We start from the raw sequence: 230,686 nt of genomic DNA on the forward strand, positions 1-230,686 counted from the left end.
AGGCCGTGCCCGCGGAAAGCGAAGTATTCTGCCGGAGCGAATGACTGCACAAAATAATCATCAGTGTGAGCGAGAACAATACTATTCTGAATTAAAGATGTCAACAGTCTATACAAAATGCGAAACAAACGATTATATTATAGTCTATAGGAAGTTTTTTCGTAATGTTTCTGCCAATAAATCACGGAGAAATTCTGGCAAGATATACTTTTTGCTTTCTGATCTTGCAATTTCCGGCAATAATCTGCCAAACGTAAAAGTGTCTGCAGTTGCTACTTTATATATTTCATTTGCTTCTAACGGCTTTCCATTAGGCAGAGAAACTCTTTTCACAAACTCCTCGCCATTTTTATGATAATCCGTATCTACTTGAATGCCAGAAAAAATCATTCTACCTAATACTTCACCACGGAATCCAAATCCTTTTAATTTTAGTTCCATAAATTCTTTTGTAAAGGATGCACGAATCACTTCCATCAGTTCGCTTCCAGATAAATCCACCGTTACGGGATTGATAGGGTGAGGACATATACGATGGACATCTTGATACGTAATATTACCTGCAGGAAGCTGGTCTAATAGCAATCCTGAATTTAACATTGCTATATCTGTATTCGTAAACCTTCTTAATGTATTCGTTAATTCTTGCATTATTTTTGTATGTTGAAACCATTTTACCTCAATTGGACGATCGGCATGTACAATTGTATAACCCAGACTTCTATCTGCAGCATCTTGCAAGAGTTGTACTGATTGAGCTGTTGCTAAATCTTTCGGGTAATTGGTTATTTCCGTTGCATATGCTTCCTTCTTCACCAATTTTTTTAAAGAATGGTCCCAAGTTAGGATTGCTTCTCCAACGAATGAACAATGTTTTCCAGCTGCTGTAATCAGTGTGTTATTAACTGCTTCACCTGTGCGCAATAAGTGGTGGGTGTGGCCGCCTATAATTAAGTCAATTTCCTTGTACCTTCTTGCAATGGCCTGATCCTCACTAATACCTAAGTGCGATAAAAGGATAATTATGTCCGTTTGCTGTTTTAATATAGAAACATAGTTATCAAGGATTTCAAAAATGGGAGATACGTGCCATTCAAGGAGATGATAGTAATCATTAAATGGTGCAGTCAGTCCAATAAATCCAACTTTCACTCCACTAACAGATGTTGTTTTTACAGATCTTTTCAACCATAAAGGATTCCCATTATCTGTAGTGTCTATATTAGTACATACAACATCAAATTCTGCATCATCATACAAATGGAAAAGATCATCATGAGATAGTGTAATACCTTCATTATTACCAATAGTAGCTATATCATAGTTCAAATCATTCATTAACTGTACATTGGCTTTACCCATAAATGCTTCGGAAATGGGGTGTACACGATCCATATGATCACCAATATCTACTAACCAATACTCCTCTCCACGTGCCTTTCGGGAAGAAATAGAGTCTTTCATAAACCCTGCTACTCTTGGCCATTGGTCAAAGTTACTATGTAAATCATTTGTATAATAAAAGTACAATTTTTCTTGCATTAGTTAGTCATACTCCTTTAAAACTAAGGTTTAAAAACCGTCAGATACATTTGATAGAAAAAAAGCTTTCTTTTTAACCTACTAAGAGATGCCCTGAAATACCATTCGTAAGCCAATAAATATCAGTAATATTCTCAATATCCATTCCACTGATTTACTAGGAAGTAATTGATTTACTTTTGCACCCAATACTCCACCAAGTAAAGCACCAGGAATAAAAAAGAAAACATATTCCCAAGCAATATGCCCTAATATCACATGTGTACCTGCGCCAAATATACTTACAAAGAAAATCATAAACATGGATGTAGCAGTTGCAATGTGAGCGGGAATTCCAAATAATAACATCATGGCAGGAACCATAATCGAACCCCCGCCAATACCAAATAATCCAGACAGAATTCCAACAATAAAGGAAAGAATAAAAGCGGGAACAAATGTTACTCGGTATTGAAATGTCTCACCATATAACGAACCGGTACGGACACCGCTAGAATCAGGATCTATAGTTCTTTTAAATTTATCTTTTTTTATAAAAAATAATAAAGAGATTATAACCATTAAAATACCAAAATATATTAAAAAGGCCTGTGCATTAATATATTCATTTAACCATGATCCGATGATTCCACCAGGTAAACTTCCTGATAGAAAAAGTAAACCTGTCTTGTAATCAACTCGTTTTGCTCTAAGGTAGGACAAAGTCGATGCTAATCCTGTGAAAATCATGGTGATTAATGAAATTCCTACGATGGTTTGTGGATTTGCCCATGCAAAGGATGGAGAAATACTATACATAAAAAATAAACTAGGGACAAGAATGATTCCTCCACCTAATCCAGCTATAGATCCAATAAAGGCCGTCAACATCCCTATTACTAAACATATTATAAAAACCATTGTATTAACCTTCCATCTCTATGAATTCCAAATTTAATTTTAGCATTAATTGGAAAGGATTCCTAATTTATCGGGTTACAAATTAGTTAGGATTTGTAAATGTTAATCCTATTTTATCAGAACACCATCATTCGATTCTAAAAAATCCCAATTCAGCCCTTAAGCCGAATTGGGATTTTATGAATATTATCCAATTGAACCTTCCATTTCAAACTTAATTAGACGGTTCATTTCAACTGCATATTCCATTGGAAGTTCTTTTGTAAATGGTTCTATAAAGCCCATTACAATCATTTCTGTCGCTTCTTCTTCTGTTAAACCTCTACTCATTAGGTAGAATAATTGTTCTTCTGATACTTTGGAAACTTTCGCTTCATGCTCTAATGAAATATTGTCATTGTAAATTTCATTATAAGGAATGGTATCAGATTTTGACTCGTTATCCAGAATTAATGTATCACATTCGATATTTGCACGTGCTCCGTCTGCTTTACGTCCAAAGTGTACTAACCCACGGTAAGTAACGTTACCACCTTGTTTAGAGAATGATTTTGATACGATAGTAGAAGAAGTATTAGGTGCTAAATGATGCATTTTTGCACCAGCGTCTTGTACTTGACCTTTACCAGCAATAGCAATAGAAATAGTATTACCACGTGCACCTTCACCTCTTAGGTGAATAGAAGGATACTTCATTGTCAGCTTAGAACCAATGTTACCATCAATCCATTCCATGGTTGCATTAGCATCACAAGTTGCACGTTTTGTAACTAGGTTATAGACATTATTTGCCCAGTTCTGAATCGTAGTATAACGGCAGTAACCGTCTTTCTTAACAATGATTTCTACAACCGCACTATGCAAGGAATTAGTTGTATAAACTGGTGCTGTACATCCTTCCACATAGTGTACGGAAGCACCCTCATCAACAATAATTAATGTTCGTTCAAACTGTCCCATGTTCTCGGAATTGATACGGAAATACGCTTGCAATGGTGTGGTTGCTTTTACACCTTTAGGAACATAAATGAAAGATCCACCAGACCATACAGCTGAGTTCAATGCTGAGAACTTATTGTCGGAATAAGGAACTACCTTACCAAAATACTCTTTGAAAAGTTCTTCATGTTCTTTTAATGCTGTATCCGTATCTTTGAAAATGATTCCTAGTTCCTCTAAGTCTTCTTTCAGGCTGTGGTAAACTACTTCAGATTCGTATTGAGCGGATACACCAGCTAAATATTTTTGTTCTGCTTCTGGAATTCCTAATTTATCAAATGTTTGTTTGATTTCATCTGGTACTTCATCCCAGGTTCTTCCTTGTTTTTCGGATGGTTTTACATAATAAACAATTTCATCAAAATCCAATCCAGTTAGATCTCCACCCCATTGTGGCATTGGACGCTCATAGAAGTGCTCTAATGCTTTTAGACGATAGTCTAACATCCACTGAGGTTCTTCTTTCATTTTTGAGATTTCTTCCACAACTTTACGAGTCAATCCTCGCTCCGTACGGAAAACAGATACGTCTTTGTCACGGAACCCATATTGATACTCTTCTATTTCAGGTACTTTCTTAGACAATTATAAAACCTCCTTTAGGTACTGACAACAGATCAAGAATACTCTATTCTTTAATCTTCTATCCTAATCTTCCTCTTTTACGCCTTTTTCCATTGCTTTCCAGGCTAGTGTAGCGCACTTTATTCTTGCTGGGAATTTAGAGACACCTTGCAATGCTTCAATATCCCCTAAATCTAAATCGCTATCTAAATCTTTCCCTAACATCATGTCAGAAAATACTTCAGACATTTTTAAGGCATCATTTATATTTTTCCCTTTAACCGCTTGCGTCATCATGGATGCAGAAGACATGCTAATGGAGCATCCTTCTCCTTCAAATTTTGCATCTATTACAGTTCCGTCTTCTACTTTTAACTGTAGTCTAATACGATCCCCACAAGTAGGGTTATTCATATCAACGGAAACGGCATCACCATCCACAATCCCACGATTTCTAGGGTTCTTATAATGATCCATTATCACTTGTCGGTATAGTGTATCAAGATTATTCAAAGACATTCCCGAAATACTCCTTTGTTTTTAAGAGTCCGTCTACCAAGGCGTCAATATCTTCGACTGAATTATACAAATAAAAGCTTGCACGAGCAGTTGCAGCAACATTTAGCCATTTCATTAATGGTTGTGCACAATGATGCCCTGCGCGGACAGCAATTCCTTCTGAGTCAAGAACGGTAGCTGTGTCATGTGGATGCACATCATCTAAATTAAATGTTACAAGAGCACCACGTTCATTTGGACCATAAATGGAAATATTTTCGATTGTATTTAATTTCTCCATTGCATAATTTGCTAAGCGTTTATCGTGTTCATAAATGTTATTCATGCCAATATCACTTAGAAAATCAACCGCAGCTCCCAATCCAATTGCTCCAGCTATAATTGGGGTCCCACCTTCAAACTTCCAAGGTAGTTCTTTCCATGTAGAGTCATACAGGTTAACAAAATCAATCATTTCTCCACCAAATTCAACTGGTTCAGTTTCTTCTAGCAGTTCCTTTTTTCCATATAGTACGCCAATGCCAGTGGGAGCTCCCATTTTGTGACCGGAAAATGCATAAAAGTCACAATCCAATTCAACTACATCTACTTTCATATGTGGTACGCTTTGTGCCCCGTCTACCACAATAATTCCACCATTGTCATGGGTAATGTCTGCAATTTCTTTAATAGGATTAATCGTTCCAAGTACATTGGAAACGTGTGTGATTGCTACAATTTTTGTATTTTCTGTCACTGTATTACGAACATCTTCTAATGTAATCGTTCCATCATCCTGTAAGGGGATGTATTTTAAAGTTGCTCCAGTTGCAGCAGCAGCTTGCTGCCATGGAATAATATTACTATGGTGCTCCATCGGTGTAATCACAATTTCATCACCAGGTTGTAATTTCTGACGTGCATAACCATAAGCTACATAATTTATAGAAGTCGTTGTACCTCTTGTAAAGATAACCTGAGCAGTGCTTTCTGCGTTAATAAAAGCGCGTACTTTCTCACGAGCACCTTCATATTTATCAGTTGCTCTTGTTCCTAGTGTATGAACCCCACGATGCACATTAGAATTATCCATTCGATAATACTCATCCACTGCCTCTATAACGGGCAGTGGTTTTTGTGAAGTTGCTGAGGAGTCAAGGTATACAAGTGGATTTCCATTCACTTCCTGATTAAGAATCGGAAACATTTCACGAATGGCTTTGATATCCATTAGTATACTTTCCTTTCAATTACTTGAGTCAATTGTTTCTTCACTGACTCAATTGGAAGTTCATTAACAACGGGTGCTAAGAAACCATGAATGACTAAGCGTTCTGCATCTTCTTTAGCTAAGCCACGACTCATTAAGTAATACATTTGAATTGGGTCCACTCGGCCAACTGATGCTGCGTGACCTGCAGTAACATCATCTTCTTCAATTAAAAGAATTGGGTTAGCATCTCCACGAGCTTTCGGGCTAAGCATTAACACACGAGACTCCTGTTCAGAATTTGCTTTTGTTCCACCATGTTCAATCTTACCAATAGCATTAAAGATTGTAGTTGCACTATCTTTCATTACACCACGCTGTAAAATAAAGCCATCTGTTGCTTTACCATGCTGAACAATATTTGCTGTGAAGTTTTGAATCTGTTTTCCGCGACCAACCGATACAGCATTAGCCTTAGAAGTAGCGCCGTTCCCTATTAGATGAGTAATATTTTCAGAAACGGTATTTCCATCATTCATTTGACCTAACGCCCAGTCAATAGTTGCGTCATTGTAAGCAACGCCTCTACGGTTTACATAAGAGGTTGTTCCTGCTGCAAGATTGTCTACAGCACCAAAGGAAATTTTTGCCCCATCATGTGCAATTACTTCTTCAACAATGTTAGCAACTGTTTCTTGATCATCATTGTTCGAAATATAGTTTTCTACGAATGTTACTTTACTATTTTCATCAGCAACTACGATAACATGATTAAATAGTGCTGTTTCAGGATTTTCCTGCCAGAATACAACTTGCAGCGGGTCCTCAATTTCTACATTTTTCGGTACGTAGATAAATGCACCACTGTTTAATAAAGCTGCGTGCAATGCTGTTAACTTATTTTGATCAATAGAAACTGCTTCTTTCATAAAGTACTTTTCCACTAAATCACTATGCTCTTTTAATGCTGTAAATATATCAGTAAAAATAACACCTTTATCTTTTAAATCATCACTTAGTGTTGCATAAGCAACAGAATGATTACGTTGAATAAGCAAGTTTTGTGGAACATTTTCTTGATCAAAATAGTCTTGCAAGATTTCAGGCAAGTCTTTAATTGATTCTATCGATTTACCTTCTGTGTATTCATGCTTAAAATTACTAAAATTCCATCTTGTAATTTTCGTTTTATCAGGCTTCGGCATTTCAAGCTCTTCTGCTTGTTCCAATGCCTGTAGTCGTAAAGTCTTCATCCACTCTGGTTCATTTCTGCTGGTTGAAAACTGTTCGATATATTCTTTATTATATGGAAGCTTTGTTTCAACAGTCATATTACTCCTCCTAACCATTACGCGTTTTGTTCTACAGTTTCGTCTTCAATTCCTAGTTCTTCTTTAATCCAGTCATAACCTTCTGCTTCAAGACGTTTTGCAAGTTCTGGTCCACCTGATTTAACAACACGTCCACGCATCATTACATGTACATAGTCAGGTGTAATGTAGTTAAGTAAACGTTGGTAGTGAGTAATAATTAAGCATCCGAAGTTTTCATTACGCATTTTGTTGATTCCTTTTGATACTACTTTTAATGCATCAATGTCAAGACCGGAGTCAATTTCATCCAGGATTGCAATTTCTGGTTTTAATTGCATCAATTGAAGAATTTCATTACGTTTCTTCTCCCCGCCTGAAAATCCTTCGTTTAAGTATCTTGTTGCCATATTTTTATCAATTTCAAGGTAATCTAAGTCTTCGTCCAATCCCTTGATGAATTTCATCAATGAAACTTCATTTCCTTCTCCGCGGCGCGCATTGATTGCTGAACGTAAAAAGTCAGAAGTAGTTACCCCACTGATTTCACTAGGATATTGCATAGCTAAGAAAAGACCTGCACGTGCGCGTTCATCTACTTCCATTTCCAACACATCTTCGCCATCAAGGGTAATTGTTCCATCTGTAATTTCATAACTAGGATGACCCATGATTGCAGAAGCAAGTGTTGATTTACCTGTTCCATTTGGTCCCATGATTGCGTGGAATTCTCCACCTTTTATCGTAAGGTCTACACCTTTTAATATCTCTTTACCCTCAATTTCTACATGAAGATTCTTAATTTCTAACACTGATCCTGCCATAACTATACCTCCAAAGACTGATATTTTTGTTTCTATTATGATGAAATGAATGATACATTCATTCTCAATCTATTCTCATTACAATCTTAAAGCATTTCCAATTAATAATCAACTTATTAACTATCAACCTGAGTAATAGAAAAACAACATTTAGATTCTATTTTAGACTCTTTTTAGTAAATGTTCAAAAAAATGCATTCTTTACTACTTTTTGCACTATCAGTATAGTATCTCCTAACTATAATTGCCAAAACCATATGTATATATAAATAAAAGATTAAAAATCTTTTATTTTGTACTGGCTCCTAAATTTAGGGACCTAATCTTAATTCTTGTTACTTTATAACTGCATACTTGATACAAAGTGCTGATTTATTTAATTAAAGAATAAATGTGAAATAAGGTGCGTTGTTGATTTCCGCTCCGGGCAGTCGCTTTCCGCGGGCGGCTGATGAGACTGCGTAGTGAGGGAACTAATTGAATATTCTTCCTCGTTCCCTTGCGCCGAGAAAGCCCGCTTCGAAGGATTACTGGAAGACGCAGGCGCACACGCTTTTCAGCACGGAGAAGGCTCACCAGCTCCTCGCGGAAAGCGGAGTGTATTTCCGTAGCGGATAATAAGCACCATTCTGAATGAAAGATATCAACAGTCTATACAAATTACGTAAAGATCACATTGGAAAAGCGTTCTTAATTTATATTTGACTTCTTAGCCGTTTACGTGTAAAAAATGCTGGTATTTTGTGAATACCAGCATTTTTTCACCTACTTATTTATGCATTTGAGAGGTTGCCTCAGCTACAACTTTTTTGCTTATCTCATAGTCTCTTTCACGTTTCTGTTCCACTTTCATACGATTGGAAAATTTGCGCTCATATTCCGCAAAATTCATCCCATGTGATTGTTCCATAGCCTTTTCCATTTCAGGAGTATACTTCATGATTTTACCTAATCATCCCTTTCAAAATGTCTAATCCTATATTATCACTTGAAAAAGTATAAGACAAAGCAAAATTCGAATTATCTAACAGGTTAAATGTAGGTATATTCAATTATGAAGCATACAAAAGGGTATATACTTATTTATGTTAAAAAATACTAGCAAATACTGCGGATTACTCTTTATTTAATTACTTCCTCCAACTGGAACTACTGCACCTTCGTAATTTTCAAGGATGAAATTTTGAATTTCTTCAGATTGAAGTACTTCTACAAGTTTAGTGATAGCTTCATTCTCTATGTCTGCGGAACGAACTGCAATAACATTAACATACTCTGAATCTTCATCTTCAATAAATAATGCATCCTCTAACGGGCTTAACCCTGCTTCAATCGCATAATTGGTATTAATGGCAACTAAAGCATCTTCTTCGCTTTGATACATTTCAGGCAATAGTGCCGGATCAACATCTGGTGAAAATGTTAAATCAAGTGGGTTTTCAGCAATATCATCAATAGTTGCAGCTGATTTATCTACTGATTCATCTAATGTAATTAATCCTTGTGTTTCAAATAAAGCCAAGATACGTCCATGGTCAGAAATGGAACGACTAATAATTACTTCCATCCCCTCTTCAATATCATCTACACTTGCTACATTTTGAGAATATACACCCATAGGCTCTACGTGAATCCCGTCAATATAATCTAATTCATAGCCTGTATCAGCAATGGTTTGTTTCAAGTATGGGATATGCTGAAAATAATTTGCATCAAGGGTACCATTTTCTAAATCATCATTCGGCAACACATAGTCTTGATATTCTTCGATGTTAATAGAAATTCCTTCATCTTCTAAAAGAGGCTGCGCTTCCTGTAAGATTTCTGCATGAGGTGTACTGGAAGCACCAATTGTAAGCTCAATGTTTTCCTCTGTAGCTTCTGTTTCATCTGCAGATTCTTCACTTTCTGCTGTTGTGTCGTCAGTAGCATTTTCATTGGATGTATCTTCTTCATTTCCCCCGCCACAAGCTGCCAGAAATGCAGTTAATAATAATACGGTTAATAATGCTAATAATTTTTTCATCATGTCTTCTCCTTTATCTTTTATCTATTTTATTGGAAGTTAAGTCTCCAATGAACTGAATAATAAAAACAATAACTAGAATTAGGATGGTACAAAGTAATACAACATCAAATTGACGACGCTGAAATCCATAGAAATAAGCAAAATCTCCTAAACCACCTGCACCTATTACTCCTGCCATTGCCGTAAAACCTATTAAAGCAATCGCTGTAACTGTTAACCCCGAAATTAATGCTGGCATGGATTCAGGTAATAGTACTTTAAAAATAATCGTTCTTGTTTTTGCTCCCATTGAATGAGCTGCTTCTACCACGCCTTTGTCAACTTCACGAAAAGCTATTTCAGCTAATCTTCCATAAAATGGTGCAGAACCGATAATTAATGCCGGTAATGCTGCTGTAGGTCCTCTAACGGTACCAATAATAAAATCAGTAAATGGGAATAACAACAATATTAATATAATGAAGGGAATTGCACGAAACACATTAACAATACTAGCGACCACAGCATTTGCAGTTTTACTTTCCCAAATTCCATCTTTAGAAGTGAGGTACAGTAGTAATCCTAATAACACTCCTAAAATTGCAGTACCTATCAACGCAATGATGGTCATATATAATGTTTCATACGTAGCTGTCCATATATCATCAAATTTTATATTACTTAGCATCCTTGATAACCTCCACTTCTACCGAGGTTTCTTTTTGGATAAATTGAATAGCCTTCTCTATCTCGCTCGAGTCACCAGAGAACTGAATAACTAATGTTCCATAACCACCTGCTTGTGTTTGTGTTATTTTCCCTTGCAGAATATTAATATCTACAGGAAAGTTTTTTGCTAATTGACTGATTAATGTTTGATTGGTTGTTTCGCCTAAAAAATGCAGTCGAATAAGTTTTCCTTTTTTAAAATTCTCAATCAAGTAATACAATTCTTCTGACTGATCATGTTCATCCGAACCCATTACTTGTGCTACGAATTTTTTCGTAACTTTCTCTTTCGGATGTGTAAAAACCTCCAAAACGTCACCTTGCTCTACAATTTTCCCTTGTTCCATAACGGCAACCCTATGACAGATTTTTCGAATGACGTGCATCTCATGAGTAATAAGAATGATTGTAAGCCCCAAGTTTTGATTTATATCTACTAATAAATCCAATATGGCATTGGTTGTTTCTGGATCTAGTGCGGATGTTGCCTCATCGCAAAGTAAAACTTTCGGGTTATTTGCTAGCGCACGTGCAATACCAACACGTTGCTTTTGACCCCCACTTAATTGGGAGGGATATGCTTTTTCTCTTCCTGATAATCCTACTAACCGGATTAGTTCTTGAACTCGATTCACCCGTTCGGCTTTCGGTACACCAGCTATTTCTAACGGAAATGCAATATTATCCTCAACCGTCCGAGACCATAGCAAGTTAAAGTGCTGAAAAATCATTCCAATATCCTGTCTTGCCGTACGAAGCTCATTTGCTTTTAATGCCGTTATTTCCTGTTTATCGATAACAACATTCCCTGAAGATGGTTCTTCTAGACGATTTAGCAATCGAATAAAGGTACTTTTTCCTGCACCACTATAACCAATCACTCCAAAAATTTCGCCTTCTTTAATATCAAGGGTCAAATCATCAACTGCTGTTAATTCCTTATTTTCTGATGTAAAGACCTTCCGCAAACCCTTAATCGAAATCAAAACGATTCCTCCTTATTTACTACAACAACAAACAGACATTGCTTTTTTAGTATGTAACATATAGCAAAATAAAAACGTCTTTCTGTAAGAGAACAGAAAGACGTAAGATAGCAAAGTCATCCGTTCTCTTATCTTCCAAAGCCAATGCTTTGCAGGAATTAGCACCTTTTTCAAACAAGTATGTTTGAAGGTTGCCGCGGTTTCTCAGGGCCTTGTCCCTCCCCCGCTCTTGATAAGAGAAAAATTATTATTCATAGATTGTATGCTGATAATAATAGCATAATAGATTTCGTATTGTCAACAAAAGCCGAATAATGAAATAATATATTCTTTTGTTAAGAAATTTATACTTCGCTTTCCGCGTGCTGACACACTGCTATAAAAAGAAAGAATCTAATAAAGAGAGTAAAAATAAAAACCGGCTAGATTCGCCGATTTCAGTTTAACTTTTTACAAAAAGTTCAGGTTTATATTCCATCAAATAAGAATAGATATTAGCGATTGATTTAAACGCATAAACCTTTTCCTTTATTTCATTATTCTCTTTAATTAATAAACATGGAACACTCTCAATTTTATTATCCTGCATAAAATCAGGATAGTAGGATGCATTCATTTCATAAAAAACATCCATTTGATGAACAGATTCAATTTTTTCAAGCATGGTTCTTGCCAATCCACAAGTACCACAAAATGGGGTATAAATATATAGTATATATCTTTCTTGATTTAAAATATCTTCTGTAATTTCTTGCAAAAATACCACCCTAAATGTTTAACTTTTTTATGTTGTGGGTAAATGTACTGTACTACAAAACCCACTCTCATTAAACCATTATACATCTTTTAATAGAAAGTTGGGATTTACTGAGAAATGTTTGCCTACTAATGCTGTTGCAAGTATATGCTCAGGAGTTGTTGCAACTTCTCGATATTCACTGCTGACGTAGATGTGATCAGCATGCGGAAGTTCACGAGCTAATTGTTTTCTTAACTTCACTCCTGAATGATCCTCATCAACTAATATAAAAACATCCCTATCATCTAAATGATACATTTCCAACATCTCATCGAAACGCTCCACACCTAGTGTACCGTTCGTGCAGACAATCGTTACATCGTCATTGATAACTTTTTGAACTTGACGTTTATCAGTCAACCCTTCTACTATGATTATTTTCTCTGACTCAGTCGTTATCATCACACAGCACTCCTTATGTAAGCAAACAAGATGCTTAATTTTTGTACTTATTCAGTTTAATTCAGTATATGATAAAGCAATGGCTAACTATACACTTTTTTCGATAAATGTTAGTTAGCCCATGGATGTTTTTATAAATTTTGTCAGATTACGTTTTATTTAATAATTATTCTTCTGTTAAATCCTTGTATTCTTGCGCTTTTAATAGGTTATCCAGTTCTGATTCGTCAGAGATTTCGACTACAACCATCCATGCTTTTTCATATGGTGACTCGTTGACAAATTCTGGACTATCTTCCAATTCTTCATTAATTTCTACAATCGTACCACTAACAGGTGCATATAGTTCAGATACTGTTTTCACAGACTCCACACTTCCAAATGGCTCATCTACAGTAATCTCATCCCCAGCTTCAGGAAGTTCAACAAAAACAATATCTCCAAGTTCATCCTGAGCAAAGTCTGTAATTCCAATTCGAACTTTATTTCCTTCTTTTTTTACCCATTCATGTTCTTTAGAATATAATAAATCTTCTGGTAAACTCACTTTAAATCCCTCCATTATATCATTCACTTTTACTATACCTTGTCATATAGTATTTTTCTAGTTATAAACTTGCTACACCTGAAGTTCCTGTCTAAGTTTCTTTGTTTTAACTCAAAAATAAGTTAGCGCTATTTCTCACACAAGAACGATACATTACAACCAAACTTCTGCAAACGTTTCTTCTTTAAATCCTACTGTAACTTTTTCTCCATCTGTAACAATTGGTCGTTTAATAAGCATACCGTCCGAAGCTAAAATTTCTGCCATCTCTTCTACAGATGCATCTTTTATCTTCTCTTTTATATTTAATTCTCTGTACTTCTTCCCACTTGTGTTGAAAAATTTCTTCGCAGGTAAGCCACTTCTTTCAATGAAATCCAAAAATTCTTCCTTTGATGGAGGTTCCTCCACTATATGTACTGCATTGTAGTCAATCTTATTTTCATCCATCCACTTTTTGGCTTTTTTGCAAGTCCCACAATTAGGATACCAATAAAATGTTAATGACATGATTTACCCCCTCACATTACTTTTCAATCATCTTATCATGTTTTGTTTTGAAGATACACTAAGACATCCGTTTGCATTTAGTTAATTGGAGAAAAAACTTCCAGTTCATATAGATATGCGCCAAAACAATTATAAACGATTCTAATAAAATATACTCTCTATCATCCCTTACACTACTCTGAAATAAATAAATCAACAATCTTACAATCTTTTAGAAAATAGCCTTTAGAAAAGTGTCTTTATCATTGGTTGATTAAAATAATCCACCCTCTTTGAAAACAAAGAGGGTGGATTTGCTTCTATCTTAAGGTGTTTTTTTATAGTACGTATTGTTCTTCTTCAATAATTGCAGCAGCAATCTCACGCTTCTTAGCAATGACATTGATTGGTGTATGACGAGTTAGTTTGCGTAAAGATGATAACATCATACGAAGATTGTCGCCTTCTTCCACTGCAATAAGTGTTTCTTTTGCATCAACTTCCATACGATTAAATGCTTCTTGCACGTAAACTTGGGTATATAGAAGTTTTTGTTTATTTGCTTCTTCACCGGATTTGTTGATCGCTTTTTCCGTACGAAGAATAGCTGATTCCATATTATAAACTTCAGCCACCATGTCTGCTAAATTTACAAGTATTTCTTGTTCCCTTTCAATCTTCTGCATATATTTTTGCGCAGCTATTCCAGCAGCAAATAATACCAGTTTTTTCGCATTTCTAAGCAGATATTTTTCTTGTTCCAACGTACCTGTGCCAACTTCTTCTGGCATCTTCATTACTAGCTCTTCCTGTAAAGCCTGAGCTTGTTGCAATAATGGCAGCTCACCTTTCATTGCTTTTTTCAGAAGAGTACCCGGTACAAGCAGGCGATTAATTTCATTTGTTCCTTCAAAAATACGATTAATCCGTGAATCACGATACATACGCTCTACTTCATATTCCTGAATAAACCCATTTCCACCATGCATTTGAACAGCTTCATCCACGACATAATCCAATACTTCCGTTGCAGTGTATTTGTTCATCGAGCACTCAATTTGATATTCTGCGATTGCCGCAGCAACTTCACGACCATCTTTTAATTGCTCGTCTGTAAGAGAACCCATTCTTTGTTCAAACAAGCCAACTGTACGGTATACTGCACTCTCATTAGCATAAGTTCTCGCAGCCATCGTCGCCAATTTTTCTTGCGTTAATGAAAAACTAGAAATTTTTGTATTAAACTGTTTACGTTCGTTTACATATTCAGCTGCAACTTCTAAAGCAGCTTTAGCACCACCGACTCCGCCAATTGCTAATTTATATCGGCCAACGTTAAGGATATTAAAAGCAATTTTATGTCCCTTTCCTTTTTCACCTAATAAATTCTCAACTGGAACTTCTGCATCATTAAGAATTAAAGTACGTGTAGAGGAACTCTTAATTCCCATTTTCTTTTCCTCTGCCCCAGTAGATACACCAGGAAAATCACTTTCTACTATAAATGTGGAGAAATGCTCACCATCAATTTTCGCATAGACAACAAATACATCTGCAAATGCTGAGTTCGTAATAAATTGTTTTTCACCGTTTAATATATAATGTGTTCCAGCATCATTAAGGACAGCTGTTGTTTTGGCTCCTAAAGCATCAGAACCCGAAGTTGCTTCCGTCAAAGCATATGCTGCAATCAATTCACCTGTTGCAAGCTTTGGAAGGTATTTTGCTTTCTGTTCATCGTTACCAAAAAACACAATTGGAAGGGACCCAATACCTACATGAGCACCATGAGTAATCGAAAATCCGCCAGCGCGAGAAAATTCTTCTGTGATTAAAGCAGAACTTGTTTTGTCTAACCCCAAGCCACCGTACTCTTCTGGAACATCGGCACCTAGAAGACCTAATTCTCCAGCTTTTTTAAGAAGTTCTACTGATATATCAAAATTCTGCTCTTCTAACTCATCTAGGTTTGGTCTTACTTCTTTATCAATAAATTCCTCGGTAGTCTTGGCAATCATTTTTTGCTCATCTGTAAAATCCTCTGGTGTTATGATATCGTCACTCGTTAAATCTTCAGTCAAAAATGCTCCACCTTTAAATAGCTTTTCCTTTGTTTCACTCATCTGTATCATCCTTTCTAGGAATTATAGTTTTATAGATATTAATTATTAGATCTAAATGACAGAAGTATTTATAGCAGTTCGAATACTCCTGCAGCTCCCATTCCTCCGCCAATGCACATCGTAACTACACCAAACTGAACATTCTTTAGTTTCATTTCATGCATAAGGCTTAGTGTTAATTTAGTACCCGTACAGCCGAGTGGGTGACCTAGGGCAATTGCTCCACCATTTACATTCACTTTATCTATGTCTAAATCTAATGCCTGCACAACACGTACTGCTTGAGCAGCAAATGCTTCGTTTAATTCAAACAATCCGATATCAGATAATTCTAATCCAGCAATTTGCAGTGCTTTTGGAATAGCAGCTATTGGACCTACTCCCATTATTTCAGGCTCCACTCCTGCTACAGCAAAAGAACGGAATTTCAGGATTGGTGCCAATCCTTCTGCTTCTGCTTTTTCTCGATCCATCAACAAGACAGATGCAGCCCCATCACTCATTTGTGAAGAGTTTCCTGCGGTTACAGAACCATTCATATTAAATGCTGGTCGTAGCTTAGCTAATACTTCAGTATTTGTGCCGACACGTACTCCCTCATCCATTTCAAAAGTCGAATGTTTCTCTTCCACCTTATTGTTCTTGCCTATAACCCGTTCGGTTACTTCTACAGGTACAATTTCGTCATTAAATTTCCCGTCTTGAATTGCCTTCGCCGCTTTTTCATGACTTCTGGCAGCGAATTCGTCCTGCTCAGTTCGGGATATATTAAAACGACTTGCTACTTCTTCAGCTGTGTGCCCCATACTCATGTAATAGCCTGGAGCATTATGGACAAGCTTAGCATTAGGCTTAATCACATGCCCGCCCATTGGTATTAGACTCATAGATTCTGCTCCACCTGCTATCATTGTGTCACTGGCTCCGACCATAATACGCTCCGCTGCATATGCAATTGATTGTAACCCCGAGGAACAATAACGATTTATCGTTACTCCAGGCACATCATGCTTTAATCCTGCTAACCCTGCAATATTACGTGCCATATTCATACCTTGTTCTGCTTCTGGCATTGCACATCCTATAATCACATCATCAATATTCCCGTCATAATTATCTGCACGTTTCAACGTTTCTTTAATAGTTAGTGCAGCTAAATCATCTGGCCTTGTATTCGCTAAAGAACCTTTAAATGCTCTTCCTACAGGTGTTCTTGCCCCTGAAACAATAACTGCTTCTTTCATAATGCCTCCCCCTTTAATTACGTAATGGCTTGCCTTTTATTAACATGTGTTGCATTCTTGCTTGTGTAAGTGGTTCACCAATTAAACTTAAGAATGCTTCTCTTTCTAAATCCAGCATGACTTGTTCATCTATTAATGAACCTTCTTTAATACGACCTCCACTTAGCACATATGCTAATTTTTCTGCAATTTTCAGATCATGATCTGATGCATATCCCCCATATTGTAGTGATTTTGCACCCATCAGCATAGCAGCATAACCAGCTTCTCCAACCACTGGAATTTTCTCAGGAGTTGGCTTTCGATAACCAGCTTTCGCAAGCGCCAATACCTTTTGTTTTGCATCATATAATAGATGGTCCGGATTGACAGATATACTATCTCCAGCACCTAAAAATCCATTTTCAAACCCTTCTGCAGCCGAAGTGGAAACTTTAGCTGTAGCAACTTTTTCAAAAACATCATTGGCTACTTTCGTTAAATCAAATTTAATTCCTTTAGGCAGATTGCGCAGTTCTTTCAAATAAAGCTCTTTGGTACCACCGCCGCCTGGGATAAGACCAACCCCTACTTCTACTAGTCCAATATAGGTTTCAGTGGATGCCTGAATGGCTGCAGCAGGTAAAGAAACTTCTGCCCCACCACCTAAAGTCATATTAAAAGCTGCAGTAACAACTGGTTTCTCCGAATACTTAATATTCATCGCCATATTTTGGAACTGACGAAAAACTAAGTCCAATTCATCAAAGTTTTCATCCTGTGCTTCCATTAACATTAATCCAACGTTTGCACCTACACAGAAATTTTTCCCTTGATTCCCAATAACAAGTCCTTCATAATTTTGGGCGACTTTATCAATCGCATAGTTAATCATTTGAATGGAATCTAATCCTAATGCGTTACTCTTGGAGTGGAACTCTAGAAGTGCAACGCCATCACCCATATCTATTAAACTAGCACCTGCATTCTTTTTAATAACACCATTTTTCTCTTTCAAACGCTTAATGTTTATTTCTTTTGGGTTAAAAGCTTGCTCCTTGTATTCACCTTGTTCATAGAAAAACACATTTCCGCTTTCTTCTTTATAAAAAGATTCATTACCATCCTCTAATAGATTAATAATCCATTTGGGTACCGTCTCTCCTTCATCCTGCATGCGAGCTACTGATTTTCTTAAACCGATGGCATCCCATGTTTCAAACGGACCAATTTCCCAGCCAAATCCCCATTTCATCGCTTGGTCAATGGCAACAATATCATCGGCAATTTCTCCAACTAACTCTGCGGAGTAAATTAAAGTTGGTTTAAGAACAGACCACACTAAGTCTGCCGCACGATCCCCTTTGGCATTTACAAGCGCTTTCAGTTTTCTGCGTGTGCCTTTTTCCTGTTTAACCATCTCCGTTGCTGCTGTTTTTAACTTCTTCCTTTCTTCATACTCTAGTGTTTCAGGATTTAATTCATAAATTGCTTTACCCTTTTTAACGAAAAAGCCTTGGCCACTCTTGGCACCAATCCAGCCATTCTCATTCATCTTCTTCATAAAGTCAGGTACTTCGAATACTTCTTTTTCTTCTCCGTCCACATTGTCATAAACATTGCCAGCTACATGGATAAATGTATCTAACCCAACAACATCTAATGTTCGGAACGTTGCACTTTTCGGACGGCCAATCATTGGACCAGTAACGGAATCTACTTCTCCGACACTATATCCGCCTTTTAGCATTTCTCTGACTGAAACAAGCAAGCCATAAGTTCCAATTCTATTTGCGATAAAATTCGGTGTATCTTTCGCTTCCACAACACCTTTTCCAAGAACATTCTCCCCAAACATTTTCATAAAGGAAAGAACTTCTGAATCTGTATATTTCGTTGGAATAATTTCTAATAATTTTAAGTATCTTGGTGGATTAAAAAAGTGTGTACCAAGAAAATGCTTTTTCAAATCATCAGAGCAATCTTCAATCATATCGTTAACAGATATACCTGAAGTATTGGAACTAACAATCGTTCCTTGTTTGCGGTGTTTGTCTATATTTGCATACACTTTTTTCTTAATATCTAAATTTTCAACAACGACTTCAATAATCCAGTCAACGTCTGCTAACTTCTCCATATCATCTTCCATGTTACCAACTTCTATTAAGTCAAGGCTTCTCTTTGTTGTAATTGGTGAAGGTTTGTGTTTAAGCAATGCTTTTTTACTTTGTAAAGCAATTCGGTTCCGTACACCAGGATGCTCTAAGGTAAGTCCATTTTTTTCCTCTGCTTTTGTCAATTCGTGTGGCACAATATCCAACATCAATACTGGTATACCTACATTTGCTAAGTGTGCCGCTATACTTGATCCCATAACTCCTGAACCTAAGACTGCAGCTTTTTTCACTTGGTACTTCATATTTCCTCCCCCTAACATTTTGAATGAATACTCATTCATTTTACACCCAAAAAATATAGATAGCTCGCTATCCCTCTATTTATACTATATAGTAATTTCTGACATTTCGCAATAAAAATAATTAATTTTTTTGGTTTTATTCTAGGTCTGCACACGAAAAATATAAAATTACAGCCATTTAAAGAAAATAATGTAAAAGTTTTGATTTTAAATATAAACTTCTGTAAGTTAAACAGTAGAAACATAGTACAGTCAGGAGGAATAACATGAATAAAGTCATAGACACATTACTCTCTCATCGTTCCTATCGATCTTACCAGGATAAACCTGTTAATGACAAGGAGTTAGATAAGATTATAGATGCAGTACAGGCAGCGCCAAATTGGATTAATGGACAACATACTACTATTATCGCCATTAGAGACCCAGAAAGAAAAAAGCGTTTAGCTGAGTTGTGCGGCAATCAAAAACATATTGATGAGGCACCGGTATTTCTTGTATTTTGTGCTGATTTTTATCGAACTTATCTAGCTAGCCAGATAGAAGACACTTCAGTCAAGGCATTGGAAGATATTGATACTCTCATTGTAGGTTCAACAGATGTTGGTATTTCGCTTGGTACAGCAGTCACAGCAGCTGAATCATTTGGCTTAGGAACGGTACCTATAGGTGGTATCCGCAGAAATTCTAAAGAAGTAATTAAAGAATTGAACTTACCATCTTATGTCATACCCATTTCTGGTTTATGTGTTGGATATCCAGAAAAAGACCCTGGTCAAAAACCAAGATTACCAAAAGAAGCCGTTTATCATGAAGAGAGATACAATCATGATTTAGGACCACTACTTGAAAATTATAATCAGACCTATGTAAATTACTTAAAAGAGAGAAGCTCCAACCAAAGACATAGTACGTGGACGAATCGAGTAGCAACCTTTTTCAGTAAAACCTATTATGAAGGCATTCCTGATATGCTAACTCAACAAAAATTTCCTGGAGGAAAAATGAAGTAAGTTTATACAAAGAATAAAAATACGTTTTTCTTGACTCTAGAAGAGGCTGGGATAGAGTCATAAGGATAAATCCGAAAGTGAACTTTGTAGTGAATTTACTCCGAAGTAACTGCACTTCTCATAGTTCTAATCCTTCCGTAAACTACTTTTGCCCCCAGCCTCTTTAGAGTAGTTTTTCATTTATTTTTATATTGATATTATATAAAACCTCTTAACCTAATGCCACATCAAGAATCATCATAACCGTAAAACCGATCATCACACTCATTGATGCTAAGTCCCTATTTCCTTCTTCATGTGAACCTGGGATTACCTCTTCTGCCACGACAAAGATCATCGCTCCAGCTGCAAAACTTAATGCATATGGTAATAATGGCTCCATCAAGGTAACAGCTAACACACCTATAACTGCTGATACGGGCTCCACCATTCCGGAAAATTGACCATAATAAAAACTCTTTCTTCTTGACATCCCAAGTTTTCTAAGCGGCATTGATACCGCAACACCTTCTGGGAAGTTTTGAATACCTATTCCAATGGTTAAGGCAATAGCACCAGCTAAAGACGCTTCGGGGAACCCATTAGCTAATGCACCGAAGGCAACACCTATCGCCAGCCCCTCCGGTATATTATGAAGAGTAATTGCTAGAACCAGCAGTGTACTACGTTTTCTGCGATTTGGCTGTATTCCCTCTGCTTCACTTATCGATGCATTTGGATGAAGATGAGGGAGTATCTTATCGATGCCCCATAAAAAGATACCACCTAACATAAATCCAACTGCTGCAGGTATCCACGCGGGGACACTACCTCCTTTAGCCATCTCTATTGCTGGTGAAAGCAATGACCAAAAACTTGCAGCAATCATTACTCCCCCAGCAAACCCCATCATTCCATCTAACAGCTTAACATTCACAGTTTTTGTCATAAATACTAAAGAAGCACCAAGTGCTGTCATTCCCCATGTAAATAATGTACCTATTAGTGCTTGTAGAAAAGGATCAAGAGATAAAAAATATTCAATCATCATAAGATCTCCTTACAGAAATAAAATTAAATGTTTCCCTAAGTAAACATTTTAAACCTAGGGAATGAATTAATCAATCCATTTCTTTTATTTCCTTATTTTTGTCATAATTTATGACTATTTTGGGAAATATTGTAGGTTATTATTATTATTCTGCCGAAGCGAATGTAAACTCTTAAAACGAGCAAGAGCATTACTAAAAGAATGTTTAATTACGTCGTATTTTCCACCACTCCCGACACAGACACAGTTTAAAAGCAGCTGAATTTACAGAAAGTATCGTATTTAAAAAGCTGATTCCCACTATGCAATGGAAATCAGCTATATTATCTAAGTAAAATTATGCTACTACATCATAGCCTTGATCTTCTACTGCTTCCTGTAACTGTTCTAAAGTAACTTTAGATTCGTCGTAAGAAACTTCTACTTTGCCAGTAGCTAAGTCAACTTCCACACCTGATACCCCAACAAGTTCATTCAGAGCACCTTCGACAGACATTTTGCAGTGACCACAAGTCATACCTTTTACATCCAATGTTGTTTTCATTAATAATTTCACCCCCTTTAAAGTTCCTTCCTGAAAATATATAGAACTGAATTAAGTTTTTATGGAAGTTTATCCCCCATTTCTTGTTGGTTCCCATTTACTCAAAATAAGGGATACGGATAAAAAAACTTATATTTTAACACGCTTCAATCGGAGCGAATTAGTAACAACACTTACGGAACTAAATGCCATTGCTGCACCCGCTATCCAAGGTGCCAATAATCCAAATGCTGCTATAGGAATACCCGCACTATTATAGGCGAAAGCCCAGAATAAGTTTTGGCGGATATTTTTAATTGTTGCCTTACTCATTTTTATTGCTTGTGGAATAAGAAGTAGTTCTCCGCCTAGTATCGTCACATCGGCTGCTTCAATGGCCACTTCTGTACCTGTTCCTATTGCAATACCAATATCTGCAATTGCTAATGCTGGAGCATCGTTTACTCCATCACCAACCATGGCAACTTTCTTTCCTTGCAATTGAATTTCTTTTACTTTTTCTGCTTTTTCTCCAGGAAGCACTTGAGCAATCACTTGATCAATACCAACTTGTTTGGCAATAGAATTTGCAGTACGCTCGTTATCCCCAGTTAACATAATAACTTCCAATCCAAGCTCTTTCAATTCTTTGATAGCATCAATGGCAGTGTCTTTTATCGTATCTGCAACTGCTACTATGCCTCGGTATTCTCCATTAATTGCAATTAACATTGCAGTTTTTCCATCCGTTTCAAAATCAACTAATTGCTGCTCTGCAATTTCAATATCTATTTGATGGTCATGCATTAATTTACGGTTACCAACAAGAATATGACTAGTAGAAATGGTTGCTTCAATACCATGACCCGGTATAGCAGAGAAATCATCCACATCTTTTAGTTCAATGTCCTTCTCCGTGGTATAAGCCACAATCGCTTCAGCTAATGGATGTTCGGATCCTTTTTCCGCACTTGCGAGTAACTGTAATGTTTCCTGATCACCTTCAAATTCGGTAACTTCTGGCTTCCCTTTCGTAATTGTCCCTGTTTTATCAAGAATAATCGCTTCTAATTCATGAGTTCTTTCAAGATGTTCTCCACCTTTAAAAAGAATTCCATTTTCTGCTGCTCGACCCGTCCCTACCATGATGGAAGTTGGAGTAGCTAAACCTAGTGCACAAGGACAAGCAATAACTAGTACGGCTATAGCTGTTACTAATGCCATTTCAAAGTTACCAGGTTGTACGAGTGTAATCCAGATAATAAAAGTTATAATCGCGAAGCCAACAACAATCGGAACGAAATAACCAGAAATCACGTCTGCCAAACGCTGAATTGGCGCCTTAGACCCTTGAGCATCTTCTACAACCTTAATAATAGATGCAAGTGCCGTGTCTTTACCTACCTTGGTTGCTTCCATCTGAATCGAGCCATTTTTGTTTAAAGTTGATCCAATCACCGTTGCGTCAACATTTTTTTCAATAGGTATTGATTCTCCAGTAATCATCGACTCATCAACAGAAGTACGCCCCTTCTTCACAATCCCATCAACAGGGATTTTCTCACCCGGTTTCACTAATAAATAGTCACCTACTGCAACGTCTTCAACTGGAATCATGACCTCTTCTCCATCTCGGAGAACGCGCGCTTCTTTCGCTTGTAAATTTAAAAGCTTTGATATAGCTAATGTAGTCTGTGATTTTGCACTTGTTTCTAAATATTTTCCAAATAATATTAACGTAATCAAAATGGCACTCGTTTCAAAATATAGATGTGGCATATATTCTGGATTGCCGATTGTTTTAAATGCTTCATAAAGACTATAAAAATAGGCAGCGCTAGTACCTAAAGCTACGAGAACATCCATATTTGCTCCGCCAGTGCGCAAGTTTTTATAGGCACCTACATAAAATTGCCATCCAATAATAAATTGTACAGGAGTTGCTAATAGAAATTGAAACCATGGATTCATAAAAATAGCTGGAATTTCCATTCCAAATAAATGAACGAGCATGGTGACTAATAGTGGTGCAGATAGAATAGCAGAGATCACTAGTTTTCTTTTCATTAATTGTACTTGTTTTTCTTTGTGTGACTTGTTCTCTTTACTATCTTCTTTTACCTTTGCATCATATCCAAGTTTTTGGATCTTATCGATGATTGCATCCACATTCATAAGTCCTGGATTATATTCTATGGATGCACTTTCAGTCGCTAAATTAACGTTGGCAACTTTTACGCCATTCTGCTTGTTTAACACCTTTTCTATTCGATTGGAACATGAAGCACAGGTCATTCCCATTACATCGAATTCTGTTTTTTCTGTTTGCACCCCATAACCAAGCTTTTCTATTTTTGCGGTTATATCCTCAAAGGAAGTTTTTTCTGGATCATATTCAACATTAGCTTTTTCCGTTGTTAAGTTTACTTGTGCTTCAACGCCATCCATTTTGTTTAAAACTTTTTCAATTCTGCTAGAGCAAGCAGCACAAGTCATTCCTGTGACACCGAGTGTGGTGTGCTTTTCTTCGCTCATTATAATGTCCCTCCCTTACCTGTTCGTTACTTAGAAAAACGTTTCATAACTTCCATTAATTCTTCGATGGCTTCATTGCCTTGGCCAGATGTTACAGCATCACTAACACAATGCTTCACATGTCGTTCAGCTACTTCAAAGCCTACCTTTTTTAGCGCTGCATTTATTGCGCTAATTTGAACCAATATATCTACACAATAACGATCCTCATCGACCATTTTTTGAATTCCTCTTACTTGACCCTCAATTCGCTTTAACCTATTTACAACTGCTTTCTTCTCCCCTTCTGTTCTAGGGGTAACCGGATGCTCATGTAAAAATTTATCCATTAAATTTCACTTCCTTTTATCTCCTATAACTATACTATACCCCCCTATAGTATAAAGTTCAACATATCTGCTTCCATTAAAGCAAAATTTTTTTCGGTACCCTCTTATGACTTCTATAATCACCATATAATAGAAATAGTTTTCTTTCAGTGATGATACTCACACTATTATTTTTCTAATTTTAAAGTTTTATTTAGTTTGTACTCTAAGGGATATTTTGCAGAAAATTTAGTGTCGTAATTTGTATAGACTTTGAATATCTTTAATTCAGAATAATGCTTAACACCCGCTACGGAAATACACTCCGCTTTCCGCGGGCGCTGCTGAGCCTACTCCGAGCTATCGCTCTCCGTAGTCTCACCTAGGCTTTTCATCCCGCAGGACAAGGAACGCTTCGGCAGGGTTACATCGCACGCAGAAAAAAGTGGTTTTCTTTTTTCAAGGAGTCTCCGTGTATTTCCTTCGCTAGTTTAGTGCTTTTTAACTTCCAATCGTGTTATAAAGGCTCTTAAATATAGCCACTACTATTAAGCAAGTTGATTGGAGCGGAGGGCAGTCGACTCCTGCGGGAAAAGAGGCCTAGATGAGACCCCGGAGTGCGATAGCACGAGGAGGCTCATCAGCCGCCCTAAGGTGCGCGACTGCCCGGAGCGGAAATCAACAATGCACCTTATTTCATATTTATTCTGAATTAAATAAATCAGGATTTTCTATCAACTACGAATCAATTTCATTCATAAGTTACGTACTTTTGTATCAAAAATATAATTTTGTTTAAAACAGCATTTTCAAAATATAATCCTTTTTCTAAATCGGAATCATTCCTATTTACAAATCGGAATCATTACGGTATGATATTACCAGTTTAATAATATAAATGAATATGGAGATGAAACAGTTGAGATTAATAAAATCTATTATTCTATTAGTACTTATTGGTATTATTACCGCCGGATGTACTGACGATACATTGGAACCTACTGAAACTACAGATGATTCTATACTTACCATTTATTCAACGGTGTACCCTATTCAATTTGCCATTGAAAAAATTGGTGGGGACACTGTAAATGCAAAAACTGTATACCCACCAGGAGTAGACGCGCATTCTTATGAACCAACTTCTAAGGAGATGACAACTATTGCTAAGGCAGATGCCTTTATTTATCTTGGAGCAGGCATGGAGGCTTTCGCAGAAACTGCTGCAGATGCTTTGGAAAATCAGGAGTTGGCACTGATTGAAATTGGTGAACACAAAGAACTTTTCCATATGGAAGAAGATGATGAGCACGAAGAAGATCATCACGAACATAATCATGGTGATAACGATCCACATATATGGATTGATCCAGAACGAATGCTTAAAATGTCGGAAATTATAAAAGATGAATTAGTTTCACTAAACCCAGAATCTGAAGCACTATACAATGAAAACTTTACTTCACTAAAAGAAGAATTAATAGCACTAGATAATAAATTTACGGAAATACTAAAAACAAAATCAAAGAAAGAAATTTTAGTAGCCCATGCTGCATATGGGTACTGGGAAGAGCGATACGGCATCCAGCAAATCGCAATAAGTGGACTATCATCAAGTAGTGAACCATCACAAAAGGAATTAACAGAAATTATTGATCAAGCAAAAAATCATAACTTGACGTATATTATTTTTGAACAAAACAGTAGTAATCGGGTCTCAGAGATTATTCAATCAGAGATTGGAGCGGAAGCATTAACCATTCATAACTTAGCTGTTCTTACTGACAAAGATATCAGCAACGATGAAGATTATTTTTCATTGATGGAAGAAAATATGACAGTATTGGATCAAGCAACAGAATAAACTGAAACAATAAAAGTTACCGATGGAGGTGAACGCATGAAAGAGTCTATCGTATCCATGAAAAATATAAGCTATGCTTACGAAAGAAAGGTTGTTTTAGACCATATTAATTTCGAAATCCCTCGTGGCTCATTTATGGGATTGGTAGGTCCAAATGGTGGTGGCAAAACTACTTTAATAAAATTATTACTAGGACTAATAAAACCAGATGGGGGCTCTATTGAAGTTTTCAACAAACCCATCGAGACATTTAAAGAACGTGAAAAGATTGGATTTGTGTCTCAAAAAGCCAATTCCTTTAATCGAGGATTTCCAGCTACTGTTTTTGAAGTTATATCAACAGGCCTTACTGCAAAAATTGGTTACTTTAAATTTTTCAATAAAAAGCATAAAGAAAAAATATTGGAAGCAATTGACCAGGTCGGAATGCTTGATTATGCTTATGAAAATATCGGAAATTTATCTGGCGGACAACAGCAACGTGTATTTATCGCAAGGGCACTTGTAAATGATCCTGAACTTCTCATACTGGACGAGCCAACAGTTGGTGTCGATTATGAAAATGTTAAACGTTTCTATGAGTTGCTTCACCAGCTCCATGATAATCGTGACATAACTCTATTATTAGTAACACATGATACAGGTGCAATAACTGAGCATGCCACCGATATTGTTTGTTTAAATAAAACATTACATTTTCACGGCAAACCGGAAGATTATTCATCATTATCTGAGAAAGATTTATCCCAATTTTATGGACATCCCGTTAACATCGTTACCCACAACCATTAGAGAGGAGGTATTGATATGGTAGCAGACTTTTTTCAATTTGACTTTTTGCGTTACACTTTTCTAACCGGATTACTTATCGGAATTATCGCCCCCCTACTTGGGACATTTATTGTAGTTCGAAGACTATCCTTAATAGCAGATGCTCTCTCTCATGTTACATTGGGCGGTATTGCTTTCGGTTTAATGATAGAGAAACTTTTACTAATTACATTCCCTCCTCTTTACAGTGGAATGATTTTTTCGGTTTTTGGTTCTGTGCTTATTGAAAAACTACGAAGTATATATAAAGCATATCAAGAGATTGCCATACCAATTATTTTATCAGGCGGTGTTGGCTTAAGTGTTATTTTCATTGCAATAGCAGATGGGTTTAATACAGATCTCTTTAATTATTTGTTTGGATCTGTATCTGCAGTAAGCCAAAATGACTTCTTTATGATTCTGTCTATTTCCATCTTCGTCATTCTTGTAGTAGCATTGTTTTATAAAGAATTATTTACATTATCTTTTGATGAAGAACATGCAACCATTTCTGGCATTCATTCCAAACGGATTCATTTATTATTTATCATTCTAACAGCACTTGTTATTGCAGCTTCCATTCGCATTGTTGGTGTATTGCTAGTTTCAGCACTGATGACACTTCCTGTTGCGGCTGCAATGAGACTTGCAAAAGGATTTAAGCAAATGATGGGACTTTCGATTCTCTTTGGGGAAATAGCGGTTATTGCTGGCTTAATTACCGGCTATTACTTGAACATCCCCCCGGGCGGTACTATTGTTATGGTAGCTATTATCATTCTATTAATATCTATAGGGATAAAGCAATTTAATTTTCGTAAAAAAGTGAGGGAAGCTTAAATGAACTTAAAGGAAGCAATGAATCTCTTAAAAGACAAAGGCTATAAAGCTACTGGAAAACGAAAAGATATTTTGGCTTATTTTGCGGACGTAGATGGGTACCGTACGGCAAAAGACCTCATTACTTATCTTGAAGATAATCATGAAGGAATTAGTTTTGATACAATTTATAGGAACCTACATTTATATAATGAAATGGGAATTTTAGAAACAACAGAATTAAATGGAGAAAGACATTTTCGAATGAATTGTACAACACACCACCATCATCATTTTATCTGTAATGAATGTGGCAAAACAAAAGAAATTGATGTCTGCCCAATGGATGAAGTCCAGCAGACTCTCGCAAACTATGCCATTGAAGGTCATAAATTTGAAATTTATGGATTGTGTCCAACATGTCAAAGCGTATAAATAATAAAATCTATATAGCGGTAGGGATTGGTGGAATGATAGGTGCAATCAGTCGTTACGGTGTCTCTACCGTTTTCTCTTCATTTGATTCTTTTCCTTTTGGTACACTTACAGCAAATCTGCTGGGGTGTTTCCTTCTCTCCTATTTATTAAATCAAAAACAACTGAAAAGGCTACTCTCTTTAGAAGTTAATATTGGACTTACAACTGGCATCATAGGTGCATTTACTACCTATTCTACTTTTGCTGTAGAAACACTAGAGCTTATGAAAAGAAGCGTGATCCTTGCTATCCTTTATATTCTTATTAGTATTTTAGGCGGACTGGCATTCTGTTATCTTGGTTTTCATGTAGCTAAAAGAAAGAAGGTTGCATGATGAATCTATTCCTTGTTGCAGTTGGGGGATTCCTTGGGAGTATTTCAAGGTTCTATATTTCCGAAAAAACACAGAAGCGGTTAATCGGAACCTGGCTAGCAAATATTACTGGTTCGGTGATATTAGCATTTGTTTATTATTTACATATAGATGGAAATCTTTCTGAAAAGATCTGGTTTTTCCTGGGAATTGGTTTCTGCGGAGCATTTACAACTTTCTCTACTTTTGGAAACGATACCTTGAGCTTAATCATAGATAACAAGTATAAAGAAGCAATTCAATACATTAGTACTACCCTACTTATTTCTTTAGCACTAGTTTTTCTTGTTTGGGCGAATTTTAATTAATACTTTTTACCCAACACACGTCTATTTTCTTGTATACTGTTTTTATATGATAGTAGAAAGGAGAATAGGGAATGAAAAGAAAAAAAGAATTAATCGTAGGGGCTGTTACTATAGCTGTATTTGCACTATTTATTTTCATCATGCAAAATAACTTCCAGACAAATGAAGACGCTGTTGCTGATGAGGGAAAAGAGAAAGAAACATATGTAGAGGAAGAAAGTGAACAAAAGGAAAAATCCGAGGAAGAGAAACTTTTATCGGAGAAAGAAACAAAGCCTGAAACGGAAAATGTAAAAGAGGACTCTTCCAAACGAGCGAAGGAAGATGAAGTAGAACTAGAACAGAAAGACAAAGACGATACAGATAATAATAATGATGATGATGACAAAACTGTTTCCTTTTCAAAAAAATACGTGAATGTTTCTACATTAAATGTTCGTTCCGGACCTGGAATAGAACATAGTGTCGTTGGTGTTGTTTCCGTGAATGATGAGATAGACGCTGCGGAAGAATCGCATTCCAATGGATGGGTACAGATATCTACTAATAATCTCAAAGGATATGTCAATGCAAAATACTTATCCACTGAAAAGTCAGTAGTAAAAAAACCTGCACCTACCAAAGAGAAAAAAGAAGAAGACTCTGAGAAAAAAGAAATAGTTAGTAAAGAGACAAATAAAGAAAATAAAAAGGAAGAAAAGAAAGATTCAACATCTGAACAAAAAGAAACTCCTCCTAAAAATGATGCAGAAAAATTAACGACAGTAGATGGGAATAATCAGCTTATTTTAGTAACTACAAATGGCTATGGTACTAGTTCTGCAAAAGTACAGACCTTCGAAAGAGATTCGTCTGGTAACTGGACACAAGTCTTAAATGTTAATGGATATATTGGAAAAAATGGTTTTGCAGATAATAAAGTCGAAGGAGATGGAAAAAGTCCAACTGGCAAGTATTCTATCGGTACAGCGTTTGGTCGCTCTGGTAATCCTGGGACCAAATTATCTTACAGAGCAATTTCTGCAGATGATGTTTGGGTGGATGACTCTAACTCTAAACTTTATAATACTTGGCAATCTAAAGAAGAAACCAGCGACCAGTGGGACAGTGCAGAAAATATGGATATTGATCTTTATACATATGGTTTTGTCATTAACTATAATACAGCTCAAACTCCCGGAAAAGGAAGCGCCATTTTCTTTCATATCGCAAACGGACATACACTGGGCTGTACAGGGGTCAGTCAGCAGAATGTCGTTTCTATATTAAAGTGGCTTGATCCAAGCAAAAATCCTGTAATCATTCAAACCCCAGAGAGTGGTCTTTCAAACTATTAATTTCTCAAGAGAGTTGGAGTTCGCTTCAACTCTCCTCGATTTTCATGTATAATATTCCTAGAATTAAAGATTTAGGAGAAGTGACAATGAATAGAAAAAAAGGTTTAATTTCTGTATTACTTATTATATTAGTTATTGCTTTCGTTGCTTTTGTCGCTGTCATGCAGCATAATTTCAAGAATCAGGACTTCGCTTCAGCCGAGACAAGTTCTAATGATGTATCCACAGAAAATACGGATACTGATGGGAAAGATGTCGAATTAGAAAATGAAAAAGAAGAAACTGCTGAAGATGAAGATATTTCAGAGGCTATGGTAACCACTCAATATGTTAGTGCTGACTTATTAAATGTACGAAGTGGACCAAGCACAGAAGACGAATTAGTTGCTACGTTGACATTAAATGATGAAGTAGAAGTGGAATATATCGAGGATGCCGATGACTGGGTTAAAATAACAACAGATGACATTACTGGATATGTTAATAGTGATTACTTATCAGATGAAGAGCAGTAAATATCATGTGAGTCTAAGAGAATACGTCTCTGGACTCACTATTTGATTATATTTTTTTCGGGGTTTATGTTCTGTTATCGGGCTTCCTCGCTTTTATCTCAGCCTTCCCGGTCTTTTATCAGGATTATTCCTCTAACTAATCAATTTCAATCCGACAACAGCAGATATGATAAGCAATATAAAAAATAACCTCTTCCAATCTTTTGACTCTCCAAAAAATAACATCCCAACTAGTACACTTCCAGATGCACCAATTCCTGTCCAAACAGCATAAGCTGTCCCCATAGAAATAGTTTGCATGGATAGAGACAGAAATAGAAAGCTAATGATAAACCCTGCAAACAGTAAAACAAAGGACGCAAAATTTTTCTTCTTATTCACTTGATTTATCCCCATAACACCAGCGACTTCTCCAGCTCCAGCAATGATTAGCATGATCCAATCCATTAAGAACGCTCTCCTTCTGCCTCAGGCGTAATTACTTTTAATCCAATCACTCCGATTAATAGAACAAATATTAATAATAACTTCATCCATTGAAGTGGTTCTCCGAATACTACTATCTCCAGTAGAACCGTTCCAGCAGTACCCATCCCTGTAAAAACTGCGTATGTTGTTCCTACTGGCAACCTCCTTGATCCAATAATTAATAGATGCATACTCACATAAATGGCCAAAAGAGTTAACCCCCATGTCCACCAATTAAATGCATGATTTAATCCAACAACCCAGCCAATTTCAAATAAACCTGCAACAAATATAAGATTCCAATCTTTTTTCATACTTATTCTCCTTTTATTAGAACCTTGCTAAGACTTTTTGTCTCTAAAGCAAAAGTTGTACTAAACTCCATAATTTAGAAAACAGCCTATAGTTTAAAGCGAAATGAAAAAGCCCTGAGAAGATATCATTTTATCCTGATATCCTCCCGGGCTTTTGTCCCTCCGTGTACACGTATAACCGCGCGTTTTCTCTCGGACCTGACCAATTTGTATCAATTGCGGAACCCTAGAAAACATTCATTCAATTATCGATTATTATAAATGGAGAATTAATGATAGTCAAGCAAGAATTCCTTTGAAAACATGTCCTATATTTCACATCCAATCATACTATTTATAGTACGAGACTTGGACAAGGTGGAAACTACAATGTTAAAAAAAGGGGTAGCAATTATAATTGGCAGTACATTGGTGGCATTTGCGATTAACTTTTTTATCATAACAAATCATTTATTAGATGGTGGAATTATCGGGATCGGATTATTAGCTAAATATATTTTTGGTGTAAAACCAGGTTTAACGATTATTATCTTAAGCATACCTTTATATTTTATTGCTTATTTTTATAAACGTATATATTTTTATAACGGTATACATGGACTTCTAATTTCATCTTTTCTCATTGATTTATTTCAGCCTGTATCTCACTGGAATCCAGAAGGTGGTCCAATATTGGTCGGCGCCATAATCGGAGGGATATTAATAGGAACAGGTGTTGGTATTATGCTTTTAAATGACATAAGTACTGGAGGGTCTGAACTATTGGCGTTAATCATATCTAATATAACCTCCATCAATGCAGGACTTCTGATTTTCTTTATTGATTGCCTAGTTTTGCTCATAGGTTTTTTCTATATTCCTCCAGTTACTATTTTCTATTCTGCCTGTATGGTTTTAACCATTGGACTAACCACTTCAACCTTAATCAGAAATTTTCAGATAAAAAAATTGGAATAAGTGGTATGTTCAACAACCGCTTATTCCAGCCATTAATATTATTTTTTTCCTAGATAGATGAAAATGGCATCACGTAGAAATTTTGTTCCACCTTGAACAACCTTATCGTAATAAACTGAAAATCGTTCATCAGCTACATACATATCTGCCAGTCCCGCATGTGCTTCCTTTGAATAACTTGGCCATGAAAACATTAGCCATTCTTTATGCTTCTCAACAAGTTCCTGCGCTTCTTTAGATGAGGGGTCACCTGTTTCATACGCTCTTTTAAGTAAGGAAAATATCTCCTCCCCTACTTTCGTCATTGCCTGATAATCTTCTTCAGACAATCCCATCATCTTTGCATTGCTGGCATCAACTGTTTTATCCCCATATTTTTCTCTAATTTCTTTTCCATACTTTTGCTCATTTTCTTCCACTAGTTTTTGTTTAAAACCTTCAAACTTATCTTTATCTTTCATTGGTATTCCTCCTTCTTTGTTAATAATGGTCTTTTCGACTGTATCAATTATTTTGTCAAGACGGGATCTCTTCTTTTTAAGATTGAAAAAATGTTTCTTTAAAGCTTCTGTTTGCTGAAAATCTGGCTGATTGATTATCTGACTGATATCTTCCAAACTCACTTCCAATTCCCTATAGAATAAAATCTGCTGAAGCAAATCAACCTCTTTTTGTCCGTAAATACGATATCCCGATGAATTAATTCTTGCCGGCTTTAGTAAGCCAATTTGATCATAGTAGCGAAGTGTTCGACCGCTTACTCCTGATATTTTTGCTAATTGATTTACGGTGTATTCCATAGTCACCCTCCTGACAATTACTATCCTAAACCTTTACGCTACGTCAAGGTCAAGAGGAAAAAATAAGCAGCCAAAGGTTTATCCTTTAGCTGCCTCTTCTTCATTTTCCTCTTTCTTGTTATTGGCTTTATATCGTCTATAATCTTTGGTTAATATTCTCCAAATGGATAGGACCATAATTAAAAGTATAACCGTAAATGGTAACGCTGACGTTAAAGATGCCGTCTGCAATGCATTTAAACCACCAGCAATCAACAAGACAACAGCAATAGCTGTAATGAGTGTTCCCCAAATCAATTTCACCATTAAGGTTGGATTTAATGAACCTTTAGAGGTCATACTACCCAAAATGTACGTAGCTGAGTCTGCTGACGTTACTAGGAAGGTAAAAATTAATAATATAGACAGAATGGATAAAATTGTCGTAAGTGGTACCACTTCAAATGTTTCAAACAAGGCTACCGTAACATCATTATTTACTGCATCAGCAATCTGTGTACCATTGAATAAATCACTATATAGAGCGGTTCCACCAAAAGTAGCAATCCATAAACACGCAATAGCCGGTGGAACAACAAGGACGCCGAATACAAATTCACGAATCGTTCTCCCTCTTGAAACTCTAGCAACAAACGCACCTACAAATGGAGACCAAGCAATTCCCCATGCCCAATAAAATATCGTCCAATCCTGAACCCAATTTTCTCCACTATAAGGTGTTAACCGTAAGCTATACTGCAGGAAATTCGTAATGTAGTCCCCTAAGGCCAATACAAAAGTATCTAAAATAAAAACAGTTGGTCCTGCAAAAAACACAAACACCATTAAAACAAGTGCCAGCCCTAGATTTATATTACTTAACCATTTGATTCCCTTATTTAGCCCTGTACTTGATGATGCCATGTACGCCACCAGCATGACAAGGGCAATAGCAATTTGCACCCACATTGAATTTGGTATATTGGCTACGGCATTTAACCCGCCATTCATCTGCATAATTCCCAAACCCAATGTTGTTGCAACACCCATCACGGTTGCAATAACTGCTAAGGAATCAACCGTGTTGCCAGCAATTTTATTTTTTCCTATCACTGGTTCTATTGCAACGGAAATTAGACCTTTTTTATCTTTTTTAAATTGTAAATAAGCAATGACTAAACCTACAATTGCAAAAACAGACCATTGACTAATTCCCCAGTGAAAGAAAGAATAACTCATTGCTTCTCTAGCTGCTTCTGGAGTAAGTGCCTCTAACTCAGGAAAAGGCGTAGAAAAGAAGTGACTCATTGGTTCAGCAACGCCATAGAATACGATGGAAATTCCGAAACCTGCTGAAAACAACATTCCTATCCAAGTAAAAAACGGAAAATCTGGTCTGGATTCCTGAGGACCAAGCCGAATCTTTCCATACTTACTTGCAGACAATATTATCAAAAATAACGTAATAATAAAAACAGCTAATAAGTAAAACCAGCCAAAATTGTTCGTTGTAAAATTAAATAAGGACTCTGCAACAGTTCCAAATCTTTTTGGAAATATTGCTCCAATTATAACTAGTAATCCAACTATAATAGATGATACATAAAAAACTGGATTTTGATATGCACTCTTTTTTTTCATAACAGTTCCTTTCTGTAGATGTATTCTATCTCTGGAGTATGTAATTGTAATCGCTTATTAACAAATGAGTTTCTGCAACAATTATTTTCCCCGTTAACGATTATACTAAACATTTTCTACAGATGAAAATGTTTCAACAGAAATTTTACTTTTCGTATGACTCTTCACAAAGAAATTGACACTGCGGTTACACTACTAATGAATAGATTTTTGCTGTTTATGTGTATTTTTGTATAGACTGTTGATATCTTTAATTCAAAATAGTGTTAGCTCCCGCTCACACTTATGTTTGAGGTGTGCGATTATTCGCTCCGGCATAATACTCGCGGTTCGCGGGCACGGCCTCAGCCTCCTCGCGGAAAGCGGAGTGTATTTCCGTAGCGATGTTAACGAATCGCTCCATTAGTTATTTATTTTTAGTTAAATAGATCAACAATTTCCATCAACATCGACAAAGTTAAAAAGTAACGATATTTACTCACTATAATGACGAACCATTATATGAATGGTAGTTTTGTGTTTTTTAATTTGTTTACTAATTACTTTGCTATGTCCGAAAAAAGATTAATGTACATTTTCTTATGCGAGGCTAAATTGTTACTATGACAAAAGCACAGCACCTAGATTTAGAATCGCAATAAAAATGCAAAAAAATCCGAACGGTACTATTATAGTAAAGTTCGGATTTTACATAACTAAAACATTTGTTTCAGCCTTTATCTATTATTCTATTTATCTTACACGACGTACATGCCCTGCAAAATGATCTTTCCAATAACCGCTTGACATATTAGCAACTGCTAAACCAGTAGAGTTTTGTGCACCAATAAATTTACCTCCACCTAGGTAGATACCAACATGTCCATTTGTTTTATAAGTGTTAAAGAAAACTAAGTCTCCTGGTTGCGCATTACTATATGATACTTTTGTTCCAGTAGATTGTAATCCTGCTGTACTAGATGGAATGGAAATTCCAGCTTGAGAAAAGGCCCATGAAACAAATCCAGAACAGTCAAATCCACTTGGAGATTTACCAGCCCAAACATATGGAGTACCTAAGTGATTAAATCCAGCGTTAACAGCTGTTTGAATATTGCCACTTCCACTAGATTTGCTCAAAGTTGTAAGACTACCACCATCAGAAGATTTTGAAGCAGTATTTGAGCTTGAACTTGCTACTTGCGTCTCATTCGCAGGAACAACGGCTGGAGCCTTTAAGCTTTGTTCTAAAGAAGCAAGTTGACTATCTTCTATTTGTAAGTCTTCTTTCATGGTTACTAATCGTTGTTTTTTATCATCTAACGAACCCATTTTTTCTTCGGTCTGTGCTTTTTGCTCTTTAATTGTTGCTACCATACCTTCAAGTTCAACTTTCATAGCAGTCAGTTCTTCTAGTTCTTCTTCCAAGTTTGCTTGCTTTTCTTCCACTAATTGTTTATCAGCTTCTTGTGATTTAATTAAGTTTTGATCAGATTCTGTTATTTTGCTGACTGCAGTTACTCGACTAATAAAATCGCCAAAACTTTTTGATCCAAAAATAACTTCTAAATAACTCACATTACCGCCATTTTGTTGATACGATTGTACACGTTCTTTTAAGATATCATATCGTTTTTCAATAGCAGCTTCTAATTCTGCAATTTCTGATTCTAACGCGTTTATTTCTTCTTCTGTTGCAGCTATATCAGCTTCTGTTTGATCCATCATTTTCTGGTTTTCTTTCAGAGCATTATTGGTCTTTTCAATTTCTTTTTCTAAATCATTGATTTCGATTAGGACATCTGCAATTTTATTTTCTGCATCTGATAACTTGTCCTTAATTTCTTCACGTTCAGCTTGTACTTCTTCTATCGTTTGTGCATGAATTGAATCTACAAACATCGGCCCTGTAAACCCAATAACTGCAACTGCAGATAAAGCTATTACTGTCTTTTTCATTACCTTATTCCTCGCTTCCCAACTTTGCGGTTTGTATTATGTATTCGCTATCTATTAAACTGTCTTTCCTATATGATATATTCATTTTTACCTAGTCCAAATGTCACTCGACAATTTGTAGTATAACATGTAATAATTTCACACATATTATAGTTATATTACAATTATATTTCAAAACCGACATTTTTCGCCATAAACCAGTAAAAAAAGCGCCATGCTCTCTTTACAAGAACTGGCGCTTTTTTACAAATTTTATCTAATTAACTAGTAAACTGTGCTTCTTCGGTTGAACCCTTCAATGCAGTTGTAGAAGATGTACCGCCGGAAACAACTTGTGCTACTTCATCAAAGTAACCTGTTCCAACTTCTCGTTGGTGACGAGTTGCAGAATAACCATATTTTTCACTTGCAAATTCTGCTTGCTGTAACTCAGAGTATGCAGCCATTCCTTCATCCTTATATTTTCTAGCAAGCTCGAACATACTGTGATTTAGTGCATGGAAACCAGCCAATGTTACAAACTGGAATTTATATCCCATTTCACCTAATTCTTTTTGGAAATTAGCAATTTCCTCTTCAGAAAGCTTCTGTTTCCAGTTAAATGAAGGTGAACAATTATATGCAAGCAATTTGTTTGGATATTTTTCATGAATGGCATCAGCAAACTTTCTTGCTTCATCAATATCTGGTTCTGAAGTTTCACACCAGATTAAGTCAGCATATGGTGCATAAGCAAGTCCTCGAGCTATTGCCTGATCAATTCCAGATTTTGTACGATAGAAACCTTCTGTTGTACGTTCTCCAGTTATAAAATCTGCATCATACGGATCAACATCACTTGTAATTAAGTCTGCAGCATTTGCATCTGTACGAGCTATAATAACAGTTGGCGTTCCCATTACGTCTGCAGCAAACCTTGCTGCAATCAGATTTTTCACTGCTGTTTGTGTTGGTAGCAACACTTTTCCACCTAAATGTCCACATTTTTTCTCAGAAGATAATTGGTCTTCAAAATGCACACCGGAAGCACCTGATTCAATCATAGATTTCATCAATTCAAAAACATTCAACTGACCACCAAATCCAGCCTCTGCATCAGCAACGATTGGCACAAACCAGTCAATTTCTTCATTACCTTCAGAAAAATGAACTTGATCTGCACGTTGTAAAGCTTGATTAATACGTTTTACAACGCTTGGTACACTATTCGCCGGATATAAACTTTGGTCGGGATACATTTGACCTGCCAAGTTAGCATCAGCAGCAACTTGCCACCCACTAAGATAAATAGCCTTTAGGCCCGCTTTAACCTGTTGAACTGCTTGATTACCAGTCAATGCCCCAAGAGCGTTTATATATTCTTCTCCATTAATTGATTCCCATAACTTATTAGCACCTCTTGTAGCAAGCGTATACTCGATATCAATGGAACCTCTTAAACGAATAACATCCTCCGCTGTATATGGACGCTCTACTCCCATCCAGCGCTTATTATTATCCCACTCTTGTTTTAATACTTCCACACGATTAATTCCCATTTTCATGTCCCCCTCTAAATTTTAGTTATTATCCTTTAATAAACTTTCATAAGCTGGTAGTGTTAAAAACTCAGTAAATTGATCCTGACTAATTAAGTCCCTGAAAATCTCTGCTGCCCTCAAATAATTACCATTACTAAACATATCATTTCCAACGTTATCTTTAATTTTGTCTAATTCTTCTTCTATTAAAGTCTCCACTAAACCTAAGTTAATTTCTGTTCTATCATTGATAATTCCCTTCGGATGACGGATCCATTGCCATACCTGTGCTCTTGAAATTTCTGCTGTTGCGGCATCTTCCATTAAATTATTTAATGGAACAGCACCCATTCCACTTAACCAAGCTGCTGTGTACTGTATTCCAACATTTATATTGGTACGTAAACCGATCTCGGTAATATCACCTTTCGGAACTTCTACTAAGTCTTCCGCAGTGACATTTATATCATCACGTTTGTTAAAGATTTGATTTGGAGTTGACATTCCTTTATCAAATACTTCTTTGACAAGCTGCACCATCCCTGGGTGAGCAACCCACGTTCCATCATGACCATCCCTTACTTCTCTTTCTTTATCCGCCTGCACTTTTTTAAATGCAACTTCATTAGCTTTATCATCATTTTTAACAGGGATTTGTGCAGCCATTCCTCCAATTGCCGGTGCATTCCGTTTATGGCATGTTTGAATCGCTAATAAGGAATAAGACCTCATAAAAGGAACTTCCATCGTCACTACCGAGCGATCCGGCAAAATAACATCTGGGTGATTCTGAAACTTTTTAATGTAGCTGAAAATATAATCCCAACGTCCGCAGTTCAAGCCTGCAGAGTGGTCTCGTAATTCGTATAAAATCTCATCCATCTCGAATGCAGCTGTAATTGTTTCTATTAAAACAGTTGCTTTTATTGTTCCCTGAGGAATACCGATTTCGTTTTGTGCAAATATAAAAACATCATTCCACAATCTTGCCTCTAAGTGGTTTTCTAATTTTGGTAAATAGAAATATGGTCCCGTTCCACGACGTATTAATTCCTTTGCATTATGATATAAATAAAGTCCAAAATCTACTAAACTACCAGACATCGGTTTTCCAGCAACCGTAATATTCTTCTCTTCCAGATGCCAGCCTCTTGGACGAACAATTAGTACAGCTGTATCCTCATTTAATTTGTATTCTTTTCCGTTGGGAGCCTGAAAATCAATCTGTCTTCGAATTGCATCTTTTAAATTTATCTGTCCTTGCATCTCATTTTCCCAAGTTGGTGACGTTGCATCCTCGAAATCTGCCATAAATGTTTTTGCACCAGAATTCAATGCATTTATTATCATTTTCCGATCAACCGGTCCTGTAATCTCTACTCGCCGATCCTGTAAATCCTTTGGTATCTGTTCAACCGTCCAATCACTTTCTCGAATCGATTGTGTTTCAGAAAGAAAGTCCAGTTTCTTTCCTTCATTTAATTCTTGCTGTTTTTCTTTCCGTAATTCTAACAAGTTTTTCCTTCTATCGTTAAAATGAAGATGTAATTTTTCTAAAAACTCTAATGCACCAGGTGTTAGTATTTCCTCGAAACGTTGGTTGCCATTTATTTGTATCTCCGAATTTTTCAACATGGTACAGCCCTCCTCTGTTATACTATAGACAGATATTATTACATTTGTTATATAACATGTAGTGCAAAAAAATTAGTCTTCTCTTTTAGAAAGACAATAATCACATTCCATTGTAAAACTTCTAGCATCCACTTCTTTTCCACATTCTGGGCAATTAATTGTTTCCATTCCATACACTCCTTTTAAACTTTTATATAACAGTTATTTGTTATTTGTTATTTGTTATAATACAGAGTTTATTCTATTTATCTGAAAAATGCAACCCTTTTTTTAAAAATATTTGAAAAAAATTTTAGATTGTAAGAGAATAGGGATGGACAAAGTATTCGTAGATGTACTTTATATGGAGTTGACTAAAGTTGAAAAGATTTAGGTTCATTGGAAGCCGTATTGTAAAAACAGGGGTTTCCGTTTTTTTTACAGCATTAATTTGTAATTTAATAGGTTGGCCACCAGTTTTTGCCGTTATTACAGCAATTGTTACTGTGGAGCCTACTGTGTCTGATTCCATCAAAAAGGGGATCATTCGATTTCCAGCATCTGCAATTGGTTCCGCTTATGCTGTCTTATTTATTTCTTTATTCGGAAATTCTGCCATAACCTATACATTAGCTGCAGTGTTGACAATTACAACCTGTTACAAGTTGAACCTGCATGCAGGTTTACTCGTAGCAACTTTAACTGCTGTTGCAATGATAGAGGTTATTCACAGCAATTTTCTCGTTTCTTTTTTCATACGTTTAGGTACCACAACTATTGGCCTCGGTGTTTCAACTATTGTAAATATGTTTATCTTACCACCCGATTACCGAAAAGATATAAGAAAACATGTACAGCATATTGCAAATCAAACAAGTACTGTACTGGAAATACTTTTCCGAAATATACTAGAAAAGCAGGAGTTTGCAGCTGGAGAGAAAGAAATGCTTAGAAATTTGAAGAATGAGATTCTAAAAACGGAGACGCTCAGTAGATTCCAGCGTGATGAGGCAAAATACCACCCGCTAGCCAAAAGCGAAAAGACTAAATTCTTGCATATTCAAGAACAACTAAATTGTTTACGATTAATACATGATCACATCGATAACCTTGTTTATACACCTTTAGAAAAACTAGCGTGGACAAAAGAAGAAAGAAATATTATCATAACTGCAGTTAAAGAACTGGCAATTATACTTCAAAACCCTTTAAGCTATGATGAAGAGAGGCAGCACAAGCAACAACATGAAATTATGGAGATATTCTGGGAAGATAATAAAGAGATAACAAAAAGTACCAAAGCACATCCCACAAAATTCCCGCCCGAATTAATCCTCTTGTATGAACTAATATCTATATATGAGCTTGTTGATCAATATTTTAAAATCCAGGAAATGCAAAAATAGTATAAAATTACAGATAGTGAGTGGTACTCGCTTTTCAAAGTACCCCCCACTATTCTACTAACCCGTGTTTAAATGCATAGATTACAGCTTGCGTTCTATCCTGCACTTCAAGCTTTCCTAATATGTTGCTGACATGAACTTTCACCGTTTTCAGTGCTATAAATAATTCATCGGCAATTTCCTGATTAGATTTCCCCTGTGCAATTTGTAAAAGAATCTCCATTTCTCTTTCTGTTAACTGTTGATATAATTCCACCTCGGGTTTTTTCCTCATTTTTGACATAATTTTCCCGGTAACTTCAGGTTCAAGGACAGGTTGACCGTTAAATGTCGAACGTATTGCCTTAGCAATTTCCTCTGCTTTAGAAGTCTTTAGCATGTAACTAGTTGCACCAGCTTCTAATGCAGGATAAACTTTTTCATCATCTAAGAAGCTTGTTACTATAATAATTTTCGCTTCTGGCCATTGACTTATAATCTGCTTCGTAGCTTCAATACCATCCATTTCTTTCATGACAAGATCCATCAGTATAATATCTGGCTTTAATTCTAAGGCAAACTTAACTGCTGGTGCGCCATCATCGGCTTCTGCTACCACCTCAATATCCGATTGTGCAGAAAGATAAGACGAAACACCGATTCGAACCATTTCATGATCATCCGCAAACAATACTCTAATCATCCCTTTTACCATCCTTTCCTAATACAGGTACTTTAACTTCTAATCTGGTACCCTCTTTAGGTAAACTAATTATTTTAAATGTACCACCAATTTCATACGCTCGCTCGCGCATATTGGAAAGTCCATAGGAACCAGTTTTCACTTTTTTCATATCAAAACCCACACCATTATCGACAACACGTAAAATAATCGTTTCATCCCGTTCGATTAACATCACTTGAAGTGTAGTTGCTTTTGCATGACGTAATGTATTAGACAGAGATTCCTGTAGAATACGAAATAGCTGATCTTCTACACCTTTATCAATCGAGAATTCTTCTACTTTTTGTATAATCTCCATTGGAACTTTCTGTGTAAGTTCATAGAGTAATTCTGCTATTCCTTCCTGCAATGACTTACCCTTTAAAGCAACAGGTCGTAAATGCAAAAGTAATGCACGCATTTCCAATTGGGACTGGTGTATCATTTTTTCAACCATTTTCAGTTGTTTCTGGTTGGGGTTATCTTTGGGTGAATTTGCTTCTGTAATAGCTGACATCATCATGGATGCTGCAAATAATTGCTGACTAACTGAATCGTGCAATTCCCTTGCCAATCGATTTCGTTCCTGCTCAACAATTTCCTGAAGGCTCTTCTCCCTCTCTTCCGCTCGCTCGGTTGCTAAGCGCTGGGATAATTCAGCCTGTTTATTTAATTTATTCTGTAACTCTTGAATTCGCTGGAGAATACCTTCCAATTCTCGATAATTTTCCTCATCAGCAGATAGTTTTTGCCCCTTTACTATCTCCCCTAATTTACGATCAATATGATAAATTCGCTGTTTCCAGTAAATACCGATAGAAAAACCAACTACGATACCGATCGCAATCACTATACCAAGCATCCAAATAAGATAGGAAACATTTCCAAACTCTTGTTTCCAAATCATTGTCCAATCACTAAGTGGAAAAAATAAAAAAGTAATCCCAAGAAGCATCAATGCAAGTATGATAGAAAACATAACGGATGTAAGTACATGCCGAAGTAAGATATTCATATCCGCTTCACCTCAATATCGCCCGAAAATACAGAGGTGATTATCTTCACTCTCGGAAAGGAAGTATCATATTTTTCTGTTTGGTACAACAAGGATTTATTCATCAATTTCCAATGGTGCTTTCCGAAGATGTGGGCTCTTCCAAAAACTGAACTATGATGAATGCTGACCTCCACTTCATAAGGTACATAAACCTCAATTTTCCCCATAAAATGTCGAATCGATATAACTGCAGTATCATTGGGTAATACCGTATTACTTAAATCGATTATTTTATTCCCAAATAAACCATGAATATTAACATCCCGCCAGCCATATGCTGTCTCACCTGTTTGCTGATCTTCAAACCATCGATGATCAAATAATGGTTCCATCTCCATCATTATTTCTTGATTAACCTCTGAACCAGGAAGGGAAGGTGAAAGATATTCTTCTTCCTTTTTCTTTTTTGAGTAATCAATAACAAAGAGGACCAGTGCTGCTACAATGAGGAATCGAACAGCCAAAACATTTAAGACAGAAAAAATAAAACTAATCAGGAAAATCCAAAATAGGATTTTCCCCCATAGTTTTTGAAAATTTTTCCATCCAATATACACAAATACAGACGAAATTAATACTTGAATTAACGAACCACCGTAAAAGAAAATAATTTCAAAGATTAGGAGGATAACGCCAATGATCAATATCCAGTTAAATGTATCTGTCTGAAATCGCTTGAACATAAATTACCCTCCCTTTATCATGTAAGGCTTTTTACTAAAAGATTGTTGCTTTTTAACACATTTTATATAGACTGTTGATAACTTTAATTAAGAATACTGCTATATATCCGCTACGGAAGGCAACTGCCCGGAGCGGAAATCAACAACGCACTTATTGGAGTAAAGTAACAAAAAAATATTGAATCAAGTATTTCTATCAAATGTACAACTTCAAAAAGCAACAAATAATACGAAAAGAGCCTTATGTAAATACAGACGCTAATCACGCCTGTATTATATCATGATTATTTATATTTCTGCACTTGATTATGACTCGATGTTTTCTTTTTCGTTTAGTTGCTTTTCCAATTTCGCAATCTTGCTGTCAAATGTGCTACGGTAGTATGAACTGTTCACTTTATACTCTAAACCTTCAATGTAACGTTCCATCTCAGCAAACTTAGAAAAAGGCTTATCTGCCACTTCATCCATTACACGATTTACCTGATGATTGGCGTGGGCGATATTTTCACGGCCCATTAGTTCCATTCTTCTAAGATGCATGTCCTTTAATCGATGCTTCATTTCTTCATATTTTTGTTCAAGATTCTCAAGCTGTTCCAATGCTTCCTTACGAGATACTTCCATACGATTTGCGCGCCCTTGATATTCTTCATGCTCTTTCATTGCAAACTGATAAAGTTCTTCTTCTCCAGCTTTTTCAGCCACTTTTGCTTGTTTCAACCGTTTGTCAGCAGAATCTTGGGCTTTCAGTTGTTCTTTCGTAAATTCATCCTTTAGCTTATACTGACGTTCAATAAGTCTGCGTACCTTCTCTTTTTCCTGTTCCGCTTGTCTTAAATACTGATTTAATGCTTTGATTGGATTCTTTTGTTCCTTCTTATCTAAAACATCATGTAAATCTGCCTCAATGGAATCTTTCATACGAGTAAAAATATTTGCCATTATAATCCGCTCCTTTAAATTTTATTTGTTAAGTTCTGCCCATTCACGCTCGAAGTTTGTAAATGGATCGTCATCTTCCATTACATGTACCATTGGGTCATCTTCCTTATTCCAGTTCTTGTAAATGAGGTAAAGTGCATATGCTGCAGCTAAACCAATCACGGCATATATATTGGAAAATGCGATACTTGCAATGAATAGGCCAAGAATTATCCAGCCAACTTTTCCAGCTGTCGAATCACTCCTTACAAACTTTTTGAAAATGACATATAGCAACCATAAGCTAAGTCCTAGTAAAACCATTGGACCAAGGTTAGCTAATAAAATAATTAAGGCTACAAGGCCTCCAACAAATAACATAAACTTTTTCATGTTACTCACTCCTTTCTTTATCTTGATTCCATCATACCGAGAATTTTTGATTTTCATAATGAGCCTGAGAAATATTTCACGATAGGTCTTAAGGCTTAATGGAGCTAATCCCTATGTTATGAGTGAAAGTGAGGGTGTTGAACGAACATAAAGAACAAAAAAACGCTTAGATTGAGAACAATCAAAGCGTTTTAAGATGGTCACAAGGTTAAGTGGGCACTTTGGCCATTAATTTATTAAAGTATTAATGTCGGATGTGATACCAGAACCCAAGAGCGGACGAGGAACCGTTAACTTCTACTTTCTCTTTTTCTTTTTCTTTCTAACATACCAAACAATAAATACAACAAATAATATGCCTAATATAACTTCAACAACACTCGAATACACATCCATATATTCTAAAACAGCTTCCCAATTCTCTCCAAGCACTACGCCTATCATTATAAGAACAATATTCCAAATTAATGTACCAATCGTAGTAAATACCAAGAATAGGATAAAATTCATATTTGACATGCCAGCAGGAATGGAAATAAGGCTTCTGACCACAGGAACCATTCTACAGAATAATACTGTCCAATATCCATATTGATCAAACCAAGCATCTGCTCGATGTATATCTTCTTTTTTCACTCTCAAAATATATCCCCATTTATCTACTATTTTCTCCATTTGCTCAACATCAATCATTGTACCAAGTCCGAATAAGATAATGGCTCCAATGATGGAACCTGCTGTTGCCACGATGACGACTCCAATGACATGCAAATCCGAATTAATTGTCAGAAATCCTCCAAATGGAAGGACAATTTCAGACGGAATTGGGGGAAATAAATTTTCTAAAGCCATCATTAAGAAGACACCTATATAGCCAAACTGTTCCATCATTTCTATAATCCATTCCTGCATAGCTTGTCCCTCCTTGTTACAAAGCTCACTGCCGTTACATAATATATTATCAGTTTCCATTTATTATGAACCACAGAAAAAAGAAAGCTGCCTTCTTATCTCAAAGCTGCTTTCCCTCTATTAAGTCACAACAAGCCAAACTCTTGCGCAAGTAATTCATAGGATTTCTTTCTTGCCTCATAACTGTGCGTTATTGTTAATATCATTAACTCATCTACTTGATACGCTTTCCCCAGTTTTTCCAATTGTTTACGAACTTCTCTAGGATCTCCGATAATTTGATGCTGTCTCATTTTTTCGAGCTTCCCTTTTTCTTCCTCAGTATAGGAATAGTTAAGTGCATCTTTCACAGAAGGTACGCCAGTTTTACCTTCCCCTTTATCCTGCAAAATTTTCCAAAACAAATGACTCATCGCTAACTTTTCAGCTTCTTCTTTCGTTTCAGCGCACACAACAGAAACCGTAACAAAAGCTTTTGCTCCTGTTCTACCAGTGTAATTTTCATAATAACTTTTCACGATTTCCGGTCCATTCTGATTACTCATAAAATGACCAAACACATATGGCAAACCTTTTTCGGCTGCCAGAATAGCACTTTTTTCGCTTGTCCCTAACAACCAAGGAACTGGTGCAAAATCAGGAACAGGAGTTGGTGATACCTTCGAGAACATGTGATCTTCTGGAAAATCCTTATGTAAAAAATGCACAAGATCATCGATTAGTTCTGGATAATTTCGTACCTTTTCTAAAAAGTTCCCCGCAAGCGCAATAGATGTTTCTGCTGATCCCCCAGGTGCTCTTCCTATACCTAAGTCTATCCTATCAGGATAGAGAGTTGCCAGCTCATTGTAACGCTCTGCAACGTTATAGGGTTTATAGTTAGGAAGCAGCACTGCTCCTGATCCAATACGAATATTTCTTGTCTGTAAACCGATAATGCCAAGCAATATGTCTGGTGCAGGCGATGCTAAACCATCTAAATCATGATGTTCTGCTACCCAATAACGAGTAAAACTGAGTTTATCAGCAAGTTTTGCAAGTTCTATAGTAGCTTCCAATGCTTCTTTAGGTGTTTTCCCGTTCGATATCGGAGCTTGATCTAAAATACTAAGTTTCACTTCATATCACTTCCTTCTGGTTATATAAAAAGAACCTACCAAAACTGGTAAGTCCATTAACATTAGATAGTAACCATCTTAGATTGAACATAATGATAGAGCAAATTCTCTGTATGTTCCAGAGATTCCTCATGCGTGCGTTCAAATGCATGAGAAGAATCAATTCCTGGGCCGACTAATCCATGAACAATATCATGCCCCGAACGAATGGCAGCAGAAGCATCTGAACCGTAATATGGATAGATATCTAGCTTATAGCCAATACTATTTTTTTCAGCAATTTCAACAAGGTTTTTCCGCAATTCAAAATGATATGGCCCACTAGCATCTTTCACGCAAATAGAAACCGTGTACTCATCGGTGGATTGTCCATCCCCCATTGCGCCCATATCCACTGCTAAATATTCTACCGTTTCCGGGGTTATGTTAGAGTTACCTCCATAGCCAATTTCCTCGTTATTGGAAATGAGAAAATGAGTTGTATATGGTAAGGTCAGATTCTCTTCCTTGATACGTTTAATAAGCTGCAGAAGAATACCAACACTAGCTTTATCATCCAGATGACGAGATTTAATGAAACCATTGTCCGTTAACTCTACACGTGGATCAAAGGAAACAAAATCTCCAACTTCGATTCCTAATTTACGAATGTCATCCGCATTTTTTACTTTTGCATCAATACGAACTTCCATATTTTCTTGGTTTCGTTTCGCATCCCCTGCATCTTTATAAACATGTACGGAAGTTTGACGCATCAAAATCGTTCCAGTAAAGGTTTTTCCGCTTGTTGTATGTATTTCGCAGTACTCTCCTTCAATCGAGTTATACCGGAACCCTCCGATTAAGTCTAGACGAAGGCGCCCATTGCTTTTTACTTCCTTCACCATGGCACCTAATGTATCTACATGCGCTGTCAGCATTCGGTGTTGATCCTTATTTTCGCCTGGTAACGTCGCAATCAAACCACCTTTACGATTGCGTTTTGTTTCCACATTTCGTTCTTGTAAAAAGTCATCTACAAATTGAATTACTTTTCCAGTATTCCCGGATGGGCTTGGAATAGATACTAGTTGTTTAATTAATTCTTTTGTTTCTTTTACATTCGGATAAATACTCAAATTCTTACCCCTCTCTAGTGAATTCTTACTAATTTTATCTCTAATTGTTTACACAAACAACTATACCGCTCTACTTTTCATTTGATGATGGAGGATTATCCGCAATTTCATCCACTATTTTCTCTGCAGCTTTTCGATATAAATTACCCATATGAGTAAAGGAAGCAATTAAAAGTAACTGTTCCATATATTGATTATCTTCATCATCAGGTACCTCTGCAGCTACTTCTTGATTAATTTGTAAGACATTTTCTGCAAAATGTTCCACATTCCTCTTACTTAGGGTTTCATAGCTTTTATATAAATTTTCCAGTTCAAATTCTTCTTCCACAACTTTTGAATTCAGCCTCGTTAGTGACTTCTTAATATCGTTTATCGATAAAGCACTCTTTAATTGATAAATCAAACTAATCAGCATGATATGTTCTTTTGTATATCTCTTGTTCTTTACAGGGAAAAATAACTTCCCTTTTGCATAGTTATTAATCATTGTCTTAGTCAATACTTTGTCATGTTCATTACGCTTGGTTGATTCATATTTACTTTCAAATAGCTGAATTACTTGATCCATATATAAATCAATCTCAGGAATGTCTTCGGTTGTTAAGTTTGTATCTAGATTCAATTCCTTTATTAATTCTCGAATGTTCTCCATTATAAAAACTCCAATTATATTTTTCTCTATTATACGATATAGCGCATCTCAAGTAAATGTTGACTACATATCAACATACATGTATGATTGTTATATAGTTTCTGAAACTACATGACGAAGTAAAGGGTGATTAATTTTGAATACGTACATTCGTGAACCAATAAATGCTTGGACACATTTCATTGGCGCCATTTTAGCACTGATTGGCTTGGTTGCACTAATAGTCAAAGCCGCAGCAACAACAAACTCTATTTTAGTAATATCTGCTGTTATCATTTTCGGAGTGAGCATGATTTTATTGTATTCGGCATCAGCCACATATCATATGGTCATTGCCCGAGACAGGGTTATCGCATTTCTTAGGAAAATTGATCACTCGATGATTTTTGTTCTGATAGCTGGAACTTATACCCCCTTTTGTTTAATTTCACTTCAGGGAACACTTGGATGGGTCTTGTTTTTCGTAGTAAATGGTCTAGCATTGCTTGGGGTAAGCTTCAAGCTAACTTGGTTCCATTCCCCTCGATGGATATCTACTGCCATTTATCTAGGAATGGGCTGGCTTGTCATATTCTTTACCGGTGAATTAGCTCCAGTATTAGGTGCGGGGGGAATGACTTTCTTAATTTTAGGTGGGGCATTTTATACTATCGGTGGAGTCATTTATGGATTTAAACCGAAATTTCTACAATTTCAGAAATGGGGATTTCATGAGATTTTCCATATTTTTATTATGTTTGGAAGCCTCTTCCACTTTATTTGTATCTATGCTTATGTATTATAAAAATGTCGAGGAAACGCTTGGAGATTCAAAGCGTTTCTTTTTTTGTATAAAAATAGGTATCTTCCAAATAATAAGTATGATGTTAAATTTTAGGAGGAGTCCTATGAAGAAGATAATCTTATTATGTCTGCTATTTTTTATGTTAACTGGATTCGAACAAGCAGATCAATTAAAAATTACAAACGTAGAGACAACAATCATTCAAACGAATCAGGAATTACGTTATGACTTTACCATTGAAAATACTGGAGAAAAACCAATAGAAAGCGATTTTGACTACCCGGGATACCATCCTTTTGGCATTGAACTTGCAGTAAAACCAAACGAAAATTTAGCTAATCTGATGAAAATGGTACAAGATACAAAATATAAAAAGATGATACCTTTAGGTAGTGGAAGTTCTGGCTATTTCCCACCTGGCGAAGATGCTAGTTTTCATGTATCGTATCAAATAAAAGATGATGCAGAATTGGAAAAAGTGAAAAAACATGCGCTTGACTCCACTTTGCTTATTTTAGATGGAGTGGACATTTCTGCAGAATTCCTTTTACATAAGGTTCCTTAATGACAATTCGTATTCTTGCTATAGTGTCCACTCCCCACTTTTCCCGCACATCAGTAATTCTCAATTAAATGCTGCTGTGCGTTCTCTATCCGTTCTAATTGCACTTCTTTTTCCTTCATTTCATCTTTTAAGTTTCTGATAATTCTCTCCACCTCTGACTTTTTGCTTTGTACCTGATCTCGAGATTCATTAATTTTGTTCTGTACCATATAATCCACAAAAATACCATCCAAGAAAAAGTCGGCAAATTTTAACATGCCAGTGATATCAATATGGATATCTAGTTCTTCTTGCACATCTAGTAATTCTTTTTGGAAGTAGCGCATACTTGTTTGCGCTCTATGAATAGCTGCAGTTGCTTCATCAATACTGCCATGTTTAGCAAGTCCTGATATCATTCCTCCACCAAACATATCTAATGTTCCCCAATTAGCTGCACTATCTAACGAAGACAATGCACTCTCTAAATCATAAGTGACGCGGTTACCTGCTGTTATTGCTTCCTCCAATTCCAGTAAGTATGCTTTTACATCACCTTCCTCTTCACTTAATTCATATAATTTAGATGCTTGAGAGGAATTACTATGTTTGATCATACGCTCTTTTTCATCAAACAATTGCTGATAGCTTTGTTCGATATTATCTAATTTCTCCAGTTCATATTGTATATCTTTTAAAGACTGTTCTAGCTCCTTTTTTGTTTTCTTCGCTTCCTCCAGTTCCACCTGCACTGCTACTACTTCCTGCTTCTCTTTTTCTATCTTCTCGTCTTTATTTCCGAATAAAGAATGAAATAGTCCAGAAATACTCGTTCCCTCTAATTTTTCTACATCCTTTTTTTCTTCTTTAAGCTGATTGGTTAAATCCGAGATGAATTTTTCTACATCTGCTAGTTCATTTTCATAATCACTCTTTTGCATTTCCCATTTATTCTTTCTTCGTAAGTCAGATTTCACTTGTATAAGTTGTTCTCGTATTCTATTTGCCATCCATTATTCCCCCTATATCTCGTAGTACGAAAATACTCCTAAAAAAGTTTCAATTTATCCTTTACACTACTTAAAAATTTATTATAATAGGGGAGGACTTTCAAGTTACGCACAAACCTGAGATATAGTTAAGTTATAAGTCTAACAAATTAATTAAGGACATCTTTACAAAAGAGCCTAATTCAAAGTAAAATGGTGAAATTAATTAGAATAATAAATAGAAATATATATGGAAAAAATAATATAAAGGAGTGGATTAAATGGTAGGAAAAGCCCCCGTAATCTTCGGAGCAGAAAAATTTAGGATCAAAGGAAATGAGATTGGTATTCTTATATCCCATGGATTCATGGGTACCCCGCAGAGCGTACGATATCTTGGTGAACGACTTGCACAGAACGGCTATTCCATTTCGGCTCCCAGATTACTGGGGCATGGAACACATTATAAAGATTTAGAAAAGTGTACACACCAAGATTGGTTTGAATCACTGGAAGAAAGGTACAAGGAACTAAAGCAACAATGTAGAGAAGTGTTTGTAATCGGACAATCCATGGGTGGCACATTATCGCTCTGGCTTGCAAATAAATATCCAGAAATAAAAGGCGTCATATTAATTAATCCTGCTTTAACACTCCCTGCATTTGAAAAATTAAGAAAGAAAACAAGGCCAAGGTTTATTAATAATGGAAAGCCTGATATTAAAGCAAAAGATACTTATGAGCTCGCTTATAGCAGAGTCCCCATTAAGTCTATTCATGAATTACAAGACTTAATGGATAAAACACCAGCTATATTACCGGAGATATCTAGCCCTATTCTAGCAATGAAGTCTACAGAAGATCATGTCGTACCACCAGAAAATACAGATTATATCCTGGAAAATGTTAACTCTAAAGAAAAACAACTTGTGGTTTTACAGGACTCTTACCATGTTGCAACATTGGATAATGATAAGGATCAGATTGTTGCTGAAAGTCATCAATTTGTACAACAGCTAATAGGAGCTGGCTCCATATCCGTGAAATAGTTATTAAATAGGATGATGAACAGCTATTTTAATCTGTTCTAAAAAGACTGCCCTTCGAGAATAATTCTCGAAGGGCATTTTTTAAAAACCATATTCTGCTTCTTTTTTATCCCGGATTTCTGCAAATGTATCCGCTAATACGATGGTATCTTCCACCAAACGATTGATACGAAATAGCACATCATCATTGGTTATTTCTTTACGGTAGAAATCCTTCTCTTCTATAAAAACATAGGATTGAACGATTTGTGCTTTCATGTAAGCTAAAATCGGCTTTAATTGCTGTTCTGCTATCAAGTAATGTCTGGAAGAGCCGGCAGTTACGATAAGACTTACCACTTTATCAAGAAATGCCTTTTCCGGTAGTAAATCAAAAATATTCTTGAGTGCAGCAGGTATGGAAGCCTGAAAAATCGGTGTCCCAATGATAATAGCATCAGCATCCATCATGGTCTGTGCAACATATTTAGTATCGCCTTCATACTCTAAGTAGTTACGTCCATCACTAAACTGCACATTGTGTTCTGCTAAGTCAATTAATGTTATTTCTGTATCCGGGTAATTTTCGGTAATAGTTTTAATTACGTAGTTCATTGCGGTTCTAGTTTTTGAACCAATATTTGAGCCGGATAATCCAACGATTTTCATTTCTCCACCCCTAATTATTTGCCGTATATTTTCGGATTGCAGGAAGTATTTCTGTTCCGATGATTTCTATATTCTTCTTCAAGTTATCAAAAGTTACCCCACCGAAATCCATCTGAGCGATATAACGTTGATGCCCAAACAACTCATATTGATACAAAATCTTTTCAATAATTTGTTGAGGGCTTCCGATATTCATAATATCACGTTTATCTGCTCCTTGCGCAAAGAATTGCTTAGGAAATCCTCGGCCGTTTGTTAATTTCATTCCTTCATTAATGAATGGATATGTCTCACGTTGTGCCTGTTGCGTTGTCTCCGCTGCATAAAAGAAGCCAGCAGTAGCTACAGGAAGTTCTGTTGGATTAAATCCATTTAATTTAGCTGCTTCACGATAAGCATCTATAGAGCGCTTGAATGTAGTTGCTGGTCCACCTAAATGAGCCAGAAACATTGGAACCCCAGCATATCCTGCTTTAATGGCACTGGTAGGTGTTCCACCGACAGCGCGCCAAATTGGAATGGATCCATTCTTGGGACGTGGTAGTACCCTTGCATCTTTTAATGGAGCTCTAAATTCCCCACTCCAATTCACTACTTCTTCTTCATTTATTTTTCTTAATAGGTTAAATTTTTCTTCAAACAATTCTTCATAGTCATGAACATCATAGCCTAGTAAGTCAAAAAGACCAATTCGAGACGCACGGCCAGCAATAATTTCAGCTCTCCCTCTTGAAATTAAATCAAGTGTTGCAAAATCTTCATATACTCGTACGGGATCTGAAGTACTAATAATTGTTGAGGAACTTGCGATTTTTATATTTTCTGTCGCCTGAGCAATTGCAGAAAGAACAACAGAATGAGCTTGTGTAGCGAAGTATTCCTGATGACTCTCTCCAACACTAAAAAAATCAATACCTGCTTGATCTGCCAGTTTAGCAAATTCAATAATTTCATGAATACGTTGTTCAGCAGAAATTCTTTCACCTGTTAATGGATTTGGTAAATGATCACCTAGTGTGTAAATTCCGAACTCCAGCCCTTTGCTCGGATCAATACGATATTTTTCCATATATTATTCAACCTTTCTATGAACGAAACGATGGATTATATATTATTCTAATTCATTGATTTCAGTAAAAAAGCCTCTTTCAACTTTCCATCTATAATGCTATTATAGAGAATATTAACGTTAATTGGAAGTACGCACTTTTAGGTGCTATAGTATACTAAAAGATACTAATGGAGGAATATCCTATGAATATAGAACCAGAAGCATGTCGTGTTGAAGATGCTTTAGGTATTCTTGTGGGAAAATGGAAACCGATTATTTTACTTCACCTATTAAAAGAGGGAACACAACGGTTTAGTGAACTTAAAAGAAGTTTACCCGGTATTACTCAAAAAATGCTAACCAAGCAATTACGGGAGTTAGAAGAAGAAGATATTATTGAACGTGTTGTTTATCCACAGGTTCCCCCTAAAGTTGAATATTCCATAACAGAATATGGGAGAAGCTTGGAACCTATACTACATGCCATGCATGAATGGGGAACGAAGCACACGTTGCATAAACGGCAAAAACTAAGAAAAGATAGTATGTAATTAAAAGAAGTATGTTAATCACAATCAGGTGAAAAACATACTTCTTTTTTGTAATATACCTGAATTATCGAACAAGTGAAAGAGCTATTAACCGGATTGGAAGTTCTATCAACCGAATTAATCCTTCCATCGACCGAGCGGAGTGTTCTATCAACTGTCTTGAGCCTTCTATCAACCGGGCGGAGGGCACTATCAACCGACTTGAGACTTCTATCGACCGGACAAGAGGTCCTATCAACCGACTCGAGCCTTCTATCGACCGGGCGGGGCGCTCTATCAACCGACTCGAAACCTTCTAGCAACCACTTCACTCCACCTTTGGACCGAACCTACCAGGCAATTTAATATAGCATCTACTGAGATATCGTTATTACTATTAACTTTACTGGAAATACTATTATAAAATCGCTTTACTTCTCTCTAAACTTACTGCGATTTTTTTATATTTTTCTATGTGGAGATGGAGCAATGGATTTACAACTAATAGAAGCATATGTCCCAGATAAATATTTCCAAAAAATTGATGATTCCTTACAAGAACATCCCCATATGTCTTATTGGGTTTCTACAGAATCAAAGGAAAGAATGCTCATCCGTGTTCTAGTAGAGACAAAAAACACAGAAGAAATCTTGAACTATTTAGAGAATGTCTCTAATTTAGTTGAAGGATTTGAAGTAATGCTCTTTCCGGTTCAAACATATATTACACGAGTAACCGATGAAGAAAAAGAACAAAGACGAGAAGAAAAAGAAGAAGAAGCGAATAAACTGCAGCGGGCCAGTCGTCAAGAACTTATTGGCTCCATTCAAAAATCTAGTCATATCACGTTAACCTACACATTACTGGTTATCATATCTGCAGTAGTTGTGACGATTGGGTTTATTCAAAATAGCCAAGCAGTTATTATAGGAGCAATGGTTATTGCGCCAATGCTTGGACCTGTTATTTCAATGGCGTTCTCTTCCATACTAGGAAACTTTCCACTTTTGCGAAGTTCATCACTCACCTTAACTTATGCTGTGGTTATAGTAGTTGGAATATCTATCGTTTTCACTTTCTTTTTCCCAGTTCCTATGGACAGCAGTGAATTTGCTACCAGAACCCATGTAAATATATCAGATATTGTTCTAGCATTAGCCTCTGGAACAGCGGGAGCTTTGTCGATCCTCAACCGTCTCCCTGGCTCTTTAGTGGGGGTAATGGTCGCTGTCGCCCTTTTACCACCAACCGTGGTTTTAGGAATGACTATTGGCTCAGGCATGTGGCAAGAGGCCTTTGGATCATTTTTATTGTTAATGGGAAATATTAATTCTGTCATCTTAGCAGCCATTATTGTCTTTTCCGTAAGTGGTATCCGACCAGTAAAATGGGATGAAGTGGATAAAGCAAGAACTTCTCGAAAATTATCTATTCTATTCGTAAGTCTAGTTATTATCCTCTTAGTTATTATTATTACTTTCAGTAAGAACGTGGATTTAGTTTGAAGTCCAAAACCCTATAGAGTATCAGTCTGGGCGAATTTAATATATAATGTAATCTCATGGGCTATACATTAAAATCCGTACATAAAAAGAACCATAAAGTTTCCAAACGGAAATTTTATGGTTTCTTTTAAAACCTAAAAACACAAAAAAACCACCAACTTATGTATTGGTGGAGACGGTGGGAATCGAACCCACGTCCAGAGATATCGCCACTTAGGCTTCTACACGTGTAGTTGGTATATTATCATTCACTATTTCTTCGGCCTACCAACAGGCTTCCGAATAGCTAGTCTGATTCATTTCAACGACTATCCTCAGACGGTGGATAATCGTATAGCCCGCTACAGTTGAGACCCTTCAATACTACCACACGGGCGATGGTAGGAAGGATCGCTTTAGGCTACTTACGCAGCTGCTAAAGCAGGTTGATTGTTAGTTTTGCCAGTTATATTTAGGCGATAACGTTTTACGAGTCGTAACCTCGACGCGCAACCCAAGCTCAATCTACCCCTGTCGAATCCGTAACGCCCCCATATAAAATGAGAAACGCTCAGGAAGATGAGCATTCATTAATTAACTTGTACTCTTATTATAACAAACCTAAAAAGAAAATCAAGGACTGGCAAAAATTACATACTATCTGTTCATATGATCTTTGATAGCTCTATCAATATCACGTTTTACTTGTTTCCTCTTCAAATCTTCTCGCTTGTCGTATTTTTTCTTCCCTTTACCTAACCCTAGCAATACCTTAGCATAACCATTCTTTATATAAATTCTAAGCGGGATGATTGCATATCCTTGCTGTTGGGTTAATCCAATTAGTTTATCTATCTCTTTACGATGTAATAGTAATTTTCTAGATCGAGTCGGATCGTGGTTAAATCGATTACCCTGTTCATACTCAGGTATGTGCATGTTTACTAACTGAACTTCCCCTTTGCGGTCAATTCTTGCATGCGAATCTTTTAAATTGACGCGGCCATTTCTCAAAGATTTTATTTCCGTACCTTTTAATACAATTCCTGCTTCATAAGTGTCTTCAATTGTATAGTCATGTCTCGCTTTTTTATTTTGTGCAATTACTTTTCCTTGTCCTTTTGGCATAAGGTATTTCCTCCTACTGCTCACGTACCCTTCATTTTATCAAAAGTTGAGCTTTATTCCAATTATTTAGCTAAGCAGTATTAGACTTAATGCCATTATGGCCATTCCAGACATAACCCCATAAATTGATAAATGGGCTTCATCATATTTTTTAGCAGCTGGAAGAAGTTCATCAAGCGAAATAAAAACCATGATTCCAGCAACCATTGCAAAAATGATACCAAACATAACATCTGTTAAAAACGGCATTAATATCAAGAATGCGACTAGTGCTCCAATCGGTTCGGCTAAACCTGATAAGAAGGAATATTTAAATGCTTTTTTCTTATCATTCGTTGCATAATAAATAGGTACAGAAACAGCAATTCCTTCTGGTATATTATGAATCGCTACCGCCACAGCGATGGCAAAACCAATCGATGGATCCTGTAGTGTTGAAATAAATGTTGCTATCCCTTCTGGAAAGTTATGAATGGCAAGCGCAAGCGCTGTAAACAGACCCATCTTCATTAATGCTGGGTCTTTTACCGGCGAATGAGGTTTTTCCATGTCCTCCACTTTCTTTACTTCATGTGGGTTGGAGTACTTTGGAATAAATTTGTCAATTAAACCTATCAGCAACATCCCAGCAAAAAAACCTACAACTGTTATCCAGTACCCTTCTGTCTCCCCAAGTGCTACTGTTAATGAGTCCTTCGCTTTAAAGAAAATTTCTATCATCGAAACATAAATCATAACCCCGGCAGACAGACCGAGAGCAAAAGATAAGAATTTTGTATTGGTTGTTTTTGCAAAGAAAGCAAGTAAGCTTCCAACACCTGTTGCAAGACCAGCGAACAATGTAAATAAAAATGCCAGTAAAACGTCACTCAATTGATGTTACCCCCTCATGTTGGAAATACTTATATCATTTACCTTTTTAAACATATTATTAACAAGTATAGTATATGGGTCACTAATTTAGATGTCAACAATATTTTTTCCCTGATACAAAACTCAACTCTAATTGATAATAAAAGTATATGCTGGGCATTTGTCCAAAGTTATCCGGTAAGTTATTTTACTTTCTATTTATTTTTTGACAAGACACTCTCCTTTAGAACAAAAAGTGAGCCTCCAATAAAACGGAAGGCTCACTTTTTCTTCTTCTTTTTCTTATGCTTTTTTGATTTCTTTTGGTTATTATTCTGTTTGTTCTTTGGTGTCTTATTATTGCTACTACTCGCTTTAATTTTCTTTTTTTCAGGCTTGCGTTTTCTTGGCTCGGCACCTACTAATTCAAAGTCAACTGCATGTTCTTCCATATTGACTTCTGCTACTCTCACTTTCACCTCATCACCAACACGATAAATATTGGCCGTTCTTTCACCTATTAATGCATGACTTCTTTCGTCATAGTGATAGTAGTCATCCGTCAAGAAGCTAATGTGAACTAACCCTTCAACAGTATTTGGTAGCTCAACAAACATTCCAAAATTAGTTACAGAGCTAATCACACCTGTAAACTCTTCGCCAACCTTATCTTGCATATATTCTGCTTTTTTCAAATCATCTGTATCGCGTTCGGCATCCACTGCGCGACGTTCTCGCTCAGATGTATGACGTGCAATTTCCGGCATTTTTTCTTTCCAAGATGTTGTTGTTTTATTATCCAATTTTTTCTCAATTAGATACGTTCTAATTAATCGATGAACGATTAAATCAGGATACCTTCTGATTGGTGAAGTGAAGTGAGTGTAAAACTCCGTTGCTAGTCCAAAGTGACCAATCCCATTAGGATCATACTTTGCCTGTTTCATGGAGCGAAGCATAAGTTTAGAAACAATCATTTCTTCTGGGTCACCTTTAATTTCTTCTAGTACTTTTTGCAATGCTTGTGGATGAATTTCATTTGCCGTACCCTTCACAGAAATACCTAAACCAGCCAAAAATTCAAAAAAGCTTTGCAGTTTACCGTCATCCGGATCTTCGTGTATACGATGGATAAAGGGTACATCCATCCAATGGAAATGCTCTGCTACTGTTTCATTTGCAGCAAGCATAAACTCTTCAATAAGACGCTCTGCTACCGAGCGTTCTCGAAGAACCACATCTACTGCTTTACCTTCATCATCGACCAAGACTTTTGCTTCTTTAAAATCAAAATCAATAGCACCTCTGCCCATTCTTTTCGTTCTAAGGATTTCAGCTAGTTTTTCCATGTCCTTAAACATTGGTACTAGAGGTTCATAGCGATCTTTTAGTACTTCATCGTCATCAACTAGAATTTTATTGACATCCGTATAGGTCATACGTTCATTGGTTTTAATTACACTTTGGAAAATCTCGTGATTCACGACTTCACCTTGCGAAGTGATTTCCATTTCACAGCCTAGAGTTAGCCTATCTACTTGAGGATTCAATGAACAAATTCCATTCGATAAACGGTGTGGTATCATAGGAATTACTCGGTCCACAAGATAAACACTTGTCCCTCGTTCAAATGCTTCAACATCAATCGGCGAACCTTCTTCAACATAATAACTGACGTCAGCAATGTATACACCTAATTTGTAATTCCCATTGTCAAGCTTTTTCACCGTGACAGCATCATCCAAATCCTTTGCATCTGCACCATCAATAGTAACAATCATTTCATCACGTAAATCTCGTCGATTCTCAAGTTCCACTGGTTCTATGGAATCCGGTGTGTTAGCTGCGTGCTCGAGTACTTCATCTGGAAAATCTACGGTTATACCATGTTTATAAATGATGGAGATAATATCAATTCCAGGGTCATTTTTGTGTCCAAGTACTTCTATGATTTCCCCTTCTGCGCTTTTTCTTCCTTCAGGGTATTTGGTAATTCTTGCAACTACTTTATGACCATCTACAGCTCCATTAGTACTTCCCTTTGGAATAAAAATATCATTAGGAATTCGTTTATCATCTGCAATGACAAAACCAAAGGAACGGTTATCTTCAAAAGTTCCAACTACCTGGGTAACTGCTCGCTCCAATATACGAATAACTTGCCCTTCTGGACGATTGCCATCATTTCCATACTTTTCTATCCGGACAAGTACCTTATCATTGTTCATAGCCGATGCTAAGTCAGATGCATGGATGTAGACGTCACTTTGACCTTCTTCATCAGGAATTAAGAATGCAAAACCTTTTTGATGCATTTGAATTTTCCCTCGAATTAAGTTCATTTTCTCGGGTAGACCAAAACGATTTTTTCTTGTTCTAACTAATTGACCAGTTTGCTCTAGTTCATTTAATGCAATCACAAGCTCTTTAAATTCTACAGCTTCCTGTATTTCTAATGCCTGCTCTATTTCGTCTACTGCCAATGGCTTAGTTCCAGATTCATTGAAAAATGTAAGTATTCTATTTCTCATATGATCACCTGCCTTCTCTTTCTTTGTATTGTTTACCTTCTACCTTATTAATAATCATTCTTTCCAATCAAGTTGTTCTAAAAATTGATGGACATCTTCATGGAGCTGATCTTTTTCATCTCCCAATGTAATAACATGACCTGATTCCTCATACCATTTAATATCTTTGACATCTGATTCAACATGATTATAAATATAAGTAGCACTTTCGGTATTAATCATTTCGTCATTTCTTGCTTGTACAACAAATGTTGGGGTATAGATAGTATCCACATTATTTTTAACATCAGTAATCATTTCACCCAGGTCTTCAAATAGAGCTTCTGAATCTTTCATTAGCTGATCCACTTCTTTTTCAATAATGTTTTCTTCCTTCCCCTCCATTTTTTTGTACTCTTTCGAAAAGTACTTAAAACCTTTTGATAATTGGAAATCATTATCAAAATACATCGGAGCACACATGGGAACAACACCTTTAATGTTTGTTGAATAAGCAAGTTTTAAACCGAGAACTCCACCAAGCGATAATCCCGCAACAGCAATTTCATCATACCCCAGATCTTGTAAATGTTGCATGGCAAAGTTCACATCCTCCCACCACTCTTCAGGGTTCGTTTCCAACAATTCTTCTGGTGATACCCCGTGACCACGATAAATTGGCGCATGACTGGTATATCCTTTCTTTTGTAAGTAACGCCCCAACATACGGACATCTGCCGAATGACCAGTAAATCCATGCAACAGCAATACCGCACGCGGCCCTGCTTCAAAAGTAAATGGTTTAGGTTGAGCTATTTTCATTTATACTACATCTCCTTACTTTCTACTATACCCTTATTTTTCCATTAATAAAAACCAAAATTAAACCCTTATCACTTTTCATTGTGATAAGGGTTGATTATAATTATACTAAATATCCACTAATAAATGCTAATACAAAAAACAACACACCGGTAATTACTGTTCCACGATGTAAAACAAGATCCATTCCACGGGCTTTTTGCTTACCGAATAATTGCTCGGCACCACCTGAAATAGCTCCTGAAAGTCCAGCACTTTTCCCGGACTGTAACAGAACAAATGTAATTAAGACAATTGCGTCAATTATTAACAAGGTATTAACCAATCCAGTCATGTTTCCATGACACCTCCTATTACGGACAATAACTATACTTACTTTAGCATAAAAGTGAAAAAAATAGCAAGATATTTCTACATAATATATATAAATTCAAGGCACTTTTCGTATATATTATTGCAATTTAAAAATCGTAGTTGATAGAAACTGTTGATTTATTTAATTAATAATACTACTTAATACCCGCTACGGAAATACACTCCGCTTAGTTCCTGCTCTGCTTGATTTTAACTAGGAAATTTCTCTTTTTACGGGAAAACTCCCCCGAACGTGACATTATGGACTATAGTTTTAAAAATTTTTAGAGCATGTAACATAGCGGAGGCAGAATACGGAGACTCCTCGAAAATAAAAGGCAATTTTCTTCGTGCGATGTAATGCCGGAGCGAATGATCGCACAAATCAATCATAAGTGTAAGCGAGAGCTACACTATTCTGAATTAAAGATATTAACAGTCTATACAAAATATGAATCAAAGTCATGTTTCAAAAAGCAACATTTTTTTAATAGAGACAAATTCAAAAGAGGAAATAAACGTAGTCATAATTACTATTTATTAGGAAAGGATAAGATGATGGAGAACACATTTTGGATGAAAGCTAACGATGATGTACAAATTTATGTAAAAAAATGGTATTCTAGCGTTACTCGGCCAAAAGCAATCATACAGCTTTCTCACGGTATGGCGGAACATATTGGCAGGTACGAAGCATTTGCACATTATTTAGTCTCACAAGGTTTTGTTGTTTACGGAAATGACCATAGAGGACATGGACAAACTGGTCTTAAGCAAGGTTTACTAGGCTATCTATCGGATAGAAATGGTTTTACAAAGACCATGGAAGACCTACATATGATTACATTAAGGATAAGACAAGAATTTCCAAATACACCACTATTTCTATTCGGACATAGTATGGGTTCTTTCCTAAGTAGATTGTACATAGAAAAATATAGTGATTTAATTAAAGGGGTAATCCTTTCCGGTACCGGCTATTTTCCAGCTGCCATTTCGAAGCCTGGAAAAACATTAGCTGCCTTACTTCCACCCAATAAACAATCTAAATTAATGAATCAGTTAGCATTTGGGAACTATAATAGCAAAATCAAAGAAAATAAAACTATTTTTGATTGGTTAACTAGAGATAATCAAGAAGTACAAAAATACTTAAACGATCCATTATCAGGTTTTGTTCCTACAGCTAAATTCTTCGTGGATTTAATGTCTGGAATTGAACAAGTACAATCAAAAAAACATGCTTCTTCCATTCGTAAAGGGCTACCCATGTTATTTATAAGTGGGACTGAAGATCCTGTTGGTAATCATGAAAAAGGAGTGTGGAAATCCGTTCGAATTTATGAAAAATCGGGTATAGAAAATATAACCACACTGCTTTTTGATGGAGCAAGACATGAACTCATAAACGAAATAAATAAAAAGGAAGTCTTTACGGTAATTGAAAATTGGATAAGGGAGAATCTAAAAAGAGAATAAACGGGCTATTTTTGAACAATTATCAACATTAGTTGTAGAAGTTTGCTTCAATGATAAATAAGTGATAGATTTAAATTGTTATATCCTGTATATACAACTTAGTGTAAATACTTTACTTTTATAAAATCTTACTTGGAAGGGTGAAGAATGCGACATGACATCAATACAAGGAATCGCAGCTTCATCAGGTATAGCTATAGCAAAAGCTTATCAGTTAGTTACACCTGATTTATCATTTGAAAAAGCAAAAATCGAAAATCCAGATGAAGAAATTAAAAAGCTAGAACAAGCTTTAGAAATATCTAAATCTGAGTTAGAGAAAATTAAAGCACATACCAAAGATACACTTGGTGATGAACATGCAGAAATTTTCTCGGCACATTTACTTATCCTAAATGACCCAGAACTAATTAATCCAATGAAAGATAAAATATCTTCAGACAATGCCATGGCTGAGACAGCATTAGAAGAAGTTTCTAATATGTTCGTGGAAATGTTCCAAAATATGGATAATGAATATATGCGTGAACGTGCAGCTGATATAAAAGATGTTACCAAACGTGTTATGGCACATCTTTTAGGAGTAACTTTCCCCGACCCCGCTTTAATTAACGAAGAAGTCATTGTAATTGCAAATGATTTAACACCTTCTGATACTGCACAATTAAATAAACAGTATGTGAAAGGCTTTGCAACTGATATTGGTGGAAGAACCTCTCACTCAGCAATTATGGCTAGATCCCTTGAAATTCCTGCAATCGTAGGAACAAAAGAAGTAACTGGTACCATCAAACAAAATGATATGGTTATTGTCGATGGAATGGATGGGGTTGTCATTGTGAATCCTACCGACGATGAGCTTAGGTCTTATCGTGACAAACAAGAATCATTTGCTAAACAAAAGGAACAATGGGCCAAATTAAAAGACGAGCCAACTTTCTCTAAAGATGGTGAACAAGTCGAATTAGTAGCTAACATTGGAACACCAGATGATGTAGAAGGAGTACTTAATAATGGTGGCGAAGGTGTAGGACTTTACCGTACGGAATTCCTTTACATGGGTAAGAGCGAATTGCCTTCTGAAGAGGAACAATTTGAAGCATATAAAACCGTTTTAGAACGTATGGAAGGGAAACCAGTTGTTGTCCGTACACTAGATGTAGGTGGAGACAAGGAATTGAGTTATTTAGATCTACCTAAAGAATTGAACCCATTCCTAGGATTCCGTGCCATTCGTTTCTGCTTAGAAAACGAGCATGTATTCCGTCCACAGTTACGAGCTCTATTACGTGCTAGTGCTTATGGAAACTTAAAAATTATGTTCCCAATGATTGCAACATTAGATGAATACCGTCAGGCTAAAGCCATTCTTCTAGACGAGAAAGAATCCTTGCTTGCAGACGGTGTGAAAGTTTCTGACAATATTGAAGTTGGTATCATGGTTGAAATCCCTTCAACTGCAGTTATAGCTAAACAATTTGCTAAAGAAGTGGACTTCTTCAGTATTGGTACGAATGATTTAATTCAATATACTATGGCTGCAGACCGTATGAATGAGCAAGTTTCATACCTATATCAACCATATCATCCTGCAATTCTGAACTTAGTAAATAATGTCATTGAAGCAGCACACAAAGAAGGTAAATGGGCTGGAATGTGTGGCGAAATGGCTGGAGATTCCATCGCAATTCCAATTCTGCTTGGACTTGGACTTGATGAATTCAGCATGAGTGCAACATCCATCTTGCCAGCACGTACACAAATCCGTGAACTTTCCAAAGAAACGCTAGCATCCTACAAGGACAAACTTTTATCAATGGATACTGCAGAAGAAGTGGAAGAGTTTATTAAAGAAAAAACAAAACAATAAGAACATGGTAAAAACACCCAGTGTATGGGTGTTTTTATTTGGTTTAAGCTTATTGTCTGTTGCTTGTTTTGTTTAGAATTTTTTTAGGTTGATGAACTCATTCTTTTCGTTGATGCCTGCCTATCATTCAATAATCTCAAGCTTGTCCTTAATAGATGTTCTCCCTTTATCTCTGGGTACTTTCTTTGGATAGCCGATTTGCATAACTGCTACAATCTTCACTTTTTCAGAATCGAGTCTAATATCTTTCATAAATGTTGTATCATGCATATATGGAGTAATCGTCCACAACATCCCCACCCCATATTCCCAGGCAGCTAGTTGAGCATTTTGAATAAAAGCACAAACAGAAGAATATTCCTCTTCATTTCGAATAGGGTCTTGTTGTATTTCCAAATAAATGACAGCATGATGTGGAATTGTTAGGAGAAAATCCTTCATCGAACGAATCATTTTTAATGTTTTTGGATTCCTATCATTTGGTATCATTCCAGTACGCTGATAACTTCCTAAAATGGATTCTACCAGCATTTCCTTCCCATATCCTTGAAAAAGTTTAATATTCCAGGGTTCTTTCATATAATGAGTAGGTGCATAGGAAGCATATGTAAAAATTTCTTCTAGAACCTGACTATCAACTGCTTCTTCTTTGAAACTATGAATGGAACGACGTTGTCTGATTGCATCTAAAATATTCATTTTTCCTCCCCCATTAACACATCTATATCTTCAATAAATATAGTACATTGATATTGTCAACTTTTCATCTATATAAAGAGCCATTCTTCCAAGAATAGCCCTTTAAACCTCCATTATTATGCAAACTGCTCCCCTGTCATCACCGTCATGAATCGATTAAAAAAGCTTGGATAGTCTAACTGAAAGGCTATTCGATGCCTCTTTACTTCTGCCTCCGCTTCTTCCTCTAAACTTCCAAATGGCCTCACATCAGCAATACTCTGTCCTCGTTCTGTTCCTTCTGTAGCTTGAACAATATGAACTGGTAAATCTTGATAAGTAAACATTTCATCATGATTTACTGCCATTATTGTCAATACATCATGCAGAGGACTGCCTTTAATATTTGGATTTCTTTCTTTGTAGAAGTCATAATAATAGTCAACCAATGTCTTCACGAGAGGAACCTGCCCCACCTGGTCAATATAATTTATCATCTCTGGAGTAGCTATCGCTTGCTCTGTTACATTCAATGGTATAATCGTTATATTTTTAGCGTAAGTTAACACTATTTGAGCAGCAACTGGATCTCCATGAAAATTAGCCTCTGATACTGCTGTCACATTTCCCGGTGCCCAAAATGCTCCACCCATTAAATAATATTCATTTATTTCACTCATTAAATCCCGATATAGAAGGAACATTGTTGCAAGAGATGTTAGCCTGCCTATATTCACAATAATTAAGTCATCTTTATACTCTTCGATAACATTTACAATGTCAAAGAAGTTTTCAAATGCAATATTCTCTCCAGCTGTAGGTGGAGTAATCGGTCCAAGTCCGTACTCACCATGTATCTCCGGGACAAATTCTGGTACTTCTGCTGTCATGGGAATTTCCGCACCGGAAAAAATTTTAATACCTTCCGCTTCTTCCGTTTCAAATAGACTCCGAACATATTGTATATTATCAAGCGCATTTTCTCTTGGTATATTACCATAATCAGCGACAACGCCTACTATATCAATTTCACTAGTTAAATAAGAATATATAATAGCAATCGTATCATCTATACCAACATCTGCAAAGAGTAATACTTTTTTAGCCAAGTTAACCCTCTCCCTGTTTACTTTCATTCCATTCATTATATTAAACAGGGAAATTGTTTGTGTCTATTTAACCAAAACGCTGTCCAGTCATTATCGTCATAAAATCGACATAAAACTTTTGATAATCTAATTGAAAAGCAATTCGATGCGGGGTAATATTCTTCTCGGTTTCTTCTGCAAGATCGCCAAATGGCCGGATATCTGCGATGCTTTGACCACGTTCTGTTCCCTCTGTTGCCTGCACAATGTGGGTAGGTAGTTTCTTAAAAGTGAACATATCATCATGGAGTGTGGCCATTACCGTTAATACATCATGAAGTGGACTTCCTTGAATATTAGGATTTCTATTTTTATAAAAATCATAATAATAATCTAAGAGGGTTTTTATTAAAGGTATTTGGCCTACCTGATCAATGTAATCAACCATCAATGGTGTGGCAATTGCTTTTTGTGTTACATTCAATGGAATAATGGTAACTTTCTTGGCATAGGTTAAGACAATTTGAGCAGCTACAGGATCTCCATGAAAATTAGCTTCGGATACCGATGTAACATTCCCAGGAACCCAAAAGGCACCTCCCATAATATAATAACTCTTTACCTGCTTCATCAAACCCGGATATAGGACGAACATTGTAGCAAGTGATGTTAATCTCCCAATATTAACAATAACAAGATCTTCAATATTACTTAAAATAATCTCTACTATTTCAAAAAAATTCTCTTCTAAGGCATCTTCATTCCCCACATCAGGTGGGATAATCGGTCCCAGTCCATACTCCCCATGAATAGCGGTAACATAATTCGGCAACTCCCCTGTCATGGGAATCTCTGCTCCAGCGATAACCTTAATATCTTTACTCTCATCTGTATCAAATAAGGCCCTTACATAATTTATGTTCTTCAGTGCATTCTCTCTAGAAATATTTCCATAATCCGCCACAACCCCTATAATATCCACCTCATCATTTAAATAGGAGTAAATAAGAGCAACCGTATCATCAATTCCAGTATCACCAAATAGTAATATCTTTTGAGGCAAACTATCCCCTCCATTCTATGATTAGCTAGTTACTTATTTACCCATATTACATAAATTGGCTGTCTTATGCATGAAAATTTGAAATTTTACACGTTTTCTTATGGGATAGATGACCTTGTGTGATTGATAAAACTCTTTAGGCGGTCGATGGAACATACCAAATGATTGATAAAGCTCTCTTCTCGATTGATAGAATACACCCTGTAACCAATACAGACCTGTTCCACATCATAAAAAAGAGGCAGATATCAAAATCTGCCTCTTTCCTTTATTCCATTATTATTTTTTCAAGTTATAGAATGAGTTTAAGCCACCATAGATGCCCATTCCTGCCAATTCGTCTTCGATACGAAGTAATTGGTTGTATTTCGCAACACGGTCTGTACGAGATGGTGCACCTGTTTTAATTTGTCCTGCATTAGTAGCAACTGCGATATCAGCAATAGTTGAATCTTCTGTTTCACCAGAACGGTGAGAGATTACTGCTGTGTAACCAGCTTGTTTTGCCATTTCAATTGCATCGAATGTTTCAGTAAGTGTACCAATTTGGTTAACTTTAACTAGGATAGAGTTACCTACACCTTGTTCAATACCTTGAGCAAGTTTTTTCGTATTTGTAACAAATAGGTCGTCTCCAACTAATTGAACGCGATCTCCTAAACGATCTGTTAGTAGTTTGTGACCTTCCCAGTCATTTTCATCTAGACCATCTTCAATAGAGATAATTGGATATTTATTAACCATCTCTTCGTACCAATCAACCATTTCTGCAGAAGTACGTACAACGCCTTCTCCTTTAAGGTTGTATTTACCATCTTCGTATATTTCAGAAGAGGCAACGTCCATAGCAAGTTTTACTTCTTCACCAGGTTTGTAACCAGCTGCTTCGATAGCTTCAACGATAGTTTGTAGTGCTTCTTCATTGGAGCCAAGGTTTGGAGCGAATCCCCCTTCATCACCAACTGCCGTATTGTAGCCTTTTGAACCTAATACTTTTTTCAATGCATGGAAAATTTCTGCACCCATACGTAGTGCTTCTTTAAATGATTCCGCACCTACAGGCATTACCATGAATTCTTGGATATCTACGTTGTTATCAGCATGTTCCCCACCGTTAACGATGTTCATCATAGGTGTAGGAAGTGTTTTTGAATTAAATCCACCTAAGTAGTTGTACAATGGTACATCTAATAAGTCAGCAGCAGCACGAGCAACGGCCATGGATACACCAAGGATGGCATTCGCGCCTAATTTTCCTTTGTTTTCTGTTCCATCTAATTCAATCATTAATGCATCAATAATATTTTGACGAGTTACGTCCATTCCAATTAATTCTGGAGCAATTGTTTCATTTACATTTTTAACTGCTTGCAGAACACCTTTACCTAAGTAACGGTCCTTGTCTCCATCACGTAATTCAACTGCTTCATATTCACCAGTTGAAGCACCACTTGGAACTAATGCGCGACCAAAAGCACCTGATTCTGTGTATACTTCTACTTCTACTGTTGGGTTACCACGTGAGTCTAAAACTTCGCGTGCATATACGTCTGTAATGTATGGCATTTTAAAAATCTCTCCTTTTAATTTGTTATTATTTTTTAATTAAGGATGTTCCAGTCATTTCTTCTGGTTTGTCTACATCCAATAAGTCAAGTAAGGTAGGCGCTAAATCAGCTAAGATTCCACCATCACGTATTTCAGCATCTTCTTTCGTTACGATAACCGGAACAGGGTTTGTCGTATGAGCTGTCATTGGATTTCCTTCGACAGTTACTACCTCATCAGAATTCCCATGGTCAGCTGTAATAATAGCATTACCGCCTAAATCTTTAATTTTATCCACAACTTTGCCTAAGCACTCATCCACTGCTTCTATTGCTTTGATTGTAGGTTCTAACATTCCGGAATGTCCAACCATATCAGGGTTAGCAAAGTTTAAGATGATTGCGTTAGGACGATCTTCAGAGTCAAGTTCTTCTAGTAACGCGTCCGTTACTTCATAAGCACTCATTTCTGGTTTTAGATCATACGTTGCAACTTTTGGTGAATCAATTAAAATTCGCTTTTCACCTTCAAATTCCTGTTCACGTCCACCACTCATAAAGAATGTAACATGTGGGTATTTTTCGGTCTCAGCAATGCGTAATTGTTTGAGTTTATTTTGTGAAAGTACTTCACCGATTGTATTATCTAAGTTAACTGGTTTGTATGCAACAAAACCATCTACTGATTCACTGAATTCTGTTAACATAACAAAATCTAGATCTTTTGGTACCCCTTCTCCACGGTCAAAATCGCGGAAGTCTTCATTCGCGAATGTACGTGAAATTTGGATAGCACGGTCAGGTCGGAAGTTATAAAATATAATGGAATCATTATCTTGTATTTTTCCAACCGGTTCCCCATTCTCATCTACCATGACAGATGGAATAACGAATTCGTCATGGATACCATTTGAATAAGAGTCCTCAATTACTTCCATCGGCGTACGATAAGTTGGGCCTTCTCCATAAACCATGGAATCATAAGATTTTTTCACACGGTCCCAGCGTTTGTCACGGTCCATGGAATAATAACGGCCTGAAATCGTAGCAAATTGACCTACACCTAATTCTTTCATTTTTTCTTCTGTTTGTTTAATATATTTCTCTGCTGTAGTTGGCCCAACATCACGACCGTCTAAGAATCCATGAACATAGACTTTTTCCAGTCCTTGGTCACTTGCTAATTTTAATAAAGCAAATAAATGTTCAATGTGACTATGAACACCACCATCAGACAACAGACCAAATAAATGAAGGGCACGGTTATTATCTTTTGCATGTTGAATGGATTTTAGAAATGCGCCTTTTTGGTAAAAGTCGCCTTCTTTAATCGATAAATTAACACGTGTCAAACTTTGATAGACAATACGGCCTGCACCAATATTTAAATGTCCAACTTCAGAATTTCCCATTTGTCCTTCGGGTAAACCAACTGCCTCACCACTTGCAGTTAATTGATTGTGAGCAAATGTATTCCAGTAACGATCAAAGTTTGGTTTTTTCGCTTGGGCTACCGCATTACCAAACTCTTCGTCACGAAAAGCAAAACCATCTAAGATAATTAATGCAGCTAACTTGTTATCACTCATTTTGTACCTGCCTCCACAAGTTGTAGGAAGGAATCAGCTTCAAGGCTTGCGCCACCAACTAAGGCACCATCAATGTCAGACTGAGCTAGTAACTCATCTACATTAGCAGGTTTCACACTACCACCGTACTGAATAACAACTTGTTCTGCAGTTTCTTCAGATGTTACTTCTTTAACAACATTACGAATATGTGTACAAACTTCATTAGCTTGTTCACTTGTTGCAGTTTTACCAGTTCCAATTGCCCAGATTGGTTCATATGCAATAATCGTTTTTGCTACTTGATCAGCAGAAAGACCATTTAGGGCTTTTTTCACTTGGTCTTCAACAAGGCTCATTGTTTCATTCGCTTCACGCTGTTCTAATGTTTCACCAACACAAACGATTGGTGTTAAATCGTGTTGGAATGCAGCGTGTGTCTTTTTATTTACTGTTTCATCTGTTTCAGCAAATAATTCACGACGTTCAGAGTGACCAAGAACAACGTGTGATACACCTAAATCTTTTAACATAACTGGACTTACCTCACCAGTGAATGCTCCACTCTCTTCAAAGTGCATGTTTTGTGCTGCAATCTTCACTTGTGAACCTTGTGATCTTTCAACAAGAGAAGCTAAAAACGGATATGGCGCACAAACAATTGCTTCAACTTTATCACTTTTCGGAGCTTTTTCTTTTACTTCATCTACAAAACTGTTTGCTTCTGATAACACTTTATTCATTTTCCAGTTACCAGCAATTACTTTCTTGCGCATCGTCTCACCTCTATTTAATGATTAATCTTACTTTTCGTTTAATGCTGCTACACCAGGAAGTACTTTTCCTTCCATGAATTCTAAGGATGCACCGCCACCCGTTGAAACATGATCCATTTTTTCAGCTAAACCAAATTTTTCTACAGCAGCAGCGGAATCTCCACCACCAATAATCGTGTATCCTTCTGTAGTTGCTAAAGCTTCAGCCACTGCTTTCGTTCCATTAGCAAATGCGTTTAGTTCGAATACACCCATTGGTCCATTCCAAATAACTAGTTTGGATTCTGACACAATCTTGCTGTATGTTTCACGAGTTTTCGGTCCAATATCTAAAGCTTCCCAGTCAGCAGGAATCTCTTCGATGGATACTTCCTTTTTATTCGCATCTTCAGAGAAGTCATCTGCAACTACCACATCTTCTGGAAGGACGAAGTTTACGCCTTTTTCTTCAGCTTTTTTCATAAATTCTTTTGCTAAATCAATTTTATCTTCTTCTAAAAGTGATTTACCAACTTCATGACCTTGTGCTTTCACAAAGGTGTAAGCAAGTCCACCGCCAACGATAAGGTTGTCTACTTTGTCTAATAGGTTGTCAATTACATTGATTTTATCTTTAACTTTAGCTCCACCAATAATAGCTGTGAATGGACGCTCAGGATTTTCTAATGCTTTTCCTATGACTGCAATTTCTTTCTCCATTAAATATCCAGCAGCTGCAGGTAATTTTTCGGCAACCCCGGTTGTGGAAGCATGGGCACGGTGTGCGGCACCAAATGCATCATTCACATAAAGGTCTGCCATGTCAGCGAACGCTTGAGCAAGTTCAGGGTCATTCTTTTCCTCTCCTGCTTCAAAACGAACATTTTCAATAAGCAATAAATCTCCATCGTTTAAACCATCTATTGCTTCGTTTACTTCTTGTCCGTAAACTGCATCGGTTTTCACTACTTCTTTGCCGCTTAGTTCACTTAAACGTTTAGCAACAGGGTCTAATCGTAGTTCTTCTACCACTTGACCTTTAGGACGACCAAGGTGACTGGATAGAATTACTTTTGCTCCTGCATCAGATAAGTGTTTAATAGTAGGCAATGCTGCTTTAATCCGTGTATCGTCTGTTACCTCTCCGTCTTTCATAGGTACGTTAAAATCAACACGACAAAATACTTTTTTCCCTTTTACTTCAAGGTCTTTAAGTGTTTTTTTATTCAATGTACAGCCTCCTATAATTTTATGTAAATGAATGTATCATTTAGGGTCTGCTATTAATAACATCCTTATCCATTATATACCAAACCCAGGCAAGATTTTGTTTAAAAGTAAAAGGGAGAGGAGCTTGCTCCTCCCCCTTAGGTTTGATGTTTTTTTCTTATAGACCTTTTTCAGCCATGAATACAGCTAAGTCTACACAACGAGTAGAGTAACCCATTTCGTTATCATACCAAGAAACAACTTTAACCATGTTACCTTCCATAACCATTGTGGATAAACCATCAACGATAGAAGAATGAGTGTTTCCAACGATATCTCTAGATACTAATGGAGCTTCACTATATTCTAAAACGCCTTTTAATGGACCTTGAGCAGCTTCTCTGAACGCATTGTTGATATCTTCAACTGTTGCATCTTTATCAAGTTCTGCTACTAAGTCGGTTAATGAACCATCTGGAGTTGGAACACGAACAGCCATACCATTAAGTTTACCCTGTAATTCTGGTAGTACTAGACTTACTGCTTTTGCAGCACCAGTAGTTGTTGGGATAATATTTTCTGCAGCTGCACGCGCACGACGATAATCTTTATGTGGCAAATCAAGAATTTGTTGATCATTTGTATAAGAATGGATAGTTGTCATTAATCCACGTTTAATTCCGAATGTATCGTTAAGTACTTTAGCGAAAGGTGCTAAACAGTTTGTTGTACAAGATGCATTGGATACAATGTTGTGTTGACTAGCGTCATATTCATCATGGTTAACACCCATAACGATTGTTAAATCTTCGTTTTTAGCAGGCGCAGAGATAATTACTTTTTTAGCTCCAGCTTCGATATGTTTTTGTGCATCTTCTCCACTAGTAAAACGACCAGTAGATTCAATAACGATATCTACACCAAGATCTCCCCAACCTAATTGTGCAGGGTCACGTTCTGAAAGTACTTGGAACTCTTTACCGCCAACTGCGATATTTGTACCATTTACAGTTACTTCTTCTTCTAAAACACCATGAACAGAATCATATTTTAAAAGGTGTGCTAACATATTTGCATCAGTTAGGTCATTAACTGCAACGATCTCTACTTGATCATTTTTTAAAGCTTGACGAAATACATTACGTCCAATTCTTCCAAAACCATTAATACCTACTTTTACTGCCATTAAATATTCCTCCTAGAAAGTTTATTTATATATGATGCTCAAAAGGTAAGATACCTTGAACATACATTGTTATTAAAAGAAGATAGATTATCCTCTTAAAATCTGTTTTGCAGCTGCTTCATCTGTAATCAATAAATCACTTTTCCCTTGTTTGAAATAAGATTCAATTGCTTCTGCCTTTGATTTACCTCCTGCAACAGCTATAACATGTTCAATAGATGCTAAATCCTCAAGCTGAAGACCCACGGTTCGAACTTTGTGTACAATATTTCCGTGATCATCAAAGTAATACCCAAATGCTTCACTTGCTGCATGATGCATCTCTAGTTTTTTCATGGTTTCCTCTGATGTTTTCCTTCGTTTTGCCATTGTTTTAGCATCGCCAATTCCATGAATAACAATGTTGGAATTAGTAATTTGTCCGAGTATTTCTTTAATCATTGGTTCATTAATCAGCGTATGGTAAGCAGACTCACTAATAGGATCTGGAACATAAAGCAGTCGGTATTCACCATTTGCTTTTTTGGCCATTTCCGATACAATTCTACTCGCTTGATTTTCTGCTTCTTCACCAACTCCGCCTCTTGCAGGAACAAACAGGCAATCATTATCATTATTCAAAGGAGACATGACTTCTGCAATAGCAGCCATCGTTGTTCCACCAGTTACAGCAATTACTGAATGGTCTTTGACAATTTGTTGAAGGTAAGCCACACAAGCTTTGCCCATTTCCTGTTTTACCCATTCATACTCATCACTATTCCCTGGAACAATAATAACGTTTCTTACTTTTAACTTTTCCCGAATTTGCTTTTCTAAAACAGATAATCCGACAATTTCTCTCATCATGTCAGATAATTGTTCAAGAACTAATGTACCCTCTTTTGAAATATACATACCCTTCGATGTAATATCAATGAGGCCCTGCTTATGTAAAAAGTCTATTTCACTTCGCACATGTCTTTCGGTTAAACTTAACTTCTCAGCTAACCCTCTTCTTCCAATTGGTTCAAAGTTCGCTACACTTTGCAAAATGAAATAACGTTGCTGCATCACTTTCAAAATATCGGGTACTATTTTTTTTTGCAAGTCGGTTAAAGTTCTCATAAAAATCCCTTCCTAACTGGTCACAATATGTCCCGTATGGTTGTATTATGTCCCAGCCATAAATTATTATAACATAACTACTAGAATAAACAAATATAACAAGCGAAATAAATGTGAAATTTTGGTTAAGATGAGAATGAAGATGTGAAAGGAGTAAGTGATTTACTGAGGGATTTTGGACTAGTAGATCTTATTAGGCTTAGAATTGTTGATTTCTGACGGGTGGGTTCATTAATATATGGCGCGCGTTCGATGGTATCCTCTGCATATGCGTCGATACAAATCTCCGCATAAAAAAGAGAAGATTTTAGTCACCAATCTTCTCGGACTGTTCTTTTAAAAATTCTTCTACTGCATCGTAGTTAATTTCCTCGCAGTTTAATTGCTTTCCATTCACTTCGATAACGGGGATTAATAATTGATACTCTACTAGCCAATCTTCATTGGTGTATATATCTCTCATTTCTATTTCATGGGGATAGTCATATTTAAATAATGATAATAATGCTTCAGCATCGTCACATAATGAACAATTTTCTTTTGTATAAAACTTTACTTTCAGCATGATGATTTATTTTCTCCTTCTTTTCATAGATGATGGAATTTGTAATTGTTCACGATATTTCATAACCGTCCTTCGAGCTATCTTAATACCGAATTCTTCTTCCAATATGTTTCTTAAAACTTGATCAGATAATGGTTTGCTTTTTTCTTCCTTATCAATCAATTGAATCAAAAGATGTTTAATAGCAATTGATGCCGTTCCCTTCCCATTACTTTGTCTTGCTCCTGACTGAAGAAAAAACTTAATTGGCAAAACGCCATGTGGTGTTTGAACATATTTTTGATTAATTGCTCGGCTGACTGTTGATATATGTATAGCTAAATCGTTGGCAATTTCCCTCAATGTTAATGGTTGGAGCATTACCACTCCTTCTTCAAAAAAAGCATATTGTTTTTCAACGATTATTTGGATGATGCTTTCCAGGGTATTCGAGCGGAAACCAATCGCTTGCTTTAGTAAATCAACTTGTTTATATTTTTCTTTTAAAAATGCTGTTGCGTCTTTTCCTATCTCTGTTAACTTCTCATACTCCGTATTTAGTCGAATGGTTGGTGATGCCCATTTATAGAATTTTATTTTCCAGGCTCCGTCTTCCTTATAGATAGATGCTTCTGGGATAATATATTCAGGTGGTTCCGTATCTAAAAGTTGACCTGGCTTTGGATGGCAAAGTTTGATATGGTCAATTACTTCTTCAGCAATGGCAGTTGTCGTTTGATAGTGTTCGGCAATAGATACTGCATCTTCTTCAGCAATCCATTCTAAATGGCTTTCAAATAAATCCTCTGCAAATGAATAATGAATCCCCATTTCCTTTAATTGCAGCAAGATACATTCGGTAAGTGTTCTTGCACCAATACCAGTTGGTTCTAAGGCTTGAATCACATGTAAAGCTTCCTCTACTGTTTCTACTGATGTACGACAATCCTCTGCCCAAACATCTCGTTCTACCTCGAGGTAACCGTCTTCATTTAATGAGTCAATTCCATAATCAATCACGTGGCGCAATTTTTTATCAAACTTTATTGATATTAATTGTTTTTTCAATTGCTCATACATCGTTTGTTCTGCTGAGTTGATTTCACCTATAGCAGGTTGTGTAGAATGAGTACGATGATATTTTTCCCAATCATAGTCATAGTTCACCTCTTCTATTAGAGGGTTTTCCTTGGAAATCTGATTAATATATTCTGCCAATTCCAGACTAGAAAATTGAAGAATATTAATGGACTGCATTAGGGATTGGTTCATTTTCCACTGCAACGTTTGCTGTTGTATAAGTTTTGGTTTCATGGTTGCACTACAGGCCCCCCCTTAGTTACAACTTCGGAACAGGAATATTTATTTCAATCTACCTTTATTCATATTTTGCCACTAATTCCTTATAAAGTCACTTAGTTATGATAAAATTTAGAAAGAAAACTCAAGAAATATCTTGAATGACAAAGAAAGGGCTAGGTGTTTTTCCTAATCCTTTTTCCACTTTCACATAAACTATTTGGTTCTCTTTCACTTTAAGCTCTTTTCATATAGTTTGTTGCTTTTTATAGTTTTATAGTTGATAGAATCCTCGGATATATTTAATCAAAAATAGTGTAGCTCTCGCTTACACTCATTAATGTTCTGTTCTACCATTCGCTACGACAGAATACTTCACTTTCCGCGGGTACGGCCTCAGCCCCCTCGGAAGAAAGCCTTACTTTTTAACCACTTTATTTTCCATTCTACCAACACCATCAATCTCTACTGTTACGACATCCCCATCTTTCAAGAATTGCGGTGGATTCATTGCTACTCCAACTCCATTTGGTGTCCCTGTTAAGATGATATCTCCAGGTTTAAGAGTAATCGTTTTTGAAATATATTCGATTAGAAAAGGAATATCAAAAATTAATAAGCTAGTATTGGAAGACTGACGCTCTTCTCCATTTACAAAAGAACGAACGGAAAGGTTAGCAGGATTTTCCACTTCATCCTTTGTTACTACATAAGGTCCTATCGGGGTGCTCTTGTCTAATGTCTTCCCTTGCAACCACTGCTGGGTTCTCCTTTGCAAGTCTCTTGCAGATATATCATTACCAATCGTATATCCTGCAATATAATCATAGGCATTCTCCCGACTCACTTTAGAAGTTTCTTTTCCAATCACAATACCAAGTTCCACTTCATAATCCAGCTTACTAGTTGAACCTGATTTCACTATATTGTCTTCCGGCCCAATGATTGCATTATCAAACTTTGCGAATAAAACCGGAAAATCAGGAATATCACTTTCCATCTCCGCAGCGTGATCGGCATAGTTCTTTCCTACGCATATTATTTTACCTGGATTGGATATAGGTGTCCCTATAAGAACCTCATTTCTTTGGTAACCAGCTAGTTCGCTATCCAATGCATAACCATATGCACTGCTAGCTTTTTCAAAAAGCAAGGACCCTAAAGAAAAATACGTGTTAGGATTAGAAGGAAGCAGTCTCTCCACATCATTTGCTAGGTCTCGTTTTCCATTAGCAAACAAATACCGTTGATAAGCATGTTGCACATCTACAATCTTATCGTTATGTAAAAAACCAATTCGATAGGAACCCAAATTTCCTTTTAATCGATAACTTACTAATTTCATTTCTCTCACCTTCCCATTAATTATTCAGCAAGCTAAGCACTATGCCTAGCTTGCGGATTCTGTAGACATTTTTTTATTATCTTTTTTGTTTTTTAAATAGTTCATGGCAAAAATCACAAGAACAACCAATAATCCTATAATATCGGTGGTTGTTTCTGGTATTATCAACAGTAACGATCCAGCCCCAAGTATTAAGCGCATGAACACCTTTACTTCAGCTTTAAAGAACCCTTCCAGAGATGCTGCTAGACCGATGACACCTATTATGGATGTGAGGACAATTAATACGATTTCCATCACATCAGGCATTGGAAACTCAGTAGCATTTACTGGTAGCCCATTCGGGTCGATTAACAACATTGCTGGATTATAAACAAACAAGTATGGAATGATGAATCCAGCTAATGCAAGTCTTAACGCGATAAAACCTGTTTTCATAGGATTTCCACCTGAAATACCAGCTCCTGCAAAGGCAGCGAGAGCAACTGGTGGCGTAATATTTGCGAAAATACCAAAATAGAAAACAAATAAATGTGCTACCAGTACTGGTACACCAAACTCCGCTAAAGCAGGTGCAGTCATTGTTGCAGTAATAATATAAGCCGGAATTGATGGTAGCCCCATTCCTAAAATAATAGATGCTATCATCGTTAAGAATAACGTAAAGAATAGTGATCCAGATCCAAGGCTTGTAATAGCAGAAGTCATGACTGTACCAAAGCTTGTTAAACTTACGACACCAATAATAATGCCTACAACTGCACAGGCAATCATTACAGACAGTGACTGTCTTGCACCATTTTCCATCGCTTCCAAAATATCCTTTATAGACATTCTCGTTGTTTTTCTAAAGGAGGCAACAATCACCGTAAGGATAATCGTATAAAAGGCGGCAAAACCGATTGGAATATTCATAAATAACATTATCACTAGACCAAAGATTGGCAGTAATAAATGCCCTCTTTCTTTTATCACTTCTTTAACACGAGGTAAATCGGCTTTTGGTATTCCTTTGAGATTCCTTCTTCCCGCACGAAAATGAACTTGCATAATAACCGCCAGAAAATACAGTACAGCTGGTAATAGGGCAGCTAAAGCAATCGTTCCATAAGCAATTCCTGTTGTCTCAGCCATAATAAATGCACTAGCCCCCATTATCGGTGGTAAAATCTGTCCACCAATAGAAGCACTTGCTTCAACAGCTCCAGCGAAATTCTTTTGATAGCCAATTTTCTTCATTAACGGGATTGTAAAAGCGCCCGTACCAACAACATTTGCCACTGCCGCACCATTAATACTCCCCATAAATCCACTAGAAATTACGGCTACTTTAGCTGGTCCACCTTGCTTGCTTCCTGCTAACGCCATTGCTAAATCATTGAATAATTGTCCCATACCAGATTTTGAAAGAAATGCACCAAATAAAATAAATAGGAAGATAAATTGTACCGAGGCACCTATAGCAGTAGAGAATAACCCTTCTGTCTTTAGATAAAGCTGCCCAAAAATATCTCCTAGATCAAATGGTCTGGTCATTAGCATATTAGGCAACCATGTCATATGACTAAAAAATGGGTAAGATAAGAAAATTAATGCTAGGATTGGTAAGATAATCCCAGTTACTCGACGAGCTGCTTCTAAAACAAGTATTACGGTTACAATCGCTGCAATGATGTCCATAGTATTCGGGATTCCGCCACGGGTCGTAACGATTGCGCTATACTCCATAAAAAGATAAGCACTTGTTAATATACTTAATAGAAACAATATCCAATCATAGAAAGGAATCTTTGATTTATCTTGCTTTTTAACTACTGGATAAAGAAGAAATATTAGCGCCATACCAAAAGACATGTGAATAGACCTTTGCAATAATGCAGGTATTGGGTTATACGTTACATACAAATGGTATGCAGAATATGCTATTGCTAAGACTGAAATGATGATAGCAATTTTACGGTTCTTTAATTTTCGAACATTCGACTCCGTATCGAATTTTTCTAATACCTTCTTTGATACATCTTCTGTTACAGTAAGGTTCGTATCTTGTTTATCTTCTCTCATAAAGACTCCCCTCCCATGTACTCCCAAAAGTGCAGATATTGTACGGATATCAAGACACTTTCATAGTCTTCTGTAAACTCATATAACAGAAGATTTTTTCCCCCGGATTCAATAGTCGTATGCGCATTTTCAGAAACTGTTAAATTCATTTCAGGGAAAGATTTATCTACTCTCATCGTTACATAACCATCCTCTGTTCTTACTTCGTCTGCACTAGATGGGACTCCAGCTCCAAAAGTCTTAAAAGAGGTCTTTGTTAGTAGAAGTTCTTGCCCTTGTCGTTCATACCATTCAATCCATTCTTCTTTTTCAACTGAATGGATCCACTTCAGGCGAAAATTATCTTTTTTTAAATAATAGATACTTTCACCGAAGTCTAATTGAATAACAGGTATTTTATAAAAAAGGAAAAAAAGGAGCACGATTAAACCTGCGCTCCATTTCCATCCCTTACTCACCATTTTGTTCATTGTAGTAACGTTCTGCCCCTGGATGTAAAGGTGCTACTAGACCTTCTTGCGCTGCTTCTAGTGAGATATCCGTTGCAGCTTGATGAGAATTGCCTAATGCATCAAGATTTTCAAAGAATGTCTTCGTTAATTTATAGACATCATCTTCAGTCATATCTGCATGAACAATAAGAGCGTTCATAATCGCAGCTGTAGGAACTGGTTCTGCATTCCCATACGTATCAGCAGGAATTTCTAAAGCTACAAAATAAGATTCATCTTGTGCAATTTCTTCTACATTTTCTGGGTCAATAGATACCATACGAATATCCAATGTTTCGGATAGTTCTAATAGAGATGCATTTGGCAAGCCACTTGTTAAGAATGCGGCATCTAACTGTCCTGCACGCAGGCCATCAGCTGCTTCTGCATATCCTAGGTAATCTACATCAATATCATCATATGTGATTCCATGTCCTTCCAGTAATGTACGTGCATTAACTTCTACCCCAGAGTTTTGGTCCCCTACCGCAACTCGCTTACCTACTAAATCTTCTATGGTTTCAATCTCTGTTTCCTCAGTGGTAACTATTTGCACGTAGTTTGGATATAGTGCTGCTATTTGATTCACTTTCTCAATAGGAGCATCAAAACTAATAGAGCCTTCAACTGCTTGACTAACAACATCACTCATTGTAAAAGCCATTTCTACTTTATCCTGGTCAATTAAGTTTACATTTTCAACAGAAGCTCCAGTTGTTTGTGTTCTAGAGTTCACACCAAATTCTGAACTGTATGTTTCTGCCAACGTTGTTGCGATGATATTGTATGGACCTGAAGATCCACCAGTGGCAATTGTAACGATATTGGTGTCTAAGCCTTCTCCGTTATTGGCTTCCCCTTCAACTTCTCCCCCATCAGAAGAACTTTCACTTCCACATGCTACCAGTATAAAACCCAAAAACAACACCATAAGAACCATACTTAATTTCTTCATCTAAATCCCCCCTATTTTATTTAAAGAAAAAAGTAGAAAAACTAACGTTAAATATTTAAACGCTTTCATGATAATATTATTAATTATTAGTACAATTGTCAATAATTTAATTTTGTTTAGAATTTAACAAGTGTCTGTTTTTTCTATAAGTTTTGTTTTTGTACTGAAATTGTTACTATTTACCGTTTATATCGCAGCTTGTATAGATTGTTGATTTCTTTAATTCAGCGTAGTTTCGACATACTTAAAATAAGCATAATTTACGAAAAAAGCCCGTTAGTAACACTGCCTTTCTTCCAATTGTTCAAGAAACTTTCATTTATTCCTGAATAATTAGTGCTATACTTTGGATAGATTATTTAAATACAAAGAACTTGGGGGTGAAGGAAAACATGAAAAAAAATAAATTCTTACTAGTATCTCTTGTAAGTATAATGGTAGTAACATTAATTGCATGTAATGGTGATACAAATAATGAAACGGAAGAATTGAAGGAGCTTATCGTTGACTTTCAATTACCAGAATCAGTATCGGCTGGTGAGACTATCGAATTAAAAGCCGTTGTAACATATGGGGATGAAATAGTTGAAGATGCTGATGAGGTCACATTCGAAATTTGGGAGCAAGATGATGAAGAGAATAGTATAAAAATAGAAGCAAATAATAACGGAGATGGCAGTTACACTGCAGAAACGACTTTTGATACGGAAGGTACATACGAGATGTACGCACACACAACAGCACGTGATTTGCATACCATGCCATTAGAATCTATTGAAGTGACAGAGTAATAATATAGAAGTTAGAAAATAGCCCTTTCCAATATAAAGGCAAACCAAAATCCGAACTTTTCATTAAATGATGAAGTTCGGATTTCACTTTGATTAAAACACTTATGTCTTCTCATTACCTTTTATTTTTGGCTATTTCTAAGAAACTGTTTCGATTGTACAAAAAGAGCCTTATTTTTACAAACTCAGAAAGATAGATTATACTAACACGTAAATAATAATTTACAGAGAGGCTTGTTTTGGATGGTGAAAAAAAGTATTGTGCTCATTGGTTTTATGGGAGTTGGGAAAACTACTGTCGGCAAAGAGATTGCTAGAAAGCTAAACCGCAATTTTGTAGATATTGATCATGTTATCGAACGAGAATTTAACATGCCCACAACGGAAATCTTTAAGGAATACGGGGAAGAAACCTTTCGCAAAAAAGAAAAGGAGTTAATCAAGCGTTACACACAGCATAGAAAACTAGTAATTTCTGTTGGTGGCGGAGCATTCTTACAAGAGGAAGTAAAATATCTTTGTTTATCCTCTGCAGTTGTTGTCTTCCTTAATATATCTTGGGACACATGGAAAGACCGTATTTATTTCCTAACACGCACAAGACCAAATTTACAAGGTAAATCAATAGAAGAAATCAAACAATTATTTATTGAAAGACAGCCTATATATAAAGACCATCATATTAAAATTGATACAGATAATCTTAACATTGGTGAAGCAGCATATAAAGTTATTAATGCATTGGGGACTATATAATAAAAGGCATTATTAAAAAATAAAAAAAGCCTACTAAAAAGACAAGGAAAACCTTTCTGAAAAGGAGTCCTTGTCTTTGCTTTATGATTATAATGACGCGCCCAGAGGGATTCGAACCCCCGGCAAACCTGGTACCGGAAACCAGTGCTCTATCCAGCTGAGCTATGGGCGCAAAATTAATTTATAAAATTGACACATAGATTATTATAACGAAATCCCTCATAAAATACAAGTACTTTCGTTATCTACTTATTTATTTTGCACATCACGGAAAAATACTTAAACGCACTTCTCCCCCACATCATCCAACAAATTCTAAGGTTTATTCTAAAAGATATTGGGTATGATGGAATATGTATCCATTTGACGAATGTTTTTGTTTGACCTTCATTGACCTTTAAGCTATCATAGAATTAGAATCAATATATGGATAATATTTGATTGATAAAAGGGAGGATTTACTATGAATTTAGTGCCAACAGTCATTGAACAAACCAATCGTGGTGAGCGTGCATATGATATTTATTCACGCCTTCTAAAAGACCGTATTATTTTGCTAGGAAGTGCAATCGATGATAATGTTGCAAACTCAATCGTTGCTCAATTACTTTTCTTAGAAGCAGAAGATCCTGAAAAAGATATTTCACTATACATTAACTCACCTGGTGGATCCATAACAGCTGGTATGGCTATTTATGACACCATGAACTTTATTAAATCTGATGTTTCTACCATCTGTATTGGTATGGCAGCATCTATGGGATCATTTTTACTAGCTGCAGGTGAAAAAGGAAAACGGTTTGCATTACCTAATAGTGAAATTATGATTCACCAACCACTAGGTGGAGCACAAGGTCAAGCAACTGATATTGAAATTCATGCAAAACGTATTATTGAGATTAAAAAACGTATGAATGAAATTCTAGCTGAAAAAACTGGTCAACCACTAGAAGTGATTGAACGTGATACGGAGCGAGACAACTTTATGACTGCTCAACAGTCAGCTGAATATGGTCTAATTGACAAAATTTTAGAACGTAAAGATGTTTAAAGAGGAACGATAACTATAGAAATCCCATTCATAAATAATATGAATGGGATTTTTATTTCTATATTTGAAAAAGTTCTTCCGTACCTTTGCACTAATATAACTACCGCAGAAGTTAAATGCTTGTTTTCACTTAAAAAAAATCATATTTTAAATGGGAAAATTAACAGAACCTTACCTCAGTCCTACCCCTTTTTAACGAAAGAAGTTAAATAGCTTATTGCTTCTTCTTCGTCAGGACCATCTGCAACTAACATGACCTCTTCACCACTAGCAATTGCTAAGCTCATTAATCCCATAATACTTTTTGCATTCACTTTCTTTCCATCTTTTTCAAGAAATAAATGTGATGAATAGCGGTTTGCCTCCTGAACAAATTGAGCTGCCGGCCTTGCTTGCAGACCTGTTTCTAACTCAACTTTCACTAATCTTTCTATCAATCTCCTCATCCTCCCGTTTAAGAAAACGCTATCAAATTTATAATTGTCGACCCCCATTACTCTATTATATAGAGACTGGGGGACTTTTTCCATTTTATTGAAGAACTTTTTGTTTCATTGCAAAAAATAGGGATTTCCTATTAAACAGTAAATCTTTTAAATTATCTGTATTATATCACGAAATATTTTAAAAGGGAATTATTGTATAACTTCCCCATGTTTAATTTTTTCTGCAAACTCGTCTATTTTTTTCAAACGATGATTCACACCTGATTTTGAAATTTTTCCACCTGATACCAATTCTCCTAATTCTTTCAAAGAGATTTCTTGATGTTGTATTCGCAATTGAGCAATTTCCTGCAGTTTTTCCGGGAGCTTATCCAAACCAACTGTACTTTCTATTAGTTTAATATTCTCTATTTGTCGGAAAGCAGCTCCAATTGTCTTATTCAAGTTAGCTGTCTCACAGTTAACCAAGCGGTTGACAGAATTTCTCATATCTCGAACAATCCGTACATCTTCAAATTTAAATAATGCATTGTGAGCACCTATTATGTTTAAAAACTTTGTAATCATCTCTGCTTCTTTAATGTACACAATATATCCCTTTTTCCTTTCATGTGTACGGGCATGAAGACCAAAAGAATTGATTAAATCGCATAGTGCTTCATTATGTTCCTCATAAGCGTTAAATATTTCTAAATGATAGGAAGACGTTTCTGGATTATTAATAGACCCTCCTGCTAAAAAAGCACCACGTAAATATGCTCTATTACAGCAAGACTTAGATAGGAATTTTTCTGATATCGTCCGTACCACGGTATAAGCGTCTTTAATAATACCTAGTTCCGTTAAAAGTTCTCGAACATTTTTCTTTAATCGCACAATATAAACATTGTTTTTCTTCAATTTCATTTTTTTCCGTACTAACAATTCAACCGGATGATCATAATTAAGTTTAATTAACGTATAAATTCGTCTGGCAATAGCTGCGTTTTCGGTTTGTACATCAAGATTGTACTGCAGTCTGTTAATAGATATAACACCATTCATCCTAATTAAAGCAGCAAGTTCAGCAAATTTACAGCATTCATCAACTTCCAAAGAAGTTAATTCTTTTTTTATTTCTGAAGCAAAAGACATTCTCACACTCCCCCTTCCTCTAATTATTAAGCGATAATCGGCTTTTTTATGTTATCTTTCTATAATTGAATATAATAATTTGGCAACTTTATCCTGGTCATGCCTTACTGTGGCATTGGAATGATTGATAATATCCCCTTCAATAATTTCAAGTCCCATGTCCACCAGCTTCTCAATATCATATTTAACAGGAACCGCATTTTCCTCTGCATAAACTGCTCTTATCGTTTTATCTATTGGTTCATTATGAACAACTACTGCATCCACACATCCTGTTCCAATGTGATTCTGAATTGCTTGGACGTGATCAGATGCTGTAAATCCAGTTGTCTCACCAGCCTGTGTCATAACATTACAAATATAGACAACTTTTCCTTGTGTTTCTCTTAAAGCAGTATCAATCTGGGGAATAATCAGATTCGGCATTATACTGGTAAATAAGCTGCCTGGAGAAATAATAACTAAATCTGCCTTTTCAATGGCACGTACTGCATTGGGTAGTGGTTTAATTGGCTGTGGTTGTAGAAATACACGCTCTATTTTTTTATTTACACGAGGAATATTAGATTCGCCTGAAATATACGTTCCATCCTCAAATTTAGCATGAAGGGACATATTTTGATTTGATATCGGATAAATCTTCCCTTTTACATTTAATACACGTGAGATCTCTTTAATTCCATCATAAAAATCTCCAGTAATCGATGTCATTGCAGCTAGTAAAAGATTACCTAACGAATGTCCAGAGAGACCATTACCAACCGAGAAACGATGCTGGAAGAGTTCTAATAACATTGGTTCTGCATCAGATAAAGCAGCAATTACATTACGAATATCTCCTGGTGCTGGTATCGCCATTTCACTACGAATTCTTCCAGTACTTCCACCATCATCAGCCACCGTAACCAGTGCCGTTAAATGTATGGGTAGATCTTTTAAGCCTCTTAGAAGTACCGGCATGCCTGTTCCCCCACCAATTACTACTACTCGTGGCTGTGTGTCATTCCTCATGGTTACTTACCCTTTCTCTTATCAATGTCTCGATGGCTAACGTGTGTAATGTAGTTGGAAGAAAGTTCTTTGGCGAAGTATTCAGCTAATGCTACAGAACGGTGTTGTCCACCTGTACACCCAATTCCAATAACTAATTGGGATTTCCCTTCTTTCTTATACTGCGGAAGCATAAACCGCAATAAATCCAGCACTTTGTCAATAAACATCTGTGTCTCAGACCATTTGAACACATACGAAGATACTTCCTGGTTTAACCCAGTCAAAGGCTGTAACTGGCCAACATAATGTGGATTAGGTAAAAATCTTACATCAAATACTGTATCTGCATCAATTGGTATTCCATGTTTAAAACCAAACGACACCATATGTACAGAGAAGATTTCCTGTTCATCTTCTGAATATAGTTTCACTATTTTTTCTCGTAACTCTCTTGGCTTTAAGTTGGTTGTATCAATAATCCGCTGTGCTCTTCCACGTAATAAGTCAAGTATCTCACGCTCTTGTCGAATACCATTTAATGGTAATCCGCCAGGGTCTAATGGATGGGAACGTCTAGTTTCTTTGTATCGACTAACTAACTTTTCATCCTTTGCATCTAGGAAAAGAATATGTTCATCTAACCAATCTTCTTTCCCCAATATATCAAGTGCATCAAATAAGGAGTCAAAAAATTCACGACCTCTTAAGTCCATAACTAATGCGACTTTTTGTATTGTATTCGTGGAATCCTTCATTAATTCTAGGAATTTTGGCAATAATGTAGGGGGTAAATTATCAACACAATAATAACCAAGATCTTCAAAGCTCTGAACTGCAACTGTTTTACCAGCTCCAGACATGCCTGTTATAATTACTAATTTTGTACCACTATTATTATTACTCACTAGTTCTCTCCCCTTTAATAAACCTCTAAAAACGGAAGGATTTATTTTAAATATGTTCACTTTATAATATGCTTTCTAAAAAATTACCTACGTATTTTATTATACTATTAATAAAAGAAAAGTTCCATCTAAGCCAATGCTTTTATTCCTTCCTTGTTTTGACATTTGTCAACATTATTTGTAATAAAAACAAAAAAAGACACAGATGCTAACACCTGTGCCAAGTAACTAATCTATCTATTAAAAGGGGGTCAATTAGTTATTTATAGTGTACCCCATAATTATTGCGCACATATTACAACAGAGTTAAGACTGCGTTAAGAATTAGTTGCTTTTACTTTTTCCGCTAATTCTTCGACGTATTTAATAGCAGCTTCAGCAGCAATACTTCCATCTCCAGTCGCTGTCACAATTTGTCGAAGCTGTTTCTCACGAATATCTCCTGCAGCAAAAACCCCTGGAATACTTGTTTCCATGTGCTCATTTGTTGGAATATATCCTTCGTCATTGGTGATTCCTAGTGAGTTAAATGGAGAACTTAATGGAACCATTCCAATATAGATAAATACACCATCTGCTACAAAATCGGATATTTCTCCTGTTTTCGTATTTTCTAGAGTCACACTGTTTACTTTTCCTTCTGGTCCATTTATTTTCTTAACAACGGTATCCCAGATAAAGTCGATTTTCTCATTATCAAAGGCACGTTGCTGAAGAATCTTTTGTGCTCGCAGTTCATCACGACGGTGAATAATGGTTACCTTTTTGGCAAAACGTGTCAAATAAACGCCTTCTTCAACAGCTGAGTCACCGCCACCTACAACAACTAAGTTCTTCTCTTTGAAAAATGCACCATCACAAACAGCACAGTAGGAAACGCCTCGGCCTCCTAATTCTTCTTCCCCTTCAACACCAAGTTTTTTATACTCAGCACCAGTTGCTACAATCAGTGCTCTTGTGTTGAATTCTTTATTTCCTGCCTTTACGGTTTTATAATCTCCATGATCTACAATTTCCTGAATATCTCCATAAGCATATTCTGCGCCAAACTTCTTAGAATGGTCGAACATCTTATTTGATAAATCAGGTCCTAAAATGTGATCAAAACCAGGATAATTCTCTACATCTTCTGTATTAGCCATTTGCCCACCAGGTATACCACGTTCAAGCATTAGAGTATCTAAGTTTGCTCGTGAAGTATAAACAGCAGCAGTCATACCTGCAGGACCTGCTCCAGCAATTATAACATCATACATACGTTCTTCGGACATCTTATTCGCCCCTTTAGGTTACTATTTAGTTAAGAGATGGTTCACTTTTTGAACACACTACTTTTAAGTCACCTCTAGCTTATAAAATTAAACGCTGTACGTCTATTATTCTGCTCAAGCAACAGCTAAATAATACTGCGACTCAGAATTCGCTTTTTGTCAAATGATTCGACAGAGTTGGAAATTGTATAGAGTCCTAATATCTTTAATTCAGAATACTGTTCTGTCTCCGCTACGGAAATACACTACGCTTTCCGCGGGGAGCGAAGTATTCTGCCGGAGCGAATCCTAGCACAAAACTTTCATCAGTGTAAGCGAGAGCTAACTATTCTTAATTAAATAAATCAAGAGTTTTTATCAACTGTAAAGCTTTAAAAAGCAACAAAATATACGGAAAGAGCCAAAGTTTATGTTTATTAGTTCCAAGGACCTGATTCATTAGCTAAATGAGGATGTAAATTACAACCTTCTTTCCAGTATTGCAGTGCTTTTGCTGGCTCACCTATGTGAAAAGCAGTAATGCTATACCAGCGATAGTATGAAGCGTGGTTTTTTACTTTTCCCTTAGCAATAGAACGGAATCGATTATAGGCCTCATTATAGTTAGCTGTTCGTGCTAATGTAACAGCTACTCTCAACTTTTGCTGTTCATGAATAGGGTATACATTCAGTAATGACTGAATATATTTATTACATTTTTCGATATCATTTAATTCATAATAAAATACAGCCAAATTTGTTAGGCTATATAATGAACGAGGGTCCTCTTCTATAAATTCGTGTTCCAATTCAATTGCTTTTTCGGTCTGACCTGAGAAGAATAATGCCTGTGCATAATCATGTTTTGGAAGTTGATGCTCTGGAAATAGTGTGATCATCTCCTCAATAATTGGCAATGCCTTCTCCCACTCCATCTTTTCCATATGGAAAAATGCAGTTTCTTGATAGATAAGTAATTCATCCTCATCCTCAAGGTCAAAATCTTCCACTTCATCATCGTCTATCTCAATTAATTCGAGAAGTTGTTTCGCGTCTTCACTAAAATCACCTTCTGGCTCTTTATCAAGATATGTGTTTGCATATTTTTTCGCATCTGTAAGAAGCCCTAAGTGTGCATAATTATTTGCTATTAAATAATAACAGTCAATGTAATCACTCGACTGAAGGACATTTGTTAATAGTTGATTTGCAGCATGATAAGCACCAATTTCTGTATATATAACGGACATTTGACATTGAAATAAAGGCTCATTTGGCTTTTGTTCAATGGCTTTTTTCATCCATTTTAATGCAATATCAAATTTTCTATTTTGAAAAGCTTCCACACCTTTTGTGAAATAAAAATCACCATCAGGAATGTAAGGAATAATATTGTTCCCTCTATTTTTTATTTGTCCAGTTACCTGTGGCATACGTATCCCCCTATTTTTCGTACATACGAAGAAAGTATACCATATTTTATTTCGTAATAATATATTAGATATTTTCCAGTAGATAGTATCCATCAATTAATGAGGTATTTCAGCTTCTTGTAACATGTGATTTATATCAGCTGTGTATCTTTCTTTCTCTTCTTCACTCCAGGATAGACACTTCGCCATATACTGGATTACCGCTTTCTTTTCACGTTTTACCATCGAGATATCAAAAAATAAAGCTCCTGTTCGTCTTACAAAAAAATCAGAAGGGTGATAGGCAAGTTCATTTTCTAGTGCATAGATGAGCTGGATAAAGACAATAGGATCAATCTTCTCTGCTACTGCATCTTGTTGATATTTTTGATATAAACCATATAGCATATTAACATTCTTCCCGTATCTTTCTACAAGTAATTCTGCTTGAGTTTTTTCTATGCCCATTTCTATTCCTTCCGAAAGCTTCCTTTTCTTGAAGCTTTCAAAACCTGACGAACCACCGACTTCTCCTCCAGAGATAGGCAAGGTTTTTGTCTCTGATGAAGAGTACAATATACCTTCTTCTGCTTTTAGTTGGTTAACCATAATATCTACTGCCTGCTCTGCCATTTTCCTATATCCGGTAAGTTTTCCTCCAGCCATAGAAATTAAACCTGTATCTGAAACAAATATTTCGTCTTTTCTTGAAATCTCACTTGGATGGTTTATTTCATCTTCAGCAATTAACGGTCTTAACCCAGCCCAACTTGATTCAACATGCTCTAGCTTTAGATTTAAAGATGGGAACATAAAGTTGATAGCATCTAATAAATAAACAGCCTCTTCTTTTTCCATGACTGGATGTTTCTTATCTCCCTCATAGTCAGTATCAGTAGTTCCAACATATGTTTTGCCATCACGAGGGATTGCAAAAATCATTCGTCCATCCGGGGAATCGAAGTAAATGGCTTGTTTTAATGGAAAGATTGATTTCGGAAAGACTACATGGACTCCCTTTGTTAAATGAAGTGCTTTTTCCTTTTTGGAATGATCTAATTCCCTCAATGTATCAACCCATGGACCGGTTGCATTGATGATCTTTTTAGCCTTCACTGCATGTTTTGTTCCTTTGATAACATCTTTGGCTAATACACCAGTAATTCTTCCTGTTTCATCATAGATGAAATCCACTGCTTTCATATAATTGATAGCGTGTGCACCATATTCTGCCGCTTTTTTTAATACTTCAATTGTCAAACGTGCGTCATCTGTTTTATATTCTACATAGACCCCAGCTCCTAATAACCCGTCTTGTTTGATCAGTGGTTCCTTGTTAATAGCTTGTTGTGCAGATAACATTTTTCTGCGTTCCTCTTTTTTTACATCTGCAAGCCAATCGTATAGCATTAACCCAATGTTAGTAGTAAATGATCCCAGCGTGCTTCCTTTATAAAACGGGAGCATCATCCATTCCGGTCTCGTTACGTGAGGCCCATTTTCATAGACAATCGCTCGTTCCTTTCCTACTTCTCCAACCATTTTCAATTCAAATTGCTTCAAGTATCGCAATCCTCCATGTACTAGCTTTGTCGAACGGCTTGATGTTCCCGCAGCAAAGTCCTGCATCTCAATTACACCCGTCTTCAGACCACGGGTGATTGCATCCAAAGCTATTCCAGCCCCCGTTATTCCACCACCTATTACTAAAACATCAAACGCTTCCATTTCTAACGTATTTATTATTTGGTCCCTTTGAAAACTTGAAAACATATTCATGCCCCCTATCTATGTATGTGTAACCTCATGTTAGCTTTTCCCAAAAAGAAAAGACTACAAACGAACCAATGATTTTACATTCGTTGCTTGCAGTCAGTTTCGTCATAGTTACTGTCTATATCAGTTTGAAGGAGATTTTTTATTCCTTTGCTCCATTTCCTCTTTAGTATAAATAATCTGCATTGGATTCCCACCTACTAATGCCCCTGCTGGAACATCTTTATGCACGAGTGTACCAGCCGACACAATAGCACGATTCCCAATTGAAACACCTGGAAGAATGGTGGAATTTGCACCAATCATTACCTCATCGCCTATTTTAACATCTCCAAGTCGGTATTCTTCTATAAGATATTCATGTGCTAATATCGTGGTATTGTAGCCAATAATACTATTTTTCCCCACAGTAATTTTCTCCGGATACATAATATCGGGTACAACCATGAAGGCAAAAGCGGTTTGTTCTCCAATTTCCATCTTTAAAAAAGTTCGATATAGCCAATTTTTGACACTCATAAACGGGGTAAATCTGGCAATTAAAATAATAATGGTATTTTTAAATACTTTCCAAAAGGATACCGTTCTATATACTTGCCATAAGGAATTACCATTCTTCACCGGATACCGCTTGGTTCTCCTCATAATCTACACCCCAACAATCTTCAATAAATCACGCATATCCTCCAGCATATAAGTAGGCTCAAATTTTAACAACCGTTCTTTTCCTTTAAAAGACCAGGAAACACCTGCTGTTTTCACTCCAGCATTTTTCCCTGATTCAATATCATGGGAATTATCACCAACCATTAGAGTAGAGGAAGCATCCGTATTTAGCTCCTTCATCGCTTTCATTACAGGTTCTGGATGTGGCTTAGGATGGGTAACGTCATCTAGCGTTACAATGGTATCAAAGTAATTCTCTAATCCAGTAATCTTTAAGCCTCTATTCACACTTTCAGTCATTTTTGTTGTTACAACACCTAGTCGATAGTTTTTTTCTTTCAGTATATCAAGTGTCTCCATAACATTGGGAAATGCTTTGACATAATTATCATGCTCTTCTAAGTTATGCTCTCTGTAAACACGAACCATTTCATCTACTCGATTTGGATCAATACTTTTAAATGTTTCTACTAATGGCGGTCCATTAAATTCAATAATTTCTTCTCTTGTATAAGGTAAGTTATAGTGATTAAACGTGTGTGTAAAAGATGCAATAATTAGTTCATTGGTATCTATTAGTGTACCATCCAAATCAAATAGTATTGTATGAACGCTCATTTGCTTTGTCCTTTCTGTTAATAGTAACTTTATTCATGATGATTGCTATAGTCATTGTTAACAGGATTGCCGTCGTTAACCGAATGATTAATAATGGCCATACAGGAATGCCTAACGGGATAAAAATCAGCGTATCTTCTACCACCGCATGACATGAGACAAGAAAAATTAATGCTAAATACATATCCTTCTTGGAAACACCATCTTCTTTTACCGCTTGTATCATGAGCCCCGCCCCATAAGCAAGCCCTATAGTTAACCCTGCCACCATCGTCATCGAGGTGTTTTTATCCATTCCTAATACTTTCATAAATGGTGCAAGCATATCCGATAATTTTTCTAACCAGCCATATTCTCGAAGGACTTGCATAATAACCATTAAAGGAATTACGATGAGCGCTAGCTGACCAATAGCAATAGCTGCTGTCTCGATTCCATGCAATCCAATTTCTCCCCAGCCAACAGGTTCTGCTTTTTCCGTAGAGATAAAGCCGTACTGGGCAGCTTCTCCTCCCCCACTCCATAAAAGATTTATTAATATCGCTGAAAAGAATGCCAACCCAACACGAACACCAACAATTACATACCATTTCACTCCTACTTTTGTTGCAACAGCGGATTCTACAAAGAGATTATGGCTAAATGAAAGCATCACAGCCATAATAAATACTTCTTTCACAGTAAAATCAAAAGAAATAATAGCAGCAATACCGGCATATAGATTTAAGGCATTCCCTAAAACTAATGGTACTGCTGCTTCTCCAGAAAGCCCTAGCAATCCCATAATAGGTTCAAGGATATGTATGATCCAAGGTAATACTGGGGTGAATTGTAAAATCGTAACTATTAACGTGATAGGAAAGATAACTTTCCCTAATGTCCAAGTAGTTGAAAAACCTTGTAAAAGACCACGGGATAATATTCCTGACATTCGCATTCTCCTCTATGGCATTTATATATATTGAAGTCTTTCCTGCTGCTTATGAGTACAGAAAAGACATCATGTTACTTTTTCTTTTTGTTTGTCTTCTTTTTATTAGCTGATTTTTTCTTTTGCTTTGGTTTAGGTGGTACATAATCATACTTCACGTTTGTTGTTTTTCGACGATAAATAATGAGTATGATTGCAGCAACGATAGCAAGTATCGATATCAGCTGTGCAGTACGGAGTTCACCGACCACATACAAGCTATCTGTTCGCAAGCCCTCGATGAAAAATCTTCCAATCGAATAACCTATCAAGTATGTTAAGAAAACTTCACCACGCAACGGATTATATCTTCGTAATAGAAGCAGCAATACAAAGATTAAAATATTCCATAAGGACTCATATAAAAAGGTTGGATGATAAGTAGTCCCATCAATAGTCATTTGATTAATGATAAACTCAGGCACAACATCGTAAATGACTGAACCATCTGGTAACGGGCCGCCATGCGCTTCTTGATTCATAAAATTTCCCCAGCGCCCAATTGCCTGCCCTAATATTAAACTAGGTGCAATTATATCTGCTAGTTGCCAAAACGGTATTTTTCTTACTCGTGAAAAGACAATAGCTGTTAGTACTCCCCCAATAATTGCTCCATGAATGGCAATGCCGCCTTCCCAAATGGCAAACACACGCCAGAATGGACCTTCTGCATACCTTTCCCACTCAAAAATTACATAGTATATTCTTGCAAAAAGAATCGCAATAGGTACAGCAAAAACAATAAAATCAATGAGCAAATCCTTATTTAAACCTAATCGATTTGCTTCCTTCATTGCTAGCCATAAACCTAGAGCCGCACCTGTTGCTATAATGACACCATACCAATATACGGTTAGAGGACCAAGTTCCAAAAAGACTCGATCTATTGGTGCAGTTAGAATCATATTTTAACCTCTCTTATTCTGTAATATCATTTTCTTGTTCAATCATATTTGTCAGTCTGTCGGAAAATTCCTCAGCTGCATTGACACCCATACGCTTTAGACGGAAATTCATCGCTGCAACTTCTATAATAACAGCAAGGTTTCGACCAGGACGGACAGGAATAGTTGCTTTTGGCAGAGAGACGTCCATAATTTTCATCTGATCTTCATCCAAGCCCAATCGATCATACTGTTTCTTTTCATCCCAATTTTCTAAATTAACGACCATTGCTATTTTTTTAAAGCTCCGCACAGCACCTGCACCGAACAGGGTCATAACATTGATAATACCCAGTCCACGAATTTCAAGCATATGCTCTATTAATGGAGGAGAGTTCCCAATTAAGGTATCGTAATCTTCTTGTCTAATTTCTACACTATCGTCAGCTACAAGTCTATGCCCACGTTTAACTAATTCTAATGCTGTCTCACTTTTACCAACTCCACTTTGTCCAGTAATAAGGACACCTACCCCATAAATATCAACTAATACACCATGGATAGCTGTAAAAGGAGCAAATTTTGCTTCCAGGTAATTCGTCAATCGACTAGTAACACGGGTGGTTTTACGTGGAGAAAGTAGTATCGGTACACCTGCTTTATCAGCTGCAGCAATTAGTTCCCTTGGTACTTCCATTCCTCTTGAAATAACAATACCTGGTGTGACATCCGTACATAATTTCTCTGCACGATCAATCTTTTCCTCTTCTGTTAAATCTAAAAAATAAGTCATTTCTGTTTTACCAATCAGCTGTAAGCGTTCTTTCGGATAATATTTAAAATATCCAGTCATCTCAATACCTGGTCGTGAAATATCACTGGTAATGATTTCTCTATGTATACCATCTGCCCCTGCTACCAAAGTCAGATTAAAATTATCCAATAAATCTTTTGTGCGAACCATTGCACCCATTTATGTGCCTCCTTCTTGATTGCCTTCTGCGAATTCAATAACTGCTATTTATTTTAGCACAAAAAACGTAGGCATTACACCTACGAGATTACAATTTGTATATTATCGGCGTTTTCTAATTATCATTAATAGATACTATCATCATTAGGAATGATGAAAATTGCCAAAAGATAAGCAAAACCAAAGGTAAAGAAACTAGCAAACAATAGAACCAAGAAGATTAAACGTAACAAAGTCGCATCAATATTGAAATACTCTCCTAATCCACCCAATACTCCTGCCACCATACGATTGGATGTAGATCTATACAAACGTTTCATGTAAAATTCCTCCTTTTAATGTCATACGAAATATATCATAGAAAAGTTTCAGTTTTTACTTCCTGTTTGGGCGTAGGTAAATTACATTAAAATAAAATACCATTCAGAACTTACTTTCTACTATATATAACCAATAGTCGCTTTTCCTATTTTAAGCATATTTAGGGCATCAACCCTTGCTAATTAGCACAAATACCATATAGTAACAGTAAATAAGTGAGGGGGTGACATGTTGTCACGTTACCGCAGTAATAAACGACACCGTAACCACCAGAATGATTCAAATGAAAATACGAACCGGTTAGAGGCTAAGTTTGAACGATTTATCACAGAATTACAAGAAAGAATGACAGACTCAAACAGGATTAATCCTGTTTCTGAAAATACCACCGTGTCCAATGATGATAACACGCAATCTTCAAATGAGAACGATTCTAATTTCTTCCTAGTTATCATCCTTTTAATCTTACTTTTGGGAGATTCTATGAATAAAGATAAGGATTGCTCAGAACATCGTTATTGTACATGTGAAAAAGATTGTAAATGCAAGAAGTTTTCTCAGGGGCCCCCTGGTGATGCTGCATCTCAGGAAGATACTGCATTACTTAGTGAATCCAAAACCCCAGATGAGTCTGAACTTCCTGTAACTTTAGGTGAGACTGAACCCACTGGCGAAACTGGGCCTCCAGGACCTCAGGAACCTCCGGGTGAGACTGGACCTGCTGGCGAAACCGGACCTCCAGGACCTCAGGGACCTCCGGGTGAGACTGGACCCGCTGGCGAAACTGGGCCTCCAGGACCTCAGGGACCTTCGGGTGAGACTGGACCTGCTGGCGAAACCGGACCTCCAGGACCTCAGGGACCTCCGGGTGAGACTGGTCCTGCTGGCGAAACCGGACCTCCAGGACCTCAGGGACCTCCAGGTGAGACTGGACCCGCTGGCGAAACCGGACCTCCAGGACCTCAGGGACCTCCAGGTGAGACTGGACCCGCTGGCGAAACTGGGCCTCAAGGACCTCAGGGACCTCCGGGTGAGACTGGACCCGCTGGCGAAACTGGGCCTCAAGGACCTCAGGGACCTCCGGGTGAGACTGGACCTGCTGGCGAAACCGGACCTCCAGGACCTCAGGGACCTCCAGGTGAGACTGGACCCGCTGGCGAAACTGGACCTCCAGGACCTCAGGGTGAACCAGGAGCCTTCCGTCAATTCGTTTGTGAAAATTTAGAAAGTACCACATTAACAGCAGATAATGAAACAGCTACAATTGGTGCAATAGATGTAAATGTAACAGAGCCAAACAGTACAGTATGGCTAACAACATTTATAAATTGGTATGCATCATTCGGTAATATGCCAGCAAACTTTACCATTTATAGAGAAGACACACCGATTTGCTCAACTTCTGATATTACAGTTCCAGTTAGTATGGGGGTACAAAACTCAGGAATTACTACGTCATTTAGCTGTTGTGATACTTCTCCACCTGAAGGCGTCGTCACGTATACTTTAGAAGTTAGTGCTGATATTCCTGGCATGGGGCCACAGCAAAATGTTACTTTTGCGCAAGGTAATATTACCGCTACAGTGGTAAACCCAAATTAAAATCAAAACAACGCTCCACACCAATCAATAGATTAATGGTAATTTGTTCGATAAAAAAATAGAAGTCTAAGAAATTATAGCAGTCCAGTTATCAAATAAATTGGGCTGTTTCTTTCATAGATTGGTTCTTTTCTAACCGATCGGAACTGCGGTTACTCGCCCTACCGAAAAGAACTGTTGCTTTATACCATTCATGTTTCATCGTCTTTTTATTCTAGTATACCAACCATTTCTATAATCCGAATTGCTATAAGCTTACAGGAAATAGAAAAATCGATTATTAATATTAGGTTCTTTGTTTCCAATCACAAGTGTATTGAGTGAACATAAAAGTATTAAACAACAATTAGTGAAACACTAAAGAGGTACGAAACCTTCTGGGATTCGTACCTTAAAATTAGAGGTTATTTAGTTAAGCGATCCTTCTTTCTCCGAATAGGTTTTTGTACTCAAACCAAGTTATTTACTTATGGTAAAGCTACTTTTATTTACTCTTCATATCTCCATATATAAAATCTTTCCATACCTAAGTTTAGCTTTGCTGCTTCCTTGATACTATCTATTTCAGGATTTCTCTTTCTTTGCTGTCCGAGAACCCCCATCGCTTGAGATTCATGAGCAAGGATGGCTTCAAATTTTTTATCGAAATTAGCTGTAATATCATTAACGATATCTGGCTCTCCCAAAACTTCTGGAAAATCTTTAGAAATAGCTTGGGCCCAAACCGTTGGGCGATTTTCCGAATCCATAAGTCGCACAGCTTCAATTGCCGCAGCACCTAAAGCATTATGGTCTGGATGTACTGCATAGTCAGGATAATGCGTAATAACCAAACTAGGTTTAATTTGTTCTAAATAATCTTTAATATGCTTGGCGATTTGCATGCGATTCTCAAATTCTATGGTTTTATCACGATAACCAAGCATTTCTAATTTAATATCAAGCACTTCACAAGCCTTGATTAATTCTCTTTTTCTAATTTCAGGTAATGTTTCACGATTGGCAAAGGTCGGGGAACCCATATTTCTTCCCATTTCTCCTAATGTACCACATAAATAAGTAACAGGAACTCCCTCTTCTCGGAATTTTGCTATAGTTCCTGCTGCACCAAACGATTCATCATCCGGATGAGGATAAATTACAACAACATGTTTTTCCATATGATATCAGCCTTCTTTCTTTTAATAACTAAAAGGTGTGTCGCTTATTTCTAAAGATACCATTAGCCGTCCTTCGCGGTCATGACCAGCCATTAATAACTTCGTTTCCTCATGGATTGTCCAATCAGTTAATCCCTCTGCATAAATCCAACCAATTTCCATCTTTAAACCAACACGATAAGACTTCCCATCACCTATAATTTTTGCTTGATTAAATCGTACTTTTGCATTTCGTATGTATGCTCCAACATTGTATGCTTTATCATTAAAGTGGCTTGCATAAGCACCATTTGTCGTTTCAAGATGCACGTATACTTCTTTGTCTTTATATTTGTTTAGCGTATTTTGTACTTTCTTAATTTCAATTGGTTTCATAATCGCTTCCTCCAATTCGGTCTCTATATAACTGTACCCAATATGGTAAAATCCGTCAAAAATTTGAGTCGGTTATTTTTCTAGATTAAATTTAGGCTTGCTTTCAAATAAGCTAGTTGATTGAAGTGGAAAATAGAAAACGCAGCATATGGAAAAACAATGCTGCGTTTAATTTCACCTTATTTTGTACTGATTTTCTCTTTTTCCGATACTAAATCCTTCATACGTTGACGATCTCTTTCTAAAACATTTTTCAAGTATTCACCTGTATAAGAGATGTCTGAAGCTTTGGCAACTTGTTCTGGTGTTCCAGTCACAACAATTTGACCACCACGGTCTCCGCCTTCTGGACCAAGGTCAATAATATAATCTGCGCATTTTATGACATCTAAATTGTGTTCGATAATTAATACAGAATCACCGTTATCTACTATACGCTGTAATACAGCTAAAAGTCTTTTAATGTCATCTGCATGTAATCCAGTTGTCGGTTCATCCAAAATATAGAATGTTTTTCCAGTTGAACGTTTGTGAAGTTCACTGGCTAACTTCACTCTTTGGGCTTCTCCACCAGATAATGTCGTAGCCGGCTGGCCTAAACGCACATAACCAAGCCCTACATCAGCTAATGTTTGGATTTTTCGGTTGATTTTTGGAATTGGAGCGAAAAATTCCAACGCCTCTTCAATTCTCATATCCAGAACATCGGCAATGCTTTTACCTTTATATTTCACTTCTAGTGTTTCTCGATTGTATCGCTTACCATGACAAACTTCACAGGGTACGTAAACATCTGGTAAAAAGTGCATTTCAATTTTAAGGATACCATCTCCTTTGCACGCTTCACAGCGACCACCCTTCACATTAAAGCTAAATCGCCCTTTTTTATAGCCACGAATTTTTGCTTCATTCGTCTGTGCAAATACATCTCGGATATCATCAAACACACTCGTATAGGTTGCCGGGTTAGATCTTGGTGTCCTTCCAATTGGGGATTGATCAATATCAATAACTTTATCCAGATATTCTATCCCCTTCATTTTTTTATGTTTTCCAGGTTTACGATTAGCTCTATTCAATTCCTTCGACAAATTCTTAAAAATGATTTCATTAACCAGTGTACTTTTTCCAGAACCTGATACACCAGTTACCACAGTCATTAATCCAATTGGTATTTTCACGGAAACATTTTTCAAATTATTTTCAGCAGCACCAATAACTTCTAATTTACGTTTATCCGGTTTACGGCGCTTTGCTGGTAAAGGAATAAATTTGTCACCAGATAAGTATTTACCTGTAAGCGAGTGTTTATTTTTCATGACATTTTCTGGTGTATCACTCGCAACGACTTTCCCACCATGGTCACCAGCACCTGGACCAATATCAATAAGCCAATCAGCCGCAAGCATTGTATCTTCATCATGTTCCACCACGATTAATGTATTATCCAAATCACGCATCCGCTTTAAGGTGTCAATTAAACGATCATTATCCCGTTGATGCAGTCCAATGGATGGCTCATCCAAGACGTACAATACCCCTGTCAGTGCGGAGCCAATTTGCGTAGCTAAACGAATCCGTTGGGCTTCTCCACCGGATAAGGTACCTGCAGTACGTGATAGCGTTAAATACTCTAAACCAACGTTATTTAGAAATTCTAATCGGTTATTAATTTCTTTCAATATCATTTTACCTATTTGTCTTTCTTTTTCTGATAAATCAACGGTCTCGAAAAACGCCATTGCTTCTACAACTGAAAAATCGGTCACTTTACTTATATGTAATCCGTTTATCAAGACAGCTAATGCCTCTTTTTTCAAACGATTACCTTTACATGTTGGACAATGCTTTTGAGACATAAATTTCTCCAATGATTCTCTTATAAAATCAGAGCTTGTCTCTTTATAGCGTCGAGCTATATTATTTATAACTCCTTCAAAATAGATATCTGTGTCCTTCACACCGCCAAATTCACTCTCAAAATAAAAATGTATTTTTTCTTTCCCGCTCCCAAACAATATTATTTCCATTTTCTCTTTTGCAAGCTCTTTTACAGGAATATCCATATCAATGTCATAATGTTTGCATACACTCTTTAATAGTTGCGGATAATATTGAGAACTTATTGGTTTCCAGGCTAATATCGCATGTTCATTTAGTGATTTGCTCCAATCTGGAATGACTAAATCTAGATCTACTTCCAATTTAGTTCCTAATCCATCACAGGAAGGGCATGCCCCATATGGAGTATTAAATGAAAATAAACGCGGTTCGAGTTCACCGATAGAAAAACCACAAATCGGACAGGCATGATTTTCACTGAATGTTAATTCCTCTTCTCCAATGACATCTACAATAATGTTTCCTTCACCTAGACCTAATGCTGTTTCAATCGAATCACTTAATCGTCCTTCGATTCCTGGTTTAACAACCACACGGTCAACCACCACTTCAATGGAGTGCTTCTTATTTTTTTCCAATTTAATCTCTTCGGTTACCTCACGCATCTCCTTATCCACCCGAATACGTACGTACCCTTCTTTTTTAAGTTTTTCAAGGACCTTGACATGTTCCCCTTTACGTCCAGATATAACCGGAGCAAGAATCTGCATTTTCGTTCTCTCTGGGTATTCCATAACTCGATCAACCATTTGCTGAATTGTTTGCGAAGAAATTTCGATTCCATGCTTTGGACAAGTTGGATGACCAATTCTAGCAAACAATAATCGCAAGTAATCATAAATCTCCGTTACCGTTCCGACAGTCGATCTCGGATTATTACTTGTTGTCTTTTGGTCAATGGAAATTGCTGGCGATAACCCTTCAATCACATCCACATCCGGTTTATCCATTTGACCTAGAAACTGTCTTGCATAGGCTGAAAGAGATTCTACATAGCGTCGCTGCCCTTCTGCATATATCGTATCGAAAGCGAGCGAAGACTTTCCTGAACCAGATAGACCGGTTAACACCACTAGATTGTTTTTAGGAATCTTTAAATCAACATCTTTTAAATTATTTGCTCTTGCTCCTTGTATTTGAATAAACTTTTTGGACATAAATTGAATCACGCTCCTGCTTTCAATTCGAGAATAATATCACGAAGTTCGGCAGCCTTTTCAAAATCAAGGGCTTTGGCTGCTTCCTTCATCTCTTTCTCCATTTGTTCAATAACTTTTTCTTTTTCCTTCTTCGATAACTTGCTGATTGATTTTGATGTGCTCTCATATTCTTCTGTCTCTTCAGCAGTAACTGTTGCACGAATAACATCACGTACATCTTTTTTGATTGTTTTCGGTGTAATATTATGCTTCTCGTTGTAAGCTATTTGTTTCTGGCGCCGACGATTTGTTTCCTCAATTGCCTTCTGCATAGAGTCTGTTATCTTGTCAGCGTACATAATCACCTCTCCATTGGAATTACGTGCGGCACGACCTATTGTCTGAATCAGTGACCGTTCCGATCTTAAGAACCCTTCTTTATCAGCATCCAAAATAGCTACTAAGGAGACTTCCGGAATATCAATTCCCTCACGAAGCAGATTTATCCCAATTAGTACATCATATTTTCCAACTCGTAAATCACGAATAATTTCTATTCGTTCCAATGTTTTAATTTCAGAATGCAGATATGCTACCTTCATTCCGATTTCTTTTAAGTAATCAGTTAAATCCTCAGACATTTTCTTGGTTAATGTAGTTATAAGAACACGTTCATTACGATCAATTCGCTTATTAATTTCTCCGATTAGATTATCAATCTGCCCTTCAATTGGCCGAACATCTACTTTTGGATCAAGCAATCCAGTTGGACGAATAATTTGCTCGACCATTTTTGGCGTATGCTCTAATTCATAAGGTCCTGGAGTGGCAGATACATACACAAGCTGATTTGTTTTCTTCTCAAATTCATCGAATTTTAATGGGCGGTTATCCAATGCAGATGGTAAGCGAAAACCATGATCGACTAATACTTGTTTTCTTGCTTGGTCCCCATTATACATACCTCTAATTTGTGGTAGAGTAACATGGGACTCATCTATAACTACTACAAAGTCATCCGGGAAGTAGTCTAGTAAAGTATAAGGTGTTGCTCCTGCTTCTCTTAACGTCAGATGTCTGGAGTAGTTTTCAATACCTGAACAAAATCCCATCTCTCTCATCATTTCCAGGTCATAGTTCGTCCGTTGTTCTAAACGCTGCGCTTCCAGTAATTTATTCTCATCTCTTAATTCTTTTAAACGTTCTTCTAATTCCTTCTCAATGTTGGAAATAGCAATTTTCATTTTCTCTTCTCCGGTAACAAAGTGTGATGCTGGGAAAATAGCTACATGTTCACGATCTCCAATAATTTCTCCTGTTAATGCATCCACTTCACGAATTCGATCAATTTCATCACCAAAAAATTCAACTCGCATACAATGTTCTTCCCTTGAAGCTGGTATGATTTCTACAGAATCCCCACGAACTCGAAAAGTACCACGTTGAAAGTCTATGTCGTTTCTTGCATATTGAATATCTACTAGATCTCTTAGTAATTGATCTCTGTCCTTTTCCATTCCCATTCTTAAGGAAAGAACTTGATTGCCATATTCTTCAGGTGAACCTAAACCATATATACAAGAAACACTAGCTACAATTAAAACATCATTTCGTTCAAAGAGTGCTGAGGTTGCCGAATGTCTTAGTTTGTCAATCTCATCATTAATACTTGCATCCTTTTCTATAAAAGTATCTGTCGATGGAACATAAGCTTCTGGCTGGTAATAGTCATAATAACTGACAAAATACTCGACGGCATTATTCGGAAAGAACTCTTTAAACTCGCTATACAATTGTCCGGCCAGTGTTTTATTATGAGCAATGACGAGTGTAGGTCTGTTTATTTCCTTAATAACATTTGAAATGGTGAAGGTCTTTCCCGTACCTGTTGCACCTAGCAATGTTTGATGACGCTGACCAGCCATTACGTTTTGCATTATCTCTTCAATAGCTTTCGGTTGGTCACCAGCTGGTTCGTATTTAGAAACAAGTTCAAATTTATTATCCAAGTGGTCCCGCCTCCGTTCATTCTTTCCCATATTCTATCACATATATTTATTAATTTTAACACAACACGAACGGATATTCGATTTATATGCACATACATTTTTCTATTCTACCCATACAGATAATGAAAAATAAGAAAAGTACCCAACCAAATTGCTGGAAACTTTTTTAATCGTAGGGTTCGTTCCTTTTTAGCTATGTTGGAATTGATAATTGATAGAGATTCTTAATAACTTGAATTCAGAGTAATGTGCTTAACCTCGCTACGGAAATACACTACGCTTTCCGCGGGGAGCTAGTGAGCCTCCTTCGTGCTGTCGCACTACGTAGTCTCACCGATGCTCTTCTTCCCGCAGGAGTCTCCGTGTATTTCCTTCGCTGTATGTCTGCTCTACATAAATAAGGAATATGAAGATATGTTGTTTTTAAACGTGATTTCACGAGTTATAAACTAAAAAAACTTGAGCATCTATCTTAGCGGAGGCAGAATACGGAGACTCCTGCGGGAATAGCACATGTCCAGACCTGAGTAGCGGTGGTTTTTCCGCGAGGAGGCTGAGGCCGTGCCCGTGGAAAGGGAAGTATTCTGCCGGAGCGAATGATCGCACAAATCAAACATAAGTGTGAGTGAGAGCTACACTATTCTGAATTACAGATATCAACAGTCTATACAAATACAATATTAACTATAAAACGTAATCAGTCATACAAAAAGACTTCCATCTATAAGATGAAAGTCTTTTTGTTGGAATTAATTTACTTTTTTCATTTTTTCTCGGTGTGGTCGTTCTGCGAAAACTAATCCTAATTCATGGTGATCTCCTTCATATAAAGCGCCTTGGACAAAACGCACTTCCCCTGCGTCATCCAATACATCCAATTTAAAGTAAGCACCACTATTATGTAGGGCGAGATAAAATTGCTTCACATTTGAAACCCTTATTCCATTAACTTTTGAAATAGTCTCACCTACTAATAAATCAAGACGGTCTGCTGGTGTATTTGGAATAATACTTAAAATCTTTAATCCTTCATTTTCTGGATGGAAATATGGCACCCTTAAACGCTCTCCATTTCTGAATCGGTAATTAAGGTATTCTTTTCCAACTATGGCAAGGACAACAACCACTAAAGACAGCCAGCTAATAAAAATACTTCCAATTGCCAAACCTGTTAATATAACCCCAAACAACGCAATATATTTCGCAAGCTTTTGGGCTGCCTGCATAGGCATGCTTCCCTTAGCAATGTAGTCAAAACCAATTATAAGTGGAAATAATACCAACCCATAGGACTCTCCATTTATGGTCAGATAAGGCCATACACCATCCATAGGAGGCAATGAACCTACAGGTATTAGCGAAAAAAATGGAATGATGGTCATTTTTTTTAATCGTGCCTGTCCAATCCATATTCCACGATTGCTTAGTGCAAGACTTGGAAACGTCCTATTTCGATGAATACGTCCAATCATAATCGCTTCGACTATTAAGAGCAACCCTATAAGAATAGATAAAGCCGTAAAATTCGCTTCTGAAAAAAGCTCTTTACTTAACAACGATTGATTTTCCAGTATAAAAGGCATAAATAATAGCAATAAATAGGTTATTCCAATGGTATATACAGCAGATAGCATGGTAAATCTCATAGTAATACTTAATAAAATAACAACGATACTCAATAGTAACAACGTTTCATAATGAAATACCATTCCTGCACCTAATGTAACGAGTGATAGAATGATACCACTTATGATGGCAAATCTCAAAGTACCTTTCCATTCCGAAAAAACGTCAAAAATTTTGAAACCAAAATCTAGCCTTTCTTGTTTAATCCGCCTATATCCAGCCAATATAACTAATATAAAGGACCAATATACGAGCGGATTTAAGAATAATCTACCTACCCCTTTTGCAGCTTCTATAAGCCATATCTCTATCAATCAAATCACACCTTCCATAATCGGACACTGCCTATCATTCTTATCTATATCTATTTCAATATGATAATAAACCATCCTACTATTTAATTGGATTATACCACAAAAAATCCGTGAGAATATCTCACGGATTCGATTTTCATCTATTTATACAACTCTTTCAATGCTCTTCCTAATTGTTCATCGTCCTTACCATCACGAATTTGTTCAACTACCATCGCTTCAATAAGGCCCGCAGTATTTTCGTCAACAATCCCTGTAGTTTCTACATCATTGTCATTTTGGAATTGTTTTACAGCTTCTTCCGTTTCCTCACTAAAATACCCGTCTGTTCGTCCAGTTTCATATCCAAGTCCATTAAGCATAATTTGCAAATTCCCAATTGCTTCATCAGACTGATCCAATTTAAATGTATCTTCTACCAAGATAGGATTGGAGTAGTAATAATCAGGCTGATCTACTTCAATCGTTGGCTCAACACCTACTTCATTTATCCACTCACCATTTGGAGAGAGCCATTTATTTGTTGTTAACTTAATAGAGCTGCCGTCCCCTAATGGAACAGCTTGTTGAACAGTCCCTTTTCCAAAACTGCTGTGACCAACAATATCATATCCCATTTCCTTCATGGCAACAGCCAAAATTTCAGAAGCTGATGCACTTCCTTCGTCAATAAGTATACTAATTGGATATGGTTTCTTTTCTGCAAGATCAGAATAATATGGTGTTTTATTCCCATCAGCATCTTCTATTTGGAGATATGGAATATCCTTTGGAACAAATTCCCTTAACATATCTTCAATTACATTTAGAAGCCCTCCTGGATTTCCTCTTACATCAATAACTAATCCTTCTATCCCTTCATTTTCGAGCATCTCTAACTGCTCCTCAAACTCTGTAAAAGTGTTCTCAGAGAAATTAGTTATTTCTAGAATGCCTGTTTTCTTCCCATCAACTGCCTCCATTTTATTGTAAACCGTTTCGACTGGAATTTCATCTCGAACAATCGTCACTTCAAACGGTTCTGAAACACCAGCACGCCGAACTTCTATAACTACTTCCGATCCCTTTTCCCCACGAATTTTTGAAACAGCCTCATTTAAATTTAGACCTTCTAGACTTTCACCATCAACAGATAATACTTCATCATTTGGTCGAATTCCTGCTTTTTCAGCTGGAGAATCTTTAATTGGAGCAACAATTGTCACAACTCCGTTCACCATACTAACTTCTGCTCCAATCCCCTCAAATGAAGATTCAATCTGATCATTAAACTGACTCATCATTTCTACATCCATGTAGGAGCTATGGGGATCTTCTAGTTTTGCTAGCATCCCTTCAATTGCTCCTTCTATCAACTGCTGGTCCTCAACATCCTCAATGTAATTGTTTTGGATTAAGGAAAAAGCTTGCGCTACTTTTGTCATACTGCCAGGCATTTCTTCTGCTTGATTATTATTATTGCTAAAGATTGGAGCATCATCCGCTGCTGCTTGCTCTTTGCTGCTCTCATCTGATTGTGCTAGTTTTACACCCGAGTATGCTCCAGCAAACCCTAAAAGTAAAGCCCCAACCAGTATGACAATAATATGCGATTTTTTTAACTTCATATTTCCACCTCTGCATCTATAATAAACTTTTACTTTCTGCCTACTTACAGTTGTTGTTATCTTACCCCTTATAACAAGTGACTGTTACAAGCATAAGATCCTTCCACAAAATTCTATAGTTACACCTTCTTATGTAATATCTAAAAGCATATCATTTTATGCAGAATATGACTATATTTTTATACGATATTATTTTCAACTTATACAGAAAGGCATCGACCAACATGGTCAGATGCCTTTGATTGTTTCTTATTTAATACTTATGGTAAATAAGCACGTGGATTTACAGCATTGCTATCTCCATTCCATCCACCTTTGTGAAGTTCAAAATGTAAGTGTGGTCCTGTAGAATTCCCGGTATTACCTGATGCTCCGATAACTTGTCCAGCACTTACCGTACTTCCCGCAGAGACTGATATAGAGCTTAAATGTGCATACATAGTTGTGTAAGTAACTCCATCAATTGAATGAGCAATTAATACAACATTACCATAACCATTCATAGACCCATCAAATTCTGTGTTTGTTTGAATGACTACACCTGGTGCAGCCGTTTTAATTGGTGTACCCACTGATACAGCAAAGTCTAAACCTCGATGAAGTTTTCCCCATCTTTGTCCAAATGGAGAAGATATGGTACTTGCTGGTGCTGGCCAACCAATAGTCCCACTTCCACTGCTTTGTTCTGAGGGTGCTGATGCAGTGTTTGAAGTACTCTCATTTGATGCTGAAGATTCATTTGCTTTAGATTGTTTTTCTTTTTCTTCTTTCTCTTTTGCCAATTGCTCTAGCTTCGTTTTTTCTTGTTGTGCGAGTTCTTTTGCTTTCTCAATAGCAGAAGCTTGAGCAGCTAATATAGCTTTTTCATCCTCAATGGATACCTTGTATTCCTCAAGCTCTTTATGTTCCTCTTCTAACTGAGCCATTAGTGTTTCTTTTTCTGCTAACTGATCTGCCAATTGATCTTTTAGTGCCACTAGTTCTATTTTCTGCGACTCTAGATTTTCTTTTTTCGCAGTTACTGTAACTTTCTTCTCTTCAACTTCTTTTTTATCCGCTTCTAGTTTCTCCTTATCCTTTTTCTGTTGTTCCATAATTTCTTTATCGGAATCCATAATCTTATTTATAGATATGGTTCTGCTAATAAAATCCCCGAAACTTTGGGCTCCAAAAATAACTTCTATGTAATTCATTTCTCCACCATTTTGCTGAATAGAGCGTAGTCGATCTTTTAATAACTTATCCCGTCTTTCAATCCGTTCTTCTAATTCTTTAATACCCTCTTTTAACTCTGCTATTCTATCTGTTAGTTCGTCAATCTCTTGGTTTGTTTTCTCTATTTCATTTTCTTTTGCTTTAATATCGTTTCTCGTATTGGTTAAATCATTATCAATCGTATTAATTTCCTGCTCAACATTCTTTTGTTCCTTTTTATTTTCCTCAATTTTGTTTTGTGTCTCTTCTTTTTCGTTTGTAAGATCACTATCTTTATTATTTAATTCTTCTTTCTCTTTTTCTAATTCTTTAATTTCTTTATCTAATTCACTAGTAGATTGCTCAGCTGATACGGTTATATCATTTGTAATACTTATTGATATAATCAAGCTTGCTATAAGCACATAAGAAAATAACTTTTTCATTACAATTTTTTCCTCCTCCACTTAATTTGCTCCTGACGATATTTTAGAAGGCCCAACTTGATTCTCCTTCGTAAAAGGAGAATCGGCCTTATTATATTCATTTTTCTATTAAACTCTTAAAAACTTGCGAATACTCATAATGCTTCCCCAAATTCCAATTACAGCTCCAATTACTAGAATCATTAGAGAAAGCTGCCATGCAAATGGATTGTAAGGCAATATTTCTACAAAGCTAAATGAGAGCTCGCCTATCAAGTTAGCTTCCAGATAATAATACCCAACCATAATTATTACAATTGGAAGAATAGACCCGAGTATACCTAGTAACATCCCTTCAACAAAGAATGGCCACCTGATGAACCAATTGGTAGCACCTACCAATTTCATAATCCCTATTTCACGACTGCGAGCCATAATAGTTAATTTAATGGTGTTCGAAATAAGGAATATAGCAGTAAATACTAAGGCAACAATTAATATTAAGCCAATGGTTCTCGCATAATTGTTAAATTTGAAAAGTTGATCTACCACGTCTTGTCCGTATACTACCTTATCAACGTGATTCAGCTTTTCTATCTCTTCTGCAATGTTTTCCGTGTCTTGCGGATCAGCCGCTCTAACAATAAAAGTATGGTTTAAAGGATTATCCTGTTCAAGTAACTTCCAGGCTTCTCCTTCTTCACCCATTCCTTCAATTAGTTTATTTAATTCATCGGAATTGGAAGAAAAAACAACTGTATCCACTCCATGGATTTGCTCTAATTGTTCCCCTAATTCCAGAACGGCATCTTCATCTGCCGTGAGATCAATTAATGTTTGAATTTCTACATCATCTTCTATGTTTTTTGCCATTTCATTTAAATTCAACATTAAGGCAAGAAACACAGCAACCAAGATCAATGTTGTGGTAACTGCTCCGACTGAAGCAAACGTCATCCAACCATTACGAATAATGTTCGTACTTCCTACTCGTATATGTCTTAAAAATGTTCTAAACTTCATAACCATATTCTCCTCGTTGCTCATCTCTAGCGATTATTCCATCTTCAATTGCAATTACTCGCTTTTTGAATCGATTCACAATTTCTTTACTATGGGTAGCCATAATAATAGTTGTACCACTGTCATTAACCGATTCAAGAGTTCTTAAAATATCTAAAGATGTATCAGGATCCAAGTTTCCTGTTGGTTCATCTGCAATAACTATTTTGGGATGATTAACGATGGCGCGAGCAATTGAAATTCGTTGCTGTTCCCCACCTGAGAGCTCATTTGGTGTAAACCTTGCTTTATTTTTTAATCCAACTACCTCTAGTACTTCCATCACGCGTTTACGGATATTACGTGGAGATTCTTCGATTACTTCTAAAGCGAATGCAATATTTTCATAGACTGTTAGTTTTGGAAGCAGTTTAAAGTCCTGAAATACTACACCAATATCCCGACGCAAATAAGGTACCTTTTTCTCTTTTATTTCTGCCAAATTAATATCATTTATAATAATGGACCCACCGGATGGTTTTTCTTCACGATATATTAATTTAATAAATGTCGATTTACCTGCACCACTAGGGCCTACAATATAGACAAATTCACCTTGCTGTATATCAACACTTACCCCATTAAGAGCAGTGACTCCATTTGCATACGTTTTATAGACATCTTTCATTGCTATCATTTTATAAATCACCTTTGCAATTTGATTTTCAATCTGAATTCACTTTACTGATTTTCATACTTCATGAAAATTACTCTAATCCACAATCAGTCTTTTAACATTATATCATTTTTCGGCATAATTTTTAGGTATAAAATTATTACATTTATATTTCATTGTTGAAACCTATTTGTATTTGTTGAAATATGTCATATCGAAAGCGACCTGTCGACAAAAACAAACTTTATAATCTCAACATTTACTAAAAGAGACAAATAAAAAAAGCCTCGGTATGTATATACCCAGACTTTTTCTATTATTTTAATTTTTACTGTTTTTCAGCTAACCAATTTGATAAACTATCTAAATCTTCACCTGTTACTTGTTTTTGTGCGGGCATTCCGCCAATACCTTCTTGAATGATATCTGCGATTTCCTCTGCTGAAAGTTTAGAACCAATTTGGTTCAATTCAGGTCCAGCGCCACCAGACAAATCAGCTCCGTGACAACCAGCACAATTCGCTGCATACACTTCTTCACCTGCTGAAGCATCTACGGTACCACCTTCTGTTTCAGAATCACCATTTTGCTCCTCTGTAGCAGTATCCCCGTTATCAGCCGGTTCTTCTGCGCCATCATCACCGCCACAAGCAGCTAGTGTTAATACGGTTCCAAATAGAATTGCTACTAACCATTTTTTCATCATGCTTATCCTCCCAACTTGTCATTATATATGTTATCAATGTTATTATACCCCTATTATTCAATTTTAAAAAAGAGGCTTAAAAACACTTTTCCACGCTATATACACTGAAAACACTGGCACATCAAGGCTTTTGGATAAATATGGCAAATTTTCGAAAATATGGTAAAAACAATAATAGAGGTCATCCAATAAAAAAATGGATAACCTCTTAACAGTTAATTTAGTTGTAATCTGAGGTATGCATCAATAAATGGTTCAAGTTCCCCGTCCATTACCGATTGAGTATTCCCAACTTCCATATTAGTTCTATGATCTTTTACCATGGAATAAGGGTGGAAGACATAGGAACGAATTTGACTTCCCCAGCCAATCTCCTTTTGTTCTCCACGTATCTCTGCTAATTCTTGCTGCTGTTTTTCAATTTCTAACTGGTAGAGCTTTGATTTTAACATTTTCATTGCAGCTTCACGGTTTTTTATTTGTGAACGTTCATTTTGACAAGTAACAATTGTATTCGTTGGTAAATGGGTAATACGAACTGCCGAATCTGTCGTATTAACGTGCTGACCTCCAGCTCCACTTGCGCGGTAGGTATCAATTTTCAAGTCCTCTGTCTTAATATCAATATCCACATCGTCCGTCATTTCTGGGGTCACATCACACGAAACAAAAGAGGTGTGACGTCTGCCTGAAGAGTCAAATGGTGAGATACGAACTAATCGGTGAACTCCTTTTTCAGCTTTTAAATACCCGTAAGCGTTATGACCCTTAATAAGAAGAGTAACACTTTTCACCCCTGCTTCTTCTCCAGGTAAATAATCCAACGTTTCCACTTTAAAACCTTGATTTTCCGCCCAGCGCTGATACATTCTTAACAACATGCTAGCCCAGTCCTGTGACTCCGTTCCACCAGCACCAGGATGCAGTTCTAATATGGCATTATTTGCATCGTATGGCTCACTTAATAGTAGTTGCAATTCGAACGCGTTAATATCTTTTATGAAAGATTCCATTTCCGTATTCAAATCGTCGTATAACTCTTCATCATTCTCTTCCTTCACTAATTCATAAGACACTTCCATGTCTTCATGGCGTTCTTCTATTTCTTCAAAGCTGGTAATGTAATCCTTTAAATAGTTAGATTCATTTATTACTTTTTGCGCATTATTTTGATCATCCCAAAAATCTGGCGAAGTCATCATTTGTTCAAGCTCTTTCACGCGTTCTCTTTTCCAATCTAAGTCAAAGAGACCCCCTAAAATCTTCAATACGTGAAGCTATTTTATCTAATTCATTTCTAATTTCTGCTAATTCCATATGATTATCACCTCTGTTAATATATATACAATTAAATACCCAAGCAGTAAGAGGCAGGAACACAAGTAAAGTGTTTAAACTCATATACAAACCATGTGCTACTTAGTGAAATAAATTTCCGAAGCGGTTTTTATCCACCACACAGGTTCGGGTTTTACTTTGAGCAAATACTTTCGTCCCAGCCTCTTAAGCAAACAACTAGTTTCTACCATGACAGTTCTTATACTTTTTGCCACTTCCGCATGGACAAGGGTCATTTCGTCCGACGGTTACTTTTTTCACAAATGGCTTGCGTACTTTCTTCTTACCTTCACTGCCACCTGCTACTGCTTGTGTGTTTTTCACTACTTCTTCCCGCTGAAGATTTTCACGAATTTGTGCCTTCATGATGTATTTAGTTACTTCTTCCTCTATGCTTGCAACCATTTCCTCAAACATATGGAATCCTTCCATTTGATACTCACGAAGCGGGTCATTTTGCCCGTAAGCTCTTAAATGAATCCCTTGACGCAATTGTTCCATTTGGTCGATATGATCCATCCATTTAGTATCTACAGCACGTAATACAATAACTTTTTGAAATTCCTGGAATTGTTCAGGCGACAACTGTTCCGCTTTTTCATCATATTTCTCTTGTACCTTCTTCATGATCAGTTCTGAGATTTCCTCGTTGTCTTTCCCTTTCAAATCATCTACTGATAGTTCTTCAGGATCAAATAAATTTCCATGTGCATAATCAACAAGAGCTTGTAATTCCCAATTTTCTTCATCGTTATCTTGCGTATGCATAGCTACAACACGATCAATGGATGATTTAATCATATTCTCAATGATTTCTCGCAAATCATCTTCCCCATCGATAATTTCAAAACGCTGCTTATAAATAATTTCGCGTTGTTCGCGTAATACATCATCATAGGCAAGCACTTGTTTACGTGCGTCAAAGTTATTACCTTCCACTCGTTTTTGAGCAGATTCTACAGCGCGTGAAACCATTTTACTTTCTATTGGCTGATCGTCATCCATACCTAAACGTTCCATCATTGATTTTAAGTTGTCCGATCCAAATCGACGCATCAACTCATCTTCCATGGAAAGATAAAATTGAGTTATACCAGGATCTCCCTGACGACCAGAACGCCCACGCAACTGATTATCAATTCGACGGGATTCATGACGTTCTGTCCCGATGACAGCTAGTCCACCTAATTCTTTTACACCTTCACCAAGTTTAATATCCGTACCACGTCCAGCCATATTTGTTGCAATCGTTACTGATCCTTGATGGCCTGCATTCTCGATGATTTCAGCTTCTTTGAAGTGGTTTTTAGCATTTAACACATTATGTTTAATGCCTGCTTTTTTCAAGTAATTTGATATCAGTTCTGACGTTTCTACCGCGACCGTACCTACTAACACTGGTTGGCCCTGTTTATTTCTTTCTTTGATTTCCTCAACTACAGCACGGAATTTTCCATCCATCGTTTTATAAATCAAGTCTGCTCTGTCGTCACGAACAATTGGCTTATTGGTGGGAATAGCAATAACATCCATATTATAAATGTTTCTGAATTCCTCTTCTTCTGTTTTCGCAGTACCAGTCATACCAGCTAACTTATTGTACATACGGAAGAAGTTTTGGAAAGTGATCGATGCTAAAGTCATACTTTCATTTTGAATTTGCAATCCTTCTTTAGCCTCGATTGCCTGATGAAGTCCATCACTGTAACGCCGTCCTTTCATAAGACGGCCAGTAAAGGAGTCAATGATAACTACTTCACCTTCTTGCACCATATAATCAACATCCCGGTGCATGGATACATGTGCTTTCAATGCTTGGTTTATATGATGAGTTAGTGACACATTGTTTAAGTCAAACAAATTCTCAATGTGGAAGAATTTCTCTGCCTTATTAATCCCTTCTTCGGTCAGTTGAACTCCTTTTGTTTTTTCATCATAAGTATAATCAGATTCCTTGTTCAAAGTACTTACAAAACTATCTGCTTGTTGATATAGAGCTGCTGATTTTTTAGCAGACCCGGAAATAATAAGTGGCGTTCTTGCTTCATCAATTAAGATGGAGTCCACTTCATCGATAATTGCAAAATTAAGAGGGCGCTGTACCATTTGATTTTTGTATAGCACCATATTATCCCGTAAATAATCAAATCCAAATTCATTATTGGTACCATAGGTAATATCACAATAGTAGGCTTCTCGTTTCTCTTCCTTAGAAAGGCCGTTCGTGTTTAAACCGACTGTTAATCCTAAGAAATGATGTAATTCCCCCATTTCTTTAGCATCACGATCCGCTAAGTAATCATTTACTGTGATGATATGAACGCCTTTTCCTGCAATTGCATTTAAGTAAGCTGGCATAGTAGAAGCGAGTGTCTTCCCTTCACCAGTTTTCATTTCTGATATGTTACCTTCATGTATGGCAATACCACCCATAAGCTGCACTTTAAATGGTCGCATTCCCAGTACACGTCTGGATGCTTCACGCACAACAGCGAACGCTTCGACTAACATGTCATCTAAACTTTCTCCATTATTGTACCTTTCTTTAAACTCAGCCGTTTTTTCCTGAAGTTCAGTATCGGATAACTTCTCCATTTGAGGTTCTAAAGCTTCTATTTGATCGACTCTTTTTTGTAGTCGATTTAACTGTTTTTTATTACCATCACCAAAAATTTTTGTGAGTAGTCCTGCCATTAAATTACGCTCCCTATTAATAATCAATAAACTTTTCTATTGTTTTATAATAACACTTTCTAAATATTTATGACAACTGTATACAACAATCGTACTGAACCTTGAAATGCAAGCACTATTTATAGATTGACACTAGTGGTAGGATGTTGCTTGTTTAGCTTTAGCGTTGTTAAAATCTAACCCTCTGAACTATTCAATTAGGCTCTTTTCGTATAATTTGTTGCTATTTAACATCACAGTTGATAGAAACTTCTGATTTATTTAATTAAGAATAGTGCTTAACCCCGGCTACGGAAATACACTGCGCTTTCCGTGGGCGGCTGCTGAGCCTCCTCGAGCTGACGCTCTGCGGGGTCTCACCTAGGCTTTTTCTCCCACAGGAGTCTCCGCGTATTTCGCTTCGCTAGTTTGATTCTTTTGGCTCCCTTGCACGGTATTATCTATGTAAATATAGCCTACCACTATTAAGCTGGTTGATTGGAGCGGAGGGCAGTCGACTCCTGCGGGAAAAAGCACGTGTCTGAAGACCCCGCAGGACAAGGAAAGCTTCGTCAGTGAAACATCGCACGCAAAAAAAGTGCTCTTCTTTTTCAAGGAAGTGGTTTTCTTCCGAGGAGGCTGAGGCCGTGCCCGCGGAAAGCGACTGCCCGAAGTGGAAATCAACAAAGCACTTCGCTTAGGCATTTATCTTTAATTAAGTTAGTCAACAGTCTTTACAAAGTTCAACTCAGAGTCACTAGACGCAACCTTCTACAGTAGGTTGAACAATTCCGATTTGTTAGAACAGTAGCTTAAAAAAGAGGAGAGTAATCTGAGGATAGACTACTCTCCTAAAGGAAGGAAATATAGGGGGAACTTTTTGGAAACTATTTAGCGAGGTATTGTTTATGGTTGGTATCTGGCAGCTTCTGGGATAAATCGGTTATTCTCCGATTCGTAACAGCTATTATCTCAACCAACTGTGCAATGGTTTTCTCTTGTTGTTTTAACTTATTAAGCATATTGTTGAATGCTATTTTCTCTTGTTCATTCATTTGCACCACACACCTCCTAGTTCCATTGTCTTAGTTTTATCACACAACCCATCAATGGACCAGTTTCGTTTTTGAAATTTCAGCGCCTTTATAGGCTTTATATGTAACTAATTTCCGACTATATCCTCTTAATTTTGCGATATTCTACCAAAAATACTTGCCATATTTTAATTTCTTTATATTTATCGACATTTACCGACATATTAAAAACGGCGACTCATTATGAGTCGCCGTTGTCATTTATTTTATTATACGTTTGGTTCAATCAAACCATATTTACCATCTTTACGACGATAAACAACGTTAGATTCACCAGACTTATCGTTAGTAAATACAAAAAATTCATGACCTAGCATATCCATTTGCAAGATTGCTTCCTCTGGATCCATTGGTTTTAAGTTAAAACGTTTTGTTCGAACAATTTTAAATTCATCTTCATCATGCTGGTTATTTAAAGATTCTTTTTCCATTTTGGCAAAGGCATGCTTAGGAGCACCGTTTTGACGAGCCTTGCGATTGATTTTAGTTTTATGTTTTCTAATTTGTCTTTCAAGTTTGTCAACAACTAAATCAATGGCTGCATATAAATCTATATGTTGTACTTCACCACGTAATAGTAGATTTGGCATCGGTATAGTTACCTCGATCCGCTGCTCATCATTATAGACACTAAGATTAACATGTACGTCAGATGCTGGAGGCGTGTCAAAATATCTTTCTAATTTGCTGATTTTTTTCTCCACATAATCTTTTATTGCTCCAGTCACCTCAATATTTTCACCACGAATGTTAAATTTCATATAAAGTGTCCTCCTTTCCTTATATGTACATTATACTATGTTTATACCTAATTTTCCTGCTTTAACACTATAAAAATTGTGTCCAAATTCGTTCTTTTTTGTAAAATCATACACAAAAATTGATACAGTGCAGTTTATCGCGCAAAAGAAAATATAACATTTTTATTGAAATCGCTCATAAAAGATTATTGCTTTTGTACATGTCATAATCTCATTTTTATATAGATTATTGATTACTTTAATTAAGAATACTGCTATATGTCCGCTACGGAAATACACTACGCTTTCCGCGGGCGCTGCTGAGCCTACTCCGAGCTATCGCTCTCCGTAGTCTCACCTAGGCTTTTCTTCCCGCAGGAGTCTCCGTGTATTTCCGCTCCGCTAAGTTCCTGCTCTACTTGATTTTAACTAGAAAAATTGGTTTTCAGGAGGAACAACAACCCCAAACGTGACATTATAGGGTATAGCTTATAAATATCTATAGCAAGTAATATAGCGGGGGGGGGATTACGAAGACTCCGCAGTTATGGTTTTTCCCCGAGGAGGCTGAGGCCGTGCCCGCGGAAAGCGAAGTATTCTGCCGGAGCGAATCCTAGCACAAAACTTTCATCAGTGTAAGCGAGAGCTAACTATTCTTAATTAAATATATCAACAGTTTCTAACAACTACGAATTTTAATAAAACAAACGAAAAGAGCCTTTTTTAAAGACCCTTTATTACTTTTTCTTATCCATATACATTCCATCCATTACCTGAACATTACGATAAGGATTGATATAACTTTGATTCGTTTTCTTTTGTCTTTTCACTTGTTTCATTTCGGATTTTAATTCCGTTGATAACTTATTCATCATTGTTTGAATATCCTTATTTAAGGTCACTAATTCTTTGCCAATCTCCTTTTCTTCTTCCGTAAATGGCGATTCTAGTTGTTCCATACACTTAGCTCTTGCATGAAGCAATTCATGTACTTTATTAATAGAATCCTCTCTTTGATTGGACGGGATATCCTTATCTAGTAGATTCTTCATTTCAACCGTAATATCATATATCTTTTGAACTGGATTCATTTATACTTGTGCACCTTGTGTATAGTTTTGCTTTCTAGTTTGAATAATCACTTGCTTCCAAGTGTCACGGAATTCTGTTACAAAGCCTAGAACCTCTTCTAAGATAGCTTTATCATTTTTAATATTCGCTTCTTTTAATTGAAAGTGCAAATACTCATAAAGAGGCAATATCTGCTTCGATATTTCGATTTTCTGATCTAAAGTAATCATTAATTCTTGTATAATATTTTGTGCCTTTTGTATATTTGTATTTTTAGCCTCATAATCGTTATTTTCCATATCTTTCATCGCTTGTTTAATGAACTTCATACAGCCATTATACAGCATGAGTGTAAGTTCTCCTCCTGATGCCGTATTAACAGCGTTATTCTGATAGGTATGATAGGCTTTATTCATTACCATAAATCGTTCACTCCTTATAAGGTTACTGACCACCGAAGTTAGACATCAGCATAGCAGATTGCTGATTCATCATAGAAATTGCTTCTTCCATCGCACCGAATTGTCTCCAATATCTATCTTCCGTTTGGGTTAAACGGTCTTGAAATGCTTCCATGCGGTTTTGAATATCATCAATATTTTTCCCCAATGTATAACTCTTTTCCTGATCCCAGGTTCTGCCAGCCCGTTGGTTGATTTGTTCCTCAATGGTTGAAAGGGAGTTATTTAAATGATCCATAATCCCTAAAGTATTTGTATCGCTATCACCAGCAAAAAGCTTATATATTCCATTAGGATCAGCATTAATCGCATCATCTAATTCTCCCTCGTCAATCTCCAGTTTTCCTCCATCTAAGTAATCTTTCGTAGTGGAGATTCCAATATCGGTAAGAAGTTTAAATGAACTGCCGGTCTCCATTTTTTCATACCAGTTTTGACGCAAACTAAACATTCCGGAAGAAATAATCGAATCTCCACGCAGGATTCCACTCTTGGCTTTTTCCTCCCAAAGTTCAATTTCCTTTTCATCCATTTCTTCTTTTTGTGCTTCCGTTAAAGGGGGATAATCTCGATGTCTTTCTTCCCGCTGGGAATCATTTAGCATTTCAATTAATTCGTTATATTTATCCACGAACTCTGTAATTTTCCCTTTGATAGCATCTGTGTCAGTAGTTACTTTTAATGTAGCCGGATTACCTTCGTTGATGCCGTTAAACTCAAAAGTAATATGGTTAAGCGTATAAGTGTTTTCTGTAGTTTCTACTACATACCCATCGTTGTAGGTGAATTTAGCATTTTGTCCTCCATTTTCATTACTTTGGTGCATGTTTAATGCGTACTTAAAAAAGGAGTTTGTATCTGTGCCAAAAACAATCTCTTCACCATTTGGATTATAGTTACCTGTTCTAGTTGTTTCCATTACTACCCGTTCGGTATTGTCATCATAAAACATTCTTACATTGTTGTCCGGATCATTATTCACTTTTTTTAACACATCACTTAACGTATCATCTGCTTCTATCTCATATTCATGAGTTTTAGCTTCTCCATTTTCATTGTATGTAATAAAAGAAAAAGTTTCGTTATCAGCAATACTGTAATTAAACTCATCTACAGTTTGTCCAATTAACTTTTCATCCGGATCTATCCTTACTTTATTACTCACATTAATTGCCGTACTTGCTAATTGATGAACTTCAACCTTATAACTTCCTTCTAGTGCACTTGTATTACCAGTGGCAGTCACTACGCCTTCATCTGAGGAAGAAACTTTCTTTGTGTTATACATTTTACTCCCCTGCATACTATTAATCCCAGAGGTCAAATCCTTTAGTTCTTTCACCTTTGTATTTATTTCTCTAAATCTATCTCGCTGCCACTCCAGCTTTGTTTTATCCTGCTCCATTTTATCGAGTGGCAGTCTTTCTGCTTTCATTAAATCTTTGATAATGGTATCTGTGTCTATACCACTAGCTAATCCACCTATTCTCATGCTCATTTAAGCAATCAGCCCCTTACACCTTTTTATCAATAAGAAACCCCATGAAATCAGCCATTTCAGCGTACATATCTAATAATTTTTTGGGCGGGATTTCCTTGAGTACTTCCTTCGTACTTGAATCTATAACCGTTACATAATATCGCTCCAATTTATCATGGAGTTCAAATTTAATATTCTTTCGTATAGGTTTAATAAAATCATTTAATGAAGATACTGCTCTTTCCACTTCGTCTTTTTCTACCATGTTAAGTTTGTCTTTTAAGATCAAATAATTAGTAGTTTCTGTTACTTCTATAGGTCTTTCCGACTTTGGTGAAATATCTTTGAAGTTGTCTACATGAAGCGGATGCCCGGAAATATTAATTCCTTTATCAAACATCATCCCCGCATCTCCTTATGATTTATTTACTTTTTATATCGGTTCTTGATCCAAAGTATTTAAGTTTTTTAGATAGAATTTCCTCATTTATCTTTTAATACTTTTAACATATTAGCAGGGATATTAGCTGCTTCATTATTTTGCTCTTGAATATCCAAATAAATCTCTTTTCGATGGATTTCAACTGACTTCGGTGCTGAGATTCCCAATTTCACTTGATCGCCTTCTATCCCTATCACTTTAATTTCAATATTACTACCAATTTGTATGGATTCATTTCGTTTTCTCGTTAGTACAAGCATCTATTTTACCCCTTTCATCGAAGGCTCTGGATACATTAATGCCTTTGAGGGGTAATCTTCTTTATTGATAATAAATTGTTTTCCCAACATATGATTGGAATTAATAATTATTGGAGCTTTAAGATTGAGAGTGCTTGATGAAAAAGGATCTTTTAATGTCACAATAGAAAGAACTGCTACTTCCTTTTCACTACTAATTTCAAGAGTTTCCAAAATGTTATCATCAAGCTCAAATGAATAGTTTGGATAAATAAGGTATGGATTTGTTACGATAAATGATATATTTACCGAGCTTACTGACTGCAGTATTTGAAAAACCGGATTATCTGGAAAATCCAATAAGACAAATTGCTTTTCATCCAGAAAGCCAGGAATACCACTTGGAAATTCAATAATCTTCTCACTATCAATCTCTACTTCACCTAAATATTTCGTTTGTAATTTCATTGTTCGCACTCACCTTTTTAGACACTAATGTTCACAAATTCTATATCCAGTTCTGCTTTTTGCATCAGGCTGGTTTGCAAAGAACCTGGGCTATAATGAATGATTGGTTTATTTGTTGTTGCTTCAATAATTGGTTCATTAGTCTTAATATTAATCTGTACATCTGCAGGTTGATAATTAGTTTGGACCGAAAAATGTGATGGAATGAATTGTATACCGATAGACTTCATTTTACTAAAAGCGTGTGACACAGCCTGACGGGGGATCGGACTTCCTCCGTTTTCAATCCTCATTATCTCTGTACCTTCCCTTGCTCGTCTTGCTGTTCCTTCCTGAGCTTTCTTTATCCCCTCTTGAGCAAATTCGGTATTCAATCTAAAGATATGCTTTAAGTTCATATCTTCCCATGCCTTTGTTTGATCCATTTGCAGTTTTCCCGGTACGGTTTGTATGGATACTTCAGCTGGTGGTTGTTGAATGGAAAGGTCTGCTTTTGGCTGTTTGATTTCTAATTTTGCATCCGACTGATTCATTTGTATTTTTGCTAACTGGGACTGCATACGAATTTGTGGAAATTCCATCATAACACTCCGATTCCATTTACAATAAAGACCCTTTCCCATGTCGGGTGAAGAGCCTTATAGAGAATTATCTTAAAAAATCTAGTAATGTAGGTTGAATGATTCTTGATCCAGAAGATAGTGCTGCCCTATGTACACTTTCTTGAGATATCAATTCTGTAATTACTTTAGAATAATCAATGTCTTCATTGTTAGACATCGTTTGGGTAGCAATAATTTCTTGTTCTTTCAAACGATTCTCTACTAATTCTAATCGATTCATACGTGCACCTAAGTCTGCTCGTTCATTAATGATAAGATCAAGATTTTGATCTAATTCTTCAATACTGGTGTCCATATTCCCTTTTGTGTTTTCATCCGCATTTAACCGGCCAATAAGGCTGTCAATATTTGAAAATAATCCATCAAATACTTTACTACCATCAACACTTGCTTTGATATTTGTACCTTTAGCCACTTCCATTTGAACAGATTGATACGGTGTATCCGAAATATTCTCATTTTCGTCCACTAGCTTATTTTTAGTATCCGTTCCATTAAAAATATACTTATCATTTACTTTTGTATTGGCAATATCTATTAAATGCTCTTTTAGTTGTTCAACTTCTTGAGAAATACTTACCCGTTCATTGTTATCATACGTTCCATTATTTGCTTGAATGGCTAATTCTCTAATCCTTTGTAAGGTTTGAGTCGCTTTATCTAAAGCTGCATCTGAATTGTCGTACCAGTTATGTACTTCATTCACATTTCTCTGATACTGTTCTACTTGCAATACTTCTGATCGATACCCCATACCTTTCATCGCTATGACTGGGTCATCCGAAGGTTTGGTGATTTTTTTCCCTGTATTTAATTGATTCATATACTTATCCATCTTCTCATAACTGCTTGACAGATTACGCAGCATATTCTGAGACAACATCCCTTGTGTCACGCGCACGTTTACTCACCTACCTTCCTACTAAGCCCATATTATTGATAATCCGTTCTAATAATTCATCTGTAGCTGTCATACTTCTTGCTGCCGCATTATATGCATGCTGAAATTTCAGCATATTCGTCATCTCTTCATCCAAAGAAACCGAACTGACAGACATACGCTGGTTTTCTACTTGTGATTTGAGAATAGTCGTATTTTCTTTCATACGATTAGCATGTTCAGCTCTAACACCTAAATCTCCAATAACAGATTCATACTGTTTCTTTAAGGAACCATTATCAAGTTGACCCAGTGGATTCGTTAATACATCGGCCAGGTCCAGTGCCTTACTACCATCACCGGCTTGTTCACCAGCATTAATACTTGCTGGGTCCTCCAATATAACAGAAATAGCAGCTGCCGCACCTTCTGCACTTGTAAAGTCAGTAAAAAACGCTTGTTCATGTATCTCGTTAAATTCCGAACTCAACACATAAGCAAGTTCATCCAATTCGGACATAAAATCAGGGAGATCTCCTGCAGGTGAATTATTTATTGTATAACCAAATGAATTAATGAGACCACTTAAAGATCCGCTTGAAGTTAAAAGCTGATTCACGGATATATTTGGTTGATTACCAACTTGAATAGATGAAAAAACTTCTTGATTATTTAGATTCATATAATTATTCGAAAACGCATGTACTGTATTGGTATTGCCCTCAATTAATTCGGCAATGGAATTTCCTGCATCATCAATCATAGTGACACTCGCGACACCATCCGCTGTTTTCGACGAACTATGACTATTATCATAAGAAACGTTTATATTAACGATATTAGCTAATTGATCAAGTAATACATCTCGTTTATCATATAAATCATTTGCAGTATACCCGTGCGTCTCCAGTTTTCTCACCTGTTGATTAATTTCATTTATCTGATTCATCATCGCATTAGCGTCATTTACGGTAACGTCCATTTCACTTTTCAGATCGTTTTTAATAGACTTTAAAGAATCTGATAAATAATTAAACGTATCTGCAAGTGCTTCTCCACGTTGCATAACAACAGATTTCGCACCTGAATTATCTGGGTTAACAGACAAGTCCTGTAATGATTGCCAAAATTGATCCATGGAAGCAGATAAGCCTGTCTCTGATGGTTCGTTTAATAAATTTTCCATACGGCTTAAGGCAGCAGCCCTCGATTCCCAATATCCAGACTTGCTATTTTCACCACGGAATTGCTCATCTAGAAATTGGTCACGTATTCGATCGATAGAACCTGCTTGAACCCCAGTTCCAATTTGTCCGGGAATCTCTGCACGATTCCTGGATACAGTTGGATATGGTGCAGTTGTCTCAAAATTAACACGTTGTCTGGAATAGCCTTCTGTATTGGCATTTGCAATATTATGTCCCGTAGTATGTAATGCAGATTGCTGTGTGAATAGAGCTTGTTTTGCCATTTCCAGGCCTCGAAATGTACTCATAGAGTTCTCCTCTTACAATTAAGTTTTTGTTACACTTGAGAATCAAAAAGCGATTGTTTAATTGGCTTTGAATCTTGATTTTGATTTCCATAGTTGATATTTGCAATGGAAGGGTTTAATAACTCCATTGATAATTGAACAAATTGCATAGACTGTTTTAGTAATGCTTGGTTAAGTTCTTCTTGTAGTTTGAGCATGGTAATCTTCTCGGTTAATTCTGTAGTAACCGATGCTAACTTCTCTTTATCATTGCTGATTTCTACATGAGTAAGCATGTTTGATATTCTCACATTTTCAGAAGAAATGCCTTTTTTGATCAACCATTTTTCAACTTCGCTCTGCCGATGTAGTTCGGCCCGTTCAAGCAAGCGAGTCTGTTTTCGTTCTTTTACAAGTAAAGCCTGCAGTTTTTCAATGGATCCTTCTTTTATAATTTTTGTTTTTTCCTTAGATATAATTAATAGTTCCTCATGGACTGATACTAGTTTTTCTATTGATTGAATAATAGATTCTACGGACAAGTTGCTGTCCTCCTTCTGTGCTTGATTGCTTTCATATTAAACCTAAGCTAGAGAAGCCTAAATTAAAGTTTGTTTGACCAGAATTCAATCATTTTTTTTGCCGTCTTCTCCGGATCTACTTGATATTCTCCAGATTCCACTTGATTTTTAATAGACTGGACATATGCAGCTCGCTTTTCACTTACTTTATCATTCCCCTGTAACTGCTTGGCTTCGTTGGATATTTCTATTTGGTCCTGCTTGTTAACCTCTTTTTTTATATTAGCTTGTTTTTGTAATATATTTTTATAAGGATTAAAGTTTGTTTGATGAGGGCCATTAATTTTCATTGCTTCTCACCCCTTCATTCATTCTCATATAGTATTATTATCGGAATAATTCTCTGTATCATAAAGTCTATAATCGTTTGTATTTATCTAAGATATAATAAGTATTCGATGAATGTTCTTCTTTTTTGCGCCTTTCTTCCAATCTATTTTCAACTTGTTCTTGAATTTTTAATTCTTTCTTTAAGTCTTCTTGGCAACCTGTACAGAGTTTCCCTGATGTAATACCTTCTCCACACCCTTCACATGGGTAGGATAAATTGGGAAATTTAGATAATAGTAATCTTCTTTCTTTAATAAATTTTGTAATATACCAATCCTCGACTCCTGTACCTTCTACTATATCAAGCACTGTTGCGTTTCTGTTCTTTGGATCTCGCAAAAAAGATTTAACCGTTTGAAATACTTCTTCTTCTTTTTTATAACAGTCTTGACAGATGTCTCTAAGTCCTTTAACAAAAACTTCTCCACATCGAGAACAATTTGCTAATTCTGCCATGGTTAGCCCCTCTTTTCTATTAACCTTTGTACAAACATTTACCCGCGAACTAATGTTAAAGCATAAATTTCTGGACAATGATGATCTCTTAATAGTTTTGCAGCATGCCGTAATGTGGTACCTGTTGTATATATATCATCGACAAGTATCACTGATTTGTTAATACTTTCTTCTATGAAAAATGGATTATCAGCATATATTCTTTCCATTCTAGATTTTTTCGATTGCTTTTCCCCATGAGTGCGACATAGGGCTTCTATTGTTTCAACTGGCAAAAAATCAGCCAACATCTTTGCTTGATTGAACGCACGCTCTTTTAACCGTCTCGTACTTAATGGGATTGGGACTACTACAGCATTTTTCTTTAAAAAAGCGAACTTCTCATGATAAGCAGTAATAAACGAATGTTTAAAGGCCTCGCCAACATAATAATCACCACGATATTTCCACTTTGCAATCATATCCTTCATCATTTCGTTATATGAAAATATGGAGTAATTGAATTCAATTATCCTCTCCCCCTCTTTTTCCTCCCACCACTGGCAATCAGAGCAAACCTTATCAGCAGACCTTCTGCTGCACCGCACACAACGTTTTCCTTCTATTTTATCTAACTTCCCTTCACATACTGGACAGAGTAATTTAGGTTTTTCTAAAACAAATAAATTCCCCCAATTCACCTGTGGTATTATATCCGCATCACACCAGATACAATTCATGTTAAGAAAAACCTCCCCGTCTATTCATTAATTTAATGGAGGTAATGGCACGATCCATTGCCTCCGACCTCCCATCATGAAAAAACATGACTTCCCCAGTAGGGTCATCTACACTCCTGCCAGCACGTCCAGCAATTTGCACCAGTGCGGCCTCATCAAAGACGGGGTGACCTGCATCAAGAATCGCAACATCTACAGAGGGAAATGTTACTCCTCTTTCTAGGATAGTTGTTGTCAGTAATACTCTGAATTCTTTCCTTCTAAATTGCTGCACTTTTTCTTCACGGTTTTCATCAGCAGCATGAACCGAGGTAAGACTTTCCTCAGCATCAATAATCCCTTCTTTATTAAACATACATGCTAAAGGTGATTTAAGTTTTTCAGCAATAACAATGGTAGGTACAAAGATTAGAAGTTGACGTTCCGGATTATTTCGCTGTCTAACCCATTGGATGAACGGTCTGGGTGGTTTATTATGAAGCAATTCTCTTTTTAGAGAAAAACACATTTTTATTTTGGGAACAGGCAAAGGATGCCCATGGTAACGAACAGGAATAAAGACATGTGGAAGTTTTTTTCTGCTAATACGTTTACGATGAACTTTTCTCGGAGTAGCGGTTAAATAAATCATTGTGCTTTGAGGGACTTTAGAACGTTCTGCAGCAAAAAGAAGAGAAGGATCTGCATGAAACGGAAATGCGTCGATTTCATCAATAATGACAACATCAAACGCTTCTTGAAAACGTAGCAGTTGATGTGTTGTGGCAATAATTAATTGAGCCGCAGCTTCTTCTGTGTTGCTTCCACCGTAGAGCGCTTGAATAGGAACAGACTCAAAAGCGCTAACTAATCTGGGGAACAATTCTCGAACCACATCCGCTCGTGGGGTAGCAATACATACACGTTTTCCTAGTTGCAATGCTTGATTTATACCTGGAAATAGCATTTCCGTTTTCCCAGCACCGCATACAGCCCATATGAGTAGTTCCTTGTCATGATTAACAACAGCCATGACCATTTGATTTGCCGCTTGTTGTTGAGCAGGTGTCAATTCTCCTCTCCATGAACATGGATTTTCCTGCTGCGGCCACTTCGTTTTATCTCCTGACCATACATATAAAGGCTCACATTCCAGTACTCGACCCATTTCAATGCATTTTCTACAGTAGAAGTGTGTTTGTTTACATAAAAAACAAGGAATAGTTGCAAATAGGGATGCTTTTTGATTGCCACAACGCTGGCATTGTCTAGTGAAATTCTTTTTTACAATGGATTTGATTGGACGGAACTGCTTTTCATGAAGAAGTTGTCGAAGCAGATTATCTTCTAAGAGGATTTCATTTCTTAATAAGAGTTTTCCTGAATAGATTCTAGAAAGTTGTTCTAAGGAGGGGTCAGGAACTGAGATCATATCTTTAGACATATACCCACTCACCTTTTGTATGTTATTTTATAAACCTACCAGCTAAACGAGCTAGTAGGTTACGTTATAATAAATGTATAATTTCTTAAAGATCATTTATGATACCAACAAATACCAACGGCACCTTCACCTAGGTGTGTACCAATAACAGGTCCGAAGTAACTAATTGTCGTTTCCATGGAAGGATATTTTTCTATTAAATCTCTTTGAATATCTAGAGCAGTCTGTTCACTATTAGCATGGATAATAGCAACTTTCAGTTCTTTCCCTTTTGCAGCATCTTCTTCGAGCATTCCTGTAATGCGATTCAGAGCTTTTTTGCGCGTACGAATTTTTTCATATGGAATGATTACCTTGTCCTCAAAATGAAGAACTGGTTTGATTTGCAGCAACCCTCCCAGTAGTGCTTGTGCTCCATTTAAACGGCCACCACGATGCAAGTTCGTTAAGTCATCTACCATAAAATAGGCACGCATTGATTGTTTCATTTCATCTAAACGGCTAATAATTTCCTCTGGTGATTTATTCTCTTTAGCCATTTCTGCTGCTTCCAGTGCATAAAAGCCTTGTGCCATACAACTAATTTCGGAATCAAAGGCATAAACATCAATTCCTTCCACCATCTCACCTGCACTAATAACGGCCTGACAGGTACCACTAATCCCACTGGATAGATGAACTGAAATTACAGCTTCATATTCTGCTGCAAGTTCTTCCAGTTTGGTTGTAATCAAACCAAAGGATGGTTGCGAAGTAGTAGGCAGTTCTTCTACTTCTCTCATTTTATTATAAAATTCTTCTGTTGTAATATCTATTTCTTCTTGATAGGTTTCATTGTCAAAAACAACACTAAGTGGAATCATATGAATATCATGATGCTTTCGTACGTCAGCTGGAATATACGCTGTGCTATCTGTCATGACTGCTATCTTCATAGTCATATCTTCTCCTCTATTTCAAAATAAGCCTTTGTGCATTATTTTACATGATTCTAAAGAAAAAAGCATTAATAATTATTGTTCACAAGTTTAGGAAGCATATTCTAATATGAATCTTTATATTTTTTTGGAGTTTGTTATCTTAATTAGCAATTTTCTTGATTTATAGGCGGTTATTCTGGTTTATAGGCGTTTCTACTGGTTTATAGGCGCTCCTACCGTTTTATAGGCGCTCCTACCGTTTTATAGGCGTTCCTACCGTTTTATAGGCGCTCCTACCGTTTTATAGGCGCTCCTACCGTTTTATAGGCGCTCCTACCAGTTTATAGGCGCTCCTACCAGTTTATAGGCGCTCCTACCAGTTTATAGGCGCTCCTACCAGTTTATAGGCGCTCCTACCAGTTTATAGGCGCCCCTACCAGTTTATAGGCGCTTCTCTCACAACCACTCCAATAAAAAAACCCTAATACTAGAGTACTAGGGTTTTAACAAACTTATGCTGTAACTATATAACCTCTACCCAGCCTTTTCGAATGGCTGATACTACTGCTTGGGTACGATCATTTACATTCATCTTTTGCAGAATGTTACTGACATGATTTTTTACTGTTTTCTCGCTGATGTATAGTGTTTCTGCTACTGCACGATTACTTTTCCCGTCAGCTAGCAATTGTAATACTTGGCATTCACGTTTAGTAAGCAGGTGCAATGGTTTACGATATTCAATGCCTCTATCTGCGATTGCAGAGGCATTTTCTTTAGCGAGTCTTCGATATTCTCTCACTAAGTTATGTGTAACTTTTGGATGTAGGTACGAACCTCCATCACTTACTACTTTTATTGCTTCTATTAAAGCATCTGCATCCATTTCTTTAAGCAAGTAGCCTTGTGCACCTGTCTTTAATGCATGAGTAACATAACTTTCATCATCATGAATGGAAAGAATAATTACCTTTGTGTTTGGAAAATAGCGAACCAAATCGGCCGTTGCTTGAACACCATTTATATTTGGCATGTTTATATCCATTAATACAACATCTGGGTTGTTTTCTTTTACTAACTTCGCAGCCTCAGAACCATCATTTCCTTCAGCTACAACCTCAAAAGTTGGTTCAAATTCTAAGATTCGTTTTACCCCTTCACGAAACAATTTATGATCATCAATTAAAATGATACGAATACGTTTGTCAACGCTCATTTTTTACTCCTCCTAGATATATAAGATATATCCCTATTACTATAAGTTTTATATCAACATCTTATTTTTCTATTTCTTTTTCTTTTTATCTATTATAACGCTTATTAAGCATTATATGGAACTTGAATGGAAATTGCTGTACCTTTTCCAATGGCTGATTTTATAGTTAATTGACCATCTAGGATTTCCACTCTTTCTTTCATCCCAATTAGGCCAAATGATTTATCTTTTTTAACATTAGGTTCAAAACCTTTTCCATCATCTTTTATTATCATCCTCAAATGGTTACTCGCAATTTCCAATTTGACTTGTATGAACCTTGCTTCAGCATGCTTAATCGCATTTTGCAGCGCTTCCTGCATTAAGCGGAAAAAGGCAATTTCATACTTTTGATTTAAGCGTTTCTCTTTGCCCATCATAACAAAATCAATTTCTAGATTATTATACTCAGCAATAGTTGAAATATATTTTTTTATGGTAGGAACTAAACCAAGGTCATCTAAAGCCATAGGTCTTAAATCATAGATGATGCGTCTTACCTCATAGAGGGAGGAGCGAACCATTTCACGAATATCTCTCATCTCTGCTAAGGCTTTATCCATGTCTCCTTGCTGATAGACTTTTCCTATAATCTCAGAACGCAATAAAATATTAGCTAACATTTGAGCAGGTCCGTCATGAATCTCTCGGGAGATTTTTCTTCTTTCATCTTCTTGAGCTTCGATAATCTTCAAACCAAATTCCTGTTTTTCCTTGGCATCTTCTATCATTTCATTTACTTGTTTAAAGTCATCTTGTAAGTAATTGAGAATGACTGTAATTTTACTAGCCAGCCCTTCTGCACGTTCAATGGTTTTAGATAGATTAATCAGTCTTCTTTCCAAATCATCTCTTTTTTCACGTAGAGTTTTTTCTTCTTGGCGCAGCATTGCTAATTTTGTTTGCATTTTGTGTGTGTTTTCATAAACTTGACGTATTTCACTTTCAGAGTATCGATCAAAGTATTTACTTACTTCTGCTAAGCGTTGTCTGGAAAACCTCACCTTTTGATCGAGCTGATCGCCATTTTCTATATGCTGAATAACCTTATTTTTTGTTTCTCTCAGCTCAAGCAAAAGTCGTTCATATTCAGAACGAGCACCTTCACTTATATTGAAAATCTCATCCTTACTATGATCAACGACATCTATCATTTCATCAATGACATGATCTAAAGCTTTCTCACTAAATTTCACCGCCATCGTTTTCCACCAACCTATGATATAATTATACGTATATCCATTATTTTTTTATAGGGTACTTCAAAAAAAATATATTATCTGGGATAATATACCCCCTACGTTCCCATTTAAAACCTAAATCACCTTTGTAGGAGGAATTTATTTAATGTTATCTTACTATTATACCGTAAAACCAAATGGAAGCGACCAAATTATTATCCAAAAATCCAGATTTATTGGTTATGTACGAAGAGTTGAAACGGAAGAAGACGCACAAAAGTTCATTCAGGAAATAAAGAAAAAACATTATGACGCTACTCATAATTGTTCTGCATATATCATTGGAGAACATGATGAGATACAAAAGGCCAATGATGATGGAGAACCTAGCGGTACAGCAGGGGTTCCGATATTAGAAGTGTTAAAAAAACAAAATTTAAAAGATACTGCGGTAGTCGTAACTAGGTACTTCGGAGGAATTAAACTTGGTGCTGGTGGATTGATTCGTGCTTATGGTAGCACTACATCACAAGCAATAAAAACAACAGGTGTAGTGAAAAGACAATTAATGAAAGGATTCTCCATTACAATTGATTATAGTCTACTAGGAAAACTGGAAAATGTTATTCGTAATTCGGAACATATCCTGGAAACAATAAACTATTTGGAGAATGTTGAGTTTATTATATATGTGAAAGATGGAGATGAAGAAAAATTCAAGGAATGGATAATTGATTTGACTAATGGCCAAGCCCAAATTTCAGAGTTGGTTTCTAAATATGTAGAAACCGACGTAAAGGATTCCTCTCCAGAATAAAAGAAGAGAAGCAGTATTTTTCAACAAAAATGCTGCTTCTCTTCTTTTTAAACTTGTGTATTTCCACTCAAGCTTTGATTATTTGATAATTCTTTAACTAACTTTTGTATTAATTCTTCGGCAGATTTAATTTGGTGACTTTCCGTTTCATCAATTAATTGTTTTAACATCCTTTTGTATTTTTCCTGTTCTCCCATATAAGGATTACCCGCCTTTATTTGGATTTAATCGATCTTTCCAGATGAGTATAACATGTATATCCCGTTTTTTGTCGATATCTATCAATTGTAATGATAATATCATATTTTGTAGGAATATACTACTAACTTTTGTGATTTATTTTACAAATTTATCACTTTTTATAGTATTTTGTCTCCACCTGTGAAAAATAATGATAATTAAAACGGCAAATACAGCTCCAATACTATCTATAAATATGTCTCCAATATATGGTGTACGATTTGGTGTGATACCTTGATGCAGTTCATCTATAATAGCATATGCAATCGTCATAAAAAGTGAAAAGAAAATAACGGTTCCCATCTTAAACTGGGTAGTTTTCCGAAAAGCTATGTAGAAAAACAGAAGCAGAATAAAGAAAACAGTAAAGTGAGCTCCTTTACGAATGAAAAACTCAATCAATCCTTCCACACCCAATTCCTCTATACTCACGGTTGAATTGTTGTAGGTAAAATTAATCCAGTTTAAAACAGGTTTAAAAAACGAAAAATCAATATAACTGCCTAACATAGGTTTGATATCCTGTTCTTGATATGGAGTGGAAGAGGAGTAAAAAATTAGTCCCATCCACCCAATTGGCAATAGCCAGTATAATAATCTCTTCATAGTTCACCATTCTTTAAATATATTATTATAAATGTCTCACATATAAAAAACCGTCAAGCCCTTATGCTAAACGGTTCCTGCAAGAATTTAGTTATTATTCTTTCGCCATTTATTGAATTCCAGATACTCTCTAAATTGATCTTTCGTGACTCCAGAATCCATTGCTTCCCGGACTATTTCTACCCATTCATTATCTAATATTTTTTCATCATTATCATCTTCATTTATAAGGTCATTTACGGAGACACCTAATACTCCACTTATCTTTTCGATGAATTGAATGGACGGATTGGATTGAAGGTTACGCTCAATCGAACTTAAGTAAGATTTGGCAACCCCTGCTCTCTCGGCTAACTCGGATATGGACATTTTTTTATCTTGGCGTAATCGTTTAATTTTTTCACCGATCAAGTCCTCTCACCTACTTTCAATGAAGAATTATACCATAAACAGGTGAGGAGTTCTATATTAAGCACATCTTTTTTATAAAATTATTTATTTTCTTCTAATGACTTGTTTAAGAAGTTTCTTACCTCCCGCTTAGACATTCCCAATTCCTTAGCCTCTTTAATTAACTCTACCCATTCACTATCTAATAAGGTATTGTCTATAACTTTTTCCTCCAACTTACCTTCCCCCATTTTATCAGGTAATCCAGCCATCCTAGCCGATAAGCGTTAGACCTGTGATTTTGCGTCCTTATTTTTCAATAGGTTTGCTATTTTTCTGACGTTCCTTTTTATTAAGTATATTATACTACTACCCCTTCCCTATGTGCATGACTAGTTTTGTCGAATTAATTCTAGTTTTGTTATATTGGAAAAAAAAAGGTTTAATTAATTTCTGTAAGGGAATATTTATCATTATAATTTTTGACAACCAAACAGCTGTAGACCTGTATACATGTTCTAAGATGTACATACCATTATCCCTTTGTTCATTTTTAAATACCAAATCAGCCTCAATAAAGAACAATAATTCTAATTATAGCTCATTAAGCTTAAATGGATAAGCATAAAATAGAAGATTTCTCCGTATAAAAGATAATATTCTGTAGGTATTACTATCTATATCTTTTTTTATCAGATTGTTGCTTTTTATTGGCTGGAAATAATCCTTTTATCTAGAATCATATTTCTATATACTAAAAGTAGCAGATGAAGGAGTAAACATTCATGAAAAAATTAGCTATATTATTAATACTTGCTGGGGTCATCATTTTAGGGATTGGAAGTTATCAATGGATTACTACGGAAAATGCTCAAAAAAATAGCCTGATAGAAGCAAAAGAATTGTTAAAGGAAACTCCTCATAAAGAAAAAGATGTACACAATCAGAAAACAGGAGACTTTTTACCTCAAACAGGAGAGACAAGCGGCATTTTGCACATCCCCAAACTTAAGTCCGATCTACCTATCATAGAAGGAACGGACGAAGATGAATTGGATAAAGGTGTTGGGCATTACAAAGGTACCGCTTATCCAACACAAGGAGAACAAATTGTATTATCTGGGCATCGGGATACCGTTTTTCGGAGAATGGGAGAATTAGAACTTGGAGACATCTTAACGCTAGAACTGCCATATGGTGATTTTTCCTATGAAATTGTCGAAACACAAATTGTGGATGCTGACGATCGAACGATTATCAAACCTCAAGGAAAAGAAGTCCTAACCTTAACTACCTGTTACCCATTTAGCTTTGTAGGAAGTGCTCCTGACCGATATATTATTACTGCGCTTCCTGTCGAAGATAAATAAGATAAATCTCTTCCGAATGAAATATGTAAGGCATAAAACCGTTAAGACTGAAACTAAACGATTTTATGCCTTTGATTTCTTCCATGTCTCATCTATTTTAAACTTAACTTTTTCATCATCATTAATTAAGTCACATATTGAGATACCTAATACCAAACAAATCTTCTCGATAAATTGAATAGATGGATTGGTTTGTATATTTCGCTCAATAGAACTTAAATAAGACTTAGATACACTGGCTTCTTCTGCTAACTGTGATATAGACATCCCTCTTTCCAGTCGCACCCTTTTAAGGTTGTCACCAATCAAATCAGTTCACCTACTTTCTATCTTCAATACACAAAAATCCTGATAAATTGCTGAGAGCGACTACTTTTATTTAGTTTCTGCACTAGCCTTCATTAAAAAAGCCCTAATCTCTTCAATTGAGATTTCAAATTTCATTTACCGTACTTCACAATTTTTCCACGTCAACCCCCATCCTTGTAATAAGGATCTGATACTCAGAATATCTTCTATTTTCTCCTTATAACTATAATGTTCAAATTTATGCATTTAATTACATTCACTAATTAAGAACTAGTATCCTTAATTTTTAGAAAAGGTAAACTTTGTTCCGTGTATTAATTTATATGGTTTTTTTTACAATTTATATTTACCTGACTAATACACAAACTACACCTAACTTGTCATAGACGTTATTCATCAAATCAGTTATAATTTATACAGCAATTGCTAAAATATTCCAATGTTTGCAACATAAAATCATTTTTATAGAGGAGAATCCTTGTGGTTTCAAGAACAGATAAAAGAAAAGAGAAGAAAAAACGGAAATGGATTTACTGGGTAGGAGGAATCATTCTCGCACTAATATTGATTGTTGGTGGATATGGTTTTTATTTATGGAATCAAGTAGGAAATACTGTTGAAACGATGCATAATCCATTGGCTAGAGACGATAGCCCTGAAAGACAAAAAGAGATTGAAGGACGTTTTAAGCAGAAAGAAAGTGTTAATGCACTGTTACTTGGTGTGGACGAACGTTCAGGTGACAGAGGTCGTTCTGATACAATGATTATTTTGTCTTTAAATCCTGAAAGCGATTCCATGCTGATGCTAAGCATTCCAAGAGACACGTATGTTACAATTCCTGGACGCGGGAAGGATAAGATTAATCACGCTTACGCATTTGGTGGGACGGAATTATCCGTTCAAACGGTTGAAGAAACATTTGATATTCCCATTCACGTGTATGGCCGTGTAAATATGGAAGGTTTCCAGCAAGGGATTGATGCTCTCGGTGGAGTAACAATTAATAACAATTTCTCTTTCACGCAAGATGGGTCCAATTTTCCTGAAGGGGAGATTCGTTTAAATGGAAAGGAAGCTTTAAAATATATTCGGATGAGAAAGCAAGACCCTCGAGGTGACTTCGGGCGAAACGAACGCCAAAGGAAAGTGATCGCTGCTGCTATAGATCAGGCGGCGAGCTTTAATAGTATTACGAAGTTTGGTGAAATGCTAAATATCTTAGGTACGAATGTTCAAACAGATTTAGACATGGACAGAATACGTACACTATTTTCTAACTATCTTGGGACACGAAATAACATACAAACATTACAGTTAGAAGGTAGTGGGCAAATGATAGGCGGTATATACTATTACGTGGTACCTGATTCTGAATTTAGTCGGATAAACAATGAAATCACGAATCATATGGAAGGAAATTAAACCAATCATAATGAGGCTGAGACATAACTAAAGTGAAGGAATATTCCCATTCAATTTCTTTTCTTTTTTGGTCCCAGCCTCTTTCAATTCCTTGAATAGGTAACTATTCATAGTTAAAAACGAACAATACCATTTATTTAACCTCTTAATTTGATGTATAATGAAGTATATAGAACGTTTTATGGAGGGTTACAAAATGAAAAAGGTAATCTTTTTTTTACTCATTTTAGTATTTCTTGTTGCTTGCTCCAACGATAAAGTAACACCTAATGAACGCTTTGATAACTTTGTAAGTAATTGGAATAACCAGGATTTTGAACAATTATACGGTATGTTTTCTTCAAAAACTAAATCTGCCTTCTCAGATGAAGATTCTATACATAGAAAACAAAAGATATATGAAGATCTTGAAGTAACAAATCTTGAAGTATCTTTTAATCCACTAGAAGACGAAGAATTAGAGAAGGCAATGGAAGATGGCCTTGCAACCATCCCTTTCAACGTTAAAATGCAGACTTTCGGGGGACCAATCTCTTTTGATTATGAAGCAACACTAACTCAAGAAGGAGAAGAAGATGACGAAAATTGGTATGTACAGTGGGATCCTGGATTTATCTTTCCCGACCTGAAGGATGGAGGCCAAATTGGTATTCGTACAACGGAACCATCCCGAGGAGAAATATTAGACCGCAACCAAATGCCATTAGCATTAAATGATGAAGTGTATCTGGTAGAAATAGTTCCAGAAAAGTTAGAGAATCCTAAAGCCTCTGTAAAAGAGATTGCCAAACTGCTTGGTGTGTCACCAGAGTCTATAGATGATAAGCTTACTGCCGATTGGGTACAACCTGATTGGGCGGTTCCTATAACAAAAATAGTAGATGAAGAAGTGCAAAATAAACTACTAAACATAGCTGGAATTCAAATAAGGACAATTACTGGACGAATTTATCCTGCAGGTGAAGCTGCAGCTCATGTAGTCGGATATCTGCGAAATGTGCGTGCTGATGATTTTGAGGATTTTGATGAAAGTATGTATAGTGCAGACGATGTTATCGGTGCAAGAGGCTTAGAAAGATTATATGAGGAACAATTAAAGGGAGAACCGGGTGTCGAAATTTACATCACAAAAGAAGATGACGAAAAGATTACTCTTACAGAAAAAGAAGTGCAAAATGGAGAAAATATCGTTTTAACCATTGACATAAACATACAGGAAAAAATATATGATGCGTACGAGGCCGATGCAGGAACAACTGCGGCGATTAACCCGAAAACTGGGGAAACACTTGCATTAGTTAGCAGCCCAAGTTTTGATCCAAATGAAATCATGTACGGAACAACAGAAGATTTATGGAATACTTTAGAGAATGATGAAAAGCAACCATTAATTAATCGCAATATCTCCACGTTCTCACCTGGTTCTGCTATTAAACCAGTGACAGCCGCTATTGGATTGCAAAATGGTACCATTGATCCCGATGAGGGGTTGGAAATTAACGGATTAGAATGGGGATTAGATTCCTGGGGTGGTTATAAAGTTACAAGGGTTTCAAGTTCCAATGGACCTGTAGATTTAAACGATGCATTAACTCGGTCGGATAATATATATTTTGCTATGCAAGCTGTAGACATAGGTGCAAAAGAGTTTGTAAGTGGATTAGAACAATTTGGGTTTGGTGACGACTTACCATATGAATATCCAGTAACTGCATCATCCATATCTAACAGTGGGAATTTAGAGGATGAAGTACTGCTAGCCAACACTAGCTACGGACAAGGTGAATTACAAATGAGTGCCATTCATTTAGCAACAACTTATACCACTTTCTTAAATGACGGAAATATGATAAAACCGACTTTCTTTGTTAATGAAGACAAAAGTCAGGTTTGGCAAGAAGGATTAATTACACCAGATCAAGCTCAAGTTATACAAGATTCATTGCGTTCTGTGGTAACCGATGGTACAGCTAAAGCTGCTAACATTGATGACTTTGCTATATCAGGAAAAACCGGAACAGTAGAATTGAAAAAAAGTCTAGATGAACAGGGTGCTGAAAACAGTTGGTTTGTAGCTTATCCAACAGATTCCCAAGATATTCTAGTAGCCATGATGATTGAGAACACACACAAAGATAGTGCTGGAAATAAAGTGGAGAAAGTAACAAATATCTTAAAGGATGTAAAGAACTAAATGTTAAGATGAGGTTGGGACATAACGAAAGTGTAAGATTCAAAAGATATACCATGTAAGGAACAAGCGCAGGAAATAGACGTAACTTCTTGAAAAAGAAAATTCACTACTGTCCCATTCTCTTCTTTATTATTTTCACAGAAAAAAAGAAGCAAGTCTATTTGCTCGCTTCTTAAATATGGGTTTAAAGGTGTTTTAATAATTCATTAAAGGCCACTTCATCTCGTTCATCGAGTGCCTTATCTATAAGTCTCAAGACATTCATTTTCTCTAATTCATCAATAATGACTGCGCTTTCAATATTGTTTTTGTCATTCGTTTCTTGGTTTTCACGAATGTAATACGAGCCCGCAATAGAATGAAGTTGTTGCAAGAAATCGGGGAGGGTAATTAGTTTGGCCAAAGTAAGGTATACAACATCTTTACCATTTTGAAAAGCAAATTTTGCTTCCACATTCTCTACTTTCTGTGTCCTGCGGTTGATGCGGAATTCATTCGCTTCAATTGGAATAAACTGATAGTCTTTTTCATTAATCACTACGGAGAAATATTGGTATGCCAAAACAATGCGGACATACTCGTTATCTGTTTTAATGTAATAAGGCTTCAACATTTTAACTGTTACCATCCAATCCACCTCCCTATAGTATTTGATAGGAAACCTATCTAAATTTTCAGTTAATTAATTTTACATTAATTTGGTGAAAATATCAAGGGTGAAATTTCGAAAAGTTCCACTTTTTTTATTATGCAAGTTAAACGAAACAATAAAAAGGACAGTATCCTGTATTCTGGAACTGCCCCACTTCTTCATTTTTGAATGATTTGTTCCTTGAGAAATTCAGAGATATTAGTTATCTCTTTTTTGCTAAAACCAAATTTGTCTTCTATTTTCTCGAGATACTCCCCTGCTTTTTTCAGTTCCACTATACCTTGTTTCATATATGATTTATATTCCCTATTAACCTGATTAATCTGACTTTCATATTTTTCATCCGTTCCAGGTGTTACTGCTTCTTCATACACATCGATAACTTTTTCCCCTTCTCTATTCGGAAAAAATTCATGTGGATCGGTACTGTCAAAGATACATAAACCCAACTCACGTACAAGTACCATGTCCAAACTATTCGGATCAAAACTGCAGTGGTACAATTCCACACCGTACCCCTTATTCTCACAAGCTTTACTTACCTTTTTCATCAGGGTAGATTTCCCTGTACCTGCCCTGCCTTTTATATAGTAGACGGTTGAGATATTTTCAATAAGATGCGGTATTTCATTTACAACCCCATCTACGGTATTCGTACCAAATAAACGATGATATACTTTACTTTCAAACCTCTGTTTCTCTCGCTTTTCTACATGCTCTTGAATAACATCATCAGCAAGTTCATCTGCACGTTCAAAATCCATTTCATTAATATAGATTTTTTCTAGATCATCATGTACTTTTAATCCAGTTGCAAAATTTTTATAAGCTTCTTCATTGTAGTAAGTGAATTTTTCTTCCAAATCAGTATCTAATACAGGTCGATGTTTCATAAATAAACTGCAATCAATTTCTATGGCACCAGCTAGGTCTGGTGTTGAAATCCGGTCATTAATAATTGCCAACGACTTTTCCCGAATGATAACACCATCAAGATATTTTTTCCCTAGAGGACTGAGTAAAACTTCTATTTCTCTCTGTGACTTATAATAATCAATCATTTGATGGATTATGGATGTTTTCAAGGTATGTGACGGATGTTTTAGAATAATAACCTGATTTAGTTCCTCAACATTACTATGAATGTAATTAACGAAGCCTTCTGCTGTATTTGCACTTACATAGTATTTCTTCAAAAAGACACATCCTTTATTAAGTTCTGCTATAAATTATGATAACACTAGGCTGATGGTGAATCTTTGAATTTAGCATATGTGATCCTAAACTAGCATGTACGATTATCTTGAAGAGATTTCTTTTCTTTCCTCTTCTGTAAAAACTCGAGACCTAGTCAGGAACCGTTTTCCTTCTGGTCCTTCTAATGAAAACATTCCACCACGGCCATCAACTACATCAATGATAAGCTGAGTATGTTTCCAATAGTCATACTGATCTTTGGCTATATAAAATGGAGTATCTCCTATCCTTCCTAGTAAAACATCCGAATCACCGGTACGAAACTCATCCCTTGGATAACACATCGGTGAACTCCCATCACAGCATCCACCTGATTGGTGAAACATTAATGGCCCATGAAGATTTTTTAATTTACGAATTAACTCCAGTGCATCATCTGTAGCAATAACACGTTGAACCATGAGAATCCTCTCCTTTTTGTGGTAGTTTCAGATAGGTTCTTTCCATATACATTATTCTATATAAAAAAAGGAGCAATTCTTCACTAACAATTGCCCCTTCCGTATTATTAATTTACTTTTAAATCTAACTCAATAAAAGCTATGGCTTTTTAAAAGGCTTTTTTTCTTATAGTTTCTTGCTTTTTGAAGTACAGTTGATAGAAACTACTAATTTATTTAATACAGAATAGTTAGCTCTCGCTTTCACTTATGAATGTTTTCTGCTGGCAATCGCTCCGGCAGAATACTTCGCTTTCCGTAGCGGATCTATAGCAGTATTATGAATTAAAGATATCAACAGTCTATATAAAATGTAAGATAAAGTTATGTTAAAAAGCAATAATTTAAGAAAAGAGCCTTTTAAAATAATCCAGCCGCACTTTCGCTATAATTAATTAATAAATTTTTTGTTTGCTGATAATGGTCAAGCATCATTAAGTGATTTTCTCTTCCAATACCAGATTTTTTATACCCTCCAAATGCAGCATGTGCCGGATATTGATGATAACAGTTCGTCCATACACGTCCAGCTTCAATTCCACGACCAAATCGATAGGCTGTATTAATGTTTCTCGTCCAAACCCCTGCTCCTAAACCATATAATGTATCATTTGCAATCTCCAGTGCTTCATCTTTATCCTTAAATGTGGTTACAGAAAGCACTGGGCCAAAGATTTCTTCCTGGAAGATTCGCATTTTGTTATTCCCTTTGAAGATGGTTGGCTGTACATAATAACCGTTTACCAGCTCTCCTTCCAGTTTATTGATATTACCACCAGTAAGAACTTCTGCTCCTTCTTGTTTACCGATGTCTAAATATGAAGTAATCTTTTCCATCTGTTCTTTCGACGCTTGTGCACCCATCATTGTTTCTGTATCAAGTGGGTGACCAATTTTAATTTGTTTCACACGTTCAATAGCTTTATCCATAAAGTCATCATAAATGGATTCATGAATAAGCGCTCGGGACGGACATGTACAAACTTCCCCTTGGTTTAAAGCGAACATCACCATTCCCTCTACCGCTTTATCTAGAAAGCCATCATCTTTATCCATGACATCTTCAAAAAAGATATTTGGTGACTTCCCACCGAGTTCTAATGTTACTGGAATAATATTTTCAGATGCATACTGCATAATTAAACGACCTGTTGTGGTTTCACCCGTAAATGCTACTTTTGAAATTCCAGAATTTGTTGCTAGTGGCTTTCCAGCTTCCACTCCGAAGCCATTAACAACATTTAAAACTCCTGCTGGTAACAAATCTTGAATTAATTCTAGTAAAATATGAATGGATGCTGGCGTCTGTTCTGCTGGTTTTAATACGACACAGTTACCAGTTGCTAAAGCAGGTGCTAATTTCCAAGTAGCCATAAGTATTGGAAAGTTCCAAGGAATAATTTGCCCTACGACTCCAAGTGGTTCATGGAAATGATAGGCTACCGTATCTGGATCGATTTGACTAATGCCACCTTCTTGTGCACGGATGGTACCAGCAAAATAGCGAAAATGATCAATAGCTAGTGGTATGTCTGCTGCCAGTGTCTCTCGAACGGCTTTTCCATTATCCCATGTCTCAGCAACTGCTAACTTTTCTTTATTTTCTTCCATTCGATCAGCAATTTTATTTAAAATATTTGATCGTTCAGCTACCGAAGTTTTCCCCCATCCATCTTTCGCTGCATGGGCCGCATCAACTGCTAGCTGAATATCTTCTTTTGTTGACCTGGCTACTTCACAAAACACTTCTCCTGTTACCGGTGTAACATTAGTAAAGTACTGCCCTTTAACAGGTGGCCGATATTCACCACCAATAAAATTATCATAGCGTTTTTCAAACGAAACGATAGAACCTGTTGAATTAGGATTACTGTACCTCATTCATTACTCCTCCTTAGATATACAAGTTACTATGTAATTCAAAGCTGCCTCTATTAAAACTTATTCCTATATTCAAGAACTATTACTTCAGACAACAAAAAAACTCTGATTCAACTATGAAATCAGAGTTTTTTTAGTAGGAACTAAAAAGATAAACCATCAAACAGCTACTTTTTCATTCGATAGAGATACTTTTTTTTCACTTGACCTCGGGCAGTACGCGTACTTCACGTTCCATCGTGGATTCACATAGAGGGCATGATGGTTCTTCATTAAAACTGAATGATTCCCTCATCCAACCTTGACAATCATCACTAGTACATGACCACACATTCGTTTCTACCTCTGGAACCGGTTCTTTCGGTCCGCGAGAAAATGCCATAAAAGCATCCCCTTTCCATTTCTACATTCTATTATACACCTTATAAATAAACAAAGAAAGCCCACTATGATTCTCCAGGCTTTAACCTATGTTTTGAACTAGGGATTCAAATACTTGTAATGCTTTCGAATAAAACTCTTGTTGATTTTTTATGATAGAAAAATGTCTTCGGATAGGGGTACCATCAACAGGTAGCTTTTTGATTCGATTTAGCTCTAATTCCTTTTTAAAGGTTAAATCCGAGAGTAAGCTAATACCTAGTCCTGATTCCACTCCTTCTTTAATTGTTTGCGTACTTCCTAAGGATATGAGACGTGCTGGTGTGATATGATTCTTTTTAAAAAATTCTTCCAGCATCTCACGGGTACCAGATCCTTCTTCTCGTATAATCCATGTATGACCTGCCAAATAATCACTGGAAATTGTTTCTATTAATAATGGTTCCCTAGCACTAGCGATGATATACATATCATCAGTTGCGAACTGCTCCGTTACTATTTGAGGGTGCGAGTAGTTTCCTTCTATTAAGGCAATATCAATATCGCGATAAATAAGCTTTGTCCCGATATCCTCCGTGTTGCCTATCGATACAGTTGGATTAATACGTGGGTACTCCTGTTGTAATCTTGCTAGTATTTTGGGAAGTAAGTATTCACCAATTGTATAACTAGCACCTATTTTTAATTCACCACTTGGATCATTTTTTATATCGGAAACAAGGATCTTCATATGTTCATAATCTTTTACAATCGACTTGGCATATTGGTAAACAATCTTTCCCGCTTTATTTACTTGAACATATTTATTTGTCCGTTCTAACAATTTTACTTCCAATTCCTTTTCCAGATTTGAAATATACTGACTTACTGCAGGCTGAGACATATGCAATGCTTCTGCAGCTCGTGAAAAGTTCTTACGTTCCACAACCTCTATAAAGACAATCAGTTGTTGATCCATTCATCTCCACCTCATAAGTTATAATAAGTATAACTTATGATAACAATAATTATTATTTATTTCACTTATTATAATACAAAAACTATAATAAACATTAGGTAATTATAGAGAGGAATGTTGATATGTCAGGACAAACAAAATCAAAAGAAAAAAGCTATTGGAAAAGCATGTCACTCGGTATAGGGTTTACTTTCGTATTTGCACTGATCGGATTTTTGTTATCCCTTGTTCCGGGTTTTGACCGTATTGGTCCATTAGCATCAGCAATTATTCTTGCCATTATCTATCGTCAATTATTTGGATATCCAGAAAAGTTTCGTATCGGTATTCAATTTTCATCAAAGTATTTATTGCGATTTGCGATTATTTTGTATGGTTTAAAATTAAACATTGATGTTATTTTTAATGATGGTCTTGGATTGCTTGTGAAAGGAGCGGTAACGATTATCTTTGCCATCCTTGTGACGATGTTTTTGGCGAAGGTACTCAAAGCAAATATGCAAATGGCACTTTTGCTAGGTGTTGGCACGGGTGTCTGTGGGGCAGCAGCGATAGCAGCTGTGGCACCAATCATTAAATCTAAGGACGAAGATACTGCTATTAGTGTTGGGATTATTGCACTAGTCGGCACGGTGTTTTCTATTATATATGCACTATTACTACCACTATTACCTATCTCCGATATACAATATGGTATCTGGTCTGGACTAAGCTTACACGAACTTGCACATGTTGCTTTGGCTGCAGAACCTGCTGGAGAAGAAGCACTAGCGATGGCTCTTTTGGCTAAACTAGGTCGTGTATTTTTATTAGTTCCACTATGTTTTGTATTAATTATCTGGATGAAAAATCGTAAAAAACATGAGGAAGACAATACTGCCAAAATCACTTTCCCATGGTTTTTAGTAGGTTTTGTTGCTATGAGTTTATTTGGCAGCTATGTACTAGGGACCTACATACCAGTGACGGATAAGGTTATGGATAGCGTAAGTTTGATTACCACCTTCATTCTGACTTCAGCTATGGTTGGGCTTGGTCTGAATGTTAGTCTAAAAGATGTGCGTACAAGAGCATTACGTCCATTTATTGCGATGATTATTGCTTCAGTACTGGTATCTCTAATAATGTATTGGATTGCTGGAATTTAATATTCCTTTGTCCTAATGGAGTAGCACGTGTCCAGACCTGGGCAGCGAGGGTACTACTTGATTAATCTTCTTTACGCCTTTAAGTACTCTACTGGAGCGAATGGCAACACAAAACTTTCATAAGTGTGAAAGATTGCTACATTATTCTTAATTAGATAATTCAAGGATTTGTATCAACTCCGTAATAGCTAAAAAAAGAGGTTGAGACATAACTAAAGTGTTTAACTCAGAAAACGAACAATGTGCTACATAGCGGAGGAAATATACGTAGACTCCTTGAAAAAAGAAGACCACTTTTTTCTGCGTGCGATGTTTCGCTGCCGAAGCGTTCCTTGTCCTGCGAGAAGAAGAGCATCGGTGAGACTACGTAGTGCGGAAGCACAAAGGAGGCTCACCAGCTCCCCTAAGGTGCGCGAAGTATATTTCCGGAGCGGTATTTATGCACCGATTCACCAATCATGTTCGGGTTTTCCTTTGAGAAAATAGTTTTGTCCCAGCCTCTTTTTTGTTCATTTATAGTACGAACTTTTCGATTGCTTTTGCTACACCATCATTATCATTCGTATCGGTCACATGATTGGAAACATTTTTAATTGCTTCTTGTGCATTGCCCATCGCTACACCAATCCCTGCTTCTTGAATCATTTTAATGTCATTTAGACTATCCCCACACGCCATTACCTCATCCATTGTGATACCTATCTTCTCACATAAAAAATGCAATGCTCTCGCTTTGCTAACTCCCTTTGGATTAGCTTCGACATTAATCGGTAATGAATTAGTCAGTTCTAGTTCTTTATAATAGGATAGTTCTTTCACCATTTGATCCAACTTATTCTTATCCCTCGACTCACAACCAAATTTCAGCCACTTATATTCATAAAAATTCTCAGGGGCTTCATTGCGAAATGCGCCATCTGTGGATATCATCCACATATATACCCCAACTTCTTTTCCGATGCTCCATAGTTTTTCAATTAGTGCAGTATCTAGTAAATGCTGGTCAAGCAGATTTTTATCAACGGTCCAGACTTCTCCACCATTTGCCGTAATAAGATAAGATGTTAGTTTTAATTCTTCTGCATAGGGATAGCAAGTCCGAAATCCGCGACCAGTACTTAACACCACATGAATATCTTTATCCAATGCCCTAGAAATTGCTTCTTTAGTTCTCGAAGAAACCTCATGTTTAGTTGTTAATAATGTACCATCCATATCTAAAGCGATTAATTTGACCTTTTTGTTCTTTTCTATCATGATTACACTCCTTCATTTATCTTTTCAGACGAAACCTTTAGATTCCGATCAAAAAATTTAGTTGTTATAAATGGGATTAATAGTATCGCAATTATAACAAAGAATAAAACTTCCATATCATAAACATCTACTATTATACCGCCAATCACTGGACCTAACATTCTCCCAACAGCTGCAATGCTATTTACCAAACCTTGATAAAAGCCTGAACGACCTTTAGGCGCTAATTCGTTAGCCAATGTTGGGAACGCCGGCCACATTATGACCTCTCCCATTGTTAAGATCATCATTGCTATAGCAAACATCGTAAATTCTCCAGCAAACATTGCAATGGTAAATGACAAAATCATAATCACTGTACCAATATATATTTGCATTTTGGTTGATGTAATACGGTCTGTAATCCATTTTACCAAAGGTTGGGACAAAACGATAAGAAAACCATTTATTGCCCATAAGGTACTATACTGTTCAAGTGGGATTCCAATTTCCTGTGTATAGGGTGCAATGGTTGCTTGCCATTGTGTGTATGCAATCCAGATTATCAAAAAACCACTACATAAAATAAGCAATGCAGTAAATGCTGATTTATCTTTTATTTCGGCGCTCTGCCCTATTACAGAAGTATGCATTTGTTTGTCACTAACATTATCAAACTTCTTAAACGAAGTTAAAACGATAAAGAAAAATACCGCAAATAGTGATGCATTTGCAATAAAGATATAATCAAAGGAAACACTTGCAACATAACCACCAATGGTTGCTCCTAAAGCCACCCCTAAATTTTGCGCTACGTAAATTGCATTAAATGTTCGTCTACCACCTTCAGGCCAGAGAGAGCCTGCCATTGCATACATCACTGGCCATGTTATTCCTGATCCAAGCCCCATTAACACCAAAAACACGGCATAAGCGGTAATTTCTCGATGGAAAAATGAAAGCATAATAGCAGAAAGCATCGACAATAATGTTCCGTAAAGCATCGTCTTATACGGACTATATCGATCAAAAAGAGTTCCACCAATCAAATTCCCTATTACGTTCGCTGCTTGATTAAACATTAAAATAAACCCAGCAAATGCTAAGGTTCTACCAAGTTCATTGTGTATATAAATCGAATTTAAAGGCCACAACAAAGATCCACCAGTAACATTAATGGTTGTAGCTGCAACTAAAAGCCAAATTTGCTTCGGCCTATCACTCTTCTCAAATGAATTAAAATCCTTTGATATTTTAATACATTATGAGTAGATAAGCAAAACAATTAACCAATACATACACCATCCCTTAATGTTTAAATATTGTTAATTATAGAATGGAGATATGCTTAATTAAGTAATACGAAATCTATGAATAAACAACTAACATGAAACGTCCTTTTCATAAGTTTTGTTCTTTTAAATGTCATAGTTGATAGAAACTCCTGATAATCTGAAATCAGTGTAATGTGCTTAACTCTCGCTGCGGAAATACACTACGCTTTCCGCGGGGAACTGGTGAGCCTACTTCGCGCTAACGCACTATGCAGTCTCACCGATGCTCTTCTTCCCGCAGGACAAGGAACGCTTTTGGCAGGGTTACATTGCACCCAGAAAAAAGTGGTTTTCTTTTTTCAAGGAATCTCCGTGTATTTCCGCTGTGTGTCTGCTCTACTTGTATAAACAAGAAATATGCGGTTTTTAAGAAAAATAATGGTTTTAAACGTGATATTATTAGCTATAATCTCAATAACATCTTGTGCATCTATCTTAGCGGAGGCTGAGGCCGTCCGCGGAAAGCAGCGAGGTATTCTGCCGGAGCGAATGACCCCACAAACTAATCATAAGTGTGAGCGAGAGCAATACCATTCTGATTTAAAGATATCCTGTCTATATAAAATATGGAATATGGAATGAAGTTATGTACATAAAACAATAGTCTTTTAGGTATAGATCAAGTATAAAAACAACTTTCTTATTAAACGGTCAAGATATAAGAAACATAAATTTATTTTCCATGTTCCACCTGACTCTTAACTCGCTTGGAAACAATAGTTACTACGGATAAGTAAAGAACAGGTAATAACCCTGAAGTCAGTACGATTCCGTTCCAACCGTAGTACTGCCATAGTGGACTTACCGCAGAACTACCAAGTGTTACTCCGATATAGTAAGCAACTAAATAAAGACTTGTGGCACTTCCTTTATGGTGTGTTGCTTTTTCACCAACGACCGTCGCCGTAAGAGAATGAGCAGTAAAAAAGCCAAAGCAAAGAATACATAAGCCGATGGTAATGATGACTAGAGACTGACTAATCGTTAATAATGCTCCTAATGCTAATACGACGATTCCTATTGTTCGAACCCTGTCTAAACCAAATTGCCCTGACAGCCACCCAGCAATAGGAGATCCAACAACCCCTAAAGAATAAGCGAAATAGGTATAGGATATAGATTCTAGTGATAGAGAAAATGGCTCATCACCTAAATGAAAGGGTAGGTACGTCCATATCCCTGTAAAAGACAGTTGCAGAACAATACCAATCCCAATTATTAAGATCATTCTCGGATTTTTTAAATGAAAGAAGAATCCTTCCATATCTTTTTTAAAAGTATCGTTACTTGGTTTAAAATTCCGGGATTTGGGAAGAAAAAAGAATACAATAATAACTATAATTCCCCCAATGGAGGCAAAAAGATAAAAAGCAGATTGCCATGAATAAAGATCAGTAATGTAGCCGGTCAGCACCCTACCAACCATTCCTCCTATAGCATTACTAGAAATATATAATGCTGTTGCAACCCCAACACTCCTTCTTTCCATCTCTTCACTTAGATAAGCAATCGATGCTGCTGGTAATCCAGCAAATGCAAATCCTTGAATAAAACGAAGAACCAAAATAATAGAAAAAGAATCGGCCAAAGGCATAAGAAGGAATGGAAAAACAGCCCCAATTACAGATAGCTTGATAAATACAGTTCGACCTATCCGATCAGATAAAAAACCTATTGTTATAAGTCCTATAATTAATCCAAAAATAGATAATGAAAGTGTATAACTGGATATATTAACAGATACGCCAAATTCATCAACAAAAACTGGAAGAAGCGGTTGTACTACATACAATGCAGCAAAAATAAAACATGAAGCAAAAGCTAAACTCAACGTTATCTTCCAAAAATGATAATCATGAATCTTGTACTTTCTATCATGCTGCATAATATTCACTTCCTATTAGGCTAATGGTAAAAAATCCCATAAACCGTTTGTTATAATTATTGTAGCATAGTTTCATAGGTTTTCCATGAATACCCTTGAGGCTCCATGTACCACAGATTTACCTAAATCCTATAAATCGACTTTTGCTTGTACGTATGTTACTAAATAGACATCATTTCCCAGGAAATATGACATATGATTACTAAAAAAATAAAAGTAAGAAGAGGAGCAGCAATTAAATTTTGCTACTCCCCTTTATTTACTACGCCTCTATCACTTCTTTTAATTCGTTTGTCTCATTTGGATCAATAATCATTTCTAAGTCCAGCAGAATTAAGAGTCCCTCTTCTAAATTTGCTACTCCTTTGACAAAAGTTTCCTTCACTCCACCTATAATTGGTGGTGCCGGCTTTATCATATCCTGATCAATATCCTTTACTTCTGTTGCAGCATCAACAATTAAGCCAATTTGCATGTTGTTGATATTCACGACTAATATTCTACTATTTTCTGTTGGGTCCGCTTGATCCAATAATAGCCTTTCTTTTAAATCGATGATTGGAGTCGTTTCTCCTCTAATATAAGTTATACCTTTAATAAAATCAGATGTTCGAGGCACTTCCGTTATATCCTGTAATCGTTCAATAGAAATAATTTGATTCACATCAACTCCATATGGTTGATCTATCAGTTTAAATATAATATGCTTCGTCAATTCAGCCAAGATAATAGCCTCCTTTGTTATTGGATCTTTTCTAAAAGATTGTTGCTTTTTACATGATTTTACCTTACATTTTATATAGACTGTTAACTTCTTTAATTCTGAATACTGCTATAGATCCGCTACGGAAATACACTACGCTTTCCGCGGAGAGGCTGAGGCCGTCCCCGAGGAAAGCGAAGTATTCTGCCGGAGCGAATGGTAGCACAAATCAATCATAAGTGTGAGCGAGAGCTACACTATTCTTAATTAAAGAAATTAGAGTTTCTATCAACTGTAATACTTCAAAAAGCAACAAACAACTATACGAAAAGAGCCTTGTTATTTAAGACTGTTCCTACTGTTTAAGAAAAAACCGCTGATCTGTATTAATAGAGAAGAATGAGCCTTATTTGATTAAAGCATTTGGGTCAATAATTAAGGCAACTTCTCCGTCACCTAGTATTGTTGCTCCTGAAATAGCAAACACATCGCGTAAGTACTTTCCTAATGATTTTAGAACGATTTCTTTCTGTCCAATAAAAGAATCTACCATTAAACCAGTCAGTTTTTCACCTTTTTTCACAACAACGATAGCTTGATACTTTTCATCCCCCTCTATATCTTCCCGAGGAACTTGGAACACATCTCTCAATGATACAAGTGGTATAACTTGTCCACGAAAATCCATCATTTTTCTTCCATGAGCATAGAAAATTTCCTTATGATCTAATAGAACTGTTTCGATGATTGAAGATAGTGGTATAGCATAAGTTTCTTGTTGCACTTTTACGAGTAAAGTTGCAATTATAGATAGTGTAAGTGGTAATTGAATTGAAAATGTACTTCCTATTCCTTTCTGTGTTTGAAGATTAATCTCTCCACCAAGCGATTCAATTTTACTCTTTACAACGTCTAACCCGACTCCACGTCCAGATATATCAGATACTTTTTCAGCTGTACTGAATCCTGATTCCAAAATAAAGCTTGCTATTTCATCATCTGATAGAACTTCTGCTTCCTCTTTTGTTAGTAATCCCTTTTCCATTGCTTTCGCTTCAACTTTTTCCCGATCTATTCCCGCGCCATCATCTTCAATTTCAATAAATACGTGATTTCCACTATGATACGCGCGTAATATGAGATTCCCCTCTTCTGGTTTACCTGATTGTATGCGTTCATATGGAGCTTCTATCCCATGATCAATAGAGTTTCGTATTAAATGAACGAGAGGATCTCCAATTTCATCGATGACTGTACGATCTAATTCAGTATCTGCACCAATAATTTCCAAATTGATTTTCTTATTTAAATCACGAGCAAGCCCTCGAATCATTCGTGGGAAACGGTTGAAAACTTGATCTATAGGAACCATGCGCATCGATAGAATTAGACTCTGCATTTCCGAAGTGACTCTTCCCAAATGCTCGACAGCTTCTTTTAATTCTTGATTTTCAGAGGTGTCCGATATCACTTCCAACCTTCCACGGTCAATTACCACTTCTTCAAATATATTTAATAAATCATCAATTCTCTCCAAATTCACACGAATGGTCTTTGAAGCATGGTGAGCTGTTTCCGATTTCTTCCGTTTTGTTACACTGCTCGTTTTTTCGTCTTTCGTTACTATATTCTGCGAAACAGTTTTTTCTTCTTTCTGTACGTTGCTTTCAGTATCCTTGATAGAAGGCGTATATTGGTGTAATTCTACTTCTTTAACTTCAGAAACCTTTAATAGTTGATCTTTCATCTTGTCAGTCTCTTCATTGGACAGAAAAACAAAAGAAAAACTCTGATCAAAATTACCCTCTTCAATGTCTTCAACAGCTGGCGTCGTTTGAATTATTTCCCCGAATTTTTGCAGGATTTCAAATACCATATACGCACGTGCACCTTTTAATATACAGTCCTCCGCTAACGTAACAGATGCAAGATAAGCTTGAAATCCTTGCTCTTCTGCTTGTTGTACTATTTCTAGCTGAAATTCATCCAATTCAATTAACGGTTTTACCACCTCTTCGGTCGCAGCAATTCTATTGCCTGACTGTGTTGGCTGCGTCAAGGTAGACTCACCTTTTTCTATAATTTCAAGACGTTGAATTAATTCTGTAACATCATTATTCCCATCTTCTCCTTCACTGATTGCCTGAACCATGTCTTCCAAAGCTTCAATCGCATTAAAAATGACATCGACAATATTGGGCGTTACAGATAAATTTTGGTTACGAATGAGATCAAGGACGTTTTCCATTTTATGTGTCAACGAAGCAATGTCCTCAAACCCCATCGTTGCTGCCATTCCCTTTAAGGTATGTGCCGAACGGAAAATTTCATTAACTAATTCAAGGTTCTCTGGTTGCTTTTCTAATAAGAGAATATTATCGTTTACTGCTTGTAAATGTTCCCTGCTTTCATCAAGGAACATATCCAGATATTGATCTGTTTCCATATACATTTCCTTTCTCTACTATGTATGTAAACACCGATTCTTTCATCTTCATTACTCTGTTTATCGTCTTTTATTCGCTAAAGTGAAGAGATGTTATTAATCACCAAATTTTCTTTTTTTATTTCTAACATTATTTGGCTTTTTACTGGTTAATCTTACCTATTTCATTATAACTAATATTACTAGTTTTGTAAGCTACCGAAAATCTATAAAGCATTTCTTACATATTATTACAAAGGTACAGTTTATTAGAATAGTCCATTTAACCCGATAAAGTACTTTTCTACATAGGACGAACATAAATATATAGCGAATACAACATTAATTTACAAAGGAGGAAACCACGTATGAAAGTTCTCACAAGATTTTTTGACAAAATTGTTCAGCGCTATTTGCCAGATGCATTCCTGTTTGCTATTATCTTAACTTTTGTTGTTTATCTTCTAGGATTCATCTTCACCGATAGTGGGCCGATTCAAATGGTGGAACATTGGGGAACAGGATTTTGGGATTTGTTAGCTTTTGCTATGCAAATGTCCTTAGTTGTTGTTACTGGGTACATCTTAGCAAGTGCACCGATTATTAAAAAGATATTAGCCAAATTAAGTACTCTAGCAAAAACCCCCGCACAGGCTGTGATGCTCGTTACCTTTGTAGCTATTTTGGCTTGCCTTATTAACTATGGGTTTGGTCTTGTAGTAGGAGCTTTGTTTGCAATTCATGTTTCAAGGCGAGTACCTGCTGTAGATTACCGAATATTAATAGCAAGCGCATACAGTGGGATGTTGGTATGGCATGGTGGTTTTTCAGGTTCTGTTCCACTTACTATTGCCACACCAGGTCACTTTTTAGAAGAGTCTATAAGTACCATTCCGGTGGTTGAAACGCTATTTAGTCCTTTTAATCTTTTTGTAGTTATTATATTAGTAATTACTTTACCGATATTTAATCGTTTTTTATTAAAAAGCTCAGAATCTCAAAATGTTACAAATTCATCTGCATTGAAGGCACCTGAAGAGGAAGATGATACTGTTCCAGTTAACCCAAAGACCCCAGCAGAAAAACTAGAAAACAGTCAAGTTGTATCTTTAATCATCGGAATCATGGGCTTAGTATTTATTGTCTTTCATTTTATTACAAATGGATTTGATCTAAATATAAATATTGTAAACTTTGTCTTTTTGTTTCTAGGTATTCTTCTCCATCAAACTCCGAGAAGGTTTCTTGATACTGTAACTCAAGGGGTCAAAAATGCTGGAGGAATTATTATTCAGTTTCCATTTTACGCTGGAATCATGGGGATGATGGTAGCCTCTGGTCTATCGGAGCAAATTTCTATGTGGTTTATTAGTTTTGCAACAGATTACACGCTGCCATTTTTCTCTTTTATCAGCGCAGGAATTGTCAACTTCTTCGTCCCATCTGGTGGCGGACAATGGGCGGTACAGGGGCCTATCATGATTCAAGCAGCACTAGAAATTGGAGCTGATACGGCTAAAACAGCGATGGCAGTTGCTTGGGGAGATGCTTGGACCAATATGATTCAACCTTTCTGGGCGTTGCCAGCACTAGCAATTGCTGGATTAAAAGTGCGTGATATTATGGGATTTTGTGTCATGATACTTCTGTTCAGTTTTGTTCCTATTACCCTTGGTTTGTTCTTATTTTAAATACAAAATCCTCGGGCATTATTGCTGCCGAGGATTTTTCTTTTGTACGATCACAATTCCAATAATAATAAAAGCTGATCCAATTAAAATCGTTGTTGTAAGTACCTCATCCAAAAGCCAAGTGCTAAACATCAATCCAAATATGGGAACAAGCAACGTAGATATCGTCGCGGTTACCATATCAACCACACTCATAATCATAAACCATACCGTGAAGCAAAGCGCTGATGCTAGTACACCAGTAAATAAAATGTAGTAAATACTATGTACATTGAACACAACTGGTTCTCCCCATTCCATTACTAGTGTAACGGCTACGATTCCAATTGCTCCAAATAACATTTGGAAAGCTGAAACTTGGATTTGAGGTAGATTTTGAACCTTTAATCGATAATATATGTTTGAGATAGCCCAGGAAATCGCAGCTAGAATAATAAGTATTTCACCAATTATCACCTCAGGACTTTGACCGATCCATATATCCCATCCTAGAATAGTTAACAGACCAATCATCCCAATAAGTAGGCCGATAATTTTCCTCCTTGTTAATTTCTCGCCTAAAAATCTCACTGCGAGTAAACTGCTCCACATGGGCATTGAATATAAAAGTACCGATGATTTTCCAGCTTCTACAAATCGTAATGCAAACATAACTAACAGAAAAACAATGGATGTTTGCAAAACACCTATAATCATCAAATGTCTCCAATAGGTCTTCGGTGGAAGTCCCACCTTCCATATCCAAACAATTAACATTAAGGTAACAGCACCTGCACCAAATCGAAAGGAAGAAAATGTAAATGGACCCATATAATCCAAGGATGCTTTCATTAAAACCCAAGCATAACCCCAAAGAATGGTAATAAGGAAAATTAAGAGCCAAACAAGCGACTTTCTTTTTTGTAACAATGACATAAATGAGTTCTTTTCATCATCAGGCAAATTCATTCCCCCTAGCTACTACCTCTTATCTTATCAGTTATTTATACATAATAAAAAGCATTTTTCTAAAAGATTGTTGCTATTTACCATGACTTTACTTTACATTTTGTATAGACTGTGGATCTCTTTGATTCAGAATAGTATTGCTCTCGCTTACACTTATGTTTGATATGTGCGATCATCCACTCCGGCAGAATAATTCGCTAAGATAGATGCTCAAGTTTTTTAATTTATAGCTTGTGAAATAACGTTTAAAAACAATATATTTTCTTGTTTATACAAGTAGAGCAGAGAACATAGCGGAGGAAATACACGGAGACTCCTTGAAAAACAAAACCACTTTTTCTGCGTGCGATGATTCGCTGCCGAAGCGTTCCTTGTCCTGCGGGAAGAAAAGCCTAGGTGAGACTACGGAGAGCGATAGCTCGGAGTAGGCTCAGCAGCGCCCGCGGAAAGCGGAGTGTATTTCCGTAGCGGTTGAGAAGCACTATTCTAAATTAAATAAATCAGGAGTTTCTATCAACTATAAAACTGTAAATGCAACTAAATATACAAAAAGAGTATAAAAAAATAAGCCTGCCTATTATGCACGCTTGTTAGTTCATTGCTCTTCGAATCATCGACTTTTGTTTACTGCTAACTACACAATTGGATATTTGAGCTAATTTTTCATCAATGTCCTGAGCATTCTCTTCAAGTCCAACTATATTGGGTCCTATATCGTTTGCTTTTTGTTCAAGTTGTCTTAGGAGTTCATCTATATGATAGCTATTTGCTTTAATATCTCTAATATCATCCAACCACAAGGTGATAAGTTCCAACAATTCTTCTATCATTTTTTGTGTCATCGACTCATATTCCTCCCATATCGTTATCATATAGTGATTGTATCGCTTCTTCAAGTGGCTTTTGAATGATTTTCCAACCTGTAATTAGGTCTAAATAACTGTATATTGAAAAATAATTAGGTTATAAAGTGTAAGTTTAAATAAGAAGTAATTCTAAAGCTGTTTTAATAAGGAAATTTCTATTACCCGATAATTTGTTAACTAGCTTTTGTATGGTCAAATAAATAAGCCTGCCTCTGCAAGCTCCTATCTTCTTCCTTCTTGAAGTAAAGATATATCTGCTTTTGCTTCTAATAGTTCATTGGAAAGAAGGGTTACTTTTTTATCCACTTTTCGTATATCTTGTTTAAGTTCTTCTCTCATCTCTTTTACTTCTGTCTCCAGATTGGTTACTCGCTCTTCTAAATTTATTAATCTGCCTTCAATATTACTTATTCTTTCTTCAATATTGCTTACTTTCACTTTGATTTCATTCACGTTATTAGCTAATTCCTTGATAGCTATAAATAAATCATTATTTGAAATCTCTTCCATCTTCGTCCCTGGTTACTAAAACCTATAAAAAAACTATCACAATAGTTCCCATAGTATCCTTTCGCCCCCGAACCAGGTAAGGGGACTTCTGCGACGATTTCCACGTCGTTCCATCAGGAGAGGGGTGACCCCTGTCATGTGCCTAATGCCCAAGACAACCCGCGGTGCTCTGTTAAAGCCAGCATTCTAGGCAGCAACCATTCCTTCTATTGGTCAGTTACTGCGAAGGTTTTAATACCAGGATTACACCTCCTTCAGTTGTAAATCCCAGTTCTTGTATTTCAATGTTTTATAAACCACATTCCACAGTTTCCAGTGGTGGTTCTCTTTAAATTTTTCTATACTTTTTAAATAGAAACCTAGCCGTTTTCTTCGCTGTTTACCATATTTAGATTTTTTCTCAGATTCTTCCATGGACCCAAGAATTTTAATCAAATGTGGTTTTACCAGCGTACGAATTTGTTGCAATAATTCTTTTGTGATTTTTTCGTCCAATCCTAAACCTTTTCGTGCGATAACTAACGAAGCAGCTTCATGTTCAGACATCCCATACCTTTCACTGTATTTAAACCTTCCAATAACCGGAAGTATACACTGGGGTCACTTCTTTGATTTGAAACCAATTTCTTAGGCCTCGTGACTTTATGGCCTTTTGAAGTTTATTCTTAGCAAAAGAATGTGTTAAACGGTTGAACTTTTTATTAGTATCATGATCTTGTCTTAGGGTAATATCTTCTAAAACGATGGCTCCAGCATTCCAAGATAGAATATAATCGATGATTTCTTTAGCTAATTCTCCGGAAACATTGCTTCTCTTTTTGGATGAAACATATTCCATTTCATGGCAATAGAATGTTTGGTGAGCCAGAAGATTTCCTTGTTTGCTAACAATGGAAACAGCTACTTTATCAATGTTTACATCTATTCCAGCAAGAGTATCAGAGGTGATTTTTCCTCCAAATTTTAACTCCCTACCAAATGTTTCCATGTCATACGTTAGGTGAACACGATATTGCCCATTCTTTCTTTTCAGTTCTATAGAGTAAGCATGATATTCTTCCATATCCTTTCCTTTTGATGTTTCACCTATAATGTTAGGCATCACAACATCTATAATTTTATGAAAGTATTTGTCAGGTATACTTAATTTGAAACGCATTCTCGGACTATGTGTTTTGTCAGGTTTTTCAATAATGGATTCGCTACTTCCAAATAGAATTCATTTTCTTTTCGTCATATACGATCCTCATGTTTAAATTCCCTTTTTTCGATTGATACCCACGAGAATAGAGCGTATTGGTACGAAATCTTATTCTTCATTCGGTTATAAAAGTTCTTTTTCCCTCCGAAAATCACCGTTGAAATGCTACCTTCTTCTTGAATAGTTACTAATTCAGATTTCTTCTTTTGTAACTTTACCAAACGAGCGTTTAAACCTTTCAGACAAATTTCTAGAGAGACATTTTTGGGAGTTTTCTTTCCTGTTTGATAAGCTTCTATTTTCTGTTCCGTTTTTTCTATTTTTCTTTGAACGTTTTCTATTCGTGAAGGCAATAATACTTTTTGACTAGAAATGGTACCTTCCGCCAACATGACGGCATCTTCAGCATAGCGTTTATTTAAATGGAATTGAACATTTACCTTTTTAACTAAATCTCCCTTGTTTTCCCCCCCTAATAAACGATTAAAGGAGTATCTTATCGTTGAACAAAACACAGCCATAAGTCTATCCAAATCTTCCAATGGATATTGGTTATCCTTTTCTATTAAAATTGGTATTTGTTTGGTTGTTTTCATTGTTTCTCACCCATCCCGAACATTTGTACTAATTATAGTTTATAGGATTTTAGTACCAATTTCAACAGAAAACAAAATTTTTAAAATATTATTTATTTAGTAGATACCTATATATTTTTATAGTTTTTTTATAGTAAAAGGTAACTGCTTATAACCTCCTTCCTACATTATGCACTAATATTAGCATGGGATTCCTATTCAAACAACACAGCAAAATCTCAATTCTGACTCTTTACCAATGTACAAAATATAATTTTGCTTAAACGAAAATTGAAATTTCTAGTAGGTTTTTTCGCTCATATCTTAAAAATAGACTTTTTTTACTAAATTAAAATAGCCTCATTTGTTCAGTCAAAGCCTTTGATCCCGCTTCTTCCACTATATAACCCAATGCTTTATAGCCAGACTTCCTCTTTTCAAACATATTTTTAAATATGTCTTCCCGATAATCAACATAATCATAGACTTTAACCATTTCTTTATTTTCATGAACCCGATGAAGCCTGCCAACATATTGCTGTAATGTCCCTTTCCAGGCAATAGGCATAACTAAAAATAATGTATCCAGCACTGCATTGTCAAAACCTTCTCCAATATATTTACCTGTAGCAATTATCAGTCTTTCCTTTTCATCTGGTATATTTTTTAATTGCTGTAATCTGGTTTCTCTTTCTTTTTTCTTCAATTCACCTGTAAGTACAATAATATTCTTAGCAAAAGCCCTAAACATTTTTTCAAGCTCATACACATGCTCAATTCGCTCTGTTAATATAATTGGCTTAGATCCCCGTTCCAATTCGAGTAAAACATCATTAAAAATCTTTTCATTTCGTTTCGTATCTTGACTTATTTCAGAATATAACCTTTGTATATTTACATCATTATCCTCTAACTTACTCTTAAAGAACGTTTTTCTTGGTAGTAACACATGTTTAAAAGGACGAACTTTCGCTTGATCTTTCGCACTTACTTTATACCGCGTTGGCCCACATTGCATGGTCATAATGGGATGCAAGCCATCTTTTCTTGTTGGAGTTGCTGTTAAGCCATGAACATAAGTGGCCTCTGCATGTTTCAATACTCTTTCAAAACTAAATGCTGAGATATGGTGACACTCGTCTACAATAATTTGACCATAATTTTTGATAATATCTTTTACTTTTCCTTGATAACCCAGACTTTGAATTGTAGCAATGTCAATAGAGCCTTTAGCAGATCTTTTTCCACCGCCAATTTGACCAATATCTGCATGATCTAATTGTAAAAAAGAAGATAAACGCTCTTTCCACTGGTCTAGTAATTGTTTTGTATGAACAATTACTAAAGTATTTACGTTCCTGCGAGCTATAAGTGCTGCTGCAACAACTGTTTTACCGAAACCAGTTGCAGCAGATAGAATCCCAGTTTTATAATGAAGAAGCGTTTGTACAGCCTCCTCTTGTTGAGCAGTTAATTTACCAAGAAAATCACTGTTAACTGGCCTTCCCAAATTAGTGTTATTTTTTACGATTAATTGTATCTGATTTTCTTGCAGAAGCTTTTTAACAGCGCCAAAACATCCTCTTGGCAAGAATAGTTCATCTTCCAGGTTATCTGTACAATCAATGATTTTTGGAATATTGTATGTTGACAATCTTTTAGCTTGAGCTTGGTAATACTTTGGATTATTAAATCTACCTAGTTTTGTTATTTGCTCTAACAGATATTCCGGTAGTACATCTTTCGGAATGTATAACCCATTTTTATAAATAATCTCTATCTTAGCTGGCAGTATGACTTGTTGTATTTTCTCAGCAATTATAGAACCCTTGTTAGTATTATATCCGTATTTATTGATTATTCCTTCAACTGCTTCCCTTGTTATTTTGCTAATTTGAGATAAATATTTCCATTGATTCGAATATGGGTTGAAACTTTCATCTAGAAATACACTATTATTCTGTTTACGAGTTTTTTTTTGTAATGGCAAAGCAATTAAATTTCCAAATCCACCTTTTGGCAAGGAATCCTGATTAGGAAATAAACGGTCAAATGATTCCAAATTCCCCTGTTTTTCACGCGTCCTTGATAACAAAGCATGTCCGAGCTTACGCGCTAATTTTGCTGGAATGGCATCATTAAAGAAAATCCAAATATGGCACCCATTACCGGAACGTGATCTTTCCATATTAGCCGGAACCTCATATTCTTTACAGACACTCATAAAAGCACGAGCATCTTTTTTCCAATTTTTCTTGTCAAAGTCAATCGCAACAAACCAGCAAGTATCATCATTTTGAACAGGATAAATACCAATTACTTTCTTGCCAGCTAAGTGGTTATAAATAACTTGGTCAGTTAAAGGAATGTATTCTTGGCTCTTCCTATTGTAAGCAGGTGAATACTGGATCTTCCCGTTATCTTTTCGCCATTGTTGCGCAAATACATCATCTCTACCTTTAAAAAGACTTCGAAATAGCTGAATTCTTGCTTTTATTTTCTCATTTTTTGCTTCATTTAAGGATTTCTCCTCTAATTGAATTGGTATATGGTGAGAAGTTAGTAAATCTTTTAACTGCTTGTTTTCACCTTTTAGTCTCTCAATTTCTTTCAGTGCCTTTTGAAGTCTGATTTTCAAGTCAGCCATTGTAATTCCCCTTAATATCTATTAGTTTTCTATATACTAGTTTAACTTAATCTAGGATATTTCAAACAGATTGAATTTTAGTGGAAAAGTAGATAGGATTTGTGTACGGGGAGGAACTTATATGAAAAAAAAGAAACGAAAAGCGAATACTCCAAAACATAAGCGACTTAAGAGAAATGGGAGACTCCAGGCAGCAGTACATTGGATTCCTAAGTATGAAGGAAAAAATCTTGTAAAAGGGTATAGTAAACACTTTGGCGTTAACAAACTGTGTGCCGTAAAAGAATTGGAAATGTTAGGCTATTCAATTAAAGAGTCATACAAAAAAGAACTGCGAGATGCCGAGCAACAAAAGCAAATACAAGCTGAAAAGCGTAAGAAGTCGAAACAACAGAATACAGAATGGGATTTGGATAGTGATGAGACTTTCGCGTTTATAGCAGGATATACATCAGGTGGAGCTCCTTATGGAATTACCTGGGAAGAACTAGAAAAAGATTTAAATAGAGAGTCAAACACTAAAGATAAAGATAAAGTTCCATCTGATATAGAACATGAAGATTTACCGTCTTAAAGTAACATACGAGATTGGAGGAATCCATCATCAGAGAAGAGAGTGGAAGGAAGCCTTCACTCTCGACCTTTCATTATAGTACTACATTCATTTGACTAACCGTTCGAATAACTGATTCAGCAAGTTCCTTACATTGTTTAGCTTCCTCTTCATTCGGATCTAAATCTGCTTTTACTTTAATAGGAATCATGGCTGCTCCAATCTCCTCCATACGTTCATACATGATATCAACTGCACCACAAAAGACATCATAGAATTGATCTCCTGACCCAAAAACACCACATGCCACGCCAGTCATATCTATATCATCTAGTTCATCGTAAAAATCCTCAACTTCAAATGGCAGTTCACCATCAGTCCACGTATACACCCCTAATAATACCGCATCATAATTAGGTAAATCCCTCACATTTATCTTATCTACATCAAATTCTTTTATATCTACATTATGATTATGGTCATATTGCTTTAGATAATTAACTACAGCATTTGCCATTAACTCGGTATTTCCAGTCACACTTGCATACAATACTAAAAAGTTGCTCATTTTATCGCCTCCATAAAGGTCATACTTTCATTCTAAGCGATAATGAGAATCATTTTCAATATGGTGAGGCACAATGTTTTGACAATACCGTGACGTCATGTAGTGTGGAAAATGGGAACATCAGCATTTCTGTTGTGAACTTTAGCATCTCTCTAATCACGGCCGATATTTTCCTTGCCAGACCACACGAAAAAGAGGAAACCTCCATAACAAGGCTCCCCCTCCATCAAAAACTATTTAATCAAATAAACTCTTGCTTCATAAGGTCGCAAACTTAGTTCATCAAAATCATTATCATAATTACTTAATAGCAGTTCTTTTTCACTATCTTTTAATGATGCTGGCAAATTAAAGTCTGAATCCTCTTCAAATAGATTTGCCATGATTAACACCTGTTGATCATCTAATGTTCGTGTGTATGCATAAACCTGATTATGATTTTCTAAAATTAAATCATAGGTTCCATATACTAAAGCTGCATTTTCTTTTCTAATCTGAATGAGCTTTTTGTAATAGTGATAAATTGAATCTTCATCTTGTAATTCTTTTTCAACATTTATTTCTTTATAATTTGGATTTACCTTTAACCAGGGTCTACCAGTTGTAAATCCGGCATTCTCTTTATCATTCCATTGCATCGGCGTTCTAGAATTATCGCGTCCTGTATTCCAGATGATCTCCATAATTTCTTCAACAGGAACACCTTTTTCTCGTTTGTTCCGATACAGATTTTTAATTTCAACATCATTATAATCATCAATTGACTCAAATTGGACATTCGTCATTCCGATTTCCTGTCCTTGATAAATAAATGGCGTTCCTTGCATAAGAAAATACATCGTCGCTAAGCTCTTAGCTGATTCCACACGATATTTACCATCGTCTCCCCAGGTTGAAACTGAGCGTGGCTGGTCATGGTTTTCCAGGAATAGTGCATTCCATCCAGAACCATCAAGGGCTGTTTGCCATTTACTGAGTATTTCTTTTAATTTGTGAATATCGATACCAGTATCTGTATCCTTCCCCCACAAATTAAGATGCTCAAATTGGAAAATCATATTAAATTTTCCATTTTTTTCTCCAACCCAATTATCCGCTTGATTGGCTTGAACACCATTTGCTTCCCCAACGGTCATAATATCGTATTTGGAGAAAGTGTTCTCTTTCAATTCCTGTAAAAATTCTTGAATACCATCCCGATTCATATGTCCTTTAAAAGATGGGACATAGTCTAAGTTTTCTGGATTGGGTAAATCAGGTAATCCTGGTATTTTCTTAATGTGTGAAATGGCGTCTACTCGGAATCCATCAATTCCTTTATCTAACCACCAGTTAACCATGTTATATAGCTCTCTTCTTACATCCGGATTTTCCCAATTTAAATCAGGTTGTTTACTAGAGAATAAGTGCATAAAGTATTCGTCGGTTGTCTCATCATACTTCCATGCAGAACCTCCAAAAATAGACTCCCAATTATTCGGTTCCTTGCCATTTTTACTGGGACGCCAGATATAATAATCACGATAGGCATTGTCTTTAGACTTCCTCGATTCAATGAACCAAGGATGCTCATCAGATGTATGATTAATAACTAGATCCATAATTAATTTCATGTCTCGACGATGAACTTCTTTTAATAATTGATCAAAGTCATCCATTGTACCGAATTCTTCCATAATATCCTGATAATCACTGATGTCATAGCCATTATCATCATTTGGCGATTGATAGATAGGGCTAACCCAAATGACATCAATGCCAAGATTCTTTATGTAATCCAATTTAGAGATAATACCTTGGATATCACCGATACCATCACCATTAGAATCCATAAAGCTTCGTGGATAAATTTGATAGGCCACTGCCTCTTTCCACCATTTCTTTTGCATGCCAATCCCTCCTTTATTTTTAATGTGTACCAGCCAGTTTTAAGTACAAACGATAAAATGCAGAAAATGATATATACGCCATTAAAGAACCAGTAAAAAACAGAATTAAGAATTGCATTTTCGTAATACTAATCATCAGCAGAATGGCACTTGTAATAAGAACAGCGAAGAATAAAACTGGACTGCCAATGGTAATTAATAATGTATTTTTAAAGGTCTTTCCAAGCTTCATGTGATAGTGTGCATTAATAGAAAAAAAGTTAATCGTATAGATGAACAAAACGATGCCCAAGAAGCCAAATACAAACATAAGTAAAACATTTTCCTTGCTAAAATAATAAACATCTACATACCAAAATAACCAAATAAAGGTAAGAATAACTCCACTTATAACGCTTTTTTTGTAGTTATCTTTATAATACCTCCAATAGGATTTAATCAATCCCCCTTCATCCCTTTTTATCACCCAATCCCTAACAGAAGCAAACATCGCTTGTGTTGCTGGGAAGAATAAAATGGGCACTAGGACAACGAGAATTGGCACCAGGTAGTAAATATCAGTCAAGTGCTCTGCAAAGAGTATACTTATTAAAATAAATGCAATAGGCAGATTGAAGATAATCCACAAAATATTGATCACGGAGAACCGCATAATCCATTCACTAACAGCATATATTCCACTCATTAAACCTGAATTTCTCAAAATAATTTCCTCCAAACCTAATCCCCTATTATTCTACTGGTACACCTTTGCAAAGTCACGTTAGAAAGAAATGCTTTACTTAAGCCCACCACATATCTGCAGGAGCTTCTTCAATATTTACCGATTTTAGATTTTTCACCGCTTGTCTAAAACCTTCATCAATAGACATAATAGGATCTTCATGTTCAATACTGATGACATAATCATATCCATATGTTCTCAAAGCACTGACAATGTTAGACCATTCCTGAATCCCATGACCATAACCTACAGAACGGAATGTCCAAGCACGTGTTTGCACATTGGAGTATGGCTGCATATCAGTCAATCCATACATATTAACGTTATCCTGATCGATATACGTATCTTTTGCATGGAAATGATGAATGGCATTTCCTTTTCCTAAAATTTTTATAGCTGCAACTGGATCAATACCTTGCCACCATAAGTGACTTGGATCTAAGTTTGCTCCAATAGCATCATTGGTTGCATCACGAAGTTTTAGCATCGTGTAAGGAGTATGTACAAGAAATCCTGCATGAAGTTCCAAGCCAATTTTCACCCCATAATCCTTTGCAAATTGACCTTGTTCTTTCCAATAAGGAATTAATTTTTTCTCCCATTGCCAATTTAAAACGTCTGAGTATTCAGTAGGCCATGGTGTTACAGGCCAGTTTGGATAGCTAGATGATTCGCTTGACCCCGGAACACCTGAAAAGGTATTTACTACAGGTACATTCATCAGTTCTGCTAATTTAACCGTTTTAATAAATGTGTCATGAGAATCTTGTGCATGTGTTTTGTTCGGTGAAATTGGGTTATCGTGACAACTGAATGCACTAATACTTAACCCTCTCGATTCCAGTTTGTCCATATAGTCTTTTCGCTTATCTTCACTATTTAATAGTGCGTCCAAGTCACAGTGTGCAGTACCAGGATTCCCACCTGTCCCAATTTCAACCGCTTGTAACCCAGCATTTTTTACGTAATCAAGCATTTCTTCAAAAGTTTTTTCTGCAAATAATACGGTAAATACGCCTAATTTCAAAATGGTACCTCCTCTGAAAATTAAATCTTCTAATTGTTAATTTTATATTTTAATAGAAGTGTCACATTCGATTGATAGAACTCTTGGCGCGGTCGATTGAAATCCGCTCTCGATTGATAGAACATGTTGCGCGGTTGATTGAAGCCCGCTCTCGATTGATAGAGCACGTTACGCGGTCGATTGAAACCTGCTCTCGATCGATAGAACATGTTGCGCGGTTGATTAAAGCCCACTCTCGATTGATAGAACTCGTGGCGCGGTCGATTGAAACCCGCTCTCAATTGATAGAGTAAATTTCTTGGCTCTCTAAAAAGTGCCATTTTCAACAATCAACCTTATAATCTAACACTTTCACCCGTTTCACTACTTTTATAAATAGCATCAATTATTTTCGTTACTTTTAAAGCTTGTTCTGGTTTACTGATTAACTCGGCTTCTCCTAGACAGCTTTCTACAAAGTTCTTTGCTTGAAGGTATCCAGCATTTTCGTGGTTTTCATCTAAATCAGCAGCAGTGGTTGTCGTCATTTTTCCATTTTTGGGTTGGTAGGTTTCGTAAGGAAATACGTTCAAACCTCCATCAACCCCTGAGATACTTACATTGACATAGTCTTCTTTTATATTTGCGGCCCATGAGCATTCAAATAATAAAGAACTATAATCACTAAACTTAATGTACGCTGTTACATGGTCGTCCACTTCAAAAGTTTCAGAATCAAAGCTTCCCCAATCGTTTACTTGGTTTGGTAATTTACTTAAACGATTGTAGGAAGTACCTGTGACTTCCAAAGGCTCCGGCTCATCAAGCAACCACAGTGATAAGTCTAATAAGTGACATCCAAAATCGATTAAACTGCCTCCCCCTTGGAGCTCCTTATTAGTAAAAACACCCCAACCTGGAACTTTTCTTCTTCTTAATGCTTGTACCCTTGTCACTAGTGGATCACCAATCTCGAGGCTAGCTTGCTTAGCAACTGTTGTATTTTCAAGAAATCGATAATGATAGGCGATCGACAATAACTTATTAGCTTTTCTAGCAGCTTCAATCATTAACTTACCTTCTTCTGCATTCATCGCCATAGGCTTTTCACATAAAACATGAACTCCTGCTTCTAAAGCTGCTATAGAAATTTCTGCATGAAATTTATTTGGGGTACAAATAGTTACCGCATCAACTTTTACCAATAAATCATGATAGTTGTCAAAAACGTAAGGTATCTGAAATTTTTCTGCAACAGTCTCTGCTAATGGCTGATTGATATCATAAACTGCTACAATCTCCACTTTATCCTGTAACTTTAAATACGAAGGAATATGCCGTGCCTGGGCAATTCCTCCGGTACCAATTATTCCCATTTTGAGTTTGTTCATCTTACCTTCGCTCCAATTGATAAATCCGCTTCTCTTTGACTGATTTTAAAGCTCCCAACACTACTTCTAAGGACTTTTTGCCTTCTTCTCCATCAATGAGCGGCTTCTCGTCATTCTCGATAGCTTCGACAAAGTGATCAATAACATGTGTATTTGTCTGTCCGTCTTCATCGTTAGATTGAATGCCAGCTAACTCATATCTAACAACTTCTCCATTTTTATATTGGACAATTAAGTTATTAACTGGGTCCTCTTCCAATCGTAGTGTGGCATTCTCACCATAGATAACCGTTGAATTATCTTCTTTTGCTGTGTACGCCCAACTTGCAGCGAGGGTTCCAGTAATCCCTCTTTCTGTTTTTAAAATACAAACGGCATTATCATCGACATCTGCATTTTCTTTCGCGTTTGTCTCTACAAAAGCAGCAACTTCTGTAAATTCATCATTTAAAATATAGCGAAGCAAATCTGCTTTATGTACACCTAAATCTCCCATGGCACCGATAAATGCTTTCTCTTTTTGGAAAAACCAGCTATTTTCTCCATCGGCACTCCAGCCTTCAGGTCCACCATGGCCAAAAGTCGTTCGGAAACTATAAATCTTTCCAACTTCACCAGTGGCAATTAATTCACGCGCTTTTTGATGAGAAGAAACAAACCGCTGATTATGACCAATCATCAATTTCTTTTCATTTCGTTTGGCTGCTTCTATCATTTCTTCCGCTTCTTTGCTAGAAGTGGCCATAGGCTTTTCACATAGGACATGACTTCCAGCATTTAGTGCAGCAATAGAAACCGGAGCATGCAAGTAATTAGGTAAACAAATACTAACAGCATCGACTGATTCCTTCTCGAGTAACTCCTCAAAGTCTGTATATGCTTTTGCATTATATAGTTCTGCCATCTCCGTCACGCGATCCGAAACAATATCACAGACTGCTACGATTTCCACTGCCTTATTATTTGCATATTCAGGCAAGTGGCGATGTTTTGCGATACTGCCACAGCCAATAACTGCCACTTTTATTTTTTTCATCTATTCCACTCCTAACTAAAAATGTTTCCATTGTTTCCCTCCATTTAAAACACACATTTGATATAGAAGAGACTTCATTTATAAACTATATACTTCATAACTAAAATCTAATACTCAATCCAGTTTTTCTAATGGCTGATGATTTCCGTAACTTGGTGTTGGGGTGTTCGTATTTTTAGCCCATTTCACACCATTTTTTATAACTGTTTGAATCTCTTTGTTATGGTAAGTTGGATATGTTTCATGCCCTGGTCGGAAATAAAAGATTTTTCCTCTTCCACGCTTAAAGGTTGCGCCACTTCGAAAAACTTCGCCGCCTTCAAACCAACTAACGAAAATCAACTCATCTGGTGCTGGAATATCAAAATGCTCTCCATACATTTCTTCTTTTTCAAGTTCAATGTATTGATTGATTCCTTCAGTAATAGGATGCGTTGGATCAACCACCCATAGCCTTTCTTTCTCATCTGCTTCACGCCATTTCAAGTCACAGCCTGTTCCCATCAATTTTTTAAAGACTTTGGAGAAGTGACCTGAATGCAGGACGATTAATCCCATACCATCCAACACACGCTGTTTTACTTTTTCTGCAACATCTTCTGATACCTCATGGTGCGCTTTATGTCCCCACCATACTAGTACATCTGTTTCATCTAACAATTCATCTGTTAAACCATGTTGTGGTTCATCAAGTGTAGCTGTTTTCACTTGAAAATTTTCTTCTTTCAGAAATTCTGCTATGGTACTATGAATACCATTCGGATAAACCTCAGAGACCACTGGATTTTCTTTCTCATGTCGATATTCATTCCATACTACTACGTTCATTTACATAACCTCCTATGTCATCAGGCGAACGTTTGCACCATTTGGTAAAAAAAATTATATTTTTTCTGTTTGATAAGCCAGTGTGGATTCCCTTTTAATAATATTTGTTGGGATAATAATACTCTTTTTAAACATATCTGGGTTCTTAATTAATTCAATAACACTCTTTGCCGCTTCATATCCTAATTGAAACGTTTGAACATCAACGGAAGTCATTGGTGGAGTAGATAGCTGAGAAATAATGGTATTATTAAAACTAATAATGCTCATATCTCTAGGAACCTTTACTTTTTTATTTCCTAACGCGGACATAATAACTAAAGCATTCACATCCGTAGATGCTACCATTGCTGTTGGTGGCTCGGGCATATCTAGTAACTTTCCTATTACTTTTTGTACTTTATCCATGTTAAATGGAATCATCTGAATATAATTCTTTGGAATATCCAAATCGTACTTTCTCATAGTAGTTTGATAACCTTCCAACCGATCCAGCACTACCTGATAGCCAGGATCATCACCCAGAAAACTGATCCGTTCATGACCAAGCCGAATTAAGTATTCTGTCGCTTCCATTGAGGCCCGAACATTATCATTATCAACGTGCATAATCCGATTTGCATATTTTACCGGTTTCCCTATCACCACAAATGGAATACCGTTTTCCAATAAATACGGAACAACTTTATCATCTTTCTTAGAATAAGATACAATAATCCCGTCCACTCGTTTCCCTTGAACCATTTTTACGACTTCTTCATAAATCGACTCCTCTGAGTCAGCGGTCGTTAGTAAGATACTATAATCCTGGTTATGACATTCTGAACTTATACCACTTAATAATTCAGGAAAGAATGGGTTATATAAAGCTTTTGAGGTTGCGTGTTTCATAACTATTCCAATCGTCTGTGTTGACTTTTGGACTAAACCTCTTGCATTAAGATTAATATGATATCCCAATTCCTCCATTACTTTCCTTACTTTTCTTTTCGTTGGTTCGCTAATTTTTTCACTATCAGAAATCACACGTGACACTGTTGATGGTGATACATTTGCGTGTTTTGCAACATCTTTAATTGTAACTGACATAGCCAATCAACCTACTTCCATAATCCATGTTACCTCTTATTATACAGATTTATTTTTCGTTGATAAGAGGTAGTAAAAGATTTATTTTACAGCTCCATCCGTTACACCTTTAATAATTTGTTTTTGCGCAATAAAATAAACAATGATAACTGGTATAATGGCAATTGTTAAACCTGCTAACGCTAAATGCCATTGTTTTGTATATTGGCCAAAGAAAAAGAACATTTTCAATGGAATAGTTGCTGTTTCTGCATCCAATACTAGAGATGGAAGTAAATAGTCATTCCATATCCAGATTACATTTAATATCATTACCGTAACGGATATTGGTTTTAACATTGGAAATACGATCTTCCAGAAAATTTGCCATTTGTTTGCACCATCAATCGTTGCTGCTTCATCCAAAGATACTGGAATACTTGCCATCGCTCCATGGTATAAGAATATAGATAAACTAGAACCAAAACCAAGGTACATAAAGATTAATCCTACAGGGTTCAACATATCTACTTGGCCAAAAAGAGAAATAAGCGGAATCATTACGGATTGAAACGGTATCAACATAGCCGCTACGAATATCATAAAGATAACGCCACTTAACTTACTTTTATTCCGAGCTAGCGCATACCCAGCCATAGAAGAGAAAAGAACGATGATTCCCACACTAGCAACAGAAATAAAAATAGAATAACCGAAAGAACTTACAAAGTCCAAATCAATAAAAGCTTGTTTAAAGTTTTCAAACGTCCATTCTTGAGGGATACCTAATACATTAGAGAAAATCCCGTTCTTTGTTTTAAAGGCATTCACAATCATTAAGTAAAATGGAGATATCCATAACAAAGCAAGGAGGATTCCACAAATTTCAACTAGTAATTTATTTCTCCTTTTCTCCTTCATTATAAATCTACCTCCCGTTTCTTATTGTAATAAACTTGAGTAAGTGCTACAGCAGCAACAAGAATAAAGAAAATAACCGCTTTAGACTGAGCGTATGCCATATCGAACTCACTGAATGCCGTATTATAAATCTCCATTGCAACCATTTGAGTAGAATTGAATGGACCACCATTTGTTAGTGCTAAGTTTTGATCATACAGTTTAAAAGCATTAGAAAGTGTTAAAAACAAACTAATCGTAAATGCAGGAGCAACGAGCGGAAATTTTACATTCCAGAACCGTTTAAATGCATTTGCCCCATCGATTTCTGCTGCTTCCAGTAATTCTTGTGGAACGCTTTCTAAGTATGCAATATAAATAATCATGATATAACCTGCGTATTGCCATACATTTAAGATTACAAGACCCCAAAAACCAGTTTCAGTAGTTGATAACCAACCTCGTAAAGCTTCCATGCCTAACGCACTACCAACAGCATCAAATGCACTGATAAAAATAAACTGCCAGATAAAACCTAAGATTAATCCACCTATTAAGTTAGGCATAAAGAATACAGTTCTTAGAACATTGCTTGATTTCATTTTTTGTGTAACTAACAAGGCTAATCCTAGTCCAATTACGTTTACAAGTATAATGGATGCTACGGCAAACTTAATTGTAAACCAGATGGAATTCAGGAATTCCGTATCCTTAAATACTTCAACATAATTTGCAAATCCCAAAAATTCAGTTGCTTTTAATCCATTCCAATCCGTGAATGAAAAAACAAACCCATAGATAAATGGTAAAAACACGACAAGACCTAAGGCTATTAATGTTGGTGTAACAAAAAGCCAAAATGATACGCTCCGATTTTTCATCCAAGAGCACCTCCACTTTCCAACAATCAAAAAATTTCTTAAAACATCGTAAACGTTTAACCTATATTAAAATAAGAAGCAGCCAACAAAATAGTAGAAATTATTTTGTTGGCTGCGTGAAATTACTTTTACTTAGCTTTACTGTCTAGCTTTTTCCCATCCTTCTATGGAAGCATCAAGTACTTCCTGCCATTCTATATCGCCACTTAGATATTTTTGAATGTTTACAGCTAGTACGTCTTCATTCCAACCAACTGGTGTTGCCATAAATGTCCAGCCAATCGTCTTACCTTCAGCCGAATAGTTGTACACTATTTGTGATAGAGGGTCAGCAATTTTTTCTGTATCATAACCTTCATAAGCTGGGATGAATTTAAAATCATTTAATACCATTTCTTTTCCTTCTTCAGAAGTATACATCCAATCTAAGAAATCTTTTGCTGCTTGTTGTTCTTCGTCCGTTTTATTATTATTTACTACCCAGTATTGTGGAACACCTACTGGTAAATGATCTTCCAAACCTTCAACAGGCATTGGAATCATGCCAATATTGTTTTCCGCAAATTCTGCATCCATTTGTTCAATGGTAGGGTAAACCCAGTTACCTTGCTGAATCATGGCAACCTTTCCAAGGGAGAATAATTGTTCTACTTGTTGAGAGTAATCAAGGCTTAATACTGGTTGAACAGAATACGTACTTTGTAAATCTACCATTCTATTCAACTGATCACCATTATCAAAGTTAATGGTTTCTGCTTCAAAAGCAGAAATGATATCGCTATCAAATTCAGGAGCAATGTAAGTGTTTGCTGTATGATTTCCCATTACCCATAATTCTTTAGCAGGGTATGCAAACACTGCTTCAAGACCTAATTCTTCTTTTTGGCTATCTAACGTAGCTACCGCTTCTTCTAACGCATCAAATGTAGTTAATTCATCTGGATTGATGCCTGCACTTTCAAATACTTCCTTATTATAGATAAGTCCATAACCTTCTTGCGCGAAAGGTAAACCTAATACTTGATCACCCTCCGTAACACCGTTAAGTGTTCCTTCTAATGCTGCATCTGCAGCTGCTGTATCGGATAAATCTGTTAAATAATCTCTATATTCTGCTACTTCTGTTGGTCCGCCTACATTAAAGATTGTTGGTTCATTACCTGAAGACATTTGAGATTTTAACGACGCTGCATAGTCATTACCTCCACCAACAGTTGTTACTTTAACGTTAACATCTGGATTTTCCTCTTGATATAAAGCTACCAATTCTTCAAATTGTTCTTTGAATTCTACCTTGAATTGGAAGATATCCAATGTAACTTTATCTCCTGATGCTTCATCTGAACCAGTGGATTCACTAGATTCCCCTTCATCTGATCCACATCCAGCAATTACTAACACTGCTGCTAAAGCAAATACGATGAACATTTTTGATAGAAACGATTTGTTTCTCATCCTAAATCACCCCTAATATTTTTTAATCCCTTTTTTGAAACCGATTACATCTTATTGTAAAAAATATAGATATTCTCAGTTTTCAATTGGTATGTAGTAAACAACCTTACTTCCAATTGACTTAATGCAATAAAGGGAAAACGTTTGCATTAATTAATTATTATATTAGCATAGGATTTTAAAAGTGGCAATACTTTTCTATTATTTTTTCTGATTTTTAATAGGTTCACTCATACAATCCCAAATAAAATCAGCATTTTCACCATTCTGCTATTTAATATTACTAAAACACAGAAAACGATTGCACCATACTTGAATTCGACTACAAAAACCGAATAACTTTCCTAGAGTCATTCGGCTTTTTTATATAGAATTTCTTATCTAAATAGAACCTTTTTTTGTAAATTCCTTAATAGCAAGAACGTACATTGCATGAGACCATGTTAGTGGCATTACCCATGATGGTTCATTTGTTTTTTTGTCAATTTGTTCCGGTAACAATCCTAAGTGATTAGCATGTTCTGTTGCCCAATTGAACAAATCATTGGATTTACTATGATCGGACGTTCTTTCTTTATGAATGGCCAGCCATAAAGTTGAAATTAACCAAGGATTACCACCTATATAGACATCACCAGGGAATCGTTCTAATCCTCCAACATGTTTGGATGTACATGTATCTTCTATTGTTTGTACTGTTTTTGAGAATTTAATATCGGTATCATCAATCATTTGAAAAGGGTAATTTAGTCCTAACAATGATATATCTGGTGTCGCATCTTCTAAAAGGATATATTCAGAAACATTTTTACTGTTTTTTTCTATACTTGTCCTTTTCCCCGTCCTATTCGCCTTATCAAATTGATCTTTTGTGACCGTGAGTTTTAGCGACCGATTAAAGCGTTGTTCTGCATGATTCCAGCCAACATCACTAACAGCTTCCTTCAGTTCACTTGCACACTTACGGTAGTCAACAGCAAGTTGTTCTTCACCTTGAAGCTCAGCTATTTCTGCAGAACCAATTAGTCCGCCATAGACTGCTGCTGCAGAATATAAATGTTCTCCAGTTCGTTTTTCCCATAGGTCTTTGGACGGTTTTGGCAATTTAGTATTAGGATCAATAAAGGAACATAGGAAGTTAGCACCTTTTCTAACACTTGGCCAGATTTCATTACGAAAATCCTCATCATTTGTTACTAGATAATGCTGATGTATTCCCCATAAAATTGAGCCTGTTTCATCAATTTGCAGTCCCCATGTTGGTGCGAGAACTCCATCTGTATAATGCCTTTGGTCCCAAGACCCATCTTTGCTTTGAATAGATATCATGAATCGATAAAACTTACTTACTAAGTGATGATATCCAGCCGCATCCACAGCCGATGCAATAAACGCTGCATCTCTGCCCCAACAGTAAGCATATCCCCCAGAATAGTCATAGTCTTCATCTACTTCTGGACCTGCAATAAATGCTCCCGTTTGTTTATTTTGAAGCAAATGGAAAGTTAAAATGGATCGCTTGTATATCCCATCTACTTTCTTACTTTGTATGTTGTATTTATTTCTTTTTTTCAGGACACTTGACCAATAATTTAATGTTTTTGCTCGCAGCTCTTCCTCACCATTCTGTTTCAATTGCTTTATATGCTTATTTGCTGCTTCTTCTGTTTCTTCCATAGTGATATAAATGGTGAGTTTCTTTGTTTCTTCTGCTTTAAGAGTTCCTAAGTCTATGGTGAAAGCGCCTTCGCTGTCATTTAAAATCGTCCTACCCTCTAGCTGATTCTGCTCTAATTGTTGTAATGCTTTACCAGATTGATAGGCCGTAATAGTCTCTGTTGCAGTGATTACCATTGTTTCATTTCGATGGTAATGAATTAGTTGATCCTCTTCCACCTGAAATTTAGTCGTTTGAAATCTAGTACTTCCAGAAAGTGCCGAATCTGAAAAATAAACAAAGGCACAAGGCAAATCATTACTTGACATGTTCTTTATCTCGAAATTTCTAACCAATACGTTTTCATTTGGTAATACATAATCTACTTGGTTTACTTTTACTCCTTTACCGATATGAGAAGTTAATAGAATATTGCTATCTTCCATGTAAGATTGTGAATGGTTAAAAGACTCTTCGTGGAAATATACTGGTTTCGTTTGGTCTTCAATTAAAATTCCAGCCCACTGACGATTGATTCGATCATTAGAATCTATTCTTGGCCAATTTAGTCTCTGAATTTCACCATCTTTGGTGAGTGAGACCAGCATTGAACCATTGCCAATAATTCCGTCGATTAAATAGGGTTTCTTTCGCATCCTAACATCCTCATTTCTATGCTAAAGTACACTCCAGTTGATGCAAACGCTTGCATTGTGTTTGCACAGAAATAATATCAATTAATTATGGAGCTGTCAACACATTCTTGACGGAATACGGATAAAAAGGCTACTATCTTTTAGAAAAGCACCTTTCATGATTTTTGCGGTTTTTAAATGGTATAATTGATAGATAATCCTAATAACTTGAATTCATAGTAATGTGCTTAATCCCGCTGCGGAAATACACTACGCTTTCCGCGGGCGCTGCTGAGCCTACTCCGAGCTATCGCTCTCCGTTGTCTCACCTAAGCTTTTCGTCCCGCAGCGAGAGTACTACTTGATTAAGCTTCTTTGGCCTTGCGCCGAGGAACCTACTGCGGAGCGTTACTTTTGGATGCAGGTGCAGTTATGGTCTTTCCGCGAGGAGGCTGAGGCCGAGCCGTGAGCGAGAGCAATTCTGAATGAAAGTAATCCGCAATCTATGCAAAAACATGGAACAAAATAACAATTTTTTTAAAAATAGCCTTTAGAATAAATCCATTTACTATGACTTTCATAACAACAAAAAACAGGAACGTTTAGTCCCTGTTCTGAATTATTTCTTCTCTATTTCTAACTTTGCCTTAAATACGACTTTATCTTCTTTTTCATTCAATCCTTCAATGTAAATCTGCTTGGAAACAACATCTGAAGTATCTTTCTTTAGAATAATGGAATCTCCTGGTAAGGCTTCTTGATTAAAGTTTACTTCCATAGCTTTTATTTCATGTGCTTTGTGTTGTTCAATAGGAAAACAATCCATTATAAAATCAACATATTTAGAATTATTTAAATGTCCATTAAAATCGACGTCACTATACCCTATAACTTTTTTATAGGCGGTTTCAAGGCGGTCCGTAACTTTTAAGCGTTTTAGTTTATAATCAATTGCCCGTTCTTCCACAACAGAAGGATATGTTAACGAAATGTGCGCAGGTCTTTTTAACTTTCTTTCTTTTAAGTCCATAATTACCCATGCTGATATTGCACGAATAATTGATTCCCCATTTTGATCACGGACAATGAAGTCTCTTTCAAATTCTAATCTTCCAGGCTCTTGTGGCCACGTTTCTATCGTTATTTGCTCATCCCATTTTGGCATCCGTTCGATTTCTACACGAATTCGCATAAGTATCCAGGCTACACCGTACTTTTCCTCTAACTTATCAATTCCAGCTCCTAAATCCGCTGCAGACAAACTAGCAACTTCCTGAAAATAACTAAAAAGTGTACTCCATTTCAATCGTTTAGTAAAATCAACATCTCGCAGATCAATATGATAATTCTTTTTAAAAACAACAGTTTGTTCCATTTTGTATACTCCTTATACTCTATCTAATCTAGCTTTCATTTTATCATAAGAAAGATATGTTAACATTTTTGGTCATTCATAGAACCATTCATCGTCGCCACTTATAGGAAGACCTTCCTATCTCCTCTTCCTACATCAATGAATAAAATAAGAACACCGAGTGATACTTGTTAATCTAGTTTTCGATTAATATATAGATAAGAGATAAACCATTAATTAGCTATGGGATTATTTAGTAGTTCAATTCAGTAAAATAATAGACCTTTTTTCCTATTACATGTGATAATCTATACATATGTAAAAAATTGTCGTTAGGAAAAGAGGTAAATCACAATGAGTAACCAAGAAAAGATAAATATACTCTTAGTTGATGATCGACCCGAGAATCTTATTGCTATTGAGGCAATTATTGAAAAAGATGAATATAACCTAATCAAAGCTTCCTCAGGAGAAGAAGCACTGAAGCATTTACTGAAATATAAAGTCGCATTGATTTTATTAGATGTTCAAATGCCCGGTATGGATGGCTTTAGTACAGCAAAGATTATTAAAGCACGTGAAAAAACAAAAGATATCCCTATTCTGTTTATCACAGCAAACAACATGGAATCCGAACATATATTTATGGGATATTCAGTCGGAGCCATCGACTACATACTAAAGCCTGTGGACCCACTAGTGTTAAAAGCCAAGGTAGAAGGATTTGTAGATATATATAAAATGAAACAACAACTCCTCCAGCAAGCACAAACTTTAATAGATAAAACAAAGCAACTGGAAGAAACAAATGCTCAGTTAAATGAAATGACGGGAAAACTTCGCTTTTCGGAAGAACTTGCAAGTGCTATCAATGAGACCTCCATTGACTCTATGTTCATATTAGATAGAGATGGCATTATATTACGATGCAATCCTTCTGTAAACAATATTTTTTTTCACATTGGCACAGAGCTAATAGGTGAAAATATATCTATTTTATTTACTGATGAAGAATCTAAAAAATATATAAATTGTCTATTAACAAACATACAACATACTGGAAATCTTCAAGGCGTTGAAAAACAAAAAGAAGTGGTAGCAACTCGTAAAAACGGTTCTACCTTTTTAGCTGAAGTACAATTTGGGTTAAAAACGGTCTCTGATATTATTATCGTTGCTTGTACCATTCGGGATATTACGAAACAAAAGAAAAATGAAGAGTTAATCAAACATATGGCATATCATGATTTTTTGACCGATTTACCAAACAGAAGATCTTTAAATGTAACTCTTACTGAATACTTAAGGCATGCCAAAAAATATAATCAATCTCTAGGTGTTTTGTTCTTAGATATGGACCGCTTTAAAAATATTAATGATTCCCTAGGTCATATGATTGGTGACCGTGTGCTTCGTGAAGTATCAAATCGGTTGCTGGACACCGTACGGGAGAAGGATTTTGTTTCAAGAGTAAGTGGAGATGAATTCAGCATAATCTTGCCAAATACAGATAGAGAAGGTTCATTAGAAATTGCTGAGAACATTATCTCATCCTTTCAGAAGCCTTTCATCATTGATAATTTCGAACTTTATCTAACCACGAGTATTGGATTAAGCATCTTTCCATATGATGGAGACAATGTTGCTGAATTAATGAAGAATGCAGACACAGCACTTTATCGAGCAAAAGAACAAGGGAAAAATAAATACAACGTTTTCCATACTGGTATGAACATGCAAACCTACCGATCCTTTATCATGCAAAATGATCTGCGTAAGGCAATTGAAAACGAGGAATTAGAACTTTATTATCAACCAAGAATTAATTTACAAAACCAGCAAGTCCTAGGTGCAGAAGCATTAATTCGGTGGAATCATCCAAATTGGGGAATCGTCCGTCCCAATGAATTCATTCCATTAGCAGAAGAAACAGGACAAATTATACCAATTGGTGAATGGGTATTAAGAAGTGTTTGTGAGCAAATTTGTTCATGGGAAAATACAGAGTTATCCCCTATTCGAATTGCAGTTAATTTCTCTGCTAAACAATTTTTACAAGTAGACCTAATAGAAAGAATCCAACAAATTCTAGACGAAACACAAGTAAATCCTCAATTACTGGAAATTGAAATCACGGAAAGCGTCTTACTAAAAAATGAGGAACTAACATTAAAAACATTGCAATTACTAAGGAAAATGGGGATTTCTATCAGTATTGATGATTTTGGGACAGGGTATTCTTCCTTACATTATCTTAGCCACTTGCCTTTAAATAGTTTAAAAATTGACCAATCTTTTGTTCAGGGGATAACGGAAAATGAAAGGAAGAATAAATCAATCATCACTTCCATCATTTCGCTTGCTAAATCATTAAATCTCTCTGTAATTGCCGAAGGGGTAGAAACAACGGAACAACTCCATTTCTTAGCAAGTCAAAATTGTGATGAAATCCAAGGATATTTATGTAGTCCTCCAGTTCCAGCACTACAGTTCATAGAAGCAATACAAAATAATGCATTTGTACCTATGATTAGTGAAAGAAAACATACTGCAGTTACAGATATCTCTCAGATGTCTGCTACCATGGAAGAAGCAGAAAGGCAAAATATTATTAAGGAAGCTTTGGCACAAATAAAAGAATTATACCGAACAACTAGTCGGGAATTAGAAGTGTTTGAATTAATACTTGCCGGATTAAGCAATAAGGAAATATCTGAGAAATTATTTATTAGCGAACACACCGTAAAAAACCATATTTCTAAAATTTTTCAAAAACTCCAAGTAAATGATCGCGCTCAAGCAATGGCTATGGTCTATCAACTATGTATTCAAGAAGGAGAAGGACTGGCTAATGAGTAGATAATCATGGCTAGAAATTCTCTTTTGAAAGGGATGAAATCCATTGAAAATCAGAACTAAATTGTTATTGGCACTTAGTACATTACCTATATTATTAATCCTTCTTGTTGTTATTGGCAGGACCCAGGTTAGTAACTTCAATAACATTAGCGATACACTAGAAAAAAATTATGAATTAACTACGTTAGCTGAAACTATTCATCGCGATATGAAAGACGAATCAATCGCATTACGCAATTTGCTTCTCTATCAAAGTGAAACTACTATTCAAACAGAGATAGAAAACATTCGCTCCATCAGTATTAGAATATCCGAGAACATAAATGCATTAGAAACACATGCCACTACTTCAGAACAAAGACGTTTAATAGAACAATTAACATCAGCCAATAAGCAATTTAATGACTATAAAAATGAAGTCATTTTATTGGTGAACAATGGAGATACCCAACAAGCAATTTCTCTAATGGATACGGAATCAGCAGATCTGCATAACCAATTTTTTGAATTAATACCTGAAGTAACTACCGCTTTTGAATCTGATATGGTCTCTTCCATACAGACTGCCAAAGCAGATTTTAATAGGTACGTAATGATGGAATCTATTATATTAGGCATTGTTATTATATTTATTATGTCCATATTATTTCGAAGTGTCTGGATGCTGACATCACGATTAAACAAAGTCTCGAAGATTATGAGCAGAATTGCGAATGGTAAAACAGAACTAAATACAAAAGTAGAAGTCCTTGCTAATGATGAAATTGATGAAGTTGCCCAATCATTTAATCAAATGACAGCTTCTGTCGAGGAAAAAAGAGAGAAAGAAAAGGATTTAATTTGGACGAAAACACACCTGGCACAAGTTACCACAAACTTAAGTGGACAAAAGTCGGTAGAATCTTTATCTCAAACATTTCTCTCCCAAGTGGTTCCACTAGTTAGGGGTAGCCATGCTGTCTTTTATGTAAAAGAAGAAATGTCAGAAATAAAAGATCCTATTTTCCAATTACGTGCATCCTATGCCTTTAAAGAGCGAAAACATATGACAAATGAATTTCATCTAGGGGAAGGAATAATTGGTCAAGCAGTACTTGAAAAAACACCAATTATTTTATCGAATGTTCCATCTGATTACATTGCAGTTAAATCTGGTTTAGGAGAAGCTCCTCCACTAAACCTTTATGTATTGCCCATTCTATTTGAGGGAGAGGTAAAAGCTGTCTTAGAGATTGGATCCTTTGAAACATTTAGTGAGAAGGAACAAGATTTTCTTGAAGAACTTATTGATGACTTTGGAATCATTCTGGATAGTATTACTGGAAGAATTAAATTAGCAAAGGCATTAGAAGAGTCCCAAACCCTAATGGAAGAAATCCAAGCACAGTCCGAAGAACTACAAACCCAGCAGGATGAGTTGAAGACAACCAATGAGGAGCTGGAACAACAGACAGAGGCATTAAAACGTTCAGAGGAGAAACTTCAACTACAGCAAGAAGAACTTGAACAAGCTAATGTGGAATTAGAAGAAAAAGCAAATAGCTTGGAAGAACAAAATCGTAAGTTTGAACAAAAAAACTACGAACTGGAAACTGCACGAGCAGAACTTGAAGAAAGAGCAAAACAATTAGCTCTAAGTTCAAAATATAAATCGGAATTCCTGGCAAATATGTCACATGAACTTCGAACACCGTTAAATAGCATGTTAATTTTATCAAAATTGTTAGCTGATAATATGGATGGCACCCTATCTGACAAACAAGTAGAATATGCCAAAACGATACACTCGTCAGGAAAAGATTTATTAACGCTAATCAATGATATCTTAGATTTATCAAAGATTGAATCTGGAAAAATGGATGTCCACCCAAGTAAAGTTCTACTAAAAGATTTAACAACCTTTGTGGAAAGCAATTTTAAACCAGTTGCAGACAACAAAAACTTACGATTCCGTATAGAGGTAAATCAAGATACACCTGAATCCCTCTACACAGATGAGACTAAAATTCAACAAGTATTAAAGAATCTTCTTGGAAATGCATTTAAATTCACAAAAACGGGGCATGTCTCACTGTATATAGATTATGATCATTCTAAATCGTTGTTTGTATTTACGGTGCAAGATACGGGTATTGGGATTTCAAAAGACAAACAACAACTAATCTTTGAAGCATTCCAGCAGGCAGATGGAACAACAAGCCGAAAATTCGGGGGCACTGGACTAGGTCTATCCATAAGTAAAGAAATTGCAACACTTTTAGGCGGTACAATCCATGTAGAAAGTAAAGAAGGAGAAGGTAGTACGTTTACTTTTTCTATAGAAAGCTTTGATGAAAAGAAGACAAATAGTACCATTCAAGAGGTCGCTGCCGCTACTGAACACACAGCTAGCAATCCTGATTCAGAAAAGGAAGAAATGGAGCCAAAATCAAATTCAGAATCAACATCTGAAATTGATGACAACAATCACATCAAACGACTTTTGATTGTTGATGATGATTTAAATCAGCGAAATAGTCTGATGGAGCTGATTGGTGATATGAATGTCATCATGAAAGCCGTATCAAGTGGAGTGGAAGCATTAGAAGAATTAAAACGAAGTCCATTTGACTGTATTATCCTGGATTTAGGATTAACCGATACCACAGGTTTCCAATTACTAGAGGAAATCATGGAAAAAAATATAGCTAGCAATCTGAAAGTATTTGTATACACAGGTCGTGACTTAACCTCAAAAGAGGAACTATATTTAAATAAATATGCACAAACTATTATTATTAAAGACGAGCATTCTCCACATCGATTAAAAGAGGAGCTCGAGTTGTATTTAAATCAAAATCTACAATATACTTCACCATTGGGATTACCCAAAAGTGTCATACACAACTCAGAAGATGCAGAACTAAAAGGAAAAAGAATTCTTCTCGTTGATGATGATATTCGAAATGTCTATGCATTATCTAGCATTCTTGAACACTATGGAATGGAGATCATCTTTGCAGAAAATGGACTAGAAGGACTTGGTATTTTACAAAACAACCCAGAAATAGACTTAGTGTTAATGGACATTATGATGCCAGAAATGGATGGATACGAGGCAACTAGAAGAATTAGAGAAATGCCAGATTTCTCAAATCTCCCTATAATAGCACTAACCGCTAAGGCTATGAAAGATGATCGCAAGAAATGCCTAGAAGCCGGTGCCTCCGATTATATTGTAAAACCAGTTGACACAGACCAACTAATATCCTTAATTAAGGTATGGTTGTTTAATTAGGCTCTTTTCGTATAGTATGTTTTTTTTATAAGTATTCAGTTGATAGAAACTCCTGATTTATTTAATTCAGAATAGTTAGCTCTCGCTTACACTTATGAATGTTTTCTGCTGTCATTCGCTCCGGCAGAATACTTGCGGTTCGCGGGCACGGCTTCAGCCTCCTCGCGGAAAAAGCGTAACTGCGCCTGCGTCTACCAGTAACGCTTCGAAGTAGGCTTCCTCTGCGCAAGGGCCAAAGTAGCATAAGGGTATATAGCAGTATTCTTAATTAAAGTAATCCACAGTCTATATAAAATTCAGATGTTCTAAACATTATTATTCTAAAAAGATAGGATTAAAGATGATGAATAACAGGATAAATCCATTTCAATCTTCACCAGAGGAATTAGAAAGATTAGAGATTGAGTTGTTTTTAAAAGGAATATATGAATGGTACGGTTACGATTATCGTAATTATGCCTATCAATCGATAAGAAGGAGAATTTGGCATCGGGTTTATGATGAGAATTTATCTGGTATTCTTGCACTACTAGATAAAGTGTTACATGATACAGAATGCTTAAACAGGTTAATTGCGGACTTTTCCATTAATGTTACGGAAATGTTCCGTGATCCCAAGTTCTTTTTGGAATTTCGTGAAAATGTTGTTCCATTATTAAGAACCTATCCTTCTATCAGGATATGGCATGCTGGATGCGCAACAGGCGAAGAGGTCTATTCAATGGCAATTTTACTCCATGAAGAAGGTTTATATAACCGTGCAAAAATTTATGCAACAGATATAAACCAAAATGTACTGAAGACAGCTAAAAAAGGACTTTTTCCAATAGAAAACATGAAAAAATACACTAGTAATTACTTGCAATCAGGTGGTAAACTAGCTTTTTCCGAATATTATACAGTCACCAAGAATGGCGTTCAATTTCATCCATTCCTTTCGAAAAACATCCTTTTTGCACAGCATAATCTTGTAACGGATCGGTCATTTAATGAATTTCACGTGATTTTTTGCAGAAACGTTCTTATCTATTTCAATAAAGAATTACAAATGAACGTGCATGAACTTTTTTACGAAAGTCTATGCAGATTTGGTGTCCTTGGACTTGGTGACAAAGAAACCATTGCCTATACGGATAAATCGGATTGTTATGATGAGATTAGTACCAATCAGAAGTTGTTTCAAAAGACGAAGTAAGTAAACTTACATCTATTGACATGTAGAAACCTTGATACCAAATCAAAAAAATATTGCCAAAGTAAAAAGCCCTGAAGAATACTACATCATCCATTCTTCAAGGCCTTTCTTTTATCATTTTACTGTTTCATCTTCCCTAAACTTCCATATACTTCATGTAAAGTTAGATACCCTTCTTCTATTAGTTTTATCGTATAAATTTCCCATAACTTAGCTGTTAGAATGGCGTCACCTAAGGCGTGATGGCGATTTTCCAACTTAACTCCATATTGAAAACAGTAGTCATCTAAACTAATTAATGGTTGTTTGGATGGGAAAATCCGAAAAACTAAGGAAGTATCTACAATTCGCTGCTGAAAAACTTTTTTAAATACCTTCCAATTAGCATACTGTAAAAACCTCTTCTCATGTGTGGCATGGTGAGCAATGAGAACATCATCTTGCACAAATTCAAAAAAGGACAAAAGGACTTCTGCAAGAGGGGGAGCCACTCTTAATTCCGACTCCATTAAACCAGTCAATGCTCTAACCTCAGGCGACATTGTCCCAGTAAACTGGACCAATGAATAAAACGTCTGCTCTTTCTCTATTCGGTTATTTCTTAATTTAATTGCACCAATAGATAGTATTTGATCGCCTTGCTCTGGAATAAATCCACTTGTTTCAAAGTCAAAAACAACTGCATCTAAGTGAGATAGTGGAGTAAATAAGCTATTTTGCTTATTCATCTCCTTTTCAATATTACGTAAGAAGGCAAGGTTCTCTGGTTTCAGATTCGTTTTAACCGAAGAATAAACAGTCGTATGGACTTTTCCATACATTTGTCTCATCCATTGAATGAATGTATTGTTACTCATTTCCGAGCAGCCCTTTTTATTATGATTTCTGTCCTTTTTTGCAATTTTTTTATATTCTTTAGTATAGCTTTCAACTCTAATTTTTCCTCTTGATTCAAATTGAATATATTCACATATTGATGACCTTCCCCTTGTCTATTCATACTGTGTTTTAAATTTAATTGAAGGAGTCTCATAAAGGAAGTGTCATGCCCCTTTAATATTTGCGCATAAAAGGAATGGTGCTTTAAGCTTCTCATTCTTTCCAATGTCGAAGTTTCCATGATACCTTCAAGGATAGATAATAGTCTTATCGTATTAACATAAGGGAAAATAGCTACTTCTTTTATATTCATACAACCTGTATATGGACCGGTCGTAATCATTAATAATTGATGAAACAATCCTAAGGCTTGGATGGAACGTTTGGTATTTTCCAAAAATCTAGTTAACAAAATAGGATGTTCTACTGTAAAATGATGAATACATTGTTTTAAGTGTGGCACCATACTCTCATCACCAATCACTATCCTTGCATCATAAAATATTAACAAATATCGTAATGACTTCCATGAATTATCGTATATCCAATTATTTACTTGCCATTCCCATTCTTCTAGTGATTGACACCAAAGGGGATTGGAACTCATTACATTTCCTACACATAATGGGTAACCAACATAGTGCAACCCAGAGCTAAGCTTTTCACCAAATGTTAAAAAATAGGATTTCACCCGCTCATTCTTTTCTTTATAAATGATTCCATGATCTTGATCACTGTAGACTCCCTGCTCCAATCTCCCTGCACTTCCAGTAACAAACCAAGTATAATCACAAGGTGGCAAACCATATTCCTTTATCATGTCGTCTAAAGTGATTTCAAATATGTTTCTCATCATAATCTGATGAAACAACTGTAACTTATCAGCACTGGACTGATAAGTTACGGTATTTTCATCATGCCATTCTTTGATAGATTGATAGGCTGAATGATATCGTTCCATTATGTCTATTCCTTCAATAGAGGAGATGTTTCGCTATTATATGGAAGTATGGTTTCCAGCCCTTTGCTGCGATTATTGTCAAAGGCTTCTGGATAACCGTAACTTCCATGTTCACTCATATCCAGACCAATGAGTTCTTCCTCTTCTGTGACCCTTAAACCATTGAATGCTTTTTTCATCACAAGTAGAATGATAAAGGAAATAGCAAATGCATATCCACCTGAAACAAATACTCCTACCGTCTGCACTCCAAGTTGAGCCAATCCCCCTCCATAAAATAGTCCAGCTTGACCAACTGTTGCTAACTCAGGGGTAGCGAAAAAACCAGTTGATAACGTTCCCCAAACACCAGCAAGGCCATGAACAGAAAGTGCAAATATTGGATCATCTATTTTTCGTTTTTCAAAAAATTTAGCACTAAAGAAAACCAAGATTCCTGCAATAAAACCAATCACAACAGATGCCCAAGTCTCTACAAAGGCACAAGAGGCAGTAATAGCGACAAGTCCAGCTAGTGTTCCGTTCAACATGGTAGGAATATCTGATTTACCTAAAACAACCCATGAAATAAGTAAGGCACTTATCGCCCCTGCAGCAGCTGCTAAAGCTGTATTTAATGCCACAAAAGCAAAGAATCCATCCTCCACTCCTAACGTACTTGCAGCATTAAAACCAAACCAGCCAATAAATAAAATCAGGACACCTAATGCTGTGTAAACTTGATTATGTCCACTTAAATTGTTTGGTGTACCATTTGCATTATATTTACCAATTCTAGGTTTTAATAGTATGGTAGCTGCCAGCGCGGCCATTGCACCAGTTAAATGGACGACGGTGGAACCAGCAAAATCTTGTTTACCATGCTCCGCTAACCAGCCTCCACCCCAAATCCAATGTGCTACAACTGGATATACCAGCATAGAGAAAAGAGTAGCAAAAACAAGATAGACAGAAAGCTTCGCTCGCTCAGCAAATCCACCAAATGCAACCGCTAGAGAAATTCCAGCAAATGCAAGTTGGAAAACAAAGAAGGCTGCCGTTGAATAAGTACTCCCTGCTACTTCCACTCCTGAATAGAAAAAGTCAGACATTCCTACAAAGAAATTTGCATTTTCTCCAAATATAAACCCATAGCCCACTGCCCAAAAGACAATGGAAGATATACCAAATGTAAAGATTGTTTTCCCTGCAATATGTCCAGCATTTTTCATTCTAGTAGAACCTGCTTCAAGTAAGATAAAACCACCTTGCATGAAAATTACTAGAATCGCTCCCAGTAAAATCCACAAACTATTAATAAAAAACAAGTCATTCATGCAAATTCCTCCCTGATTTTATTTTGGCAATGATGAAGGGTTGATCTACCGTTAATCTACGTAGATATCTGCTTCGTTTTTGTTGATAACTGCCCCAAGTTCGTTGATATCCACCTCGTGTTCGTCGATATCCGCTCCAGTCGTTGATATCCACCTCGTGTTCGTCGATATCCGCTCCAGTCGTTGATAGACCACTAGTCCTCCTACACAACAAATCTTTTATTTTTGATTAAGTATTAGGAGAAAGTACTCCCAACTCCCAATACTTAATAAAAAATAAAGCAGCTTAGTATTGGTTCATATATTGTTCGCGTTCCCATGGATGAACTTGCGTACGGAAGAGATTCCATTCAATTTCTTTTGCCTCAATAAAATGTTCAAATAGATGGTTACCTAAGGCTGCTTGCATTACTTTATCTTCTTTTAAGTAACCAAGTGCTTGATCTAAGGTGGAAGGTAAATTCTCTATTCCACATTCTTTAAGCTGTGAAGTTGTCATTGCATATATATTTTGGTCAATTGGATCAGGTGCTGCCTCCTTGTTTTTGATACCATCTAAGCCTGCAGCTAAAAGAGCAGCCATTGCTAAATATGGATTTGCACTAGGATCGACACTTCGAACTTCTACCCGAGTACTTAAACCACGTGATGCAGGAATTCGAATGAGAGGACTTCTATTTCTAGCAGACCAGGCTACATAACTAGGCGCTTCATAACCAGGAACTAGTCTTTTATACGAATTTACTGTTGGATTCGTAATGGCAGTAAAACTTTTTGCATGTTTTAATATTCCAGCTAAAAAGTATCGAGCTGTTTCACTCAGTTCCAACTGGCCATTTGGATCATAAAAAGCATTTTCATCTCCTGTAAATAGACTTAAATTACAGTGCATTCCAGAGCCATTTACACCAAATAACGGTTTCGGCATGAAAGTTGCATGCAAGCCATGTTTACGTGCTATAGTTTTTACTACTAATTTGAATGTTTGTATATCATCACACGCTCTTAGAGCATTTTGATATTTAAAATCAATTTCATGTTGGCCTGGTGCAACCTCGTGGTGAGATGCTTCAATATCAAATCCTAATTCTTGAAGTTCTAACACAATATCACGCCGACAGTTTTCACCAAGGTCTGTTGGTGCTAAGTCAAAATATCCACCATGATCATTTAAATCTAGCGTTGGTTCTCCTTTTTCATCTAACTTAAATAAGAAAAATTCTGGTTCAGGACCAACATTAAATCCTGAAAATCCATGATTCTCTAAATCTCGTAACACGCTTTTAAGATTATTTCGTGGATCTCCTTCAAACGGGGTACCATCTGGATTATAGACATCACAAATAAATCGAGCAATTTTACCTTTTTCAGAAGACCATGGGAAAATGACAAATGTATCTAAATCAGGATATAAGTACATATCTGATTCTTCTATACGGACAAATCCTTCAATCGAAGATCCGTCAAACATCATTTTATTATCTAGAGCTTTTGATAACTGGCTAACAGGAATTTCCACATTCTTTACAGTTCCAAATAAATCGGTAAATTGTAGACGTATATAATGCACATTATTTTCTTTCACCAATCTTAAGATTTCTTCTCTTTTCATATTATTTTCCTCCTTATATTTGATAACAAACTTCTATCTATTTCTCCATGGCAGATATAATGAGCAGTTCCTCTCATCCATACATGTCCATGAGTATCCCACTGAATTGTTAAATCACCACCAGGAAGATGAACAACAATTGGCTCGTTTCTATCTAAAAACTCATTCAAAGTTGCAGCTACTACAGAAGCACATGCCCCTGTCCCACAAGCCATTGTTATTCCTGAACCTCTTTCCCAAACTCTATAATCCATTTCTTGTCGACTTTTCACGTGAACAATTCCTACGTTCACACGCTCTGGAAAAAGCGGCGATTGTTCCAAATTTGGTCCAATTTCCTCCAGTGGAATATCATTTACGTTCTCCACAAAATGTATGGCATGCGGGTTCCCCATCGACAAGCAGGTTAAATGAAATTCTTTCCCCTCAATGATGTGTGATTCATTAATTGCAACTCCAAATGGATCGCCTTTCATGGGAATCATGCCTTTTAGCAGTTTCGGTTCCCCCATATCAACAAGGACATATTCTACTTGATTGTCATTATTGACATCGACCTCTACACCTACAACCCCACCTAATGTCTCAATGGTGAATTGTTGTGTTGTCGCATAAAGATGATCATAGAGAAACTTTGCTACACAGCGTAAACCATTCCCACAGTTTTTTGCTTCAGAACCATCTTCATTAAAAATTCTCATTTTGAAATCTGCTTTGTTGGACGGACATATCCGTATAATTCCATCTGAACCAATACCAAAATTACCATCTGATAGTTTTCTGGAGAGTTCTGAATAACATTTATCATCTAATTCATTTTTACTGTTATCTAATTCATCAAAAAGAATATAGTTATTCCCTAATCCATGCATTTTTGTAAACATCATGTTTCTAGTCCCCCCCTTCAAAAATAAACTCTACTGATTTCAATCTTGACTCAATCTCCTCCATTACTTTTTGTTCTTCTTTGATCCCTTCGGCTTGAAATGTAACGGAAAAACGAATATAGGATCCTGCATCATCCCAAGGGACTGTTGATAGGAGCAGTTTTTTAATTAAATATTGACTAAAATCCTCTGCTGTTTGAAACGTTGGACCATTTTTTACTCCAATAGGAATTTGCGTATATAAGAAGAACGAACCTTTTGGTATTTCAACTTGAAAACCGCACGCTTGTAATACACTTACTAGTAATTTGTGTCGACGGGCATATTTTGCAGCTGTTTTTTCTGTTATTTCTGGCTTTGAAAGAGCTAAAGCTGCCGCCTTTTGGATCGGGATAAACTGTCCTGAATCATAGTTATCTTTTATCATTTTAAAGGCAGAGACCAGCTTTTTATTTCCTGTAACAAAACCGATACGCCAGCCTGTCATATTAAATGATTTTGATAAGGAATGTAGTTCTATTCCTACATCTTTAGCGCCAGGTACAGATAAGAAACTCAGTGGCTGTTCTCCATCAAATACCAACGATGCATAAGCTGCATCATGAATAACAATTAGTTCATGTTTCTTTGCAAACCGAACAACTTCTTCAAAAAATTCCTTTGTTGCGGTGGCACCTGTGGGGTTATTAGGATAGTTTAAATATAATAATTTTGCTTTTTCTAAAATACTAGCAGGCAATATATCCAGTTTGGGAAGAAAATGATGTTCTTCCATTAGTGGTAAATAGACCACCTTTCCACCCAAATATTCTGTGTGTGTGCCAATAATCGGATAGTTAGGTGTTGGCATAATCGTTATATCACCAGGATTTATGAAAGCAGTTGGTATCATGGATAAGGCTGATTTAGAACCAATTGCATGATTAATTTCTGTTTCTGGATCAAGATCTTTTACTCCAAAGACATTACTCATATAAGAAGCTGCTGCTTTCTTAAACGTTTCTATTCCGTTATCTGCATAAAAGCGATTTTCTGGTTTGGAAACCTCTTCTATCAATCTATCTCGTACTACCTGATCCGCCATGGAGTCCGGCTCTCCTACACCAAGATCAATTAATTCCATAGCAGGATTTGACTCGATGGCTTCTTTTTTTGCTCTTTTAATTATCTCAAATTTATATATCTCTTCCCCTAAACCAAAGTTCGAACCACCGATTCGCTTTGCAAATAATTGTTGAATATAGTCTTTTGTTTGCGTATCATTTCCCATATTCTTTCCTCCAAGCTATTAAGTTCTATTTCCCATTAAATAATTGTGGCATTCCAATGCTGCCTCTTTCCCTTCCTGAATTGCCCAAACAATTAAGCTTGCACCAACATGAGCATCTCCTGCCGTAAAAATCCCCTCTTCATCTGTTTGAAATGTATCTCGTTTTACCTTAATGTTTGATTGTTGATTTAAGGTTATATTGGTCTGATCCATCCAATGTGTTTCAGGACCTTGAAATCCTATAGCCAATAGTACAAGTTGAGCTGGCCAAATTTTTTCAGTTCCTGGTATCACTTTCCTGATTTTTTCTCCATTATCTTTATGAACAGTCCTAATATTCGAACTTTTAACGCCAGTTAATTCCCCTTTTTCATTACCTATGAATTCTTGTGCTGTTGTAGCAAAAGCTCTAGGTTCTTTACCAAATATCTCCATCGCTTCCTTCTGGCCTGTATCTACTTTGTGAATGACAGGATATTGGGGCCATGGATTATGCTTTGCTCGTTTTTTTGGGCGGACTGGATATATATCAAACTGTACAAGACTTCGACAATTTTGTCGGATTGCAGTTGATATACAATCAGTAGCGGTATCTCCACCACCAATAACAATGACATCCTTTCCTTCTGCATTGATAAACTTTCCATCTGTTAGGTTAGAATCTAGTAAGCTTTTTGTGTTTTGATGTAAGTATTCCATTGCATAGTAGATTCCTTGATTATTTCTACCAGTGATAGTTAAATCTCTAGGGCGGGTTGAACCGATACAAAGTAGTACTGCATCATAATCTTTATTAAGTTGATTAATAGAAATTTCTTTTCCTATCTTTGTATTTGTAACAAATTGGATACCCTCTTCTTCTAGAAGTTTTACCCTGCGATCCACTACATGCTGTTCAATTTTTGTTTTTGGTATCCCATAGGTTAATAAACCACCGACCCTATCCGCTTGCTCAAAGACCGTTACTTGATGCCCTTGTTGATTAAGGCTAGTTGCACTGGACAGTCCTGCGGGTCCGGAACCTATAATAGCCACTTTTTTTCCAGTTCGATGATGAGGGACTTGAGGTTGTACCCAGCCTTCTTCAAAAGCTTTATCAATAATCGCACGTTCAATATTTTTAATCGTAACAGACTCTGTTGCGAGGGAGGCTACACATCCTCCTTCACATGGAGCAGGACAGGCACGACCAGTAAATTCTGGAAACGGATTTGTCCTGCTTAAACGCATATATGCTTCTCTCCATCTGCCCTTATAAACTAGATCATTCCATTCCGGTATTAAGTTGTAAACGGGGCAACCTGTTGTCATACCAGCTAATTCCGAACCGTCCTGGCAAAAAGGGATAGCACAATCCATACACCGAGAAGCCTGTTGTCTGATAACCTCTTCAGATGGAAGTTTTGCAATTTCCCTCCAATCTTTTGTTCTTTCTATTGGATCTCGATAGTTGACCTGAACCCGTTGTTGTTCCATAAATCCGGTTATATTTCCCACCTATAACAACCTCCATTTTCAAGAATTAGCTATACTGTTTTGATTTATGTTGTTCCGTAAGAATGGCCTTATATTTCTTAGGAATTACTCGCACAAAGTTAGGATAGTTATATTCCCAATTTTCCAATATTTCTTTTGCTACTTTGCTATTCGTATACTGAACATGTTGCTTTAATTTATTTTTTAGAAAACAGACGTCTTCTTCCTCATCCAATCTCTCTACATAAACTAGTTCCTGATTGCACTTTTTCTTAAAAGCTTCCAAGACTTTTACAAGTACATAAGAGATTCCACCTGACATTCCTGCAGCAAAGTTCTTACCAACATCTCCAAGAATAATGACTCTTCCTCCCGTCATATACTCACAACCATGATCTCCGATACCTTCTACAACAACTTGAGCACCACTATTTCTTACACAAAATCGTTCCCCTGCTATTCCGCTTATAAAAGCCTCTCCACTTGTTGCACCATAAAATGTGGCATTCCCAATAATAATGTTTTGTTCTGCCAAAAATGTTGATTTTGCAGTAGGAGAGATAATTATTTTTCCACCAGAAAGCCCTTTTCCAACGTAATCATTGGCATCTCCTTCTAACGATAAAGTGATACCTTTTGGTAAAAATGCCCCAAAACTCTGTCCAGCAGAACCTTTAAAGTGATAATTTATCTGATCATCAGGCAACCCATTTTCGCCAAACATCTCGGAAACTTTACTTCCAACTAAAGTACCCACAGATCGGTTCATATTTTCAATAGGTAAGACTGCATCTAATCGCTGTGTTTGATTGAAACACTTATCATACAGAGGTAATAACTTACGACTATCAAGATTTCGTTCCAACTCATGATCTTGTTCTTCTTTATTCCTTTTCTTGGCAAGTGATGAAACAGCAAGGATGGACGATAAATCAATTCTTTTCGTCTTCCAATGGTCTGGTTCCTCTTGCTTTAGAAGGTCTGTTTTTCCAATCAGTTGGTCTAAGGATTTATAACCTAATTCAGCCATGTATTCACGAATCTCTTGAGCCACAAATCGCATTAAGTTCACTACTTGATCTGCCGTTCCAACCATATTTTTCCGAAGTTCTGGATTTTGCGTGGCAATACCAACAGGACATGTATCTAGATGACAAACTCTCATCATGACACAACCTAACGCCACAAGAGGTAATGTAGAAAACCCGTATTCTTCCGCACCTAGTAGTGCAGCAATTATGACGTCTCTTCCACTCATCATTTTTCCGTCTGTTTCCAAAGTCACTTTATGTCTTAATCCATTCAGCTTTAGCGTTTGCTGCGCTTCAGCAAGTCCAAGCTCCCACGGCATTCCGGTATGTTTAATACTTGAACGTGAAGCTGCTCCTGTTCCACCGTCATAACCACTAATTAAGATGACATCTGCTTTTGCCTTAGCTACACCAGCTGCTATCGTTCCTACCCCTGAAGAAGATACCAATTTGACATTTATTCTTGCTTTTGAATTAGCATTCTTCAAATCATAAATGAGCTGTGCCAAGTCTTCTATCGAATAAATATCATGATGTGGCGGAGGAGATATTAGTTCAATTCCGGGCGTTACCCCTCTTGTTTTCGCTACTTCAGGTGTTACTTTATGTCCAGCTAATTGTCCACCTTCACCTGGTTTTGCACCCTGAGCCATTTTAATTTGGATTTCTTTACTATGAATCAGATAGTGGCTCGTTACACCAAATCTCCCGGAGGCTACTTGTTTTATATTACTGCATTTGGAATCACCATTTTCCAGTGGTGTGAAGCGTTCTGGATCCTCTCCACCTTCTCCACTGTTACTCATTCCTCCAATCCGGTTCATTGCAATTGCCAATGCTTCATGCGCTTCTTTACTAATAGACCCAAACGACATCGCACCTGTTTTAAATCGCTTTAAAATAGATTCCATTGGTTCCACTTCATCTATGGGAATCGATTGACTACTCTTCTTAAACCCCAATAGTCCTCTAATGCTTGTGTGTTTCCCAACTTCATCATTAATCATCGCACTATACTTTTTATATAAATCATAACTTCCCGTGCGAACAGCCTGCTGTAACGTGTGAATTGTTTTCGGTTGATATAAGTGCAATTCTCCTTCTCGTCGCCAGTGAAAGTCCGATCCAATATCTAATTCCAATGACTCTTTTGAAAAAGCTCCGTTATGTCGCTCGCAAGTTTCTCTCGAAATATCCTCTAGTACTAAACCGCCTATTTTGCTTGAAGTTCTTGGAAAATAGCAATCTATTACTTCTTTGCTAATACCTATCGCTTCAAATATCTGCGCTCCGATATAACTTTGCACAGTAGAAATGCCCATTTTGGATAATATCTTTAATACGCCTTTTGTTATCGCATTTACATAATTGTCAAATGCTTCTTCTATCGTAACTTTATTATTCTCTTGGTCGATAAGAGAAGGGATTGACTTATAAACAAGATATGGGTGAATGGCATTCGCACCATACCCTAATAATGCCGCAAAATGGTGGACTTCTCTCGGTTCTCCGGATTCTACGATTAGACTTACTTTACTGCGAAGTCCTTTTCGGATTAAGTGATGATGTACCGCTGATACCACAAGTAAAGATGGGATGGCTGCATTCTCTTTGTTGACATGATAATCACTTAAAATAATAATGCTAAAATTATTATTTACCTCGTTTTCCACTTTCTGTAGCAGTTGGTCTAATGATTCTTTTAAATTGCCGTTAACTGGAAATAGTGTAGAGATTGTTGCAGTATTCCAGTTATTAGACCGAAGATTCTTTATTTTTACGATATCTTTACCCGTTAAAATGGGAGTTTGAAGACGTATCTTCTTATCAACTTGCTGTTTCGATAAAAGCAAATTACTATTTCCACCAAGCATGACTTCCATTGAAGTTATGGACTCTTCTCGAATGGCATCTATTGGTGGATTGGTCACTTGAGCAAACTTTTGTTTAAAATAATGGAATAAAAGTTGTGATTGTCTAGATAATAACGCTAAAGGTGCATCATATCCCATGGATCCAGTTGGTTCTTTTCCATTTAAAATCATCGGTACGAACACTTTCTCTAATTCTTCCAATGTATAACCAAAAATGGACTGCTTTCTTAGAACAGAGGATGAATCAGCTTTTAACTCGTAATCATAAGAATCATTTGCTATTACTTTTTCAATCGGTATGATATTTTTTTCTACTAAATCTTTATAAGGCCTTTCTGATATGATTAATTGCTTCAATTCTTCATCTTCATACAAGCATCCTTTGTCTAAGTCCGCTAAAAGCATCTGTCCTGGTTTCAAACGATCTTTACGTATTATTTTCTCTTCAGGTATATCAACAACACCTACTTCAGAGGAAACACAAAGGAAATCATCCTCCGTTAGAATATATCGAGCAGGTCTCAGTCCATTTCTATCTAAACAGGCACCAATTTGTTTACCATCCGTAAACGCTAATGCTGCTGGACCATCCCATGGTTCCATCAAGCTGCTATGATACTGATAGAATGCCTTTCTTTCTTCATCCATCCGTTCATTATCTAACCATGGTTCGGGAACCATCATCATCATTGCATGTGGCAAAGACCATCCAGACAATACTAGGAATTCTAATGTGTTATCAAACATCGCAGAATCACTGCCATCTACATCCACTATCGGGGAAATATCTTTCATATTTAACATGTCCGTTTGAAATAAGGGCTCCCTTGCATTCATCCAATTCATATTTCCATTAATCGTATTAATCTCTCCATTATGCATGAGGTATCGATTGGGCTGCGCTCTGTGCCAACTAGGGAAAGTATTTGTACTAAAACGATTATGTACCATCGCCATTCCTGTCTCATATCGTTCATTACGCAGATCCAAATAAAAAGCTTTTAATTGTTTCGGTAGTAATAATCCTTTATAAATAATCGTTCTTGACGAAAAGCTGACTAGATAGAAAGCTTCATCCTTTTGAATCCCTTCATTTATGAGCGCTTTTTCAATCTTTTTCCGAAGTAGATATAACTTTCTTTCAAACCTGATATCTTCTGGCTTTTCATAAGGTGACAGGACAAATACTTGTTTTATTACTGGTTGGGTCGCTTTAGCTTGCTGTGAAAGGGAACGATTATTTGTTGGTACAGTTCTCCAACCAAATATCTCCAACCCCGTCTTTCCTATCATTCTCTCTATCATCATTTCACTGCGTTCTCTCTCGGAGTCATCTGCTGGAAGGAAAAACATCCCGACACCATACATTCCAACTTCAACGAATGTCTTACCATTCTCACTCCATTCTGTTTCAAATAATTTATGAGGAATACGGGTTAAAATCCCCGCTCCATCCCCTACATCATTTTCAGCATCGTGTCCGCCCCGATGATCCAATCTTTCCAAAGCAGTTAGCGCTTGACTGACAATTGTATGTGATTCTATTCCATTTATATTAGCTAACATCGCAATTCCGCATGCATCATGTTCCAAATGAGCTTCATACAACCCTTTGTTCTCAATACGCTGTGTATGTTGCATCTCATAACCTCCTCTAACTCGTTCTGTCAACCTGTAATCTTATTTTAGCAATTCACGATTGGATTGTATTTAGAGTATTTTACATAATGTTTGCACTTTTTGTATAAAATAACACCAAATATTAAGAAAATAATAATTTATTCATTTGCAAATATTAATCAATTATTATTTATTTTCATATGGATTCTTACACAAATATAGAAATATTTCATCTTTTAGTTAAATAATGTTCCTTATTTCATTTTTCCTTGGTAGTTGTCAATATTTGTTACCTCTGAATTTGTGTTATATGACTAATAATTTAGGGTTATGGAGAATTAATACTATCTTGCATTCTGTTTTTAAAAGGTTATTTAGAATTGTATGTTTAGATACAGATGAGAGAAACAGAAAAAGTTTATTCAACTAGCTTTCAGTCGAATAAGAAATAAATTATATATGACGATAAAAAAGGAGGTCGGGACAAAATTCTAAAATTAGGACGTTTCCTCATACTTACGGATACTAACTATATTTGGATTTTATTTTGATAAAACATCTTTCTCCCCAAAACTAAACCCATTATAAAAAAGGTAACCATGTAGATTAGCTTGGTTACCTTTAACGTATATCTGATGGGTTTTTACCTGTGTATTTCTTAAACTGCCGACTAAAAAAGTGCAAATCATTATAGCCCAAAGCTGCTGCAGTTTCTGTGACTGTCATGCCAGCATAATGAAGTAAATGCTCCGCACGTTTTATTCTAGAGAATATAATATAACTTTTTACCGTTTGGCCAATAACTTCTTTAAATTTCAATGAAAAATATCGTTCTGATAGATTCGCTCTTTCAGCTAAGGTCTTTACAGTATGTGGTTTTCCAGGATGTTGTTGAATATAATTTGCAATCTCACGAATGGTTTCAAACAGATTAGTACTATGGTCTTCTTCCTTTTCAACTTTCCCTTCTCTTTCTTGACGAAGAAGATGAATCATAAGCTGTTTTAATAGTAACTTTGCTTCCGCCTCAGACCCATAGGATGGCACTAGAAACAAACGAACATACTGTGTTAATAACGACTCAAACCGTATCGTATTTTCGATTACTCGATGTGAAGCAGGGACCAAACGAATCGATTCAGAAACATCAAAATGAATATACGTTAGAACGAGGGGATTTTGAGGATTATGTGTAGCTGTAGTAACATCACCAGGTTTAAATAAAAAACAATGACCTCTTTCTAATGGATATGACTTTCCATTTAAAATTAAATGACCTTCTCCACTCCAAACATAAAATAAATCATAATTTGGCATTGGCTTATCTCTTTTTCTCCACTTCCAATTTGGTTCACAATGAATGGTAGCAAGTGACGATTTTAGAACTAAATTCTCCGGATTTACATATAGCATCCAAATCCCCCTTCTGAAATTTCTATATTTCTATTTTATTGCTAATTAGGGGAATTTATCAACATATTTAATATAAAAATAGTTTAATAGAGTCACTAAATCCTTGCCACTTGCCAACACCAAAATAAATCTTAGAACCGTCAGCTAATTACTTTCATCTATTTCACTCAGTTCTCTTTTAACTTCACGTGGTAATTCCAAGAAAGGCTGAATATCTTGTACGTATTCCAGGATTCCTAAATACTCTCCATTCTCATCAAATACGCCTTTATAAGTAATATGGATGTATTGATCCTTTTTCTTGAACCACATACTTTCAGAAGAGCGTCTCTTCGTTTTTAAATCACGGATTAAATTCATTACCTTCTTCAGACTCTTAGGTGGATGACAATTTGCTACATTACGTCCAATCGAGCTTGGTGTCCGTACAAGCATCATCTCAGATGATTCTATTTTGTCGTTAAAATATTTAAAAATCCCGTTTTTATCAACAAACGTTATTTCTAATGGCAAATTGTTAAGAATGTGGTTAGCTTCTTTCCGTGTTAAGTAACCACCTCCAAATGCCAAGTGTTCGACTGATGATTCACTATCTGCGGCACTGATTTCTTTATTTATGTTTGAATTATCTTGTGTAGGCTCCCACTTTTCTTCTGGCTCGACGATACAATAGCCAAATGCATCACTTTCCTTTGCGATATCAAACCAATTGTCTTCATTAAAAATGGACAAAACAATCGGTAAAAGAAATGATTCTTCTTGAAAAATCATTTCTTTAAATTTACTTTCCAAGATATCATAGGATTTTTTAACATATTTAAACTCTATATCAGGGATTTTCTCGATCATTCTTTTTGTCCCCTTATATAAGTTGCGAATTCGGTCATCTTCCCCCCACATTAACCTTGCAGGAGTATAATACCCATATCGTTCCATTATAGGGAAAAAGAGTTTCTCTTTACGATTATAATGGTTATAGAATTGCCCTAATATCGACATTTGTTCCTTTAATCTTTCTATCATACCTACTTGTTGATTCTTTTCAAGTGAATCGAATAGGTTGTTCATTTGATCCAGAACGGATTGAAGTGCCCTATTCTCATCTTTAAAGATTTGAACAGGATGACCTGGATGATCAGATTCTGGAATATAACTATCAGTAATTGATTGACCGTACAATTGCTGATATACACGGAATAACTTTCTAACATCCTCAGAAGTAATCCCATCATCTGCGCTTGTTAATTCTTGAACGATAAACAATATCTCTACAGCATCCAGATTCTGGAAGTGCTGGTCAAAATCATTTTGGACAGTTTCTGGATGTTCACCATGATGTAGACGAAGCAATATATCTTTTAAATTATTAATTAGTTTGATGTTAAACTGTGCTTTCGACATTTTCTTACCTCATTTCGCTTGATGCCTAATAGTGTTTTTTAAATTGTCTTCTACACTCAAGTATAAAAGATTGTTTTCATGTATCCTACCATGATTCGTGAATTTATTTAGACTCTTTTCGTATAGTCTGTTGCTTTTTGACGTTTTACAGTTGATAAAATAAAGTCATGGTAAAAGCTAATTTGCCTAGTCAAAATCATAATACCTATCATAACTTAATACAGAACTATGCAGGATAACTGACTTGTGTAGATTTTATTAAAAAGACTGCAGACACTAATAAGTGGGGGTTTTACGATGAATAAGAATATGAATCATATTCATTTGAATCAAGATGATCAAAGAATTATCGGGCGCCGTCCATTTGGTTTTGGAATCGGCAGACCGTTTGGCTATGGGTATCCTTATGGTTTCGGTTTTGGAGCACCGTTTTTAGGCGGGATTGTTGGAGGTTAATTAGGAAGTGCATTACTTCCTCCATACGGATATGGTTATCCTTATCCATACGCCTATCCATTCTTTGGTGGCTATGGGTATCCATTTTATTATTATTAACATTTATTCTATTATAATAGAAAACTAGCAAGTAATAAAAAACATTTATGTAGACCATTTAAGGCACATAAATGTTTTTTAAACTTGGAACAATGCGTATTAGTCATTCATCACAGTAACTATAGTTGTTTCATAAAAAGGTGTGTATTCAATTTTACATTTCTTCTTTCCCTCTTAGTAATAATCGTAGTCCGTTTAAAATAACTAAAATAGTTGAACCTTCATGGAATAGAACTGCTGTAGGTAAATTTAATAAACCAAAAAGATTTAGTATGACCAACGTTATAATTACCGTAATTGAAAACACCACATTTGCAAGAATAATTCGATTTAATTTATGGCTTAACTTAAAACTATAGAGTAATTTTGCTAAATTGTTTTTTACAATTACAACATCAGCAGACTCCATTGCAATAGATGAACCACTGCCCATTGCAATTCCTATATCTGAGTTCGCTAGTGCTGGAGCATCATTAATCCCGTCTCCAATCATTCCCACAACTTTATTTTTTTCTTGACTTTCATTTACAAATTTAATCTTGTCTTCTGGTAAACACGAAGCGACATAGTCATCAATGCCTACTTCTTCTGCAACTTTTTTCGCTACCATTTCATTATCCCCTGTTAATAAAGCAACTTGAATCCCTTCTTTTTGAAAACCTGAAATGGCTTGGGCAGATTCTTTACGTACCCGATCAGCTAGAGAAAAATAACCGATTATTTGATTATCTTTCCCTACGAAAATAGTTGTGTTTCCTTCTATTGCTTTACTCCGATAATTATTAACATCTTCCAAGCTATCGAATGTAGAAGGTTTACCAATTTTAATATCGCCTTTTTTAACTCCCGAACCGGCTATTTCTTCAACGGCTTCCGTTTGATCTACGCTATCTAGATTTAACTCTTTAAATGTGTTTACAATTGCCTCTGCAATAGGATGGCTGGATTGTTGTTCCATATATACTACTTCTTTTAATGCTTCATCATCTATTGCATAATCAATTACCTGAAACTCTCCATAAGTTAAAGTCCCTGTTTTATCACTATACAATACATTCATTGTACTCAACGCTTCCATGGCTGCTCCACCTTTAAATAGAATACCATTTTTGGCACCATTACTAATGGCACTTAAAGTGGCAGGTGTTGCTGAGGCTACTAATGCACATGGGCTGGCTACTGTTAGCAATACCATTCCTCTATAAAACGATTCTTGGAAAGTAAAATCATTCAAAGTATATAGGATAAGAATAAAGATTGGAACTGCAATTAGGACTGCAATAACATATTTAGATTCGATCCGGTCAATAAATTTAGAAATTTTAGATGGTCTATTTTGTGCTTCTTCAACCATTCGAATAATATTTGAAAAAACAGTTTCATTACTTAATTTATTTACTCGAAGATAAAAGACATTTCCTTCATTAATCGTTCCAGCATAAACTTCAGCAGACTTTTCTTTTTCAACCGGAACAGATTCTCCAGTTAATGTAGCTTCATTTACCATTACTTTTCGATCGGTATAACCATCAATTGGAATTTGTTCTCCTTTTGATACGACAACTATATCCCCTACTTCTAATTTATCCGTAGACACCTCTACGATTTCTCCGTTTTCTTTTAGAAGATGTGCAGTTGATGGGACTTGCGACATTAATTCAGATATTGCATTTGTTGATTTGTTTGTTGCATAATCTTCTAATGCTTCAGCCCCAGCAAAGATTAATAATAAAACAGCCCCTTCCGATTCATAATTGATTAATACAGCTCCTAAGGCTGCTAATATCATCAGCAAATCAACATTGGGTGATTTTGATTTAACTGTATCTACTACGGCATCTTTTGCAGCAAAAAATCCTAAAAAGAAAATGGCTATGTAAAATGAGATTTGACTATAACCAGCATGAACTTGTGTAAAGATAAATCCTAAAATAGTAAATAGAAAACCTATCATTAAAAATTGACCTTGACGATTCTTTATTAAATAATTAAACATTTCACAGTATCCCTTCTTACGAGATTTTTATTGTATTTTGAAATGAACGACAGTAAAACAAACTATAATTATTATATTTTAATCATATGTTTAAGAGTAGATTCTGTCAATTAATTGAGAATATTTATACATAATTGAGAATGAATATCATAATCAGTGCTTCCTAATGGAGATTTTCCCAATTTATTTTTTTGAATAATCCCTTCAGATTAGTTACTTTTATTAATCTTGGGTAATATTATGAATGTGGAAATTGAAATATAATAACGGAGCTGGATTGTATGCATAATAAATCAAATTATTTAATTCACGAAAAATCTCCATATCTGCTACAACACGCTGATAATCCTGTTAATTGGTACTCTTGGGGAGATAAAGCGTTTGAAAAAGCGAAACAAGAAAATAAGCCAATTTTTCTTTCTATCGGCTATTCAACTTGCCATTGGTGTCATGTCATGGCTCATGAGTCATTTGAAGATGAAGAAGTAGCAGCTATTTTAAATGAAAAATACATAGCTATTAAAGTAGACCGAGAAGAACGTCCGGATGTGGATTCGGTTTATATGAAAGTATGTCAAATGATGACAGGTCATGGAGGGTGGCCATTAACTATTTTCATGACCCCAAACAAAATCCCATTTTATGCGGGAACTTATTTTCCAAAGGTTAGTAAATATGGTCGACCTGGGCTGATGGAGGCACTCACACAATTGCATCGAAAATATACGGAAGATCCTGACCATATTACAGAAGTAACTCAAAGTGTTACAGATGCCCTGAACAGATCACTTACAACTAAGAGTGAGAACCGTATTGATAAAGAAACAATTGATACTGCCTATCAGCAACTAGCAAGAAGCTTTGACTTTACTTATGGTGGTTTTGGAGAAGCACCCAAATTTCCAATGCCACAAAATGTGTTATTTTTATTACGACATTTCCATTTTACCGGTAATTCCGCTGCACTAAAAATAGTGGAAAAGACGTTAAAAGATATGGCTGCTGGTGGAATATGGGATCATATCGGTTTTGGATTTTCTCGTTACTCTACAGATGAAGAGTGGCTTGTTCCCCATTTCGAAAAAATGCTCTATGATAACGGCCTACTATTAATGGCCTATACCGAATGCTATCAAGTTACAAATAATCTCTTCTATAAAAAGGTAGCTAAACAAATCATTACATTTATTAAACGAGAGATGACCAGCAAAGAAGGTGCATTTTATTCAGCTATAGATGCTGATTCAGAAGGAGTAGAAGGGAAATACTATGTTTGGGATTATGATGAGGTTCTAGAAATTCTCGGGCCTGAAATAGGAAAGCTCTTTACTGATATATATGACATAACACCTGAAGGAAATTTTGAAGGAAAGAATATCCCTAATCTAATTGATGAAGATCTGGAATACGCAGCTCGTGATAACCAGATGACCTATGAAACTATCCAAGACTTTATAGAAAACGCCAGAGTCAAACTTCTTAAGGCAAGAGAAAAACGTATTTATCCACATGTCGATGATAAGGTACTTACCGCTTGGAACGGGATTATGATTGCAGCACTCGCAAAAGCAGGGAGTGTTTTTGCTGAAGAAGAATACATACAAATGGCAAAAACTGCTGTCCATTTTATCGAAGAAAATCTATTTCAAACAGAACGGCTAATGGCTCGATATCGAGAGGGTGAAACGAAGTATAAAGCCTATATTGATGACTACGCTTTTCTCTTATGGGGTTATTTGGAATTATATCAGTCCACCTTCTCAAAAGAGTATTTAAAACAAGCACATTTCCTTGCAAACCAAATGATGGACCTATTCTGGGATCAGGATAATGGTGGATTCTTTTTTAGTGGAAAAGATAGTGAAACACTCATTGCAAAAGATAAGGAAATCTATGACGGAGCTATTCCATCTGGAAATAGTGTAGCTGCAGTCATGCTAACAAGGCTCGGTTATTTATCAGGTGAAACAAATTATTTAGATAAAGTAGAAGAAATGTATCATACATTCTTTCATGATTTGAATAAACAGCCATCTGCTAGTCCTTTCTTTCTTCAAAGTATGCAACTCATGGAAAATAAAACAAAAGAAGTGGTCGTTTTAGGTAAAGAGGATGAAGAGAAGTGCCAGAAAATCATTCAGCATCTCCAAAGAACATTTTTACCAAACATTGTGTTTCTCGTAGGCGAATCACCTGATGATTTTTCAAATATCGCACCATTCGCAGCAGAATATAAAGCTATTGATGAAACGACAACAGTATATATTTGCGAAAACTTTGCTTGCAGACAACCAACTACAGATATTGAAGAGGCAATTAATTCATTAAGGAAATAGAAAAACACTGATGATGTACTTTATTCAAAAGTGCATCATCTTTTAATAAGGCTCTTTTCGCATAGTTTGTTGTTTTTTGAAATTGTACAGTTGATGGAAACTCCGAATATATTTAATTAAGAATACTGCTTAGTCTTCGCTACGGAAATACACTCCGCTTTCCGCGGGGAGCTGGTGAGCCTCCTTCGTGCTGTCGCACTACGTAGTCTCACCGATGCTCTTCTTCCCACAGGAGTCTCCGTGTATGTCCTCCGCTATGCGTCTGCTCTACTTGTATAAAAAGGAATTATTCTGTTTTAAGGATAATAACGGTCTTAAAACGTAATTACTAGAGATATAAGCTCAAAGTAATCTTGAGCGCCTATTTAAGCGGAGGAAGAATACGAAGACTCCTGCGGGAAAAGCACGTGTCCGAAGACCCCGCAGCGGTGGTTTTTCCGCGAGGAGGCTGAGGCCGTGCCCGCGGAAAGCGGAGTATTCTGCCGGAGCGAATGATTACACAAATCAAACATAAGTGTGAGCGAGAGCTACACTATTCTGAATTAAAGATATCAACAGTCTATATAAAATATAAAGTAAAGTCATGTTAAAAAGCAACAATCTTTTAGAAAAGAGCCTTTAATAAAACAAATTTCCTAATTCTTACTGACAATATGAAAAAATATGTCGAAATACTTTCCTAACCTATAAAAAGGAAAAGGCTACCTTGTCTAACTAAGATAGCCTTTTCTATTAAATCTATCTATCCTCAAAGAATTTCTCTGCCCTCTCCAAGAATACTTCTTGATCAGGGGTCAAATCATATTCTTCTTCTATTGCTGATACAGGGCAAACTGCTTTACATGCACCACAGTCAATACAGATTTCTGGGTCTATGTAAAATTGATCTGGTCCTTCTTCTATACAATCAACTGGACAAACACTCACGCATTCTCCAGCTTTCTCTCCCTGGCAAGGATCTAAGATTACAAAAGCCATCTATGTCTACCTCCTTAAAGTCAGAAAAATTATACCTATTATAAATGATAAAGCAGGAATGCAGGGAAGTAAACTGATTAACTCAATTTGAGCTAGGATTTGTTTCATCTTTGGCGCTTTCTGTGTGAGCTTCAGCCATCCTTTAAGCAATTATCGGCGTGATATATCAATGGAGTGCTTGCTCAACCAAATCTCTTCCTTTACAAATAAAAAACCAAAATACCCAGAATTTATCTAGGCATTTTGGTTTTCTGTTTTACTTGCTATATAATTGAACTATTTATTTTTTCAACTTAGCTAAAGCATCTGCAAGGGCATTGTTTTTAAATCCGTCATCTTGCTTCAAGTACTTGTTGATATCTTTCTTGGTAACTTTGTGCTGTTTCTCTTTACTTCTTCGTTTATTAAAAGTAGAAACTTTCTCACGATGACCGCATTTACAAGTAAATAATTGCCCCTCGCCTTCCCCGCGAAGTTCCATTCGTTTATGACAATTTGGGCATCTTGCATTGGTTTGTTTCGCAATGTTTTTCTTGTGACCACAGGAACGATCCTGACAAACGAGCATTCGGCCATGTTTATTTTTTACTTCGAGCATTAGTTTTCCGCAATCTGGACATTTAGTTCCTGTCATATTATCATGCTTGAATTTTTCTTCACTGCTTTTAATTTCCGTTACAATTTGTTTTGTGTATCCTTTTATTTCGGAAATGAATTTGTCTTTTTTTAACTTTCCTTCAGCTATGGCACTTAACTTCTGCTCCCATTCTGCAGTTAATGCAGGGGAACGCAAATCAGCTGGTACCAAGTCTAATAGTTGACGGCCTTTCGAAGTGATGAAAATATGTTTTCCTTTTAATTCCAAGTACATGCTATTGAACAGCTTCTCAATAATATCTGCACGTGTAGCAACTGTTCCAATACCCCCTGCCTGATTGATCGTTTTGGCAAGGTGTTTTTCTTCAGAACTCATGTATTTCACTGGGTTTTCCATCGCTTGTAACAAAGCACCTTCTGTAAATCGTTCAGGCGGCTTCGTTTCACCCTGTGTTTGTTTCAATTGAATATGATGGAACGTATCCCCATCATTTATAGCTGGCAAGCGTTGATCATCGTTCGCATCATCGTCTTCAAAGCGGTTGTTATATATTTCTTTCCAACCTTGCTTCTTCACTATTTTTCCTTTAGCAACAACTTTCTCCCCATTAATTTCTGCAAAAACGGTTGTTTGCTCGTATTCATAAGGATCAGACAACACTGCTAAAAATCGCTTCACAACTAAATCATAAATTTTCCTTTCTTTATCATTTAAATCAGAAAGGACTACATGTTGTTCTGTCGGGATAATCGCATGGTGATCCGATACTTTGGAATTATCCACGACGGATTTCGGCAGTTTCATTTCCTTCTTCAAAAGTTTACCGGAAAACTTCGCGTATTCATCAACTCCACAAGCTCTAATTCGATCTTTTAAAGTTGGCACAATATCCGTGGAAATCACTCGTGAATCGGTACGCGGGTATGTTAGTACTTTATGCTGTTCATAAAGCTTTTGCATAATAGATAACGTCTGTTTCCCAGAAAAATTAAATATTCGGTTTGCATCACGCTGCAATTCCGTTAGATCATATAGTGGTGGAGCAAACTTTTTCTTATAGGATTTATTAACATTGGTGATTTTAACTGGTTTATTTTTCATTTTTGTTAGTAAGCTATCTGCTCTTTCTTTAGAAAAGATTCTTGCATTATTCTTGTCATCCTGCCAAATAAACTTAAACCCTTTATTGGTATTTGCTTCGATTCCATAGAATTTTCGAGGATTAAATTCCTTAATCTCTTTCTCTCGCTGTGCCACCATTTCCAGTGTTGGTGTTTGGACACGACCGCTGGAAAGCTGCGCATTAAACTTTGTCGTAAGTGCCCTTGTTGCATTCAGACCAACATACCAGTCCGCTTCTGAGCGAGCAACAGCTGATGCATAAAGATTTTCATAGTTTTTTCCAGGTTTTAAGTTTTTGAATCCGTCACGGATCGCTTTATCGGTTACTGATGAAATCCACAACCGCTTCACCGGTTTTCTAACTCGGGATTTTTCTAAGATCCAGCGTGCAACCAGTTCCCCTTCTCTACCTGCATCTGTAGCGATTACTACATCACCAACGTCTTTACGATTGAGTTGGGTTTTCACCGTGTTAAATTGCTTCCCTGTTTTTTTCATTACAACTAGTTTTAAGTTGGACGGAAGCATTGGTAAATCATCCAGCTTCCAAGTCTTATATTTGTCATCATAAACTTCAGGGTCGGCAAGTGTCACCAAATGTCCCAATGCCCATGTCACAATATATTTCGATCCTTCAAAATAGCCATTGCCCTTTTTAGAACAATTCAGTACACGGGCTATATCACGTCCAACAGAAGGTTTCTCTGCTAGTACAACTGTTTTACTCATATTGAAATTCCTCTCTTTTAAAAACATCTAATTTTTACTTTACCACAGATAATGAAGGTTTGCAGATATTCTATTTATCCGTTTGTTTGTGTCTCCTGATAAATTCCACGATGAACGACAGCCGATCAAGAAGACTAATTCGACATCAACTGAAAGGATATTATTAAATGTTGCATTAATGCAAAAAATGACGCACACCCGCCTCTTGGAATCCATACACTATTTTAGAATATCTACAAAACTAAGGCTTTGCTGAATTTCAGCGATTACCATAGTTGCACCTATGCAGGAGGAATGTTTGATACTTTCCAATCTTGCCAAGTAAAGGAATGGGTTTAAATGCTATATTTTACAGGGTTGTTCTTATTAGTAATTGCAGTTAGTATTGATGGGTTTGGTGTTGGGATAACGTATGGCATGCAAAAAATAAAAGTTCCATTACCTGCACTATTCATCATTATGCTCTGCTCAGGCGCTGTTCTCTTAATATCAATGAGCATTGGAGATATGCTTGAATCATTTATCTCCACAAATATGGCTCAAAATATTGGTGGGTTTATATTAATTTCATTAGGTTTATTCTCCCTATTTAATACTATTCGCTCTAATTTGAATGCAGAAAAAGAAGGGCCAGCCAATCAACCATCTAACAGCAAACTAAGTGAAATTAAGACTGTTCTAGCAACACCCGATAAAGCAGACTTAGATAAATCAGGTAATATTTCTATAGGAGAGGCACTATTGCTTGGTTTTGCATTAGCACTTGATGCATTTGGAGCGGGTATCGGTGCATCACTCTTAGGATATGCACCATTACTAACTGCTTTCCTTATTGCCAGTATGAGCGGAGGTTTTTTATATACTGGAATGAAACTAGGAATGCTTCTAGCTAAAAATCAAAAACTAAAAAAACTCTCTTTCCTTCCCCCCACTTTACTAATAGGACTAGGGATACTAAATATCATTTAAAAAGAAATCGGCCACTTCTGCCGATTTCTTTTATAATTATTCTATAATGCCCTAACAGCACCGCCATCAACAACTAATGTTTGACCTGTGATATAGGTATTGGCACCGGATGCTAAAAATACGATAGCCTTAGCAAATTCCTCAGGCTTTCCATACCGTTTCATTGGAATTGTTTCTTCATCCGCATCAATCACTTGCTCAATTGAACTATTCTGCTTGTCTGCAACCATTTGTTTTAATTCTAAGATTCGGTCGGTTTTAATTGTACCAGGACCCACTGTGTTGATTAAGATATTATCTTGTCCCAGTTCTTGTGCTAATGTTTTGGAGAGACCTACAATACCCGGTCTCATCGTATTGGATAATACCAAATTGTCTAAACTTTGGTAAATGGAAGAAGATGCTAGATTTACAATCGTTCCACGTTTCTGCTTTTGCATGTACGGAACCACTGCACGAATAGTACGAACAAAACTTAATAGGTTTAATTCAAATGCATGATACCAATCATCATCCGTCATATCCAGAAAACTTCCTGCCGGTGGACCTCCTGCATTATTAACGAGAACATCTACCGTCCCATTCCAGGAGACTGCTTTATCAACTAATTCTTTTATGTCATCCTCGTTTTTCATATCACAAACGGTATAATCCACATTAAAATTTCCAGTAACTTGTTTCAGTTCATCAACTGTAGACTTCAATGCATCCTCATTTCGACTGCTTATTAATACGTGTGCCCCTTCCTTAGCAAATTCCATTGCAGAAGCTTTCCCCAAACCTTTACTTGCCGCTGTTACAATAACTGATTTCCCATTTAATTCTAAATCCATCTAACCACCCCTTCATCCATTCTTTAAACAATCTCTATTAAATTATAATTCTATTATATAAGATTTGGCAAAATATCTACAATTTTTCAAAAAAACAAAACAACTCATAGCTAGATTGATTTCCTATGATAAAATATAGTTAGGAGGTTTTTTTATAAGCCTATTTGTGATTGTTTGAACAATACAGAAACAGGAATTTACAGAAGGGAATGTACGATATGAAAAACAGCTCTCACGGAAAATGGTTTCACTTAAATACTCAAGACATCATTGAACAATTAAACACTAATTCGGAAAAAGGACTTGATTCTAAAGAAGCTGTTAAAAGACAAGAATTATATGGAAAAAACGTTTTGTCAGAGACGAAAAGAGAATCCAATTTCAAACGTTTCTTAAAACAATTTCATGATATTCTTATTTACGTCCTGATTTTCGCTGCACTCATCACCACACTACTCCAACAGTACATCGACACCACCGTAATTGTACTTGTTATTATCATCAATGCTTTTATTGGATATATTCAAGAAAATAAAGCAGAAAAAGCCCTCCATTCCATAAAGAAAATGCTTTCGCTACATGCAAATGTCATACGTGATGGGCAGCGTACGAAACTCGGTGCCGATGAATTAGTCGTTGGTGACATTGTATTGCTAAGTGCTGGAGATAAAGTACCAGCAGACATTCGTTTCTTACAATGTCACAATATTAGTATCGATGAGTCCGCACTAACTGGCGAATCTGTTTCCGCAGAAAAGAAAACGGATACACTACCAGAAGATACAGTTCTTGGGGATCGTCAGAACATGGCATTCTCCGGCACATCTGTGACATCTGGAACAGGAATCGGTGTGGTTGTTGAAACTGGGAATGATACGGAACTTGGAAAAATAAATACATCCATCGCCGAAGTGGTTGAAATAAAAACACCTCTCTTACAACAAACGGCAACATTTGGAAAACAAATTTCTATTGCTATTGTTGGTTTAGGAGTAATCATGTTTCTATTTGCCTATTTTCTAAGAGATTATGGAATTGGGGAATTAACGTTATCCATTATAGCCATGATTGTAGCAGCTATTCCAGAAGGATTACCAGCAATCATGTCGATTATCCTAGCAATAGGTGTTCAAAATATGGCTAGTAAAAAAGCGATTGTTAGAAATCTCCCTTCCGTGGAAACGTTAGGATCCGTTTCGGTTATTTGTTCGGACAAAACGGGGACATTAACGAAGAATGAAATGACCGTAAAATCGCTTGTCACTGCATCAAATTCCTATAAAATCACTGGTCTCGGATATACACCTGAAGGAAAAATTTCTTATGATAATAAAGAAGCGGATGTTGAGGGTGATGAAGAATTAAAACGCATTTTATTATGCATGAAAACCGTAAATGATGCAACATTAGCAAAAGATGAAAATCACCATTGGAAAATTCACGGCGAACCAACAGATGGTGCCTTAATTACCTTAGCGGAGAAAGCTAATAAAGAACTTCCCCATCTTCAAAAAGAAGCTAAAATACCATTTGATTCAGAGTACAAATATATGGCCGTCTTAACAACCTACCATGATAGTAAATATATCTTTATTAAAGGTGCACCTGATCGGTTATTTGAAATGGCTGAGTCTACTAATACATTCTCCCGTGAATTTTGGGAAGAAAAAATGCTGGAACTAGCTAAAAAAGGAGAAAGAGTAATTGGCGCAGCTTATAAAAAGGTACCAAGTAATGTTCAAAGTATCCATCATGAAGACTTAAAAGAGGAAGTACATTTTTTAGGATTAGCGGGTATTATTGACCCTCCACGCGAAGAAGCTATTCAAGCTATAGAAGAGTGCAGGAATGCAGGAATTAGAGTGAAAATGATAACAGGAGATCACCCAGAAACTGCCTATGCCATTGGAAAGCAAATGGGTATTGGTAATGGTCACCATGCCCTTGAAGGCAGAAAAATTGATCAGTTATCAGATGAGGAGCTAGCAGAAGCGGTTCAGACATACGACATTTTTGCAAGAACAAGCCCACACAATAAGTTAAGACTAGTGGAAGCTTTGCAAAGTAATGGAGAAATATGTTCGATGACCGGTGATGGAGTCAATGACGCACCATCATTAAAGAAAGCAGATATTGGTGTAGCAATGGGCATCAAAGGGACCGAAGTTGCGAAAGATGCCTCGAAAATGATACTGGTAGATGATAATTTCAAGACCATTGTCAGTGCTGTTGAGGAAGGCAGGAGGGTATATGACAACCTCAAAAAAACAATTCTGTTTATCCTACCAACCAATGGTGCAGAAGCATTACTCGTTGCTGGTAGTATTCTACTTGGAATGTCCATGCCACTTACACCAGTTCAAATTCTGTGGGTGAACATGATAACAGCAGTAACCATTGCTCTATCTCTTGCTTTCGAAGGACTGGAGAAAGGGGCCATGAATCAGCCACCCCGACCTAAGAAATCTCATTTACTAAATGGTTATTATGTATTTCGTATCGCCTATGTTTCGATAATTATCGGAATGACCTGTTTATATCTATTTATTAACCTTTCCAATCTCGGTTACGAACTTCATTTAATCAACACAATTATCTTAAATACCATTGTCTTTGGAGAAATGTTCTATCTATTCAACTGCAGAAACGAATTAGATCCTGCATTTTCTAAAGGATTCTTTACCAATAAAGTAGCCTTTCTCGTTTCAGGCTTGCTCATCCTATTTCAAATCATGATTACCTATGTGCCATTTCTTAATACAGCACTGGGAACAGCACCGATGAAACTATCACACTGGTTCATCCCAATCCTACTAGGTGCTATCGTGTTTTTAGTAGTAGAAGTGGAAAAATGGATGACTAGAAAAGTTAGAAGCTAGCGGGTAGATACAGTAAATATCGCTTCTATTAGTAAAACTGTCTTTTCGTAATTAATGGAATACTGATAAATGAGGTGGGCGCCCATAAATCTCGGCGAACGCCTATAAATCTCGGCAAACGCCCATAAATCTCGGAGAACGCCTATAAATCTCAGCGAACGCCTATAAATCTCGCGAACGCCTATAAATCTCAGCGAACGCCCATAAATCTCAGCGAACGCCTGTAAATCTCGGTGAACGCCTATAAATCTCGACGAACGCCTATAAATCTCGACGAACGCCTATAAATATCGACGAACGCCTATAAATATCGACGAACGCCTATAAATCTCGACGAACGCCTATAAATCTCGACGAACGCCTATAAATCTCGACGAACGCCTATAAATATCGGAGAACGCCTATAAATATCGGAGAACGCCCATAAATATCGGTGAACGCCTATAAATCTCGGTGAACGCCTATAAATCTCGGCGGACGCCCATAAATCTCGACGAACGCCTATAAATCTCAGCGAACGCCTATAAATCTCAGCGAACGCCTATAAATCTCAGCGAACGCCTATAATTCAAAGACGAACGCCTATAATTCAAGACAAGCGCTCATTCTGTTTAAAATTATGGTAATAAAGACAACCTTAAATAATATTTAACAAAATCGTTACAGTAAGAATACTAGAAACAGTTGCTATAAACGTAATGCTTGATACTAATTCTGGTTCTGTGTCAAATTCGATTGCATACATCGTAGTCGTTGCCGCGGTCGGCATTGCAGAAATGATAATAAGCACTGCTCCTATCAATGGATCCACATTTAGAAAATGGACAAAAGCAAACGCAAATAAAGGCGCAGCAATCATTTTCAACGTAACTGCCGACGTTATCACTTGCCAATTCAACTTAATCCCTGTGATTGAGCCCAATTGCATCCCAAGCATAATCATCATAACAGGAATCGCCGCATCCCCTACCATAGCAATCGTAGAATGAATAGATTCAGAAATTCCTATATTTAAATATTGAAAGATAAAAGCAAGAATCATTGCATACGTCGTTGGCATTTTTAATACATTTTGAACAGCTCTCTTCATTCCACTAGAACTGCGAGAAGCATAATAAATACCAAAAAAGTTATTTTGTAACCCCTGCACAACCATAATAAATACAGCATAAGGTAATGCGGCAGGACCTAGACTAAAGATAACAACGGGAAGGCCATAATTCCCCGAATTCATAAAACCGGTCGCCAAAATTGATGCACTCTCTATATTTTGAGACCATTTAAAAATTCTTGCCAGTAGTTTATTTAAAAATACCATCAAGAAAAACAACACAAACATATACACAATAATAATGACATATCCACTATTAAATTCTGCATCGTATAAAGATGTAAAAACTAACGCTGGTGACAATATATAAAGACATACAGCAGAAACTGATTTCACATCTAACACTCGTATTCTTTGAAGAACAAAACCTGAAACAAAGACAAGCATTATTGGTAAGATAACATTTAAAAACAAACTCATTATTCCATCTCCATATTACTACATCAGTTATAAAACTATTAATTAGTTTATCATATATACTAGTTTTTGAAGAGAGAAATTGCTCTCTCGAACCAAACATACCTTTACCATTTGACAAACCTTTCGAAATAAGATATAGTTATAAAGTTATAATCAAAGTAACAACTAAGTGTTTCTGGCATTCTACAGTGTTTTTGTTGATGCTTATTCACACTGGCGCGTCTAAGGGGACGCAAGGACGTAAGAGTAGGTAGGGCTTACGTTGCTTAAGTTAGAGAACAACATTGAAAGACGTAAGCGACCGCATAGCGACGTATGAACTGGACTGAGCCGCAGGAGATAAAGGAAACACGATGAACGAAGTGAATCGATGTTGACTTATCGTACGGAGGTTGCACTAGTCGCTGGGAGCTGAAGTTGGACAGGTGGAACTTGTACCGCGGTTAAGAGAAATAGTGATGCTTAAATTTCCCACCCGAAAAAAAATCGGGGATTAAAAAAATATAAACTTATGTGTTACTTTTTAATGAAAGGGGTACTCTTTTTAATAGGGTATCCCTTTTCCAATACATATTATAAGCAACAATCTTATAAAAAAAAGCCTAATTAAAAGAAAGAAGGTTACTTATGAATACATTAAAGATTGGTACTATCCAAACCATGATGGTACTTCGAAAAATCGAAACAGGATATGTTTTAGAAAAAGACGGAGAACAAGCTCTCCTCCATCTCAATGAAACAGATAAGGAACATGAAGAAGGACAAGAAATCAGTGTATTTTTATATACAGATAAAAAAGGAAATACAACGGCAACTACTACATTGCCACAAATCCAAGTGGATGCTTATGATTGGGCTGAAGTAGTTGAAGTGATTCCTAAATTAGGTGCATTTGTAAATATTGGCATCGCCAAAGACTTTCTTGTATCCAACGATGATTTGCCTTTGTATCAAAAAGTATGGCCAAAACCAGGTGACAAATTATATGTTACGTTAGGGTTCGATCAAAAGGGGCGATTACTTGCCATACCCGCTACGGAAGGGGTCTTGTACCGTGAATTTGAAACAGTACAAGAAGATAATTTGCTAAACAAACCTGTAAATGGAAGAGTTTATCATACAAGTAGAGAAGGTTCCGCAATTATTACAGAAGAAAATTTCCGAGGATTCATCCATCATACAGAACGGAAAGAGGAGCCTCGTCTTGGGGAGCTCGTTAACGGCCGCATTATTGAAGTAAAGGGTGATGGTACTGTTAATGTCTCATTAAGACCACTCAAACAACATGGAATGATTGATGATGCTGAAGTAATTCTTGAGCAATTAAAAGAAAATGAGGGTGTTATTCCTTTTAGTGATAAAAGTGATCCAGAAGATATTCGTGGAACATTCAATATTAGTAAAGCAGCATTTAAACGTGCACTTGGTAAATTATTGAAAGAAGAAAAAATTGAACAACGTGATGGTAAGACTTATTTAAAATGATAATTTACGCCTAATCCTTAGAATATCTAAGAATTAGGCATTTTTTATATTCGTTTGGAAGAAATCGCCTTTCTTACCTTTCCCAGTGCGATCTTCCCAGCTTCTTTTCGAGCAAATAACACATTTACGTAGATGGCATCCACAATACTCAATTGAGCAATTCGTGAAGCAAGTGCTTCTGAACGATACTCGGTTTCTTCAGAAAATGTAGGTAAAATAACCTGTACCTGTTCGCTTAATGTAGTCTTTGCAAAATTGGTTATCGCAATCGCCTTCACATTATTTTTCTTAAGAATTTCTAAAATATCTAATACATCTCTTGTCGTACCAGAATGCGAAATAAGAATCGCAACATCCTCCTCTTTTAATTGGGAAGCAGACATAGTTTGCATATGTGTATCTGATTGAGTATAGACAGATAATCCAGTACGAATCAGTTTATGATATGCGTCATGAGCAATAACATTAGAACCCCCACAGCCGAAAATTTCTATTTTTCTTGCTGATAATAGTAAATCTACCGCTTCTTTCATTGCTTCAGCAGGAAGAATTTTTAGCGTGTCTTCCAATGTTTTCATGTTCGAATGAAAAATTTTTTCTGTAATGGTAGCCTCACTATCTGTTTCCAGAATTGTCTCGTGAATATCTTTAATTGGTTCTACTAATTCTGCTGCTAAGGCAATTTTCATCGCTTGATACCCTTTAAAACCAATTCTTTTACAAAAGCGAAAAACAGTTGAAACAGCTATTCCTATTTCATCTGCCACTTCATTAATTGTTCCATTCACAATACGGTGAGGATCATCCAAGATATAATCGGCAATTTTTTGTTCTGTTTCGTTAAATGTATTATAGAAAGATCGAATTCGAATGAGACAATGTTTTTTCTCTTCTGACATAGTAGACTACCTCCTTAGATTACTTGGCTGTCATTAGGCTTTTTCTGCGCAAACAATTGTTGCCTCACTTACTGATGAAAAAGTCGCAGAATACATTAATTTCTATCTTAATATAAATAACGAGAAAAAGAAATATATTTCTTAAACACTTTAAAATAAAAAAATATTTTTCTTATAAACAGTTGTATTCGAAAATATTTTCATGTATTATTTATGTATAGAAATGCAAAATACTTGTCCATTGGAGGATACAACGATGAAACTAGCAATGATAGGTTTAGGAAAAATGGGATTAAATTTAACTTACAATTTAATAGATAGTGGTCATCAAGTGGTTGCATTTGACCTTTCAGAAATATCAATGAAGCAAGCCGAGCAATATGGGGCAACTACTACTGAGTCTATTTCCAACCTTGTTCAACAGCTAGAAGCACCACGCGTGATATGGATGATGGTTCCTGCAGGCAATCCGACAGAAAAGCTGGTTGCCGATTTAAGTGAAATCATCGCCCCTGGCGACATTTTAATAGATGGCGGTAATTCAAACTATAAAGAATCCATCCAACGCTCTCAACAACTAGAAGCAAAAGGAATTCATTATTTAGATGTAGGAACAAGTGGCGGCATGGAAGGAGCCAGAGATGGCGCATGTACGATGATAGGTGGAAATGAGAAAGCATTCCAGCATGTCGAAAAACTTTTCGCGGATATCTGTGTAGAAAACGGGTATCTTTATACTGGTAAATCTGGCAGTGGCCACTTCCTAAAAATGGTACATAATGGAATCGAATATGGAATGATGCAAGCAATTGGCGAAGGATTTGACATATTAGAAAAAAGTGAATTTGATTATGATTATGAAAAAGTAGCTAAACTATGGAATAACGGTTCTGTCATTCGTTCATGGTTGATGGAACTAATGGAAGAAGCATTTAAACAAGATGGACACTTAGATGACATTAAAGGTATTGTCCATTCTTCTGGTGAAGGAAAGTGGACTGTTGAAACAGCGCTAGACTTACAAGTCGCAGCACCAGTAATTGCCATGTCATTAATGATGAGAAACCGTTCATTAGAAACAGATACATTTACTGGGAAAGTCGTTGCAGCTTTGAGAAATCAATTTGGTGGACATGCAGTTTCAAAAAGTTAAAGAATCCTTACCTTTAAAGTATTTCTCCATAAACAAAAGCACAAGCGCCCGTTTAGCGACGTATAGAATGCGCCTGGCCATGCCAGGTGGTTCGATGTTTCCACGCAAAGTGGCGAGTTTAATCGAACATTCCCCACAAGAGATATAGGAAACACGATGAGCGTATGCGAATCAATGTTGACTTATCGTACGGAGGTGAAGGAAATTTACTAGTCGCTGGGCGCTGGAGCTGGAGTGGCCATTCATGCATGTTATCCACATCTTGCCTATTTTTATAATTTCCTAAAAGATTAAAAAAAGAGCGATCTCTCGCTCTTTTCTTCCTTTTATGCATTTGCATTTTGATACGCATCGAATATGGATGTAAATATAAATCCTATAGCTGCTGAGAATAGACATGCTATGCCCCATCCACCAACTGGTGCCCCCATCAATTCATTATCTGCAAACCCTGATGTGAACACGAATGCAAAACCTACAATTGCTAATAAAAATGCTGGTATATACGCCGTGTATTTCTCTTTAGGTGTTGCTTTAACTAAAAGCAAACTTAATACAAATGCTACAAAAGCCAAAATACCACCAATTGTTAAGACTGATTGAATCATCCAACTCACCCCATATATTTTCTTATGTAAATACTATTATAACTATATTTAAGTTTACAATCCAACGTCAACAAAGTCAATCGCACTGTACCTTATTTTTCAATTTCGAACAAATCATCCAGTTTCTTCGTTACATAGGCATGACTATCCTGTACCCCAAGGTTATAAAAGACTGGAGCAATTTCTTCCATAATGAAATCCAAAAATAGCATCGCTTTTAAATCCCCAATATTTTCATCCATTTCTTTTTCAAAGTATGCTTGGATACTTTCAACCAGCTCTTCTTTCTTATCCTTCTCTAATTTAAATTTCGATTTCACTGAACTCGCCTCCCTACATACTATCAGCGTATATTAGATATTCGTTTAAAACAACTCAGGTATCTAAAATTTTTTTGTACCAATATTAGTAGACTCTCTATCATTTTATGAGTGCCTGCTTTTACTTTTCAATGGGCTATTCTGAATTAAAGATATTTACAGTCTATGTAAAATGTAAAGTAAAGTCATGTTAAAAGAGCTTTTCAATAACTTCACTTATCTTTTACACAAGTAACAGCACAAGATACTATAACCACGTATTCTTTTATGCTAAACTATCGGTAAATCAAATAATTAAAAGGGAGTTCAACATGACATATAAGGCAGTTTTCTTAGACATTGATGGAACAATTTTAAGACCTGATCATACCTATTCAAATAAAACAAAAGATGCAATCATCCAGCTTCAAGAACAAGATATAGAGGTATTCCTTGCAACAGGCAGACCTATTCATGAAATCAAAGAACTTGCACAAGAATTAAATATTGATTCCTTTATCGGATATAACGGCGCACATGCTATCTACAATAATGAAACGATTGTTGATGAGCCAATGCATAAGGATCATGTAAATCAATTTGTAAATATTTCAATGGAACAAAATCATGAAATTGTTATGTATACGAACAGAAAGAATTACTTTACAAATCCAGATAGTCCGACATCACAGCATTTTAAAGAAGCGTTTCAAATGAATAAAAATGAAAAGTATACATCAGAAATTGCAAACCAAATCCTGGGAATGACTGTAATGACACCAGATCCTACACAGAATTCGCTTTACCAGCTTGATGAAAATATCAGACTTTCTCAGGTAAACATAAATGGTTTAAAACATGCCTATGACGTTATTCGCAACAATGTAAACAAAGGGGAAGCAATTAAAAAATCCCTTCAACGTTTGAATATACCGATAGAACAAGCAATTGCTTTTGGTGATGGCATGAATGATAAAGAAATGCTCCAAGCGGTTGGGGAAGGTTTTGCAATGGGAAATGCGAATCCCGACTTATTTCAATATGCAAAGCATCGTACAACTACGGTAAGTGAAGATGGAATTTTTTATGGGTTAGAAAAGTTGGGATTATTAAAATAATAGCTCCACCTTAGATATGCAAAAAGTTAAAGTAGAAACACACTCGAATTCATAAAGAATTTGCAGTGTGTTTTTATTTATAAAATACACTAAGAAAGGGCACTACATTTATAACAAAGGAGTATGGTCTCCTCTGGATTTAAAGGTGTTCCTCCATTTTATAGGCGTTCCTTCATTTTTATAGGCGTTCCTTCATTTTTATAGGCGTTCCTTCGCTTTTATAGGCGTTCCTTCGCTTTTATAGGCGCTCCTTCGCTTTTATAGGCGCTCCTTCATTTTTATAGGCGCTCCTTCGCTTTTATAGGCGCTCCTTCATTTTTATAGGCGCTCCTTCGCTTTTATAGGCGCTCCTTCATTTTTATAGGCGCTCCTTCGCTTTTATAGGCGCTCCTTCATTTTTATAGGCGCTCCTTCGCTTTTATAGGCGCTCCTTCATTTTTATAGGCGCTCCTTCGCTTTTATAGGCGCTCCTTCATTTTTATAGGCGCTCCTTCGCTTTTATAGGCGCTCCTTCATTTTTATAGGCGCTCCTTCGCTTTTATAGGCGCTATCCGGAGTTTATATACTCACTTAGTTTATAACTAATAAAAGATAAAGCGAAAAGGACCTACCATATTTTCACAAGAAGAAACCACCATACACCAGCGCTCCTGCAATAACAAATGCAGGATGAACTTTCCATCTCTCAATCAAGAAATAACTCAATAGAATAATAATAGCTGTCTGAATCCATCCTATCCCCAAATACGATTCTTTTATAAAACTCCAAGTTAAGACCCCGAGCAAAATAGCAATTACCGGCTGTACAAACAGAGTCAAACGCTTTACTTTAGGTGAGTTTTTGTATTTAAGTAAAATATTCCCTAATAAAATCATTAAAATAAGAGACGGAGCAACAGTTGCAAAAATACCAATCACAGAGCCAAGTACACCACCAACTTCAAAGCCAATATATCCAGCTAATTTGGGAGCAATTGGAGCAGGAAGCGAGTTTCCTAGTGCCAGCACTTCACTAAACTCTTGCACAGTCATCCACTCATAACGCCTTACTACTTCATTTTCAACAAGGGGTATAGATGCAGGGCCGCCACCATAACCTAATATTCCTGGAATAAAAAATGCTAAAAATATTTGCCAATAAATCATGAGGCATTTCCTTTCTTATCATTTTTAGATTTATCTTTTAATGACAGTGCTAAAATTAATAAAAGAGCAATTACAATTCCAGGATGAATATTTAACCATTGCAAAACGATAAATATAAGTAAGAAAGCGATAATTGCTCTTGGCCAACCAAACCCTTTACCTGCTTTTTTCATGAATTGCCACGTTAGCACAGCCATCATCATCCCAACTACTGGTACAACACCTGCCGTCATCCCCTGTACCCAATCAAAATCTTTAAAGGACGATAATGAAGTTAACAGAATAATCATAAGAACAATCATGGGTACGATATTCGCCAATATGGCATTTGCCATTCCCAGAATTCCTGAAACACGATACCCTATGTATCCTGCCATTTTTGTTGCAATTGGTCCTGGTAATGTGTTCCCTATCGCAAGTACATCTCCAAATTCCTCATCGTCCATCCATTTGTATTTCTCCACAACTTCTTTTTGAATCAATGGGATGGAAGCTGGTCCTCCACCGAATCCAAGAATTCCAACCCGGAAAAATGCAATAAAAATATTCCACTGTTTTTTCATATGTCACGAACCTTTTTCTTCAAATTAAGAAATCGGCTAAATGCCGATTTTCCGCTGTATCTCTTTTTACCAAGCAGCTATAGTACCATCTGTTCTAGACTCAGAACCGCCAGTTAATACTCCAGTATTAGGGTTACGCCAGATTATTTGACCTCTACCAAAACTGTTTGGTTCCAACTGGATGTTTATATCATGCCCTTTATTCTTTAATTGTTGTGCAAGATGATGATGAAAACGATCTTCCACCTCTACTTTTTTCTCCTTCATCCATTGCCATCTTGGGGCATCTAAGGCAGCCTGTGGATGCAGTCCAAAATCAATGGTATTCATAACAACCTGCACATGACCTTGGGGCTGCATAAAACCCCCCATGACCCCAAATGGGCCAACTGCTTGATTATCCTTCGTTAAAAATCCAGGAATGATAGTATGGTACGTTCGTTTTCCACCTTGCAAAGCATTCACATGATTCCGATCCATCGAAAAATTATGTCCACGATTTTGCAAGGAAATTCCTGTCCCAGGAACGACTATCCCTGAACCAAAGCCCATGTAATTACTTTGAATAAAGGATACCATATTGCCTTCATTATCAGCCGTTGCTAAGTAAACCGTACCACTCATTGTAGGCTCCCCTGCTTCTGGCATTCTAGCTTCTTCACCGATAAGAGACCTTCTATTTGCTGCATAACTTTCACTCAAAATTTCTTCTACAGAAAGTTTCATGTATTTATCCTCTGTTACATGCTTCTCGGCATCAGCAAATGCTAGTTTGATAGCTTCAATTTGTTTATGATAAGTTTCTATTGTATCTTTAGCAGAAAAGTCGAATCCTTTTAGGATGTTTAACGCTTCTAGTGCGACTATCCCCTGTCCATTAGGTGGGATCTCCCACACATCATAACCACGGTAATTGATATGGATAGGATCTACCCAATCTGGTTTGAATTCAGCTAAATCTTCTGCTGTAAGATATCCACCGGTTTGGTGAGAGAACAATGAAATTTTTTCCGCTATTTCCCCACGATAAAAAGACTCTCCATTTGTTTCAGCGATTTCCTGTAATGTATTTGCATGATCAGGAGATGACCAGATTTCACCAACTTTCGGTGCTCTCCCACTTGGAGCAAATGTTTTAAACCAATTGTTGAAAACATCTTCTGTAAGTTCTTCCTTATATGTATGATAAGCATTTTCCCAATACTTTCCTAACGTTGGAGAAACGGGGTAACCTTCTCTTGCGTATATTATTGCCGGCTTAAGTACTTCTGTTAATGGTAATTTTCCAAAACGTGCAGATAACTCCGCCCATGCTCCTGGTGCTCCTGGTACGGTAACCGGCACCCAACCATGTGTCGGAATTTCCTCTAAGCCCTTCTCTTTTAAGATATCAATGGATATAGATTTTGGTGAACGACCACTACTATTCAGTCCATGAAGTTTTCCTTTTGTCCAAACTAGAGCAAAGGCATCACTACCAATTCCATTAGAAGTCGGTTCTACTACGGTTAAACAAGCTGCAGTAGCAATGGCAGCGTCAATAGCATTCCCACCTTTTTTTAAAATGTCCAAACCTGCTTGAGCAGCTAGTGGCTGGGAAGTAGCTACCATCCCGTTCTTAGCATATTTTGAGTTACTAGCTATTGGATATGGATTCGATTGATGGTTAATAGATAACAAAATATACCCTCCTTTTATACGAAATTATCTGAATTATATATAATCGTAATGAATTATCGGTTATGTGTCAATTATTATCTAATGGAACCAACTCAGCTGCTTAAATAAGGCAATTTCCTGATATCCACATTTCCACCGGACAACACACAAACAACCTTCTTATCCTTCACACCCAACTTATTATTTATAGCAGCTGCTACTGTCACAGCGCTTGAAGGCTCTATCAATTGCTTCATTCGTTCCAATACAAAAGCTTGTGCCTGCTTTATCTCATCTTCTGAAACAAGCTGGATATCATCTAGGTACTTTTGAATAACCGGATATGTCATGTTCCCTGGTTGACTGGTTCTGAGTCCATCGGCAATAGTTGAAGTTGGAGGAATGGCAGTTATTTTATTATTTTTTAAAGAAAGGAATGTATCATTGGCTGTTTGTGGTTCAACCCCGATGACCTTTACCTTTGGCTTTGTTTGCTTAATTGCGGTTAGAATGCCAGATATTAGCCCTCCACCACCAATTGGTACTACGACTACATCTACACATTCCAATTGCTCCAAAATCTCTAAGCCTATGGTACCTTGGCCCGCCATAATGAATGGATCATCATATGGCGGGATAAAAACTCCATTATGTTCACGTGCTAATACCTTTGCTCTTGGTAGCCTTTCTGCAGACGTCGTCCCACACTTTTCTATTGTTCCTCCATAAGCTTTAATAGCATTTAGTTTGCTTTCGTTTGCATCGACAGGAACTACTATAGTTGCGGAAACCCCTAGTTGATTGGCAATATACGCAACTGCCTGCCCATGATTTCCACTGGATGCGGCTGTAATAAATGTCGCACCTTGTTTTACTGCTTGCTTTACCTTATTCGTAGCCCCACGAATTTTAAATGAACCTGTTTTCTGTAAATGTTCTCCTTTAAAATACATCTGATTCCCACAAATTTCACTTAGCTGAGCAGAATATAACATCGGAGTTTCGTGAATCACACCTTCAATATTTTCACGTGCTTGTAAAATGTCATGTACAATAATCATTGGTAGATTCCTTCCTACTTTAATTTTTAAGTAAAGAGCGAATGAATTCTATACTTTTCTCGGAAATGAGTTCCTTATCATTGTCTAATGTTGCAACATGATAGCTATTTTTAAGTTCAACGATTGATTTATTTTCAGAAGATATTCGATTATATATTTCCACTGAATTTTCAGGTGGTACAACATGATCTACTTCTGATTTGAATATAAGAGATGGAGATGTAACCTTTCCTAAATTTTCTCTCACCTGCTTTGATAGTTCCATTAAATCACTCATTGATTTTACTGGTGTTCTCTTGTACGCTAACTCGATGACATTTTCTTGTTTGATATCCGATCCAATTCCTTCAACAAATCTGGTATCTCCTTTAGATAATTGTTCATAGTTATCATTCATATCTGGCATGTTTATTGCTGCGTTTATCGGCATAACTCCTTTTATTTCTGGGTGCTTTTCTGCTAAATACAAGGTTAATGTCCCACCCATGGACAATCCGGTTACGAAAATAGTAGAACAGGTTTCTTTTAGTTTTTCCAGCCCACCTTCTACATTATTTATCCAGTCTTTGAAACTTGCTTTTTCCATATTTTCCGGTGTCGTTCCATGACCTTTCAATCTTGGTCCATAAACAGTATATCCAGCTTCAGCAATTCTTTCTCCTAAAAACCGCATACTTTGCGTGGTTCCAGTAAATCCATGGATCACCAATACCCCAACATCATTACCTTTTAAATAGAACTCTTCCGCACCTTTTAATACTTTTTCACCCATTAACATTTCCTCCCCCTTTTTAGGCTCTTTAATTAGCTTTGTTGCTACTAACTATATCGAAATTGATAGAAACTCCGAATATATTTAATTAAGAATAAATAACTAATGGAGCGATTCGTTAACACCGCTACGGAAATACACTCCGCTTTCCGCGGGGAGCTGGTGAGCCTCCTTCGTGCTGTCGCACTACGTAGTCTCACCGATGCTCTTCTTCCCGCAGGAGGCTCCGTGTATTTCCTTCGCTAATTTGGTGCTTTATAACTTCCAAGCATGTTATAAAGACTCTATAGATATAGATAAGGCTACCACTATTAAGCAGGTTGATTGGAGCGGAGGGCAGTCGACTCCTGCGGGAAGATAGGCCTAGATGAGACCCCGCAGTGCGGTAGCACGAGGAGGCTCATCAGCCGCCCGCGGAAAGCGACTGCCCGGAGCGGAAATCAACAAGGCACTACATTTATCTTTAATTAAAGTAATTCACAGTTTATACAAAATGCGTCCTAACTATAAAAAGCAACAAATCTTTTCCGTGTAACGATTAACCGCAGTCCCAATATATTAGAGTATTTTCTTATTTAAAAGCTCTGGTTGCTTCGATGGCTTTTTTCCATCCTTGGTAAAGTTCCTTTCGTTCTTCCTCTTCCATCTTGTAGGTAAATGTTTGTTCATGCTGCCAAAGTTTTTCTATTTCTTCTTTACTTTCCCAGAAACCTACTGCTAACCCTGCCAGATAAGCAGAACCTAATGCAGTTGTTTCCTGAACTACTGGTCGTTCCACTGGCACTCGGAGCATATCGCTTTGAAATTGCATCAATAAGTCGTTTTTCACGGCTCCACCATCAACGCGTAAAGCCTTTAAATCAATGCCGGCGTCGGCAATCATCGCATCGAGCACATCTTTTGTCTGGTAGGCGAGTGATTCTAAAGTAGCTCGAATGAAATGCTCTTTTGTTGTCCCTCGAGTTAAGCCAAATACTGCCCCTCTTGCTTCGCTATCCCAGTAAGGTGTTCCTAAACCAACAAATGCCGGTACCATATAAACCCCTTCCGTGGAATCGACTTTAGCAGCATAGTCTTCTGCTTGTGGAGATTGACGAATCATTCGCATTCCATCTCTTAACCACTGAATAGCAGAACCAGCTACAAATATACTACCTTCAAGCGCATACTCTACCTTTCCATCCACACTCCATGCCAGTGTTGTAAGTAAACCGTGTTCAGATTTCACTCCTTCATCTCCTGTATTCATTAACATAAAACATCCTGTTCCATAGGTGTTCTTCGCCATTCCTTTTTCAAAACATGCTTGCCCAAATAATGCTGCCTGTTGATCCCCTGCAATGCCAGCAATTGGTATTTCATGACCAAAAAAATGATGTGTTACAGTTGTTGCGTAAACTTCCGAGGACTGTCTTACCTCCGGGAGCATGTTTTTCGGAATAGTTAGCATTTCTAAAAGTTCATCATCCCACTTTAAGTCATATATATTAAATAGTAACGTTCGGGATGCATTGGAGTAATCAGTCACATGCACCTTTCCCCCAGAAAGCCTGTAAACAAGCCACGTATCAATGGTGCCAAACAGCAGTTCACCATTATCAGCTTTCGCTCTAACCCCGTCTACATTATCTAATATCCATTTCACTTTCGTTCCTGAAAAATATGGATCAATTAAGAGTCCTGTTTTTTCTTGAATCTTTTCTTCGTGTCCTGCATCTTTTAATTCCTGACAAATTCCTTCTGTTTGACGTGACTGCCAGACAATCGCTTTATAAACTGGCCTTCCCGTATGTTTATCCCATACAACCGTTGTCTCTCTCTGATTGGTAATTCCAATTCCTGCAATTTGATTCGGGCTTACATTTGCCTTTCTTAACACATCAGCAATGCACGAAAGAACACTCGTCCATATCTCATTTGCATCATGCTCCACCCAACCCGGCTGGGGGAAAAATTGCTCAAATTCACGCTGTGCTGAGTTTACTACCTGACCTTCATGATTAAAGATAATGGCGCGAGAACTTGTTGTACCCTGGTCAATCGATAGAATGAATTGTTCACTCATATTAATAAATACTCCTTCCATATTTGATTGCGTTTACAGTTGTTAGTTATTACCATTATACGATGAATTAGCTTATGTTAATAATTTTTTTATTTATTTAATACGGTGATCATTTAAGCATTCTCGCCAAACTATTAATTTAATTGAAAAAGGAAAACCTTAAAATTATGCCTTGAAATTTGTTATGCGGTTAATCAAACACTAGATGAAAAATTCTGGAAGGAAAGGAAGAAGGATATAAAGTGAAAAATCATAAGACTAAATGAACAGAAATAAAATAAAGCAAATAACTTGGAAATAGAGGCTGAGACGAAAGTAATTTTTTCATAGGAAAACTGAACATGATTTGGTAGGTGCATAAATACCGCTCCGGAAAAATACTTCGCTATGTAGCACATTGTTCATTTTCTTAGTTAAACACTTTAGTTATGTCCCAACCTCATTATAAGAGACCTTCTTCAAGTTTTATCGATTATCAATTTTTTCCGGATACATATCATGATTCATCATACGATGCTCTGCCATTTTTTCATACTTTGTTCCTGGTTTGCCATAATTACAATATGGATCAATAGAAATTCCCCCACGTGGAGTAAACTTCCCCCATACTTCGATGTAGCGAGGATTCATTTTTTTTATGAGGTCATTCATAATGATATTCATCGTATCTTCATGAAAGGCCCCATGATTTCGGAAACTAAATAAATATAATTTTAAAGACTTGCTTTCTACCATTTTAATATCAGGAATATAACTGATGTATACTGTAGCAAAATCTGGCTGATTTGTAATCGGACACAATGCTGTGAATTCTGGACAATTAAATTTTACAAAGTAATCCCTGTTTGGATGCTTATTGTCAAATGTTTCTATAACATCTGGATTATATTCGAAATTGTAGGATGTACCTTGATTACCTAATAACGTTAAATCCGCTAGTTGATCTTCATTTTTCATTGTATATTTTCCTCCTAAAAGTGTGTGTTCAAAAAGGAGGATAAAAAGGACCGA

The 230,686-nt window shown here is 36.4% G+C and carries 208 protein-coding genes, 1 tRNA gene, 1 other RNA gene, 2 pseudogenes and 3 riboswitches; of the genes and pseudogenes, 41 read left to right on the forward strand and 171 right to left on the reverse strand.

Translation table 11 applies throughout. From position 1 onward, the window contains the following. Positions 1-144: 144 nt before the first annotated feature. The 18 genes from D8M06_RS04110 to D8M06_RS04190 all read right to left on the reverse strand — a co-directional run bounded on the left by D8M06_RS04110 (position 145) and on the right by D8M06_RS04190 (position 19,575). Positions 145-1,542 carry a bifunctional metallophosphatase/5'-nucleotidase gene (locus D8M06_RS04110; RefSeq protein ID WP_121203101.1) on the reverse strand — a complete coding sequence of 466 codons (1,398 nt, stop codon included), beginning with the start codon at positions 1,540-1,542 and terminating at the stop codon, positions 145-147. An 81-nt stretch (positions 1,543-1,623) separates the two neighbouring features. After that, complete coding sequence (locus D8M06_RS04115; RefSeq protein WP_121203102.1) at positions 1,624-2,442, reverse strand: sulfite exporter TauE/SafE family protein; 819 nt, start codon at positions 2,440-2,442, stop codon at positions 1,624-1,626. A gap of 186 nt (positions 2,443-2,628) precedes the next feature. Next, on the reverse strand, positions 2,629-4,026 hold the full coding sequence (gene sufB / locus D8M06_RS04120) for a Fe-S cluster assembly protein SufB (RefSeq protein WP_121203103.1): 1,398 nt from the start codon (positions 4,024-4,026) through the stop codon (positions 2,629-2,631). A gap of 63 nt (positions 4,027-4,089) precedes the next feature. Further along, positions 4,090-4,524, reverse strand: a complete 435-nt coding sequence (gene sufU / locus D8M06_RS04125; RefSeq protein ID WP_121203104.1) for a Fe-S cluster assembly sulfur transfer protein SufU — start codon at positions 4,522-4,524, stop codon at positions 4,090-4,092. Further along, positions 4,511-5,734, reverse strand: a complete 1,224-nt coding sequence (locus D8M06_RS04130) for a cysteine desulfurase (protein ID WP_121203105.1) — start codon at positions 5,732-5,734, stop codon at positions 4,511-4,513. The genes sufU and D8M06_RS04130 overlap by 14 nt, the downstream gene beginning before the upstream one ends. Then, positions 5,734-7,044 carry a Fe-S cluster assembly protein SufD gene (gene sufD, locus D8M06_RS04135; protein WP_121203106.1) on the reverse strand — a complete coding sequence of 437 codons (1,311 nt, stop codon included), beginning with the start codon at positions 7,042-7,044 and terminating at the stop codon, positions 5,734-5,736. The genes D8M06_RS04130 and sufD overlap by 1 nt, the downstream gene beginning before the upstream one ends. A 17-nt stretch (positions 7,045-7,061) precedes the next feature. Then, entirely contained in the window at positions 7,062-7,847 is a 786-nt protein-coding gene (gene sufC, locus D8M06_RS04140; RefSeq protein ID WP_121203107.1) for a Fe-S cluster assembly ATPase SufC, read from the reverse strand. 769 nt (positions 7,848-8,616) lie between these two features. After that, positions 8,617-8,787: a YuzK family famiily protein gene (locus D8M06_RS19950; RefSeq protein WP_170150258.1), complete on the reverse strand. Its 171-nt coding sequence runs from the start codon at positions 8,785-8,787 to the stop codon at positions 8,617-8,619. A 186-nt stretch (positions 8,788-8,973) separates the two neighbouring features. Continuing rightward, positions 8,974-9,873, reverse strand: a complete 900-nt coding sequence (locus D8M06_RS04145) for a MetQ/NlpA family ABC transporter substrate-binding protein (protein ID WP_121203108.1) — start codon at positions 9,871-9,873, stop codon at positions 8,974-8,976. 13 nt (positions 9,874-9,886) lie between these two features. Further along, positions 9,887-10,543 carry a methionine ABC transporter permease gene (locus D8M06_RS04150; protein WP_121203109.1) on the reverse strand — a complete coding sequence of 219 codons (657 nt, stop codon included), beginning with the start codon at positions 10,541-10,543 and terminating at the stop codon, positions 9,887-9,889. Then, entirely contained in the window at positions 10,533-11,570 is a 1,038-nt protein-coding gene (locus D8M06_RS04155; protein WP_121203110.1) for a methionine ABC transporter ATP-binding protein, read from the reverse strand. The genes D8M06_RS04150 and D8M06_RS04155 overlap by 11 nt, the downstream gene beginning before the upstream one ends. A gap of 125 nt (positions 11,571-11,695) precedes the next feature. Continuing rightward, positions 11,696-11,809: riboswitch (SAM riboswitch) on the reverse strand. Positions 11,810-12,012: 203 nt separating this feature from the next. Beyond that, positions 12,013-12,327, reverse strand: coding sequence for a thioredoxin family protein (locus D8M06_RS04160; protein WP_121203111.1), 315 nt, complete (start codon positions 12,325-12,327; stop codon positions 12,013-12,015). 78 nt (positions 12,328-12,405) lie between these two features. Next, complete coding sequence (locus D8M06_RS04165) at positions 12,406-12,771, reverse strand: toprim domain-containing protein (RefSeq protein ID WP_121203112.1); 366 nt, start codon at positions 12,769-12,771, stop codon at positions 12,406-12,408. A gap of 166 nt (positions 12,772-12,937) precedes the next feature. Continuing rightward, positions 12,938-13,318 (reverse strand): glycine cleavage system protein GcvH, encoded by a 381-nt coding sequence (gcvH, locus tag D8M06_RS04170; protein WP_121203113.1) that lies wholly within the window; start codon positions 13,316-13,318, stop codon positions 12,938-12,940. A 153-nt stretch (positions 13,319-13,471) separates the two neighbouring features. Then, a complete protein-coding gene (locus D8M06_RS04175) occupies positions 13,472-13,828 on the reverse strand; it encodes an arsenate reductase family protein (RefSeq protein ID WP_121203114.1) in 357 nt (118 codons plus the stop codon). 317 nt (positions 13,829-14,145) lie between these two features. Next, positions 14,146-15,930, reverse strand: coding sequence for an acyl-CoA dehydrogenase family protein (locus D8M06_RS04180; protein WP_121203115.1), 1,785 nt, complete (start codon positions 15,928-15,930; stop codon positions 14,146-14,148). Between the two features lie 68 nt (positions 15,931-15,998). After that, positions 15,999-17,174 carry an acetyl-CoA C-acetyltransferase gene (locus tag D8M06_RS04185; RefSeq protein ID WP_121203116.1) on the reverse strand — a complete coding sequence of 392 codons (1,176 nt, stop codon included), beginning with the start codon at positions 17,172-17,174 and terminating at the stop codon, positions 15,999-16,001. A gap of 13 nt (positions 17,175-17,187) precedes the next feature. Beyond that, a complete protein-coding gene (locus D8M06_RS04190) occupies positions 17,188-19,575 on the reverse strand; it encodes a 3-hydroxyacyl-CoA dehydrogenase/enoyl-CoA hydratase family protein (protein WP_121203117.1) in 2,388 nt (795 codons plus the stop codon). A 266-nt stretch (positions 19,576-19,841) separates the two neighbouring features. On the opposite strand from D8M06_RS04190, the gene D8M06_RS04195 reads away from it, so the two are divergent. Beyond that, positions 19,842-20,588 (forward strand): NADPH-dependent oxidoreductase, encoded by a 747-nt coding sequence (locus tag D8M06_RS04195; protein WP_121203118.1) that lies wholly within the window; start codon positions 19,842-19,844, stop codon positions 20,586-20,588. 211 nt (positions 20,589-20,799) lie between these two features. On the opposite strand, the gene D8M06_RS04200 is transcribed toward D8M06_RS04195, so the two are convergent. From D8M06_RS04200 to D8M06_RS04215, 4 genes are all read right to left on the reverse strand, one after another. Further along, a complete protein-coding gene (locus D8M06_RS04200; RefSeq protein ID WP_121203119.1) occupies positions 20,800-21,615 on the reverse strand; it encodes a ZIP family metal transporter in 816 nt (271 codons plus the stop codon). 340 nt (positions 21,616-21,955) lie between these two features. Then, positions 21,956-22,162, reverse strand: a complete 207-nt coding sequence (gene copZ / locus D8M06_RS04205) for a copper chaperone CopZ (protein ID WP_121203120.1) — start codon at positions 22,160-22,162, stop codon at positions 21,956-21,958. A 129-nt stretch (positions 22,163-22,291) separates the two neighbouring features. Further along, a complete protein-coding gene (locus D8M06_RS04210; RefSeq protein ID WP_121203121.1) occupies positions 22,292-24,676 on the reverse strand; it encodes a heavy metal translocating P-type ATPase in 2,385 nt (794 codons plus the stop codon). A 26-nt stretch (positions 24,677-24,702) separates the two neighbouring features. Beyond that, positions 24,703-25,005, reverse strand: coding sequence for a metal-sensing transcriptional repressor (locus D8M06_RS04215; protein WP_121203122.1), 303 nt, complete (start codon positions 25,003-25,005; stop codon positions 24,703-24,705). 889 nt (positions 25,006-25,894) lie between these two features. Between D8M06_RS04215 and D8M06_RS04220 the strand changes: the two genes are divergently transcribed. From D8M06_RS04220 to D8M06_RS04255, 8 genes are all read left to right on the forward strand, one after another. Continuing rightward, the gene (locus tag D8M06_RS04220) at positions 25,895-26,848 is read left to right on the forward strand and encodes a metal ABC transporter solute-binding protein, Zn/Mn family (RefSeq protein WP_121203123.1); all 954 of its coding nucleotides are present in this window, start codon (positions 25,895-25,897) and stop codon (positions 26,846-26,848) included. 36 nt (positions 26,849-26,884) lie between these two features. Further along, positions 26,885-27,640, forward strand: coding sequence for a metal ABC transporter ATP-binding protein (locus D8M06_RS04225; RefSeq protein WP_121203124.1), 756 nt, complete (start codon positions 26,885-26,887; stop codon positions 27,638-27,640). A gap of 15 nt (positions 27,641-27,655) precedes the next feature. Beyond that, positions 27,656-28,501: a metal ABC transporter permease gene (locus D8M06_RS04230; protein ID WP_121203125.1), complete on the forward strand. Its 846-nt coding sequence runs from the start codon at positions 27,656-27,658 to the stop codon at positions 28,499-28,501. After that, positions 28,502-28,915 (forward strand): Fur family transcriptional regulator, encoded by a 414-nt coding sequence (locus D8M06_RS04235; protein WP_121203126.1) that lies wholly within the window; start codon positions 28,502-28,504, stop codon positions 28,913-28,915. It abuts the gene before it with no gap. Beyond that, positions 28,900-29,292 carry a fluoride efflux transporter CrcB gene (crcB, locus tag D8M06_RS04240; protein WP_121203127.1) on the forward strand — a complete coding sequence of 131 codons (393 nt, stop codon included), beginning with the start codon at positions 28,900-28,902 and terminating at the stop codon, positions 29,290-29,292. The genes D8M06_RS04235 and crcB (D8M06_RS04240) overlap by 16 nt, the downstream gene beginning before the upstream one ends. After that, positions 29,292-29,639 carry a fluoride efflux transporter CrcB gene (gene crcB / locus D8M06_RS04245; RefSeq protein WP_121203128.1) on the forward strand — a complete coding sequence of 116 codons (348 nt, stop codon included), beginning with the start codon at positions 29,292-29,294 and terminating at the stop codon, positions 29,637-29,639. Before crcB (D8M06_RS04240) ends, crcB (D8M06_RS04245) begins: the two co-directional genes overlap by 1 nt. A 71-nt stretch (positions 29,640-29,710) precedes the next feature. Next, the gene (locus D8M06_RS04250; protein ID WP_121203129.1) at positions 29,711-30,976 is read left to right on the forward strand and encodes an SH3 domain-containing protein; all 1,266 of its coding nucleotides are present in this window, start codon (positions 29,711-29,713) and stop codon (positions 30,974-30,976) included. A gap of 86 nt (positions 30,977-31,062) precedes the next feature. Then, the gene (locus tag D8M06_RS04255) at positions 31,063-31,491 is read left to right on the forward strand and encodes an SH3 domain-containing protein (RefSeq protein WP_158591727.1); all 429 of its coding nucleotides are present in this window, start codon (positions 31,063-31,065) and stop codon (positions 31,489-31,491) included. Between the two features lie 132 nt (positions 31,492-31,623). Here D8M06_RS04255 and D8M06_RS04260 read toward each other — a convergent pair whose 3' ends face one another. Beyond that, positions 31,624-31,938 carry a DMT family transporter gene (locus tag D8M06_RS04260; RefSeq protein WP_121203131.1) on the reverse strand — a complete coding sequence of 105 codons (315 nt, stop codon included), beginning with the start codon at positions 31,936-31,938 and terminating at the stop codon, positions 31,624-31,626. After that, positions 31,938-32,273 carry a DMT family transporter gene (locus tag D8M06_RS04265; RefSeq protein ID WP_121203132.1) on the reverse strand — a complete coding sequence of 112 codons (336 nt, stop codon included), beginning with the start codon at positions 32,271-32,273 and terminating at the stop codon, positions 31,938-31,940. The genes D8M06_RS04260 and D8M06_RS04265 overlap by 1 nt, the downstream gene beginning before the upstream one ends. Before the next feature lie 141 nt (positions 32,274-32,414). Further along, positions 32,415-32,514: riboswitch (guanidine-I (ykkC/yxkD leader) on the reverse strand. Positions 32,515-32,642: 128 nt separating this feature from the next. Between D8M06_RS04265 and D8M06_RS04270 the strand changes: the two genes are divergently transcribed. Next, a complete protein-coding gene (locus D8M06_RS04270) occupies positions 32,643-33,230 on the forward strand; it encodes a YitT family protein (RefSeq protein ID WP_121203133.1) in 588 nt (195 codons plus the stop codon). A 38-nt stretch (positions 33,231-33,268) separates the two neighbouring features. Here D8M06_RS04270 and D8M06_RS04275 read toward each other — a convergent pair whose 3' ends face one another. From D8M06_RS04275 to D8M06_RS20400, 6 genes are all read right to left on the reverse strand, one after another. Next, positions 33,269-34,030, reverse strand: a complete 762-nt coding sequence (locus D8M06_RS04275) for a MerR family transcriptional regulator (RefSeq protein ID WP_121203134.1) — start codon at positions 34,028-34,030, stop codon at positions 33,269-33,271. 78 nt (positions 34,031-34,108) lie between these two features. Beyond that, complete coding sequence (locus D8M06_RS04280) at positions 34,109-35,650, reverse strand: BCCT family transporter (RefSeq protein WP_121203135.1); 1,542 nt, start codon at positions 35,648-35,650, stop codon at positions 34,109-34,111. Positions 35,651-36,382: 732 nt separating this feature from the next. Beyond that, positions 36,383-37,588 (reverse strand): C40 family peptidase, encoded by a 1,206-nt coding sequence (locus D8M06_RS04285; protein ID WP_121203136.1) that lies wholly within the window; start codon positions 37,586-37,588, stop codon positions 36,383-36,385. 260 nt (positions 37,589-37,848) lie between these two features. Beyond that, the gene (gene aceA / locus D8M06_RS04290) at positions 37,849-39,126 is read right to left on the reverse strand and encodes an isocitrate lyase (protein WP_121203137.1); all 1,278 of its coding nucleotides are present in this window, start codon (positions 39,124-39,126) and stop codon (positions 37,849-37,851) included. 21 nt (positions 39,127-39,147) lie between these two features. Then, on the reverse strand, positions 39,148-40,743 hold the full coding sequence (gene aceB, locus D8M06_RS04295) for a malate synthase A (RefSeq protein ID WP_121203138.1): 1,596 nt from the start codon (positions 40,741-40,743) through the stop codon (positions 39,148-39,150). A 47-nt stretch (positions 40,744-40,790) separates the two neighbouring features. Further along, entirely contained in the window at positions 40,791-40,916 is a 126-nt protein-coding gene (locus tag D8M06_RS20400) for a hypothetical protein (protein WP_421904191.1), read from the reverse strand. Between the two features lie 186 nt (positions 40,917-41,102). Between D8M06_RS20400 and D8M06_RS04300 the strand changes: the two genes are divergently transcribed. Beyond that, a complete protein-coding gene (locus D8M06_RS04300; RefSeq protein WP_121203139.1) occupies positions 41,103-42,128 on the forward strand; it encodes an FUSC family protein in 1,026 nt (341 codons plus the stop codon). A gap of 49 nt (positions 42,129-42,177) precedes the next feature. Here the strand turns inward: D8M06_RS04300 and D8M06_RS04305 are convergent, their stop codons facing one another. From D8M06_RS04305 to D8M06_RS04345, 9 genes are all read right to left on the reverse strand, one after another. Beyond that, positions 42,178-42,810, reverse strand: coding sequence for a response regulator (locus D8M06_RS04305; protein WP_121203140.1), 633 nt, complete (start codon positions 42,808-42,810; stop codon positions 42,178-42,180). Continuing rightward, the gene (locus D8M06_RS04310) at positions 42,803-43,846 is read right to left on the reverse strand and encodes a sensor histidine kinase (RefSeq protein ID WP_121203141.1); all 1,044 of its coding nucleotides are present in this window, start codon (positions 43,844-43,846) and stop codon (positions 42,803-42,805) included. Before D8M06_RS04310 ends, D8M06_RS04305 begins: the two co-directional genes overlap by 8 nt. After that, positions 43,843-44,571: a cell wall-active antibiotics response protein LiaF gene (gene liaF, locus D8M06_RS04315; protein WP_121203142.1), complete on the reverse strand. Its 729-nt coding sequence runs from the start codon at positions 44,569-44,571 to the stop codon at positions 43,843-43,845. The genes D8M06_RS04310 and liaF overlap by 4 nt, the downstream gene beginning before the upstream one ends. A 306-nt stretch (positions 44,572-44,877) precedes the next feature. Continuing rightward, positions 44,878-45,516 (reverse strand): PspA/IM30 family protein, encoded by a 639-nt coding sequence (locus tag D8M06_RS04320; RefSeq protein ID WP_121203143.1) that lies wholly within the window; start codon positions 45,514-45,516, stop codon positions 44,878-44,880. Between the two features lie 21 nt (positions 45,517-45,537). Then, positions 45,538-45,888 carry a lmo0954 family membrane protein gene (locus D8M06_RS04325; RefSeq protein ID WP_121203144.1) on the reverse strand — a complete coding sequence of 117 codons (351 nt, stop codon included), beginning with the start codon at positions 45,886-45,888 and terminating at the stop codon, positions 45,538-45,540. Between the two features lie 297 nt (positions 45,889-46,185). After that, a complete protein-coding gene (locus D8M06_RS04330) occupies positions 46,186-46,800 on the reverse strand; it encodes a DedA family protein (protein WP_121203145.1) in 615 nt (204 codons plus the stop codon). Between the two features lie 125 nt (positions 46,801-46,925). Next, entirely contained in the window at positions 46,926-47,918 is a 993-nt protein-coding gene (locus D8M06_RS04335; RefSeq protein WP_121203146.1) for an LLM class flavin-dependent oxidoreductase, read from the reverse strand. 62 nt (positions 47,919-47,980) lie between these two features. After that, positions 47,981-49,036: a M42 family metallopeptidase gene (locus D8M06_RS04340; protein WP_121203147.1), complete on the reverse strand. Its 1,056-nt coding sequence runs from the start codon at positions 49,034-49,036 to the stop codon at positions 47,981-47,983. A 70-nt stretch (positions 49,037-49,106) separates the two neighbouring features. Then, entirely contained in the window at positions 49,107-49,691 is a 585-nt protein-coding gene (locus D8M06_RS04345) for a DUF1836 domain-containing protein (protein ID WP_121203148.1), read from the reverse strand. A 136-nt stretch (positions 49,692-49,827) separates the two neighbouring features. Here D8M06_RS04345 and trhA point away from each other — a divergent pair, with 136 nt between their 5' ends. Together trhA and D8M06_RS04355 are read left to right on the forward strand one after the other, a co-directional pair. Then, positions 49,828-50,475, forward strand: coding sequence for a PAQR family membrane homeostasis protein TrhA (gene trhA, locus D8M06_RS04350; RefSeq protein ID WP_121203149.1), 648 nt, complete (start codon positions 49,828-49,830; stop codon positions 50,473-50,475). A gap of 103 nt (positions 50,476-50,578) precedes the next feature. Then, entirely contained in the window at positions 50,579-51,040 is a 462-nt protein-coding gene (locus D8M06_RS04355) for a hypothetical protein (protein ID WP_121203150.1), read from the forward strand. A gap of 50 nt (positions 51,041-51,090) precedes the next feature. Here D8M06_RS04355 and D8M06_RS04360 read toward each other — a convergent pair whose 3' ends face one another. Beyond that, a complete protein-coding gene (locus D8M06_RS04360) occupies positions 51,091-52,029 on the reverse strand; it encodes a hypothetical protein (RefSeq protein WP_121203151.1) in 939 nt (312 codons plus the stop codon). Between the two features lie 260 nt (positions 52,030-52,289). Here D8M06_RS04360 and D8M06_RS04365 point away from each other — a divergent pair, with 260 nt between their 5' ends. After that, positions 52,290-53,057, forward strand: coding sequence for an alpha/beta hydrolase (locus D8M06_RS04365; RefSeq protein WP_121203152.1), 768 nt, complete (start codon positions 52,290-52,292; stop codon positions 53,055-53,057). Between the two features lie 81 nt (positions 53,058-53,138). Here D8M06_RS04365 and D8M06_RS04370 read toward each other — a convergent pair whose 3' ends face one another. Both D8M06_RS04370 and D8M06_RS04375 read right to left on the reverse strand, forming a co-directional pair. After that, a complete protein-coding gene (locus D8M06_RS04370; protein WP_121203153.1) occupies positions 53,139-53,705 on the reverse strand; it encodes an NADPH-dependent FMN reductase in 567 nt (188 codons plus the stop codon). Between the two features lie 10 nt (positions 53,706-53,715). Continuing rightward, positions 53,716-54,774 (reverse strand): LLM class flavin-dependent oxidoreductase, encoded by a 1,059-nt coding sequence (locus D8M06_RS04375; RefSeq protein WP_121203154.1) that lies wholly within the window; start codon positions 54,772-54,774, stop codon positions 53,716-53,718. A 185-nt stretch (positions 54,775-54,959) separates the two neighbouring features. On the opposite strand from D8M06_RS04375, the gene D8M06_RS04380 reads away from it, so the two are divergent. After that, positions 54,960-55,307, forward strand: a complete 348-nt coding sequence (locus tag D8M06_RS04380) for a winged helix-turn-helix transcriptional regulator (protein ID WP_121203155.1) — start codon at positions 54,960-54,962, stop codon at positions 55,305-55,307. A gap of 64 nt (positions 55,308-55,371) precedes the next feature. On the opposite strand, the gene D8M06_RS19660 is transcribed toward D8M06_RS04380, so the two are convergent. Continuing rightward, positions 55,372-55,587: a hypothetical protein gene (locus D8M06_RS19660; protein ID WP_147404945.1), complete on the reverse strand. Its 216-nt coding sequence runs from the start codon at positions 55,585-55,587 to the stop codon at positions 55,372-55,374. A 188-nt stretch (positions 55,588-55,775) separates the two neighbouring features. Here D8M06_RS19660 and D8M06_RS04385 point away from each other — a divergent pair, with 188 nt between their 5' ends. Continuing rightward, positions 55,776-56,792, forward strand: a complete 1,017-nt coding sequence (locus tag D8M06_RS04385) for a TIGR00341 family protein (RefSeq protein WP_121203156.1) — start codon at positions 55,776-55,778, stop codon at positions 56,790-56,792. A 167-nt stretch (positions 56,793-56,959) separates the two neighbouring features. Here D8M06_RS04385 and ssrA read toward each other — a convergent pair. The 6 genes from ssrA to secG form a co-directional block, all read right to left on the reverse strand. Continuing rightward, positions 56,960-57,324, reverse strand: a transfer-messenger RNA (tmRNA) gene (gene ssrA / locus D8M06_RS04390). Between the two features lie 104 nt (positions 57,325-57,428). Next, complete coding sequence (gene smpB / locus D8M06_RS04395) at positions 57,429-57,899, reverse strand: SsrA-binding protein SmpB (RefSeq protein WP_121203157.1); 471 nt, start codon at positions 57,897-57,899, stop codon at positions 57,429-57,431. A 66-nt stretch (positions 57,900-57,965) separates the two neighbouring features. Continuing rightward, on the reverse strand, positions 57,966-58,772 hold the full coding sequence (gene zupT / locus D8M06_RS04400) for a zinc transporter ZupT (RefSeq protein WP_121203158.1): 807 nt from the start codon (positions 58,770-58,772) through the stop codon (positions 57,966-57,968). Positions 58,773-59,032: 260 nt separating this feature from the next. Continuing rightward, on the reverse strand, positions 59,033-61,282 hold the full coding sequence (gene rnr, locus D8M06_RS04405; RefSeq protein ID WP_121203159.1) for a ribonuclease R: 2,250 nt from the start codon (positions 61,280-61,282) through the stop codon (positions 59,033-59,035). Between the two features lie 54 nt (positions 61,283-61,336). Further along, entirely contained in the window at positions 61,337-62,083 is a 747-nt protein-coding gene (locus D8M06_RS04410) for an alpha/beta hydrolase (protein ID WP_121203160.1), read from the reverse strand. Positions 62,084-62,186: 103 nt separating this feature from the next. Further along, complete coding sequence (gene secG, locus D8M06_RS04415) at positions 62,187-62,417, reverse strand: preprotein translocase subunit SecG (protein WP_121203161.1); 231 nt, start codon at positions 62,415-62,417, stop codon at positions 62,187-62,189. Positions 62,418-62,992: 575 nt separating this feature from the next. Here secG and D8M06_RS04420 point away from each other — a divergent pair. Both D8M06_RS04420 and ptsP read left to right on the forward strand, forming a co-directional pair. Further along, positions 62,993-63,916 (forward strand): alpha/beta hydrolase, encoded by a 924-nt coding sequence (locus D8M06_RS04420; RefSeq protein ID WP_241558818.1) that lies wholly within the window; start codon positions 62,993-62,995, stop codon positions 63,914-63,916. A gap of 154 nt (positions 63,917-64,070) precedes the next feature. Beyond that, entirely contained in the window at positions 64,071-65,786 is a 1,716-nt protein-coding gene (gene ptsP / locus D8M06_RS04425) for a phosphoenolpyruvate--protein phosphotransferase (RefSeq protein ID WP_121203162.1), read from the forward strand. A 123-nt stretch (positions 65,787-65,909) separates the two neighbouring features. Here ptsP and D8M06_RS04430 read toward each other — a convergent pair whose 3' ends face one another. The 15 genes from D8M06_RS04430 to D8M06_RS04500 form a co-directional block, all read right to left on the reverse strand. Then, positions 65,910-66,485 (reverse strand): nitroreductase family protein, encoded by a 576-nt coding sequence (locus D8M06_RS04430; RefSeq protein ID WP_121203163.1) that lies wholly within the window; start codon positions 66,483-66,485, stop codon positions 65,910-65,912. A gap of 116 nt (positions 66,486-66,601) precedes the next feature. After that, complete coding sequence (locus D8M06_RS04435) at positions 66,602-67,573, reverse strand: nucleoside hydrolase (protein WP_121203164.1); 972 nt, start codon at positions 67,571-67,573, stop codon at positions 66,602-66,604. A gap of 67 nt (positions 67,574-67,640) precedes the next feature. Further along, positions 67,641-68,615 (reverse strand): nucleoside hydrolase, encoded by a 975-nt coding sequence (locus D8M06_RS04440; protein ID WP_121203165.1) that lies wholly within the window; start codon positions 68,613-68,615, stop codon positions 67,641-67,643. A 279-nt stretch (positions 68,616-68,894) separates the two neighbouring features. Next, on the reverse strand, positions 68,895-70,181 hold the full coding sequence (eno, locus tag D8M06_RS04445) for a phosphopyruvate hydratase (protein WP_121203166.1): 1,287 nt from the start codon (positions 70,179-70,181) through the stop codon (positions 68,895-68,897). A gap of 28 nt (positions 70,182-70,209) precedes the next feature. Further along, entirely contained in the window at positions 70,210-71,751 is a 1,542-nt protein-coding gene (gpmI, locus tag D8M06_RS04450) for a 2,3-bisphosphoglycerate-independent phosphoglycerate mutase (protein WP_121203167.1), read from the reverse strand. Next, a complete protein-coding gene (tpiA, locus tag D8M06_RS04455) occupies positions 71,748-72,506 on the reverse strand; it encodes a triose-phosphate isomerase (RefSeq protein WP_121203168.1) in 759 nt (252 codons plus the stop codon). Before tpiA ends, gpmI begins: the two co-directional genes overlap by 4 nt. Positions 72,507-72,533: 27 nt before the next feature. Next, the gene (locus tag D8M06_RS04460; RefSeq protein ID WP_121203169.1) at positions 72,534-73,715 is read right to left on the reverse strand and encodes a phosphoglycerate kinase; all 1,182 of its coding nucleotides are present in this window, start codon (positions 73,713-73,715) and stop codon (positions 72,534-72,536) included. Between the two features lie 157 nt (positions 73,716-73,872). Beyond that, positions 73,873-74,880 (reverse strand): type I glyceraldehyde-3-phosphate dehydrogenase, encoded by a 1,008-nt coding sequence (gap, locus tag D8M06_RS04465; protein WP_121203170.1) that lies wholly within the window; start codon positions 74,878-74,880, stop codon positions 73,873-73,875. An 87-nt stretch (positions 74,881-74,967) separates the two neighbouring features. Further along, positions 74,968-75,987, reverse strand: a complete 1,020-nt coding sequence (locus D8M06_RS04470) for a sugar-binding transcriptional regulator (RefSeq protein ID WP_121203171.1) — start codon at positions 75,985-75,987, stop codon at positions 74,968-74,970. Between the two features lie 307 nt (positions 75,988-76,294). Then, positions 76,295-76,552: a glutaredoxin family protein gene (locus tag D8M06_RS04475; RefSeq protein WP_121203172.1), complete on the reverse strand. Its 258-nt coding sequence runs from the start codon at positions 76,550-76,552 to the stop codon at positions 76,295-76,297. Between the two features lie 6 nt (positions 76,553-76,558). After that, positions 76,559-77,845: an RNA polymerase factor sigma-54 gene (gene rpoN / locus D8M06_RS04480; RefSeq protein WP_121203173.1), complete on the reverse strand. Its 1,287-nt coding sequence runs from the start codon at positions 77,843-77,845 to the stop codon at positions 76,559-76,561. A gap of 403 nt (positions 77,846-78,248) precedes the next feature. Then, entirely contained in the window at positions 78,249-79,175 is a 927-nt protein-coding gene (locus D8M06_RS04485; RefSeq protein WP_121203174.1) for a fumarylacetoacetate hydrolase family protein, read from the reverse strand. Between the two features lie 45 nt (positions 79,176-79,220). Next, a complete protein-coding gene (locus D8M06_RS04490; protein ID WP_121203175.1) occupies positions 79,221-81,239 on the reverse strand; it encodes a TRAP transporter permease in 2,019 nt (672 codons plus the stop codon). After that, a complete protein-coding gene (locus D8M06_RS04495; protein WP_241558819.1) occupies positions 81,236-81,709 on the reverse strand; it encodes a DUF1850 domain-containing protein in 474 nt (157 codons plus the stop codon). The genes D8M06_RS04490 and D8M06_RS04495 overlap by 4 nt, the downstream gene beginning before the upstream one ends. Continuing rightward, positions 81,690-82,685: a TAXI family TRAP transporter solute-binding subunit gene (locus tag D8M06_RS04500; protein WP_194074612.1), complete on the reverse strand. Its 996-nt coding sequence runs from the start codon at positions 82,683-82,685 to the stop codon at positions 81,690-81,692. The genes D8M06_RS04495 and D8M06_RS04500 overlap by 20 nt, the downstream gene beginning before the upstream one ends. A gap of 392 nt (positions 82,686-83,077) precedes the next feature. On the opposite strand from D8M06_RS04500, the gene D8M06_RS04505 reads away from it, so the two are divergent. After that, a complete protein-coding gene (locus tag D8M06_RS04505; RefSeq protein WP_121203176.1) occupies positions 83,078-83,476 on the forward strand; it encodes a FixH family protein in 399 nt (132 codons plus the stop codon). 243 nt (positions 83,477-83,719) lie between these two features. After that, positions 83,720-84,232, forward strand: coding sequence for a shikimate kinase (locus D8M06_RS04510; RefSeq protein ID WP_121203177.1), 513 nt, complete (start codon positions 83,720-83,722; stop codon positions 84,230-84,232). Between the two features lie 96 nt (positions 84,233-84,328). Here the strand turns inward: D8M06_RS04510 and D8M06_RS04515 are convergent. Then, positions 84,329-84,404, reverse strand: a tRNA-Arg gene (locus tag D8M06_RS04515). 291 nt (positions 84,405-84,695) lie between these two features. Between D8M06_RS04515 and clpP the strand changes: the two genes are divergently transcribed. Beyond that, entirely contained in the window at positions 84,696-85,283 is a 588-nt protein-coding gene (gene clpP, locus D8M06_RS04520; RefSeq protein ID WP_121203178.1) for an ATP-dependent Clp endopeptidase proteolytic subunit ClpP, read from the forward strand. Positions 85,284-85,465: 182 nt separating this feature from the next. Here clpP and D8M06_RS04525 read toward each other — a convergent pair whose 3' ends face one another. The 13 genes from D8M06_RS04525 to D8M06_RS04585 all read right to left on the reverse strand — a co-directional run bounded on the left by D8M06_RS04525 (position 85,466) and on the right by D8M06_RS04585 (position 97,630). Then, complete coding sequence (locus D8M06_RS04525) at positions 85,466-85,720, reverse strand: HPr family phosphocarrier protein (protein ID WP_121203179.1); 255 nt, start codon at positions 85,718-85,720, stop codon at positions 85,466-85,468. A 198-nt stretch (positions 85,721-85,918) separates the two neighbouring features. After that, positions 85,919-86,863, reverse strand: a complete 945-nt coding sequence (gene whiA / locus D8M06_RS04530; protein WP_121203180.1) for a DNA-binding protein WhiA — start codon at positions 86,861-86,863, stop codon at positions 85,919-85,921. Between the two features lie 51 nt (positions 86,864-86,914). Next, positions 86,915-87,874 (reverse strand): gluconeogenesis factor YvcK family protein, encoded by a 960-nt coding sequence (locus D8M06_RS04535; protein ID WP_121203181.1) that lies wholly within the window; start codon positions 87,872-87,874, stop codon positions 86,915-86,917. Positions 87,875-87,876: 2 nt separating this feature from the next. Beyond that, on the reverse strand, positions 87,877-88,761 hold the full coding sequence (rapZ, locus tag D8M06_RS04540) for an RNase adapter RapZ (RefSeq protein WP_277749465.1): 885 nt from the start codon (positions 88,759-88,761) through the stop codon (positions 87,877-87,879). A 317-nt stretch (positions 88,762-89,078) separates the two neighbouring features. Further along, the gene (trxB, locus tag D8M06_RS04545; RefSeq protein WP_121203182.1) at positions 89,079-90,032 is read right to left on the reverse strand and encodes a thioredoxin-disulfide reductase; all 954 of its coding nucleotides are present in this window, start codon (positions 90,030-90,032) and stop codon (positions 89,079-89,081) included. Between the two features lie 416 nt (positions 90,033-90,448). Next, on the reverse strand, positions 90,449-91,444 hold the full coding sequence (locus D8M06_RS04550) for a tetratricopeptide repeat protein (protein WP_121203183.1): 996 nt from the start codon (positions 91,442-91,444) through the stop codon (positions 90,449-90,451). A 96-nt stretch (positions 91,445-91,540) separates the two neighbouring features. Further along, a complete protein-coding gene (locus D8M06_RS04555) occupies positions 91,541-93,202 on the reverse strand; it encodes a glycerol-3-phosphate dehydrogenase/oxidase (protein ID WP_121203184.1) in 1,662 nt (553 codons plus the stop codon). Between the two features lie 120 nt (positions 93,203-93,322). Continuing rightward, positions 93,323-93,844, reverse strand: coding sequence for an acyltransferase (locus D8M06_RS04560; RefSeq protein WP_121203185.1), 522 nt, complete (start codon positions 93,842-93,844; stop codon positions 93,323-93,325). A gap of 3 nt (positions 93,845-93,847) precedes the next feature. Continuing rightward, complete coding sequence (gene ppaX, locus D8M06_RS04565; protein ID WP_121203186.1) at positions 93,848-94,483, reverse strand: pyrophosphatase PpaX; 636 nt, start codon at positions 94,481-94,483, stop codon at positions 93,848-93,850. After that, the gene (locus tag D8M06_RS04570; protein ID WP_121203187.1) at positions 94,458-95,414 is read right to left on the reverse strand and encodes a nucleoside recognition domain-containing protein; all 957 of its coding nucleotides are present in this window, start codon (positions 95,412-95,414) and stop codon (positions 94,458-94,460) included. Before D8M06_RS04570 ends, ppaX begins: the two co-directional genes overlap by 26 nt. A 74-nt stretch (positions 95,415-95,488) precedes the next feature. Next, on the reverse strand, positions 95,489-96,358 hold the full coding sequence (gene lgt / locus D8M06_RS04575) for a prolipoprotein diacylglyceryl transferase (RefSeq protein WP_121203188.1): 870 nt from the start codon (positions 96,356-96,358) through the stop codon (positions 95,489-95,491). 13 nt (positions 96,359-96,371) lie between these two features. Continuing rightward, on the reverse strand, positions 96,372-97,310 hold the full coding sequence (hprK, locus tag D8M06_RS04580; protein WP_121203189.1) for an HPr(Ser) kinase/phosphatase: 939 nt from the start codon (positions 97,308-97,310) through the stop codon (positions 96,372-96,374). A gap of 125 nt (positions 97,311-97,435) precedes the next feature. Continuing rightward, positions 97,436-97,630 carry a PspC domain-containing protein gene (locus D8M06_RS04585; RefSeq protein ID WP_121203190.1) on the reverse strand — a complete coding sequence of 65 codons (195 nt, stop codon included), beginning with the start codon at positions 97,628-97,630 and terminating at the stop codon, positions 97,436-97,438. A gap of 232 nt (positions 97,631-97,862) precedes the next feature. Between D8M06_RS04585 and D8M06_RS19665 the strand changes: the two genes are divergently transcribed. Beyond that, a complete protein-coding gene (locus D8M06_RS19665) occupies positions 97,863-99,233 on the forward strand; it encodes a hypothetical protein (protein ID WP_194074613.1) in 1,371 nt (456 codons plus the stop codon). A gap of 488 nt (positions 99,234-99,721) precedes the next feature. Here D8M06_RS19665 and bshB2 read toward each other — a convergent pair whose 3' ends face one another. From bshB2 to D8M06_RS04740, 31 genes are all read right to left on the reverse strand, one after another. Continuing rightward, positions 99,722-100,393: a bacillithiol biosynthesis deacetylase BshB2 gene (bshB2, locus tag D8M06_RS04595; protein WP_121203191.1), complete on the reverse strand. Its 672-nt coding sequence runs from the start codon at positions 100,391-100,393 to the stop codon at positions 99,722-99,724. 21 nt (positions 100,394-100,414) lie between these two features. Next, positions 100,415-100,768: a YojF family protein gene (locus D8M06_RS04600; RefSeq protein WP_121203192.1), complete on the reverse strand. Its 354-nt coding sequence runs from the start codon at positions 100,766-100,768 to the stop codon at positions 100,415-100,417. Positions 100,769-100,947: 179 nt separating this feature from the next. Next, the gene (gene uvrA, locus D8M06_RS04605; protein ID WP_121203193.1) at positions 100,948-103,827 is read right to left on the reverse strand and encodes an excinuclease ABC subunit UvrA; all 2,880 of its coding nucleotides are present in this window, start codon (positions 103,825-103,827) and stop codon (positions 100,948-100,950) included. Positions 103,828-103,835: 8 nt separating this feature from the next. Beyond that, entirely contained in the window at positions 103,836-105,818 is a 1,983-nt protein-coding gene (gene uvrB, locus D8M06_RS04610; RefSeq protein ID WP_121203194.1) for an excinuclease ABC subunit UvrB, read from the reverse strand. Positions 105,819-106,567: 749 nt separating this feature from the next. Continuing rightward, the gene (locus tag D8M06_RS04615; RefSeq protein ID WP_121203195.1) at positions 106,568-107,758 is read right to left on the reverse strand and encodes a PDZ domain-containing protein; all 1,191 of its coding nucleotides are present in this window, start codon (positions 107,756-107,758) and stop codon (positions 106,568-106,570) included. A gap of 140 nt (positions 107,759-107,898) precedes the next feature. Continuing rightward, entirely contained in the window at positions 107,899-109,365 is a 1,467-nt protein-coding gene (locus D8M06_RS04620; protein ID WP_121203196.1) for a S41 family peptidase, read from the reverse strand. 260 nt (positions 109,366-109,625) lie between these two features. Continuing rightward, the gene (locus tag D8M06_RS04625; protein WP_121203552.1) at positions 109,626-111,005 is read right to left on the reverse strand and encodes a murein hydrolase activator EnvC family protein; all 1,380 of its coding nucleotides are present in this window, start codon (positions 111,003-111,005) and stop codon (positions 109,626-109,628) included. 108 nt (positions 111,006-111,113) lie between these two features. Next, complete coding sequence (ftsX, locus tag D8M06_RS04630) at positions 111,114-112,007, reverse strand: permease-like cell division protein FtsX (RefSeq protein ID WP_121203197.1); 894 nt, start codon at positions 112,005-112,007, stop codon at positions 111,114-111,116. Further along, complete coding sequence (gene ftsE / locus D8M06_RS04635) at positions 111,997-112,683, reverse strand: cell division ATP-binding protein FtsE (RefSeq protein WP_121203198.1); 687 nt, start codon at positions 112,681-112,683, stop codon at positions 111,997-111,999. Before ftsE ends, ftsX begins: the two co-directional genes overlap by 11 nt. A 307-nt stretch (positions 112,684-112,990) precedes the next feature. Beyond that, entirely contained in the window at positions 112,991-113,368 is a 378-nt protein-coding gene (gene cccB, locus D8M06_RS04640; RefSeq protein WP_338322951.1) for a cytochrome c551, read from the reverse strand. A gap of 215 nt (positions 113,369-113,583) precedes the next feature. Next, positions 113,584-114,685, reverse strand: a protein-coding gene (gene prfB, locus D8M06_RS04645) for a peptide chain release factor 2 (protein WP_121203199.1) whose coding sequence is annotated in 2 segments (ribosomal slippage) — positions 113,584-114,612 and positions 114,614-114,685 — 1,101 coding nt in all. Because the reading frame shifts where the segments join, the coding sequence is not laid out codon by codon here. Positions 114,686-114,883: 198 nt separating this feature from the next. Continuing rightward, positions 114,884-117,400, reverse strand: a complete 2,517-nt coding sequence (secA, locus tag D8M06_RS04650; protein WP_121203200.1) for a preprotein translocase subunit SecA — start codon at positions 117,398-117,400, stop codon at positions 114,884-114,886. A gap of 866 nt (positions 117,401-118,266) precedes the next feature. Beyond that, complete coding sequence (locus D8M06_RS19795) at positions 118,267-118,440, reverse strand: hypothetical protein (protein WP_158591728.1); 174 nt, start codon at positions 118,438-118,440, stop codon at positions 118,267-118,269. 242 nt (positions 118,441-118,682) lie between these two features. After that, complete coding sequence (gene hpf / locus D8M06_RS04655) at positions 118,683-119,234, reverse strand: ribosome hibernation-promoting factor, HPF/YfiA family (protein WP_121203201.1); 552 nt, start codon at positions 119,232-119,234, stop codon at positions 118,683-118,685. Positions 119,235-119,950: 716 nt separating this feature from the next. Further along, positions 119,951-120,304 (reverse strand): flagellar protein FliT, encoded by a 354-nt coding sequence (gene fliT / locus D8M06_RS04660; RefSeq protein ID WP_121203202.1) that lies wholly within the window; start codon positions 120,302-120,304, stop codon positions 119,951-119,953. Then, positions 120,305-120,706, reverse strand: a complete 402-nt coding sequence (gene fliS / locus D8M06_RS04665) for a flagellar export chaperone FliS (protein WP_121203203.1) — start codon at positions 120,704-120,706, stop codon at positions 120,305-120,307. 22 nt (positions 120,707-120,728) lie between these two features. After that, complete coding sequence (locus D8M06_RS04670; protein ID WP_241558820.1) at positions 120,729-122,243, reverse strand: flagellar hook-associated protein 2; 1,515 nt, start codon at positions 122,241-122,243, stop codon at positions 120,729-120,731. Positions 122,244-122,259: 16 nt separating this feature from the next. Beyond that, on the reverse strand, positions 122,260-122,628 hold the full coding sequence (flaG, locus tag D8M06_RS04675; RefSeq protein WP_121203204.1) for a flagellar protein FlaG: 369 nt from the start codon (positions 122,626-122,628) through the stop codon (positions 122,260-122,262). 80 nt (positions 122,629-122,708) lie between these two features. After that, positions 122,709-122,927 (reverse strand): carbon storage regulator CsrA, encoded by a 219-nt coding sequence (gene csrA / locus D8M06_RS04680; protein WP_121203205.1) that lies wholly within the window; start codon positions 122,925-122,927, stop codon positions 122,709-122,711. Beyond that, on the reverse strand, positions 122,928-123,374 hold the full coding sequence (gene fliW / locus D8M06_RS04685) for a flagellar assembly protein FliW (protein WP_121203206.1): 447 nt from the start codon (positions 123,372-123,374) through the stop codon (positions 122,928-122,930). A gap of 17 nt (positions 123,375-123,391) precedes the next feature. Next, positions 123,392-123,955 carry a DUF6470 family protein gene (locus tag D8M06_RS04690; RefSeq protein WP_121203207.1) on the reverse strand — a complete coding sequence of 188 codons (564 nt, stop codon included), beginning with the start codon at positions 123,953-123,955 and terminating at the stop codon, positions 123,392-123,394. 67 nt (positions 123,956-124,022) lie between these two features. After that, positions 124,023-124,898 (reverse strand): flagellar hook-associated protein FlgL, encoded by an 876-nt coding sequence (gene flgL / locus D8M06_RS04695; protein ID WP_121203208.1) that lies wholly within the window; start codon positions 124,896-124,898, stop codon positions 124,023-124,025. 10 nt (positions 124,899-124,908) lie between these two features. Continuing rightward, the gene (flgK, locus tag D8M06_RS04700; protein WP_121203209.1) at positions 124,909-126,372 is read right to left on the reverse strand and encodes a flagellar hook-associated protein FlgK; all 1,464 of its coding nucleotides are present in this window, start codon (positions 126,370-126,372) and stop codon (positions 124,909-124,911) included. 29 nt (positions 126,373-126,401) lie between these two features. Next, complete coding sequence (locus D8M06_RS04705) at positions 126,402-126,893, reverse strand: flagellar protein FlgN (RefSeq protein WP_121203210.1); 492 nt, start codon at positions 126,891-126,893, stop codon at positions 126,402-126,404. A gap of 62 nt (positions 126,894-126,955) precedes the next feature. Then, positions 126,956-127,222 (reverse strand): flagellar biosynthesis anti-sigma factor FlgM, encoded by a 267-nt coding sequence (flgM, locus tag D8M06_RS04710; protein WP_121203211.1) that lies wholly within the window; start codon positions 127,220-127,222, stop codon positions 126,956-126,958. A 67-nt stretch (positions 127,223-127,289) separates the two neighbouring features. Continuing rightward, on the reverse strand, positions 127,290-127,718 hold the full coding sequence (locus D8M06_RS04715) for a TIGR03826 family flagellar region protein (protein ID WP_121203212.1): 429 nt from the start codon (positions 127,716-127,718) through the stop codon (positions 127,290-127,292). Between the two features lie 38 nt (positions 127,719-127,756). Then, positions 127,757-128,437, reverse strand: a complete 681-nt coding sequence (locus D8M06_RS04720; RefSeq protein ID WP_121203213.1) for a ComF family protein — start codon at positions 128,435-128,437, stop codon at positions 127,757-127,759. A 1-nt stretch (position 128,438) separates the two neighbouring features. Continuing rightward, positions 128,439-129,860, reverse strand: a complete 1,422-nt coding sequence (locus tag D8M06_RS04725; protein WP_241558821.1) for an ATP-dependent helicase ComFA — start codon at positions 129,858-129,860, stop codon at positions 128,439-128,441. A 92-nt stretch (positions 129,861-129,952) separates the two neighbouring features. Further along, a complete protein-coding gene (locus D8M06_RS04730; RefSeq protein WP_121203214.1) occupies positions 129,953-130,795 on the reverse strand; it encodes a DegV family protein in 843 nt (280 codons plus the stop codon). 508 nt (positions 130,796-131,303) lie between these two features. Beyond that, positions 131,304-131,996 (reverse strand): response regulator, encoded by a 693-nt coding sequence (locus D8M06_RS04735; RefSeq protein ID WP_121203215.1) that lies wholly within the window; start codon positions 131,994-131,996, stop codon positions 131,304-131,306. Between the two features lie 104 nt (positions 131,997-132,100). Continuing rightward, positions 132,101-133,237, reverse strand: a complete 1,137-nt coding sequence (locus D8M06_RS04740; protein ID WP_121203216.1) for a sensor histidine kinase — start codon at positions 133,235-133,237, stop codon at positions 132,101-132,103. A gap of 145 nt (positions 133,238-133,382) precedes the next feature. Between D8M06_RS04740 and D8M06_RS04745 the strand changes: the two genes are divergently transcribed. Beyond that, on the forward strand, positions 133,383-134,033 hold the full coding sequence (locus D8M06_RS04745) for a YigZ family protein (RefSeq protein ID WP_121203217.1): 651 nt from the start codon (positions 133,383-133,385) through the stop codon (positions 134,031-134,033). A 47-nt stretch (positions 134,034-134,080) separates the two neighbouring features. Here the strand turns inward: D8M06_RS04745 and D8M06_RS19800 are convergent, their stop codons facing one another. The 4 genes from D8M06_RS19800 to D8M06_RS04760 all read right to left on the reverse strand — a co-directional run bounded on the left by D8M06_RS19800 (position 134,081) and on the right by D8M06_RS04760 (position 135,505). Then, positions 134,081-134,230: a hypothetical protein gene (locus D8M06_RS19800; protein WP_158591729.1), complete on the reverse strand. Its 150-nt coding sequence runs from the start codon at positions 134,228-134,230 to the stop codon at positions 134,081-134,083. Between the two features lie 139 nt (positions 134,231-134,369). After that, positions 134,370-134,879: a VanZ family protein gene (locus D8M06_RS04750; protein ID WP_121203218.1), complete on the reverse strand. Its 510-nt coding sequence runs from the start codon at positions 134,877-134,879 to the stop codon at positions 134,370-134,372. A gap of 87 nt (positions 134,880-134,966) precedes the next feature. Further along, positions 134,967-135,290: a helix-turn-helix domain-containing protein gene (locus D8M06_RS04755; RefSeq protein ID WP_121203219.1), complete on the reverse strand. Its 324-nt coding sequence runs from the start codon at positions 135,288-135,290 to the stop codon at positions 134,967-134,969. 80 nt (positions 135,291-135,370) lie between these two features. Beyond that, positions 135,371-135,505: an anti-repressor SinI family protein gene (locus tag D8M06_RS04760; RefSeq protein WP_241558823.1), complete on the reverse strand. Its 135-nt coding sequence runs from the start codon at positions 135,503-135,505 to the stop codon at positions 135,371-135,373. Positions 135,506-135,524: 19 nt separating this feature from the next. Further along, positions 135,525-135,609: riboswitch (cyclic di-GMP riboswitch) on the reverse strand. Positions 135,610-136,054: 445 nt separating this feature from the next. Here D8M06_RS04760 and D8M06_RS04765 point away from each other — a divergent pair. Beyond that, the gene (locus tag D8M06_RS04765) at positions 136,055-136,639 is read left to right on the forward strand and encodes a class D sortase (RefSeq protein WP_121203220.1); all 585 of its coding nucleotides are present in this window, start codon (positions 136,055-136,057) and stop codon (positions 136,637-136,639) included. Between the two features lie 63 nt (positions 136,640-136,702). On the opposite strand, the gene D8M06_RS04770 is transcribed toward D8M06_RS04765, so the two are convergent. Continuing rightward, complete coding sequence (locus D8M06_RS04770; RefSeq protein ID WP_121203221.1) at positions 136,703-136,948, reverse strand: helix-turn-helix domain-containing protein; 246 nt, start codon at positions 136,946-136,948, stop codon at positions 136,703-136,705. A 480-nt stretch (positions 136,949-137,428) separates the two neighbouring features. On the opposite strand from D8M06_RS04770, the gene D8M06_RS04775 reads away from it, so the two are divergent. Together D8M06_RS04775 and D8M06_RS04780 are read left to right on the forward strand one after the other, a co-directional pair. Continuing rightward, positions 137,429-138,373 carry an LCP family glycopolymer transferase gene (locus D8M06_RS04775; RefSeq protein ID WP_121203222.1) on the forward strand — a complete coding sequence of 315 codons (945 nt, stop codon included), beginning with the start codon at positions 137,429-137,431 and terminating at the stop codon, positions 138,371-138,373. A 196-nt stretch (positions 138,374-138,569) separates the two neighbouring features. Then, on the forward strand, positions 138,570-140,567 hold the full coding sequence (locus D8M06_RS04780) for a penicillin-binding transpeptidase domain-containing protein (protein WP_121203223.1): 1,998 nt from the start codon (positions 138,570-138,572) through the stop codon (positions 140,565-140,567). A 184-nt stretch (positions 140,568-140,751) separates the two neighbouring features. Here the strand turns inward: D8M06_RS04780 and D8M06_RS04785 are convergent, their stop codons facing one another. From D8M06_RS04785 to D8M06_RS04810, 6 genes are all read right to left on the reverse strand, one after another. Next, entirely contained in the window at positions 140,752-141,195 is a 444-nt protein-coding gene (locus D8M06_RS04785; protein WP_121203224.1) for an IDEAL domain-containing protein, read from the reverse strand. A 182-nt stretch (positions 141,196-141,377) separates the two neighbouring features. Continuing rightward, positions 141,378-142,415, reverse strand: coding sequence for a hypothetical protein (locus D8M06_RS04790; protein WP_121203225.1), 1,038 nt, complete (start codon positions 142,413-142,415; stop codon positions 141,378-141,380). A 102-nt stretch (positions 142,416-142,517) separates the two neighbouring features. After that, complete coding sequence (locus D8M06_RS04795) at positions 142,518-142,877, reverse strand: DUF779 domain-containing protein (RefSeq protein WP_121203226.1); 360 nt, start codon at positions 142,875-142,877, stop codon at positions 142,518-142,520. Between the two features lie 399 nt (positions 142,878-143,276). Beyond that, entirely contained in the window at positions 143,277-144,797 is a 1,521-nt protein-coding gene (gene adh / locus D8M06_RS04800) for an aldehyde dehydrogenase (protein WP_121203227.1), read from the reverse strand. 199 nt (positions 144,798-144,996) lie between these two features. Continuing rightward, positions 144,997-145,179: a cold-shock protein gene (locus tag D8M06_RS04805; protein WP_121203228.1), complete on the reverse strand. Its 183-nt coding sequence runs from the start codon at positions 145,177-145,179 to the stop codon at positions 144,997-144,999. Between the two features lie 81 nt (positions 145,180-145,260). Beyond that, positions 145,261-146,136: a LysR family transcriptional regulator gene (locus tag D8M06_RS04810; RefSeq protein WP_121203229.1), complete on the reverse strand. Its 876-nt coding sequence runs from the start codon at positions 146,134-146,136 to the stop codon at positions 145,261-145,263. A gap of 122 nt (positions 146,137-146,258) precedes the next feature. Between D8M06_RS04810 and D8M06_RS04815 the strand changes: the two genes are divergently transcribed. Further along, a complete protein-coding gene (locus D8M06_RS04815) occupies positions 146,259-147,284 on the forward strand; it encodes a YeiH family protein (RefSeq protein ID WP_241558825.1) in 1,026 nt (341 codons plus the stop codon). A gap of 513 nt (positions 147,285-147,797) precedes the next feature. Here D8M06_RS04815 and D8M06_RS04820 read toward each other — a convergent pair. The 5 genes from D8M06_RS04820 to D8M06_RS04840 all read right to left on the reverse strand — a co-directional run bounded on the left by D8M06_RS04820 (position 147,798) and on the right by D8M06_RS04840 (position 154,888). Then, positions 147,798-148,541 (reverse strand): Cof-type HAD-IIB family hydrolase, encoded by a 744-nt coding sequence (locus D8M06_RS04820; protein ID WP_194074614.1) that lies wholly within the window; start codon positions 148,539-148,541, stop codon positions 147,798-147,800. Positions 148,542-148,543: 2 nt separating this feature from the next. Next, positions 148,544-149,779, reverse strand: coding sequence for an MDR family MFS transporter (locus D8M06_RS04825; protein WP_338322959.1), 1,236 nt, complete (start codon positions 149,777-149,779; stop codon positions 148,544-148,546). A gap of 748 nt (positions 149,780-150,527) precedes the next feature. Then, positions 150,528-151,739: an MFS transporter gene (locus D8M06_RS04830; RefSeq protein WP_121203231.1), complete on the reverse strand. Its 1,212-nt coding sequence runs from the start codon at positions 151,737-151,739 to the stop codon at positions 150,528-150,530. 262 nt (positions 151,740-152,001) lie between these two features. Beyond that, complete coding sequence (locus tag D8M06_RS04835; RefSeq protein WP_121203232.1) at positions 152,002-152,463, reverse strand: chemotaxis protein CheW; 462 nt, start codon at positions 152,461-152,463, stop codon at positions 152,002-152,004. 385 nt (positions 152,464-152,848) lie between these two features. Beyond that, positions 152,849-154,888 carry a chemotaxis protein CheA gene (locus tag D8M06_RS04840; protein ID WP_121203233.1) on the reverse strand — a complete coding sequence of 680 codons (2,040 nt, stop codon included), beginning with the start codon at positions 154,886-154,888 and terminating at the stop codon, positions 152,849-152,851. A 347-nt stretch (positions 154,889-155,235) separates the two neighbouring features. Between D8M06_RS04840 and D8M06_RS04845 the strand changes: the two genes are divergently transcribed. After that, complete coding sequence (locus tag D8M06_RS04845) at positions 155,236-156,558, forward strand: short-chain fatty acid transporter (protein ID WP_121203234.1); 1,323 nt, start codon at positions 155,236-155,238, stop codon at positions 156,556-156,558. An 18-nt stretch (positions 156,559-156,576) separates the two neighbouring features. On the opposite strand, the gene D8M06_RS04850 is transcribed toward D8M06_RS04845, so the two are convergent. From D8M06_RS04850 to D8M06_RS04875, 7 genes are all read right to left on the reverse strand, one after another. Next, a complete protein-coding gene (locus D8M06_RS04850) occupies positions 156,577-157,500 on the reverse strand; it encodes a DMT family transporter (RefSeq protein ID WP_241558828.1) in 924 nt (307 codons plus the stop codon). Between the two features lie 596 nt (positions 157,501-158,096). Beyond that, positions 158,097-158,348: a hypothetical protein gene (locus D8M06_RS04855; protein WP_121203235.1), complete on the reverse strand. Its 252-nt coding sequence runs from the start codon at positions 158,346-158,348 to the stop codon at positions 158,097-158,099. Between the two features lie 246 nt (positions 158,349-158,594). After that, positions 158,595-158,882: a hypothetical protein gene (locus D8M06_RS04860; protein ID WP_121203236.1), complete on the reverse strand. Its 288-nt coding sequence runs from the start codon at positions 158,880-158,882 to the stop codon at positions 158,595-158,597. Positions 158,883-159,125: 243 nt separating this feature from the next. Beyond that, positions 159,126-159,428 carry a hypothetical protein gene (locus D8M06_RS20100; protein ID WP_241558830.1) on the reverse strand — a complete coding sequence of 101 codons (303 nt, stop codon included), beginning with the start codon at positions 159,426-159,428 and terminating at the stop codon, positions 159,126-159,128. 19 nt (positions 159,429-159,447) lie between these two features. Further along, on the reverse strand, positions 159,448-159,984 hold the full coding sequence (locus tag D8M06_RS20105) for an IS200/IS605 family accessory protein TnpB-related protein (protein WP_241558831.1): 537 nt from the start codon (positions 159,982-159,984) through the stop codon (positions 159,448-159,450). A 131-nt stretch (positions 159,985-160,115) separates the two neighbouring features. Then, positions 160,116-160,679 (reverse strand): transposase, encoded by a 564-nt coding sequence (locus D8M06_RS04870; protein ID WP_241558833.1) that lies wholly within the window; start codon positions 160,677-160,679, stop codon positions 160,116-160,118. 328 nt (positions 160,680-161,007) lie between these two features. Then, positions 161,008-163,305 (reverse strand): TOTE conflict system archaeo-eukaryotic primase domain-containing protein, encoded by a 2,298-nt coding sequence (locus D8M06_RS04875; RefSeq protein WP_121203237.1) that lies wholly within the window; start codon positions 163,303-163,305, stop codon positions 161,008-161,010. 121 nt (positions 163,306-163,426) lie between these two features. Here D8M06_RS04875 and D8M06_RS04880 point away from each other — a divergent pair, with 121 nt between their 5' ends. Then, positions 163,427-163,879, forward strand: a complete 453-nt coding sequence (locus D8M06_RS04880; RefSeq protein ID WP_121203238.1) for a hypothetical protein — start codon at positions 163,427-163,429, stop codon at positions 163,877-163,879. Between the two features lie 73 nt (positions 163,880-163,952). On the opposite strand, the gene D8M06_RS04885 is transcribed toward D8M06_RS04880, so the two are convergent. The 4 genes from D8M06_RS04885 to D8M06_RS04900 all read right to left on the reverse strand — a co-directional run bounded on the left by D8M06_RS04885 (position 163,953) and on the right by D8M06_RS04900 (position 168,066). Continuing rightward, positions 163,953-164,426, reverse strand: coding sequence for a flavodoxin (locus D8M06_RS04885; protein WP_121203239.1), 474 nt, complete (start codon positions 164,424-164,426; stop codon positions 163,953-163,955). Positions 164,427-164,659: 233 nt separating this feature from the next. After that, a complete protein-coding gene (locus tag D8M06_RS04890; protein WP_121203240.1) occupies positions 164,660-166,315 on the reverse strand; it encodes a glycoside hydrolase family 13 protein in 1,656 nt (551 codons plus the stop codon). A gap of 19 nt (positions 166,316-166,334) precedes the next feature. After that, positions 166,335-167,018 carry a YesL family protein gene (locus tag D8M06_RS04895; protein ID WP_241558834.1) on the reverse strand — a complete coding sequence of 228 codons (684 nt, stop codon included), beginning with the start codon at positions 167,016-167,018 and terminating at the stop codon, positions 166,335-166,337. Between the two features lie 79 nt (positions 167,019-167,097). Next, positions 167,098-168,066 carry a sugar phosphate isomerase/epimerase family protein gene (locus tag D8M06_RS04900; RefSeq protein ID WP_121203241.1) on the reverse strand — a complete coding sequence of 323 codons (969 nt, stop codon included), beginning with the start codon at positions 168,064-168,066 and terminating at the stop codon, positions 167,098-167,100. 71 nt (positions 168,067-168,137) lie between these two features. On the opposite strand from D8M06_RS04900, the gene D8M06_RS19670 reads away from it, so the two are divergent. Continuing rightward, the gene (locus D8M06_RS19670) at positions 168,138-168,359 is read left to right on the forward strand and encodes a hypothetical protein (RefSeq protein ID WP_147404946.1); all 222 of its coding nucleotides are present in this window, start codon (positions 168,138-168,140) and stop codon (positions 168,357-168,359) included. 42 nt (positions 168,360-168,401) lie between these two features. On the opposite strand, the gene D8M06_RS04905 is transcribed toward D8M06_RS19670, so the two are convergent. The 9 genes from D8M06_RS04905 to D8M06_RS04945 form a co-directional block, all read right to left on the reverse strand. After that, complete coding sequence (locus D8M06_RS04905) at positions 168,402-169,436, reverse strand: Gfo/Idh/MocA family protein (protein WP_121203242.1); 1,035 nt, start codon at positions 169,434-169,436, stop codon at positions 168,402-168,404. A gap of 1 nt (position 169,437) precedes the next feature. Then, positions 169,438-170,472 carry a Gfo/Idh/MocA family protein gene (locus D8M06_RS04910; protein WP_121203243.1) on the reverse strand — a complete coding sequence of 345 codons (1,035 nt, stop codon included), beginning with the start codon at positions 170,470-170,472 and terminating at the stop codon, positions 169,438-169,440. A 114-nt stretch (positions 170,473-170,586) separates the two neighbouring features. Beyond that, a complete protein-coding gene (locus tag D8M06_RS04915; protein ID WP_121203244.1) occupies positions 170,587-171,300 on the reverse strand; it encodes a ThuA domain-containing protein in 714 nt (237 codons plus the stop codon). A gap of 54 nt (positions 171,301-171,354) precedes the next feature. Continuing rightward, positions 171,355-172,389 carry a LacI family DNA-binding transcriptional regulator gene (locus tag D8M06_RS04920; protein WP_121203245.1) on the reverse strand — a complete coding sequence of 345 codons (1,035 nt, stop codon included), beginning with the start codon at positions 172,387-172,389 and terminating at the stop codon, positions 171,355-171,357. 81 nt (positions 172,390-172,470) lie between these two features. Next, positions 172,471-173,289, reverse strand: a complete 819-nt coding sequence (locus tag D8M06_RS04925; RefSeq protein ID WP_121203246.1) for a carbohydrate ABC transporter permease — start codon at positions 173,287-173,289, stop codon at positions 172,471-172,473. After that, the gene (locus D8M06_RS04930; RefSeq protein ID WP_121203247.1) at positions 173,289-174,149 is read right to left on the reverse strand and encodes a carbohydrate ABC transporter permease; all 861 of its coding nucleotides are present in this window, start codon (positions 174,147-174,149) and stop codon (positions 173,289-173,291) included. The genes D8M06_RS04925 and D8M06_RS04930 overlap by 1 nt, the downstream gene beginning before the upstream one ends. Positions 174,150-174,287: 138 nt before the next feature. Then, positions 174,288-175,604 (reverse strand): ABC transporter substrate-binding protein, encoded by a 1,317-nt coding sequence (locus D8M06_RS04935; protein ID WP_121203248.1) that lies wholly within the window; start codon positions 175,602-175,604, stop codon positions 174,288-174,290. A 381-nt stretch (positions 175,605-175,985) separates the two neighbouring features. Then, a complete protein-coding gene (locus D8M06_RS04940; protein ID WP_121203249.1) occupies positions 175,986-177,917 on the reverse strand; it encodes a glycoside hydrolase family 15 protein in 1,932 nt (643 codons plus the stop codon). Between the two features lie 598 nt (positions 177,918-178,515). After that, positions 178,516-179,271: an acyl-[acyl-carrier-protein] thioesterase gene (locus D8M06_RS04945; protein WP_121203250.1), complete on the reverse strand. Its 756-nt coding sequence runs from the start codon at positions 179,269-179,271 to the stop codon at positions 178,516-178,518. Positions 179,272-179,604: 333 nt separating this feature from the next. Between D8M06_RS04945 and D8M06_RS04950 the strand changes: the two genes are divergently transcribed. The 3 genes from D8M06_RS04950 (at position 179,605) to D8M06_RS04960 (ending at position 186,581) form a co-directional block, all read left to right on the forward strand. Next, positions 179,605-182,109, forward strand: coding sequence for an EAL domain-containing protein (locus tag D8M06_RS04950; protein WP_121203251.1), 2,505 nt, complete (start codon positions 179,605-179,607; stop codon positions 182,107-182,109). Between the two features lie 43 nt (positions 182,110-182,152). Then, positions 182,153-185,386: a response regulator gene (locus tag D8M06_RS04955; RefSeq protein ID WP_121203252.1), complete on the forward strand. Its 3,234-nt coding sequence runs from the start codon at positions 182,153-182,155 to the stop codon at positions 185,384-185,386. 343 nt (positions 185,387-185,729) lie between these two features. Then, positions 185,730-186,581 (forward strand): CheR family methyltransferase, encoded by an 852-nt coding sequence (locus D8M06_RS04960; protein WP_241558836.1) that lies wholly within the window; start codon positions 185,730-185,732, stop codon positions 186,579-186,581. Between the two features lie 119 nt (positions 186,582-186,700). Here the strand turns inward: D8M06_RS04960 and D8M06_RS04965 are convergent, their stop codons facing one another. The 11 genes from D8M06_RS04965 to D8M06_RS05010 all read right to left on the reverse strand — a co-directional run bounded on the left by D8M06_RS04965 (position 186,701) and on the right by D8M06_RS05010 (position 202,321). After that, positions 186,701-187,438 carry an exonuclease domain-containing protein gene (locus D8M06_RS04965; RefSeq protein ID WP_121203254.1) on the reverse strand — a complete coding sequence of 246 codons (738 nt, stop codon included), beginning with the start codon at positions 187,436-187,438 and terminating at the stop codon, positions 186,701-186,703. Continuing rightward, positions 187,435-188,421 (reverse strand): DUF294 nucleotidyltransferase-like domain-containing protein, encoded by a 987-nt coding sequence (locus tag D8M06_RS04970; protein WP_121203255.1) that lies wholly within the window; start codon positions 188,419-188,421, stop codon positions 187,435-187,437. Before D8M06_RS04970 ends, D8M06_RS04965 begins: the two co-directional genes overlap by 4 nt. 5 nt (positions 188,422-188,426) lie before the next feature. Then, on the reverse strand, positions 188,427-189,737 hold the full coding sequence (locus D8M06_RS04975) for an ammonium transporter (RefSeq protein ID WP_121203256.1): 1,311 nt from the start codon (positions 189,735-189,737) through the stop codon (positions 188,427-188,429). Positions 189,738-189,788: 51 nt separating this feature from the next. Next, entirely contained in the window at positions 189,789-189,932 is a 144-nt protein-coding gene (locus tag D8M06_RS19805; protein WP_158591730.1) for a hypothetical protein, read from the reverse strand. A 91-nt stretch (positions 189,933-190,023) separates the two neighbouring features. Further along, positions 190,024-191,349 (reverse strand): type I glutamate--ammonia ligase, encoded by a 1,326-nt coding sequence (gene glnA, locus D8M06_RS04980; protein WP_121203257.1) that lies wholly within the window; start codon positions 191,347-191,349, stop codon positions 190,024-190,026. Further along, entirely contained in the window at positions 191,346-192,236 is an 891-nt protein-coding gene (dapF, locus tag D8M06_RS04985) for a diaminopimelate epimerase (RefSeq protein WP_121203258.1), read from the reverse strand. Before dapF ends, glnA begins: the two co-directional genes overlap by 4 nt. Before the next feature lie 4 nt (positions 192,237-192,240). Next, positions 192,241-193,506 (reverse strand): LL-diaminopimelate aminotransferase, encoded by a 1,266-nt coding sequence (locus tag D8M06_RS04990; protein WP_121203259.1) that lies wholly within the window; start codon positions 193,504-193,506, stop codon positions 192,241-192,243. Positions 193,507-193,524: 18 nt separating this feature from the next. Continuing rightward, on the reverse strand, positions 193,525-195,003 hold the full coding sequence (locus tag D8M06_RS04995) for a glutamate synthase subunit beta (RefSeq protein ID WP_121203260.1): 1,479 nt from the start codon (positions 195,001-195,003) through the stop codon (positions 193,525-193,527). Between the two features lie 25 nt (positions 195,004-195,028). Continuing rightward, the gene (gene gltB, locus D8M06_RS05000; protein WP_121203261.1) at positions 195,029-199,528 is read right to left on the reverse strand and encodes a glutamate synthase large subunit; all 4,500 of its coding nucleotides are present in this window, start codon (positions 199,526-199,528) and stop codon (positions 195,029-195,031) included. Between the two features lie 600 nt (positions 199,529-200,128). Next, a complete protein-coding gene (locus D8M06_RS05005) occupies positions 200,129-200,920 on the reverse strand; it encodes a helix-turn-helix domain-containing protein (RefSeq protein ID WP_121203262.1) in 792 nt (263 codons plus the stop codon). A 144-nt stretch (positions 200,921-201,064) separates the two neighbouring features. Next, positions 201,065-202,321 (reverse strand): DUF438 domain-containing protein, encoded by a 1,257-nt coding sequence (locus D8M06_RS05010; protein WP_121203263.1) that lies wholly within the window; start codon positions 202,319-202,321, stop codon positions 201,065-201,067. 309 nt (positions 202,322-202,630) lie between these two features. Here D8M06_RS05010 and D8M06_RS05015 point away from each other — a divergent pair. After that, positions 202,631-202,876, forward strand: a pseudogene (locus D8M06_RS05015) (spore coat protein). 154 nt (positions 202,877-203,030) lie between these two features. Here D8M06_RS05015 and D8M06_RS05020 read toward each other — a convergent pair. Then, positions 203,031-204,872 carry a heavy metal translocating P-type ATPase gene (locus tag D8M06_RS05020; RefSeq protein WP_121203264.1) on the reverse strand — a complete coding sequence of 614 codons (1,842 nt, stop codon included), beginning with the start codon at positions 204,870-204,872 and terminating at the stop codon, positions 203,031-203,033. A 281-nt stretch (positions 204,873-205,153) separates the two neighbouring features. On the opposite strand from D8M06_RS05020, the gene D8M06_RS05025 reads away from it, so the two are divergent. Beyond that, entirely contained in the window at positions 205,154-207,208 is a 2,055-nt protein-coding gene (locus D8M06_RS05025) for a thioredoxin domain-containing protein (RefSeq protein ID WP_121203265.1), read from the forward strand. A gap of 738 nt (positions 207,209-207,946) precedes the next feature. On the opposite strand, the gene D8M06_RS05030 is transcribed toward D8M06_RS05025, so the two are convergent. Continuing rightward, complete coding sequence (locus D8M06_RS05030; protein ID WP_121203266.1) at positions 207,947-208,186, reverse strand: indolepyruvate ferredoxin oxidoreductase subunit alpha; 240 nt, start codon at positions 208,184-208,186, stop codon at positions 207,947-207,949. 280 nt (positions 208,187-208,466) lie between these two features. Then, positions 208,467-210,635 carry a DNA topoisomerase III gene (locus tag D8M06_RS05035; protein WP_121203267.1) on the reverse strand — a complete coding sequence of 723 codons (2,169 nt, stop codon included), beginning with the start codon at positions 210,633-210,635 and terminating at the stop codon, positions 208,467-208,469. 339 nt (positions 210,636-210,974) lie between these two features. Between D8M06_RS05035 and ytaF the strand changes: the two genes are divergently transcribed. Beyond that, entirely contained in the window at positions 210,975-211,604 is a 630-nt protein-coding gene (gene ytaF / locus D8M06_RS05040) for a sporulation membrane protein YtaF (protein ID WP_121203268.1), read from the forward strand. Positions 211,605-211,645: 41 nt separating this feature from the next. On the opposite strand, the gene D8M06_RS05045 is transcribed toward ytaF, so the two are convergent. Continuing rightward, on the reverse strand, positions 211,646-212,437 hold the full coding sequence (locus D8M06_RS05045; RefSeq protein ID WP_121203269.1) for an SDR family oxidoreductase: 792 nt from the start codon (positions 212,435-212,437) through the stop codon (positions 211,646-211,648). A 218-nt stretch (positions 212,438-212,655) separates the two neighbouring features. Between D8M06_RS05045 and D8M06_RS05050 the strand changes: the two genes are divergently transcribed. Further along, a complete protein-coding gene (locus tag D8M06_RS05050) occupies positions 212,656-215,316 on the forward strand; it encodes a cation-transporting P-type ATPase (protein ID WP_206613283.1) in 2,661 nt (886 codons plus the stop codon). A gap of 637 nt (positions 215,317-215,953) precedes the next feature. On the opposite strand, the gene D8M06_RS05055 is transcribed toward D8M06_RS05050, so the two are convergent. After that, on the reverse strand, positions 215,954-216,847 hold the full coding sequence (locus D8M06_RS05055; protein ID WP_121203270.1) for an AEC family transporter: 894 nt from the start codon (positions 216,845-216,847) through the stop codon (positions 215,954-215,956). 627 nt (positions 216,848-217,474) lie between these two features. On the opposite strand from D8M06_RS05055, the gene D8M06_RS05060 reads away from it, so the two are divergent. After that, entirely contained in the window at positions 217,475-218,332 is an 858-nt protein-coding gene (locus D8M06_RS05060) for a CvfB family protein (RefSeq protein WP_121203271.1), read from the forward strand. Between the two features lie 44 nt (positions 218,333-218,376). Here D8M06_RS05060 and D8M06_RS05065 read toward each other — a convergent pair whose 3' ends face one another. After that, positions 218,377-219,231 (reverse strand): MurR/RpiR family transcriptional regulator, encoded by an 855-nt coding sequence (locus D8M06_RS05065; protein WP_121203272.1) that lies wholly within the window; start codon positions 219,229-219,231, stop codon positions 218,377-218,379. Between the two features lie 256 nt (positions 219,232-219,487). Here D8M06_RS05065 and gnd point away from each other — a divergent pair, with 256 nt between their 5' ends. Then, positions 219,488-220,384 (forward strand): phosphogluconate dehydrogenase (NAD(+)-dependent, decarboxylating), encoded by an 897-nt coding sequence (gnd, locus tag D8M06_RS05070; RefSeq protein ID WP_121203273.1) that lies wholly within the window; start codon positions 219,488-219,490, stop codon positions 220,382-220,384. 326 nt (positions 220,385-220,710) lie between these two features. Here gnd and D8M06_RS05075 read toward each other — a convergent pair whose 3' ends face one another. Further along, the gene (locus D8M06_RS05075; protein ID WP_121203274.1) at positions 220,711-220,992 is read right to left on the reverse strand and encodes a hypothetical protein; all 282 of its coding nucleotides are present in this window, start codon (positions 220,990-220,992) and stop codon (positions 220,711-220,713) included. 92 nt (positions 220,993-221,084) lie between these two features. Continuing rightward, the gene (locus D8M06_RS05080; protein WP_121203275.1) at positions 221,085-221,312 is read right to left on the reverse strand and encodes a DUF2164 domain-containing protein; all 228 of its coding nucleotides are present in this window, start codon (positions 221,310-221,312) and stop codon (positions 221,085-221,087) included. A 311-nt stretch (positions 221,313-221,623) separates the two neighbouring features. Here D8M06_RS05080 and D8M06_RS05085 point away from each other — a divergent pair, with 311 nt between their 5' ends. After that, positions 221,624-222,409 (forward strand): HAD family hydrolase, encoded by a 786-nt coding sequence (locus tag D8M06_RS05085; RefSeq protein WP_121203276.1) that lies wholly within the window; start codon positions 221,624-221,626, stop codon positions 222,407-222,409. 618 nt (positions 222,410-223,027) lie between these two features. Here the strand turns inward: D8M06_RS05085 and D8M06_RS05090 are convergent. From D8M06_RS05090 to glpK, 6 genes are all read right to left on the reverse strand, one after another. Then, complete coding sequence (locus D8M06_RS05090; protein WP_121203277.1) at positions 223,028-223,555, reverse strand: chromate transporter; 528 nt, start codon at positions 223,553-223,555, stop codon at positions 223,028-223,030. Then, a complete protein-coding gene (locus tag D8M06_RS05095) occupies positions 223,552-224,118 on the reverse strand; it encodes a chromate transporter (RefSeq protein ID WP_121203278.1) in 567 nt (188 codons plus the stop codon). The genes D8M06_RS05090 and D8M06_RS05095 overlap by 4 nt, the downstream gene beginning before the upstream one ends. A 66-nt stretch (positions 224,119-224,184) precedes the next feature. Next, positions 224,185-225,789, reverse strand: a complete 1,605-nt coding sequence (locus tag D8M06_RS05100; RefSeq protein WP_421904206.1) for a gamma-glutamyltransferase family protein — start codon at positions 225,787-225,789, stop codon at positions 224,185-224,187. Positions 225,790-225,890: 101 nt separating this feature from the next. Further along, positions 225,891-226,838, reverse strand: coding sequence for a threonine ammonia-lyase (locus D8M06_RS05105; RefSeq protein ID WP_121203279.1), 948 nt, complete (start codon positions 226,836-226,838; stop codon positions 225,891-225,893). A 19-nt stretch (positions 226,839-226,857) separates the two neighbouring features. Further along, positions 226,858-227,610: an alpha/beta hydrolase gene (locus D8M06_RS05110; protein WP_121203280.1), complete on the reverse strand. Its 753-nt coding sequence runs from the start codon at positions 227,608-227,610 to the stop codon at positions 226,858-226,860. A 571-nt stretch (positions 227,611-228,181) separates the two neighbouring features. After that, complete coding sequence (gene glpK, locus D8M06_RS05115) at positions 228,182-229,675, reverse strand: glycerol kinase GlpK (RefSeq protein WP_121203281.1); 1,494 nt, start codon at positions 229,673-229,675, stop codon at positions 228,182-228,184. 121 nt (positions 229,676-229,796) lie between these two features. On the opposite strand from glpK, the pseudogene D8M06_RS20110 reads away from it, so the two are divergent. Continuing rightward, positions 229,797-229,921 (forward strand): annotated as a pseudogene (locus D8M06_RS20110) (transcriptional regulator); the annotation flags it as partial. Between the two features lie 219 nt (positions 229,922-230,140). On the opposite strand, the gene queF reads toward D8M06_RS20110, so the two are convergent. Further along, positions 230,141-230,632: a preQ(1) synthase gene (gene queF, locus D8M06_RS05125; RefSeq protein WP_121203282.1), complete on the reverse strand. Its 492-nt coding sequence runs from the start codon at positions 230,630-230,632 to the stop codon at positions 230,141-230,143. Positions 230,633-230,686 lie beyond the last annotated feature (54 nt).

It is taken from the genome of Oceanobacillus halophilus (assembly GCF_003628505.1).
GTDB classification, from domain to species: domain Bacteria; phylum Bacillota; class Bacilli; order Bacillales; family Amphibacillaceae; genus Oceanobacillus; species Oceanobacillus halophilus.

What these genes read in the sequence shown, in the direction of transcription:
- D8M06_RS04110 (WP_121203101.1), bottom strand. Translation starts at nt 1,542, where the DNA reads ATGCAAGAAAAATTGTACTTTTATTATACAAATGATTTACATAGTAAC.
- D8M06_RS04115 (WP_121203102.1), bottom strand. Translation starts at nt 2,442, where the DNA reads ATGGTTTTTATAATATGTTTAGTAATAGGGATGTTGACGGCCTTTATT.
- sufU (WP_121203104.1), bottom strand. Translation starts at nt 4,524, where the DNA reads ATGTCTTTGAATAATCTTGATACACTATACCGACAAGTGATAATGGAT.
- D8M06_RS04130 (WP_121203105.1), bottom strand. Translation starts at nt 5,734, where the DNA reads ATGGATATCAAAGCCATTCGTGAAATGTTTCCGATTCTTAATCAGGAA.
- sufD (WP_121203106.1), bottom strand. Translation starts at nt 7,044, where the DNA reads ATGACTGTTGAAACAAAGCTTCCATATAATAAAGAATATATCGAACAG.
- sufC (WP_121203107.1), bottom strand. Translation starts at nt 7,847, where the DNA reads ATGGCAGGATCAGTGTTAGAAATTAAGAATCTTCATGTAGAAATTGAG.
- D8M06_RS19950 (WP_170150258.1), bottom strand. Translation starts at nt 8,787, where the DNA reads ATGAAGTATACTCCTGAAATGGAAAAGGCTATGGAACAATCACATGGG.
- D8M06_RS04145 (WP_121203108.1), bottom strand. Translation starts at nt 9,873, where the DNA reads ATGAAAAAATTATTAGCATTATTAACCGTATTATTATTAACTGCATTT.
- D8M06_RS04150 (WP_121203109.1), bottom strand. Translation starts at nt 10,543, where the DNA reads ATGCTAAGTAATATAAAATTTGATGATATATGGACAGCTACGTATGAA.
- D8M06_RS04165 (WP_121203112.1), bottom strand. Translation starts at nt 12,771, where the DNA reads ATGATAACGACTGAGTCAGAGAAAATAATCATAGTAGAAGGGTTGACT.
- D8M06_RS04175 (WP_121203114.1), bottom strand. Translation starts at nt 13,828, where the DNA reads ATGTCATTAACATTTTATTGGTATCCTAATTGTGGGACTTGCAAAAAA.
- D8M06_RS04180 (WP_121203115.1), bottom strand. Translation starts at nt 15,930, where the DNA reads ATGAGTGAAACAAAGGAAAAGCTATTTAAAGGTGGAGCATTTTTGACT.
- D8M06_RS04185 (WP_121203116.1), bottom strand. Translation starts at nt 17,174, where the DNA reads ATGAAAGAAGCAGTTATTGTTTCAGGGGCAAGAACACCTGTAGGAAGA.
- D8M06_RS04190 (WP_121203117.1), bottom strand. Translation starts at nt 19,575, where the DNA reads ATGAAGTACCAAGTGAAAAAAGCTGCAGTCTTAGGTTCAGGAGTTATG.
- D8M06_RS04195 (WP_121203118.1), top strand. Translation starts at nt 19,842, where the DNA reads ATGAATAAAGTCATAGACACATTACTCTCTCATCGTTCCTATCGATCT.
- D8M06_RS04200 (WP_121203119.1), bottom strand. Translation starts at nt 21,615, where the DNA reads ATGATTGAATATTTTTTATCTCTTGATCCTTTTCTACAAGCACTAATA.
- copZ (WP_121203120.1), bottom strand. Translation starts at nt 22,162, where the DNA reads ATGAAAACAACATTGGATGTAAAAGGTATGACTTGTGGTCACTGCAAA.
- D8M06_RS04210 (WP_121203121.1), bottom strand. Translation starts at nt 24,676, where the DNA reads ATGAGCGAAGAAAAGCACACCACACTCGGTGTCACAGGAATGACTTGT.
- D8M06_RS04215 (WP_121203122.1), bottom strand. Translation starts at nt 25,005, where the DNA reads ATGGATAAATTTTTACATGAGCATCCGGTTACCCCTAGAACAGAAGGG.
- D8M06_RS04220 (WP_121203123.1), top strand. Translation starts at nt 25,895, where the DNA reads ATGAAACAGTTGAGATTAATAAAATCTATTATTCTATTAGTACTTATT.
- D8M06_RS04225 (WP_121203124.1), top strand. Translation starts at nt 26,885, where the DNA reads ATGAAAGAGTCTATCGTATCCATGAAAAATATAAGCTATGCTTACGAA.
- D8M06_RS04230 (WP_121203125.1), top strand. Translation starts at nt 27,656, where the DNA reads ATGGTAGCAGACTTTTTTCAATTTGACTTTTTGCGTTACACTTTTCTA.
- D8M06_RS04235 (WP_121203126.1), top strand. Translation starts at nt 28,502, where the DNA reads ATGAACTTAAAGGAAGCAATGAATCTCTTAAAAGACAAAGGCTATAAA.
- crcB (WP_121203127.1), top strand. Translation starts at nt 28,900, where the DNA reads ATGTCAAAGCGTATAAATAATAAAATCTATATAGCGGTAGGGATTGGT.
- crcB (WP_121203128.1), top strand. Translation starts at nt 29,292, where the DNA reads ATGAATCTATTCCTTGTTGCAGTTGGGGGATTCCTTGGGAGTATTTCA.
- D8M06_RS04250 (WP_121203129.1), top strand. Translation starts at nt 29,711, where the DNA reads ATGAAAAGAAAAAAAGAATTAATCGTAGGGGCTGTTACTATAGCTGTA.
- D8M06_RS04255 (WP_158591727.1), top strand. Translation starts at nt 31,063, where the DNA reads ATGAATAGAAAAAAAGGTTTAATTTCTGTATTACTTATTATATTAGTT.
- D8M06_RS04260 (WP_121203131.1), bottom strand. Translation starts at nt 31,938, where the DNA reads ATGGATTGGATCATGCTAATCATTGCTGGAGCTGGAGAAGTCGCTGGT.
- D8M06_RS04265 (WP_121203132.1), bottom strand. Translation starts at nt 32,273, where the DNA reads ATGAAAAAAGATTGGAATCTTATATTTGTTGCAGGTTTATTTGAAATT.
- D8M06_RS04270 (WP_121203133.1), top strand. Translation starts at nt 32,643, where the DNA reads ATGTTAAAAAAAGGGGTAGCAATTATAATTGGCAGTACATTGGTGGCA.
- D8M06_RS04275 (WP_121203134.1), bottom strand. Translation starts at nt 34,030, where the DNA reads ATGGAATACACCGTAAATCAATTAGCAAAAATATCAGGAGTAAGCGGT.
- D8M06_RS04280 (WP_121203135.1), bottom strand. Translation starts at nt 35,650, where the DNA reads ATGAAAAAAAAGAGTGCATATCAAAATCCAGTTTTTTATGTATCATCT.
- D8M06_RS04285 (WP_121203136.1), bottom strand. Translation starts at nt 37,588, where the DNA reads ATGAAAAAGACAGTAATAGCTTTATCTGCAGTTGCAGTTATTGGGTTT.
- aceA (WP_121203137.1), bottom strand. Translation starts at nt 39,126, where the DNA reads ATGGGAATTAATCGTGTGGAAGTATTAAAACAAGAGTGGGATAATAAT.
- aceB (WP_121203138.1), bottom strand. Translation starts at nt 40,743, where the DNA reads ATGTTGAAAAATTCGGAGATACAAATAAATGGCAACCAACGTTTCGAG.
- D8M06_RS20400 (WP_421904191.1), bottom strand. Translation starts at nt 40,916, where the DNA reads ATGGAATGGAAACAATTAATTGCCCAGAATGTGGAAAAGAAGTGGATG.
- D8M06_RS04305 (WP_121203140.1), bottom strand. Translation starts at nt 42,810, where the DNA reads ATGATTAGAGTATTGTTTGCGGATGATCATGAAATGGTTCGAATCGGT.
- D8M06_RS04310 (WP_121203141.1), bottom strand. Translation starts at nt 43,846, where the DNA reads ATGAATATCTTACTTCGGCATGTACTTACATCCGTTATGTTTTCTATC.
- liaF (WP_121203142.1), bottom strand. Translation starts at nt 44,571, where the DNA reads ATGTTCAAGCGATTTCAGACAGATACATTTAACTGGATATTGATCATT.
- D8M06_RS04320 (WP_121203143.1), bottom strand. Translation starts at nt 45,516, where the DNA reads ATGGCAAATATTTTTACTCGTATGAAAGATTCCATTGAGGCAGATTTA.
- D8M06_RS04325 (WP_121203144.1), bottom strand. Translation starts at nt 45,888, where the DNA reads ATGAAAAAGTTTATGTTATTTGTTGGAGGCCTTGTAGCCTTAATTATT.
- D8M06_RS04330 (WP_121203145.1), bottom strand. Translation starts at nt 46,800, where the DNA reads ATGCAGGAATGGATTATAGAAATGATGGAACAGTTTGGCTATATAGGT.
- D8M06_RS04345 (WP_121203148.1), bottom strand. Translation starts at nt 49,691, where the DNA reads ATGGAGAACATTCGAGAATTAATAAAGGAATTGAATCTAGATACAAAC.
- D8M06_RS04355 (WP_121203150.1), top strand. Translation starts at nt 50,579, where the DNA reads ATGAAGAAGATAATCTTATTATGTCTGCTATTTTTTATGTTAACTGGA.
- D8M06_RS04360 (WP_121203151.1), bottom strand. Translation starts at nt 52,029, where the DNA reads ATGGCAAATAGAATACGAGAACAACTTATACAAGTGAAATCTGACTTA.
- D8M06_RS04365 (WP_121203152.1), top strand. Translation starts at nt 52,290, where the DNA reads ATGGTAGGAAAAGCCCCCGTAATCTTCGGAGCAGAAAAATTTAGGATC.
- D8M06_RS04370 (WP_121203153.1), bottom strand. Translation starts at nt 53,705, where the DNA reads ATGAAAATCGTTGGATTATCCGGCTCAAATATTGGTTCAAAAACTAGA.
- D8M06_RS04375 (WP_121203154.1), bottom strand. Translation starts at nt 54,774, where the DNA reads ATGGAAAAATATCGTATTGATCCGAGCAAAGGGCTGGAGTTCGGAATT.
- D8M06_RS04380 (WP_121203155.1), top strand. Translation starts at nt 54,960, where the DNA reads ATGAATATAGAACCAGAAGCATGTCGTGTTGAAGATGCTTTAGGTATT.
- D8M06_RS04385 (WP_121203156.1), top strand. Translation starts at nt 55,776, where the DNA reads ATGGATTTACAACTAATAGAAGCATATGTCCCAGATAAATATTTCCAA.
- smpB (WP_121203157.1), bottom strand. Translation starts at nt 57,899, where the DNA reads ATGCCAAAAGGACAAGGAAAAGTAATTGCACAAAATAAAAAAGCGAGA.
- rnr (WP_121203159.1), bottom strand. Translation starts at nt 61,282, where the DNA reads ATGAGAAATAGAATACTTACATTTTTCAATGAATCTGGAACTAAGCCA.
- D8M06_RS04410 (WP_121203160.1), bottom strand. Translation starts at nt 62,083, where the DNA reads ATGAAAATAGCTCAACCTAAACCATTTACTTTTGAAGCAGGGCCGCGT.
- secG (WP_121203161.1), bottom strand. Translation starts at nt 62,417, where the DNA reads ATGACTGGATTGGTTAATACCTTGTTAATAATTGACGCAATTGTCTTA.
- D8M06_RS04420 (WP_241558818.1), top strand. Translation starts at nt 62,993, where the DNA reads ATGATGGAGAACACATTTTGGATGAAAGCTAACGATGATGTACAAATT.
- ptsP (WP_121203162.1), top strand. Translation starts at nt 64,071, where the DNA reads ATGACATCAATACAAGGAATCGCAGCTTCATCAGGTATAGCTATAGCA.
- D8M06_RS04430 (WP_121203163.1), bottom strand. Translation starts at nt 66,485, where the DNA reads ATGAATATTTTAGATGCAATCAGACAACGTCGTTCCATTCATAGTTTC.
- eno (WP_121203166.1), bottom strand. Translation starts at nt 70,181, where the DNA reads ATGCCATACATTACAGACGTATATGCACGCGAAGTTTTAGACTCACGT.
- gpmI (WP_121203167.1), bottom strand. Translation starts at nt 71,751, where the DNA reads ATGAGTGATAACAAGTTAGCTGCATTAATTATCTTAGATGGTTTTGCT.
- tpiA (WP_121203168.1), bottom strand. Translation starts at nt 72,506, where the DNA reads ATGCGCAAGAAAGTAATTGCTGGTAACTGGAAAATGAATAAAGTGTTA.
- gap (WP_121203170.1), bottom strand. Translation starts at nt 74,880, where the DNA reads ATGGCAGTAAAAGTAGGTATTAATGGTTTTGGAAGAATTGGACGTAAT.
- D8M06_RS04470 (WP_121203171.1), bottom strand. Translation starts at nt 75,987, where the DNA reads ATGAGAACTTTAACCGACTTGCAAAAAAAAATAGTACCCGATATTTTG.
- D8M06_RS04475 (WP_121203172.1), bottom strand. Translation starts at nt 76,552, where the DNA reads ATGCTGAAAGTAAAGTTTTATACAAAAGAAAATTGTTCATTATGTGAC.
- rpoN (WP_121203173.1), bottom strand. Translation starts at nt 77,845, where the DNA reads ATGAAACCAAAACTTATACAACAGCAAACGTTGCAGTGGAAAATGAAC.
- D8M06_RS04485 (WP_121203174.1), bottom strand. Translation starts at nt 79,175, where the DNA reads ATGAAATTAGTAAGTTATCGATTAAAAGGAAATTTGGGTTCCTATCGA.
- D8M06_RS04490 (WP_121203175.1), bottom strand. Translation starts at nt 81,239, where the DNA reads ATGAGAGAAGATAAACAAGATACGAACCTTACTGTAACAGAAGATGTA.
- D8M06_RS04495 (WP_241558819.1), bottom strand. Translation starts at nt 81,709, where the DNA reads ATGAACAAAATGGTGAGTAAGGGATGGAAATGGAGCGCAGGTTTAATC.
- D8M06_RS04500 (WP_194074612.1), bottom strand. Translation starts at nt 82,685, where the DNA reads ATGAAGAAATTAAGTATGGTTCTTATGGTGTTGTTTTTGGGTTTTATA.
- D8M06_RS04505 (WP_121203176.1), top strand. Translation starts at nt 83,078, where the DNA reads ATGAAAAAAAATAAATTCTTACTAGTATCTCTTGTAAGTATAATGGTA.
- D8M06_RS04510 (WP_121203177.1), top strand. Translation starts at nt 83,720, where the DNA reads ATGGTGAAAAAAAGTATTGTGCTCATTGGTTTTATGGGAGTTGGGAAA.
- clpP (WP_121203178.1), top strand. Translation starts at nt 84,696, where the DNA reads ATGAATTTAGTGCCAACAGTCATTGAACAAACCAATCGTGGTGAGCGT.
- whiA (WP_121203180.1), bottom strand. Translation starts at nt 86,863, where the DNA reads ATGTCTTTTGCTTCAGAAATAAAAAAAGAATTAACTTCTTTGGAAGTT.
- D8M06_RS04535 (WP_121203181.1), bottom strand. Translation starts at nt 87,874, where the DNA reads ATGAGGAATGACACACAGCCACGAGTAGTAGTAATTGGTGGGGGAACA.
- trxB (WP_121203182.1), bottom strand. Translation starts at nt 90,032, where the DNA reads ATGTCCGAAGAACGTATGTATGATGTTATAATTGCTGGAGCAGGTCCT.
- D8M06_RS04550 (WP_121203183.1), bottom strand. Translation starts at nt 91,444, where the DNA reads ATGCCACAGGTAACTGGACAAATAAAAAATAGAGGGAACAATATTATT.
- D8M06_RS04555 (WP_121203184.1), bottom strand. Translation starts at nt 93,202, where the DNA reads ATGAATATGTTTTCAAGTTTTCAAAGGGACCAAATAATAAATACGTTA.
- D8M06_RS04560 (WP_121203185.1), bottom strand. Translation starts at nt 93,844, where the DNA reads ATGAGGAGAACCAAGCGGTATCCGGTGAAGAATGGTAATTCCTTATGG.
- ppaX (WP_121203186.1), bottom strand. Translation starts at nt 94,483, where the DNA reads ATGAGCGTTCATACAATACTATTTGATTTGGATGGTACACTAATAGAT.
- D8M06_RS04570 (WP_121203187.1), bottom strand. Translation starts at nt 95,414, where the DNA reads ATGTCAGGAATATTATCCCGTGGTCTTTTACAAGGTTTTTCAACTACT.
- lgt (WP_121203188.1), bottom strand. Translation starts at nt 96,358, where the DNA reads ATGATTCTAACTGCACCAATAGATCGAGTCTTTTTGGAACTTGGTCCT.
- hprK (WP_121203189.1), bottom strand. Translation starts at nt 97,310, where the DNA reads ATGGGTGCAATGGTTCGCACAAAAGATTTATTGGATAATTTTAATCTG.
- D8M06_RS04585 (WP_121203190.1), bottom strand. Translation starts at nt 97,630, where the DNA reads ATGAAACGTTTGTATAGATCTACATCCAATCGTATGGTGGCAGGAGTA.
- bshB2 (WP_121203191.1), bottom strand. Translation starts at nt 100,393, where the DNA reads ATGGAAAAACATGTTGTTGTAATTTATCCTCATCCGGATGATGAATCG.
- D8M06_RS04600 (WP_121203192.1), bottom strand. Translation starts at nt 100,768, where the DNA reads ATGAAACCAATTGAAATTAAGAAAGTACAAAATACGCTAAACAAATAT.
- uvrA (WP_121203193.1), bottom strand. Translation starts at nt 103,827, where the DNA reads ATGTCCAAAAAGTTTATTCAAATACAAGGAGCAAGAGCAAATAATTTA.
- D8M06_RS04620 (WP_121203196.1), bottom strand. Translation starts at nt 109,365, where the DNA reads ATGAAGTTAAAAAAATCGCATATTATTGTCATACTGGTTGGGGCTTTA.
- D8M06_RS04625 (WP_121203552.1), bottom strand. Translation starts at nt 111,005, where the DNA reads ATGAAAAAGTTATTTTCTTATGTGCTTATAGCAAGCTTGATTATATCA.
- ftsX (WP_121203197.1), bottom strand. Translation starts at nt 112,007, where the DNA reads ATGAAGTTTAGAACATTTTTAAGACATATACGAGTAGGAAGTACGAAC.
- ftsE (WP_121203198.1), bottom strand. Translation starts at nt 112,683, where the DNA reads ATGATAGCAATGAAAGATGTCTATAAAACGTATGCAAATGGAGTCACT.
- cccB (WP_338322951.1), bottom strand. Translation starts at nt 113,368, where the DNA reads ATGATGAAAAAATGGTTAGTAGCAATTCTATTTGGAACCGTATTAACA.
- secA (WP_121203200.1), bottom strand. Translation starts at nt 117,400, where the DNA reads ATGGCAGGACTACTCACAAAAATTTTTGGTGATGGTAATAAAAAACAG.
- hpf (WP_121203201.1), bottom strand. Translation starts at nt 119,234, where the DNA reads ATGAAATTTAACATTCGTGGTGAAAATATTGAGGTGACTGGAGCAATA.
- fliT (WP_121203202.1), bottom strand. Translation starts at nt 120,304, where the DNA reads ATGAATCCAGTTCAAAAGATATATGATATTACGGTTGAAATGAAGAAT.
- fliS (WP_121203203.1), bottom strand. Translation starts at nt 120,706, where the DNA reads ATGGTAATGAATAAAGCCTATCATACCTATCAGAATAACGCTGTTAAT.
- D8M06_RS04670 (WP_241558820.1), bottom strand. Translation starts at nt 122,243, where the DNA reads ATGAGCATGAGAATAGGTGGATTAGCTAGTGGTATAGACACAGATACC.
- flaG (WP_121203204.1), bottom strand. Translation starts at nt 122,628, where the DNA reads ATGATGTTTGATAAAGGAATTAATATTTCCGGGCATCCGCTTCATGTA.
- csrA (WP_121203205.1), bottom strand. Translation starts at nt 122,927, where the DNA reads ATGCTTGTACTAACGAGAAAACGAAATGAATCCATACAAATTGGTAGT.
- fliW (WP_121203206.1), bottom strand. Translation starts at nt 123,374, where the DNA reads ATGAAATTACAAACGAAATATTTAGGTGAAGTAGAGATTGATAGTGAG.
- D8M06_RS04690 (WP_121203207.1), bottom strand. Translation starts at nt 123,955, where the DNA reads ATGGAATTTCCACAAATTCGTATGCAGTCCCAGTTAGCAAAAATACAA.
- flgK (WP_121203209.1), bottom strand. Translation starts at nt 126,372, where the DNA reads ATGAGTACATTTCGAGGCCTGGAAATGGCAAAACAAGCTCTATTCACA.
- flgM (WP_121203211.1), bottom strand. Translation starts at nt 127,222, where the DNA reads ATGAAAATTAATGGCCCTCATCAAACAAACTTTAATCCTTATAAAAAT.
- D8M06_RS04715 (WP_121203212.1), bottom strand. Translation starts at nt 127,718, where the DNA reads ATGGCAGAATTAGCAAATTGTTCTCGATGTGGAGAAGTTTTTGTTAAA.
- D8M06_RS04720 (WP_121203213.1), bottom strand. Translation starts at nt 128,437, where the DNA reads ATGAATTGTATCTGGTGTGATGCGGATATAATACCACAGGTGAATTGG.
- D8M06_RS04725 (WP_241558821.1), bottom strand. Translation starts at nt 129,860, where the DNA reads ATGTCTAAAGATATGATCTCAGTTCCTGACCCCTCCTTAGAACAACTT.
- D8M06_RS04730 (WP_121203214.1), bottom strand. Translation starts at nt 130,795, where the DNA reads ATGAAGATAGCAGTCATGACAGATAGCACAGCGTATATTCCAGCTGAC.
- D8M06_RS04735 (WP_121203215.1), bottom strand. Translation starts at nt 131,996, where the DNA reads ATGAGCGTTGACAAACGTATTCGTATCATTTTAATTGATGATCATAAA.
- D8M06_RS04740 (WP_121203216.1), bottom strand. Translation starts at nt 133,237, where the DNA reads ATGGCGGTGAAATTTAGTGAGAAAGCTTTAGATCATGTCATTGATGAA.
- D8M06_RS04745 (WP_121203217.1), top strand. Translation starts at nt 133,383, where the DNA reads ATGTTATCTTACTATTATACCGTAAAACCAAATGGAAGCGACCAAATT.
- D8M06_RS19800 (WP_158591729.1), bottom strand. Translation starts at nt 134,230, where the DNA reads ATGGGAGAACAGGAAAAATACAAAAGGATGTTAAAACAATTAATTGAT.
- D8M06_RS04750 (WP_121203218.1), bottom strand. Translation starts at nt 134,879, where the DNA reads ATGAAGAGATTATTATACTGGCTATTGCCAATTGGGTGGATGGGACTA.
- D8M06_RS04765 (WP_121203220.1), top strand. Translation starts at nt 136,055, where the DNA reads ATGAAAAAATTAGCTATATTATTAATACTTGCTGGGGTCATCATTTTA.
- D8M06_RS04780 (WP_121203223.1), top strand. Translation starts at nt 138,570, where the DNA reads ATGAAAAAGGTAATCTTTTTTTTACTCATTTTAGTATTTCTTGTTGCT.
- D8M06_RS04785 (WP_121203224.1), bottom strand. Translation starts at nt 141,195, where the DNA reads ATGGTAACAGTTAAAATGTTGAAGCCTTATTACATTAAAACAGATAAC.
- D8M06_RS04795 (WP_121203226.1), bottom strand. Translation starts at nt 142,877, where the DNA reads ATGGTTCAACGTGTTATTGCTACAGATGATGCACTGGAGTTAATTCGT.
- adh (WP_121203227.1), bottom strand. Translation starts at nt 144,797, where the DNA reads ATGAGGTACAGTAATCCTAATTCAACAGGTTCTATCGTTTCGTTTGAA.
- D8M06_RS04805 (WP_121203228.1), bottom strand. Translation starts at nt 145,179, where the DNA reads ATGGCATTTTCTCGCGGACCGAAAGAACCGGTTCCAGAGGTAGAAACG.
- D8M06_RS04810 (WP_121203229.1), bottom strand. Translation starts at nt 146,136, where the DNA reads ATGGATCAACAACTGATTGTCTTTATAGAGGTTGTGGAACGTAAGAAC.
- D8M06_RS04815 (WP_241558825.1), top strand. Translation starts at nt 146,259, where the DNA reads ATGTCAGGACAAACAAAATCAAAAGAAAAAAGCTATTGGAAAAGCATG.
- D8M06_RS04820 (WP_194074614.1), bottom strand. Translation starts at nt 148,541, where the DNA reads ATGATAGAAAAGAACAAAAAGGTCAAATTAATCGCTTTAGATATGGAT.
- D8M06_RS04830 (WP_121203231.1), bottom strand. Translation starts at nt 151,739, where the DNA reads ATGCAGCATGATAGAAAGTACAAGATTCATGATTATCATTTTTGGAAG.
- D8M06_RS04840 (WP_121203233.1), bottom strand. Translation starts at nt 154,888, where the DNA reads ATGGAAACAGATCAATATCTGGATATGTTCCTTGATGAAAGCAGGGAA.
- D8M06_RS04845 (WP_121203234.1), top strand. Translation starts at nt 155,236, where the DNA reads ATGAAAGTTCTCACAAGATTTTTTGACAAAATTGTTCAGCGCTATTTG.
- D8M06_RS04855 (WP_121203235.1), bottom strand. Translation starts at nt 158,348, where the DNA reads ATGACACAAAAAATGATAGAAGAATTGTTGGAACTTATCACCTTGTGG.
- D8M06_RS04860 (WP_121203236.1), bottom strand. Translation starts at nt 158,882, where the DNA reads ATGGAAGAGATTTCAAATAATGATTTATTTATAGCTATCAAGGAATTA.
- D8M06_RS20100 (WP_241558830.1), bottom strand. Translation starts at nt 159,428, where the DNA reads ATGTCTGAACATGAAGCTGCTTCGTTAGTTATCGCACGAAAAGGTTTA.
- D8M06_RS20105 (WP_241558831.1), bottom strand. Translation starts at nt 159,984, where the DNA reads ATGCCTAACATTATAGGTGAAACATCAAAAGGAAAGGATATGGAAGAA.
- D8M06_RS04870 (WP_241558833.1), bottom strand. Translation starts at nt 160,679, where the DNA reads ATGAAAACAACCAAACAAATACCAATTTTAATAGAAAAGGATAACCAA.
- D8M06_RS04875 (WP_121203237.1), bottom strand. Translation starts at nt 163,305, where the DNA reads ATGGCTGACTTGAAAATCAGACTTCAAAAGGCACTGAAAGAAATTGAG.
- D8M06_RS04880 (WP_121203238.1), top strand. Translation starts at nt 163,427, where the DNA reads ATGAAAAAAAAGAAACGAAAAGCGAATACTCCAAAACATAAGCGACTT.
- D8M06_RS04885 (WP_121203239.1), bottom strand. Translation starts at nt 164,426, where the DNA reads ATGAGCAACTTTTTAGTATTGTATGCAAGTGTGACTGGAAATACCGAG.
- D8M06_RS04890 (WP_121203240.1), bottom strand. Translation starts at nt 166,315, where the DNA reads ATGCAAAAGAAATGGTGGAAAGAGGCAGTGGCCTATCAAATTTATCCA.
- D8M06_RS04905 (WP_121203242.1), bottom strand. Translation starts at nt 169,436, where the DNA reads ATGAACAAACTCAAAATGGGAATAATTGGTACCGGAGGAATTGCCCAG.
- D8M06_RS04910 (WP_121203243.1), bottom strand. Translation starts at nt 170,472, where the DNA reads ATGAAAAAAATAAAAGTGGCAGTTATTGGCTGTGGCAGTATCGCAAAA.
- D8M06_RS04915 (WP_121203244.1), bottom strand. Translation starts at nt 171,300, where the DNA reads ATGAACGTAGTAGTATGGAATGAATATCGACATGAGAAAGAAAATCCA.
- D8M06_RS04920 (WP_121203245.1), bottom strand. Translation starts at nt 172,389, where the DNA reads ATGTCAGTTACAATTAAAGATGTTGCAAAACACGCAAATGTATCACCA.
- D8M06_RS04925 (WP_121203246.1), bottom strand. Translation starts at nt 173,289, where the DNA reads ATGAAGGAGAAAAGGAGAAATAAATTACTAGTTGAAATTTGTGGAATC.
- D8M06_RS04930 (WP_121203247.1), bottom strand. Translation starts at nt 174,149, where the DNA reads ATGAAAAATCGGAGCGTATCATTTTGGCTTTTTGTTACACCAACATTA.
- D8M06_RS04935 (WP_121203248.1), bottom strand. Translation starts at nt 175,604, where the DNA reads ATGAGAAACAAATCGTTTCTATCAAAAATGTTCATCGTATTTGCTTTA.
- D8M06_RS04940 (WP_121203249.1), bottom strand. Translation starts at nt 177,917, where the DNA reads ATGCGAAAGAAACCCTATTTAATCGACGGAATTATTGGCAATGGTTCA.
- D8M06_RS04945 (WP_121203250.1), bottom strand. Translation starts at nt 179,271, where the DNA reads ATGGAACAAACTGTTGTTTTTAAAAAGAATTATCATATTGATCTGCGA.
- D8M06_RS04950 (WP_121203251.1), top strand. Translation starts at nt 179,605, where the DNA reads ATGAGTAACCAAGAAAAGATAAATATACTCTTAGTTGATGATCGACCC.
- D8M06_RS04960 (WP_241558836.1), top strand. Translation starts at nt 185,730, where the DNA reads ATGAATAACAGGATAAATCCATTTCAATCTTCACCAGAGGAATTAGAA.
- D8M06_RS04965 (WP_121203254.1), bottom strand. Translation starts at nt 187,438, where the DNA reads ATGAGTAACAATACATTCATTCAATGGATGAGACAAATGTATGGAAAA.
- D8M06_RS04970 (WP_121203255.1), bottom strand. Translation starts at nt 188,421, where the DNA reads ATGGAACGATATCATTCAGCCTATCAATCTATCAAAGAATGGCATGAT.
- D8M06_RS04975 (WP_121203256.1), bottom strand. Translation starts at nt 189,737, where the DNA reads ATGAATGACTTGTTTTTTATTAATAGTTTGTGGATTTTACTGGGAGCG.
- glnA (WP_121203257.1), bottom strand. Translation starts at nt 191,349, where the DNA reads ATGAAAAGAGAAGAAATCTTAAGATTGGTGAAAGAAAATAATGTGCAT.
- dapF (WP_121203258.1), bottom strand. Translation starts at nt 192,236, where the DNA reads ATGATGTTTACAAAAATGCATGGATTAGGGAATAACTATATTCTTTTT.
- D8M06_RS04990 (WP_121203259.1), bottom strand. Translation starts at nt 193,506, where the DNA reads ATGGGAAATGATACGCAAACAAAAGACTATATTCAACAATTATTTGCA.
- gltB (WP_121203261.1), bottom strand. Translation starts at nt 199,528, where the DNA reads ATGCAACATACACAGCGTATTGAGAACAAAGGGTTGTATGAAGCTCAT.
- D8M06_RS05005 (WP_121203262.1), bottom strand. Translation starts at nt 200,920, where the DNA reads ATGCTATATGTAAATCCGGAGAATTTAGTTCTAAAATCGTCACTTGCT.
- D8M06_RS05010 (WP_121203263.1), bottom strand. Translation starts at nt 202,321, where the DNA reads ATGTCGAAAGCACAGTTTAACATCAAACTAATTAATAATTTAAAAGAT.
- D8M06_RS05020 (WP_121203264.1), bottom strand. Translation starts at nt 204,872, where the DNA reads ATGTTTAATTATTTAATAAAGAATCGTCAAGGTCAATTTTTAATGATA.
- D8M06_RS05025 (WP_121203265.1), top strand. Translation starts at nt 205,154, where the DNA reads ATGCATAATAAATCAAATTATTTAATTCACGAAAAATCTCCATATCTG.
- D8M06_RS05030 (WP_121203266.1), bottom strand. Translation starts at nt 208,186, where the DNA reads ATGGCTTTTGTAATCTTAGATCCTTGCCAGGGAGAGAAAGCTGGAGAA.
- D8M06_RS05035 (WP_121203267.1), bottom strand. Translation starts at nt 210,635, where the DNA reads ATGAGTAAAACAGTTGTACTAGCAGAGAAACCTTCTGTTGGACGTGAT.
- ytaF (WP_121203268.1), top strand. Translation starts at nt 210,975, where the DNA reads ATGCTATATTTTACAGGGTTGTTCTTATTAGTAATTGCAGTTAGTATT.
- D8M06_RS05045 (WP_121203269.1), bottom strand. Translation starts at nt 212,437, where the DNA reads ATGGATTTAGAATTAAATGGGAAATCAGTTATTGTAACAGCGGCAAGT.
- D8M06_RS05050 (WP_206613283.1), top strand. Translation starts at nt 212,656, where the DNA reads ATGAAAAACAGCTCTCACGGAAAATGGTTTCACTTAAATACTCAAGAC.
- D8M06_RS05055 (WP_121203270.1), bottom strand. Translation starts at nt 216,847, where the DNA reads ATGAGTTTGTTTTTAAATGTTATCTTACCAATAATGCTTGTCTTTGTT.
- D8M06_RS05060 (WP_121203271.1), top strand. Translation starts at nt 217,475, where the DNA reads ATGAATACATTAAAGATTGGTACTATCCAAACCATGATGGTACTTCGA.
- D8M06_RS05065 (WP_121203272.1), bottom strand. Translation starts at nt 219,231, where the DNA reads ATGTCAGAAGAGAAAAAACATTGTCTCATTCGAATTCGATCTTTCTAT.
- gnd (WP_121203273.1), top strand. Translation starts at nt 219,488, where the DNA reads ATGAAACTAGCAATGATAGGTTTAGGAAAAATGGGATTAAATTTAACT.
- D8M06_RS05075 (WP_121203274.1), bottom strand. Translation starts at nt 220,992, where the DNA reads ATGATTCAATCAGTCTTAACAATTGGTGGTATTTTGGCTTTTGTAGCA.
- D8M06_RS05085 (WP_121203276.1), top strand. Translation starts at nt 221,624, where the DNA reads ATGACATATAAGGCAGTTTTCTTAGACATTGATGGAACAATTTTAAGA.
- D8M06_RS05090 (WP_121203277.1), bottom strand. Translation starts at nt 223,555, where the DNA reads ATGATTTATTGGCAAATATTTTTAGCATTTTTTATTCCAGGAATATTA.
- D8M06_RS05095 (WP_121203278.1), bottom strand. Translation starts at nt 224,118, where the DNA reads ATGAAAAAACAGTGGAATATTTTTATTGCATTTTTCCGGGTTGGAATT.
- D8M06_RS05105 (WP_121203279.1), bottom strand. Translation starts at nt 226,838, where the DNA reads ATGATTATTGTACATGACATTTTACAAGCACGTGAAAATATTGAAGGT.
- D8M06_RS05110 (WP_121203280.1), bottom strand. Translation starts at nt 227,610, where the DNA reads ATGGGTGAAAAAGTATTAAAAGGTGCGGAAGAGTTCTATTTAAAAGGT.
- glpK (WP_121203281.1), bottom strand. Translation starts at nt 229,675, where the DNA reads ATGAGTGAACAATTCATTCTATCGATTGACCAGGGTACAACAAGTTCT.
- queF (WP_121203282.1), bottom strand. Translation starts at nt 230,632, where the DNA reads ATGAAAAATGAAGATCAACTAGCGGATTTAACGTTATTAGGTAATCAA.